Genomic DNA, 227,837 nt, shown 5'->3' on the forward strand with positions numbered 1-227,837 from the left:
TTTGGCACGCTGTTGAGTTCTCAAGGAACGGACGCTTCCTTTGTACTCACCCTCTCGGGCTTTCCTCCGGGCGCTTCCCTTCGGTATTTCGTGTTTCCAACCTTACCAGATCCGTTTTCCGTTCCCCCCGCTTCCAAAAGAAGCAGTCGGTTCGGATTTCGTTTCCGGCCCCCTGTCGGAGCGGGGTTTGTTTCGCGCCTTCCGGCGTGATCACTACTTTAGCGGATTTTCCCCGCGGCTCCTAATCGGAGTCCCGAGTCCGTTCCGTTCCGTATTCCGGCATGCCGAAATACTTCCCGTTCAGGGACCGTGCAGTAATGGGTGCCGCCGGTGCGGCGTGAGTGGCTGTCGTGGAAGCCGTACGGCCCCGTGACAACTCGGAGAACACTACGGATGCGGCAGACACGTGTCAACCCGGGGCGGCCCGGCCCCTGTCGGCCTCTCAGTCGAGGTCGCTGAGGCGTCCGCCGGCGTCCGGCTGGGCCTCCTCCACGCGGCGGAGCAGGCGGGTCAGCATCGCGCCGAGCTGTCCCCTCTCCTCACCGGAGAGGTCCTGAAGGAGCTCCTCCTCGAAGACCGTGGCCATGCGCAGCCCCTCCAGCCACTTGCCGCGCCCCTCCTCCGTAATGCCGACGATGACGCGCACGCGGTTGGTCTCGTCCCGTTCCCGGGTGACGAGGCCCTCCGTGACCATGCGGTCGATGCGGTGCGTCATGGCGGCCGGGGTGAGGCCGAGGCGCTTGGCGAGGTCGCCGGGGCCCAGGCGGTAGGGGTGGCCGGCCAGGACGAGGGCCTTGAGGACCTCCCACTCGGCGTTGCTGATGCCGAGCTCGGCTGTCTGTCGCCCGTACGCGACGTTCATGCGTCGGTTGAGGCGGCTGAGGGCCGAGACCACGCGCTCGACCTGGGGGTCCAGGCCCTGGAATTCGCGCTGGTAGGCGGCGATCTGCTCGTCGAGGCTCGGCTCGGCCGGCTCGGGGGTGTCAGCCATGAGCGGCAGTATGACAGAAACCCATTCGCGCTAAAGCCCTTCGGCATGTACTCTTTAGCTTCAAAGTTTAGGTTCGAAGTCTTCAGTTCGAGGGGTGAGTGTGACCACCGCGATGGGCGCAGCACTGCGCCGGATCCAGTTGGGCAACGCGTTGAGCGCGTTCGGCAACGGCTTCACGGTTCCGTTCCTGTTCATCTATGTGTCTCAGGTGCGGGGTCTTGGCGCGAGCACGGCGGGGATCGTGCTGGCGACGTTTGCCGTGGCCGCGCTTGTCGTGCTGCCTTTCGTCGGCCGGTTCATCGACCGGCGGGGTCCGCTGCCTGTTGCCGTCGCCGGTACGGTCTCTGCCGCCATCGGTTCGCTGGGGATGGGGCTCGCGGGCAGCGAGTCACTGGTCGTCGCCGCCGCGGCTGCGCTGGGTGCCGGTATAGCGGTCGTCCAGCCGTCGCTCGCGACGATGATCGTGTGGTGTTCGACGCCGACCACCCGCTCGCGTGCCTTCGCGATGCAGTTCTTCCTGAACAACCTGGGTCTGGGTGTCGGTGGTCTGCTGGGCGGCCAGCTCGTGGACACCTCGGACCCGTCGAGCTTTGTGCGGCTCTTCGCGATCGAGTCGGTGATGTTCCTGGTGCTCGGTGCGGCGGTGGCGACCGTTCGGCTGCCGCGTTCGCCCAAGGTCGAGGACGCGGTGCCGACCGATCCCTCGGCTGCTCGCGGGTGGCGGACGCTCCTCGGCGACCGGGCCATGGTGCAGCTGTGCGTGCTCGGCTTCGTGATGTTCTTCGCCTGCTACGGACAGTTCGAGTCGGGTCTCGCGGCGTTCGCCGTCGAGGTCACCCGGATTTCGCCGGCGATGCTCGGGATCGCTCTCGCGGCGAACACCGCGGCGATCGTTCTCGCCCAGTTCGTCGTCCTGAAGCTGGTCGAGCGGCGTCGGCGGAGCCGGGTCATCGCGCTGGTGGGGCTGATCTGGAGCGTGGCGTGGATCGCGGCCGGAGTGTCGGGCCTGGTGCCGGGGGCGCACGGTCTGGCGACTGCGTTGCTCATCTCCACGTACGCGCTCTTCGGCATCGGTGAGTCGATGCTCTCGCCGACGATGGCTCCGCTGGTGGCGGATCTGGCGCCGGCGCGGCTGGTGGGTCAGTACAACTCGGCCTTCGCCCTGGTGAAGCAGCTGGCGCTGGCCGTGGGGCCGGCCGCGGGCGGTTTGATGGCGGGTGCGGGGATGTACGTGACGTACATCTTCCTACTGGTCGTCTGCTCGCTCGGCATATCCGTCCTGGCGCTGCGGCTGGGTCGTCGGCTCACGTCGGCGCAGGACAGTCCGTTCGTCGCCCATGCCAGGCGTGCCGGTGCTGCCGAGCGTGCTGCCGCCGAGGTGAGTGGCGAGGCTGCCGCGGTCACTGAGCTCACAGAACTCACCGAACTCACCGAGCGAGTGCCCGTAGCGGCGTGAGTTTCGTGAAGGAGGGGCCCGGGGCGGAAGCGACAGCTTCCGCCCCGGGCCCCTTCCGTTTCTTTCCGTCTGTGCTCGGCTGTCAGCCGTGCACGGCGGGCAGGGCGAATTCGCACCACACCGCCTTGCCGCCGCCCGGCGTGCGGCGTGAACCCCAGGACGAGGCGATGGTGGCGATGATCGAGATGCCGCGGCCGGCCTCGTCGACGGGCTCGGCGCGGCGGCGGCGCGGCAGGTGGTCGTCGCCGTCGGTGACCTCGATGATCAGGCGCCGGTCGGTGCGGCGCAGGCGCAGGCGCATGGGGGGTGTGCCGTGCTGCAGGGAGTTGGCCACGAGCTCGCTCGTGGCCAGGACGCCCAGGTCGCGGAGGTCGGTGGGGAAGCGCCAGCTGGCGAGGACGCCCGTGGCGAAGGCACGGGCGCGGGGTGCGGCCTCGACTCCGCCGAGGAGCTCCAATGCGGCGTTGTGGAAGAGCTCGGCGTCGTGCCCGGTGCGGGCAGGGTGCTGGAGTACGAGGAGGGCGACGTCGTCGTCGTGTTCCTGGGTGACTCCGAGGGCTCGGATGAGGCGGTCGCACATGACCTGGGGGGAGCCGGTCGCGCCGGCGAAGGCCCGCTCGAGGGCGGCGATGCCTTCGTCGATGTCTTCGTCGCGCCGCTCGACGAGGCCGTCTGTATAGAGGACGGCACAGGAGCCGGGGCCGAGCGGCATGGTGCCGGAAGTGTGCAGCCAGCCGCCGGTGCCGAGCGGGGGACCGGTGGGTTCGGCGGCGCGGCGGACGGTGCCGTCGGGGTCGCGGACGAGGATGGGCAGGTGGCCGGCCGAGGCGTAGACGAGGCGGCCTTCGTTGGGGTCGTGGACGGCGTAGACGCAGGTGGCGATCTGGGTTGCGTCGATCTCGGCGGCGAGGCCGTCGAGGAGCTGCAGGACTTCGTGGGGTGGCAGGTCGAGGCGGGCGTAGGCCCGTACGGCCGTGCGCAGCTGGCCCATGACGGCGGCGGCGCGTACTCCGCGGCCCATGACGTCGCCGATGACGAGGGCTGTGCGGCCGGCGCCGAGGGTGATGACGTCGTACCAGTCACCGCCTACGGCGGTGTCCTTGCCTCCCGGCTGGTAGGTGGCGGCGACGCGCAGGTCGTCGGGTTGTTCGAGCTCCTGGGGGAGCAGGCTGCGCTGGAGGGTGACGGCGGCTTCGCGCTGGCGGCGCTCGCTGGCGCGTAGTCGTTCTGCCGCTTCCACCTGGTCGGTGACGTCGGCGGCGAAGACGAGGACGCCGCGCTGGGCGCCCGTGCCCTCTCCGACCTCGATCGGGGAGCAGGTGAAGGTGTAGTAGCCGTGGCGGTCCCTGTCGGCCGGGGGGACGGGGACGCGGCGGGATTTGACCGTGCGGGGCTTGCCGCTGCGCAGGACCTGGTCCATCAGGGGCAGCAGGCCGAGTGCTTCCAGCTCGGGCAGGGCGTCACGGGCGGGGACGCCGGGCGGGCGGGGGCCGAAGAGGTCGGCGTAGGCGTCGTTGACGTAGGCGATGCGGTGGTCAGGCCCGTAGACGACGGCTGAGAGGGCGGGGACCGTGCCGAGGACGTCGTGGACGGAGAGCCCGTCGAGGCTGGGGACGGGAGCGGGCACCGTCTCCGGGGGCGGGGCGCTCCCGGCGCGTGCGGCGGGGACGGAACCGATGCCGGCGTTGGAGCCGGTACCCGCTGCGGTGGCCGCGGGCCGGGGTGGGGGTGGGGGGGCAGTGCGGTCGGCGCGCGCCGCGGCTCGGCGCTGTGTGCCGGGGAGCCGGGCGCTCCAGCGGGTGAAGTTCACTGAGGATTACCTCGCGGAGTCGTTCCGGATCAGCTCGGCGATGTGGGGTGGCTGAGCCGCGTGCCCGGCTGGGGGGTGCGGTTGGCGGTGTGGGGGCCGGCCCCCGGGAGAATGCAGCAAACGTCCGAATCCTCATGATTGTTACTCTTCGCGGATGCCAGCCCACTCATGGTCACACGACCAGTGTGGCCGACCGGACTGACATCCGTCAGACGCCGTGTCCCATGAGGGTGTCCCGGGCTCCGGCACAGGCCTGCGACCTGCCTCAACTGGCTTCCGGGTGACGTCCTGTACCGGCGGCGAGTTCGAATTCGGCCCGGGGGTTTTCCAGCGAGCCGAGCGAGACGATCTCGCGTTTGAACAGGCCGGCGAGGGTCCATTCGGCGAGGACGCGTGCCTTGCGGTTGAAGGTGGGCACCCTGCTGAGGTGGTAGGCGCGGTGCATGAACCATGCGGGGTAGCCCTTGAGCTTCTTGCCGTACACGTGCGCGACGCCCTTGTGGAGGCCGAGTGAGGCGACGGAGCCGACGTACTTGTGCCGGTAGTCCTGGAGGCTGTCGCCGCGCAGGGAGGCGAGAATGTTCCGGGCGAGGACCTTGGCCTGGCGCACGGCGTGCTGGGCGTTGGGCGCGCATTCCTTGCCGGGTTCGTCGGCGGTCACGTCCGGGACGGCGGCCGCGTCCCCCGCCGCCCACGCGTGCCCGACGCCTTCCACTTGCAGGGCCGCCGTGCACTTGAGCCGGCCGCGCTCGTTGAGCGGCAGGTCGGTGGCGGCCAGGACGGGGTGGGGTTTGACGCCGGCGGTCCAGACGAGCGTCCGGGTGGGGAAGCGTGAGCCGTCGCTGAGCACGGCGATGCGGTTCTCGCAGGAGTCCAGGCGCGTGTCGAGGCGTACGTCGATATTGCGGCCGCGCAGTTCACGGATCGCGTACTGGCCCATTTCCTCGCCCACTTCGGGGAGGATGCGGCCGGTGGCTTCGACCAGAATGAATTTCAGATCTTCGGGTTCGATGTTGTGGTAGTACCGGGAGGCGTAGCGGGCCATGTCCTCCAGTTCGGCGAGCGCCTCGACGCCCGCGTAGCCGCCACCGACAAAGACGAAGGTGAGGGCGGCGTCGCGGACTTCCGGGTCGCGGGTGGAGGAGGCGATGTCCATCTGTTCCAGGACGTGGTTGCGCAGGCCGATGGCCTCCTCGACCGTCTTGAAGCCGATGCCGTAGTCGGCGAGGCCGGGGATGGGAAGGGCACGGGAGACGGAGCCGGGGGCGAGGACCAGTTGGTCGTAGTGGACCTCGATGGGGCCCGTGCCCTCTTCCTCGGTGGCGAGGGTCTTGACCATAGCGATGCGTTTGGCGTGATCGATCGCGGTCGCCTCGCCGGTGACGACCTGACACTCGTTCAGGGCGCGGCGCAGCGGGACCACGACGTGCCGTGGGGAGATGGAGCCCGCGGCGGCCTCGGGGAGGAAGGGTTGGTAGGTCATGTAGGGCTCGGGGGCGATGACCAGGATCTCGGCTTCGCCACGCCTGAGCTTCCGCTGGAGGTGCAGGGCGGTGTACATCCCGACGTAGCCTCCGCCGACGATCAGGATGCGCGCGGGGGCCTTCGCGGCAACGGCATTGGCCTCCGGCCCCTGCCGTTCCTCGCGGCCCGGTTCTTCTCCATGGCCCGGTTCTTCTCCGTGGCCCGGTCGTTCTTCATGGCCCGGTTCTTCCTCGCGGCCCGGTTCTTCCTCGCGGCCCTGCTGTTCATCGTGGACCGGCCGTTCTTCACGGCCCGGTGGTTCCTCGCGATCCTCCCGTTCCTTGCGATCCTCCCGCGCCTTGCGTTCCTCCTGCCCTTCCCGCGCCGGTCGGTTCACCAAAGCCCCTTCCTCCTCGCTGTTGTCCGCGCATCGTCCTCGCGTTGTGGCACAGCTCCTTCCCATGACGCATCGCCATCAATGGTTTGTCCACAGGCCGAGCGAAATGTATGACCGGCCGCGGAGCTGATCCGTCCGAGTCGGCGGTGCCGTTCCGGAGGGAAGGTCCGCAGGTCAGGGGGGATGCGGTGGGGTAGTGCGGTGGTGCAGAATCAGGGGGGATCAGGCCTGTACTCCAATCGGGGGCGGCCTGTGCGGAGCTACCCCCTTCTTTCTTGACCTGGGCTCAACTATGTTCGTACTCCGTCGGGGTGTCGAGACGCGCTCCGGCAGTCAGGGCGGGGAGTCTCCGGGGGGAGACGTCATAACCGGGGGAACGTATGCACATTCAGAGCTCTCATTGGTCTGCCGCTGTTGCGACGACGGCTGACGGCACTGGTGGCCGTAATACGCCGTTGCGCGTGGATGCTCAGCGCAATCTGGAACATGTGCTGCGGGCGGCTCGCGAAGTCTTCGGCGAGCTGGGGTACGGGGCGCCGATGGAGGACGTGGCGCGCCGGGCCCGGGTCGGTGTGGGGACGGTATACCGCCGCTTCCCCAGCAAGGACGTGCTGGTCCGGCGCATAGCCGAGGAGGAGACGGCACGGCTGACCGAGCAGGCGCGGACGGCACTGGGACAGGAGGACGAGCCGTGGTCGGCGCTGTCCCGGTTCCTGCGTACGTCGGTGGCGTCCGGCGCGGGCAGGCTGCTGCCGCCGCAGGTGCTGCGGGTCGGGGTCGAGGTCGAGTCGGAGGAACACCGGGTCCAGGCCCAGGTGCCGGACAGGGCGCGGGTGCCGCAGCAGCGGCAGCCGGGGATCGCCGGGGGGCAGCTGCACGAGCTGCGGCTCGTCGAGCAGCGGCCGACGGCGGTCGACGAGCGGGACGACGCGAGTGCGGCGGCGCTGCTGGAGGTCGTGGGCCGGCTGGTGGAGCGGGCACGGTCGGCGGGTGAGCTGCGCGCGGATGTGACGGTCGCGGATGTGCTGCTGGTGATAGCGACGGCGGCGCCGTCGCTGCCGGACGCGGCGCAGCAGGCGGCGGCTTCCTCTCGGCTGCTGGACATCCTGCTGGAAGGCCTCCGCTCGCGTCCGATCGAGCCTTAGGCGCCCGGAGGGCTTTCCTCTTCGCCTTACCCGGAAGGGGGCGGGCTTCGGCAAGTCTCATCCGTTCAGGTGACCACCCGTGCTCCGGCTTGCGAACGGAACCCGGACGAGTGGTTGCGGTTCGCGAAGCGAACCTGGCGCGTTCCCGTGTGCAACGCTGGCCGCTATTCGAGTGTGCCGGCGTGTACGGGGAGCCTGCGCTATGGGTGTTGACGGGCGGCAAGAACCGCGCGGGAGCGATGAGGCGGACGAAGCTCCGCCGCTGCACAAGGTGCCCGGCCAGGGAGGACCACCCGGTCTTCCCTCCGGCTCTTCGGCTGGCTCATCGGCTGGCTCATCGGCTGGAGCCGGTGCACCGGCCGGGGCTGCGGCGGGGGACACGGGCGGCTCGTCGGGCGGTTCGTCGGGCGGTTCGTCCGGCAGTTCGTCCGGCGGTTCTTCTGCCGGCTCTTCTGCTGTGTCTTCCTTCGATTCGGATCCGCTGGAGCTGTGGAGCGGCGCCTTCGACTCCGGGGTGCCGCAGCAGCGGGAGGGCGGGTGGCTGGGCGCCGGGTCGGGCACGTCCCGTGAGCCCGCCGGTTCCGACCCCTGTACCGGTGTGGGTGAGGCGACCGATGATGCCGGTGTGCAGGACGACGCGGACGTACCACCGTCCGACCTCGAGCTGGTCACGCGGCTGCGCGGGGGCGAGAGCAGTGACGCTTATGAGGAGCTGTACCGGCGGCACGCCGACGCGGTCCGCCGGTACGCCCGTAGCTGTTGCCGTGACGACCACACCGCCGATGACCTGACCAACGAGGTCTTCACCAGCACTCTGCAGGCGGTGCGCCGTGGTGCGGGGCCGGACTCGGCCGTGCGGGCGTATCTCCTGACCACCGTGCGGCGGGTCGCTGCGGCCTGGGGGAAGACGGCCAAGCGGGAGCAGCTGGTCGAGGACTTCGCGGTCTTCGCCACCTCCGCTGCCGCCCCGTCCGCGGCAGCCGACGACGACACGCTCGGTCTGGGCGCGGACGTACGGGCGATGCAGGAGGCCGAGGAGTCGCTGGCCGTGCAGGCGTTCCGCAGCCTGCCCGAGCGGTGGCAGACGGTTCTGTGGCACACGACGGTGGAGGAGGAGTCGCCGAGCGAGGTCGCTCCGCTGCTCGGGCTGAGCGCCAATGCCACGGCGGTGCTGGCGCACCGGGCCCGTGAGGGCCTGAAGCAGGCCTACCTGCAGGCCCATGTGAGCACCTCGCTGACGTCCGGCGGGGACTGCGCGCAGTACGCGGACCGGCTGGGCGCCTATGCGCGCGGCAGGCTGCGTACGCGGGCCGAGCGCGGGATGCGCAGGCATCTGGAGGACTGCGCGCGGTGCCGGACTGCGGCGCTGGAGGTCGCGGATGTCAACGAGCGGCTGCGGGCGCTGCTGCCGGTCGCGGTCATCGGCTGGTTCGCCGCCGGGTGGTCGGTCAAGGCCGTGGCGGGGCTCGCGGCGGGGGCGGCGGGTGCCGGTGCGGCCGTGGGTACCGCGGGTGGCGCGGGTGGCGCGGCTGGTGGGGGTTCGGGGGGCGCCTCCGCGTCCGGTGCGGCTTCCGGCTCGGCTCCCGGCGCTGACTCCGGCTCGGCCGGCTCCGGCTCCGGCTCGGGTTCCGCTGCGGCTTCCGGTCCGGGTTCCGGTTCCGGTTCGGGTTCCGCTTCGGTGGCGGGCGAGGGGCTGGCGGCGTCGGCGAAGATCGGCCTCGCGGCAGGGGCTCTGGCCGCCGCGGTAGCGGTCATCGCCTACGCCCTGGCGGCAGGGGCCCCCGCGCCCTCGGAAAAGCCGCGGGCTGCCCGGATCACGGCGGCCCCGGTCGTACCGGCACCCGCCCCGAAGCCGAAGCCGGAGCCGCGCCTGACCGCGTCACCGGCCCCGAGCGCGCTACCCGCGCTGCTCGCGAAGTCTGCGGCCCCGGAGCAGACGCCGGAACAGGCTCCGAGCCCGAGTGCGTCGCCCGCGTCGCAGTCGCCGGAGCCCGGGTCGTCCGCGACCCCGGCCCGGCCCACCGCCGCTTCCCCGTCCGTACCGGCTCCGGCGCCTGTCTTTCCCACCGCGACCCGCAAGCCCGCTCCCCCGCCCCGCCCGTCGACGGTCTACCAGGTCAACGAGTTGGAGTACGGCGTCATCGGCCGCGGCAAGGAGCCGGAGGTACGCCTGGGCGCGGGCAGCTGGCTGTGGCAGCGGTACGGGCTGCGGGTCGGTGGCACGGCGTACCGTCACGGCGTCAGCGCCCACGCCTCCTCGTCGGTGACGATCGACCTGAATCGTTCCTGCACGTCCTTCGACGCGGTGGTCGGCGTGGACGACATGACCCTCGGCCTCGGTGCGGTCACGTTCTCCGTCTACGGGGACGGCACCCGGCTGTGGAGCTCCGGTCTCGTGCGCGGCGGCCGGTCGGCGGTCCCGGCTCACGCGTCCCTGTCGGGCCACAGGTCGCTCCGCCTGTCCGTGGAACCACGGTCCTCGGCCGACCACGTGGCGGTCGCCGACTGGGCTATGGCCCACATCAGCTGCGAGGGCCGCAGCTGAATCCCGTACGGGCCCGCGTCACCGGTCGCCGCGCGCCCGCCACCGCGCTGCCGAGCGGTCACCGTCTGCGGGTCACAGGCTGGGCCAGGCCGCCGCCACGCCTCCCGCGACGGCCCGCTGCCGTGGTGCGGCCGTGCCCGTCCAGCAGGTGCCGCGCCGGGCGAGGAGGCGGCGCAGCCAGACCTCTGTCGAGACGAGCTCGGCGAGCCCGTCCAGGGGAAGGGGTGCTCCTCCGGCGGCGGCATGCAGGGCGTCCCGCACCACGCCGGCCTCGATCAGGCCCGCGTCCGCCAGGAGGGGGGCGTCGAAGAGATCCATCAGCGTCTTCATGGATGCCCTGAGCCCCGCGCGTGCTTCGGCGGCGTGCGAGGCGTGGGAGGGCGCGCCCCAGCCGGGTGGCAGGTCGCGGATGCCCGAGCCGGTCAGGACGGCGCGCAGGACCGATGCGCGCGCCCCCGGCTGGACACGAAGGGTCTCGGGGAGGGCGCGGCAGGCGCGTACGACCTGGTTGTCGAGAAAGGGGGCGTGCAGGCGCTGGCCGCGTACTTCCGCTGCTTGTTCGAAGACGCGGTGGTTCGCCGCGTGCCGGCTGAGCGCGGCGGCGGCGCGTCCTTCGCCCGGGCGCCGCAGCAGTCCCGTCGGCCGGACCGCCGCGCTCTGCAGGCGAACCGATACTTCGGCGAGCGCCTCGCCCGTGAGCCACCGCGCGGCGGGCCCGGGCCGGCACCAGGTGAGAGCCGCCAGTGAGGCGTCCACGGGGCCGGCCTCCGCCGCGCAGAAGCCGGGCTCCAGCAGCCGTGCCGCGGTCTGCTCCAGGCCCTCCCGGTAGGTCGTACGGGCCAGCCGGCGTGCCGCCCGGTAGACCGTGAACGGCACGAACAGCGAGTGGGCCGAGGGTCCGTCCGCCCGCGCGAGCGCGGAGACGGGCCGCAGCAGGTAGCGGCGGCGACGGTCCATCAGCAGGTCGGCGAGACGGGCCGGGTGGGCGTCCAGTACCTGCCGGGCGCCGTGTCCGACGAAGTGGTCGGCGCTGCCCGCCGCCAGTCGCCGCCGGTGCCGGGCGGCGGCGGCGATGGCGGGGCCGGGTTCGTCGGTCAGCGGTCCGCTGCCCAGGTCAGCGTACGGCAGCGCCTCCGCGCCGGCCGCGACGATGACGTGGTGCAGTCGTGGGTTCGCGGCGATCGCGCGGGCCCGTTCGAGCTCGGATTCGCGGGCGTGGCCGCCACCGGCAGCCAGGTCGTTGAAGGTGACGGCGAGCAGCCGCTCGCCCGCGCCCGTGCCGAGCCCGGAAGGCGTGCCCGGCATGCCCGGCAGCCCGGCCGCAAGCAGCGACAGCGTGCCGGAGGCGCTCCCGCCGGACAGGTCCGCGCCGACGCCCGGGGCGGGTGCGCCGCCGTGCGCGGTGCGGCGTCGGGGCGGCTCCCCGCCGGGTACGGGCCCGGGGTCGGGCGCCGCGGAGGCGTACTCCGTCACGTGGCGAGGTGCGGCGAGCCGGGTCCGTACCGCCTCGACCAGGGCGCCCCGTACGCCGTCGACGGCCTGGGCCACGTCGAGTTGGGGCGCGGCCACGGCGAGCGAGGCCATGGGTTCGTAGCCGGTGATGTCGCGTGCGCCGTCGCGAAGGATCAGCGCGTGGCCGGGCGGCACGCGCTGGACGCCCTTGTACGGGGTGCTGTCGGCGAGCGCTTCGGGGGAGTCGGGGCAGGCGAGCAGTGCGGCGAGGTATCCGATGTCGAGCTGGGCCTCGACGAGGTCGGCCAGTGGCAGCGCGGCGGTGGCGTAGGCGGTGCCGCCGGACCAGGCCGTGTGGAAGACGGGCCGGGCGCCGGCGAGGTCCCCGGCGACTGTCAGGCGCCGGCCGACCCGGGCGACGGCGGTGTAGCTGCCCGGCCACGCGGTGAGGTGCCGCAGTGCGCCGCCGCGCGCCGCGAGGAGGCCGGTGTGCAGGGCGTCGTCGGCGGCGCCGCAGCGGCCGAGGACGGCGAGGTGGGTGTCGGGGTCGGCCCGGATGACGCGTACTTCGTCGGGCCGCCAGTCGCCGACAGCCCACAGGGGTGCGGGGCCGTCCCACAGGAGCCGGGCGCCGACAGGGCGAACCGTGGGGTTTCCCTGCACGCCGGCACCCGTCCCGTCCGTCCCGGCCGTAGCACCCGTCCCGGCGGCAGCACCCGCCCCACCTGCCCCGCCCGCCCCGCCCGTCGCGGCGGATCCGCCGGGCCGCGTGCCGGGGCCGGTCCCGGCGGCGGTGCAGCTCCACCCCACCAACCAGCGCATCGCCGCCTCCACAGGCTGTGGACAACCAATAGGTAGCAGTCATCATGCACAGCGAGCCGACGGTTGCGACATCACAAGAGCAACACATTGATTGCGGCTTCGGCACTGCCAACTCACCCTACAACCGCGGCGGGTAGCGTTTCGTCACGGTTCATCCGGGACCTCGGCGGCGCCTCCGGGGCTCCCTCCCGGCCGGCTCTCGCCGCGCACCAGGCGCACCGGGCACACCGTGCGCACTTGCCGCGGTTCCGCGAGCCGTCCCCCGGGGGCCCCGGCCTCGCCCGGACCCTACGGCCGGATCCGGCCAAAATGCGGGCGTCCGCTTATGAAGGAGCGGGAGAGGATTGGAGGCGTCGCAGCGACTGAAGGACGCGCCGCGCGCGTCCCGCAATGTCACAGTCCGGGAGGCGCGAGCCACCTCCCGGACCGTTCCGTCGCCCGCGGGGAATGAGGCGACGGCTTCCCCCAGCCCACTGGATCCAGTACAGCGGGCCGACCCACGCTCCTCCATGAAACCGCCGCCATGTTGGCGCGGACAGAGCGCACGGCGGGCGCACGGCCACACTCAACCGGAGCACGTGCCCCTCAATGCACGCACATACGGACCAGAATCTCGCCATCCGGGACAACGCCTCTTAACGGTCGGGATGCGGAGAACTACGCTGGGTTTACGAATGCCTCGTGCCTATGCCGGGGCGGGCGTCGTGTCGTCGAGGGGTGCGCATGTCCAGGGAGCCACGCGGGCCGAACGAGAAGCTGGGCACTGTCCTCGCCCTCGCAGGGATCAGCAACGCCGGTCTCGCGCGCAGGGTCAACGACCTCGGTGCGCAGCGGGGATTGACCCTTCGCTACGACAAGACCTCGGTCGCCCGGTGGGTGTCCAAGGGCATGGTCCCGCAGGGCGCGGCCCCGCATCTGATCGCGGCCGCCATAGCGGCCAAGCTGGGCCGCCCGGTGCCCCTGCACGAGATCGGGCTGGCGGACGCCGATCCGGCGCCCGAGGTGGGCCTCTCCTTTCCACGCGATGTCGGCCAGGCGGTGCGGTCCGCGGCGGAGCTGTACCGGCTGGATCTCGCCGGTCGGCGTGGGGGTGGGGGCATCTGGCAGAGTCTGGCCGGATCCTTCTCCGTCAGCGCGTACTCCACTCCGGCGTCACGTTGGCTGATAACTCCCGCTGACAGCTCGGTCGCGCGGGAACCGCACCAGGTGGCCCGGGGCGCCCCGGGCTCGCCCGATTCCGGGACCGGTTCCGGTTCCGGCGCCGGAGTTGCCGGCTGCGGAGGCGCCACCGGCAGCGTCAACGGCGGTGTCAACGGCGGCGTCAGCGGCGGCATTCCGGACTGCGGCTTACCGCAGCGTGTCGGCCACAGCGATGTGACCAAGCTGCGGGAGGCCGCCGACGACGCCCGCCGCTGGGACTCCAAGTACGGGGGCGGCGACTGGCGTTCGTCCATGGTCCCCGAGTGCCTGCGTGTCGACGCCGCGCCCCTGCTCCTGGGTTCGTACAGCGACGAGGTGGGGCGCGCACTGTTCGGGGCGACGGCCGAACTCACCCGGCTGGCGGGGTGGATGGCCTTCGACACGGGCCAGCAGGAGGCCGCCCAACGCTATTACATCCAGGCCCTGCGGCTGGCCCGCGCGGCGGCGGACGTCCCCCTGGGCGGATACGTACTCGCGTCGATGAGCCTGCAGGCCACCTACCGCGGCTGCGCGGACGAGGGCGTGGACCTGGCGCAGGCCGCGCTGGAGCGCAACCGGGGCCTGGCGACGGCCCGCACGATGAGCTTCTTCCGTCTGGTCGAGGCCCGCGCCCAGGCGAAGGCGGGGGACGCACCGGCCTGCGGTGCGGCGCTCAAGGCCGCCGAGGGCTGGCTGGAGCGGGCCCGCGCGGGCGACGCCGACCCCTCCTGGCTGGACTTCTACAGCCACGAGCGGTTCGCGGCCGACGCCGCCGAGTGCTATCGCGATCTGCGGATGCCACGGCAAGTACAGCGCTTCACGGAGCAGGCACTGGCCCGCCCGACGGAGGAGTTCGTACGCTCGCACGGCCTGCGGCTGGTGGTGTCGGCGGTGGCGGAGCTGGAGTCGGGGAACCTGGACGCGGCATGCGCGGCGGGCACACGGGCGGTGGAGGTCGCGGGACGGATCTCGTCGGCCCGTACGACCGAGTACGTACGTGATCTGCTGCACCGGCTGGAGCCGTACGGGGACGAGCCCCGGGTCGTGGAGCTGCGCGAACGGGCCCGGCCGCTACTGGTCGCTCCGGCGTGAGCGATCTTCGTGAGCCCCCTGTGTGAGCGGGCCACCGCTCGGTCCCATCATTCGGTCCCATCATTCGGTCCCAACACTCGGTCCCAACACTCGGTCCCATCGCGCTGATCAGGCGTGATCTCGTCAGGCGTCACGTTGTCAGTGGCACAGGCCATGATGGGATCCGTGGGTGAGGCGCTGAGGGTGAGTCCGCCGAGGGCGGGTCGCGGCTGCGCGGGCGCGGGGAGGTGACGTGATGACGACGTACGACTGCGATGTGCTGGTGGTCGGGGGCGGGATCGTGGGCCTGTCGACGGCGTACGCCCTCACGCGCGCAGCTCCGGGTACGCGCGTCGTCGTGCTGGAGAAGGAGAACGGCCCGGCACGCCACCAGACCGGGCGCAACAGCGGCGTGATCCACAGCGGGATCTACTACCGGCCGGGGTCGCTCAAGGCGCGGTTCGCGGTGCGGGGCGCGGCGGAGATGGTGAAGTTCTGCGCCGAGTACGGGCTTCCGCATGAGGTGACCGGCAAGCTGATCGTCGCTACCGGCCGCGCGGAGTTGCCGCGGCTGCACGCCCTCGTCCAGCGCGGCCGGGAGAACGGCATCCCGGTGCGGGAGCTGGGCCCGGCGCAGATAGCGGAGTACGAGCCGGAGGTGCGGGGCGTCGGCGCCATCCACGTCGGCACGACGGGTGTGTGCGACTTCGGCGCGGTGGCGGCGCAGCTGGCCCGCCTGGCGGCGGACGCCGGGGCCTCGGTGCGGTACGGGGCGCAGGTGCGGGCCATCGGGCGGCGGGGGGCGGCTGTCGCGGTGCGCACGGCGCGGGGCGAGGTGCTGCGGGGCAGGGCGCTGGTCAACTGCGCGGGGCTGCACAGCGATCGGGTGGCGAGACTGGCCGGTGATAACCCGGGCATGCGGATCATCCCTTTCCGCGGGGAGTACTTCGAGCTGGCCGCCGATCGTGCGGAGCTGGTGCGCGGGCTGGTCTATCCGGTGCCGGACCCGGCGTTCCCTTTTTTGGGGGTCCACCTCACCCGGGGCATCGACGGCGGGGTGCACGTGGGGCCGAACGCGGTTCCGGCGCTGGCCCGCGAGGGGTACGGCTGGGGGGTCGTACGCCCGGGTGAGCTGGCGCGCACGGTGGCGTTCCCGGGCACGTGGCGGATAGCCCGGCGCCACTGGCGGTACGGGGCGGGTGAGGTGCGGCGCTCGCTGTCCAAGGGCGCGTTCACGGAGGCGGTGCGGCGGCTGTTGCCTGAGGTGCGGGCGGAGGACCTGATACCGGCGCCCTCGGGGGTGCGTGCGCAGGCGGTGCTGCGGGACGGGACGCTGGTGGACGACTTCCTGTTCGCGGAGTCGCCGCGGATGGTGCATGTGCTCAACGCGCCCTCACCGGCGGCGACCGCATCACTGCCGATCGGCCGGGAGGTGGCCCGCAGGGTGCTGGCGGGGCTGTCGTGAGCTCGTAGGGCCCCGCGCCCCGCGCATCCGCGATCAGCCGGACGGACGGGGGCCGAGCGGACGGGGCCGGACGGGGGCCGAGGCGGACGGGGGCCGAGGCGGACGGGGGCCGAGGCGGACGGGGGCCGGACGGACGGGGGCCGGACGGGGGCCGAGCGGGCCGTTTGATCACCGGGACCCAGGCTGCTGGACGTGATCACCGGGACCGAGGCTGCCGGACCGCAACCATCCGGGCCGCGGCCATCCGCATCCCGGCCATCCGGACCGTGACCATCCGCACCCTGGCTGTCCGTACCCTGGCTGGCCGCACGCTGGCCGGCCGGGCCGTGGCCGGCCGGGCCGTGGCTGTCCGCACCCTGGCCGGCCGGGCCGTGGTCAGCGCTTCTGGGCGTACACGCGCACGTAGTCGACCAGCATCCGCGCGGGGAAGGGGGTGGAGGCGTCGGGCGGGCCGGGCCAGTCGCCGCCCACGGCGAGGTTGAGCAGAAGGTAGTGGGGGTGGTCGAACACCCACTTCTGCCCGCGCTTCAGCTGCCCGGCGTCGGCGGTTCCATAGGGCTTGCCGTCGAGGTACCAGGTGACCCTGCCCGGCATCCAGTCGACGCGGTACGTGTGGAAGCCGTCGGAGAGGCTCCTGCCCCGGGGCAGGGCGGTGTGCGTCTCGATGCCCTGCGCGACGAAGCCGGGGCCATGGATGGCGCCGTGCACGATGCCGGGCTGCCTGCCGAGGGCCTCCATGACGTCGATCTCGCCGTTGGCGGGCCAGGTGACCTTGTCGGAGTTCGCGCCGAGCATCCAGAAGGCGGGCCACAGCCCCTTTCCCCGCGGGATCTTGATGCGCGCCTCGAAGCGCCCGTAGGCCCGGGCGAACCTTCCCTTGGTCTTGATCCGCCCGGATGTGATGTCGCAGGGCCCGAACGTGCAGGACTTGCCGCGCACGCGCACCTTCTCGTGGCGGGCGGTGAGGGCGAGGTTGCCGTGGCCGTCGAGGGAGACGTTGCGCGGCCGGTCGGTGTAGTACTGCCACTCGTGGTTGCCCCACTGGGGCTCCCCGCCCCGGTCGAAGACCCATTTGCTCCGGTCGGGGCGGCGCTGTGCGGGGCCGCGGAATTCATCGGCCCAGACCAGGCGCCAGGCGGCGGGGGCGTCCGGCTTCCGTGGGGCGGCGTCGTCGCCGGCGTACAGGCGAGCAGCCGGGGAGCAGCCTGCGATCAGTACGGCGGTGGCCGTGGCCAGTGCCGCCGCTCGCAGCGCGAGGGTGAGGAAACGAGGGCAGCGAGGACGAGCGCTGGGGCGAGGGCTGGGGCGGGAGCTGGGGCGAGGGCTGGGGCTCAGGCGCATGAGGGTTTCCGTCGCACGGGAAGGAGTTCTCCGCCCTGGCGGGCCGGGCGACGAAGATCGTATGAGCGGCGGCGACCACCAGCCCGTTCCACCACGCCCGTATGTCACACAATCGGCCGAGCAGATTTCCCGCCCGATGCTTCCGGCGGGCGCCCGTAGACTTGAGGAACTGTGTCCGAGAATCACGCCCCCACCACGCCCGTCACCGGCCCGGCGCCGGTGCCGGCCCCCGCCCGTGCCCGCGACCGTGCCCGCGACCGGCGGGAGCCGATGTTCCCCGACGGCCCCGCACCGGATCCGGCCGGCTCGCACCACGAGCGCCGCATCCGCTCGTTCCAGCCGCGCCGCAGCCGGGTCACGACCGGGCAGGGCGACGCCCTGCGCCGCCTGTGGCCCCAGTGGGGCCTGGACATCGACGGCCTGAGCCGCCTGGACCTCGGCGAGCTGTTCGGCGATCCGGAGCTGCCCGTCGTCCTGGAGATCGGCTTCGGCATGGGCGAGGCCACGGCGAAGATGGCCGCGGCCGACCCCGGCACGGGGATCCTGGCCTGCGACGTCCACACCCCCGGCCAGGGCAATCTGCTCAATCTCGCCGAGCAGAACGGCCTGACCAACGTCCGGGTGGCGAACGGCGACGCGATCATCCTGCTCCGCGAGATGCTCGCCCCCGACGCCCTCGCCGGCCTCCGCGTCTACTTCCCGGACCCGTGGCCGAAGAAGCGGCACCTCAAGCGCCGTCTGATCCAGCCGGAGTTCCTGGCGCTCGCCGCGACTCGTCTCGCGCCCGGCGCCCTGCTGCACTGCGCCACGGACTGGGAGCCGTACGCCGAGCAGATGCTGGAGGTGCTCTCGGCCAGCCCGGACTTCGAGAACACCCAGCCCGACGGCGGCTACGCCCCACGCCCGGACTTCCGCCCCCTGACGCGGTTCGAGGGCCAGGGTTTGGACAAGGGCCACGTCGTGCACGACCTGCTGTTCCGCCGCCGCGCGGCGTAGGACGACCGGCCGCCGCGGCACATACGACCGGCAGGCGCAGCACAGGACGACCGGCAGCGGCGGAAAAGGTCACGGCCCACTCCGCCCCTTGGTTAGGGTCGTCGGGTGCATCAGCCACCGCCCTATGAGCAGCCGCAGTACCCGCTCTCGCCGACGTTCGGGCATTACAAACCGCGCCGGGCCCTGTGGGACACCCTCTGGGACAACAGGGCCGTCCGCGTCGGCGGCCTCTTCCTGCTGCTCGCGCTCTGTGGGCTGATCATCCTGGCGCTCGTGCGCGAGCAGACCGGCACCGAGGGCTTCCTGGTGGGCCTGGGGCTCGCCGTGCTGCCTGTGCCCCTGCTCATAGCCGCGTTCCGCTGGATGGACCGCGTCGAGCCGAAGCCCTGGCGGAATCTGGTCTTCGCCTTCGCCTGGGGCTCCTGCGCGGCCACCCTCGTCGCGCTGCTGGCCAACGGCTACGCCACGAAGTGGCTCATGACCACCATCGACGTCTCGCAGCGCGCCGACGCCTCAACGTGGGGCGCGACCTTCGTCGCCCCGGTCGTGGAGGAGAGCGGCAAGGCCGCGGCCGTCTTCCTGCTCTATCTCTTCCGACGGCGCGACTTCAACGGCATCGTCGACGGCGTGGTGATCGCTGGCATCACGGCAACGGGCTTCGCCTTCACGGAGAACATCCTCTACCTCGGCAACGCCTTCGCGTCCGACCAGAGCTTCGGCTACACGGGCCTGCGGTCGACGACGGCGGCGACGTTCTTCATCCGCGTGCTGATGTCGCCGTTCGCGCACCCGCTCTTCACGTCGATGACGGGCCTGGGTTTCGGCATCGCGGCCTCGCTTCCCGCGCGCCGCCGCGTACTGCGGCTGCTCATTCCCGTACTCGCCCTTCTGACCGCGATGCTCCTGCACGGCGTCTGGAACGGCTCGGCGAGCCTGCCGGGCGCCGGCTTCCTGGCCGTCTACGCCCTCTTCATGGTCCCCGTCTTCGGTGTCCTGACCTGGCTCACCATCTGGTCCCGCCAGAACGAGCTGCGCACCATCCGTGCCCACCTCCCCGCCTACCAGGCCGCTGGCTGGCTCACCCCTCCCGAACCCCTGGCCCTGTCCTCGATGCGCGCCCGCGGCATAGCCCGCGACCTGGCCCGCCGCACCGGCGGCCCCACCGCCGCCCGCACGGTGGCGGAGTACATATCCTTCGCCACCTCCCTGGCCTTCCTCCGCCACCGCGCCTACCGCGGCACCCCCGCCCCCGACTTCACCGCCCGGGAGCAGGAGCTGCTCCACCACTTGTGGCAGCGAAAGGACGTGGCCCAGCCCGCCCTGGCCCAGGCCACGGCGGCAGTACCGCAGCCCTTCGCAACGCCGATGCCCTTCCCGACGGGGGTGCCGGTACAGGGCTGGGGAGCGCCCCCCGCGCCTACGGGGGCGGGGTGGCCGCCACCGCAGGGGCAGTACCGTTGAGCACTGTGAGCGGCGCCGCCTATCGGACCGCTTCACTCCTGTTCCGCACTACCCTCTGAACCGTGCCCGAAGACACCGAGTGGACAGCCCCCGAAGGCTCCTGGGCCTCCTCAGCAGCCCGCCGCCGCAACATGCAGGCGATCCGCAGCCGGGATACGAAACCGGAGCAGCTGATCCGGCGGCTCGTGCACGCCCAAGGCCTCCGCTACCGCGTACACGCGAGGCCTCTGCCGGACCTCCGCCGGACAGCAGACCTCGTCTTCCGTCCGGTGAAGGTCGCCGTCTTCATCGACGGCTGCTACTGGCACGGCTGCCCAGAGCACTACCTGGCGCCCCGCATCAACGCCGGTTACTGGTCAGACAAAGTCGCCCGCAATATGGCGCGCGACCGCGATACGGACGAGCGCCTCACTGCTGCGGGCTGGCTAGTGCTCCGCTTCTGGGAGCACGAGCCCTCAGACGCTTGCACCCTCAAAATCGTCAATACGGTCCAAAGCCGTCGTACCGATCTCGGTTCCCAGTCGAGCAGCCGGGACTAGGCTGGCCTCAACCGGCCCGTGACCGGTTTCCTGGGAGGCGCCAGAATCGCTTGCCGGGCGCAGGACGGCCGCGATGGCCTTCCCTACGGCCTCAGCAACCGGCGGCGGGAAGGCATTGCCCACCTGACGGTAGCGAGCGGTTTTTCCCCCTGAGAACTTCCAGTGCCGCGGGAACCCCTGAATGATTGCCGCCTGTTCCACAGTGAGCATCGGGCCGTTATCCCTGAACAGGTCCCGGCTAGGAACGCACTTTTCCGGGTCGTTAGCAACGCCCATCGCATCAACACCCAGAGCCGCCCATGCAGCCTTCGCCCGGCTGGGGCCGAGGTCGGCACCCCCATGCTTCTTCGAGCCGCCCACCAACGTGGGGGCCTCGCTGCCACGACGCGTTGCCTTGTCAAGCCACTTATCGAAGACGGCCTTGCCTTCAGCGCCGTGCGGCTTGCACCGCTCCCACATGGTTTCCTTGAGGGCTTCCGCGACGGTCAAAATTTTCTCGTCACCAGTGGGCCACTCAAATTTCACGTCCTGCATGTACTTCTTGTCAATCATAACAAGAATGGCCCGCGGGCGGAGCTGAGGAACCCCGTAAGAACGCGCCTCAATCAGTTCCCAGCCACAGAGTTCATAGCCTCCGCCTTCAGATGCGCCAATATCTGCAATCTGCTTGATGATTCTCTCGCGATAGGGGGTGAACTTCTCATCCAGAATGCCCCGGACATTTTCAATCATGATGGCCTTGGGGCGAAGCTGCTCCGCAAGCTCAAGCATTCTGGGGAACAGATCTCGTTCGTCGTGTTCACCGAGTTGGCGACCCGCAACTGAGAACGGCGGGCACGGCACACCACCGGCGAGAAGATCTAGGTCGCCAGGCTCAAGCTTGAACCCTGCGAGCTGCTTGTGCTTGAAGGGGTCAACGTCGACGACGTCACCTTCCACAACCTGGCAACCAGTCCAGTCGGGGTGCTGCGCCACATTGTCCAGCAGCGTCTGGCAAGCGTGCTTGTCGATCTCAAGGAGTGCCAGGTGCCGGAAACCGGCATCGTGCAGGCCGACCGCCTGCCCGCCGGCGCCGGCGCAGATCTCGATCGAGGTCAACGGCTCGGCCTCTGGCGCTACTCGACCGTTGACTCGCACAGCTAACTCCTCCTGGTACCACGAAGACAGATGCTCAAGTTTCGCAGAGAGAACAGTGAGCTGCTGCGCATCTCGCCCGAGGAGTGTCCCAAACAGCTCAAGCGCCGCCCCGGTCACAGGCAGCGCTTGCACTGATGAACGTCACTTATCGCATATTTCCCTTCATATGCTGCAGCAGGGCAGCCATGTCGCTCGGAGCAAGACCTGCAGCAACTGCGGGTTCTTCCTGCAGGTCAGACAACTGCTGCACCGAAGGGTCATCGAGGATCTTCCCCATGAACTCGAGCTTCTGGTCGAGCCGAACTTCCACCACCTGGTCGATCGTGTTGCGGACGGCAAGCACCGTGACGCGGGTCTCAGTCTCAGGCGCAAGGCCCAGGCGGTGGATCCGGTCGAGGCTCTGCAGGAAACGCCCCGCCATGAAGTCACGGTCCACATACACGGCGTCGTGGCAAACGTGATGCAGGCTGATGCCCTCGCCGAGAGTCGCAGGGTTCGAGACCAGCACCATGCACGACGGGTCCTCTCGGAACCGGCGGAGCTGCTCATCGCGATCGGGAGTGCCACCATGCACAACTGCGGGCCCGTAATTCGCCAGCAGCTTCTCCAAGGTGGTCAGGCTGCGCACGAACGTCGTCCAGACCAGCGTCTTACGCCCCCGCGCCGCGTTCTCGGCGACGATCGCCGCGGCCTCCTTGTACTTCGGGGACAGCTCGTAGTCAGGAAGATCCTTCATGAGCTTGAAGAGCGAAGCGCTCTGCGGGATCTCCAACGGCGGCAGCTGGTAGGCCAGAGGCTCGTAACGGCTCGCCCCCTCCAGCAGGAGAGCCGGGCTCGTTGCCGCCATCAGCAGTCGCAGCGCCGTCTTGCCCAGGGAGCTCAGGTCCTCACGAGCGCTCCCCGCATTCATGCCTCCCACCAGCGAGTCATAGATCTCGCTGTGCAGTTCCGGCATGTCGACGTACCGCATTCGCAGATCCATCGGGGGCAGGTCCAGCTCCTGCTTCGTGGTCCTGGCAAAAAGAGGCCGCAGAACGGTGCTGGCGTGGCCGAGATCCCCTCCAGCCACCGCCTGCGCTACGGTGCGCTGCCCGTGCCCCGGCCAGACGAAGCCCAGAAGGTTCTCCAAGTCCTTGGTCCCGTTGGGCGCCGGGGTACCCGTGAGAATCAGACGTCGCTGGGCAAGCGGACCAAGCGCCATGCACGCGGCACCGTACGTTCCCCGGGCGCCGAGCTTCATCCGGTGCGCCTCATCAAGGATGATCATTGAAGGAGCAGACTTCAGCCAGCCCGCGAGGGTGCTGAGGGACCGGTCGAGGCGCTCGTAATTGACGATCAGCACCTCCGCCCACTGATCAACAGCGCGGTCGAGGACGTGCGGACGCAGCGGGTACCGGAAACACACTGCAGTTTCGTGCTGCCAGGATTCGTAGGCAGATTTAGGGCAGACGACCAGCACCCTCTGCGCCACTCCCTTTGCCTTCGCGGCGGCATAGACCGCAAGGCCCACACGCGTCTTGCCGGCACCGGGAACACTGAAGTTCGCCCCGTGCTGGAGCGACAGCAGCTTGGCAATATCGCGACGCTGAAACTCGCTCAGCTCAGCTACCCAGTCGTCGCCGAGCAGGTTGGGTACGTCACCCGGTGCGATCTCCCCAGGCTGCTCCGGCGCCTCCAGCCGCTTCTTGACCGTATCGGCATCTTTGAGAACTCCGACCACCAAGTCGCGGAGCTCCGGAGCCCAGTCCACACCGACGTGGTGCGGCCAGGCACTGATGTGATTCAGCCCGGCCAGCAGGTCATCGAGCTCTACCGAGACAGCCAGCTGGCCAAGCTGGCCACCCGTGCGAAAACGGGCAGCCAGCTGGACAAGGTCCTCGCGGTACTTCTCGGTAGTCCTCAGGACCACCTTGGTACGCGACTCGTCGAACCCGAGCCGCAGAGATGCCTCGCCAAGCCTCTCCAGCATTAGGAGCTCCCCGCAACTGCAGCTTCAAGGAGCCAGGCGACGCCGTCACCCGGGTGCGGAAGCCCGCGCCCGGCCTGCTGCGCGAGCTTGCGGAGGCTCCCACGCAGCTTCAGTACGGCCTCGTCGAACGCCTCCTCGTCGAGACTGTGCGAAGCGCGGGCCTGCACCAAGTCGACGATGCACTGCTCAATGTCGGCACACGCCTCCGCAAGCCGGGCAGGGGCAAGCTGCTGGCGCTTCCGGACCCGGGCGTACCGACCTGCCGTGTCAATCGCCTTGTCGAACGCGTCATGTGCCTCGTCAACGACGTTCTGGGCAAGGCTCCTGTCAGCGTCCGGCAGATCAGGTTCCGAGCTGCGCACAGTGGCCTTGGCGCGCAGGATCTGATCGTTGAGTGCACGGGCTGCCGATACAGCAGACGACGCTCCAGGCACCGACACACCGAGCCCCGGCACCGAGACGGCCTCCTGCTGGGCAGCCATAGCGCTCGTGTTCAAGCTCGCCGGCAGCACCTCTCGCAAGTAGTCCTTGTCCAAGAACGTCTCGTCAATGTGCCGGATGTCCGTCTTGGCGAAATCCAGCAAGATGGCAGCCAGCCGCCACTCCTTCAGCACCTCCGCCCTGTCCCGGTCAACCGTTTCCAGCTTCTCGTACAGGCGGTGAAGTTCCTTGAGCTTCTCCTGATCGTCTTCGAAGTCGACCAGACGCAGGGCCACGCTGCCCCCGCTCTTACTGCGGTCGATCAAGTCGCGAATCGTGCCGAGGATCCACCGCTCCTGGTGATACGTGGCCTCCCGGATACGGAACTCCTTGGCGATCACTGCCGGCGTCCGGCCCAGCGAGGCCTGCTCCTCCATGGCAAGCAGCCGGTTGATGTACGAGTAATCGCGCCGGTGGTCCTTGCGCAGCTGCAGCGCAAGCTCCACCGCGTTAATGTCAGCCCAGGTGAAGGACTCGGGCAGGACGCCGACCCGCATCGACTGGACGTTACCGATCTCCTGGAGAGCGGCTGCACGCGTATTGCCATTGACCAGGACACCATGCCGGGTAACCAAGCCCGGGTCGTTCTGGCCGAACCGCTTCAGATCCTCCTTCAACTTGTCGAAGTCCGGGTCCCTGCGGTCCGGGTTCTTCGGTTCAGCCTGGAGCAAGAACCTGAGGTAGTCCTGGCTCTCAGCGCTCCACGGATCCTTGTCGATCGCCTCGTCGCCTGCAGGCCGATGGCTGCGCTGCGCGCGGATGCGGTGGGTTCCAGGGTTGAAGTAGAGGCCACTGAGCGGCAGATCAACCACCTCAACGTGCTGCGACTGCCCGTTCCAGTCGATTGTCACCGTTTCCCGGGTGCCCCCCGAGCTCTTCACCTCCTCCAGCCTCTTCTTAATCAGCTCGCTGAACTCAGCCGCCCGCGGCGGCGGCGGGAACTCCCGCATGGTCTGTCCCATCCCCTCGTGTTACTCGTCGTCGCTGGCAACGGCCTGCGTGAAGGCCGTACGGGACTCCGCAGGCAGAATCCTGAAGATCCCCCACAGCCTCTCAAGCGGGCTCGGCGTCCTGCGGTCGGACTCGATCCACCCGGCAAGCACCTTCCGCTCCACCGGCGTCAGCTGCTTCACCTGGTCAAGCAGCTGCCCGAGGTCAACCTCGCGACCGTCGCCGCCCCGGCGGCACCGGTTGCACTCAAGGACAAGCTGGACCTCGACCGTTCCGTCGGCCAGCCGCACCTTGCGCCTGGCGACCTCCAGCTTGGCCTGCAGGACGCTGCCATCCCCGTACGGTTCACCCGAGCCAATCCCGCACAAACGACACAAAGTGTCGTCGAGCAGCACCTTGGTGCGCTGCGCTTCAGTGAGGCTGTCCTTGGCCTTGATGGACTTTCCCTGCCCCGGGATCCAGACCTCAGCGCCCTTTGCCACGTACCTCTGCTCCTCCTGCTTCAGAGAAGGGTCAGTGAGGTTCGTATCGATCTGCCATCCGCGATCGCGAAGGTCACGGACACGGCGGTCAATCTGCGCCTGGTCCGGGAACGCCTGGCGCAGCTGAGCCTTGGTGAAGATGTTGCCGACACCCACCACGGTCTCCAGCCAAAGGGCCGCACGGACCATCCCCCCGCGCTTCTTGTCCTGCCACGACGGCAGCGTCATTGAGGCCTCCGTTTAGTTGTCTCAGTCGGTACCGGTCGATCCCACTGGGCCCCCACTGGGCATGATGCGACCCAGGTCCCCCCGGACCTCCGGCAGTTCCTTCATGGAACACCCAAGATCGAAGCGAAACCAGCGCTTCCACGTGTTGCCCCTGAGGTGGCAACGCAGCGTTGCTGCACACTTAAAGGGCAGCGTCCGGCAACCGTGGGGGAGCAGAGCAGTGCAGCAAGGACGAGGGCGGGGAATCGCGATCGACGACGACTTGCCGCCAGGAAGACGGGCGCTGACCGAAGGTCTGCGCGAGTTGCATGCACAACTCGTCCCGCCGCTACTGCCCGTCAGAAGGCTCGCAGAGCGGCTGACAACGGAGAAAGACCCCGGATGGGACTCAAGCGGTGTATACCGCTACCTCAGCGGCAAGCGCGTTGCCCCGGAAGCCTTCATCAGGAAGCTATATGCCCTGGCAGAAAAGGACGCTGGTGGTGGGGCGGATGGCCTCAAGCCACTGCAGTTCTTTCTGGATCTGCTCCAGGGCGCGGAACGGAAACGTTGCGGCAACTGCGTAAGGCTTCGCCAGGAGGTCCGCGAACTGCAGGGCGGTCTAGCGCAGGCAGAAACGGAAACGTCGGTGCTGCGGAGCAAGGTCGATGAGCTGCATGTCCAAGGTGCCGGCCTGGAGAAGGCGCTGTTTGCTGCCCGGCAGCAAGCAGCGATGCACCTGCCGGTCCCCCATCCAAGGGGGGACCGGCAGGTGCATGCGCAGGATGTGGCCGCCGCGAAACAGATCGCACGCCGCGCCCAAGAGCTCCAGGACCAGGGGGATCAGGGAGCAGCCCTCGCTCTGCTTCGTGAGACAACCGAGGTTCTGACCCCGGCAGAGAGCGCTGCGACCCTCGTGCTGCTCCGCGAGCAGCAGCAGAAGCAGCTCGTAGAAACCCTTATTCACATCTACGGCCGCGACCAGCCTGAAGACAACGTGATACGGGTCGCACTGGAGCTGCACGACTACGGCCTGCTAGACGACGCCGGTGCAGTCTTGCGAGCTGCAGTGAAGTGATGCTGGCGCTGCCACGGACACTGAATGCTGGCTCACGGCTCAACACGGGAGACGCCAGCTGGGACCGTCCGGGCTACCGAGCCAGATGTGTTGCGCCTCGTCGGTGATCGTGATTCCGAAGGCGGACTGGTGGGGGGTGCCGGCGGCTTGCCACGTGGTGATTGCGGTCTCGACTTCGTCCCAGAGGGCGAGCGGGCCGCGCCGAGTGACGGTCCAGCCGGCTCAGGCCTGGTTCGGCTTGGTTCGGGCCTGGGAGCCGGTGGCTACGTCGAGCAGGATCTGCTCTGGGCCCGAACCGAGGCGTTCGGCAGAGGGGGCCGCGAGCTGGGCGACGAAGGTGCCGGTCCAGTTGTCGAGAACCGCTGGGTCGATGCGGGTGGGACGCTCGGTGCCGGGGAGGAACTCGATCCTGCCGCGCGGCGGGTGATGGTGCGGTCGGGCCAGCATGTACGAGGTGTAGCCGGGCAGGAAGCGGCCTGCTGCTCCACCCTCGACCTCGACGGTGAGGAGGGCGAGGCCGGAGCCGTGCATCCAGCCGCCGATGGTGACGAGGAGGATTGCACCGGGGCGGACCTGCCGTAGCCACGGGTAAGGCACGTGGCGTACGGAGCATGTCGCGATCAGCCGGTCGTAAGGCGCCCCCTTCGCCTGGCCGACAAGTCCGTCGGCCACGATGAGGCTCGGAGTGTGGCCGACGGCCGCCAGCGCTGCGCGGGCACGGGCTGCGTTGGCCGGGTCGACCTCGACGGACGTGACGTTCTCCTCGCCGAGGGCTGGGCACAGGAGTGCCGTCGAGTAGCCGGTGCCCGTGCCGATCTCCAACACTCGATCGCCGGGCGCCACGCCGGAGCGTTCAAACATCTGCACCACGAGACCGGGGAGCGTCGAGGAGGACGTCGGTGCGCATGGGCGCATCCGCGTGTTCCGCGAGCACCCCCTCGGTCTGCGTGACCCACGTTCCGTTCTCGTATGCCCATGTTGTCCACTCGCCGGGTTCGACCTGGTGAGCGCGGGTGGGCGTCCATGTCGTCGGCCCCGGCGGTGGCGTCGGACGGTAGATCGCAGGTCCAAGGAAGTTCTCGCGCGGCACGCCCTCCACCACGGCGCGCCAGACGGGAGACTGCAGCCAGTCCTCAGCGGCGAGTCGCGCCGCGAGTGCGTGCCGCTTGGATACGGAATCGTTCGCAGTGCGGTGCCCTCCTGCAAGCAGTCGGCAAGTGCCATGGTGACGGCCTGTTGCGTGGCCTCATCGACGAACGCCCATTGCCCATTGGGGGCGGTTCCAGCCACACCCACTGGCCATCTGCCCGCAGAGCGAAATCGAACGCGCCGATGACCAGGCCGAACGAGTCCAGGTACGCGCGGACAGCGGCCCGCATGTCGGGAGAATGTGGCCGGTCGTGCAGCTCGTCGAGCACCAAGTCTGCGGTCGCGTCGCCCAGCGCGGTCACGACGAGAACTGGTGATGGTGGCGTCATGCTCAGTCGGATTCGCTGTCTTCGAGCACGTCGCTGTCAACCGGCGCGCTCGGCTCGGCCCCATCACTACCGGTCGCGGTGGCCTGCGCCGTGTCCCTACTGGTGCCGTGCTTACCCATCTCCACGGCCTGCCCTGCCGCATCGAAGTACCGCGTTGCTTGTGACTGCGGGTCCAGCTCCAAGTCCGTGAACGGCAGTTGCACCGTCCTGACGTATGGGGCCAGCCGCGACACGCCCCACGGTTCGGTCGGACTTTTCAGTGCCATGTGCAGATCCCTTCAGCCTTCGGCTCGGACGGGCTCCGGTGCGTGTCGCTTTGCAGCCTGGGAAGGCGTGTTGGCGCACTGGTTCGCACTGCGCGCCACGGTTGCCGATTCCCGGCCAGTGGCGCATTGGGAAGCTAGCGATTCCCACGCAGGGTGGCAGCCCCCTCCCGGGGTAAGGTCACCAACTGGCATATGCCGAAAAGCCCCACCCACAGATATACAGGTAGGGGCCCCGATCCAGCGACTGGCAACTAATCGGTCACCCGACCGAATACGTTGGCCTTGGCACCCTTCAAGAGGGCCTGCAGTCCGGCGTGGTTGGCGGTTATCACTACACCCGGCTCGTCACTCTCGCGTATGACCACACCACCCGAAACATGTGCCACCTCAAGGCACTCGGCCCCGCTGGTCGAGTACGAGGACTTCTGCCAGTTAAATTCTTCGGTCATGCCGACAGCTCTCACATCTCTTGTGCGACTTGGCTGATCAGGTCTCTCGACTTGGTCGCATCCAAGGCGATTCCTTCGACCTCGTCGAGGAGGTTCCGGTATTTGGCCAGCTGAGCCTCAGCGTCCACGAACCGGCCTCCGAAGGGGGTGTCGATCTGGACGGTGTCCAGCTGCGGCACCTCACTGCCTGCGTAGAGCATAGGCTGGGCGTGCCCAGTGATCTCTTCGACCGCGAAGGGGATGACTCGCAGGGTGACGGAAGGCCAGTCCGTGACCTTCAGCAAGTGCTCCAGCTGGGCCCTCGCCGCTTTTCGACCGCCGTAGCGCATCCGCAGCGCCGCTTCGTGGACGATTGCTTCGTACGTCGGCGGGTCTGCCCGTTCGAAGATCTGGCCGCGCCTAGTACGGATCTCGATTCGTGCCTCCAGCTCATCCGAAGGGAGGCCGCTCCCGAAGATGGCACGGGCGTAATCGTGGGTCTGGAACACCCCCGGGACCACCAGCATGTGAAGCGTCCGGAGGTAAGCGGCATGGTGTTCGAGTTCCGCCACATCCAGAAACGCCGTCGGCAGAATGCCGCGGTACTCATCCCACCAGAACTGGCCCCGGTGCTCACGCGCGATGACGCACAGGGCAGTAACGAGTGCCTCGTCACTGCAGGAGTAGAACGTCGCGAGCCGACGGATGCGATCCTCGCCGATTCCGCGTCGGCCCGCTTCCACCATGCTGATCTTGGCCTGGTCCGTCCCAAGCAGCGCAGCTGCTTCGCGCGCCGTCTTCCCGGCACGCTCACGCAGCTTCCGTAGCTCAGCGCCCAAACGGGCCTGTCGGGCAGTAGGGGTATTCCTGGGCGGCATGCCACCTCCTCGTATGACCGAGAGTCTGCCGCGCGGCTGTCTCATCGGTCCACTCACTACGTGAAGCCCTGGGGGAACCTTACCCCGGGGGATGTATGTCCCTACAGTCTTGCCCACGTCGCGCACCGCACCGGGAAGACCCGAAGTGCAGCTGTCCGCATGCCAGTTACTGGCTTCCCGCGAGGCAGCCAGGCCACGGACGGCAATGGGGCGCGGATGCTCAGAAGCAGACCGCACTGGGAGACGACCCATGAGTACAGCAGCACTCAGCAGTCCCCGTACCCCCGTCGACTACACGCCGACCGACACCTACCAGCTGGTCGCACCGACCAACGCCACCACGCCGCGCGTCGCCCGCGAGTTCATCACCGCCGTACTCACGGCGACCGGCTACTCCTCACTCATCGACAACGCCTGCATCTGCCTGTCCGACGTCGTCGCAAACGTCGTCCTGCACGCGCGGGTCCCGGTCCTGTCGGTGGAGTGCGTCATCCGGCCGGGCCGCGTGTTCGTCGCCGTGCGCGACGACGCCCCGACCAGACGGCCGTACCGGCGGCAGGCCACGGCCGGTGATGAGAGCGGCCGTGGGCTCGCGCTCGTACACGGGCTCTCCTACGCCCACGGTGTGACCCTCGTCTGGGAAGGTCTGAGCGTCACCGGCAAGCGCGTGTGGTTCGAGCTGCGTGAGGAGGCCCCGGCAGCTCGGCTCCGTCCGGATGACGGCAGTGACCTGCCGTAGCTACTGGGCCACCCCTCCACCACTGACAGCACCGTTCCCGTCGGCGCGCAGGGCCGGGGAGAGCGGCGCTCCACCGTCCTTCCGTCTCATGGGCGTCGTTCATGGGACCACCTCGATGCGCTCCAGCGGACGCTCAGCTTGCCAGCCGCGGGGTGTCGCTCCCAGCCCGCCTCAGGCCGCCGATGGGCGCGAGTTAGCTTTAGGACGAGAACGTCGTCGCTCTTGATGTGGAGGTTGCGGCTGTGGCAGCAACGACCAAGGTTCCTGCGTCCCTGATCGCGGCCACCGGGCTCGTCGGTGGGTACGGCGTGGCGCGGTGGACCAAGAAGCGGCCTCTCGGCGGGGCGGTGCTGGCGGCGGCCGGGGCCGTGGCCGCCAAGGGGTGGAACGACAAGGCCGGGGCCGGGGCGGCTGTCGCACTCAGTGGGCTGTACGTCGCCGCCTTCGGCGGGTCGCATCCGCTGGCGAAAAAGGTGGGGGCCTGGCCTGCGGTGTTCGCCGTCGCCGGGACCGTCGCGCTCGCCTCCTGGGCAGTCGAGCGCCGGGCCGGGGGCTGAACCCCGGCCCGTAACCCGTGGCCCGTTAGCCCGTAGGCCCTGGCCCGTAACCCGTAGCCCCTGGCCCGTAACCCGTAGCCCCTGGCCCGTAGCCCGAAGGCCTCGGCCCCTGGCCCTCAGCCCCGCAGCCCGTAGCCCGCACCCCCAAGGCCCCGGCCCGAAGGCCCCCAGCAGCCCCCACGGGTCCTACGCCGACGCCTCCGTCAAGCGCGCCAGCTCCGCATCCGTCAGCTTCAGGTCCGCCAGCGCCAGCAGCGACGGCAGCTGTTGCACTGTGCGGGCGCTCGCCAGTGGGGTGGCAACGGTCGGCTGGGCGGCGAGCCAGGCCAGGGCGACCGTGGCGACCTCGGCGTCGTGGGCCGCTGCCACCTCGTCCAGGGCGGCGAGGACCTTCGGGCCCCGCTCCGACTCCAGGTACTTCGCCGCGCCACCCGCCCTGGCGCTGTCCACGTGCGTGCCCGGGCGGTACTTGCCGGTGAGGAAGCCCGAGGCCAGGGCGAAGTACGGGACCGCTGCCAGATCGTGCTCGGCCGCCACGGCCGCCAGGTCACCCTCGTAGGTGTCGCGCGAGACCAGGTTGTAGTGGGGCTGGATCGCCACGTACCTCGCCAGGCCGGAGCGGCCGGAGAAGTCCAGGGACTCCCGCAGGCGCTCGGGCGAGATGTTGGAGGCGGCGATCTCGCGGACCTTGCCCTCCTTCACCAGGGCGTCCAGCGTCGTGATGATGTCCTCCACCGGCACGGAGGTGTCGTCGATGTGCGTGTAGTAGAGGTCTATGTAATCGGTGCGCAGGCGGCGCAGGGAGGCCTCGACGTCCGCCTTGACGGTGTCGGGTGCCAGGCCCCGGTGTTCGGGGAAGCCGTGGCCGACCTTGGTGGCCACGACGATGTCGGCGCGGTTGCCGCGCGCGGCGAGCCAGTTGCCGATGACGGTCTCGGACTCGCCGCCCTTGTTGCCGGGTGCCCAGGCCGAGTAGACGTCGGCGGTGTCGAGGAAATTGCCGCCCGCTTCCGCGTAGGCGTCGAGGACGGCGAAGGACTGCTTTTCGTCCGCCGTCCAGCCGAAGACGTTGCCGCCGAGGGCGAGCGGGTGGACGGTGAGTGTGCCGATCTTCCGGTGAGTGTCAGCCATGCGATGCCTCAACGCCCCTGCCGGGCGGCCTATTCCGCGGGCGCGGGTGCTGGCAGGGGCTCGGGAGGGTGGACGGACAGGGGTGCGGCGATGTCTTCGAGGGAGCGGCCCTCCGCCCGTACGGCCAGGAACGCGGCGACCACGCCGCCCATGCACATCAGGGCCGCGCCGATGTCGAAGGCCAGGACCGTGTCGCTGATGACGCCGCTCTGCGTCAGGGCGGAGAACAGCAGCGGGCCGGTGATGCCGCCCGCCGCCGTGCCCACCGCGTAGAAGAAGGCGATGGCCATGGCCCTGGTCTCCATCGGGAAGATCTCGGACACCGTGAGGTAGGCGCTGCTCGCACCCGCCGAGGCGAAGAAGAGGACGACCGCCCAACAGGCGGTGAGCGTCACGGCGTTCAGATGACCGGCGCCGAAGAGCCAGGCCGTGGCGAACAGGAGCACCCCGGCCAGCAGATAGGTCGAGGTGATCATGATGCGCCGGCCGAGGGTGTCGAAGAGCCTGCCGAGGAAGAGCGGGCCGAGGAAGTTGCCGACCGCTATGACGGCGAAGAAGTAGCCGGTATGGGAGGTGGAGACACCGAAGAAGCGCGTGAGGATGGCGCCGAAGCCGAAGGTGATCGCGTTGTAGAGGAAGGCCTGGCCGATGAAGAGGGCGAGGCCCAGCACGGCCCTGCTGCGGTAGTCGGAGAAGACCGTGCGGGCGATGTCGCGAAAGCCGAAGCTCTCGCGCTGGCGGATGACGAGTCTGCCTTTGGCGGCGGGCAGCTTCACGCCCTTCTGCGCCTCGATCCGCTTCTCGATCGCCGTCACCAGCGATTCGGCTTCCTCGGCCTTGCCGTGGATGAACAGCCAGCGTGGGCTCTCCGGCACATGGCGTCGTACGAGCAGGATGACGAAGCCCAGGATGACCCCGAGCCCGAAGGTCAGCCGCCAGCCGACGTCCTTGGCGAAGATGCTGGTGTCGAGCATGAGTATCGACAGCAGCGAACCGGCGATGGCACCGAGCCAGAAGCTGCCGTTGATGATCAGATCGACTCGGCCCCGGTAGACGGCGGGGATGAGTTCGTCGATGGCGGAGTTGATGGCCGCGTACTCGCCGCCGATGCCGAAGCCGGTCATGAAGCGGAAGGCGAAGAACCACCAGGACGAGTACGACAGCGCGGTCAGGGCAGTGGCGGTCAGGTAGACCGCGAGCGTGACCATGAAAAGTCTTTTACGGCCGAAGAGGTCGGTCAGCCGGCCGAAGAAGAGGGCGCCGGAGCACGCTCCGGCCACGTAGAGGGCGGCCGCGACGCCCGTCACCCCGCCGGAGGTGATCGGCAGACCGCTGCCCTGTTCGGAGAGGCGCCCGGCGATGTTGCCGACGACCGTGACCTCCAGGCCGTCGAGGATCCAGACGGTGCCGAGGCCGATCACCACGGTCCAGTGCCACCGGGACCAGGGCAACCGGTCCAGGCGGGCGGGCACTGACGTGGTGATCGTCGTCGCGGTCGTCACATGCTCTGATTTCCCGATCGTCGGCAGAACATTCCCGACAAGTCAGATCCGGCTCGCCTGTAACCCGGCTGCCTCTCTGCGGTTGCGGTCACGCCGACCGCCCCGCGCCCGGCCCTCACGCCGGGCGCCCGGCACTTTCCGCCGCGCGCCCCTGGCCCTGCCTGCGCCCCACGTCCCGGGCCCCCGGGCCCCACGTCCCGGGCCCGGCGGCCCCACATCGCGGCCCTTGCGCCCCGCATCGGCCCTACGGCTGCAGCCCCCTGGCGCGCAGCCACGACAGCGGGTCGACGGGCGCGCCGCCGCCCGGCCGCACCTCCAGGTGCAGATGGGGGCCGGTGACATTGCCGGTCGCGCCGACCCGGGCGATGATCGTGCCCGTACCGACCTTCCCGGACGTGACCACCATGGACGACAGGTGGCAGTACCAGATCTCGGTTCCGTCGCCGAGCGTCAGCACGATCCGGTAGCCGTACGCGCCCGCCCACCCGGCCTGGGTGACCGTACCGCCGCCCACCGCCTTGACCGGGGTGCCGGTCGGGGCGGCGAAGTCCTCACCGGTGTGGTTCGCGGACCACATGTTCCCGGCCTGCCCGAAGCCCGCGGTGAGGGTGTACGAGCCCACGGGGAGGGTGAACGAGCCGGTGAGCGCGGAACCGCCCCTCCCGGAGGCCGGGGCGGAGTGCCTCGCGGGGGCGGCGGCCTCCTCGGACCCGCCCGATTCCGCCTTCGCACCCTCGTCGGCAGCCGGTCCGGGTGACCGGGCCGCCCCGGCCGCTGGGGCCGCCCCGGCCGCTGGGGCCGCTGCCTGAGCGGCCTGCGCCGCCGCCTTCTCCGACTCCTGCGCCTCGTGCGCCTTCTCCGACTCCCGCGCCTCCTGCACCTCGTGCGCCTCGGCCTTCTCCGCCGCGGCCTTCCGTTTCTGCTCCGCCGCCGCATGCGCCTCGCTCTCGCGTGCGGCCTCGTCGGCGGCGTTCTGCTGGCGCTCCGCCTGCTGGAGGATGCGGGCACGCAGCGCCTCGCCCGCGTCGGCCGTGCTGCGCGTGGCTTCCACAGTGACCGGTGCCTGGGCACCGGCCTCGGCCCGGACCGAGACCCCGTCGCCGGAGGCCTGCTTCTCCTCGCCGCCGGATATGAGGGAGCCGACGCCCGGGATCTTCTGCGCCAGGTCCGGCACGGATATCGGCGCCGGACGGTCCTGAGCGCTCGCCATTCCGCCCGCACCGACCGCCGCGATGACACCGACGCCCAGCACCGCGCCGCTGCGGGCCATGGTGCCGCCGCGCTGCTTGACGACGCGGTGCCGGCCGCGGACGGGCGGCGCCACGGAGTCCTCCGTGGGGTTCCACTCGCTCCAGGGTTCCCCGGCGGCGGCGTACGCGGTGCCACCCGGAGCGTCAGCCGGGGTCTCATCCGTGGATTCGTACGTGGATTCGTACGTGGATTCATCCGTAGATTCATACGGAGAGCCGTACGAAGGGTCGTACGAACTGTCGTCGTGCGCAGGCCTGTTGGACGCCACGGAGGCGCACTCCTTTCCTTCCCACTCGCCTACCGGGTCAGCGTGGGGGTCCCTCCCAGGCCGTTCAGGCTCTGAGGGAGGGTTCGGAGCAGGAAGGTCCCCTACGGGCCGGCGCGCGGTCCGATTCACCCCAAAGTTGATGGTTCCCCGGTTCCGCCCACGGGATTCGGCGAAGGCGCGCGGCGCCGCCTCTTGCGGCGGCTGCGACAACCGCGCTGCGTTATCGAACGTTAATAGACATGGCTACCGGTTTCCAAGCCGAAAGCGTGAAACTGCACGCCTCTTGGGCGGATTTTGCGATGCGGTGAAGCTGACCGTTCGTCAGTTGTTATTCGTCCGAATGCGGACGGTACGGGGTGGTGGTCCGGTCCGGGTGAACGTGTGGGTGACGACGGCGGGGCGGTGGCGGAGCGGTCGGCGCGGCGGCAAGAGAGGGCAGAGGGACGGGCAACCAGCCCCCGGACATGCGGACGGGCTGCCGGGCCCGGCAGCCATCGGCTGCCGTACGGGCCCGGCAGCCCGTCTGCATCTACATCTGTGTCACCTAGCGGGGCGTCGCGGCGCCCCGCCTCACTCCGGCGTCAGGACGTGGCGGAGCGGCGGCCGCCGCCACCGGCACCGCCGCTGCGGCGCGAGCGGCCGACGGCGTTGCCCGGACGGGTGCCGCCCGAGCGGCGCGAACCCTCGGCGCCGCCGTTGCCGCCGAAGCCGCGGAAGGGGCGCCCGCCACCGTTGCCGCTGCCGGAACCACCGGCGGCGGAACCACCGGCCGCCTCCGTACGGGTACGGCCGCGGCCGCCGCGGCTGCCGCGCGAGCCACCGGACGTACCGGCACCCGAACCCCGCGAGCGGGAGGACTTGGCGGCGCCCTGCGGCTGGGCCGGGGCCGGGGCCGTGATGACGACCGGGACGCCGCTGGGCTCGCGGGCACCGGTGATGCGGGCGAGCTCCGGGTCGGTCGGGTAGGTCTTCATGACGTTCGGGGTGATCTGCGCCGTGGTCATCATGCGGCTCATCTCACGGCGCTGCTCGGGCAGCACGAACGTGACGACGGTGCCGGACTCGCCCGCACGGGCGGTGCGGCCACCGCGGTGCAGGTAATCCTTGTGGTCGACCGGCGGATCGATGTTGACGACCAGGTCGAGGCCGTCGATGTGGATGCCGCGCGCCGCGACGTTCGTCGCGACCAGGGCCGTGACCTGGTCCGTGCGGAACTGGTCCAGCACCCGGTTGCGCTGCGGCTGGCTCTTGCCGCCGTGCAGCGCGGCGGCCCGTACGCCCTCGGACAGCAGCTTCTTCACCAGCCGGTCGGCGCCGCGCTTGGTGTCCACGAACATGATCACGCGCCCGGCGCGGGCGGCGACCCGCGTGACGGCGTCCTTCTTGTCCTGGTCGGTGACGTGCAGCAGGTGGTGGTCCATCGTCACGACCGCGCCGACCGACGCGTCGACGGAGTGCGTCACCGGGTCGGAGAGGAAGCGGCGCACGAGCCGGTCGACGTTGCGGTCCAGGGTCGCGGAGAACAGCATCCGCTGACCGTCCGGGCGCACCTGGTCGAGCAGCTTGGTGACCTGCGGCAGGAAGCCCATGTCGGCCATCTGGTCGGCCTCGTCGAGGACCGTGATCGCCACGTCGCCGAGCTTGCAGTCGCCGCGCTGGATGAGGTCCGCGAGCCGCCCCGGCGTGGCGACCAGCACCTCCGCGCCGCGCGCGAGGGTCTGGGCCTGGCGGCCGATGGACATGCCGCCGACGACCGTGGTCATCCGCAGGTTGACGGCGGTCGCGTACGGGCTGAGCGAGTCGGTGACCTGCTGCGCGAGCTCCCGGGTGGGAACGAGGACGAGCGCCAGCGGACGCTTGGCCTCGGCGCGGCGGCCGGCCGTGCGGGCCAGGAGCGCGAGCCCGAAGGCGAGGGTCTTGCCGGAGCCGGTGCGGCCGCGGCCGAGGACGTCGCGGCCGGCCAGCGAGTTCGGGAGGGTCGCGGCCTGGATCGGGAAGGGCTCGGTGACGCCTTCACGGGTCAGGGTGGAGAGCAGGCCCGCGGGCATGTCCAGCGCGGCGAAGGACTCGACGGGCGGGAGCGACGGGGTCGTGCTGACCGGCATGGCGAAGTCGCCCTGCGGCGCCGCGGCGGGCCGGCGGCCCTGCGCCGGCTGCGACTCGTCGGCGCGACGCGGCCGCGAGGAGCGGGCGGGGCGGGAGGTACGGGCGGGGCGAGCGGGCCGATCAGCGCGATCGGGGCGTGCGGCGGAACGAGTCATGCGGGGACCTTCCCTCAATGGGGTGCCAAGCCCCCTGTTTGGCCTTTTGGCTGACGCCTTCAGCCGTTTCCGGCAGGCGTCTTCGGCCTGTTTCGACGAGCGCCGCAGTCTGTTGTGACGGGCGCGACAATGGGGCCCGCACCCAGTGGTGCGGGCCCCATCGCGAGGTTCAGCGAGCTTCATCCATGATGAAGGCTCCTGATCGCCTTATCGTCAGATACCGACGATGTTCTCGGCCTGCAGGCCCTTCTGGCCCTGCGTGACGTCGAACGAAACCTTCTGGCCCTCGAGGAGCTCACGGAAGCCGTTCGAGGCGATGTTCGAGTAGTGGGCGAAGACGTCGGGGCCGCCGCCGTCCTGCTCGATGAAGCCGAAGCCCTTTTCGGAGTTGAACCACTTCACGGTACCGGTCGCCATGTTTGTCTCCTTAGCGATGGGATGGGCCCCAAGGCCGGAAACGACCGGCGAAAACAAAAATGCGCCTTCGGCTACATAACCGTCAGGCGCACACGAGTTCATGGGTACCACAACTGCAACTCGAACTAGCGTAGCACAACCTGGCGGGGTGCTCTGACCTGCGCAAACACCCCACCGCCCACCTCAGGCCGGCCGCGGTCCAGCCGGGCCCGCGGCCGGGCCCGGTCCAGCCACGCCCAGCGCCCATGCGCACACCCATGCGCATGCCCATGCCCGTCGCCACCGCCCTCGCCCTCGCCGCGGCCTATAACTCCACCCCCTGCGCACGGGCGTGCCGGTCGGCCGCCACTTCCGCCTCCGCCTCGTCGAGATAGACCTCACACACCAGCCGGCCGTCCGCCGTCATGTTGTGCTCGAGCTCCCACAGGCTCACCTCGCCCCCGCCCTCCAGAAGGAACGCATGTTCGTAGAACCGGCACCAGGTGGCGTCCCGTCCGGCGGTCCGGCGCCTCGGCTTGGTGATCAGCGCGATGTGATGGCCGAGCGCCCCCTGCAGCAGCTCCCGCACCACCTCTCCCGGCCCGTCCGCGTTCTCCGCGCGCCGCAGCAGCCGGCGCGCGTGGTCCGGCGAGGCCTCCGCGACGTACTCCCGGCGGGGCCGCGTCGGGCCCATCGCCAGCAGCAGCTCCTCAGCCAGCCAGGCCGGCAGTTCCTCGTCCTCGCTCCCCGGGCCGATGCCACCGCCGCCGATGCGGTCATGCACCCGGCGCTCGGCGGCGTCGAGCGCGCTCTCGTGGACGTACAGCTCGTACAGGAACCCCTCCCGCTCCCCCGTGTCGTGCTCCAGCTCGTACAGCAGCAGGCTGCTGCCGTCCGCGAGCAGGAAGATGTGCCGGTAGGTGTTGCAGCGCAAGGGCCGCGGCTCGTCGTTGCGCTGGCGGTACGAGCGGAGCTCGGCCTGGTGCATCAGCGCGGTGCGCAGCCGGTCCAGGACCGGCTCGCCGATCTCGAACCCGTTCTGGGCCCGCTTCAGCAGCTCCTCCACCTGCTCGGCAGGCGTCGGGTCGCAGCCGGCCGGGCCGCCCGGCTCGCCGCAGCCCCTGCTTTCGCCCTCGCCCCCGCCCGCTCGCGTCTTCGCCATGCCAGTCGACCTCCCGGACCTTCGCCGCACGCGCACCCGCCCCCGCGCCACTTACGGTAGCGGCGCGAACACGGCAGGGGGGCGGGGTTTTCACCAACTGGCGGCAGGGCGCCGTCTTCTGTCCGCCCGTCCCCCGAACGCCCGCCCGCCGGGCCACACCGCCCCGGGCGGCCGCCTACGCGGCGTCCGCCATCGCCGGCGGCCCCTCGGCCGTACGCCCGCCGGCCCACCACCCGGCCAGCGCCAGCGCCGACAGCAGCGCCCCCGCTCCCACGAACGCCTCCGCCGGAGCGGCGTCCACGGCGTACGGCAGCAGCAGCATCCCCGCAGTGCCGGCTGCGCGGGTCGCGGTCTGGTCGACGGTCAGCAGCCGTAGCCGCTCCGCCGGGCGGAACCGGAACAGGTGCGTGCGCAGCGTCACGGCGCAGACGGGGAAGAGCAGCCCGGAGGCCACGCACAGCGCGATCACGGCCTCCATGGAGTCGGCGACCCCCAGCCCGGCGAGCGACAGCCCGGACGCCGTCCACGCGAGGCAGTACGTGCCCAGCCACGGCCAGCGGCGCGGCAGGTGCCCGATGAGCAGGTTCCCGGCCAGCCCGCCGGCTCCCGTGGCGGCGAGGGTCAGCCCGTAGCCGGCGGCGCCCTGCCCGAAGTGGGAGACGAGCAGCGGGGGGAGCCCGACGGTGGAGACGGCTGCAGCGAACAGGGCCACGCCGTGCACGGCGATGGCCACCCCGACGCGCCGGTGCTCGCGCAGCACGAGCCTGGCCCGTACGACCCGCAGCCCATCGGCCCGCGACTCCCCGGCGCCCGGGTCCTCGGCGCCCGGGTCTTCGGCGCCCGGCACTTCGGCCCGAGGCTCCCCGGCACCCGGCACTCCGGCCCACGGCCCTCCGGCGTGCGGCCCTCCGGCGTGCAGCTCTCCGGCGTGCGGCTCTCCGGCACCCGGCTCCCCAGCCCGCGGCTCCCCGGCGTGCGGCTCCCCGACGCCCGACCCCCCGGCACCCGGCCCATCAGCACCCGGCACTTCGGCCCGCGGCTCCCCAGCACCCGGCCCTCCGGCCCGCGGCCCTCCGGCACCCGGCTCCCCAGCACCCGGCTCCCCGGCCCACGGCCCTCCGACGCCCGGCCCCCCGGCGCCCGGCTCCCCAGCCCGCGGCTCCCCGGCACCCGGCCCTCTGACGCCCGGCCCTCCGGCCCGCGGTTCCCCGGCATGCCGCCCAGCCCGCGGCTCCCCGGCGCGCCGCCCAGCCCGGTCAGCGGCGTGCCGCCCAGCCCGGTCGCCCTTCCCCGCGTCGGGCCGCCCAACCCGGTCGCCCTTCCCCGCGCCGGGCCGGCCGCCGACCGGAGGGTTCCGCTTCAGCGCCGTGCGACGGCCGAGCCAGGCCAGGGCGACGGCCGAGACCGCGAACGTGAACCCGTCGATGGCGAACAGCTCGATCTCGGACACCACCTGCAGCAGCACGCCGACGCACCCCTGGCCGACCACGGCCGCGACGCGTGCGGTCAGGTCGAACAGCGCGCTGACCTGCGCGACCTCCTCCGGCTCCACGAGCTGGGGGATGAGCGCGCCGAGGTTCGGCTCGAACACGGCAGTCAGCGCGCCGAGCAGCAGGACGAGCACCAGCATCGCCGCGAAGCCCGGCACGTCCGGTGACCACAGCAGCGGTACGCCCACCGCCACGGCCGCGCGGCCGGCGTCGATCCAGGCCAGCGAGGACCAGCCGGAGAACCGCGCCATCACCGAGCGGGCGCCGCCGAGCACGATGCAGGGCAGCGACTCGACGGCGGCCACCAGCCCCATCAGCGAGGACGACCCCGTCGCCGCGTACACCACCCACATCGCGGCGAGCCCGTAGAGCCGGTCCCCCAGCACGGACAGCGTCATCGACAGCCAGAGCACACGCACCGACCTGCTGCGCAACAGCCGAACATGCCTCATGGCGCACGTACCTCCGGCAAATCCGTTTCCGGGGCCCCGCACCCTAGGGCCGCCCCCGCCGCCCATCCCCGGCGAACCACCGCGAACCCGGATCAACGCCGGCCCCGCGCCACCCGGACGTGTCCGTGGTGTTCGCCGGCCGTCTCAGGAAGCGGACCGGCCGCCGCGGCCACAGCCCGCGCCCTGGCGCGCCGCCCGCATCCGTCCGTGCGGCTTGGCCGGACCCGGCGGCGCGAACTTGACCGGGCCGCGAGCCAGTTGGCCGCGCCGGGGGCGCGCCCGCGCTTCCGGGCGCCCCGCCCGGACATGGCTCCGCCCCGGCCGGGAAGCCCGGTCGGGGCGGAAAGGTGCAGGTCACAGACGTGCCGTGACCCACCTTGCGGTAGGCCGTGTGGGACTCGAACCCACAACCAATGGATTAAAAGTCCACTGCTCTGCCAATTGAGCTAACGGCCCGCACACCGCAGCATAGCCCGGACAGCCGTCGGAGCCCGAGTCGTTATGGCTCACTCTCGCACGGAGGTGCCCAACGGGCGAGGGCCCGTACGGCACCGGTGTGCCGTACGGGCCCTCAGATCAGCTGCTGATATCAGCCGTTGCGCTTCCAGCGCGGCTTGTCGTCGCGACGGCCGAAGGAGCCGGTGCTGGTGCCGCCGCGGTGGTCGTCACGACGGCCGGCCGGGCGGTCGCCGCCGGAGCGGTAGCCGCCGGTGGCGGGGCGGTCGTCACGACGGTCGCGGTTGAACGGACGGTCGCCGCCGCCGGAGCGGTAGCCGCCGCCGGTGGCCGGACGCTCGTCGCGGCGGAAACCACCGGTGGGGCGGTCGTCACGACGGAAGCCGCCGGTGGGACGGTCGTCACGACGGTTGTCGTCGCGGCGGTCGTCACGACGGAAGCCACCGGTGGGGCGGTCGTCACGACGGAAACCGGTCGACGGGCGGTCGTCACGGCGGAAACCACCAGTGGGGCGGTCGTCACGACGGTCGTCACGGCGGAAGCCGCCGGTGGGGCGGTCGTCACGACGGAAGCCACCGGAACGCTCGTCACGACGGTTGTCGTCGCGACGGAAGCCACCCGAGGGGCGGTCGTCGCGGCGGAAGCCACCGGAACGCTCGTCGCGACGGTCGTCACGGCGGAAGCCGCCACGGTCGCCACCGCGGTCGTCACGACGGTTGTCGTCGCGGCGGAAACCACCGGAGGGGCGGTCGTTACGGCGCTCGAAGTTGCCCCGCTCGTCACGGCGCTCGTGCGCGGGCGCGGCCTGGGCCGGCACGGACGCGGCGCGCGCCTCCTCCTCGCGGGCGGTCTCGGCGGCGGCCTCGACCGCGGCGGCCTCGGCGGCAGCGGCCACCGCGGCCTCCGGGTCCTCGCCGCGCTCGCGGGCGGAACGGGCCAGCAGGCGGTCGGCCTCCTCGCGCAGCTCGGTGGCGCGGCGCTGGGCGCGCTCCACCTGGCGGTTGAGGTCCGCCAGCTCGCGCTCGGCCTGCTTGGCGGCGTTGGCCGCCGAGTCGGCCTGGACCTCGGTGAGGGAACGGGCACCCGTGATCTTGGCGACGTCCTCGTCGAAGGCGCCACCGCCACCGACGATGTGGCGCGAGGCGTCGACGCCCGCGTCCTCCATCAGGCGGAAGATCTGCTTGCGCTGGTGCGGCAGGGCCAGGGAGACGACCGTGCCGGACTGGCCGGCGCGGGCGGTACGGCCCGAGCGGTGCAGGTAGTCCTTGTGGTCACCGGCGGGGTCGACGTTCAGGACCAGGTCGATGCCGTCGACGTGGATGCCGCGGGCGGCGACGTCGGTGGCGACCAGGCAGTTCACGTAGCCGGCCTTGAAGTCCTCCAGGACGCGGGTACGCGCGCCCTGGGTCATGCCGCCGTGCAGCGCGTCCGCGCGGACACCGGCGTCGAGCAGCTGCTCGGCGACGCGGTCGGCGCCCATCTGGGTGCGGACGAAGATGATCGTGCGGCCCTTGCGGGCGGCGATGGCGGCCGTGACCGGCGCCTTGTCCTTCGGCTTCACGACCAGGACGTGGTGGGTCATGGTGGTGACCGCGCCCTGCGCCGCGTCGACCTCGTGCGTGACCGGGCCGACCAGGTAGCGCTTGACGAGGGTGTCGATCTCGTTCTCCAGCGTGGCGGAGAACAGCAGGCGCTGGCCGCCGGCCGGCACCTGGTCGAGGATCTCGGTGACCTCGGGCAGGAAGCCCATGTCGGCCATCTGGTCGGCCTCGTCGAGGACGGTGACCTGGACCTGGTCGAGGCTGGCGGCACCGCGGTTGAGGATGTCGCGCAGACGGCCCGGGGTGGCGACGAGGATGTCGACGCCGCGCTCCAGGGCGTAGATCTGGTTGCCCATGGACGTACCGCCGCAGACGACCTTCATCTTCAGGCCGAGCACGTCACCGTACGGCTGGAGGGCGTCCGCGACCTGCATCGCGAGCTCACGGGTGGGGGTGAGGATCAGGCCGCGGGGGCGCTTCTTCTCGGTGCGGCCGCCGGCCAGCGTGGACAGCAGCGGCAGACCGAAGGAGAGCGTCTTGCCGGAGCCGGTACGGCCACGGCCGAGGATGTCCTTGCCGGCCAGGGCGTCCGGGATGGTCGCGGCCTGGATCGGGAAGGGCGTGGTCACGCCGTTCTGGGCGAGCTTGCGGACGATCGAGTCGTCCAGACCGAGGTCGGCGAAGGTGATCTTCGGCTCGGTGTCTTCCTCGGCCTCGACGGCGACGGCCTCAGCGGCGACGGCCTCGGCGGCAGCGGCGGCGTCGTCGACGATCTCGACGGTCTCGATGATCTCGACGGCCTCGACAGCCGTCTCGTCGGCCTCGGGCATGGTGATCTGGTCAGTGGAAATGGACATGCGAAATGCGAAACCTTCCGGAGTTTCGGCACGCGCCCAAGCTCCGTGTCGGCTTCACAAATGACCGCCTCGATGCGGTCAGCCACGGCAAGGTAAGGAACGCGCCACACGGCGCGCTTCTGTCAGGCGCCGGGCAAATGGGATCAAACGATCTACCACCATACGCACCCCATGCCCTGCAGCGCAAGCCGCCCCCGCATGGCCTACGCCACAGCCCCTCCGCATCCCCGCCCGGGAGCGTTGCGGCGCCTAGGAGGGACCGGGCTGCGGCGCCGGCGGCGGCGAGGAGGCCGGCGGCTGGGACGGAGGCGTCGGGGGCGCCTGGGTGGGCGGCGCCTGGGTGGGCGGCTGCGAGGGGGCGGGCGGCTTCCCCGGCACCGGGGAGGTGCCCGGGCCGCTCGGCGGCTTCGGCTGCGTACCCGGCTTGCCGGGCTTCCCGGCCGGGGGCGACGCGCCCGGCGTCGTCGAGGGCGCGGCCGACGCCGACCCGGGCCGGCCGCCCTTGGCCTCGGGGCTGTCGCTCGCGCCACCCTTCACCGATTTCGCGTCCGTACGGCCGGGGCGGCTGCCCGGGATCCGCATGCCGCCGTCCGGCTGCGTCCCCGTCTCACGCTGCTTGCCCGTCCCCGCGGGCGACGGGTGTCCCGGGTCGCTCACACTCATGCACCCGCCCAGGGTCAGGGTCGCCACGGCCACGGCCGCGATACGGGTGAACGATGCTGCGTGCGCTGACAATGCGCGCATGGGACGGACCGCCTTCGGGTACCGGGGGACAGGCCCCCTGCCCAACTGGCACCGCCCCGCCCAGGACACGCCGGGCGCGCGGGCATCAGCCATCGATCATCAGTAGCCCTGCGCCACTCCTGCCCCGCCCCGCCCCGCGCTGCCCCCCGGCCCCAGCCCCAGCAGCGGCAGCGGCAGCGGCAGCGGCAGCGGTCAGCCGTAACCCAGCGCGTGCAGCCGCTCGTCGTCGATCCCGAAGTGGTGGGCGACCTCGTGGACGACCGTCACCTCCACCTCCGCCACGACCTCTTCCCGCGTCCCGCACATGCGCACCGTCGGTCCCCGGTAGATCGTGATCCGGTCCGGCAGCACTCCGGCGTACCACTCGCCGCGCTCGGTCAGCGGTGTGCCCTCGTACAGCCCGAGCAGGTCCGGGGTCTCGGCCGGAGGCTCGTCCTCCACGAACACGGCGACGTTGTCCATCAGCCGCGTCAGCTCCGGCGGGATCCGGTCCAGCCCCTCGGCCACCAGTTCCTCGAACTCCTCGCGCGTCATCTCCAGCACGCCGCCATTGTCCGGCACGGACGGCTCCAGGGGCATGGGGGCGGGCCCGCGACAGGCCGTACGGGGACCGCCCGGCAAACCGTTTTGGCGATAGCTCCCCGCATCCCATATGCTTCTCACGTCCCCGAGGCGCTGCGAAGCGCCCAGGTGGGCCATTCAGCCCTCATCGTCTAGTGGCCCAGGACGCCGCCCTTTCAAGGCGGTAGCACGGGTTCGAATCCCGTTGGGGGCACGCTGTAACGTGTGCGAGACTTGGTCTCGCACATAGCAAGGTCCTGTGGAGCAGTTTGGAGTGCTCGCCACCCTGTCAAGGTGGAGGCCGCGGGTTCAAATCCCGTCAGGACCGCTGTGATCACCTATGGTGGTCATGTGGCTGGGTAGCTCAGTTGGTACGAGCGTCCGCCTGAAAAGCGGAAGGTCGCCGGTTCGACCCCGGCCCCAGCCACCACCCGGAAGCCCTGATCCTCGGATCGGGGCTTCCGTCGTTCCGGGGCGCACACGCCCACGCCCCCTTGAATGCGTTCGCCTAAATGCTGAATGCGTTCGCCTAAATGCGTTCGCCGCTTCCCGCCGCCTGGTGCGATCCTGGACCCCGTATGTCTACGCAGCCTGCCCCCGCCATGTTCGCCGACCTCGCCGCCCGCCTGCCCGAGCTGACGCTGCGCGACGCGCAGCGGCTGGGCCGCCGGCTGGACGGGGCGCGCCGTATCCGCAAGCCCGAGGCCCGTGCGGCCGTGCTGACCGAGGTCGCGGCGGAGGTCGACTCGGCCGAGCTGCGCGTCGCGGCCCGCCGCGCCGCGGTCCCGGCCGTCAGCTACCCCGAGCAGCTGCCGGTCAGCCAGAAGAAGGACGTGATCCTCGACGCGATACGCGACCACCAGGTCGTGATCGTCGCGGGTGAGACGGGCTCCGGCAAGACCACCCAGATCCCCAAGATCTGCCTGGAGCTCGGCCGCGGGGTCAAGGGCCTGATCGCGCACACCCAGCCCCGCCGCATCGCCGCCCGTACGGTCGCGGAGCGGGTCGCCGAGGAGCTGCGGACGCCGCTGGGCGAGGCGGTCGGCTGGAAGGTCCGCTTCACCGACCAGGTCGGGCCGCAGACCATGGTCAAGCTGATGACGGACGGCATCCTGCTCGCCGAGATCCAGACGGACCGCGAGCTGCGCCAGTACGACACGATCATCATCGACGAGGCGCACGAGCGCAGCCTCAACATCGACTTCCTGCTCGGCTACCTCGCCCAGCTGCTGCCCCGCCGCCCCGACCTCAAGGTCGTGATCACCTCCGCGACGATCGACCCCGCGCGCTTCTCCCGCCACTTCGGCGACGCGCCCGTCGTCGAGGTCTCGGGCCGTACGTACCCGGTCGAGGTCCGCTACCGGCCGCTGCTGGAGGAGGACTCCGGCGACGCGGACCGTGACCAGGTCACCGCGATCTGTGACGCCGTGGAAGAGCTGCAGAAGGAGGGCCCCGGCGACGTCCTGGTCTTCCTCTCCGGCGAGCGGGAGATCCGCGACACCGCCGACGCGCTCGAGAAGAAGAAGCTTCGCTTCACCGAGATCCTTCCGCTGTACGCCCGGCTGTCGCATGCCGAGCAGCACCGCGTCTTCCAGCGGCACACGGGCCGCCGCGTCGTGCTGGCCACCAACGTGGCCGAGACCTCGCTGACCGTGCCCGGCATCAAGTACGTCATCGACCCCGGCTTCGCCCGGATCTCCCGCTACAGCCACCGCACGAAGGTCCAGCGGCTGCCCATCGAGCCCGTCTCGCAGGCCAGCGCCAATCAGCGCAAGGGCCGCTGCGGCCGTACGAGCGACGGCATCTGCATCCGGCTGTACGCGGAGGACGACTTCCTCGCCCGCCCGGAGTTCACGGACGCGGAGATCCTGCGGACGAACCTGGCCTCCGTCATCCTGCAGATGACCGCGGCCGGCCTGGGCGACATCGAGAAGTTCCCCTTCATCGACCCGCCGGACCGGCGCAACATCAAGGACGGCGTCGACCTGCTGCAGGAGCTGGGGGCGATCGACCCGCAGCAGAAGGATCCGAAGAAACGGCTCACCCCGCTGGGCCGCAAGCTCTCGCAGCTCCCCGTCGACCCCCGCCTGGCCCGTATGGTCCTGGAGGCCGACCGCAACGGCTGCGCACGCGAGGTCATGGTCATCGCGGCCGCGCTGTCCATCCAGGACCCCCGCGAGCGGCCCTCGGAAAAGCAGCAGCAGGCCGACCAGCAGCACGCCCGGTTCAAGGACGAGACGAGCGACTTCCTCGCCTTCCTCAACCTGTGGCGGTACATCCGCGAGCAGCAGAAGACCCTGTCGTCCTCCGCCTTCCGCCGCATGTGCAAGTCGGAGTACCTGAACTACCTGCGCATACGCGAGTGGCAGGACATCTACTACCAGCTGCGTACGGTCGCCAAGGGCATGGAGATCCACCTCGCCGAGGAGGAGGCGGCGCCCGATCGCGTGCACCAGTCGCTGCTGGCGGGGCTCCTGTCCCACATCGGCCTGAAAGATACCGAGAAGAACAACGACTACCTCGGTGCCCGCAGCGCCAAGTTCGCGGTCTTCCCCGGGTCGGCGCTCTTCAGGAAGCCACCGCGCTGGATCATGTCCGCCGAGCTGGTGGAGACCTCGCGCCTGTGGGCGCGGGTGAACGCCCGCATCGAGCCGGAGTGGGTCGAGCCGCTCGCGCAGCACCTGGTCAAGCGCACGTACAGCGAGCCGCACTGGGAGCAGAAGCAGGCGGCGGTCATGGCGTACGAGCGGGTGACGCTCTACGGCGTGCCGATCGTGGCGCAGCGGAAGGTCAACTACGGGCGCATCGACCCGGAGACCAGCCGCGAGCTGTTCATCCGGAACGCGCTGGTGGAAGGCGACTGGCGCACGCATCACCAGTTCTTCCACGACAACCGCAAACTGCTCGGCGAGGTCGAGGAGCTGGAGCACCGGGCCCGTCGTCGCGACATCCTGGTGGACGACGAGACGCTCTTCGACTTCTACGACCAGCGGCTGCCCGAACACGTCGTTTCCGGTGCGCATTTCGACTCCTGGTGGAAGCACAAGCGCCGGGACGAGCCGGAGTTGCTCAATTTCGAGCACTCGATGCTCATCAACGAGAACGCCGAGGCGGTCACCAAGGACGACTACCCGGACTCCTGGCGCCAGGGCCGGCTGAAGTTCAAGGTGACGTACCAGTTCGAGCCCGGCGCGGACGCGGACGGCGTGACCGTCCACATCCCGCTGCAGGTGCTCAACCAGGTCTCCGCCGAGGGCTTCGACTGGCAGATCCCGGGGCTGCGCCAGGATCTGGTGACGGAGCTGATCCGTTCCCTGCCCAAGCCGATCCGCCGCAACTGCGTCCCGGCGCCCGACTTCGCCCAGCGGTTCCTGGACAGCACCGTGCCTGTGCAGGAGCCGTTGACGGCCGCGCTGGCCCACGGGCTGCACCGGATGACGGCGGTGCGGATGGAGGCGGAGGACTTCGACCTCGCCAGGGTCCCGGAGCATCTGAAGATCACCTTCCGGGTGGTCGACGAGCGCAAGCGGAAGATCGCCGAGGACAAGGACCTGGAGGCGCTGCGCCTGAGGCTCAAGCCGAAGACGCAGGCGGCGATCACCAAGGCCTTCGAGAAGGACGCCGAGTCCACCGGCGGCGCCGGCCCCGAGCAGCGCTCGGGCCTGACCCGGTGGACGATCGGCGCGCTCCCCCGCACCTTCGAGACCCGGCGCGCGGGCCAGCCCGTCAAGGCGTACCCGGCGCTCGTCGACGAGGGCACGTCGGTGGCCGTACGGCTCTTCGACACCGAGCCCGAGCAGCGCGAGGCGATGTGGCGCGGCACCCGCCGCCTCATCATGCTCAACCTGCCGTCGAACCCGGCGAAATTCGCCCAGGACAAGCTCAGCAACCAGCAGAAGCTCGCCCTGTCCAGGAATCCGCACGGTTCGATCCCGGCCCTCTTCGACGACTGCGTCTCGGGGGCGGCGGACAAGCTCATCGCGGCCCACGGCGGCCCCGCCTGGGACGAGGAGTCCTTCCGCAAGCTCTTCGACGCCGTACGGGCCGACATCGTGGACGCGACGCTCGACACGATCCGCAAGGTGCAGGAGGTGCTCGCCGCCTGGCAGGCCTGCGAGCGCCGGCTGAAGGCGACGACGAGCCTCGTCCTGGTCCCCTCCCTCACGGACATCAAGGAGCAGCTGGCCGAGCTGGTCAAGCCGGGCTTCGTGACCGCCCACGGGGTCCGCCGGCTCCAGGACCTCCTGCGCTACCTGGTCGCCGTCGACCGGCGCCTGACGCAGCTGCCCACCAACGCCGAGCGGGACCGCGCCCGGATGGCCAAGGTGAAGGAGATGCGCGACGAGTACGCGTGGCTGCTGGAGCAGTTCCCCGCCGGCCGGCCGGTGCCGCAGGAGGCCCGTGACGTCCGCTGGATGATCGAGGAACTGCGGGTGAGCTACTTCGCGCACGCGCTCGGGACCGCTTATCCGATCTCCGACAAACGGATCGTCAAGGCGATCGACCAGCTCGCACCCTGACCGCACCCCCCTTCGGGGGGTTGTGCCCCACGCCTCATCGATCCGGTTCGACCGCACCCCCTGACCTGCTGTAGAGTCTTGCTTCGCAGGCCCCCGCAAGAGGGAATGCAGGAAACACAGCAAGGTCCTGTGGAGCAGTTTGGAGTGCTCGCCACCCTGTCAAGGTGGAGGCCGCGGGTTCAAATCCCGTCAGGACCGCATCACTTGAAGGCCCGGATCCATTCCTTGGATCCGGGCCTTCGTGCGTCCGGCCTTGACTGCGACACGTGCCAGGGGTACCCCAGTCAGTGGGAGGTGCTGCGCCACATGACCACGACCACCCGGACCGGGAACAAGCGGACGGGGAGCATCCGGCACGAGACCCGGGCGCTGCTGCGTGCCCATCTCTCCGCCGCCGTCGGCTACCGCCACCTGACCCGGCACTGTCCCGTCTGCCACCGGCTGCTGCGACTCGCCCAGGAGGCCGGTGGCGATCCGCAGGCGCCCGCGGGGTGCGTGGACCCCGTCGGGCAAAGTCCCTCGTCCCAGTGACAGCCGAAACAGCCGCCACGGTGACGACCGGCCGCGCCGGGCCCGCGCCGCGCCCGTGCGCACAACTCCTTTACCCCAGCGGCACGATGAGTGACAAGCGCGTTGCGCTGTGACGGGAGTCACCGAAAGAGTTCCGGGAGTGAGGGAACTTACCCCCCTCCTACGCCCGGTCAATTTAATATGTGCAATTGCACCGGCCTTGAGGGCGTTCGCCGGAACGGAGCCGGCCGGCCCGCGGACCCGTTACGGATACCTGCGGCGCGCCGCCCGGGCGGTGCCGTGGCGGCGTCAGGGCATAAAAAGATCGCGCTGGACCCGGCGGAGTCCAGCGCGATCGACGACCAGCCCAAGTCGGTGGGCACGGATGCTGTTGGGGCAGGCATCCCGTCGTTTGCTGCTTGGTGGAGCTTCAGATGGAGCTCAGGTGGGCGGCTGCCGGGTTGGGGGCCCCGGAAATCGCCCGGTCATTCAGTTGTCAGGCCTCGCTACGCTGCTGCGGAATGCCCGCCAGCAGTGCACGGACCTCCGCTTCGCGGTATCGCCGGTGTCCTCCGAGCGTGCGGATGGACGTGAGCTTGCCAGCCTTGGCCCAGCGGGTGACCGTCTTCGGGTCCACGCGGAACATCGTGGCAACCTCAGCCGGGGTCAGCAGCGGCTCGGCATCAGGGGTGCGAGCGGTCATGAGCGGCCTCCTCGGGAGAACCGAACCATCACGTCGGTTCTTTCCTCTAAATTCTGCACCTTGACCCGCGTTGCCCGAAATGGCGGACGCGGGCCGAGTCGGTTATAGGACGAACGGCTTGTCCTCGGCACTACAACTACACCATCTGTCCAGCCGCGTCGGCCAAACCGATGGAATTGCCCTCTCAGGTGTTCAACCTCGACGGAAGCCGATGGACCATGCCATAGCGGACAGTCACGTCACCGTGACGATCAGTCACAGCGGGATCAGGGGTCACCAGACCCGCCAAGGAGTGCAATACCGATCTATCCGCCCTTACTTGGACGGAAGGAGCCCTTCCTGGACTCCTTGTCCTATTTTGCCACGAGGGTGGGCGATCAGCGCAAGACCTTACGTAAGTGCGTTAGATCACGGTTGTGGCAATGGCCCGGATCGGGACCTAGGTCCTGACCCGCCGTCGTGTCCGGCCCGTCGCCGCCGGTCAGTTCGCGAACTGACGGTCCCGGACCGCCTTCCAACGCTCTGTCAGCCGCTCGTACGCCTCACCGGCCCTCGCCCCGTCACCCGCCCGCAGCGCCGCCAGTCCCTCCGCCGTGTCGGCGGCGGAGTGATCCTCGGCCAGCTGTGCCTCGGGAACCATATGCACAAGTCCGCCGTAGTCGAGCTCCACCAGGGAGCGCGGATGGAACTCTTCCAGCCACCGCCCCACGTCGACCAGGCCGTCGATCAGCGGCCCCTCCTCGATCGCGTCCTTCAGCGTGCGCAGCCCCCGCGCGACCCGCCGCCGGGCCTGGACCATGGGCGTGCGGTACCGCAGCAGCAGCCCCTCGGCCCCCTGCGCGCCGGGCTCACCCTTGCCGTACTCGCGCTCCTCGGCCGCGAAGAGCACGAACCAGCGCAGGGGGACCTGCCAGGTGGCCGTCCTGATCCACGGCCGGGCGTCCGGGTTGCGCTCCGCCCAGCGCTCGTAGTCCGCCCGGGCCTGGCGGCGCACCACGGGCGGCAGCACCGCGTCCAGGACCGGTGCGGGGAAGCGCTCGGTCAGCTCCTCCAGCGCCAGCCAGCCCCGCAGCCTGGTCCGCCACGGGCAGACGCACACGACGCCGTCCACCACCGCGACGAAGGCGTCCCCGCTCTCGTGCACCGGGACCGGGACGGGCGGGGTGGGCAGCAAGTCCGCCAGCGACCGGCGCAGTTCGTCCTGGGCCCCGGGCAGCACCGGGCGGCGGGCGTAACGGGCCCAGTGCGAGCGCTCCGGTTCGGGGAATGCGCCCAGCGGTTCGTAGACCCGTAGATATGCCGCGTACGGGACGGTCACCGACGACGCCACGCCCACGCTCGCTCCCTCAAGCCGTAGGTCACCCCGCAGGGAGTTGCGGGCGCCCCTCCCCATACTGTCCAAATCGTCCCATGCCGCCGGGGCCCGGGAGAGTGATCCTCGGCACGGGACGGCTACGGCGGGACGGCAGGTCTTACCCTCTTGGGCAACCGGCCCTCCACCACCCCCCGGAGGGCGACCTCCGCGACATATGGAGTCACCACCGTGACTGACGTACGTCCCACCACCGGCGCCGACGGCGGCGTGCTGCACACCCTGTTCCGATCGGACCAGGGTGGCCACGAGCAGGTCGTGCTCTGCCAGGACCAGGAGAGCGGCCTCAAGGCCGTGATCGCCATCCACTCCACCGCCCTGGGCCCGGCCCTCGGCGGCACCCGCTTCTACCCCTACGCCTCCGACGAGGAGGCGGTGCGGGACGCGCTGAACCTCTCGCGCGGCATGTCGTACAAGAACGCCCTGGCGGGGCTCGAGCACGGTGGCGGGAAGGCGGTGATCATCGGTGACCCCGATCTGATCAAGACCGAACAGCTGCTGCTCGCGTACGGGCGATTCGTGGCCTCTCTCGGTGGGCGTTATGTCACCGCGTGCGACGTCGGCACGTACGTACAGGACATGGACGTCATCGCCCGCGAGAACCGCTGGACCACGGGCCGCTCGCCCGAGAACGGCGGCGCCGGCGACTCCTCGGTGCTCACCGCCTTCGGCGTCTTCCAGGGCATGCGGGCCGCCGCGCAGACCCAGTGGGGCGAGCCGACGCTGCGGGGCCGCCGGATCGGCGTGGCGGGCGTCGGCAAGGTCGGCCACCACCTGGTGGACCACCTCGTCGAGGACGGCGCGGAGGTGGTGATCACCGACGTGCGGGCCGAGCCCGTCGAGCGGATCATGGCCCGCCACCCGCAGGTCACGGCCGTGACCGACGCCGAGGTGCTGGTCCGCACCCCGCTGGACGTCTACGCCCCCTGTGCCCTCGGTGGCGCCCTGAACGACGACTCGGTGGCCGCGCTCACCGCGACCGTGGTCTGCGGCGCGGCCAACAACCAGCTCGCCCACCCCGGCGTCGAGAAGGACCTGGCCGACCGCGGCATCCTCTACGCCCCGGACTATGTGGTGAACGCCGGTGGTGTGATCCAGGTCGCCGATGAGCTGCACGGTTTTGATTTCGACCGGGCGAAGGCCAAGGCGACCAAGATCTTCGACACGACGCTGGCCATATTCGGCCGGGCCAAGGCGGACGGCATCCCGCCGGCCGCCGCGGCCGACCGGCTGGCCGAGCAGCGCATGGCCGAGGCCCGCTCGGCGGCCCCGGCCGGCCGGTAGCCACCGCCCGCGCCTGCGTCACGCCCCGTCCAGGCCCCGTCCAGGCCCGTGGACCGTTCGCCCGGCCGGGTGACACCCGGCCGGGCGAACGGGTGGCCCACGAACGGCGCAGCGGTCCCCACAGAAGCGCCGCCGGGAGGTGGTGAACGAGAGATCTCTCACCACCCCTCGGCGGGTCGGCGCCCAGGACACGTTAAAATCGCAGCTGACCAGCGAGTACGGGGCTCTTCGCGGGTTGTGCTGCGTGGCACGTCATGCGGGCGACGTACCGTATGGCCGCGGAAGCAGGTACCGTTGAAGCTCTACAGGCCGGACACCTCCACAGGTGTCCGCTCTGCACTCATGAACGTGAACGCGTGTCAAGACTCTGGGGCCGTCGAGCCCCGTCAATGAGGGGGTCGAGCCATGGGGCGCGGCCGGGCCAAGGCCAAGCAGACAAAGGTCGCCCGCCAGCTGAAGTACAACAGCGGCGGGACCGACCTCTCACGTCTGGCCAATGAGCTGGGCGCATCGCCGACGAAGCAGCCGCCGAAAAGCGAGCCGCTCGAAAAGGACGATGAGCTGGACGACGACCCGTACGCTCAGTACGCGAGTCGTTACAACGACGACGAGGATGAGGACGAGCAGTCGTCCGAGCAGGCATCCCAGTCTTCCTACCGTCGCCGCGCTTGACGCCATAGCTTTCACCGACCCGGTTCGGGGCCTCCGCCCCGGACCGGGTTCTGTGCTGCCCGGAGCCGGTTCTGCGCTGCCCGGAGCCGTTTGGCTCCGGGCAGTCACACCCTGTTGATCAGCGCTGATCAGCTGCTGTAGTCACCGGTCAGCGTCACGGCCTCGGCGCGCTCGCCCCGCTCGGTGATCTCACCGGCCACCCAGGACTCCACGCCCCGGTCGGCGAAGGTCGCCAGGGCGACGTCCACGGCCTCCTGGGGCACGACGGCCATCATGCCGACGCCCATGTTCAGGGTCTTCTCCAGCTCGTGGCGCTCGACCGCGCCGACCTTCCCGACCAGGTCGAAGACCGCGCCGGGCGCCCACGTGGAGCGGTCCACGGTCGCGTGCAGCCCGTCCGGGACGACCCGGGCCAGGTTGTTGGCGAGCCCGCCGCCGGTGATGTGCGAGAAGGCGTGCACCTCGGCCGTACGGGTGAGGGCCAGGCAGTCCAGCGAGTAGATCCTGGTGGGCTCCAGCAGCTCCTCGCCGAGCGTGCGGCCGAACTCCGGGACCTCACGGTCCAGCTCCCAGCCGGCCCGCTCGAAGAGCACATGGCGGACCAGTGAGTACCCGTTCGAGTGAAGTCCGGACGAGGCCATCGCGATGACGGCGTCACCCGTACGGATGCGATCCGCGCCCAGCAGCCGGTCCGCCTCGACCACGCCCGTACCGGCGCCGGCCACGTCGAACTCGTCCACGCCGAGCAGGCCCGGGTGCTCGGCGGTCTCGCCGCCGACCAGCGCGCAGCCCGCGAGGACACAGCCCTCGGCGATGCCCTTGACGATGGCGGCGACCCGCTCGGGGAAGACCTTGCCGACGCAGATGTAGTCGGTCATGAACAGCGGCTCGGCGCCGCAGACGACGAGGTCGTCCACGACCATGCCGACCAAGTCGTGGCCGATGGTGTCGTAGACGCCCATGCGGCGCGCGATGTCGACCTTCGTGCCCACGCCGTCCGTGGCGGAGGCCAGCAGGGGGCGCTCGTACCGCTTGAGGGCACTGGCGTCGAAGAGGCCGGCGAAGCCGCCGATGCCACCGATGGCCTCGGGGCGGGTGGCCTTCTTCACCCATTGCTTCATCAGCTCGACGGCGCGGTCGCCGGCCTCGATGTCGACGCCCGCGCTTGCGTAGCTGGCACCAGTGCCCGCGTGCGTAGCGTGCTCAAAAGATCCAGGAGACATCAGTTTGAGATCTTTCGTGTCGTTCGGTACTACGGAGGCGTTACGGGCGACGGAGGGCGTCGGCGGCGTCGGTGCCACCGGCCAGCTCGGTCTCCAGCAGCTGCTTGCCCAGCAGCTCGGGGTCGGGCAGGGCCATCGGGTACTCGCCGTCGAAGCAGGCGCGGCACAGGTTCGGCTTGGCGATGGTGGTCGCCTCGACCATGCCCTCGAGGGAGATGTACGCCAGCGAGTCCGCGCCCAGCGACTTGCCGATCTCCTCGACCGACATGCCGTTGGCGATCAGCTCCGCACGGGTGGCGAAGTCGATGCCGAAGAAGCACGGCCACTTCACCGGCGGCGACGAGATCCGCACGTGCACCTCGGCCGCACCGGCCTCGCGCAGCATGCGCACCAGGGCGCGCTGGGTGTTGCCGCGGACGATGGAGTCGTCGACGACCACCAGGCGCTTGCCGCGGATGACTTCCTTGAGCGGATTGAGCTTGAGCCGGATGCCGAGCTGGCGGATGGTCTGGCTCGGCTGGATGAAGGTCCGGCCGACGTAGGAGTTCTTGACCAGGCCCGTGCCGTACGGGATGCCGCTGGCCTCCGCGTAGCCGACCGCGGCGGGGATGCCGGACTCGGGGGTCGGTATCACCAGGTCGGCCTCGACCGGGGCCTCGGCGGCGAGCCGGCGGCCCATCTCCACCCGGGAGAGGTAGACGTTGCGGCCCGCGATGTCGGTGTCGGGGCGCGCGAGGTAGACGTACTCGAAGATGCAGCCCTTGGGGCGGGCCTCGGCGAAGCGGCTGCTGCGGATGCCGTTCTCGTCGATGGCGACGAGCTCTCCGGGCTCGACCTCGCGGACGAACGTCGCACCGCAGATGTCCAGTGCGGCGGTCTCGGAGGCCACCACCCAGCCGCGCTCCAGACGGCCGAGCACCAGCGGGCGGATGCCCTGCGGGTCACGGGCCGTGTACAGCGTGTGCTCGTCCATGAAGACGAGGGAGAAGGCGCCCTTGACGTCGGGCAGGACCTTGGTGGCCGCTTCCTCGATCGTCAGCGGCTTGCCGTCGTCGTCGGTCTGGCCGGCCAGCAGGGCCGTGACCAGGTCCGTGTCGTTGGTCGCCGCGACCTGGGTGGCCCTGCCGTTCTCCTTGGGGAGCGCGGCGACCATCTCGGCCAGCTCGGCGGTGTTGACCAGGTTCCCGTTGTGGCCCAGGGCGATGGAGCCGTTGGCGGTCGCCCTGAAGGTCGGCTGGGCGTTCTCCCACACCGAGGCTCCGGTGGTGGAGTAGCGGGCGTGACCGACCGCGATATGGCCCCTAAGGGAGCCGAGAGAGGTTTCGTCGAAGACCTGGGAAACCAGTCCCATGTCCTTGAAAACGAGGATCTGGGAGCCGTTGCTCACTGCGATGCCCGCGGACTCCTGTCCACGGTGCTGCAGCGCATACAGCCCGAAATAGGTGAGTTTGGCGACCTCTTCACCCGGAGCCCAGACACCGAAGACGCCACAAGCGTCCTGGGGGCCCTTTTCGCCGGGAAGCAGGTCGTGGTTGAGTCGTCCGTCACCACGAGGCACACCTAAAGTCTATGGCAGGAATGAGGTTCATCCGAACCGGGGACGACCGGTTATGGCTCACACCACGGACAGCCACTCGACGGGCACAGCGGATCACCTTTCCGCAGCCGGAAAACGCCCGAAAAAGGGCCGCCGGAATTACCGCTCGCTCATGTGAGCAGAGGAAGTTGCTCAGAAATGTCCGCGCGCTCGCCGCTGGCGGTCACGGCGGCCTCCGAAAGGGCCGCGGCCCACTCCGCACGGCCCGTCGCCAGGCGAATCCAGGTGAGCGGATCGGTCTCCACCACATTGGGCGGCGTACCGCGGGTGTGGCGGGGCCCCGCCATGCACTGGACCACGGCGAAGGGCGGGACGCGGACCTCCACGGAGCCCCCGGGGGCCTTGGCCGCGAGGGCGTCGGCGAGCAGCCGGGTGACGGCCGCGAGGGCCTGCCGGTCGTGGCGCACGGCGACGCCGGTGGCGTCCGCCAGGTCGTCGGCGTGCACGACGGTTTCCACCAGCCGGGTGACCATGAAATCGGCCACGGTCATGGTGCCGAAGGCGGTGGGGATCAGCGTCGCGGGGTCCGTTTCGGCGACGGCGGCGAGGAGGCGCTCGCCGGCCCGGTCGAGCGCTTCCGCCACGGCGTCGGGGTCCGCGGTGGCAAACGCAGCGGCTCCGGCGACCGTGCTGTCCGCGACCTCGGCGGCGCGTGAAGCCACGCCGCCCACGTAGTCCAACAGCCCCGCCCCGGCCCGTGCGGGCGGCTCCCGCCGCTCCGCGAGGCGGTCGGGCAGCAGCTCCAACGCGCCGACGAGGTGCACGATCAGCTCCCTGACCGTCCACTCCCCCAGTCGTGTGCGCGCGGCCAGCAACACCTGCGCGTCCGGCTCGGCGCACACCACAGCGACGACATCCCGAAGGGCCCGGACCTGCCCCTGAAGGGCGGCCCGGACCTTTGCGGAGTCGAAAGTGCGAACACGGGGCTTGCGCGGCGCGGAAGGCATGGCGCGAGCCTAATCCTTGGCCGGACGCCGGGTGGGCTCAACGGACGCAATGGCAGGTCCGCCGTCGAGCCCATCCCGCGCCTGTGACGGGAGTTACGCGAGCGGCACTACGCGAACAGCGCCGGAAGCGTGGCCTCGTGGGCCTCGCGCAGCTCCGCCAGCGAAACGGCGAACTGTCCCTGGACGTCGATCTCTTCGCCGTCGACGACACCGATCCGCATCGCGGGCAGACCGCGCGCACCGCACATGTCGCTGAAGCGCAGCTCCTCGCTGCGCGGCACGGCGACGACCGCGCGGCCGGCGGACTCGGAGAAGAGGAGGACGAAGGGGTCCAGGGCATCGGGGACGACGATCCGGGCGCCCTTGCCGCCGCGCAGGCACGACTCGGCGAGGGCCTGGATCAGGCCGCCGTCGGACAGGTCGTGCGCCGCGTCGATCATGCCGTCGCGCGAGGCGGCGATCAGGATCTCGGCGAGCAGCTTCTCCCGGTCCAGGTCCACGGCCGGCGGCAGCCCGCCGAGGTGGTCGTGGACCACCTGCGACCAGGCCGAACCGCCCAGCTCCTCCTTGGTGTCACCCAGCAGGTACAGCAGGTGGCCCTCTTCCGAGAACGCCATCGGCGTACGGCGGTTGACGTCGTCGATGACACCCAGCACCGCGACCACGGGGGTCGGGTGGATGGCGGTCTCGCCGGTCTGGTTGTACAGCGAGACGTTGCCGCCGGTGACCGGGGTGCCCAGCGCCAGGCAGCCGTCCGCCAGGCCGCGCGTGGCCTCCGCGAACTGCCACATGACGGCCGGGTCCTCCGGCGAGCCGAAGTTCAGGCAGTTGGAGATGGCCAGCGGCCGTGCGCCGGTGGCGGCCACGTTGCGGTACGACTCGGCGAGCGCGAGCTGCGCACCCGCGTACGGGTCGAGCTTGGCGTAGCGGCCGTTGCCGTCCGTGGCGACCGCGACACCGAGGTTCGTCTCTTCGTCGACGCGGACCATGCCGGAGTCCTCCGGCTGCGCCAGCACCGTGTTGCCCTGCACGAACCGGTCGTACTGGCCGGTGATCCAGGACTTGGAGGCCTGGTTCGGGGAGGAGACGACCTTGAGGACCTGCGCACGCAGCTCCTCGGGGGTCGCCGGGCGGGCGAGCTCGTTCGCGTCGTCGGCCTGCAGGGCGTCCTGCCAGTCCGGACGGGCGTACGGGCGCTCGTAGACCGGGCCCTCGTGGGCGACCGTACGCGGCGGTACGTCCACGATCTGCTCGCCGTGCCAGAAGATCTCCAGCCGCTCGCCGTCGGTGACTTCACCGATGACGGTGGCGATGACGTCCCACTTCTCGCAGATCTCGAGGAAGCGGTCGACCTTGCCGGGCTCGACGATCGCACACATGCGCTCCTGCGACTCGCTCATGAGGATCTCCTCGGGCGAGAGCGTCGCGTCACGCAGGTGCACGCGGTCCAGCTCGACGCGCATGCCGCCGGAGCCGGCGCTGGCCAGCTCGCTGGTGGCGCACGACAGGCCGGCGCCGCCGAGGTCCTGGATGCCGTCGACCAGGTCCTCGCGGAAGATCTCCAGGGTGCACTCGATGAGGAGCTTCTCCTGGAAGGGGTCGCCGACCTGGACGGCGGGGCGCTTCGTCGGCTTTGAGTCGTCGAAGGTCTCGGAGGCGAGCACGGACACGCCGCCGATGCCGTCGCCGCCGGTGCGGGCGCCGTAGAGGATGACCTTGTTACCGGCGCCGGAGGCCTTGGCGAGGTGGATGTCCTCGTGCTTCATCACACCGACGCACAGGGCGTTGACCAGCGGGTTGCCCTGGTAGCAGGCGTCGAAGACGACCTCGCCGCCGATGTTGGGCAGGCCCAGGCAGTTGCCGTAGCCGCCGATGCCCGCGACGACGCCCGGCAGGACGCGCTTGGTGTCGGGGTGGTCGGCGGCGCCGAAGCGCAGCGGGTCCATGACGGCGACCGGACGGGCACCCATGGCGAGGATGTCGCGCACGATGCCGCCGATGCCGGTGGCCGCGCCCTGGTACGGCTCGATGTACGAGGGGTGGTTGTGCGACTCCACCTTGAAGGTGACCGCGTAGCCCTGGCCGACGTCGACGACGCCCGCGTTCTCGCCGATGCCGACGAGCATGGCGTCGTTGGCGGGGATCTTCTCGCCGAACTGCCGCAGGTGGACCTTGCTGCTCTTGTACGAGCAGTGCTCGGACCACATGACGCTGTACATGGCCAGCTCGGCACCGGTGGGCCGGCGGCCGAGGATGGTGCGGATGCGCTCGTACTCGTCCTGCTTGAGGCCGAGTTCGGCCCACGGCTGGTCGGTGTCGGGCGTCTCGTTGGCGTGCTTGACGGTGTCGAGGGTCATGCGTTGACCAGCTTCTTCAAGATCGAGGTGAAGAATCCGAGCCCGTCCGTGCGGCCGGTGCCGACGAGGGGTTCGACGGCGTGCTCGGGGTGCGGCATCAGGCCGACGACGTTGCCGGCGGCGTTGGTGATGCCGGCGATGTCGCGGAGCGAGCCGTTGGGGTTGACGTCCAGGTAGCGGAAGGCGACGCGGCCCTCGCCCTCCAGCTCGTCCAGGGTGCGCTCGTCGGCCACGTAGCGGCCGTCGATGTTCTTCAGCGGGACGGAGATCTCCTGGCCCGCTTCGTAGTCGGCCGTCCAGGCGGTGTCCGCGTTCTCCACGCGGAGCTTCTGGTCCCGGCAGATGAAGTGCAGGTGGTTGTTGCGCAGCATCGCGCCGGGCAGCAGGTGCGTCTCGGTGAGCACCTGGAAGCCGTTGCAGATGCCGAGGACCGGCATGCCGCCCTTGGCCTGCTCGATGACGGTCTCCATCACCGGCGAGAAGCGGGAGATGGCACCCGCCCGCAGGTAGTCGCCGTAGGAGAAACCGCCGGGCAGGACCACGGCGTCGACCTGCTTGAGGTCCTTGTCGCGGTGCCAGAGCGGCACGGGTTCGAGTCCGGCGATCCGGACCGCGCGCTGGGTGTCGCGGTCGTCCAGGGTGCCGGGGAAGGTGATGACTCCTACGCGAGCGGTCACGGTGCTTCTCCGGCGGTCTCCCGGACCTCCCCGTCGACCTTCACGGTGAAGTCCTCGATCACGGTGTTGGCGAGAAACGTTTCCGCCATGTCGTGGATTCGGGCGAGGGCGGCGTCGTCGACAGGGCCCTCCACCTCGAGTTCAAAGCGCTTGCCCTGACGGACGTCGGCGATCCCCTCGAAACCCAGGCGTGGCAGCGCGCGCTGCACCGCCTGGCCCTGCGGGTCGAGGATCTCCGGCTTGAGCATGACGTCGACTACGACGCGTGCCACTGGCACTCCCGGTGTGTGGTGCGTGAGCTGAAGCGGTGATGTCAGAGTACAGTCCCGAAAAATCTACGCGCATAGATATGCTGGGCTTATCCTTCGTGTTTCCCCGGGTACACAGCGCGCCGGTGGAAAAGTTCGGGAAAAACACCGGAAGATCGCACCGTCGCGATTGCGATGAGGCGCGCGGACGGAATTAACTGGGCTTCACCATGCATTGCCCTTTGTTGTACAAATGAATAAGCATTGATCGAGAACAACAGCAACCCTCACGTCACCGCAGGTCAACGCGGTGATACAGGCCGAAAGGACCGATTTCCGTGGCGCAGCGCGTAGTGGTCACACTCTCCGACGACATCGACGGCGGGGAAGCCGCGGAGACCCTCATCTTCGGGCTCGACGGCAAGTCGTACGAGATCGACCTGAACACTGCCAATGCGAAGAAACTGCGAGGCGTCCTCGCGCCTTACGTGGAGGCCGGCCGCAAGCAGTCCCGCTCCGGCAAGGTGTACCGGCGCACGGCCGTGGCGCCCGACCCGGCGGCCGTCCGGGCCTGGGCCCGTTCGAACGGCATGGAGGTGCCGCCCCGCGGCCGCATCCCCAAGAAGGTCTACGAGGCGTTCAACGCCGTCGACTGAGCGCCGCGCGGATCCCTTGTGTCGCAGGCCGGGGACGGGGACGGGCCGGTGCGGGCTGTCCGTCCCGGCCCGACTTGCCAAGCACCCCGGATGATCAGCTAGAGTCTGGATCACACCGAGGGGCAAGGCGCGGAAACGGGCCGGAACTTCGGGGTCATGCGGGTGTAGCTCAGTAGTAGAGCGCCCCCTTTCCAAGGGGGAGGCGCAGTGTGCGATTCCTGTCACCCGCTCTGACCGTTCGACCGGCCATCCATGTGGCCGGTACGGATGGACGCGCGGGTGTAGCTCAGTAGCAGAGCGTCCCCTTTCCAAGGGGAAGGCGCAGTGTGCGATTCCTGTCACCCGCTCTCGCCGTTCGGTCGGCCACGTCAGTGGCCGGTGCGGATGGACGCGCGGGTGTAGCTCAGTAGCAGAGCGCCCTCTTTCCAAGAGGGAGGCGCAGTGTGCGATTCCTGTCACCCGCTCTCATCGCTTACCGACCACGTCAGTGGATCAGGTAGAGTGATGCACGCGCCGCCCGGTGGCTCCTCTCTTCGAGAAGCTTCGGTCGGAGGCATGCGGACGTAGCTCAGTTGGTAGAGCACCACCTTGCCAAGGTGGATGTCGCGAGTTCGAGTCTCGTCGTCCGCTCTGAGAACGAAGGCCCCGGTCGGGAAACGACCGGGGCCTTCTTCGTGTCCTCGCACAGCCGCGCCCGCCCTGGCCTGTCCTGGCCTGTCGGGCCGATGACATTCGTCATCCGAAGTCATGACAGCGCGCACTGATCCCGGGGCGGACCGGCCGGGAGCCTTGAAGCATGGACTTCGGGGAGAGTGTGATCGAGGTCTCAGGGCTGCGCCGACGGTACGGGCGGTCAGGGGACAAAGGGTTCGAGGCGGTGCGGGACATCTCCTTCACCGTGCGCCGGGGAGAGTTGTTCGCGCTGCTGGGGACGAACGGCGCGGGCAAGACCTCCACGGTCGAGCTGCTGGAGGGCCTGGCCCGGCCCACGGGCGGCCGGGTGCGGGTGCTGGGCCACGATCCGTACGGGGAACGGGGCGCCGTGCGCCACCGGACCGGGGTGATGCTCCAGGAGGGCGGCTTCCCCTCCGGGCTGACCGCCGCCGAGACAGTGACGATGTGGGCCGGCTGTACGACGGGGGCACGGCCCGTCGACGAGGCGCTCGGCCTCGTGGGGCTCATCGGCCGCAGGGACGTGCGGGTCAAACAGCTCTCCGGCGGCGAGCGACGGCGCCTGGACCTCGCGCTGGCCCTGCTCGGGCGGCCCGAGGTGCTCTTCCTCGACGAGCCGACGACCGGGCTCGACCCCGAGGCGCGGCACACCACGTGGGACTTGGTGCGGCGGCTCCGCGAGGAGGGCACGACCGTACTGCTCACCACCCACTACCTGGAGGAGGCCGAAGCACTGGCCGACCGGTTGGCGATCATGCGCGAGGGGCGGATCGTGGCCGCGGGGACGCCCACCGAGGTCATCGGCACCCACCCGGCGCGGATCCGCTTCGCGATGCCGCCGGGGTGGTTCGTGGGCGATCTGCCGCCGCTGGCCGAGCTGGGGGTGCTCCGGCATCAGGAGGCCGGCGGGCGGGTGGAGCTCCGGACGGCCGGGCTGCAGCGCACGCTGACGGGCCTGCTGCTGTGGGCCAGGGACAAGAACCTGGAGCTGGAAGGGCTCGACGCGCGGACCGCCTCGCTGGAGGAGGCGTTCCTGGCGATAGCGGGGGCGACGGAGTCCCCGGCCGTGGCGGAGGCGCCCGCCTCCGGCGCACTGACGGGGAGGAACGGCTGATGGCGGTGAACGGCGTGAAGACGGCGGGCGCGACGGGTACGGGGGTCCCGACGGGCACGACGACGATCGCGGGACGGGCGCTGGCCCTGGGGCGGGCCGAGCTGAAGCTCCTCGGCCGCAACAAGACGGCGCTCTACATCACCCTGCTGATGCCCGCCTTCATGATCTACGCGATGCGCGCGGGCACGAAGAACCTGGATCTGGAGGGCACCGGACTGTCACTGAAGGAAGTGACCATGACCGGCGCCTTCGGGTACGTCCTGCTCTTCGTCGTCTACTACAACCTCATGAGCGCCTACACCGCCCGCCGCGAGGAGCTGGTGCTCAAGCGGCTGCGCACGGGCGAGGCCGGGGACGTGGAGATCCTCGCGGGCACGGCGCTGCCCTCCGCCGCAATCGCCCTCGCGCAGTGCGTGCTGCTGGTCGTGGCGGGCTCGGTGTGGCTGGACATGCGCGCCCCGGCACGCCCCGAACTGCTGCTGGCGGGCGTCCTGATGGGCATCGTCCTGCTCGCCGCGCTGGCCGCAGCGTCCACGGCCTTGGCGAAGACCTCCGAGAGCGCACAGCTCGCGGCCATGCCGCTGGCGATGGTCTCGATGATGGGCTCCGGGATGTTCTGGCCGCTGGAGGCGATGCCCGAGGGGCTGGCGCGGTTCTGCGAAGCGCTGCCCATGACACCGGCCGTCGAGCTGATGCGCACCGGCTGGCTCGGCGGGACCGGCACGGCCGAGGTCCTGGGACGCCTGGGGGCCGCCTTGGTCTGGGTGGTCCTCGGGGTGTTTGCTGTACGTCGGTGGTTCCGTTGGGAACCACGGCGCTGAGCTGGGGAAACATCGGGGGTGGCAGCGCGTGATCCATAGGGTGCGGGCGTTCCGGAGCCGGAGCAAGATCGAGCAGATCGACCTCTACACGCGCGGTGCGCTGTATGTGATTCCTTGGTTCTTCCTGCTGGCCGAGGCGGGGGCCGTGGTGGGGCTCGCGGGACACGGTCCCGTGCCCCGGGCGCTCGCCGCCGCCCTCATCGTCGTGGGTGTCGTGCAGGCCACGTTCGGCATCGGTCTCATGCGGCGGGCCCTGGACCGCTACCTGCGCAAGGAGACGACCGGCCTGAGGGGGCGGCTGGTCTTCTCGTTCGTCCTGCTGACGGTGGCGCTGTGCCTCTTCGCGCGGCTGGTGGCCGTGAGCGGCGAGGACATCACGCAGCTCGGGTCCACGATGTTCATGGGCCTGTCGATGGTGCCGCTCGGCGCGCTGTGCCTGGTCGTGCGGAAGCGGACCTACTACGCGGTGTGCACGGCCGGTTCGTTCCTGTCGGCGGTGCCGTTCGGGGTGGCCGGCCTGCCCGGACCCGCGCTGGCGGGGGTGGCCTTCGGGGCGCTCCTCGTCAGTGGCTGGGTCGCGCTGGTGGCCCGGGTCTCGGGATGGATGCTCTCGATCGTCTGGGAGGTGGACGCGGCCCGCGGGGTGCAGGCGCGGCTCGCGGTGGCCGAGGAGCGGCTGCGGTTCTCCCGCGACATGCACGACATCCTGGGCCGCAACCTCGCGGCGGTCGCGCTCAAGAGCGAGCTCGCGGTGCAGCTCGCGCGGCGGGGCTCGGACACGGCCGTGGCACAGATGGCGGACGTGCAGCGGATCGCCCAGGAATCCCAGCGCGAACTGCGGGAGGTCGTCCGCGGCTACCGGGAGGCCGATCTGCACACCGAACTGGCCGGTGCCCGGTCCATCCTGGCCGCCGCCGGCATCGAGTGCCGCATCGACGACGCGGCGGCCGACGAACTGCCGCCCCCGGTCCAGTCGGCGCTCGCCTGGGTGGTCCGCGAGGCCACGACGAACGTGCTGCGGCACTCGGACGCGGGGCGCTGCGCCGTGCGGCTGCGGCAGGCGGACGGCTGGGCCGTGCTGATGGTGGAGAACAACGGCGTGCGGCCGGCCGCCCGGGACGGCGGCGGTTCCGGCCTCGCAGGGCTGCGGGAACGCCTGACGGCGCTGGGCGGCACGCTCGCCGCCGGGGGCGGCGCGAAGGGAACGTTCCGGCTGACGGCGAGGGTGCCGGTCGCCGTGCCGGCGGAGGGCGAGGTCCCGGCGCCGGACGGCTCGGCACCGCCGCGGGGCCCGGCGGAGGCCGGGGGCCGTCGCGGCGGGGAGGGGCTCCCCGAGGGGCTCCCCGGCCCGCCGGCCGGGGGCGGGGGCCCGGATCCCGGGGACACGGATCCCGGGGACACGGGAGGGGACGGGCCGGGGGCGCCGGCCTCCGCCGCGACGGCGTACGGCGACGACGACGGGGGCCGGCGCCGGGCCGGCCGCGTCCCGTCGGCGGCGACGGTTCCTTCGTCCGCGCACACTCCGGAAGGGAAGAGCTCATGACCCCCGCCGGGGCCGGAGGGCCGATCCGCGTCATGCTCGCCGACGACGAGCATCTGATCCGGGGGGCGCTGGCCGCGCTGCTGGGACTGGAGGACGATCTGCAGGTCGTGGCCGAGGCGGCCAGCGGGCCCGAGGCCTTGGCCATGGCCACTGCCCATCGACCCGACGTAGCCGTGCTGGACCTGCAGATGCCAGGGATGGACGGTGTGACGGTCGCCACGTCCCTCCGTGCCGAACTGCCCGGTTGCCGCAGCATGATCGTGACCGGTCACGGCCGCCCCGGGCACCTGAAGCGGGCGCTGGAAGCGGGGGTGCGCGGGTTCGTGCCGAAGACGGTGTCGGCCCAGCGGCTCGCCGAGATCATCCGGACCGTGCACGCCGGAAGCCGCTACGTGGACCCGGAGTTGGCGGCCGACGCGATCAGCGCGGGCGACTCCCCGCTCACGGCGCGCGAGGCGGAGCTGCTGGAACTGGCCGAAGACGGCGCGTCCGTCGCGGAGATCGCCAAGCAGGCCTCGCTGACACCGGGGACGGTCCGCAACTACCTCTCGGCGGCCGCGCTGAAGCTCGGTGCGGAGAACCGTCACGCGGCGGCGCGCATCGCACGTGCTCAGGGTTGGCTATAGTGGTGCCCGCACCGCACGAGAGCGCGGGGCGAATGCGGACGTAGCTCAGTTGGTAGAGCACCACCTTGCCAAGGTGGATGTCGCGAGTTCGAGTCTCGTCGTCCGCTCAGAGAACGAAGGCCCCGGTCGGAAGACGACCGGGGCCTTCGGCGTTACCGGCCCCCGGCGAGCGGGAAGGCCAGGCGGAAGAGGGCGCCGCCAGTCGCTGCCTGCTCGGCCGTGAGTCCGGCGCCGTGGGCGCGGGCGATCTGGCGCGCCATGGCGAGGCCCAGGCCGGAGCCGGGCAGGGCCCGGGCCTGCCGGGAACGGTAGAAGCGGTCGAAGACATAGGGCAGGTCCTCGGCGGAGATGCCGGGGCCGTGGTCGCGGACGGTGAGCTCCGCGGAGCCTGCCGTGCGGACGAGCCGGACCTCCACCATCGCGCCGGGCGGGCTGAACTTGGCCGCGTTGTCGAGCAGGTTGGACAGCAGCCGGGCCAGCCGGGCCGGCACCCCCGCGACCGTGACCTCGCTCACGTCCACTGTGAAGACCGTGGCCGGCCAGTGGCCGCGCGCCCCGGCCACGCAGCGCTCGGCGAGACGGTCCAGCCGGACCTGCTCCACCAGCGGCTGCGGCTCCTCGTCGCGCGCGAGCTCGATCAGGTCGTTGACCATGCCGGTCACCTCGCGCAGCTGCCGCCCCAGGGCCTGCGCGGCCCGCTCGCGCTGGGCGGTGGAGAGCCGGTCCGCGCGGGCGAGGAGCTCGGCGTTGGTGCGCAGCGCGGTCAGCGGTGTGCGCAGCTCGTGGGAGGCGTCGGCGACGAGGCGGCGCTGGGCGGCGACGGCCTCCTCCAGTTCGCCGAGCATGGTGTTGAAGCTGGTGGCGAGGCGGGTGATCTCGTCCTGGCGGCGCGCCTCGTAGGGAGGCAGTTCAATGCGGTGGGCGGGGTCGCGGGTGGCGGCGATGCGCTCGGCGGTGGCGGTGAGCCGGGTGACGGGGCGCAGGGACGTGCGCGAGGCCGCGTACCCGAGCACCGCCGCGAGGAGGACGCCCACGCCGCCGACCGCCCCGAGGTACATCCCGGCCTGCCGCACGCCCAGGTCGACGGTGTCCGAACGGGTGGCGACCTGCAGGGCCCGGCCCTTCTCGCCCTGCAGGGGGGTGGTCAGCATGCGCATGGGCCGGCCGTCATGGGTGATGTCGCTGAAGTACGGGCCGAGGGTGCCGGCCGCGACACGGCGGGCGGCCCCCGTGACCGGCAGGACGAGGTCCTGCTGACCGGGGGCCGTCGGGTCGGCGGGGACGATCTGCGCACAGGCGGGCGCCGCCCGCCAGACGCACTGGTTGAACAGGACGCCCTTGCCGGGCGGGGTGCCGTGGGCCTGCTGGGCGATGGTCCCGGCCTGCTGCTTGAGCTGGAGGTCGAGCTGGCGGACGAGTTCGTAGCGGATGACGACGTACGCGGCGGCCAGCACGCCGAACGCGACGAGCGCGACGGCGGCGGCGGTGACGAGGGCCAGCCGGGCCCGCAGCGGCCTGCGGCCCAGCAGTCTGCGCCGCAGACCCCCGCTCACCGCTCCGCCAGCCGGTAGCCGATGCCGTGCACGGTGTGGACGAGGCGGGGCCCGCCGCCTGCCTCCAGCTTGCGGCGCAGGTAGCCGATGTAGACGGCAAGGGAGTTGGACTCGGGGCCGAAGTCGGTGCCCCAGACCTGCTCCTGGATCAGCTCCCGCGGCAGGACCTGGCCCGGGTGGCGCAGGAACATCTCCAGCAGAGCGAATTCGGTGCGGGTGAACTCCAGGGCGAGGCCGGCGCGCTCACCGGTGCGGGTGACGGGGTCGACGGTCAGATCGGCGAAGGCCGACTCGGCGTGTGCCGGTGCCGTTCCGGGCGGTGCGGCGCGGCGCAGCAGGGCCCGCAGGCGGGCCAGGAGCTCGTCCAGGGCGAAGGGTTTGACGAGATAGTCGTCGGCCCCCGCGTCCAGGCCCGCGACGCGGTCGGAGACGGCGTCGCGGGCGGTGAGGACGAGTACGGGCGTGCGGTCGCCCAGTTCGCGCAGCCGACGGCAGACGGCGAGCCCGTCGAGCACGGGCATCGCCAGGTCCAGCACGATCGCGGCGGGTGGGGCGGCGGCGATCGCGGACAGCGCGGCGAGGCCGTCGGGGGCGGAACGTACCGCGTAGCCCTCGACGGCGAGGCCGTCGACGACGGCGGCGCGTACGTCGGGGTCGTCGTCGACGACGAGGACGGACGTCTCGCCCATGGGCCCTCCGGCGGGGGAACGAATGGTCGTGCGGGTCCCCACCTTGTCAGACGTTGTCTGAGAGGGCTCTTATGTCTGGGGCGGGCGGATTTTCTCCCCTGCCCGCCCCTTCCCGCTGCATCCGATATGCGGCTCCGCCGCGTGGCGGGGCTCCGCGCCGGGCCCCGGTCCTCAAACTCCCCCAGCTACCGCTGGGAGGTGCCCCCAGACGGGCTGGATCGTTGTCCGGGCGGGCTGACGACCGAGGCCGCTATGACCACTTCTGGCCCGTCAGGCGTTCGTACGCCTCGGCGTACTTCGCGTGCGTGCGCTCGACGATCTCCGTCGGGAGCTCCGGCGGCGGTACGTCGCCCGTGCGGTCCCATCCGGAGGCCGGGGAGGACAGCCAGTTGCGGACGAACTGCTTGTCGAAGGAGGGCTGCGCCCTGCCCGGCTCGTAGTCCTCGGCGGGCCAGAAGCGGGAGGAGTCCGGCGTCAGCACCTCGTCCGCGAGGACCAGTTCGCCGCTGTCGGCGAAGCCGAACTCGAACTTGGTGTCGGCGAGGATGATGCCCCGGTCGCGGGCGATGGCGCGGGCGCGGCTGTAGACGGCGAGGGTGGTCTGCCGCAGCATGGCCGCGGTCTCCGCGCCGGCGCGGCGGGCCACCTCCTCGTAGGAGACGTTCTCGTCGTGCTCGCCGACCTCGGCCTTCGTGGCCGGGGTGAAGATCGGGGAGGGCAGCTCGGAGCCGTCGGTGAGGCCCTCGGGGAGGGCGAGGCCGCAGACGGTGCGGGTCTGCTCGTACTCGGCGAGGCCGGAGCCGGTCAGGTAGCCGCGGGCGACGCACTCGACCGGGACCATGTCGAGGGAGCGGCAGATCAGGGTGCGGCCGGCCCAGTCGGCGGGGGCGCCGGCCGGCAGGTCGGTGGACAGGACGTGGTGGGGGACGAGGTCGGTGAGCCGGTCGAACCACCACAGGGAGAGCTTGGTGAGGATGCGCCCCTTGTCGGGGATCTCCGTGGGCAGCACCCAGTCGTAGGCAGACATGCGGTCGCTGGCCACCATGACCAGCCGGCCGTCCTGGTCGCGGTACAGGTCGCGAACCTTGCCCGTGTGCAGGTGCGTCAGTCCCGGCACCTCGACGGCTTTGGGCTTCTCGACGAATCCGGACACGCAGGCCTCCTGGTGGTTTGTCCAAGCACCTCGATTCTGCCGTACCGGCCCGCCGGGCTCCCGCGAGGGGTCAGACCCGCTTGCAGATGCGGTCCAGCAGATTGGCCGTGGCCCGCTGGATGCGGGCGTCCACATGGCCGGGCCGGTCCAGGGCAGGGGACCAGGCGAAGGTGCCGGAGGCGAAGACGAGGGCGCCGCTGGGGGCGAGGTAGAGCGAGGTCTCCTGGTGGCGCCTGGTGCCCTCGCTGTCCTCGTACGGGGAGTGGGCGAGCAGAATCCGGCGGGTGTGCTCCGGCAGGGCCGTACGGGGGAAGTAGCGGTCGGCCTCGCCCGCGACGAGGCCGGGCAGCTCGTCGCCCTCGTCGGCGCCGGTGGCCTCCCACAGCCAGTGGCCGGCGTTGCGGACGACCATGGGGGCGGGCTCGGGCACCCGGCCCGCGTACTGGATGCCGAGCAGTTGCTGTTCGGGGGGCGACATCTCGCGCCAGAGGGCCGAGCGGCCGGGGCCGCGACGTTTTCGGCAGGTCAGCAGGTGGTCGGGGCCGGCGGGCGAGGGGGCGAGCTCGACCTGCCAGTACATGGTGTTGGCGGAGAGGAAGACCAGCGACGTGCCGCAGTCGCGGGCGTCCTCGACGGCCCGGCGCATCGGGGCCGACCAGTACTCGTCGTGGCCGGGGAAGACCAGGCCGCGGTAGCGCGCCGGATCGATTCGCCCGGCGTGCAGGTCGCGGGTCTCGGCGTAGGCGAGGCCGTAGCCGAAGCGCTCGGCCCAGCGGATGAAGTCGTAGGCGTGGCCGACGTGCAGCGGCAGGCCCGCGCCCGCGTAGGGGCGGTCGAAGGAGACCGTGGTGGCCGCGTCCGCCTCGCCGAGGAGGCGGCCCTCCTCGTCCCAGGCGTGGTAGAGGCTCGCGCCCGTGCGGCCGTCCTCGGGGTAGAGGTTGTAGGCCTGCCAGGTGATGTCGGGCAGGACGAGCAGCAGATCGGCGGGGCCGCTGTCGCGCACGGTGAACGGGATGTGGCTGCGGTATCCGTCGACGGTGGTCAGGACGGCCACATAGGCGCCGGTGCTCCAGAAGCTGGGGACCTGCAGCCGCCAGGAGAGCCACCAGTGGTGGCAGGAGACCGTGCGGTCGACGGTGAGCGGCGGCGGCTGGACGATGCCCGAGAGCCGCGGGCTGGTGGTGACCTTGGCGGCGCCCACGCCCGCGTAGTGGCCGATGCGGTAGACGTCCACGCCGAACTGCTGCGGCGGGTCCACGGTGATCCGGAAGTCCAGGGCCTCGCCGGGGGCGACGGAGCTGCTGGAGGCGAAGCCCTTGATCTGGCAGTGGACGTCGTCGGCGGCGCGCGGGCCCGGCCTGCGCGGCGGCGGGACGCGGGTGTCGGCCGGGGCGGTCACCGGGTCCACGTACCAGGGGATGATCTGCCCGGTGCCGTCGAAGTAGTACTCACCGCCGCGCAGCCAGGGCAGCGGTCCCTGGCCGAAGGGATCCGAGACGGCGTGCGCGAGTGCACCGGATTCCCAGCGGCGGACCTGGTCCGTCCCCATGTGTGCTCCCTCCCCTAGGCCCCCGCATACCTTCTCGGATTCCCAGCAGATACCCAGCACATCACACGAGGCGTGCGGCTTGTCACCGTTCGTCAGGAAATTCGCCGGAAGTGATGGCTCGGCCTCTACGGAGCGTAACGACGTCACGCTCCGTTACACGCCGCTCTCTCACATCAGCCGGACCGGCTTCTCGGGGCGGACCCCGACCTCACCGAGCCAGGCGCGCAGCGGCTCGCCGTCCCCGTCCTCGATCAGGCTCAGGACCGTACGGGTCAGGTCGGCGCGGCGGGCGCCGCCCACGAGCAGGGCCGGGCCGTCCAGCCAGTCCAGGCCGGGGACGGCACCGGCGGTGTCCACGGCCGCGCAGCAGACCATGGCCGTCACATGGTCGGCGAGCAGCTCCCGGCCGCTGCGCGGCGGCTGCAGGGGGAACAGCGGCGCGAGCCCGCCGACCCACGATCCGGCCGCCGCGCCGAAGGCGCCCCGCTCGGCCGCGCGCTCCTCCTGAGCCGCTTCGCGCGCCACCTCGGCACTCAGGCGGACCTCCAGCTCCTCGCCCACGCCGCCGCCGGCCGGACCGGTGAGGCGGTCGAGGATGCGGGCGACTGTGGCCGGGGCCGGAACGGCGTCCGGCCCCGGGCCGCCGTGGGTGCCGTGGGTGCCGGGCAGCGCCACGGGGGCGGCGCCGCACGCGGCGATGTCGTCGAGGACGCGGTGCAGCCGGGCGGCCTCCAGCCGCCACTTGCGGTCCACGACCTCGTCCGCGTACTGGTTCCAGGCGACCGGCGACCAGTCGGGGCCGGGCCGGGCCGGGCCGCCGTGGAAGAGCCGGGCGGCCAGCAGGGACGCCGCCTCGTCGATGAGGCCGGGCTCTTCCAGCAGATCGCAGGCGGGCCGCTCGCCCAGCCGGGAGGTGAAGCCTTCCGCCAGCCGGTCGCGGCGGGAGAGCTCGGTGAGCGCGGAGACGACGCCCGCATCCAGCCGGGAGGGCCAGCGGCCCATCCGCCAGGCGGGCAGCGCGACGCGGTTCAGCAGCCGGTCCCAGCCGGCGTAGGCGAGGCCGACCTGCTCCTGGGCGACGATGCGCAGGCCGTAGTCCACCGTCTGGGCGCGCTCGGAGGCGGCCGCGGCCACTCCGCGCTCCATCTCGGCCGCGTGGTCGCGGCAGGAGCGCAGCAGGAGCCGGGCGGCCCAGCCGATGAACGCGAGGTGGGGCCGGGTCGCCGCGACGGCCACGGCGGCGTCCAGGCCCCGGACGAAGCGGCGGGCGGCGGCTATGTCGGGGTGGGCGGCCGGGCCCGTGCCCGCCACCACCGGCGCCAGCAGGGCGCGCAGCTCGGCGACGCGCATCCACCACAGGAACGGCGAGCCGATCACCAGGACGGGCGAGGCCCCGGCCCGCCTGCGCAGCCGCAGCCGCTCGCGCGGCGGGGAGTGTGCCGGATGCGTACGGTCCTCCAGCCAGCTGTCGCAGTCGGGCGTGAGAGCCATGGCGGAGGGCGCGGGGACGTCCAGCCGCTCGGCCAGGTCACGGACCAGGCGGTAGAGGTCGGGGGCCGTCTCCTCGGGGATCGGGACCGTGGGGCTCAGGGCCGGCCGGGCCCGGGCGACCACCACGGCGACGGCGGCCGCGAGCGCCAGGGCCAGCAGGGCGACGGCGGTGACGGCCGGGCGGGCGGCGTCCCCGGCCGAGCCGTGAGGGATCCGGCCCATGGCGGCCCCCGCCGCCAGCACGACGGCTGCTGCCGCCGGAACCAGGGCGACGGCCAGCGCGGCGCTGCGCACACGCAGCACGGCGAGGGCCCTGGCGCGCGCGGTCAGCGCGCCTGCTTCCGGACCTGCCACGAGACCGATCACCCCCAGGTGCCTGTAGTGCTCTGCCGAGGTGCCTTGCTCACCTCCCCCACTGTGGCACCGGCCTCTGACATCGCAATGCCGGTGGGCCAGTTGCCGGATGCGCAGCAGTCGGCCTTCGCCGCACCCTAGTTGGGGGGCGGGCGTGCGTCAGCCGGTTGGGCAAGCGGTCACCCGATGGAATGGCTTTGGGCAAAGCCTCTGCGGGAGGACCGCCCGATGAGCTCCACGTACGCGGCTCCGGCCCCGGGCCCCGGCCGACCCCGGAACCTTGAGCGCCGGCCGGGCTGTCTCAGCCCGGCCGGCGCTCAAGGACACGAAACGTGGGGTGGCTCAGGCCGGGGCCGCCGCCTCGGCCGCGATGTCGGTGCGGTGGTGGGAGCCGTCGAGGCGGACGCGCGAGACGGCCTCGTACGCACGGGTACGGGCAGCGCTCAGGTCGGCTCCGGTCGCGGTGACGGACAGGACGCGGCCGCCGGCGCTGACCACCCGGCCGTCGGCGTCGAGCGCGGTGCCCGCGTGGAGCACGTACGCCTCGTCCACCTCCGCCGCCCCGGCCAGGCCCTCGATCACGTCTCCGGTGCGCGGGCTGCCCGGGTAGTTGTGCGAGGCGATGACGACGGTCACGGCGGCGCCCTCGCTCCAGCGCAGCGGCGGCTGGGCGGCCAGGTTGCCGGTGGCCGCGTTCAGCAGGAGGCCTGCCAGCGGCGTCTTCAGGCGGGCCAGGACGACCTGGGTCTCGGGGTCGCCGAAGCGCGCGTTGAACTCGATGACGCGCACGCCGCGCGAGGTGATCGCGAGCCCCGCGTAGAGCAGCCCGGAGAAGGGCGTGCCCCGGCGGCGCAGCTCGTCCACGGTGGGCTGCAGGACGCTCTGCAGCACCTCCTCGACCAGCTTGGGGTCGGCCCAGGGCAGCGGGGAGTAGGCGCCCATGCCGCCGGTGTTCGGGCCCTCGTCCGCGTCGAGGGCGCGCTTGAAGTCCTGGGCGGGCTGAAGGGGCAGCACCGTCTCGCCGTCGGTGACGGCGAAGAGGGAGACCTCGGGGCCGTCCAGGAACTCCTCGATCACCACGCGGCCGCAGGCCAGCGCGTGCTCGCGGGCCTCGGCCAGGTCGGAGGTGACGACGACGCCCTTGCCGGCGGCCAGGCCGTCGTCCTTGACGACGTAGGGAGCACCGAAGGCGTCGAGGGCCTCGTCGATCCCGGCGGGGGTGGTGCAGACGTAGCTGCGGGCGGTGGGGACGTTCGCGGCGGCCATGACGTCCTTGGCGAACGCCTTGGAGCCCTCCAGCCGGGCCGCTTCCGCGGACGGGCCGAAGGCCGGGATGCCGCGCTCCCGCACGGCGTCGGCGACCCCGGCGACCAGGGGCGCCTCGGGGCCGACCACCACCAGGTCCGCGCGCAGCGACGTGGCGAGCTCCGCGACGGCCGTGCCGTCCAGGGCGTCCACGGTGTGCACCTGAGCGACCTCGGCGATCCCGGCGTTGCCGGGGGCGCAGTGCAGAGCGGTGACGTCGGGGTCGAGGGACAGGGAGCGGCACAGGGCATGTTCGCGGGCGCCGCCGCCGATGACGAGGACCTTCACGGGTGCCACCTTATGGCACCTTCCTTCGACGGCTCGTCGCTCCGTACGACTCCGGCCCCCCTCCCCGCTCGTAGGAACCTCTTGAAAGATCTTCCGGCGGCCTCTCGCGGACCCCCGGGGGGACGCCTCGGGAACCTCCGCCGGGCGCGCTCGTCAGAACGTTTCGGCACCCGCACGTCGACATTGGGCCAACCGGCCCGCACTCTTTCGGGTGAAGACCGGCGGCTCCTATACCCGATCCCGCTGCACTTACGGACGGAAAAGGCTGGATCTTGCGCCCAACGCCAACCGTTCGGCGGTAGGAAGGAGGCTGCGATCACGAATGACGCACGCGGCGGAGAGGGAGTGCAGGGGTGAGCCAGCCTGAGATGCAGCCCGAGGGGCTCCCTCGGGAGCAGGGAGGCCGCCAGGGGGGACAGCACCGCGATGACCTCCGCGGCCGGACCTTCCCGCTCGGGGACTGGGGAGAGCCCGCCGAGCGGTTGGACGAGCTGTACAGATGGGTCGAGACCGGTGCGCTGAGCCTGGCCGACTGGTACCTCACCGACCGGTCCTGGAAGCGCCGCTGGGCGCGCGGGCTGCGTCTGGGGACCACGTTCTGTGCCGTGGTGGGGGCCGCCCTGCCGCTGCTGGAGCTGACGAAGGTGCTGCGCACCGGCTCGGCGTGGGCCTTCCTGGCCCTGCTCGGGGCGGTGGCCTGCGTGGCCTGCGACCGCTACTTCGGGCTGACGTCCGGATGGATGCGCGGCGTGGCCACGGCACAGGCGGTGCAGCGGCGGCTCGAGGTGCTGCAGTTCGACTGGGCGTCGGAGTGCGTCCGCGAGGTGCTCGGCCCGACCGAAGGCACGGCCAGTGAGGCGGCCGAGCGCTGTCTGACCGTACTGCGGCGCTTCTCGGAGGACGTCTCGGAGCTCGTACGGGCCGAGACGGCCGACTGGATGGTGGAGTTCCGGGCGGGGCCGGCGCCGTTGCTGACGCAGTCGCTGGTGGCGTGGGGGCCGCGGGGCGAAGGGGGCGGTCCTGTGGGGCGCTTCCCGCTACCGCCGCATACGCGGCCGAACATGCCGCGGCAGCGGCCGCCGGAGTCTCCGCGGTAGGGCGAGCGGGGTAGGTGGGGCGGTGGGCGGTGACCGGGGGTGTGAGGTGCCCCGGGCCCGCCCTTTCACCGTTTCTTGTCCTCAAACGCCGGACGGGCTGGGTGATGCGGACGGGCTGCTGGGTGTCCTCAACGCCGGGCCCCGCTCAGCTGAAGACGATCATGGAGCCCTGGCCCAGGCTCCTGGTGGCCGCCGCGTGCAGGCCCAGCCATACGTGGCGCTCTCGGGCGAAGGGGCTGTCGTCGCGCGGGCCCGGGGCGGCGCGCTCCTCCAGTCCGGTGGGGCGGTCCGGAGCGGCGGGCGGGGCGGGCGGGTTGGCCGGGTCGATGCCCAGCACCGGGGCGACGGCGTGCAGTTCGCGCAGCAGGCCGTGGCTGGAGCCCAGCGGGCCGCCGCCTTCGAGGAGTTCGTCGTTGGACAGCGGGTGCGCGAAGTCCACCGGGACGTACGCCCCGGCGTGGTCGTAGTGCCAGACCAGGTGCGACTGCTGGGCGGTGGTCTCGAACATCTCCAGTAACTGCTCGTAGTCGCCGCCGAGTTCATCCACCGGAGTGACGGCCAGGCCGCACAGGTTCAGCAGGTGGGCGCGGCGCAGGAAGTGCAGGGCGTCGTAGTCGAAGCCCGCGACCGGGGCGACGTCTCCGGAGAGGCCCGGCATGTAGCCGAAGACGGGCACCGGCGGCAGCCCGGCCTCGCCGAGTGCCTTGTCGTACGCGGCGATCTCCTCGGCGAAGGGGTTGTCGGGGCTGTGGCACAGCACATCGACGAGGGGCACTAGCCAGAGGTCACAGGCCACGTGAACTCACTCTCGTTCTCGCATCGGTGCGATGGTCGGTGCATGCGATGGTCGGGCCAGAGTAGTGCCGCTCAGCCGGTTGTCACACCGGGCCGACGGACATGGACGCCCGAACTCCGCTTGGCGTCCGGGCGGGTGGTCAACCCTGTCCGCGCACGTCCCACACCCACGTGTCACCGACGTGCCGCGGCTGTTTGCCGGTCAGCCGGGTGACCGCCTCGCGCAGGGGCACCGCGTTGTCCCCAGGGGCGAGGACGAGCGCGTCCGCGCGCCAGAAGCCGAGGTCCCAGCCGAACTGGCGGCGCTGCTGAGCGGAGATGTCGGGCACCTTCCCGCTCTCGCGGACCTTGTTCAGCAGGTCGGAGGTGAAGCGCGGCTGGGGCCCGTAGATGCCGATGCGGTCCGGCCCCCAGGGCCCGTTGAAGTAGCCGCCGGGGAAGGGGAAGCCGAGGCCGGCGTCGATCTGCCAGCCCAGGGCGGCAGTGCCGGACGGGCTGGGCACCGGCACGGGCACCAGGGAGTGGCCGGGGCGTACGTACTCCCGCCAGTTGCCGTCGGCGATGAAGGCGGGCACCGGGGCGCGGTCGACGGTCCGGTACGGCGTCGGCAGCAGCGGCAGGAGCGCCACGACGAGCGCGGCGCAGCCGAGCAGCCGGCGCGAGCTCTCGCGCTCGCTGCGCAGGCGCCGCACGGCCAGCCGGTCACAGGCAAGGGCGAGGAGGATGCCGAGGGCGGGCACGCAGACCATGGCCATGCGCGACTCGATGACCGATTCGAAGAACGGCATTTTGGCGACCAGCCGCCACGGCCCCGGCAGCGTCCTGTCCGTACCCAGCAGCGGGATGTTCTGGCCGAGGGAGAGGACGGCGGCGGCCAGCGCGGTGAAGCCGAGGGCGCGTACGCACGGCCGGTCGCGCAGGTGGACGACGACGGCGATGGTCAGCGCGACGAGCGGCCAGCCGAAGAAGGCGTTCTCCTCGGTCCGGTTGAGCGACAGCGAGGCGGCGACGCCGCCGTCGCCGGCCAGCGAGCGGGTGGCGAACTCCAGCAGCGCCATCGGGTTGTTGCCGACCTGCCCGTGCAGCACGCTGTGGTAGCTCTGCGGGCCGTAGAACTGCCAGCCGACGGGGACGATCACCAGTGGTACGGACACGAGCGCGGCGACGGCGAGGCCGCGCAGCAGCGGTCCGGCGACGGCCTTCGCCACGTCCGGGGCGGCGATCGCGTAGCCGAGGGCGAAGAGGGCGAGGCCGGTCACGGCCAGCAGCAGCGCCTCTTCGCCGAGGAAGATCTGGTAGGCGAGGAACAGGCCCAGGACGACGGCGTCGCGCGTGCGCCGGCCGCCCTCGCACAGCCGCAGGGCCCGGTCGATGATCAGCGGCATCATGAACAGCACCACGAAGTTGGGGTGCGCGTTGCCGTGCGAGATCATCGGCGGCGCGAAGGCGCAGAAGCCGCCGCCCAGCGCGGCCGCCCAGCGCGAGCGGACGAAGCGCTTGGCTATCAGCCAGTACCAGGAGCAGGCGGTGGCGGCCAGGCCGCCGGTGAGCACGACGGCCCAGGTGAGGTGCGCCCCGAAGGCGAGGGTGAGCGGGGTGAGGGGCACGGAGAGCCCCAGCATGGCGGTGTTGGCCATGAGGTTCACACCGAGCGGGAAGTTCTGCAGATCGGTGAAGAGCGGGTTGCGCAGGTGCGCGACGTTGTCGGCGGTGACCGCGAAGAACCACTCCCACTGCTGCTGGTCGGAGCCGGAGTCGGTGAGGTACGCGGTGCCCAGGCCGCCCCACAGGCCGCCGTAGAGGAGGAAGGCGAGGAGGAGGAAGAGCACGGGCACGGCGAACCGCACCGGGCCGATCGCGCGCAGGCGGATGCCGATGAGGTCGGCGAGGACGGTGGGGTAGGCGAGCGGACGGACCTTGGAACCGGGCTGGTGGGCCCAGCTGACGGGCACCTCGGCGACCTCCCAGTCCTTCTGGTGGAAGAAGCGCAGTATCTCGACGTCGTAGCTCCAGCCGTCCAGCCGGGAGCCGGCGAAGGCGGTGCGCACCTTGTCGCCGTCGAAGAGCTTGAAGCCGCACTGGGTGTCCCGTATGCCGGGCACCGCGGCGGCCCGGATGAGCCGGGCGCCCACTCTGCCCATGACCTCGCGCAGGGCGTGCTGGCGCACGGCGATGCGGGACCCGGGCAGGGCGCGTGAGCCCACGGCCGCGGTGGCGCCGTCGTCCAGGTGCCGCTGGAGAAGGGCCAGCTCCTCGATGGGCGTGGCCAGGTCCGCGTCGGTGACCAGCACGCGGCGGCCGCGCGAGGCGAGGACCCCGGTGCGCACGGCGTGGCCCTTGCCGCGGTTGGCGGGGGTGCTCAGCAGCCGGACGCGGGGCTCGTCGGCGGCCGCGGCCGCGGTGACGGCCGCCGTGCCGTCGGTCGATCCGTCGTCGACGACGATCAGCTCCCACCGCAGCGGTCGCAGCGTCTCGAGATGGGCCCGGACCGCCTGCAGCGTGGGGGCGAGCCGGTCCTCCTCGTTGTAGGCCGGGATGATGACCGTCAGGTCGACGGTGCTGCCTCCGGCCGTTGTGGGGGGCTCCGACGGCTGGGCCGACGGCTGGGTCTTTGACATCACGTGACTGAGACGTCCCTCAAACGGTCGAAGGTTGCATATCCGACATCGATGCCGTCTTCCACGCGGACCACAGTCCGATTGCCGATGGCAGCGAGCGACATCGACCCTATTCGGTCGAACCTTGATCGGTTCCGACCGTTCCTGTTAGCCCGTCGATCAGCGCCAGCGAATGCTCGTTGTACGCCACGACGATCCGCTGCGCGCGTTCCACGTCCTGGCACGCCACCGCCTCGACCAGCTCGGCGTGCTGGTCCCACAGCCGCCCGCGCAGCTCCCCCAGCGACCGCAGCAGCGGCACCGTGAAGATCCAGCTCTGGATCCGCACACGGTCCAGGAAGTCGGATATGTAGGGGTTGCCGACCAGGCCGGCCATCTCGCGCCAGAAGCGCAGGTCGTAGCCGATGAGGATGTCGAGGTCCCCCGCGACCGCCGCCCGGCCGGCCTCCTCGGCCCGGCGCCGCACCGAGGCCAGCGCCTGCGGGGTGGCCGCCTGCAGCGCCCGCGCGGCGGAGCGGCGGAACATGCCCTCCACTATCAGCGTGCGGGCCTCGATCATGTCCCGGAAGTCGGCGTAGGTGAACTCGCGCACCCGGTAGCCGCGGTGCAGCTCCACATCGAGCAGCCCCTGCGAGCACAGGTCGAGCAGCGCCTCGCGGACGGGCGTGGCGGAGACCCCGTACTGCTCGGCGATCTCCTTGACGGTGAACTCGGCCGGGAGCCGTCCCGCGATGACCTCGTCGCGCAGGGCGTCGGCGATCTGCGAGCGCAGCGTCGTGCGCTTGACCGCGTCGCTGCCGGGCATTGGTCTCCGTCTCCCTTTCCGTGACCGCTTCCGTGACCGCGCGTCTGGCATGCGAACGGCCCTCGCAACAAGATAGGCGAGGGCCGTCGCGGAACGTACGGGCGTTACGTAGGTAAATACGCAAGAACGGAAGACGGTACACGGCCCGCGGCATCCTGGCCGTACCGGGGGTCACACCGTGTGCTCGTCGGCCACCGTGAGCGCCGCGTCCAGAGCGGCGAGGCCTTCCTTCACCTCCGCCTCGGTGACGGTGCACGGCGGGACGACGTGGGTGCGGTTCATATTGACGAACGGCCAGAGCCCCGACTTCTTGCAGGCGGCGGTGAAGGCGGCCATGGGGGCGCCCGCCGCGCCCGCCGCGTTGTAGGGCACCAGGGGCTCGCGGGTGGCCCGGTCGCGCACCAGCTCCACCGCCCAGAACACGCCCATGCCGCGCACCTCGCCCACCGACGGGTGGCGCTCGGCGAGCGCGCGCAGCCCGGGGCCGATGACGTCCTCGCCGACGCGGGCCGCGTTCTCCACGATGCCCTCCTCGGCCATCGCGTTGATCGTGGCCACGGCGGAGGCGCAGGCGAGCGGGTGCCCGGAGTAGGTGAGCCCGCCCGGGTAGGGGCGCGTCCCGAAGGTGGCGGCGATCTCGGCGGAGATGGCGACGCCGCCGAGCGGGACGTAACCGGAGTTGACGCCCTTGGCGAAGGTGAGCAGGTCGGGGGTGACGCCGAAGTGGTCGGCGGCGAACCAGCGGCCGGTGCGGCCGAAGCCCGCCATGACCTCGTCCAGCACGAAGACGATGCCGTGGCGGTCGCAGATCTCCCGGACGCCCGCGAGGTAGCCGGGCGGCGGGACCATGATCCCGGCGGTGCCGGGCACGGTCTCCAGGACGATCGCGGCGATGGTCTGCGGCCCCTCGAAGACGACGGTGTCCTCCAGGTGCGCCAGCGCGCGCTCGCACTCCTGCTCCTCGCTCTGCGCATGGAAGGGCGAGCGGTAGAGGAACGGCGCCCAGAAGTGGATCACACCCGCGGAGCCGGTGTCGGAGGGCCAGCGGCGCGGGTCGCCGGTCAGGTTGATCGCAGCGGCCGTCGCTCCGTGGTACGAGCGGTAGGCACTGAGCACCTTGGGGCGGCCGGTGTGCAGCCGGGCCATCCGGACGGCGTTCTCCACGGCCTCGGCACCACCGTTGGTGAAGAAGATCTTGTCGAGGTCGCCGGGCGTCCGCTCCGCGATCAGCCGCGCGGCCTCGGACCGTACGTCCACGGCGAAGCCCGGCGCGATCGTGCACAGCCGGGCCGCCTGCTCCTGGATCGCGGCCACGACCTTGGGGTGCTGGTGGCCGATGTTGGTGTTCACCAGCTGGCAGGAGAAGTCGAGGTAGCGGTTGCCGTCGTAGTCCCAGAAGTACGAGCCCTCGGCGCCGGCCACGGCCAGCGGGTCGATGAGGTCCTGGGCGGACCACGAGTGGAAGACGTGGGCGCGGTCGGCCGCCTTCACGGCGGCGCCGGCGGAGGGGTCGGGCTGCGTGCTCTCGGTGCTCACGGGCGTGACCTCGCATCGGTGGGGCTTCGGGCGTCCGGCCCGAGCCTAGGGAGCGGGCCGCGGGCGCGGACACCGGCACTGTGTCGGCCACTTGGCGCGCCCGGCGACACAGTGCCGGGTGCTCCCCGGCCGCGGGGCACGTGGCCGAAGGCGTACACAACCGGACACATCGCCACGCGGCGGGAAATCCCAATTCGGGGCCATTTGCCTGCTACGGTCATTTGCAGTTGCAGTTTTGGTACCCATTTGTGCGCCTGAAGGTCTGTGACCTCGGGCGCACTTGCGTTTTCCCTGGCGCACGGAATTCCGTCGTGCTCCCCCCATTAAGGAGATCACCTTGGCTACCGGCATCGTGAAGTGGTTCAACTCGGAAAAGGGTTTCGGCTTCATCCAGCAGGACGGCGGCGGGGCGGACGTCTTCGCCCATTACTCCAACATCTCCACCCAGGGCTATCGGGAGCTCCAGCAGGGGCAGAAGGTCACCTTCGACATCACGCAGGGCCAGAAGGGCCCGCAGGCGGAGAACATCCTTCCGTCCTGAGGCCCGCCGCAGGACGGCCCGGCGATCCGTTCGCCGGCCGTCCGGCAGCCCGCCGGATGGCCGGCTTCCGGGGCCACACTTCCAGGGCCGGACTTCGAGGGCCGGGGACCGCACTTGTGCCGTGCGGATACCCGGCCCTTTGCCGTGCCGCTATTCTCCGCGGAGAAACATGGGGGAAGGAGTGCCCGGCATGGAAGATCTGTCGCCGGAGGACCCACGCACACTCGGTGCCTACCGGTTGCTCGGCAGGCTCGGCGCGGGAGGCATGGGCCGGGTCTATCTCGCCCGCTCCGACAGGGGCCGGACGGTCGCCGTCAAACTGGTCCAGCCGGAACTGGCGGGCCAGGAGGAGTTCCGGCGCCGCTTCCGGCAGGAGGTGCGGGCCGCGCGGCAGGTCGGCGGTCAGTGGACCGCGCCCGTCCTCGACGCGGACACCGACGCCGCCGTCCCCTGGGTCGCCACGGGCTACATCGCCGGGCCGTCGCTGCGCCAGGTCGTCGGCCGGGACTTCGGGCCGCTGCCCGAGCGGTCCGTACGCATCCTGGGGGCGGGCCTCGCGCGCGCCCTGCAGGCCATCCACGCCGCCGGGATCGTCCACCGCGACCTCAAGCCGTCGAACGTGCTGATCACCCTCGACGGCCCGCGCGTCATCGACTTCGGCATCGCGCGCGCCCTGGAGACCGTCACCGACGGGGGTCTGACCCGTACCGGAGCGGCCGTCGGCTCGCCCGGCTTCATGTCGCCCGAGCAGGTGCGCGGCGACCAGGTCACGCCCGCGAGCGACGTCTTCTGCCTCGGCTCGGTGCTCGCCTACGCGGCCAGCGGCCGAATGCCGTTCGGCGCCGCCGACAGCGGCATCCACGCCCTGATGTACCGCATCGCCCAGGAGGAGCCGGACCTCACCGGGGTACCGGCCACGCTGCAACCGCTGATCTCCGCGTTCCTCGCCAAGGACCCCGCCGAGCGGCCCACGCCCGAGGAGGTCGTGGAGCGCACAGGCGTCAGCGACCTGCTGACGGACCTGCGGTCCGCCGAGCCGTGGCTGCCGGGCGGCCTCGTCGCCCAGCTCGGCCGGCACGCCGTGGAACTGCTGAACGTCGAGAACCCAGCAAATCCAGCGAACCCCGCACATCCCACACATCCCGCGGGGCCGATACCCTCGGCATCCCCCGCCTGGCAGCCCACGCGCGTCGACCCGCCGCAGGACGCCCGGCCCGCGGACCCGCCCACGCTGACCACGCCCGCCGCCCAGCCCCTGCCCCCGCTCGCCCCCGGGCCGGCTGCGGGCTACGCCTATCCGCCCCCGGGCCCGTACCACCACCCCGCCGTGCAGGTCGGGGCCACGGCGCCGGTGCATCGCTCGAAGACGCCCTACATCGTGGCCGCGATCGTGACCGCCGGGCTGCTCGCGGGCGGCGGAACGGTCTTCCTGCTCAACCGGGACAGCGACAACAGCGCGCGCAGCGGCCCGGGCCCGGCGCCCTCGGCCCCGGCCTCCTCCCAGAGCCCGACGTCGTCCCCCGCGCCCGCGCCTCCCGCGCCCGGGCCGACGGCCGTCGGCGGCAGCCCCACACCCGCTCCCGACGCCGGGCCGCAGGCGTTCCTCGGCACCTGGCAGTCCAGCTTCGGCAGTGGCTCGCGCACCAACTACCGGACCATCACCATCTCCGGGGGCCCGGTCGCCGCCGTCACGATCGAGGGAAGCGGGGTCCTCGACGACGGCACCTCCTACACCTGCCGGTGGCGCACCACCGCGACGGGCGGCGGCAGCGACGGCTCGCCGCTGCGCCTCGGCCCGTCCAGCGTGACCCAGGCCAACCCCACGGCGGCCTGTCAGCCCGGTTCCGCCTCCGACCTGGTCCTGCTCCCGGACGGCAGGATGCGGCGGGACTTCGTCGACTCCGGCACGAAGGACGCGTCGCTGGTCTACCGCAGGACCGGCTGAGAGGGCCCCGGGAGAGCCGGATACGACGGCGCCCCGGTGGCTGTGAGCCACCGGGGCGCCGTACGGGCGTGCGTACCGCTTACGACAGGAACGAGTTGATCTCGATCGTCTCGGTCCGGCCCGGGCCGACACCGATCGCGGAGATCGGCGCGCCCGACATCTCCTCCAGTGCCTTCACGTACGCCTGGGCGTTCTTCGGCAGCTCGGCGAAGGTCTTGGCCTTGGAGATGTCCTCGGTCCAGCCCGGCAGCATCTCGTAAATCGGCTTCGCGTGGTGGAAGTCGCTCTGGCTGTAGGGCAGCTCCTCGACGCGCTTGCCGTCGATCTCGTACGCCACGCAGACCGGGATCTGCTCCCAGCCGGTCAGCACGTCCAGCTTCGTGAGGAAGAAGTCCGTCAGGCCGTTGACGCGGGTCGCGTAGCGGGCGATGACCGCGTCGAACCAGCCGCAGCGGCGGTCACGGCCGGTGGTGACACCGCGCTCGTGGCCGATGGTGCGCAGCGCCTCGCCGTCCTCGTCGAACAGCTCGGTCGGGAACGGACCGGCGCCGACACGCGTGGTGTACGCCTTGAGGATGCCGATCACGCGGTTGATCTTCGTCGGGCCCACGCCGGCGCCGGTGCAGGCGCCGCCGGCGGTCGGGTTCGAGGAGGTGACGAAGGGGTACGTGCCGTGGTCGACGTCCAGCAGGGTGCCCTGGCCGCCCTCGAAGAGGACGACCTTGCCCTCGTCGATGGCGTTGTTCAGGATCAGCGTGGTGTCGGCGACGAAGGGCTTGATCTGCTCGGCGTAGGTGAGCAGCTCCTCGACGATCGCGGCGGGCGAGATGGCCCGGCGGTTGTACAGCTTCGCCAGGATCTGGTTCTTGAAGTCGAGGGCAGCCTCGACCTTCTGCGTCAGGATCGACTCGTCGTAGAGGTCCTGGACGCGGATGCCGACGCGGTTGATCTTGTCCGCGTAGGTCGGGCCGATGCCGCGGCCCGTGGTGCCGATCTTCCGCGAGCCGAGGAAGCGTTCCGTCACCTTGTCGACCGTCGTGTGGTACGGCGTGATCAGGTGTGCGTTACCGCTGAGCAGCAGCTTCGACGTGTCGACGCCGCGCTCGTTGAGCCCGCTCAGCTCGGAGAGCAGGACCGCCGGGTCGACGACGACACCGTTGCCGATGACCGGAGTGCACTCCGGCGAGAGGATTCCGGAAGGGAGGAGATGCAGCGCATATTTCTGGTCACCTACGACGACCGTGTGGCCGGCGTTGTTGCCACCTTGGTAGCGCACCACATAGTCCACGGATCCACCGAGGAGGTCGGTGGCCTTTCCCTTGCCCTCGTCACCCCACTGAGCACCGAGCAGCACAAGTGCGGGCACAGGCGTACACCCCTTCCGGGCGGGGCATGTCCAACGTGCACAGGTGGCGGGAGCCCCCATGTTTTGGGCGCTCACCACCGCTAGAGCCGTCGAACCGGTGCCCCGGATAGACGAAGCCCCTGGCGCAACAGCGACAGGGGCTCTTGCACCGAGAGATTACCTGAGGAAGGACGAAGGTGTCGGCTGCAGACCCGACCGGAGCGCAGCTGCTCGTCGTCATCGACCCGGTCGCACGCCGTGTGGACGGCGAGTCCACGCGGATCGCCAGGGATGTGCTGTGTGCCGGAGCGGTGGCGAAAATCTGCCTCCCGACCGGTCCGGAGGAAGTGGCGCGGGCGGTCGCCAGGCGCGGCCGGCGCCGGACCGTCGTGATCGGCGACGACCGGGCGCTGTTGCGCGTCGTGGGCCTGCTGCACCGGCGCCGCGAGCTGGGCGACTCGCCCCTGGCGTGGGTGCCGGTCGGCGCGCTGCCAGCGGTGTCGGTGGCCCGGGTGCTCGGCGTCCCGCTGGGGGCCGTGGCGGCCGCACGGGCCGTGCTGGACGGCGTGGAGCGCCGGCTGGGCCTGCTGGCCGACGACGGCGACGGCGTCGTCCTGGGCGGCCTGTGGGTGCCCGCGGGGGCCACGCACCGCGCCGCGCACCGGCCGCTGGGCGGCAGGCCGGAGCCGGGGGCGCACGAGATCGTGAACGCGCCCCCGGGCGAGCCCAGAGCGGTGCCCTCCGGGGGCGACGGCCACCAGGCGTGGTGGTCCCCGGCCGCGCGTACGGCGCGCACGGCCCTGACGCTGCTGTCCGGGCCCACCGCGCGGCACCCGGTGCCCTCGTGTACACGGCTGCGGGTGGAGGCGGACGGGGTGCTGCTGGCCGACCTCGACCGGCCGGTCGGACGTGTGGCGGTGGCGGCCGTGGACGGCCTCGCCGAGGTCGTCGTCCACGCGCGCCCCGCGGACGAGCCGGTACGGACCAGGGCGCAGGCGGTCACGGTCTCCGGCCCGGACTTCCGCTACCGCGCCGACAACCGCATCCGCGGGCCGGTGCGCACCCGCACCTGGACGGCCGTGCCCGAGGCGTGGCGGCTGACCCTGCCGCGCGCCCGGCAGGGCGGGGCGTAGAGCGCGTCCGCAGTCCCGCCCTGCCGCGGCGCCCGGCACGCGGACTCGCCGCGTTGCGTTGCCGGGACCGCACGGGTACGCCCTGGTACGCCCTGGTACGCCCGGAACAAGGGTGACCCTCCGACCCTCCGCCTTGCGATCGCACGCACCGGAATGCTCCAGCCGTGCCCTAGCCGCCCGGGGTGACCAGCCCGGCTTCGTAGGCGAAGACCGCGGCCTGGGTGCGGTCGCGCAGGCCCAGCTTCACCAGGATGCGGCTCACGTGCGTCTTGACGGTCGACTCGGCTACGACGAGCAGGCCCGCGATCTCGGAGTTCGAGCGGCCCTGTGCGACCAGGACCAGCACCTCGGTCTCCCGCTCGGTGAGGTCACCGACGCGCTCCTGGGTGGGGGCCTTGGGCGCGCCCAGCCGGGAGAACTCCTGGATGAGGCGCTTGGTGACCGTCGGCGCGAGCAGCGCCTCCCCGGCGGCCACGACGCGCACGCCGTCGGCGAGCTGGCGGGCGGAGGCGTCCTTGAGCAGGAAGCCGCTGGCCCCGGCCCGCAGCGCCTGGTAGACGTATTCGTCCAGGTCGAAGGTGGTCAGCACCAGCACCTTGGCGGCCGCGTCGGCGGCGACGATCTCGCGGGTCGCCTCCAGGCCGTTCAGCTCGGGCATGCGGATGTCCATCAGCACCACGTCGGGACACAGCTCCGCGACCTTCCCGACGGCCTGGCGGCCGTCCACCGCCTCGCCGACGACCTCGATGTCGGGCTGGGCGTTGAGGAGGACGGAGAAGCCCTCGCGGACCATCATCTGGTCGTCCACGATGAGAACCCTGATGCTCACGCGGCCTCCTCGCCCGTCGCGACGGGGATGAACGCGGCGACCTCGTAGCCGCCCTCGGCCGTGGCCTGGGCCGTCATCTCGCCGCCGAGCATGGCGACGCGCTCGCGCATGCCGAGCACGCCGTGGCCGGCGCCCGGGGAGGGCTTGGCCAGCCGGCCGGGCCGGCCGTTGACGATGCGCAGGCCCAGCCCGCCGAGCACGTAACTGATCTCCACGCGGGCCGTGGAGCCCGGCGCGTGCCGCAGCGCGTTGCTGAGGGCCTCCTGCACGATGCGGTACGCGGACAGCTCCACGCCCTGCGGCAGCGGGCGGGCCGCGCCGGTGGTGACGTGCTCGACGTCGAGACCGGCTCTGCGGACATTCGCCAGCAGCCCGTCGAGGTCGGCCAGCGTCGGCTGCGGCGCCTCGGGGCCGGCGAACGCGTCGGGGTTCTCCGACCGTACGACGCCCAGCACCCGGCGCAGCTCGGTCAGGGCGGCCACGGCGTTCTCCCGGATCGTGGCGAAGGCGGCGGCCAGCTCGGGCGGGGTGTCCTGGACGCGGTAGGGCGCGGCCTCGGCCTGGATGGCGACCACGGACATGTGGTGGGCGACCACGTCGTGCAGCTCGCGGGCGATCGTGGTGCGCTCCTCCAGGACCGTGCGGCGGGAGCGCTCGACCTCGGTGACGGCCGCCTGCACGGCGACCTGGCGCCTGGAGTCCCGCAGGCCGCGGAAGGCGGCGACCGCGAAGAGGATCATGCCGGAGAGGACGGTCATCTCGAACATGCCGTTGTTGTAGCCGTAGCCGTGCAGCGAGCTGAGGAACGCCCCGAACGCGGCCGTGATCAGCCACATCTCGACGGCCACACGCGGGCGGGTGCGCACCGTCACGATCACCATCACCGCGAGGTGCGACACGAAGCCGCTCGGGCTCCAGAGCCCGCCGCCGAGGACGACGCCGCCGACGAAGGCCGCCGCGAGCGAGAGCCACCACGCGCCGACGGGCCGGAACAGCGTGATCACCAGCGGCACGCCCGCGAACAGCGCGAGCAGCACGCCTTCCGTGTCCGGCCGGTACGACAGCGCCCCGAGCATGACCACGGCCGTGAACCCCGCCACGACGGCATGTGGGAACCAGCGCGCGTACCGCGCGAGGCCGCCCGGCATCCTGCGCACCAGCCCGTGGCCGCTGTCGAGCGGCGGCAGGGGCCGGAAGGCGAAGGCGTCGGTGAACAGGTCCTGGCGTACGCCCTCGAGGGCGCTCTCCACCATGCGCATCTCGCTGCGCGGGCCGTTCGTCTCATGGGTGTCGTTCACGTCATCAACGGTAGGCAACGGCAACGCTCACGGCGTCCCCACGTGTGGGGATCTGTGGGGGTCCGTCTCAAGGACTACGCGGGGGGCAGGGCCGGGGGGGCTTGCCCCTGCCCCGCCCTTTCACCGTTTCTTGTCCTCAATCGCCGGACGGGCTGGAGATTCCAGCCCGTCCGGCGATTGAGAAAGCACCGCGGCCGTCAGCCGGGCGCATGCCGGGGTGCCCGGGGTGACGGGGGCGAAGTGGTCCGCCCCCTCCAGGACCGCGAACGCCACCGCCGCCCCCACCGCCCGCGCCGCCCCCGCATAGGCGCTGGACAGCGCCACCGGCACGTCCTCGTCGTCGCTCCCGTGCAGCAGCGTGACCGGCACCCGCGGCGGCAGCAGCCGCATGGGGTCGGCGTGCGCCTCCTCGGCCGGAGCCACCAGCTCCCTCACCGCCCCCGCGCTCAGCCCCAGCGCCCGCGCCCGGCCCAGGTCCGCCACCGGGGCCACCGCCACGACGTGGTCGAGCGCGACGCCGGCGGTCATCGGCGAGGACGCCGCCCACAGCGCCAGGTGGCCGCCCGCCGAGTGCCCCACCAGCACGTGCCGCCGCGCCGCGCCGGTGCGGCCGGCGTCCAGGGCCCGTACGACGTCGTCGAAGGTATGCGGCCAGCCGCCGCCCCCGCCGACCCGGCGGTACTCGGCCAGCGCGACCTCCACCCCCTCCCCCGCCAGGGCCGCCGCCAGCGGCGCGAGGTGGCGGCGGTCGTACGCCTCGCGCCAGAAGCCGCCGTGCAGCAGCGTCACCCGGGTGTCCGCGTCCACCGTGCCGCGCGCGGGCCGGTAGAGGTCGACGACCTGGCTGGGGTGAGGCCCGTACGCCACGGTCCGCGCCTCCGTCACCGGCCGAGCACCTCCGCCAGCACGCGTGCCGCGTGCTCGGCGTCCGCGAAGCGCGTGTAGAGCGGGGTGAAACCGAAGCGCAGGACGTCGGGGCGGCGGAAGTCGCCGACGACGCCCCGACGGGCGAGCTCCGCCATGACGGCCGCCGCGCCGGACGCGCACCGCAGGGAGACCTGGCTGCCCCGCTCGGCGTGCGCGGCCGGTGTCAGGGGCCCGGCCTTTCCCGCCGGGACGTACGCGTCGACGCAGCGCAGGAAGAAGTCGGTCAGGGCGAGGCTCTTGGCCCGTACGGCGGTGAGGTCGACGCCGTCCCAGACGTCGAGCGCCGCGTCGAGGGCGAGGAGGGAGAGGATGTCCGGCGTGCCGACCCGGCCGCGCGGCGAGCCGTCGGCGGGGGTGTAGCCGGGGGACATGCCGAAGGGGTCGGCGTGGGAGTTCCAGCCGGGCAGCGGGGTGTCGAAGCGGGGCTGCAGGTCGCGGCGGACGTAGAGGTAGGCGGGCGAACCGGGGCCGCCGTTGAGGTACTTGTACGTGCAGCCGACCGCGAGGTCGACGCCGTGCGCGTCCAGCCCGACGGGCAGCGCGCCCGCGCTGTGGCACAGGTCCCACACGACACGCGCCCCGGTGGCGTGCACGGCGGCCGTCGTACCGGGCAGGTCGTGCAGCCGGCCGGTGCGGTAGTCGACGTGGTTGACGAGCGCGACGGCGGTGCGCGGGCCGGCGGCACGGGCGATGTCGCCGGCCTCGACGGCCCGTATCCGGCAGCCGGTCATGCGGGCCGCGGACTCGGCTATGTAACCGTCCGTCGGAAACGTCGCCGCGTCGACGAGGACCTCGTCGCGCCCGCCGCCGTCCTCCTCGGCGAGGCGGATCGCGGCGACAACCGCCTTGAAGACGTTGACGCTTGTCGAGTCGCCCGCGACCACCTGCCCGGGGGCCGCCCCGACGATCCGCCCGATGCGGTCGCCGGTCCGCTCGGGCGCGGTCCACCAGCCGGACTCGGCCCACGACCGAATGCGCAGCTGCCCCCACTCGCGTGCGACGACGTCGGCGAGGCGGCCGGGTACGGCGCGGGGCAGCGCGCCGAGGGAGTTGCCGTCCAGGTAGACGGTGCCCTCCGCACCGGCGGCACCCTCGCTCCCGTCCCCGCCGTCCAGCACGAACTCGGCGCGCTTGGCGCGCAGCACGTCGGCGGCGTCGAGAGCCGCCGCCTCGCCGGCGAGCCCGTCAGACATGGCTGCGAGCCGTCCACAGTTCGGGGAAGACGTTCTTCGTCGCGCGCTTCTCCAGCCACGCGACCCCCGGGGTGCCTCCCGTGCCCGCCTTCGCGCCCATCGCCCTGCGCGTCGCGACGAGGTGGTCGTTGCGCCAGCGCCACACCAGCTCGGCGACCTCGGTGAGGGCCTCGCCCAGCCGGCACTCCTCGGTGTTCTGGTCACCGGCGTAGACGCGCTGCCAGACGTCCTCGACCGCCGGGTCGGCGGCGTACCGCTCGCTGACGTCCCGGTCGAGGACGGCGGCGGGTATCGCGTGGCCGCGCCGGGCCAGGTGGCGCAGGACCTCGTCGTACAGGCTCGGCGAGTGCAGCGCCTTCTCCAGCTCCGCGTGGGTGCGCGGCGCCCCGCGGTAGGGGACCAGCAGGGCCGGGGACTTCTCGCCGAGCAGGAACTCCAGGCGGCGGTACGTCGCCGACTGAAAGCCCGAGGCGTCGCCCAGCGCGGAGCGGAAGGCGTTGAACTGGGCCGGGGTCAGGTGCGCGAGCGGCTTCCAGGAGGCGTTGAGCGACTCGAGCTCGTACGTGGACCGCTTGAGCGCCGCCATGGCGACGGGCAGATCGTCCCGGCGCAGGGCGCGGGCAGCGGTCTCCCACTCGTGGACGATGACCGTGAACCACAGCTCCATCACCTGTGTGGTGACGAGGAAGACCATCTCACCGGGGTCGTCGGAGAGCAGTTCCTGCAGGTGGGAGAGGACATCGGCCCGTACGTACGCCTCGTACGGGGTCGTGCCCGTGAAGTCCGGGCCGGAGCTGGGGAAGGAGGGGGTGGGGATGGCCTGGTCGAGCTGTGGTTCGGATGTCACGCGTCGCCTCCACTGCCGTCGCGCCCGGTCGGGCCGGGGTCCCGCCGGGTTACGCCGCGATCATCCGCGCCGGACGCCGCCACGGCAAGGGCCGTGACGGCGTCGCGGGTACGGGGCGTGGGCCCCCGTCCTCGTCAGCCGAGCGTGTTGGCGGCCGTCGGCGAGCTGTCGCGCAGGAACGTCGAGCAGCGCTCGTACTCCTCCTGCTCACCGATCGACTGGGCCGCGCGGGCCAGGGCGTGCAGCGCGCGCAGGAAGCCGCGGTTCGGCTCGTGCTCGAACGGCACCGGGCCGTGGCCCTTCCAGCCGCTGCGGCGCAGCGCGTCGAGGCCGCGGTGGTAGCCGGTGCGGGCGTACGCGTACGACTCGACGACCCGGCCGGCGTCGAACGCCTCGTCGGCGAGCTGCGCCCAGGCGAGCGAGGAGGAGGGGTACTTGGCGGCGACCTCGGCGGGGGCGGCTCCGGAGGCGAGCAGCTCGCGCGGCTCGGGGTCGTCGGGGAGGTGGGTCGGGGGCGGTCCCCCGAGGAGGTTCTCGTGAATGGACATGGGCCCCAGTCTGCCGCAGCCGCCGGTGGGGGCCTATGCGTCACCGGGATCGAGCGGCGGGGCCGAGATTCCGCAGTGGTACTCGCACTCCGGGTGGCACACCCGCCGCTCCGGCGCCCGGACCGTGGCCCAGGCCAGGAGCGCCCCCACCACCAGTGCGCCCGCGCACATCAGCATCGCCTTGTCGAAGGTGGCCGAGAAGGCGGCGGGGTCGCGGTAGATGTCCGCTTCCATCCCGGCGGCCAGCGGTAGCGCGGCCACCGCGATCAGGCCCGCGGCGCGGGCGGCGGCGTTGTTGATGCCGCTGGCCAGGCCCGCGCGCGAGACGTCGACGGACGCCAGGACCGTCGAGGTGAGCGGCGCGACCAGCACCACCATGCCCAGGCCGAGCACGAGGAGAGCAGGCAGCACGTCCCGCCAGTACACCGCGCCCGCGCCGGCCCGCGTCATCAGCAGCAGTCCCACGGCGCACAGCAGCGGGCCGAGCGTGAGCGGGACGCGCGGGCCGATGCGCTGCGCGATCCGTCCGGAGCGGGCGGACAGCAGCAGCATCAGGACGGTCGTCGGCAGCAGTGCCGTGCCCGCCGCGAGCGCGGACCAGCCGACGACCACCTGCAGCTGGAGCACCGCGAGGAAGAAGAAGCCGCTGAAGGCCGCGTAGACGAAGACCGTGACGATGTTGATCGCCGAGAACTGCCGGACGGAGAAGATGCCCGGCGGCAGCATCGGGTCGGTGCGCCGCCGCTCCACGTACAGGAACGCGACGCCCAGCAGCACGCCGGCGACCGCGGGGACCACCACCCAGGGCGAGCCGCCCTTGCCGGGCGCGGCGATCAGTGCGTAGGTCACCGCGCCGAGCGCGAGGGCGCCCAGGGCCGCGCCGAGGGCGTCGAACCGCCCGTGGGCGGCGGGGTCGGAGGTCTCCGGTACGTGCCGCTGCGCCACCAGGACGCAGAGCACCGCCAGGGGCAGGTTGATCAGGAACACCCAGCGCCAGCCCGGCCCGTCCACCAGCCAGCCGCCGACGAACGGCCCGATCGCCGACGCCACGCCGCCCAGCCCCGACCATGCGCCCACCGCTCCGGCCCGGTCGTCGGGGTGGAACACCGACTGGATCAGGGCGAGCGACCCGGGGGTGAGCAGCGCGCCACCGACGCCCTGCAGCGCCCGCGCCGCGATCAGCACCCCGGCGTCCGGCGCCACCCCGCACAGCAGCGAGGCCAGTGCGAACCACACCACACCGGTGACGAACACCCGCCGCCGCCCGTACCGGTCCCCCAGCGAACCGCCCAGCAGGATCAGCCCGGCGAGGGTGAGCATGTAGGCGTTGACCGTCCACTGCAGGGCGGCGAGGCCGGCGCCGAGGTCCCTGCCGATGTGCGGCAGGGCGACGTTGACGACGGTGCTGTCCAGCATGGCCATGCCCGAGCCGAGCACGGCCGTGAGCAGCACGGCGCGCCCCTTGGCGGTGCCGAGGCGCACCGCGGGCGCGCCGTCGGCGCCAGGCCCGTACCGCGCCGACGTGTCCCGGACCGGTGGCGGCTCGGGGCCGGGCCCGCGACCGGGTTCCGGTGCGGAGTCGCTCATGTGCGGATCATCTCCCGGCGGGACGCGCCCGGCCACGCGAAAGGGCCCGGCCCCCGCTCGGTGAGCGGGGCCGGGCCCTTCGCGACGTCCGTAGGGCTACGGCGAGCCGCTTACTTCAGCTTCGTGCCCGTGGAGCGCAGGTCGGCGCACGCCTTGGTGACGCGCTCGGCCATGCCGGCCTCGGCCAGCTTGCCCCAGGTGCGCGGGTCGTACTTCGACTTGGTGCCGACCTCGCCGTCGACCTTCAGGACACCGTCGTAGTTGCGGAACATGTGGTCCGCGACCGGGCGGGTGAAGGCGTACTGGGTGTCGGTGTCGAGGTTCATCTTCACGACGCCGTTCTCCAGCGCGGTGCGGATCTCCTGCTCGGTGGAGCCGGAGCCGCCGTGGAAGACGAAGTCGAACGGGTCGGCCTTGCCGGCCCGGCCGGCGATGCCGTCCTGGAGCTCACGCAGCAGCTCCGGCTTGAGGACGACGTTGCCCGGCTTGTAGACGCCGTGGACGTTGCCGAAGGAGGCGGCCAGCAGGTAGCGGCCGTGCTCGCCCAGGCCCAGGGCGTCGGCGGTGCGCTCGACGTCCGCGACGGTGGTGTAGAGCTCGTCGTTGATCTCGTGCGAGACGCCGTCCTCCTCACCGCCGGTCGGGGTGATCTCGACCTCAAGGATGATCTTCGCCTTCACGGCCTCGGCGAGGAGCTCCTTCGCGATCGCGAGGTTCTCGTCGAGCTTCTCGGCGGAGCCGTCCCACATGTGGGACTGGAAGAGCGGGTTCTGGCCGGCGGCGACGCGCTCCTGGGAGATCGCGAGCAGCGGACGGACGTAGCCGTCCAGCTTGTCCTTCGGGCAGTGGTCGGTGTGCAGCGCGATGTTCACCGGGTACTTCTTGGCGACGACGTGCGCGAACTCGGCGAGCGCGACGGCACCCGAGACCATGTCCTTGCTGTACTGGCCGCCCAGGAACTCCGCACCACCGGTGGAGATCTGGATGATGCCGTCGCTCTCCGCCTCGGCGAAGCCGCGCAGCGCGGCGTGGAGAGTCTGCGTCGAGGTCACGTTGATGGCCGGGTAGGCGAACTTGCCTGCCTTCGCCCGGTCGAGCATCTCGTTGTAGACCTCGGGGGTTGCGATGGGCATCTGTCCGCTCCTTGTGATGTGCGGGTACGGGCGTTGTGCGGGCCCTGACCTAGGGGGCGACGGTCATCGTCGGACCCATCTTCCCAGACTCCTCGAATTGCTCCACAAGGGCCGCCACGCTCAAATGGCGGAGGGCGCGTGGTTTCACGTGAAACCACGCGCCCTCCGGCGACGCTCTCAAAGAAACAGCAGGTCAGGAAAGGTCCAGGTCTCCGAGGGAGTAGCCGGTCACATAGCGCAGCCCGGCGCCCTCGATCGCGGACTCGGCCCCGCGGTCGACGATCGTCGCCACGGCGACGACCTCCGCGCCCGCCTCGCGCGCCGCCTCGACGGCGGTCAGCGGGGAGCCGCCGGTGGTGGAGGTGTCCTCGACCACGAGCACACGGCGGCCCTTGATGTCCGGGCCCTCGATGCGGCGCTGCATGCCGTGCGTCTTCTGTGCCTTGCGGACGACGAAGGCGTCCAGCTTGCGGCCGCGCGCGGCCGCCGCGTGCAGCATCGAGGTGGCGACGGGGTCGGCGCCCAGGGTGAGGCCGCCCACGGCGTCGAAGTCCAGGTCCGCCGTGGCGTCCAGCATCACCTGGCCGACCAGGGGCGCCGCCTCGGCGTCCAGGGTGATCCGGCGCAGGTCGATGTAGTAGTCGGCCTCCTTGCCGGAGGAGAGGGTCACCTTGCCGTGCACCACGGCCTTGTCCTTGATCTGCTGCAGCAGGGCGTCACGCGCATCGCTCATGGCCATGAGCTTAGGCCAGTGACCGCCAGGTCCACGTCGTGGAGATCTCCAGCGGATCGATCGGTGTGACCAGGCGCGGGTGGGTGTTGAGCCCGTTCGGCGGGCCGGACTGCGGTTCGACGCAGACCGCCCCGCTCTGCTCGTTGTAGACGACGACCCACTCGGCGCGGCTGGTGACCTTCAGCTCCAGCGCGCCGGGCCAGGTGAGGGTCACGTCGACGCCGTCGGGCATCCCGAAGCAGTCGTCCCAGGGGCCGGGGCGGGGGTCGGTACGGCGGCCCGTGGGCAGGTGGTCCTCACCGCGCTCCTCCTGCCAGGCGGGCCGGAAGCCGATCTCCACGTCCTTGCCGGTGCCGAGGTTCCGCAGGAACCAGGGGTGCCAGCCGGCCTGGGCCGGAAAGGAGTCGTCGTAGGTCTCGACGCCCATGGTGAGGGTGAGGGAGGTGTCCGTCAGCTCGACCAGCTGGGTGACGCGGCCGCTGTACGGCCAGGGGTCGGCGAGGTCGTAGGTGAAGGCCGCGGAGGTCTCGTCGGCACGGGACGTGCGCCAGGCCGTGTCGCGGCCGGTGCCGTGGATGGCGTGCGGCGCGGAGTTGATGGGCAGCTGGTGGATGTCGCCGCCGTCGCGGAAACGGCCGAGCTCGGTGCGGCCGCACCACGGGACCATGGGGAAGGCGCCGTAGCGTTCGCCCTGGCGGAGGAGTTCGGTGCCGCCGATCTTCAGGCTGTCCAGGCGGCAGCCGTTGGCGGGGGCCACGGTCACTTCGGCGCTTCCGGCGCCCAGCGTTACGTTTTCGCTCACCCTGCCGACCCTACGGGGACAGAGACTGATGCCGCCGGATGACCGCCGGACTCTCGCCACGGCGGCCGAGCCCGCTGCGGCGGGTGTGCGGCACCGCCGCGTGACGGGGGCAAGCCCCCGGACTCCGGGGGGGGTGCGGCTGGGGCTCCCGTGGCGGGGTCAGCCCCCCCGGGCCCCCGGGCTGGGCTGGGGCTTGCCCCAGGAAACGGCGAAAGGGCGGGACCGGGGCTCTGCTCCCGCCGCGACGGGGGGCAGCCCCACCGGCGAGAGCGGCGGTGCCGGACGTGCCGACGCGGCGTCAGCGCTTGCGGTGCCGGACGTGCTCGACGCGGCGTCAGCGCTTGCGGCGCAGCGCGCGCGTCACCACCACCGCGCCCGCCAGGGCGATCGCCGCCGCGGGGGCGGCCCAGCGGAGAACCGCCGTGCCGGATGTCGCCTCAGGGGCGGGGACGGGGGCGTACCGCCCCCTCGGCGGTGCATGGTCGACCTCCTCCGCGCTGCGGCCGATCATCGTACGGCGGGCGTGCGCGGCCTCGGCCGGCGGCTCGTCGTCGAGGGCGTTCCCGGCGAAGGCACTTGAGTCGTCGGCGTCCTCGTCGGCGTCGTTGGCGTCGGCGACGGCCGCCTCGCCGGGCCCGGCCGGTTCCGCGACCGGGACGGCCGCCTCGTCCTCGCGGAGCTCCTCCGCCAGCGCCGCGCCGAAGCGGTCGAGCAGCCGGCGCGCGGCGGACTCCGCGGTCTTCGCGTCGAACTCGGCGAGCCGGCCGGCGCCGCTGACCGTGCCCAGGCAGCTCAGCCGCGTACCGCCCGGCATCTCCTCGGGCAGCGCGCTCAGTGCGAGCGTCACCGTGCCGGACCCCCGCACCTCCGTGCCCTCGCCGGAGAGCTCGTACGAGCCGTCCCCCTCGGTCAGCCGCAGCGCCCCCCGGTAGGTGATCGTGGAACCGCCGATGCGCAGCCGCAGCCGTCCCGCGAGCGCCGCGCCGGACGAAGCGTCCTGCTGCAGGCCCGGGACACACCGGGCGACGCGGGCGGGGTCGGAGAGAACCCGCCGCACCGCACCGACGGGAAACGGAACGAACACCTCATGCTCCATAGCAAGCGAGCCTACCCACCGGCTCCCTCACCAGGCCCGTCCCGGTCGAATCCGATCGAACTTTCCGTCAGAAGACGGTCAGTCTCCGACAGTGAACCGCTCACCGATGTGCTTCGGCGTCTCGATCTCGTCGATCAGCGCCACCGCGTAGTCCTCGGCCGAGATCCGGCTCGTGCCCTGCGCGTCCGTGACGAGCTCGTCCAGCGCCGTGCGGTACGTACCCGTCCGCTCGCCGGGCGCGATCTGGGCGGCGGGGCTGACGTTGGTCCAGCGGATGTCGGAGACGGTCCGGTAGTAGTCCAGCGCGTCACCGTGGGCGTGCATGATCTGCAGCAGGAACTCCGGCAGCCCCTCGGCGTCCCAGACCTGCTTGCCGTCCGGTGTGCGCAGCGAACCGGCGCCGCCGACGGTGATGAGCCGCGGGGCGGCGTCGCCGAGCCGGCGCAGACCGGTGACCAGGGACTTGGCGGCGGGCTCGATGGTCGCGACGTGGCCGGGGCCGTCGCCGCCGCCGACCGCGCTGACGACGACGTCCTGGCCTTCGGCCACCGCGGCGACCGAGGCCGCGTCGAGGACGTCACCGGTGACGACGGTGAGGCGGGGGTGCCGCTCGGTGAGCTTCGAGGGCTCGCGGACGGCGGCCGTGACCTGGTGGCCCCGGTCCAGCGCCTCGCGCAGGACGCGGCTGCCGATCGTTCCGGTGGCGCCGAAGAGGGCGATCTTCGCCATGGGAGTCTCCTGTTGCGTGTTGAACCATCGTTGTACTGGTTGACCACGCTATGACCGACATCCGGCAGCGGCCAGGTAGGCTCGCGTCTTCCTATGGTGAAAAAACGACACGCGGATCCGGACGGCGAGATTGTGCAGCTCGCCTACGACGCCCCGCCCGGCACCCCGGCGGGCCTGGAGGTGCTCACCCTCGCCGGGTTGCGCGAGCGCGCTCCCGAGGGTCTGCTGCCCAGGCCGCAGCGGCTGGACTTCCATCAGATCATCGCCGTCGACTCCGGCGCCGCCACCCACACCGTCGACTTCACCACCCATGCCCTCGACGCCGGTTCGGTGCTCTGGGTGCGGCCCGGCCAGGTCCAGCAGTTCGGGGACCACGGGGACGCCGCCGCGCTCGAGGGCACCGTCGTCCTCGTCCAGCCCGGCTTCCTGCCGCCCGGCACGGCGGTCTCCGAAGCGGCCGACGACCCTTTCCGCCCGGTGCTGTGGCGGCCTGCGGGCGGTGACCGGGAGGCCGTCTTCTGTGCCGTGCGCCATCTGGCCACCGACTTCCGCACCGGCGGCCACCTGCCCGCCGGCATCCGCACGGACGTCCTGCGCCACCTGCTGTCCGTGCTGGTGCTGCGCCTCGCCCACGCCACCGCCGGAGTGAGCGGCCTGCCCGCCCCCGGCGACACCTTCGTGCGCTTCCGCGCCGCCGTCGAGCGCGGTTTCACCACCCACCACCGCGTCGCCGACTACGCCCGGACGCTCGGCTACGCGCCCCGCACCCTCTCGCGGGCCACGATGGCGGGGGCCGGGGTGGGGGCGAAGGAGTTCATCGACCGGCGGGTGATGCTGGAGGCCAAGCGGCTGCTGGCGCACAGCGACCTGCCCGCCGCGCGGATCACCGAGCGGCTCGGCTTCGACGACGCCGCGAACTTCTCCAAGTTCTTCCAGCACCGCGCGGGCCTCTCACCCGGCGCGTTCCGCGCCTCCCTGCGCCCTCATCCCGCGTAGCGCGGGTGCATCAGGGTTGACGGCAGCAGCCCCGCCTGGCCGGGCAGGGGCTGTACGTACGGCCCGGCGCCGTGCGGCTCGAGCCGCACGGGCGAGCGGGAGGCGAGCACGAACCCCCATCCCTGCCGCTCACTGCGCGGCGCGGGCAGCGCCTGGACCCGGTAGGGCGCGGTCCGCATCCCCACCGAGCGGACCGTGGCGTCCACGGTCCAGAAGGAGTGCGGGCGGACGCCGGGATCGCCGCCGTGCACCGCCATGCGCCCGCCGGGGGCCAGCGCGCGGGCCACCAGGCCGTAGAACTCCTGCGAGTACAGCTTGGTGCTGGGGGTGAGCCCGGGATCGGGCAGGTCGGAGATCACCACGTCGTACGGGCCCCCGGCGCCGCCACGCGCCTCCCGCAGCCAGTCGAACGCGTCGGCCGCCACGGCCCGTACGCGCGGGTCGCGGTAGGCGCCGTGATTGAGGGCGGCCAGCTCCGGATCGGTGCGGGCCAGCCGCACCACGGCGGGGTCGAGCTCGACGACGGTCACGGAGGCGACGTCCCCGTGCCGCAGCACCTCGCGCACGGCGAGGCCGTCGCCACCGCCGAGGACGAGGACGCGGCGGTGCGGCCCGCTCATGGCGGGGTGGACGAGCGCCTCGTGGTAGCGGAGTTCGTCGCCGCCGACGCGCAGCCGGCCGTCGAGGAAGAGGGAGAGCGGCCGGCCGCTCGCGCCCCCGCCGGTCAGCACGACTTCCTGGACCTCGCTGTGCACGGCGACCCGCACGTCCGCCCCGTAGACGGCATGCCGTGCGGCCCGCTCGAAGGGGCCGGTGAGCACCGAGCAGACGGCCAGCACCACCAGCACCAGGCCGTTGGCCGTCAGCAGCGTCCAGCGCGCCCGTCTGGAGAGGTCGCCGCGGAAGAGCCACAGCACCAGCGCCCCGCCGGCGACGGCGTTGACCGCCCCGGTCAGCAGCGCGCCCGTCAACTGCCCGAGCACGGGCAGCAGAAGGAAGGGGAAGGCGAGCCCGCCGACGAGGGCGCCCACGTAGTCGGCGGCGAAGAGGTCGGCGACCGCGCAGCCCGCGTCCTGGCGGCGGATGCGCTGGATCAAGGTCATCAGCAGCGGTACCTCGGCCCCGATCAGCACCCCGATCGCGAGCGAGAACCCCACCAGGGCCGGCCGTGCCTGGCCGTACCAGGCGAAACAGGCGTACAGCGCCATGGCCGAGAGTCCGCCCGTCAGCGCCAGCACCGCCTCCACGGCGGCGAAGCCCAGGGCCGCGCGTCCGCGCAGCCGCTTGGCGAGCAGCGAGCCGACGCCCATGGCGAAGACCATGACCGACAGCACGACGGAGGCCTGGGTGACGGAGTCACCGAGCAGGTAGGAGGCCAGTGCGACCAGTTCGAGCTCGTACACCAGCCCGCAGGCGGCGCAGATGAAGACCGTGGTCAGGACGAGGAGGCGGCCGAGCCCGGCCGGTACGGGCAGCCGCGCTGGTACCGGGCGGTGGGCCATGCCGGAACGCTACGTCACGAAGGGGTACCCCCTTGTCACCCACACGGGTTTAATGCTGGGGCCACCTCCCAGCGGTGGCCGGGGGAGCCGCTGGGTGACCGGGTGCCCTTCACAGCGGGGCGGCCGTCCGCACTCCCACTCGGGTCCGGGTGGCGACCAGCCGCCCTTCCTGGGGATACGCGTGCCAGGTGCGCCAACTTATCTGGTCCTCGCGGCGCTGGGCGAGCAGCGCGGTGAAGGCGTGGGGATCGCCCGGGAAGGTCCCGGCCAGGCCGTGGGGGTGTTCCGCGACCAGCGCCAGCAACTCCTGCGCCCGGCCCGCGAACGAGCTTCTCGAAAGGGTCTCGACGCGCGCCGCGAATTCGTACTCCCATGCGCCGACGCGCTTGGCGACTCCGAGGGGCAGCGGGGTGCTGCTGCCGGGTATGCAGGCGACCGTTTCCGAACAGACTCCGCACTCCTCTTCGAGTATGACCTGATGGGAAGCGCCCAGCAGGCGCAGTTGCACCGCCGACTCGTCCAGCTGGAGATCGAGGACCGCCAGCGCGGGAAGGGGTTCCTTGCCCAGACACCAGGCGAGATCGGCGGCGCGGGTATCGGTGTAGGTGGTCTTGAGGGTGGTGAGCATGGGTCGGCTCCGCGAACGAGCAGTGGAGGGTGGGCCGGCCCGCCCCGCGGAGGACCAGATTCCTTCGGGTGCGCCGGCTCATGCCCACATTTGAGCTCCTCGGTTCCGTTCCGGCGGGTGCGTTTCCGGGTTGCGGGGATTCCCAGGAGTTGTCTCTCAAAGTGGTCAACGTGGCTCTGAATCAGAGGGAATCACGAATGAGCGGCGTGCACAGCAGTTTTACCCATCATCTGCAACTTTCCATCCACGCGGGCGCCATGCAGTTCAAATGTTCAACCGACCGGTTCCCCGACGGTAGTCGGAGACGGGCCGGGCGCATATGCGGGCGGACCCGGGCCGCTTGCAAATCCACTGGTCAAACAGCGGCCATCAGCTTCTCGACGGCCTCGGCCACCGACTTCTCCCGCCTGCAGAAGGAGAAACGCACCAGATAGGACGGGGCGTCCGGGCGCATTTGGAAGGCGGACGTGGGAATGGCCACTACCCCGGCGCGCGACGGTAGTTCGCGGCAGAATCGCACGCCGTCCGCGTGCCCCCATGCGCGGATGTCCGCCTGGACGAAATATCCGGCGTCCGCGCGATAGGGGCGCAGGCCCGCACGCGCGAGCCCGTCGCTCAGCAGGTCCCGATTGCGGCGCAGAATGCCCCGGAGCTCCGTGGCCCACTCCTCCACGCCCCCCAGTGCCCGCGCGAGGGCCTCCTGGTACGGCGTACCGGAGGCGTAGGTGAGGAACTGCTTCACCGACGCCACTGCCCCCACCAGGCGGGCCGGCCCGCACACCCAGCCGACCTTCCACCCGGTGACGTTGAAGGTCTTGCCCGCCGAGGAGATCGTCAGCGTCCGCTCCCGCATCCCCGGCAGGGCGGCGATGGTGCGGTGCACGGCACCGTCGTAGACCAGGTGCTCGTAGACCTCGTCGGTCACCACCGTCAGGTCGTGCTCCCGGCAGATCCCGGCGACGACGGCCAGCTCCCCGGCGCTGAACACCTTGCCCGTGGGGTTGTGCGGCGTGTTGAGCACCAGGACGCGGGTGCGGCCGGTGACGGCGGCGCGCAGCGCGTCCTCGTCGAGTACGAACCCCTCGCCGTCCTCGGCCAGCGGCACGGGCACGAGCCGGGCGCCGGCGAAGCGCGCCACCGCCGGATAGGCGTCGTAGCAGGGGTCGAAGGCGATGACCTCGTCGCCCGGGTCGCACAGGCCCAGCAGCACCGCCGCCAGGGCCTCCGTCGCGCCGGTGGTCACCAGGACCTCGCCCTGCGGCGCGTACTGCAGCCCGTACCGGCGGCGCTGGTGCGAGGCGATCGCCTCGCGCAGCGCGGGGAAGCCGTAGGCGGGCGGGTACTGGTTGGCCCCCGCGAGCACCGCCTCCGCGACGTCCCGCAACAGCGGGCCGGGGCTGTCGAGCTCGGGCACCCCCTGGCCCAGGTTGACCGCTCCCGTGCGCCTGGCCAGCTCGGTCATCTCCGTGAAGATCGACGTGCCCATGCCCCGCACCCGCCCCGCGGGGCTCCAGCCCGTGCCCGCGGCGTCCACTGTGTCCATAGCCATTCGAATCCCGCTCTCCCCAAGGTTGCAACATCAGTTCAGGCGATCGGGCTTCACCCTAGGCGGGGACACAGCGGCGGCACAGCACACCGCGGCCGCACAGCACACGGTGGGCCGGTGTCGCACGCCGACACTCCGCCGTGCAGCCGAGCGGGTGGAAGGTGCACCGCTTACGGGCGTTCCGCCTCGCGCGCGCGAGGCATCGGCCGCATGGTCGGTATGCCGCCGGGATGCCGCCGGTATGCCTCCACGACCCGTCCCAGCACCGGAGGTGCGACCGTGTCCGCCGGCCCAGCCGTTCAGCACGACGCAGCACCCGTCCGAGCCCCCGGGCCACGGCGCACCGCCCGTTCCCGCCGTGCGGACCGGGTGCGCGAAGCGCTGCGGCGGGCCCTGCCGGCGCTCGGGCTGTACGCCGCCGCACGGCTGAGCGGCATGGTGGTGATGGCCGCGTGGGCCTGGTACATCGGCAAGCACCCGCGCACGCTGCTCGGCCACCTCTGGGACGGCATCTGGTACACGGGCATCGCCCGCAACGGCTACGGCACGATCCTGCCGTCCCCCACCACACGCGGCGTCATCTTCAACGACCTGGCCTTCTTCCCGCTCTACCCCGGTCTGGTGCGGGCCGTGGCGAGCGTGCTCCCGCTGACCGTCGTCAGCGCCGGGCTGCTCGTCTCGTGGGCCTGCGCGGGAGCGGCGGCCTGGGGCGTCTACGCGGTCGGCGAGCGGCTGCACGGGCGGCGGGTGGGGACGCTGCTGGTGCTGCTGTGGGGACTGCTGCCGCACGCGATCGTGCAGACCATGGCCTACACGGAGTCCCTGATGACGGCCCTCGCGGCCTGGGCCCTGTACGCGGCGCTGACCGGCCGCCGGCTGTGGTCGGGGGTGCTGGCCCTGCTGGCCGGGCTCTCCCGCCCCAACGCCATCGCCGTCGCCGCCGCCCTCGCCTGTGCCGCCGCGCTCACCCTGCGACGGGACCGGCCGGCCCGCGGCGACTGGCGGGTGTGGACGGGCGCCGCCATCGCGCCGGTGGGCTGGGCGGGCTACATCGTCTGGGCCGGCTTCCGCTCCGGCGGCGGTCCGCTGGGCTACTTCCACGTGCAGCGGCTGTGGGGCTCGCGCTTCGACTTCGGAAGGGACGCCTTCCGCTTCATCCGGCACCTGATCATCGCGCGCGACTACATGGCGTACTACATGACGCTGGCGATCCTGGCCGTGGCGGTGGTCGCGCTGGTGTTCCTGGCCCTGGACCGGCCGCCCGCCGCGCTGCTGGTGTACGCGCTGGTGCTGACGGTCATCGCGGTCGGCGGCTCCAGCTACTTCGCGTCCAAGCCGCGCTTCCTGCTGCCGGCCTTCCCGCTGCTGCTGCCTGCGGCCCTGGCCATGGCGAAGGCCCGGCCGCGCACGGTCGCCGTGACGGCGGGCGCGCTGGCCGGGCTGTCGTTCTTCTACGGAACGTACCTGCTGGCCGTGGCCAGGGTCCCGATGTGACCGCGGTGGCGGTGACACCGGACAGGCTTACGCCTCGTCGTCGTCCGGCTTGTCGTCGCCTTCGGACTCGATGTCGGCCTCCAGGCCGAGCTGCTCGACGAGCCACTTGTCGAACTCGATCGAGGCACGCACCCAGCTGACCGTGCTGGACACGAAGTGCTCCAGCGCGACCCCGACGCCGATCAGCATCTGCGCCTCACCGATGAGGCGGACGGTGCCGTCGTCGTGGGTGTGGGTGTAGAGCTTGGGCCACAGCGTGCGACGGTTCCAGTCGTCGATGACCTCGAGGAGCCTGGACTTCTCCTCGATGCCGTGCGGGCGGTCGTAGAACGTCCGCACGGAGAAGACCTGCTGCTCCTCTTCGCCCCGGAACATGAAGTACGTCCGGAACTGCTCCCACGGCGCGGCGAGGTCACCCTCGTCGTCCACGACGTACTTCAGCTCCATCTGCTCCAGGAGCTGCTTGACCAGGTCCTGGTCGGGGATGACGGGGCCTGTCGGGCCCGCCTCAGGCTGCGGTTCGGGCTGGCCCCCGAAATTAGGAATCGAGGACGGGTCGATGCTCACCGTTTTCTTCCCTTCGTACGGTCTCCCGCCATCCTCCCCCATCCCGGGCGGGGGCTGGTACCCCCGCCGGGCCGGATGTCAGAGCGTTTTCGCGGCAGCCCCTGTGTGCACGGGCGAAACAGTGAGCGCATCCGCCCCTTCCGAGACGTCGACACGGACCGTGTCGCCGTCGCGCACGTCCCCGGCCAGGATCGCGCGGGCGAGCCGGTCGCCGATCGCCGTCTGGACCAGGCGGCGCAGGGGCCGGGCGCCGTAGGTGAGGTCGGGCCCGGCGCCGCCCTCCTCCTCGGGGGCGCCCAGCCGTGCCAGCCACCGCAGCGCGGCGTCCGTGACATCGAGCGTGAGCCGGCGGTCGGCGAGGCGCCGCTGCAGGTGGCCGATCTGGATCCGGGCGATCCGCTCCAGCTGGCCGGTGCCGAGGGGGTGGAAGACGACGATGTCGTCGAGGCGGTTGAGGAACTCGGGCCGGAAGGACCCGCGGACCGTCTCCAGCACCTTCTCCTTCTTCCGCGCCTCGTCAAGCAGCGGGTCCACCAGGTAGGTGGAGCCGAGGTTGGAGGTGAGGATGAGGATGGTGTTGCGGAAGTCCACCGTTCGGCCCTGCCCGTCCGTGAGCCGGCCGTCGTCCAGGACCTGCAGCAGGATGTCGAAGACCTCGTGGTGGGCCTTCTCCACCTCGTCCAGCAGGATCACGGAGTACGGGCGCCGGCGCACGGCCTCGGTGAGCTGGCCGCCTTCCTCGTAGCCGACGTAGCCGGGGGGCGCGCCGACCAGGCGGGCGACCGAGTGCTTCTCGCTGTACTCGCTCATGTCGATGCGGACCATCGCCCGCTCGTCGTCGAAGAGGAAGTCCGCGAGCGCCTTGGCCAGCTCGGTCTTGCCCACGCCGGTCGGGCCGAGGAAGAGGAACGAGCCGGTCGGCCGGTCGGGGTCGGCGATGCCGGCCCGGCTGCGCCGCACGGCGTCGGACACGGCCTGTACGGCCTCGGCCTGCCCGATGAGCCGCTTGCCCAGCTCCTCCTCCATGCGCAGCAGCTTCTGCGTCTCGCCCTCCAGCAGACGGCCGGCCGGAATGCCGGTCCAGGAGGCGACGACGTCGGCGATGTCGTCCGGGCCGACCTCCTCCTTGACCATGAGGTCCTTCGCCGCGGCCTCCTGCTCCGCCTCGGCCTCGGCCTCGGCGGCCTCCGCCAGCTCCCGCTCCACGGCGGGGATCTCCCCGTACAGCAGCTTGGAGGCCGTGTCGAAGTCGCCGTCGCGCTGGGCGCGCTCGGCCTGCACCCGCAAGCCGTCCAGGCGCTCCTTGAGCTCACCGACCCGGTTGAGGGACTGCTTCTCCTTCTCCCAGCGCGCGGTCAGGCCCCGCAGCTCCTCCTCCTTGTCGGCGAGGTCGCGGCGCAGCTTGGCCAGCCGCTCCTTGCTTGCCGCGTCGGACTCGCTGTTGAGGGCGAGCTCCTCCATCTTCAGCCGGTCGACGGCGCGCTGCAGCTCGTCGATCTCCACGGGCGAGGAGTCGATCTCCATGCGCAGCCGGGAGGCCGCCTCGTCGACGAGGTCGATGGCCTTGTCGGGCAGGAAGCGGGAGGTGATGTAGCGGTCGGAGAGCGTCGCCGCGGCGACCAGCGCCGAGTCGGCGATCTGCACCTTGTGGTGCGCCTCGTAGCGCCCCTTGAGGCCGCGCAGGATCGCGATCGAGTCCTCGACGGAGGGCTCGGCGACCATCACCTGCTGGAAGCGGCGCTCCAGCGCGGCGTCCTTCTCGATGCGCTCGCGGTACTCGTCGAGCGTGGTCGCGCCGACCATGCGCAGCTCGCCGCGGGCGAGCATGGGCTTGAGCATGTTGCCGGCGTCCATGGCGGAGTCGCCGCCGGCGCCCGCCCCGACCACGGTGTGCAGCTCGTCGATGAACGTGATGATCCGGCCGTCGCTGGACTTGATCTCCGCCAGGACGGTCTTGAGCCGCTCCTCGAACTCCCCGCGGTACTTAGCGCCCGCGACCATCGCGCCCAGGTCGAGCGAGACGAGCCGCTTGTTCTTCAGCGACTCCGGCACGTCGCCCTTCACTATCCGCTGCGCGAGCCCCTCGACGACGGCCGTCTTGCCGACGCCGGGCTCGCCGATGAGGACGGGGTTGTTCTTGGTGCGGCGCGAGAGCACCTGCACCACGCGCCGGATCTCGTGGTCGCGCCCGATGACGGGGTCGAGCTTGCCGTCCCGGGCGGCGGCCGTGAAGTCCGTGCCGAACTTCTCCAGCGCCTTGTACGTGCCCTCGGGGTCGGGGCTCGTCACCCGCTGGCCGCCCCGCGCGCTCTCGAACGCCGCCAGCAGCTTGTCGGCCGACGCGCCCTGCTGCGCCAGCAGCTCGCCGGTCCGGCCGCCCTCGGCGGCGAGGGCGATGAGCAGGTGCTCCGTGGAGATGTACTCGTCGCCGAGATCGCGGGCCCGCTCCGCCGCGTCCGCGAGCACGGCCATCAGCTCGCGGTTCGGCTGCGGCGGTGCGACGGTGGAGCCCTGCACCCGCGGCAGGCCCGCGAGCTGCCGTTCGGCCGCCGACCGCAGCGCGGCGGCGTCCGCCTCGGCGGCGGCCAGCAGGTCCATCACGTTCTCGTTCTCCTGCCCGGCGAGCAGGGCCAACAGCAGGTGCACCGGCGTCAGGTCGGCGTGCCCCGCCGATACGGCCCGGTCGTTCGCGGCGCTCAGCGCCTCCCGGCTCTTGTTGGTCAGCTCGGCATCCACGACCTGCGTTCCTCCTTCGTCCAGCCCGACAGCTTTGCCTCGACTATCGTGCGATAAGTTGAGTCTATTCCACTCAAGGCGTCGACGGGAGGGCGGTCCGGCGATTCGTCGCCCCTCTTGCGAGTGAACCGGCCCGCGTCCGGCGCCGCCACCCAGACACGGCGGGGCAGGCTGGACCCCGGTCACGAGGGGGTGCAGCATGACGGCCATGGCATACGAGCCGCCGCCCACGCAGGAAGAGACCCTCCTGGACTACTTCCTCGCCCTGGAGACCCCCGAGGGTTTCCGGGCCGAGCTCATCGAGGGCGAGATCGTTGTGTCACCGGCACCGGACGGCGATCACGAGGACTACCTGAGCACACTGGTCCGGCAGGTCCTCCGCCGGTCACGCACGGACATGGACTGCTCGGGGAACAAGGGGTTGAAGCTGCCCCGAGGCGGCCAGTGCCTCAAGAACTACGGCATCCCGGACGCCACCTTCGCTCCCCGGGAACTGCGCCTCTTCCGCGGCGCCCCGACCTGGATGTCCTGCGACGGCGTTTCCATGGTCGCCGAGGTGACCAGCAGCAAGGCTCATCGCGACCGCGTCACCAAGCGCCACTGCTACGCACTGGCCGGCATCCCCCTCTACCTCCTCGTGGACCGGGACGAAGCAACCGTGACGCTCTTCAGCGAACCGGCCGGCGGCGACTACGCCGAGACCCATTCCGTTCCGTACGGCAAACCACTCCCCCTCCCCGAACCGTTCGACTTCGACCTGGACACCTCCGACTTCGCGTGAGCGCCCGGCGAACTACGCTTCCCGCATGGCTCTCGACCTCGACGCGCTCGACCCCGCCTACCTCGCCTTCTGGCACGAGCGGCACGTCTGCACACTGACCACCGTCCGGCCGGACGGCTCACCGCACGTCGTCCCGGTAGGTGTCACGTACGACCCGGAGACGGGCATCGCCCGCGTCATCACCAACAAGAGCAGCCGCAAGGTCGCCAACGTGCAGGCGGCCGCCGGGACGGGCGGGGCGCGGGTGGCTGTGAGCCAGCACGAGGGCAAGCGCTGGGCCACGCTCGAAGGTCGCGCGGTCGTCCGCACGGAGACGGATGCGATCGCCGACGCGGTGTCCCGCTACGCGGTCCGGTACGGGCGGGTGCCCAGCCCCAACCCGGACCGCGTCCTCATCGAGATCACGGTCACGCGCGCGCTGGGGCGGGGGTAGGGGGCTCGCGTCCCCTTGCCGGACCCTCTATCGGCTCCGGCTCCGGCTCCGGGTTCACAGTCGGGCCGTGATGCGGTGTGCCTTCGCGGCGCGGAGGAGTGCCGCGAGGGCGGCGGGGGTGGTGATTATGACCGTCCCCGGATCGTCGCTCTCGCGCAGACCCAGTGCGCTGTGGAACGCAGCTAACTCCACGCAGGCATTGTCCGGTCCCGGTCCGGAGAAAGAGCTCTTTTGCCAAGCGCTCCTGAACACGGCGACCTCCACACACTCGTTGCCAGGCCCATTGCCGGAAAACGAAGATTTCTGCCAGGAATCCTCACGCATGCCTCACTCCTCCAGGTCTCGCGCGATGCGCCGAATGAAATCTCGCGTCTCCCCAGGGCCCAGGGCTGAGAGCTCCACTGTGCTCCAGCGGTCTCGGTAGTGACCCAACTGCTCCTCGGCGTCCAGAAAGACGCTGCCGTGCACGTGATCGACTTGGACCGTGTCCAGCTGCTGGACCGGGCTCGACGCATACAGCATCGAGTACCCCATGCCCGCGAAGCCGTCGGCAGAGAAGGGGACGACCCGAACCGTTACGTGAGGGCACTCCGACCGTTCCAGGAGTACGTCCAGCTGCTCGCGCGCGACCTTGCGGCCACCGACCAGGACACGGAGAGCGGCCTCGTGAACGATCGCCGTGAAGGGTGGGGGACACTCACGATCGAGAACCCCCTGCCGTCGGGCACGAAACTCGATCACCGCTTCGAGGTCGCTCGGAGCAAAGTCGGAGCTCAGGTACCTGAAGAGAGCTCGCATGTACGCCTCGGTCTGCAGCAGGCCTGGAACGTGCATGGTCTGCAGACTCTGCAAGCTCTTCGCATGCCACTCCAAGGCGGCCAGATCCAACGACGCCGTCACGACAAGGCCCCGGTACTTTTCCCACCAGCCGCGTAGTCGCTCAGCGTCCATCGCGACCAGAGCGTCCACCAACCCGGCGTCCAGCACACCGTAGTGAGCCGCCAACCGGCGTAGGCGCTCCTCGCCTGCCGCCACCCGCCCCGCCTCAAGGTGTGACATCTTCGCCTGGTCGAAGCCGATGACCTGAGCAGCCTCACGGGCGGTAACTCCCACCCGCTCACGCAGCTTTCGCAGCTCAGCGCCCAGCCGTTCCTGCCGGGCAGTGACAATCGTCCGCCTCGCCATGAACTCCCCCTCCTCCTGCGACTTCCGGCGCCACTGTTGCACGTCCTGCCTCGATGGAGCGAACTTCCCAGACCAGCTTGCAGAGGCCAAGCTTGGCCCCTACGTTGAGTTGCGCGGCACTCACAGAGCGAACCGCATCCGGCCCCCGGAAGCGCACCGTCATGCCCAAACGGGCATGCGCGGCATCGACACCGGCCGCCGCCAACACCCCACCGCAGGAGGCGACATGCTGCTGCCCCTTCCCTCCCCGCAACCCCAACCGCACCCCGCACCGGACATCGAGCCGTTCGAGTACCGCCTGCACGTGCCCCACAACCCGAGAGCCGTCCGCGTCGCCCGCGCCACGCTGCGCGCCGCGCTCATCGCTCACGGGCTGGGCGAACTGGCGGGCCGGGCAGAGCTGCTGGCCGCCGAGATGCTGACCAACGCGATCACCCACACCACCGGCGACGCCGAGTTGCGCCTGTGCTGGTCGCAGTGGGGCGTACTACGGATGACCGTGTGGGACACGAGCCCCCGGCCGCCGGACACGCGGGCCGTCCACGCCTACGATCCCTCCAGCGAGAGCGGTCGCGGGCTGAGGCTGCTGCAGATGCTCGCCGACAGGTGGGACTCCTACATCCTGCGCCGCGACCTCTTCGACGGCGCGTCCAAGGCCGTCTGGTGCGAGATCACCAGAAGAGTCCCCGCCGCTTGGGCGTAGGCGACGCCCTCACCCGGCGAGCGCCCCACGGATGTCGCGGATCATCATGTCCGGCCGGTGGTACACATCGGCCGTCGTGAACCGCAGGATCCGCCGCACCTCCGGGCAGGCCGCCAGATCGTTGAACCGTATGACGTCCCGTTGGTGCTGCGACCGGCTGCCGTGCCAGGTGTAGCCCTCCGTCTCCACGGCCAGGCCCTGCGGTCGGAAGAGGAAGTCGGGGTAGACCCGGCGGCCGGTCGCGGGCACCACGAGCATCGCCTGCGTCTCGGGGTGGAGCCCGGCGTCATGTATCCGCAGCCGGGCCAGCGTCTCGGCGGGTGAGCCCGAGCGGGGATCGGCCATGGCCAGCCACCACGCGGCGGTCGCGGCGCCGCGTATCGACGGCGCGGTCGTCAGGGCGCGCCCGATCTCGTCGAGCGTGGTGAGCGGCCGCCCGCGCGAGCCCGGCGGCCCGGATCCCCGGCCGTGCCGCCAGCTCAGAGCCGAGTCGACGGCGATCAGGGCGTCATCCCGGGGGCCCGCCCGCAGCAGGTCCGCCATCGTCCGGGCCACCGTGGTCGTCCGCAGCCCGGCCACGACGGTCACCTCGCCGGGAGCGAGCGGGAGCCGGTGCAGCGTCGCCCCCTTCACTGCCGCGGGGCCGGAACAGATGAAGTCGGGCCGGCCGCTCGGCGGCCCGGCTCCCGCCCCAACGCCGACCCCATGCAGCATCGCCGCCGACCAATGGCTCACCACCAGCTCCGGCCGCAGCAGTTGGTGCGTCCACAGCAGCTCCACCGGCCCCACCTCCCGGCCCGGCACGAGCCATGCCCCGTGCCGGACCCGCGTCCATCCCCCGGCCGCCAGAAACCGGCTCAGCCGACCCCGGGCCCACCCCTCGGCCCGTGCCTGCGCCGTGAGCACCACCCCGCCCTGGGCCTCGGCCCGAGCCTGCAATGAAGTCTGAAATGAAGTCTCTTCCCCCGTCATGCTCCGAGTTTCCCCGACTCAGCGTCACGACACCAGCCCTGTGGATAACTCTGGGTAATCGCGAGAGGGGGTGAAAAAGGGCCGGGAGCGATCCGCTCTCCCGGCCCTTCTCGTCCCGCTCTTCGTTCAGCGATCCCGCGGATCCCGCCGCGGGCGCCACACCACCAGCGCGCTGGCCTGCTGGACGTCCTGGTACGGGACCAGGTCCCGGCGGTAGGAGGCGTGGACGGCCGCCTCGGCCTGCTGCCTGGCCGTGGCGGCGCCCTCCACCGTGGCCTGGAGCTCGGCGACGCGCGCCTTGAGCGCGGCCACCTGGTTCTCCAGCTCGATGATGCGCTTGATGCCGGCCAGGTTGATGCCCTCGTCCTGGCTGAGCTGCTGCACCTGGCGCAGCAGATCGATGTCGCGCGCGGAGTAGCGGCGGCCGCGCCCGGCCGTGCGGTCGGGAGAGACCAGGCCGAGGCGGTCGTACTGCCGCAGGGTCTGCGGATGCAGGCCCGAGAGCTGAGCGGCGACGGAGATGACGTAGACCGGCGACTCGTCGGTCAACTCATACGGATATGGATTACGTCGGCGGCCGGTCCCTTCCATGGGTCATGCTCCCTTCGCGGCCTGGAACAGCTCCGCTCGCGGATCCTCATCTGCTGTGGCGTCGCGGTATGCCTCAAGAGCCTCGCGGGCCTTGTCATCGAGGTTCTCGGGCACGGTCACCTCGACGGTGACCAGAAGGTCCCCGCGGGTGCCGTCCTTGCGGACCGCGCCCTTGCCCCGGGCGCGCATCGTACGGCCGTTGGGCGTGCCCGCGGGCAGCTTCAGGGTGACCGGCGGGCCGCCGAGCGTGGGGACCTTCACCTCGCCGCCGAGCGCCGCCTCCGCGAAGGTGACGGGCACGGTGACGGTGAGGTTGTCGTCCTTGCGCCCGTACACCGGGTGCGATCCGACGTGCACGACGACGTAGAGGTCGCCGTTTGGCCCGCCGCGCTCGCCCGGGGCGCCCTTGCCGCGCAGCCGGATCCGCTGGCCGTCGGAGACGCCGGCCGGGATGCGGACCTGCATCGTGCGGGAGGACTTGGCCCGGCCGCTGCCGTGGCAGACGTCGCAGGGGTTCTCGGGGATCAGCCCGCGGCCCTTGCAGTCGGGGCACGGGTCGGTGAGCGAGAAGCCGCCGCCCGTGCCGCGCGAGACCTGTCCGGTGCCGACACAGGTCGGGCAGACCCTGGGCGTACCGTTTTTGTCGCCCGTGCCGGAGCAGTTCTTGCACGCTGCCGAGGAGGACATCCGCAGGGGGACCGTGGCCCCCTCCACCGCCTCGGTGAAGTTGAGCGTCACCTCGGACTCGATGTCCTGGCCGCGCCGCGGCTGGGTGCGCGTGCTCGTACCGCCCCGGTTGAAGAGGCCGCCGAAGACGTCGCCCAGACCGCCGCCGAAACCGCCGGCACCGGCGCCGGAACCGGCGCCGCCGCCGCCCTGGGCGCCCCCGAAGAGGTCACCCAGGTCGAAGTTGAACGAACCGCCGCCGCCCGGCCCCGGCCTGAAGCCGCCGTTGCCGAACAGGGCGCGCGCCTCGTCGTACTCCTTGCGGCGCTTGGCGTCAGCGAGGACGTCGTTCGCCTCGGAGATCTCCTTGAAGCGCTCCTCGGCCGAGGCGTCGCCCTTGTTGGCGTCCGGGTGGTACTCGCGGGCGAGCTTCCGGTATGCCTTCTTGATCTCCGCCTCGGTGGCGTCCTTGGGGACGCCGAGGACCTTGTAGAGGTCCTTCTCCAGCAAGTCCCTGCTCAGGCTCATCCCCGACGTCCCTCCTTCCGGTCACGCATGGCGTCAGCCCTCTTCCGGGCCACCGCTCTCCTCGTCCGAGGCCTCGTCGGCCTTCGGGCTCGCGCCCGGCTGCGGCTCGGCGACCGCGACCCGCGCGGGGCGGATCGTCCGCTCGCCGATGCGATACCCCGGCTGCAGGATCTGCACGCACGTCGTCTCGGTGACGTCCGGCGCGTAGCTGTGCATCAGGGCCTCGTGCACCAGCGGGTCGAAGGGCTCGCCCTCCTTGCCGAACTGCTGCAGGCCCATCTTGGAGACGACCGTCTCCAGCGACTCGGCGACGGACTTGAAGCCGCCGACCAGCTCGCCGTGATCGCGGGCGCGACCGATGTCGTCGAGGGTGGGGAGGAGCTCGGACAGGAGGTTCGCGATGGCGATCTCCTTGACCGTGGCCCGGTCCCGCTCCACGCGGCGACGGTAGTTCTGGTACTCGGCCTGGAGCCGCTGGAGGTCCGCGGTGCGCTCGGTGAGCGCGGCCTGGGCCTGGTCCAGCTGTGCCTGGAGGCCTACCTCGACCAGCTCTTCGCCGGGCGCGGCCGGGCCGGCCGGGCCCGCCTGGTCGGCGGGTCCGGCGGCCTGCGCCGCGTCATCGGGGGCCGTGGCGTCGGAGGGGCCTTCAGGCTTCTCGTTCTCGTTGAAGCCCGGGGTCTCCTCCGTCACGCCGACGCACCGCCCTTCGGCTTCTCGTCGTCCACGATCTCGGCGTCGACGACGTCGTCCTCGGCCTTGGCCTGACCGGCACCGGCGGCAGCGCCCTCGGCACCGGCGGCGCCCTGCGCGGCCTGGGCGTCGGCGTACATGGCCTGGCCGAGCTTCTGGCTGACCGCGGCGACCTTCTCGGTCGCGGTGCGGATCTCGGCCGTGTCCTCGCCCTTGAGCTTCTCCTTCAGCTCGGCCACCGCGGTCTCGACCTCGGTCTTGACCTCGGCCGGGACCTTGTCCTCGTTGTCCTTGAGGAACTTCTCGGTCTGGTAGACGAGCTGCTCGCCCTGGTTGCGGGTCTCGGCGGCCTCGCGGCGGCGGTGGTCCTCCTCCGCGTACTGCTCGGCCTCCTGGCGCATGCGGTCGACCTCGTCCTTGGCGAGCGAAGAACCGCCGGTGACGGTCATCTTCTGCTCCTTGCCCGTGCCCAGGTCCTTCGCGGTCACGTGCATGATGCCGTTGGCGTCGATGTCGAAGGAGACCTCGATCTGCGGGACGCCACGCGGGGCCGGCGGCAGGCCGGTCAGCTCGAACATGCCGAGCTTCTTGTTGTACGCCGCGATCTCGCGCTCGCCCTGGTAGACCTGGATCTGCACGGACGGCTGGTTGTCCTCGGCCGTCGTGAAGATCTCGGAGCGCTTGGTCGGGATCGTGGTGTTGCGCTCGATCAGCTTGGTCATGATGCCGCCCTTGGTCTCGATGCCGAGGGACAGCGGGGTCACGTCGAGGAGCAGGACGTCCTTGACCTCACCCTTGAGGACACCGGCCTGGAGCGAGGCGCCGATGGCGACGACCTCGTCCGGGTTCACACCCTTGTTGGCCTCCTTGCCGCCGGTCAGCTCCTTGACGAGCTCGGCGACGGCGGGCATACGGGTGGAACCGCCGACCAGGACCACGTGGTCGATCTCGGACAGGCTGATGCCCGCGTCCTTGATGACGTTGTGGAACGGGGTCTTGCAGCGGTCGAGCAGGTCCGCGGTCAGCTGCTGGAACTGGGCGCGGGTGAGCTTCTCGTCCAGGTGCAGCGGGCCCTCGGCGGACGCCGTGATGTAGGGCAGGTTGATCGAGGTCTCGGTGGACGAGGACAGCTCGATCTTCGCCTTCTCGGCGGCCTCGCGCAGGCGCTGCAGCGCCATCTTGTCCTTGGACAGGTCCACGCCGTGGCCGTTGGCGAACTGCTTGACCAGGTAGTCGACGACGCGCTGGTCCCAGTCGTCACCACCGAGGTGGTTGTCACCGTTGGTCGCCTTGACCTCGACGACGCCGTCGCCGATCTCCAGCAGCGAGACGTCGAAGGTGCCGCCACCGAGGTCGAAGACCAGAATGGTCTGGTCGTCCTTGTCGAGGCCGTAGGCCAGGGCGGCCGCCGTCGGCTCGTTGACGATGCGCAGGACGTTCAGGCCCGCGATCTCGCCGGCCTCCTTGGTGGCCTGGCGCTCGGAGTCGTTGAAGTACGCCGGGACGGTGATGACCGCGTCGACGACCTTCTCGCCCAGGTAGGCCTCGGCATCCCGCTTGAGCTTCTGCAGGATGAAGGCGCTCATCTGCTGCGGGTTGAAGTCCTTGCCGTCGATGTTGATCTTCCAGTCAGTGCCCATGTGGCGCTTGACGGAGCGGATCGTCCGATCGACGTTGGTGACGGCCTGGCGCTTGGCGACCTCGCCGACCAGCACCTCGCCGTTCTTCGCGAAGGCGACGACGGACGGCGTGGTCCTGGCGCCCTCGGCGTTGGTGATGACGGTGGGCTCACCGCCCTCGAGAACACTGACGACGGAGTTCGTCGTACCCAGGTCGATGCCGACCGCACGTGCCATGTCGATTCCTCCAGCTGACTTGAGTGGAACAGACTCAAGAGTGCAGCACGACCGCAAACCTGTCAACGGACCTGAGTCGGGCCCACTCAACTTTTATGGCAGTCTTACAGTCAGTCGCGGTCGCACAGCGCAGAGCAAGGTTCGCCTGCGCGACACAGATCACCGACGAAGCAGGTTCATGCACCCGTGAATACTGGGTAATGTCGGCTGGGACTGGATAAGTTACTGCTTAGTAATCTGCTCTCCGCTAGCTCTCGAAGGTTCGAGGAGCCCCGCAATGCAACTCGCCGCGATCATCGTGTCGCTGGTCCTCAGCGCGGTCGGTGTTGCGCTGCTAGGCCGCGCCGTCGCACAGTTCATCCACTTCTTCCGGCTCGGCGCGCCCATTCCGGCCGGCACCCGCACGGACGAGCCCGTCCGGCGCACCGTGACGGTGGCCAAGGAGTTCCTCGGTCACACCCGCATGAACAAGTGGGGCGTCGTCGGCGTCGCCCACTGGTTCGTGGCCGTCGGCTTCTTCTCGCTGCTGCTGACCATCGTCAACGCCTTCGGCCAGCTGTTCCAGGCCGACTGGCTGATCCCCTTCATCGGCGACTGGCTGCCCTGGGAGATCTTCACCGAGTTCCTCGGCCTGATGACGACGGTCGGCATCCTCGTCCTGATCGTCATCCGGCAGCTGAGCAAGCCGGGCAAGGCGGGCCGCAAGTCCCGCTTCGCGGGTTCCAACTTCGCCCAGGCGTACTTCGTCGAGGCCGTCATCCTCATCGTCGGCATCTGCATCATGACGCTGCACGCGCTGGAGGGCGTCCAGCACGGCGTGGACGGGTTCGACCCGGGGTTCTTCGCCTCGTACCCGCTGATCCTGGCCCTGAAGGGGCTGAGCCTCGGGGCGCTGCAGAACCTCACCTACCTCTTCGCGATGATCAAGATCGCGACGTCGTTCATCTGGATGATCACGGTCTCGCTGAACATCGACATGGGCGTGGCCTGGCACCGTTTCCTCGCCTTCCCCAACATCTGGTTCAAGCGCGAGTCCAGCGGCGACGTCGCCCTGGGCGCGCTGCTGCCGATGGTCAGCGACGGCAAGCCGATCGACTTCGAGGACCCGGGCGAGGACGACCAGTTCGGCGTCTCCCAGATCGAACACTTCTCCTGGAAGGGCCTGCTCGACTTCTCCACCTGCACCGAGTGCGGCCGCTGCCAGTCGCAGTGCCCCGCCTGGAACACCGGTAAGCCGCTGTCGCCGAAGCTGCTCATCATGGCGCTGCGCGACCACTCCCACGCCAAGGCGCCGTACCTGCTCGCGGGCGGCGGCAAGGACGCGGAGGGCAACGAGAAGGCGTCCGAGGCGGCCCTGAAGGACGTTCCCGCCGCGGCCCTCGCCGAGGCCGAGCGGCCGCTGATCGGCACGCTGGAGGAGAACGGCGTCATCGACCCGGACGTGCTGTGGTCGTGCACCACCTGCGGTGCGTGCGTCGAGCAGTGCCCGGTCGACATCGAGCACGTCGACCACATCGTCGACATGCGCCGCTACCAGGTGATGATCGAGAGCTCCTTCCCGTCCGAGGCGGGCACGATGCTCAAGAACCTGGAGAAGAAGGGCAACCCCTGGGGCCTGGCGAAGAAGCAGCGCCTGCAGTGGACCAAGGAGGTCGACTTCGAGGTCCCGGTCGTCGGCAAGGACATCGAGGACCTCACCGAGGTCGAGTACCTCTACTGGGTCGGCTGCGCCGGCGCCCTGGAGGACCGCGCCAAGAAGACCACGAAGGCGTTCGCGGAGCTGCTGCACATGGCGGGCGTGAAGTTCGCCATCATGGGCGGTGACGAGAACTGCACCGGTGACTCGGCCCGCCGCCTGGGCAACGAGTTCCTCTTCCAGCAGCTGGGCCAGCAGAACGTCGAGATGCTGAACATGGCGTTCGGTGAGGACGCGGAGGAAGGGGTGAAGGTCGAGAAGGCGAAGAAGAAGATCGTCGCGACCTGCCCGCACTGCTTCAACACCATCGCCAACGAGTACCCGCAGCTCGGCGGCGAGTACGAGGTCATCCACCACACGCAGCTGCTGCAGCACCTCGTCGACGAGGGCAAGCTCGTCCCCGTCACCCCGGTCGAGGGTCTGATCACCTATCACGACCCCTGCTACCTGGGCCGCCACAACAAGGTCTACACGCCGCCGCGCGAGATCATCGCCAAGGTGCCGGGCCTGCGCAACGAGGAGATGCACCGCCACAAGGAGCGCGGCTTCTGCTGTGGCGCCGGTGGCGCGCGCATGTGGATGGAAGAGCGCGTCGGCAAGCGCATCAACAACGAGCGCGTGGACGAGGCGCTGTCCCTCAACCCGGACATCGTCTCCACCGCCTGCCCCTTCTGCCTCGTCATGCTGACCGACTCGGTCAACGGCAAGAAGAACGAGGGCAAGGCCAAGGAGTCCATCCAGGTCGTCGACGTCGCCCAGCTGCTGCTGGAGTCCGTCAAGGTCCCGGCCGCGCCGGAGGGCGACGGCGACGGCGAGCAGGCGGACGCGCCGCAGCCCGACCCGGAACCGGTGAAGTAGGCGTTCGTACGCGTACGCACGGCCGGGCCCCGCGACCTTTCGCGGGGCCCGGCCGTTGTCATGAAGGCGTGGGACCGCCACGCGACGCGTTCATGCCTCTGCTGGAGATGTCATGCCGATGGACTACGTCCGCCTTCGCGCCTTCGCCGAGAAAGCGGGCGCGCTGCCCGAAGCAGGGAAGGTCGAGATCTCCGGCACCACGATCTCCATGAAGATGTCATTCCCCGGGCCTCACCAGCACATCGCGTTCTGCCTCTGCCGTCAGTTGGACCAGCAGGTCGAGGAGGGCATGGCGGTCCACCCGGGCGGTGCGGTCGAAGACCCCTCGCTCGGGATCCTCCGTTGTCCGGACCTTGTCGTACTCCCTGAAGCGGCCATGGACACGCCGCACGGTTGGAATCCGCGGGACCTGGCGCTGGTCAGCGAAATCGTCTTCCCTGTCGACCACATCGACGACTACGCACCGCGGATGCGCGAGTACGCGGCCATGGGCATCCCGCTGTACCTGCTGATCGACCCGCGCAAGGGGACCGTGGCAGTCATGTCCGATCCCCAGGGCATTGACAGCGATGGCCGACGCAGCTACCGCGCCCGCCACGATTACGTCTTCGGCGACAAGGTCTCCGTCGGAGAGTGGACCGTCGACACCTCCGAATTCCCCCGCTACCACTCGTGACCCCCAACACACTTGATCTCAACCATGCTTGAGGTCCTACCGTCGTTCCCATGACGACGACGAAGCTGGAAATCCCGAACCCCGACACCGCCAACCTCGCCGGTCAGCCCATCGGCTACTGGAGCTGGGCTGCCAACAAGGCCGTCATCCGGCACATCCGCTCGGCGATGGCGCGGGTCGACATCACGCAGCCCCAGTGGTGGATCCTCAACCGCGTCGACGCCGCCCCGGACGGCATGACCCGCCAGGAGTTGAGGGACCTGCTCGCCCCGAACCTCGACGAGGGCACCGACGGGATCGACCTTGCGCTCGACTCCGCTGTCGTCCGCGGCTGGGTGACGGGCACGGACGGCGGCCGCTTCCTGCTGACCGGCGCCGGCCGCGAGGCCAAGGAGCGGACCATGGAGGTCGTCGTCCGGGTGCGCGGGGAAATCCACGCCGGCGTCACGGACGAGGAGTACGCCACCGTGGTCCGAGTGCTGCAGCGGATGGTCGAGAACACCGGAGGCGTCAAGGCTCTCGCCCGTTAGCGGGAGCGCATCGCTCAAACGTCCGCTCGGCCCGCTCCGACCCTGGGCTTTCCCCTAAGGGATGTCACAGCTCGGCCGCAATGACAGGTCCGTTCACCCGGGCCCGGCGCCGGGACCTCGCCGGAGCGGGTACGTTCGAAGGCGTGGCTGGATTCAGGATGGGACGCGGGCGGGACCCTCACGGTGCCGACCCCGCGCGGCAAGGACAACAGCAGGTTCCGTACGGCGGCCAGGGCGCGCCCGGGCAGCCCGGCATGCCCGGCGGCCCCGGCGGCGGTTACGGCGGCGGGCAGCAGCAGTGGCAGCAGCCGGGCGGCTACGACGAGCCGGAGTACTTCGGCGGCGGGCAACCCCAGCCACCGCAGCCGCCCCAGCCCCAGCCGGGCTATGGGCAGCAGCAGTACGGCGGCCGGGCGGGCGCCCAGGACCCGTACTACGGGCGGACCGCCGACAACCCCGGTCACACGCAGCAGTTCAGCCTCGGCGACGCCCCGGACGCGTACGGCTCGTACGACGACGGCCACGGCGGCCACGACGGCCACGGCGGCGGCTCGTACGGCGACGGTCCGGCGCCCGCGCCGCCCGCCGGGCCGCGGCTGCACTGGAAGGACCTGCTGACCGGCATCGTGCTGCGCCCCTCGGCCACCTTCTGGCGGATGCGGGACCACCAGATGTGGGCGCCCGCGCTGATCGTCACCTTCGTCTACGGCATGCTCGCCGTCTTCGGCTTCGACAAGGCCCGCGCGGACGTCCTGAACGCCTCGCTGGCCAACAGCCTGCCCTCGGTGCTGGTCACCGGCGTCGCCATGGTGATCGCCGGGCTGATCCTCGGCGCGGTCACCCACACCCTGGCCCGGCAGCTCGGCGGCGACGGCATATGGCAGCCGACGGTCGGCCTGTCGATGCTGATCATGTCCCTCACGGACGCGCCCCGGCTGCTGTTCGCGATGTTCCTGGGCGGCGACAACACCCTCGTCCAGGTGCTGGGCTGGGCCACCTGGCTCGCGGGCGGCGCGCTCCTGACGTCGATGGTGAGCAAGTCGCACGACCTGCCGTGGCCGAAGGCGCTCGGCGCCTCCGCGATCCAGCTGGTCGCGCTGCTGTCGCTGATCAAGCTGGGCACGCTCTAGTCACACGGAAGGGCCCGTTTAGATCCTCATCGAGGTCTAAACGGGCCCTTCCGTGTGTTGTACGTGGTGTTGTACGTGCCCCGGGGAGCTACGCGTCGAGGATCTGGCCCTCACGGCGCACCACCGGCGGCTCGACGGACCACGGGAAGTTGATCCACTCGTCGGTCTTCTTCCACACGTACTCGCACTTCACGAGCGAGTGGCTCTTCTCGTAGATCACGGCACTGCGCACCTCGGCGACGTGGTCGAGGCAGAAGTCGTGGACGAGCTTGAGCGTCTTGCCGGTGTCCGCGACGTCGTCGGCGATGAGGACCTTCTTGTTGGAGAAGTCGATCGCGTTCGGGACGGGGGACAGCATCACCGGCATCTCGAGGGTGGTGCCGACACCGGTGTAGAACTCGACGTTCACCAGGTGGATGTTCTTGCAGTCCAGCGCGTAGGCGAGGCCGCCCGCGACGAAGACGCCACCGCGCGCGATGGACAGGATGATGTCCGGCTCGTAGCCGTCGTCCGCGATGGTCTGCGCCAGCTCACGGATCGCCTGCCCGAAGATCGGGTAGGTCAGGTTCTCGCGGATGTCACTCACTGTTGCTCTTCGCCTTTTGCTCTGCTCAGACCTGCGTGCGGTGGAAATTCTGGAAGGAACGCGAGGGCGTCGGCCCGCGCTGTCCCTGGTAGCGGGAGCCGTGCTTGGCGGACCCGTAGGGATGCTCGACGGGGGAGGTCAGCCGGAACATGCACAGCTGGCCGATCTTCATCCCCGGCCACAGCTTGATCGGCAGCGTGGCCATGTTCGACAGCTCCAGCGTCACGTGCCCGGAGAAGCCCGGGTCGATGAAACCGGCCGTCGAGTGCGTCAGCAGGCCGAGCCGACCGAGGCTGGACTTGCCCTCCAGGCGCGAGGCGACGTCGTCGGGGAGCGTGATCACCTCGTACGTCGAGGCCAGCACGAACTCGCCCGGGTGCAGGATGAACGCCTCCTCGCCCTCCGGCACCACCTCGCGGGTGAGATCCGCCTGCTCGACGGCAGGGTCGATGTGCGGGTACCGGTGGTTCTCGAACACCCGGAAGTAGCGGTCGAGCCGCACGTCGATGCTCGACGGCTGCACCATCGATTCGTCGAATGGGTCGATCCGTACACGGCCGGCGTCGATCTCGGCCCGGATGTCCTTGTCTGAGAGAAGCACGCGTCGAGGATACGCGGAGAAGGCGGACAACCTGACAACGCGGGCCCGGCCCGCACGGACCGGGCCCGCGCCGGGCTCACCGCTTCTCGGCCGCCACCGGCACGGAATGCCGCAGCCGGGCGCAGCGCGGGCAGCGCAGCAGCCGCCCGGGGCCGATCCGGCCGGGTCCGAGGTTCTGCATCGGGAACGAAGCGGTGCTGAACACGTGCCCTTCGGCACAACGAACGACGGTGCGCTCCATCGAGCTCCCTTTCCCCATGGCGGTACTGCGTGCGTACCTCCGGCACAACATCAAAGACAAAAGCCACATTAGGGGATGTATCCGGGCGGCTTTAACGCGGCACCCCGACAGCCCCCGCCGATTGCCGCGACCCCACGGTACGCCCCAACTCCCGCACCCCACGCCCCCGTCCCCCTGCCCCTCACACCCCCCTCACACGAGAAGAAGGCCACCACGGCACGTACACCGGGAGCCTTCGATGGGGTAGAGTGTGCGACGATGCGACGCCCTGACGGGCACCTCGCGCGGGCGTAGTTTAATGGTAGAACATGAGCTTCCCAAGCTCAGAGCGCGAGTTCGATTCTCGTCGCCCGCTCTTTCAAGAACCCCCAGGTCGTGGGCCTGGGGGTTTGTGCGTCTTCACGGGTCCTGCATCATGCGCACGCAACACCCGAGGATCATGACCGGCAATGCCCAGTAGTTCTCCGCCAGCCGCCTCTCACCCCCGGCGCCCGCCGGGGGCGGCGTCCGCCGCTCGTGACTGGTCCCTGGTCGCCGCCGCGTTCCTGCTCGCCTTCGGGCTGACGAGCGCCGTCGCCGTTCAGATCCTGCTGACCGGACACATCGATCTCCCCGACTGGGCCGTGCGGTACCTCCCCGGCATGAAAGCCGGCTTCCTGGTCGCCGCGGCCGCGATGCTGATCGCCCACCGGTGGCTCGGTTACAGCGCCGGCGACCTGGGCCTGGCGGCACGACCGCGCGCCCGGTTCCCGTACGGCGGGCCGGGCGCCGCAGCGGTGGCCTACCTCGGCATGTGGACCGGCTTCGAGGCGATGCGGCTCTTCCCGTCACCGGGCTACGTCCCCACCGGCCGCACGGACGCCGGCGAGCAGCTGCTGGCCAACCTCCACAGCGCCCTCGTCGAGGAGACCCTCCTGCTCGCCCTGCCCATGGCGGTGATGACGCGGCTGCGCCGGCCCTGGCAGGAGCAGCTCGCAGTACTGGTCGTGTTGCGCGTCCCCTTCCACCTCTATTACGGCTACGGTGCGCTCGCCCTCTGCCTGATCTGGATGGGCGGATACGTCCTCGTCTACCGGCGCATCCAGCTCGTATGGCCCTTCATGCTGGCCCACTTCGCCTACAACTCGGCCCACGCCGACTACCTGCCGCCCGGGCTGAGGCCCCTGCTCGGCCTGGTCTTCTGGCTCGGCGGCATCGTCGCCCTCGCCGTCCTGGCCAAGCAGGCCCGGACCCGGTGACCGGGCCCGGCAGCCAGGTCCGGGTGAGGCGGCGGCATGTCAGGACAGGGCGGCCCCGGGCGTGGTCAGCCAGCGCGTGACGCGCAGGGAGTCGTCGACGTGCACGTCCCTGGTCCGGAGGGCGGTCCCGGCCGTCGTGTCGCTGCCCTGAAGGCCGATCTCCAGGCGCTGTGCCGTGTAGCCCTCGCCGCCGCTGCCGTCGCCCGCGGACAGGACCACGCCCGCGTAGCCCTTCTCGCCGGGCGGGAGCGAGATGACCGCCTGCGGCCCGGTGTCCGCTCCCGCCGGGGGCACGGACCGGACGCCGTCGAACGTGAGGAGGGGGTAGCCCTTCAGGTCGCACGGCTTCGAGCCCGTATTGGTGATCGTGAGCAGCATGTGGCGGTGCGGGCCGGAGACCGGTGCGGCGACGACCTCGGTGTCGGCGGCGGTGCAGGTGCTCATGCTGCGCACTTCCCTCGCGCCCTGGGGCGTGGAGCCGGCCGGCCCGTCGTGCTCCTGGGACTCCTCCTGCTCGGGCAGGGGCAGGGCGGCACCTTCCGCGCGGACTCCGCCTGCGTTGGAGCACGCCGTCAGAGCGAGTGCGGCGATCGCGAAGGAGACGGCCAGCAGACGGGGTTGGCGGGTGGCGGCGCACATGACCGTTCTCGTTCCTCACGGGTGGGCAGCGGAGTGCCGCTCGACCGGATCGGGGAACGGCGTGCTTGGATGGCGAAAGCTTGTGCGGTGCCCTGTGCCGGGCGCCAGCGTGGCCGGCCAATCCGGGACGCCGGAACGTTTGCACCGGCTCTGACCTGGGGGAATCGCTGTTCCCTGGAACGGGGACATGGGATGGAGGGGTGGCGTGGGGGCGGGCGGTCTCGCTGAGTTGCTGCGGTCGCTGAAGGAGCGGTCGGGGCTGAGTTATGGAGCACTGGCCAAGCGACTGCACGTCAGTACGTCGACGCTGCACCGCTATTGCAATGGGTCTGCCGTGCCCACGGAGTTCGCTCCGGTCGAGCGGTTGGCGCGCCTGTGCCGGGCCACGCCGCAGGAATTGATGGAGGTCCACCGGCGGTGGATCGTCGCGGACGCTACGCGCGGCCGTAAGCAGCAGTCAGAGCCACAGCCACAGGTGCAACCGCAGGCGGAAGCGGAAGCACAGCCACCGGCACCTGCACCTGCACCTGCACCTGCGCAGGAAGAGGCCGGCGAAGCTCCTGCCGACTCCGCTCAGCCGGAACCCCCGGCGCCCCCGGAGAGGGTGGCTGCGCCGGGCCATCGGCCACAGCGAGGACGGCCGCACCGGAAGGTTCTGCGCGCCGCCCTCTCTGCCGTTGCCGCCGTCACCGTGCTCGGCTCCGCCGCGCTCGCCGCCGGTCTCCTCGACGGGGACCCCGGCGAGGACAGGACGGGGCGGCCCGTGGGAGCCGCGTCTTCCGCGACGGCGTCCGCTGCCGGGAAGGCGCGTACGGGCGGGAGCCCGGCCGCCACACCGCCCTCGCCCCGGGAGGAGAAGCCCGAGGCCAAGGAGGACAGAGGGGGCGAAGAGGGGGAGAGCGGCGAACCCGACGCCTCCGCGGCACCGGGCGGCACCGCGACGCCCCCCGCGCACACGCCGGACCGCGAGGGCAAGGGCGGCGTTCCGCTGACCGCGCACGTCCGGCCGTACGCCTTCGAAGACCCGTGCTCTCAGCACTACCTGGTCGACCGGGCCCCCCATGACGTCACACCGCCCCCCATGGAGCAGGACGCGCCCGCCTGGGTGTCCGCGCTCGGAGGCGTCGCGGCCGGCGAGCAGTTCATCGAGATCACCCTGCAGGGCACCGGCAAGGACACCGTCGTCCTCGAAGGACTGACCGTCCGGGTGCAGGGCACGAAGGCACCGCTCGCCTGGAACGCCTACGCCATGGGCGTCGGATGCGGCGGTGACGTGTCGACGAAGTCCTTCGGCGTCGACCTCGACTCCGCGCGGCCCGTCGTCACGCCCGGGGCCGGGCAGCGCGACTTCCCGTACAAGGTGAGCGAGAGCGACCCCGAGGTCTTCTACGTCAAGGCCGATGCCAGGCAGCACGACGTGAAGTGGTACCTGGAACTGCAGTGGTCCAGCGGCGGCCGGCGCGGAGTCCTGCGCCTGGACGACCGGGGCAGGCCCTTCCGCACCAGTGGCGCCGAGGCCAGGCCCACCTACCAGCAGCCGCTGGGCCCGACGCGGGGGTGGGAACCGGTCCCCCGGGGCTGAGCCCCCGCCCCGCGTCACACCGCCGAAGGCGCGGCGCGGTGGCCCGTGAAGGCGTCCAGGACGCGGCGGTAGTAGGCGGGGCCGAAGCCGAGGAGGGTCGTCTCCGGGAGCAGGCAGTGCAGCTTCGCGGTGGAGATCGCGAAGCCGGCCGTGGCGTGGCCGGGGGCGTCGTGGTACTCGCGGTGGGCCGTCAGGCCCAGGTTCCGCTCCAGGTGGTCGACGACGGCGGTCACCGGGACCGCCGTGCCGGAGGCCACGTTGACGGTCTGGCCGCGCAGGCCCAGCGCCAGGAGGCGGTCGACGAGTGTGACGACCTCGGCGACGCCGATCAGGTCCCGCGCGGCTCCCCGGTGGATGGCCACCGTGCCTTCGCGCAGCTGCCGCACCAGTCCCGGCAGCAGCTGGTGCGGCGGCTGGCCGGGGCCCACGACGTGGGAGAGCCGCAGCACCAGGTGGTCCGCCCCGCTGTCGCGCAACCGCTCCTCCAGGGCCAGCTTGTGCGCCCCGTACGGGGTGCAGGGCACGACGGGACGGTCCTCGGTTCCCGGGCCGTCGCCGGCCCCGTACATGCCGGTGGAGGCGGTGGAGAAGAACAGCAGCCGCCGCCCGGTGGCCCTGCAGCGGGCGGCCACCTCGCCGAGCAGGGCGGCCTCCCGCGCGAACGCCTCGGGGGACGTGCCGCTCGCCGAGGACACCCCGGCGGCCAGGACCACCGTGTCGGGGTGCGCGTCGGCGAGCGGCCGCAAGTTCCGGGCCAGGAAGCCGTTTCCCACAATGTCCATGCCGAGTTCCCGTCGAAGAGCGTGTGACGTCAGTTCGTGACGAGCGTGGCGCCCGCGGCGAGCTCCTCCAGAGCGGTGACCAGCGCGACGGGGCCGGGCTGCGCCTCCATCTCCTGCCGCAGCCGGGCCGCGGCCTCCCGGTGCCCGGCGTCGCCCAGCAGCCCGGACACGGCGGCGCGGATGGCCCCGGCGTCCGCGGTCGCGTTGTGCACGGCGAGCGCGGCACCCGTCCCGGCGATCCGGTCGGACATGATCTCCTGGTCCCAGCCGTTGGGCAGGATCAGCTGCGGGATGCCGGCGGCCAGAGCGGTCATCGCGCTGCCGGCGCCACCGTGGTGGATCACCAGGTCGCAGTCGGGCAGCAGCAGGTGCAGCGGTACGTTCTCCAGCACCCGCATGCCGGCGGGCAGTTCACCGGCACGCTGCCGGTCGGCGGCGGTCAGCGTCAGGACGACGTCCACGTCGAGGCCGGCCAGCGCCTCGGCCACCTTCGGCACCGCGAACGACACCGGCCCGAAGGTCCGGGTCGCCGAGGTGCTCCACACCACGCCGACCCGTGGCCGCCGCTGCGCCGCGCGCGGCTCCGGCCGCCACGGCGGCACGGCACCGGAGCCGTTGTACGGCACGTGCCGCACCGGGTAGTGGTGGACGGGCAGCGGCGCGGACACCGCCGGCGGGCAGGGGTTGATCATGTGCTCGTACGTGCCGGGCGACAGCTCGCCCAGGCCGTGGCGGGCGAAGGCCTGGCTGAAGTCGATGGGCAGGAAGGGCCTGGCCTCTCCCCCGTCGTGCGGCCCGACCGGCCCCCACAGGTGCAGCAGGGCCGGTACGCCCAGCACCTTGCCGGTCAGCGGTCCTTCCACGCTCATCAGGTCGTGCACCACCACCTGGGGCTGCCACCAGCGGGCGAACTCCACCGCGGCGTCCGAGCCGCGCCGGGCGAGCTCCGCCAGCCGCATCCAGTTCTCCTGGAACCAGCCCATGGCGTCGAAGTCGTCCGCCGGGCCGAGCGGCACGCCCGTGACCGGGTGCGGCGGCGGCTCGGCGAAGCGCCACTGGCCGCGCTGCGCCTGCATGCAGTTCAGGGCGCGCAGCATCACCTCTTCGCGCTCCGCCTCCAGGACGGGCACCGGCGTGAGACCGGCGCGCGAGACCGGATCGGCCTGGGCCGGCGAGCAGACCACCCGGACCTCGTGGCCGGACGCCCTCAGCGCCCAGCCGAGGGGGACCATGGACGACCAGTTGCTGGGCGAGTGGGACACGACGAACAGCACGCGCATCGCGGCCTGGGGGCATACCGGACTCATGACCGGCCCTCCTTCGGGTATTTGGCGGCCTTCCACCAGTGGGGGTTGTCGCGGTACCAGTCGACGGTCGAGGCCAGGCCTTCCTCGAAGCCGATGCGCGGCTCGTAGCCGAGCTCCTCGCGGAGCTTGCCGCCGTCGAGGGCGTAGCGCAGGTCGTGGCCCTTGCGGTCGGCGACCTTGCGCACCATGCGGGCGTCGGCGCCGCACAGTTGCAGCAGCCGCTCGGTGACGGCCGCGTTGGTGCGTTCGGTGCCGCCGCCGACGTTGTAGACCTCGCCCGCCCGGCCGCGGGTGAGCACGAGGTGGACGGCCGCGCAGTGGTCGTCCACATGGGTCCACTCGCGCCGGTGGGAGCCGTCGCCGTAGAGGGGCACCGGCTCACCTTCCAGAAGGTTGGTGACGAAGAGCGGTATCAGCTTCTCGGGGTGCTGGTAGGGGCCGTAGTTGTTGGAGCAGCGGGTGACCGACACATCCAGGCCGTGGGTGCGGTGGCAGGCGAGGGCGATCAGGTCGGACGCCGCCTTGGAGGCCGCGTACGGGCTGTTCGGCCGCAGCGGCCACTCCTCCGTCCAGGCTCCCTCGTCGATGGAGCCGTACACCTCGTCGGTGGAGATGTGCACGACCCGTTCGACGCCGCTGTGCCGGCAGGCGTCGAGGAGGACCTGGGTGCCGTAGGCGTTGGTGCGGACGAAGTCGGGGGCGGCGTCCAGGGCGCGGTCGACGTGGGACTCGGCGGCGAAGTGGACGACGGCGTCGTGGCCCGGCAGCAGGCCGAGCAGGAGCGGCAGGTCGCAGATGTCGCCGTGGACGAAGTCCAGGCGGGGGTCGGCGTCCGGGAGGCTGGCGCGGTGTCCGGCGTAGGTGAGCTTGTCGAGAACGGTCACCCGTACCCCGCCGGCGACCGGCAGGCGGCCCTGAAGGAGCCCGTGGACGTACCGGGAGCCGATGAAGCCCGCGCCGCCGGTGACCAGCAGCCTCATGCGGCCACCTCTATCCGGGTGTGGTCCCCCACGACCAGCCGGTGGTGGGTGGTGGCGCTGTCGACGTCGGCGGAGCGGCCGATGACCGAGCCGCGCACCCCGCGGACGCGGCACACGGACGCGCCGTCCAGGACGATGGAGTCCGCCAAGTCGGTGGCGCGCAGCACGCAGTCGTCGCCGATGGAGGTGTGCGGACCGACGCGGCTGTCCTCGACGAGGGTGCCCGCGCCGATGACGGCGGGCCCCTCGATGCGCGAGCGCACCACGCGTGCCCCGGCCTCGACCACGACCGGGCCGGTGATCTCGCTGGCGCCGTCGACCTGTCCGGTCACCGAGCGCCGCAGGCCGCGCAGCAGCTCGCGGTTGCATTCGAGGACGTCCTCGATGCGGCCGGTGTCCATCCAGTAACCGGTGTACTCCACGGCCCTGATGTCGTCGCCCCGCTCGACCATCCACTGGATGGCGTCGGTGATCTCCAGCTCGCCGCGTGCGCTGGGGCCGATGGCGGCGACGGCCTCGTGGATGGCGGGCGTGAAGAAGTACACGCCGACCATCGCCAGGTCGGTGAGCGGGTGTGCGGGCTTCTCCACCAGCCGCAGCACCGTGCCGTCCGCGGCGACCTCGGCGACGCCGCAGGCGGAGGGGTCGGGCACCTTGTGGACCACCACCTGGGCGGCGGGGCGGGTGGTGCGGAAGCGGTCGGCGAGGCCCTGGACGCCCTCGGGGAGCATGTTGTCGCCGAGGTACATCACGAAGTCGTCGTCGCCGAGGAAGTCACGGGCGAGGCGGACGCAGTGGGCCAGGCCCAGCGGCTCGTCCTGCGGCAGGTACGTCAGGCGGACGCCGTGCGCCGAACCGTCGCCCAGCGCCGCCGAGATCGCCCGCAGCTGCGTGCCGACGACCACACCGACCTCGGTGATGCCCAGGTCCCGGATGTTGCCCAGTACGTGTTCGAGCACGGGCTTGTTGGCGATCGGGATGAGCTGTTTGGGCATCGAGTGGCTGATTGGTCGCAGGCGGGTGCCGGTCCCACCGGAGAGCACGAGAGCCTTCATGGCAATTCCTTACGAGCTCGGACGCTGATGCGGGTCGTGCTTGCCGGCGGGTCCGGACGGCTCCCGGGCCGCCGGGAGATGAGTGCACGCGCCACACGACCAGTCTCGACGAGCTCTTCCAGGGATTCCCCTAGCTACCGGCCGTCCCGCTCTCCCCGTCCGTGCCGTCTACGCCGTCCGCCCCGTCCGCCCCGTCTTCGTAAGGTGCTTCCTCCAGCAACCGCTCGCCGATGTCGTCCGCCCAGGCCTGCGCCCAGCGCCGCAGTTCCCCCGTCCGCTCGGGGTCCAGCCCGTACGCGGCGAACTCACGGTCGTCGATCCAGTCGGCCCCTTCGAGCCGCGCCCGCAGGTCGGCCAGGTCGAAGGCGTCCCGGGCATGCCTGCGGCCGAACTCCTCCAGCTCGGCCCGCGACCAGCGCCCGGCGGCGGCGTGCACGTCGACGAGGTCGCGGGCCAGGCCCCGGTCGGCGAGGGCACGCGTCTTGGTGCCGGCCACGTCCTCAGCGGCCAGGACGAGTCCGTACTCGGTGGGTACGGGCGGCCGCCACATCGTCTCCTTGAGGAGGTGGACCTCGCACTCCTGGCCCGTCTCCGGCTCCTCGGCGAAGAAGCGGGCGGACAGCGGGTCGGTGTCCATCTGCCGCACCCGCAGGCCGCGCGCCTGGAGCCCGGCGCGGAGGGCGGACGCGATGTCCGCCATCGGCACCGGGCTGTCGGTGGCCAGCGCCAGGTCCCCGACGGGCCGGGTCACCAACCCGTGCACCTGGACGGCGACGCCGCCGGTGAGGACGAGCGGGTAGGGCGCGCCGACGGCCACCAGGTCGGCGAGCAGCCGCCGCTGGAGCCCGGTGAGCCTCATGCGGCGTTCCGCTTCCATGGTCGCGATTATGGCCCGGTCACTGTGCGGCGGGCCGTACGACAGCGGTTCAGTGGCTCGGCCAGCCGTCCAGATGGCGGTGGAGCCTGACGGCCGGCCGGGTGGTCGTGGCCGCGGTCGTGGAGTCGGGCCTGGCGAGCAGGGCGGTGACCTCGGCGGCGAGGGCGTCGGCCTTCCGCTTGAGCTCGGCGGCCGGCAGGCGGGAGCCGCCGAGGGCGTCCAGGCGCCGGTGGATGTCGGCGAGCCGGCGCTGCGCCGCCGCGGTGAGGCGGCCGGGCCTGGGCGTCGAGACGACGAACTGGTAGGCGCCCGCCAGGGTCTGGCAGCCGTTGCAGTGGTCGTTGACTGCGCGTCCCTTGTTGACGGCGTTGAGATGGACGTCGTGACCCGAGAGGGTGACGATCTGGAAGGACAGCGCCACCGAGCGGCAGGCGTCGTCGGCCGTGCACCCGGACGATGTGGCGTTGGCCCGGTTGCCGAGGCGGGCTGCGGTGACCGTGCCGAGCTGGTGGACGCTGAAGCTGTCGCGGAACTCGGTGTGGTGGCGGTGGTTGACGGCGGTGCGGACGCTGTCGGAGGTGACGGCGACCTCCGCCGCCTGGGCGGGACCGCCGGTGGCGGCCGTGGCCACGCCGGCGGCCAGCAGGCCCAGCCGGAGGAAGTGGCGGGAGAGGTAGGGGTTCACGGGATGCTCCTTGGGTGCTCTCAGGATGAGGGTGCCGGGGAGGGTGCCGGGGCCGTCGGAGCGGGGGCGGTGGGCTCCGGGGTCGGCGGGGCGGCCGGGGCAGGGGCCGGGGCGGTCGTCGCGGGGGCGGGCGAAGGGGGCGCGGTCGTGGTGGCGGGCGCGGGTGCCGGTGCCGGCACCGGTTTCGGCGGGGCGGAGGGCGGCAGGGCGGGCGGGAGGGCGGGCGGCATCGTGGGCGGCAGGACCACCGGCTGCGGGGCGGCGGCCGGGGGCTTCGCGCCCGGTGCGCCGGCGACGGGCGGGGCGGCGGCGGGCGGCAGGACCATCGCCGGTGCCGGCGTCGGCAGGCCAGACGAAGGGGCCGGCGGCGTGCGCCAGGGCAGCGGTGAGACCGCCGGTGCCGCACCGTCCGGGCTCCAGGCCCCCGGCGCGCCGCCCTCGGCCGGGTCCCGGCCGGGCAGTGCCGAGTGGTCCGGCACCGGCGGCACGGTCGGCACGTGGGGCTGCAGGATCGGGGCGATCGGTGGCGCGGGCGGCAGCGGCTTGGGAGTGACTCCGCTGGTCCAGGCGTAGGCCAGGGTCGTGGCGACAGCCGCGACTCCCAGGGCGAGCCCGATCCGCAGGCGCGGCCGTCCGGCGGTGGCGCGCAGGGCGTTGCGGCCCAGCCGCCCGGAGAGCCGGATGGACAGGTACGTCATGCCGCCCAGCGGGACGATCAGCATGAGGCTGCCGAGCACACCGGCCAGCCCGGCCGGGATCTCCCCGGCGGCGAAGGCCTCATAGGTGCCGATGAGTTGCTGGGTGAGCGAGCGCACCCCGGTGGCGACGAGGCGGGGCAGGTTCCACAGCGCGTAGCACAGCTCGCCGAGCAGCAGCGGGACCATGGTCAGCACCCAGGTGGTGACGATGACGCGGGTCCTGCGCTTGAGGTCGGCGACGGCCGGGTCGGCCTTGCGCCACGGCACCATGCTGAGCAGGATCGGTCTGATCTTGCCGTAGAGGTCGGGCACTCCGGCGAGGTCGCCGAGGATGAAGTAGCCGTCGAGCCGGACGGCCGGCATCAGCTGTTCCAGCACCTCGAAGTGGCCGAGGTAGACCGCGCAGAGCAGGAACGGCTGGCCGGTGACGAAGTACGCGCCGGTCAGCAGCAGCATGAAGACGACGTTGAAGTAGACCCCGCCCAGGTCTGTGCGGATCCGTCCGGCGCGCCCGAGCCGGTAGACGTCGGTGACGTCGGTGTACATGGACGGCCAGATCAGGAAGATTCCGCAGCCGATGCAGCCGGGGTGGGCGCCGTCGTATCTGCACGCCGAGGCGTGGCCGAACTCGTGGAAGACCAGGGACGCGACGGTCAGGCCGAAGACCGCGAGGAGCAGCAGCGGCTGGTCGAGGACGTTGAGTACGGGTGTCATCGCGCCGTGGAAGGCGAACAGCCACACGTCCATGGCCCCGGCCAGCAGCAGGACCACCACCACGACCGGCGGGCGGTGCAGCCAGGCCAGCGCCCGGGCGATGACGGCCACCCGCCGCTCGTCGAAGACCACACGGTGGCCCTTGAGGGCGAGCAGCAGGTCCGAGCGCGGGCCGTGGACCTCGTCGCTCTCCTGGCCCTGCGGCACGGTGATGCCGAGCGGTTGAAGCTTGTTCTCCACGAGGTAGGCGACGTTGTCGGCGCTGACCTCGCGCCCGAATCCGGCGCTGACCTCATGGGCCACGGCCCGTATGTCGCGGATGCCGTCGATGGCGGAGGCGACCAGGTGGAGCAGCCGGGAGAGCTGCACCACCTGGCCGTCGCCGCGGCGGGCGATGTACTTGGGCTCGTTGAATCCCGACCCCTGGTACTCGCCGTGCAGGCGCAGCCCGCCGCTGAGCCGCGGGACGAGCGCTCCCGCGTCGGGCTGCGCCTGCGGTACTGGCTGCCGCACCACCGGCAGCCGCAGGGTCCCGGCGTCTTCCTCCCCTGCCCCGTACTCCCCTGCCCCGTACTTCTCTGCAACGGTGCAGGGGAAGCCGCCGGGTCCGGGCACCGGGGCGCCGGCGTCCCCTGTCCGGACGCCGGACGCCACGGTGTCCATCTGGATCGTCGCGGTTTCGTCGATGCTGCGATGGCGGCTGCGGCCGGCCTCGTGGTCTCCGACCACCGTCATCTGGTTCCTCCCCCTCGACGAAACCGCTTTCCCCCCCTTGTTTCGGCGGACCGCGCTTTCCCCAGGTCACGGTCCGCCGAGTGCGTGGGCCGGGCCTACTGCTTGATGGAGATGGACTGGCTCGCCTCGGACTGCGCCACCGCGAAGGGCGAGTTCTCGTTGACGGCCAGGGACTCGTTGTGCGCGTGGACGGTGGCCACGTGCTTGGTGACGTTCGTGGTGCGGGAGAAGCTGAACTTCAGCTTCCCGAGCGCCTCACGGCCGGGCAGCAGCTCGGCGGACTCGGCGTCGAGCTCACTCGGGTTCATGCTCATGGCTTGGCCTTTCTGAATTTGACGGCACTGGTCGGCGTGCCGGCCGGGATGCCGGCCGGCGTGGGTACGGGCTGCTGCCGGCTACTGCTGGACGGTGATGGCCTGGCCGGCCGCGGACTGCGCGACGGCGTCCGGCGAGCAGATGTTGAGCGCCGACGAGGTGTTGTGCGCCGAGACGTCGGCGACGTGCTTGGTCACGTTCGTCGTCCTGCTGAAGCTGAACTTCAGCTTGCCGAGCGCCTCACGGCCGGGCAGCAGTTCAGCGGACTCGGCCTCGAGCTCATGCACATCGAGCATGGTTCCCCCTCCGGGATGCGGTGGTTCACGGAATACGCCCTCGGGCACGGGCAGGACCCCCCAGCCCACGTCCGATGCGGTCGGACGTGTTGTCCAACGAGATTGGACACTAGTGGCGTCCGTCGGCACCGCGCAAGCGGTTCCTGTGGACACCGCCCGTAGAATCGGTTCACCCGAGCGGATCCGAGCCAGCCGAGAGCAGGAAGCGACCGTCAGTGGCCAACGCACTGCAGCAGATCATGAGACAGCGCCTGGACCGCCAGGGCTGGTCCTACGGGGACGTCGCTCGCAGGGGCGGCATCCCCCGCTCGACCGTGCACCACCTGGCCACCACCGACCGCCTGGTGCGCATGCCGCAGCCCGCCACGCTCGAAGGGCTGTCCCGGGGGCTCGAACTGCCCCTGGACACCGTGCGCCGGGCCGCCGCCGAGGCCTGCGGCATCCACCTCTACCCGACGGCCGGGGACACGCCGGAGAGCCGGCCGGACCCGGAGGTGGACCTGCTGATCGCGAGCGTCCAGCGGCTCTCCTCCGACGACCGCAGGCACGTGGCGGCACTGGTCGAATCGCTGCTCGAACGGGCACCCGGGAAACACCCGGAAGAGGGCTGAACCGGCGGTTTGAGCAGGGCCGTTGGATACCGGACGCCCGGCCGGGCCCGGCCGGTTCCACCGGACAGTCGAAACCAGCGAATATTCCCGTCCGGCCGAGGATCATGCCTCTTCCCGGCTATCGTCTCGATCTGCCCGAGGCCAGGGGGAATGAGTGCTCGTTGTCAGTGGTGGCTCCACGTCCAATGCCGTCGTCAGGGGACGCACCGGGGAATCCGTCGTCCTGCTCTCCGGAGACCTGCCCGACGTTCTCACCGACCGGAGCGTCGCCGAACTCCTCGATCTGGCGGCCGCGGTGCTGACCGGCAAGGAGATGGCGATGTTCCGTACGTGCCTGTACGCGCTGCGCCGCGGCGAACGGCTCGGCCGGCGGTGCGTGGAGGTCGACGGCGCCATTCTCACCGTTTATTACGAGAGCTGAGACGCACGAGAGCCGCCCCCGGCATCACCGGTGGGCGGCTCTCTCCGCGGCGGCGGATCAGTGGTGGGAGTTCTTGTTCCCGGAACCGTTGTACGAGAAGATGCGGTCGAGGACGTGCGACAGCGGATCATCACCGTCGTTGATCACGGAGTTCTCGGTGCACTGCTGCTGCTGGTTCGAGGACAGGATCGGGATGTCCTGGATACTCAGGATGCCCAGGTCGCTGACGCCGATGCAGACCTTGTTGAACGAACCGTTGATGAGGCCCATCTGCGGGCTCATGTAACCGCTCGTATAGGTGTTTCCGTAGAACTGGCCCGCACCGTTGGCATTGGCCACGTACTGGCCTCGGCCCCCGTCACCATCCGCCAGGGCGACTCCCCCCGATGTACCGACGGCGGAGGTCGCCATGGCGACCACTGCCATTACCTTCTTGATCACGTTCTTTTCCTCGCTCCGGTATTGCGGTTCCTTTGTCAGAACGAACGCATTGCTCAAACGTGAGCACAGGTCACGGGTTTTACCGTTCACGCCATTGGACCCATGACCACGCTCTCACTACCGTGAGCAGAACGGGGCATCCCCTCGCAGCGGTCCCGCACTCCCGTTGCGAGGGGATGAGTCCGGCACTTCCGACGGCGGTCAGTGACCGTTGAACGAGCCGTTGCCCGAGATGATGTTGTTCAGGAGCTCCGACAGCGGGTCGTCACCGTCGTTGATCGTGGAGTTGTCGTTGCACTGCATCTCCTGGTTGGAGGAGAGGATCGGGATGTCCTGGATGGCCAGGATCGCGATGTCCTGCAGAGCGATGCAGGGCTTGTTGAGCGTGCCCTGGATCAGGCTCATCTGAGGACTTTCCTTGCCGCCCGTGCGCGTGTTGCCGTACCCGGTCTTCGCGCCGTTGGCGTTGGCGGACTCCTGCTCGTCGTCTGGTCCGACGGCCATCGCAGGGCCCGCCAGCGACCCGACCGCGGTTACCGCAAGGGCGGTGGTGGCGAGAAACTTCTTGAGCACGTTTATGCCTTTCGATCGTGTAGCGCCCCCACTGAAGCGTTCTGAACAACTGCGACCTTTTTAAGAGGTTTCGCGAAGTCACTCATTCGCATCAGTCGGACCGCCACCGACCTCCGGCCGTTCAGCTCGTCTGCCGCCGGTAATAAAAAAGGCTTGTGAGCGTCACATAGCGGTACTGTCCGCCGCGTTCGCTGCGCAGTTCACCGCGGTCGATCAGGTGCGCCACGGCCCACGGGGACAGGCCCAGCAGCGAAGCGGCCGTGCGCACGGGAACGCTCAGCCCCTCGAAGACCGCGGGCACGGGTTCCTCCGCAGCGCGCCGACACGCCGTGCGGTCGTCCGTCGCACAGTCATCGCGTGTGGCGTAGTTGTCGATCGCGGCAACAGCATTTCGTGCCATGTCGACGCACACCATCCCCTCGGTCCCAGACGCATTTCCGTACTTGCCGCCAGGCTAGTTACCCCCGCGGGAAGCGTATGCACTGCCTTGCCGGGCGTCAAGTACGGTATTGCGCGCGATCGGGACCCGCTCCGGCCGTCACCTGCGCGAGGCTCCCGCGCCCCCTAACGTGTGCGGGGAGCCGACGGGAAACTAACTTGCCGACTAGCTAGTTAAGGTCCGCAGAGCACGGAAAAGGAGGCCGCCCCGGCCGGAGCCCCAGGCTCCGGCCGGGGCGGCCGGTTCACGACGGAAGACGAAGAGCGGGAGAAAGACCATGGCCAGCACCCCCAAGGCCCGCAGGAGCAACACCCGCGAGCGCATTCAGAAGACGGCCCTGGACCTCTTCGTATCGCGCGGCTACGAGAAGACCTCACTGCGGGAGATCGCCGAGGAGCTCGGCGTCACCAAGGCCGCGCTGTACTACCACTTCAAGACGAAGGAGGACATTCTCAGCGCGCTCTCCGACCAGCTGGGGGAGCCCGTCGACGAGCTCATCGCCTGGGGCCGGAGCCAGCCACCGACGCTGGAGACCAAGCGGGAACTGCTGCGCCGCTACAGCGCGGTGCTCAAGGACGCGGGGCCCATCTGCCGCATCCTGGAGGAGAATCAGGCGACCCTGCGCGAGCTGGCCATCGGCGAGCGGCTCAAGGAACGCGTGGTCGCCTTCTCCCGGCTGATCCAGGCGGGAGAGACCTCCGTCGCCACCCAGGTCCGCTTCACCAGCGCCATGCTGACCGTCCACTTCGGGGCGTTCGCCCTGGACACGCTGCAGGGAGACCCCGAGGTCAAGCGTGCCGCGCTCCTCGAGGTCGCCCTGGAGATCATCGACTCCACCGCGGCCGCCGGCTGACCGCCGTCACCCTCCGGGCGGCGCGGAGGTCACCCGGAAGGGTTGCTCCCGGCTCGGCGCAGGGCCCCCGCCCCCTGCCGCGGTCCGGTTTCTGCTGAGGCAGAGGGGGGAAGCGGGACACCTCCGAGACGTGCTGCCGCATGTGATGGCAGCAGTACAGACCCCGTCGCGAACCGTATGTGCGGTTTTTAATCGCCGTCCAACCGCCGCCAGTGAGCTGACAAATGGGGCCGCCGGGGCAGCCGCCCTCAGGCGAAGAGCGCCGCGTTCTCCCGGGCCCACTCGGCATAGCCACGCCCCGGGCGCCCCAGCAGTCGTTCCAGGGCCGGCTCCACCTGGCGCTTCGCCCCCTTCACCTGACGCTCGGCGCTCTCCCGCAGCGCCTGCGCGACCTGCGCGCCGTACCGGGCCTCCGCCGCACGGCGCACCTGCTCCGGGAGCAACTCCTCGAAGTCCAGCCGCCGCCCGAGCACCCGCGACAGCAGCTCCGCCTGCTCCCGGGCCGTCAGCGCCGCCGGTCCCGTCAGCCCGTAGGCCTGCCCGGCGTGGCCGGGTTCGGTCAGCACACGGGCCGCGACGCAGGCGACGTCGTACGGGTCCACGCAGGCGGCCGGGGAGTCCGCGGGCCAGGCGCGTACCGTGCCGGACCTCCTGATGCCCTCGGCCCACGCCAGCGTGTTGGTCATGAACGCACGGGGCCGCAGCAGCGTCCAGTCCAGCCCGCAGGCCCGTACGCGCTCCTCGGCCTCCCGCTGCCAGCAGGTGATGAAGTCCTGGGCGGCGGGGTCGGTGACGGCGAGCGCGGACAGCTTGACCAGATGGCGCACGCCCGCGTCCTGGGCGGCGCGCACCACGTTGGCGTCGTGGCCGGGCAGCCGGGGATCGCCGGTGACGACCAGGACCGCGTGGATCCCGGCCATCGCCTCCCGCAGCGTCGCCGGATCGTCGAAGTCGCCGGTGGCGACCTCGACGTGCGGGCCCGGCTGCGGCAGGCGTGCGGGGTCACGGCCCAGCAGCCGCACGGCGTGCCCGCGGCCGGCCAGCAGGCGGGCCGTGGCCCCGCCCACCGTGCCGCTCGCACCGGTGAGCAGGATGCGGGCGCTCACCGCGCGGTGAACCCGCCGTCCACCGGAACGGTGGCGCCGGTGACGAAGGAGGAGAGGTCGGCGCACAGCCACGCGGCGGCCTGGGCGATCTCCACCGGGTCCGCAACGCGCGGCAGCATCGAGCCGCCGGTCAGGAGGGCCTCGACGCCCGGGTTCGCGTCGAAGCCCTGCTGCATCAGCTCTGTACGGGTCACGCCGACGGCGAGGGCGTTGACGCGGATCCCCTGGGGCCCGTACTCGTCGGCCGCGGCCTTGGTCAGGCCGATCACCGCGTGCTTGGCGGCGATGTAGGGCGCGGAGGGCACGCCGGGGGCGACGAGGCCCGCGGTGCTGGAGGTGTTGACGATCGCGCCGCCGCCGGGGTTCTCCAGCATGACGGGTATCTGCTGTCGCATGCAGTTCCACACACCGCGGACATTGACGTCCATGATGCTGTCGTAGACAGCGTCGTCCATCAGGTGCATGGGCTCCCGGGCGGTGCCCCAGCCTGCGTTGTTGAAGGCGGCGTCGAGCCGTCCATGGGTCTCCACGGCCACGGCCACCGCCCGGGCGACGTCGGCCGCCACGGTGACGTCACCGGTCACGGCGGTCGCCGCGCCGCCCGCCGCGTTCAGTTCGCCGGTGAGCTTCCGAAGCAACTCCTCCCGCCGGGCCAGCAGAATCACCGCGGCCCCTTCGGCGCTGAACAAACGGGCCGCTGCGGCCCCGATACCACTGGAGGCCCCGGTAATCATTACCGTCTTGCCCGCGAGCATTCCCTGCTGACCATTCATGGCGTGATCATGACTCACAGCGCAAAGCGGAAGCAAGGCGAAAGCCGACCACGCAAGAGGAATCGCGGAAGCTGAATCCCCTATTCCGCCAAGGGACTCGGGCTCATCCCGCCGCGAGCGCGGCCGCTTCCCCCAGGCGCCGCCCCTCGGCGACGACCCGGGCACCCCGGTCGGGGGAGGTGTCCAGCCGGACCAGGATCGCGGGGGTCGCCAGCGCGGGCAGGATGTGCCGGAAGAGCACGGAGATCTGCTCCTCCAGGTCGGCCAGACCCGTGTTGACCTGGGAGACGAGCAGGACCCCCGTCCACGCGCTGATCACGAACCGCGCGGTGGCCTCCGGCTCGACGTGCGGCAGCACCTCGCCGCGCGCCTTGGCCTCGGCCAGCAGCTGCGCCGAGACGTCGCTCCAGCTGGCCCACGGGCCCGTGCTGACCAGCTTCTGCATGTGCGGGTCCGTGGCCAGCCGGGCACCGGCGCGCAGCAGGGGCTCGTCCGGCAGCCGGTGCGCGAGAGCCATGCCCACGTCCACCCACTCCTGCAGCTTCGAGGCCTGCGGGGCGACACCCTCCAGGCAGACCTGCTCCTCCAGCACCCCGCGCGCCAGCGACTCCTTGGAGTCGAAGTGGAAGTAGAGCGCCCCCTTGGTCACCCCGGCCCGCGCCAGGACCTCCGAGATCGTGCAGGCCTCGTAACCGCGCTCGGCGAAGAGCGCGGCAGCCGCCTCCAGCGCTGCCCGGCGAGTTCTGATCCCACGCTCCTGCTGCGCCACCCTGCGACCTCCAGCCGTGTCATCCCGCTCAGCCTTCCGGCAGCGGTGACGCCACGCCGGGTCAGGAGACGAGACCCCTTGGGGGAAACCAAACCGAACGCGACGCATTTTACCCGGCGGTGCATTCACGAACTCACCACGGCGCAAAGGGGAGAGGCGTTATTCGGTCAATTAACGGGGGTCGGTTCCAGCATCACCGGCAGCCTCCGGTGGCCGTGGGAAATGAAGGACTCGAGCGGTTCCAGCTCGTCCGCCGGCACCGCGAGGGAGAGTTCCGGAAAGCGTTCGAAGAGGGCGGGCAGGGCGAGGGACGCCTCCAGCCGGGCGAGCGGGGCGCCGATGCAGTGGTGGACGCCGTGCCCGAAGGCGAGGTGCTCGCGACGGGTGGGACGGGTGAGGTCGAACGTCCCGGCGTCCTGTCCGTGCTGGGCCGGGTCGAGCGCGGCGGCACTGACCGAGATCACGATGGCGTCGCCCGCGGCGATGGTCCGCCCGCCGGCCTCGATGTCCTCGATCGCGAAGCGCAGCGGGATGTTCGCCACCGGCCCGCGCGCCCGCAGCGTCTCCTCGATCACGTCGTCCCACGAGGCCCGGCCCGAACGCACCAGCTCCAGCTGGCCGGGGTGCGTCAGGAGAGCGAAAACGGCTTGTTCAAGGAGGTTGACGGTGGTCTCGTGCCCCGCCCCGATGATGAGCAGCAGCGTGTCGAGGAGCTCCTTCTCCGTCAGGTGCCCGTCGGCGTCGTCCCGGGCTGCGATCAGGTCGCTGGTCATGTCGGCGGCCGGGGCGGCCCGCTTCGCCGCGATGAGCCCGCACAGCAGCTCGTAGAGCTCGCGCTGGTTGGCCTGCGCCTCCTCGGGGGTGATGGAGGTGCGGAAGGTGGTGTCGATGACCCGGCGCAGGTCGCCCCGCACCTCCTGCGGTATGCCGAGCATCTCGCAGATCACCTGGATGGGCAGCGGGTTGGCGAAGTGCTCGCGCAGGTCCACGGGCCGGCCGGCCGGGAGGGCCGCCAACGCGTCGACGAGCCTGGCCACGTGCCACTCCACGCGCGGGCGCAGTGCGGCCGTGCGGCGCGCGGTGAACGCCTTGGCCACCAGCCTGCGCAGGCGCCGGTGTTCGTCGCCGTGGGCCGTGAGCATGTTCTTGACGGAGACCCACATCGCCATCGGCCAGCTGTCGTCGAGCTCGCCGTCCCGCCACGCGGGCCAGTGCCGGTAGGCGTCCTTGGAGACGCGGGGGTCGAGCATGAGGCGCGTGGCGAGCTCATGGCCGGTGATCGCCCATGCCTGCACCCCGCCGGGGAGCTCCACCGGTACGACCGGGCCCAGTTCGCTCAACCGGGCGGCCTCGCCGTGGACATCGCGTCCGGACGGGTCGAGGACTACGGGGCAGGTCTGGTGCTGCATGAGCTGTCTCCATCGGGTTCGCCGCGCGGACCACCGCGCCGGGCGTGATCCTGGGCTGGGCCTTGAAGAAAACCGGCCAACCGTTATCTTAGATCAGGACAAGATTTTCATGTTTCTTGACCCTCCCTCACTTCGTGTTTCATGGAGAGTTCCGTGCAACAGTCAACCTCTGCGATCGGGAGCCCCACACCGCTCCCGCACGCCGTTGAACCCAAGCTGACCTGCACGGTTCCCAAAGAGTTCGTTCATCGCGCGGCGCTGGCCGAGGTCTTCCTGACCGGCGCCGCGAGGGCGGGCGAGGGCCATTTCGCGCTCACCGCCCAATGGCCCCGGGCGCATGGGTTCTTCAGTTCGGACGGCGGCGCCCGTCACGATCCGTTACTTGCCGCCGAAACGTTTCGGCAGACCGGTCTGTTCCTCGCCCATACGGAATTGAATGTTCCGATCGGCCATCAATTTCTGCTGCAGCAAATGAAATTCGCTGCCCGAGCCGATCGGCTGGAGATCGAAAACGCTCCGACCGACCTCACCATCGACGCCTCCTGTGTGGTCCTCGACCGTCGTGAGCGCCGTTTCACCTTCCGCATGGACATCACCATCCGGCGCGAGGGCAAGACCGTCGCCACCGGCGGCGGCCGCTTCGCCTGCCTGCCACCCGCGCTCTACCGCCGGATACGCGGCCCCCGCGGCACCACCGCGGACCCGCTGCCGGTGGCCTGCCCGGCCCGCGCCGAGCCGTCCGAGGTCGGCCGGGAGGCCCCCCTCGACGTCGTCCTCTCCCCCACCGCCCGCGGCGACCGCTGGATGCTCAACCCGGACCTGCGCCACGCCACGCTCTTCGACCACCCCTGTGACCACATCCCGGGCATGGTCCTGGTGGAGGCCGCCCGCCAGGCCGCCTACGGAACGCTCCGCCCGCTCTCGGCACGGCCGTCCTCCGTCACCATCACCTTCCACCGGTACGCGGAGCTGGACAGCCCCTGCACCCTCGATGTGACGCCCCCGGCCGAGCCCTCCGGCGGCGAGCTCACCGTCGAGGTATCGGGCACGCAAGACGGGGAACCCGTCTTCACCTGCACCCTGGCCCACGCCGCCCACGAACTCCCGAAGATCGCCGCGGTGGCGTGATCGGGCGGGGCGGACCCCTGGCGGGGGCTGACGGGTGGGGGTGACCCGGTGGGCTGACCCGGCGGAGCCGACCCGGTGGGCTCGACCCGATGGGCCTACCGACGCCCGACCCGGCGGAGCCGACCCGACGGGCCTGCCGACGGGCCTGCCCGACAGGCCCGGCCCAACAGGCCCCGCACGGCGGCCGACGCTCAGTCCTCCGCGTCGGGATCCCCGGATTCCTGGGCATCGACGGAGGCCTCGCCGGGGCTCCGGCCGGACTCCCCGGACTCCCCGGACTCCCCGGCCTCGTCCTTCTTCCTCTCCTCCTCGGCCTTGCGCTTCCGCTCCTCCTCGGCCTTCTTCCCGTCCTCGGTCCCGCTCGCCTGCGGCCCGGACCTGCCCACCGTGTCCTGCGGGAAGGTGAGCTGCTTGCTCATCCACTCCAGCGTCGGCTCGATCTCGCGCCGCCACGTCGTGAAGTTGTGGCTCCCCGCGGGCAGGATGATCTTCGCCGCGGTCATGGGCTCCTTGACGGCCTTGAGGAACTTCTGCGTCTCCGCGTAGTTCTTCTCGCCCTTCTCGCTGCTGGTGACCAGCACCGAGACCTGGGGCGCGGGCAGGTTGCGCAGGCGCCAGATCAGGTCGTGCTCGCGCTGGCGCTTCGCGGCCTCGGAGCCGTTGCCGAAGAGGTTGCCCGTGGTGAGGTCGTTCTTGATCTTGTAGTCGGCGGAGAGGGCGCCCGCCACCGGATACGTGCCGGGCTGCCGCATCGCGAGCTCCAGGGCACACGTGCCGCCCGAGGAGTAGCCCATGACGCCCCAGGCGCTGGCGTCGTGGCCGACCCGGTAGGCGCTCTTGAGGGCCTCGGGCAGGTCCTTGGCGAAGTAGGTCTCGGCCTGCGGGCCGTCGGGCACGTCCACGCACTCGGTGTCGCGCGGCGGGGCGATGGTCGGCCGGACCATCACGATCACCGTCGGCTGCATCCGGCGCTCGGAGATCAGCGTGCTCGCCGTCTTCGGAACCTGCAGGTACTGGGTGAGGTTGGTAATGCCGCCCGGGTAGCCGCTGATGGCCACGATCACGGGGAAGCGCTGACGTTCGTACTGCTTCTGGAAGTACTGCGGCGGCAGGTAGACGATCGCCGGTTCGACGACGTTCGCCCGGCGGGCGACCAGGCGTACGGACTCCACCGCGCCCACCTTGTCCTTCGGCCCCTTGGGCAGCCCCGCCTTGTCCAGGCCCTCCGAGCCCGAGGGCCGCACCAGGCCGCCCCTGCCCCCCTCGACGCCGGCGTTCGCGCCGGGTTCGGTGACCTGCGTGACCTGGCCGGGCGATCGGTCGTACTTACCGATCAGCTCGCCCCAGGTGCCGTAGAAGCTATTGGCGGAATTCACCGCGAGCAGCACCGCGGACATGATCGTCAACTGGGTCACCAGGATCGAGCCGAGCCGTCCCAGCACAGGCAGCCCACCGCGCCCCGAGAGCCGTGGCCACAGCCATATCGTGAGGCCCACACACACAATGGCGATGAACACCACCGTGTACAAGAGTGACCGGCTGGTCAGGCCCATGTGCCTCTCAACTCCCTGCCCCCGTGGTGGGTACTCATGTTCGGTTCGGCAATACTCACCGATAAAGAGGCGGGAAGGGGCGTACAGGGTTGCCCTGCTTCCATTTATTGCCCTGCTCTTGCCCTTCCCGTGTTCTTCGCTTCCCCGGGCGTTCCCGGCACCGAAACGGACGCGGAACCTACGGGTCCGAAACAGAGAACCGCCGGGAAGGAAGCAGAGAACCGCCGGAACCGAAGCGAGAACCGCCGGAACCGAAGCAGAACCGACAACGAATCCCGCTCGGGGCCGGTTACCCGCGTTGGATGAAGAGCGGCCGACGCCCAGGTGGAGGCTGGCCGAATCCATCCTTCCGCTGGATGGTGGAAAGGCGGCCCCGCGGTGGGGGTACCGCCCGGCGGCAGCTGGGGGAGGGCCGGTGGAGGTGGGTGGCATGACCGGCACGACCGCAGGCCGTACGCACGCGGAACCGAACCCTTATCTGCGGGGCCTGTACGCACCGGTCCACGACGAGATCACCGCGGTCGACCTGCCCGTGACCGGCCGGATTCCCGATTCCCTGCGCGGCCGCTACCTGCGCAACGGGCCCAATCCCCTCCACGTCGACGCCCCGGCCGCCTACCACTGGTTCAGCGGCGAGGGCATGGTGCACGGCGTGCGCCTGCGCGACGGCCGCGCCGAGTGGTACCGCAACCGCTGGGTGCGCTCCGACGCGGTGGCCGGGCGGCTCGGCGAGAAGCTGCTGCACGGTCCGCGCCATCTCGGCATGGACTTCGCGCCCAACACCCACGTCCAGTGCTTCGCCGGGCACTGCCTCGCGCTCGTCGAGGGCGGGACGCTGCCCTACGAACTCGACCCGGAGCTGTACACGATCGGTCCGTTCGACTTCCACGGCACGCTGCCCGGCGGGCTGGCCGCGCATACGATCATCGACCCGCGCAGCGGCGAGCTGCACGCGGTCGCGTACTGCCTGGCCTGGCCGTTCGTGCAGTACCTCGTCGTGGGCACGGACGGCCGCGTACGCCGCCGTACCGACATTCCGGTCAGCGGCCGCCCGATGATGCACGACTTCTCGCTCACCGAGCACCATGTGCTGCTGTACGACCTGCCGGTGGTCTTCACCCGTGGCGGGGGCCGGGGCGGCCACCATCCGGTCTGGGCGCCCGGCCGGCCCGCCCGGCTGGGGGTACTGCCGCGGGAAGGCGGTGCGGGTGGGGTGCGCTGGCTGGAGATCGAGCCGTGTTTCGTCTTCCACCCCATGAATGCCTACGAGCACGACGGCGGCCGGTTCATCACCGTCCATCTCGTCCGTTACGACCGCTTCTTCGACGTGGTCGCCGGTGGCCGCCCGGCCCCCGGCGAGCACCTGGCGTATCTGGAGCGCTGGACCGTCGACCTCGTCGCCGGAAGCGTGCGGCGGCAGCGGCTGGACGACCGGCCGGTGGAGTTCCCCCGCGTCGACCCCCGCCGGCTGACCGGGCCGCACCGCTTCGGTTACGCGATGCTCGAGCGACAGCCGGGGCGGGAAGGGGGGCGGGAAAGGGAGCGGGAAACGAGGCGGGAAACGGGGCTGCTGAAGTACGACCTGGAGCGCGGAACAATCACGGAGTTCCGCGTTCCGGCGGGCGGCGACGTGGGCGAGGGGGTATTCGTACCGGCGGCGCCGGAGGCGGCGGAGGACGAGGGCTGGGTGCTGGCCTTCGCGTACGACCCGCTGCGCGAGGCCACGGACCTGGTGGTGCTGGCGGCCGAGGACTTCGCGGCCGGGCCCGTGGCCCGGATCCACCTGCCGGTGCGGGTGCCGATGGGCTTCCACGGGAACTGGATTCCGGATGAGGCGATTTCTTGGGACCCCTGATGCGCGAAAGAACACGCGCGTGCGGCGTGTCGGGTGTGAACGTACTGGACCAGACTTGACAGCTAGCCTTACGTAGTCGTCAAGACTGGGGACTTTTCCCCGCAGTATGGACATTTCACTCGCACCCGAGACACATGAAGGACACCTCCCCATGGGCATTCGGAGTCTGCTGCGGAACGCGTTCGGCCGGACCAGGACGGCCTCACACGACGAACCGAGCCTGCCCCAGCAGAGTGCGGGGCCCGACAACACCGCCGCGGCCGCCACCCCCGCCGCCGCGGCCGCCACCCCCGCCGCCGTGTCCGTGCCGGCGCAGCCGACCGCGGAGAGCGCCGACCGCGTCGCCGAGCGCGTCCCGGACCCGGGCCCGCTCGGCCCGATCCCCACGCCCGGCCCGCCCCACCCCGAGCCGCTGCCCCAGCCGGAGCCCGAGCCGACGCCGATGCCGAAGCCGAAGCCCATCCCCGAGCCGGAGCCGGTCCCGACCCCCGACCCCAACCCGGTCCCGGAGCCCGCCCCCGGCCCCGACCCGGAGCCCGCGCCCGCGATGTCGGCCGCCGGGGCGACGGCGCCCGAGGCACCGGTGGCTGAGGCGACAGCGGCTGAGGCGACAGTGGCCGAGGCACCGGTGGCCGAAGCGCCGGTGGCCGAGGTACCGACCGCCGAGCCGTCGGCCGCCGCGGTGAGCCTGGAGAAGGTTCAGGACACCGCCCCCGCGCTGGTCAGCCTCTACAAGTCGGCGGGCGTCACGCTGAAGAAGCACGGCCTCGCCGGGCAGCGGGCGGCCGTCTACCTCGTCCTGGACCGTTCGGGCTCCATGCGCAACTACTACAAGGACGGCACCGTCCAGCACCTGGCCGAGCAGGCCCTGGGGCTGGCCGCCAACCTCGACGACGACGGCGTCGTGCCCGTCGTCTTCTTCTCCACCGACGTCGACGGCACGGCGGAGATCGACCTCGCCCACCACCGCGGCCGCATCCAGGAACTCCACGAGTCGTACGGCCACATGGGCCGGACGAACTACCACTGGGCGATCGAGGCCGTGGTCGACCACTACACGAAGTCCGGCAGCACCGACCCGGCCTTCGTCATCTTCCAGACCGACGGCGCGCCCTACAGCAAGCCCGCCGCCGAGAAGGCGCTGTGCGAGGCGGCGAAGCTGCCCATCTTCTGGCAGTTCGTCGGTTTCGGCGACCCGGAGGGCAAGGGCTTCGACTTCCTGCGCAAGCTCGACGACCTGTCCGTGCCGCAGAAGCGCGTCGTCGACAACGCCGGGTTCTTCCACGCGGGCCGCGAGCCGCGCCTGCTGTCGGACGAGACGCTCTACCAGGAGCTCATGGTCGAGTTCCCCGAGTGGCTGGCCGAGGCCCGGGCCGCCGGGATCGTCCAGTAGGCGGCCCCACGAGAACGAGAACGCCCGAAGGCCGCTCCCGGAGACCGGGGGCGGCCTTCGCCGGATCCGGCTTGCGCTTTCCGCTGCGTCAACTTCTAACGTCTTCTGTGGGGCCGGAGAGACCGGCCCGGCGATGGGAGGCACGGCAATGGCCTGGTCGATCGCGGATGTGGCCCGGATGTCCGGGGTGACTTCCCGGACGCTGCGGCATTACGACGAGATCGGTCTGCTGCCGCCTGCGTGGATCGGGAGTAACGGGCACCGCTACTACGAGGAGGCGGATCTGCTGCGGCTGCAGCAGATCCTGCTGATGCGGGAGCTGGACCTGGGACTGCGCGAGATCCAGGCGGTTCTGGACACCCAGGTCGATCGGGTGGCCGTGCTGCGCGAGCACCACCGGCGGCTGCGGGGGGAGCGGGACCGGCTGGAGACGCTGGTCCGCACGGTCGGGCGGACCATCGCCGAACTGGAGGAAGGCAAGGACAACAACGACATGACGAAGATCAACAGGCCGGAGAACCTGTTCGAGGGGTTCGAGCCCTCCCGCCCCGAGGCCGAGGCCGAGGTACGGGAGCGGTGGCCGCAGGCGTGGGAGGAGTCCCGGCAGGCCGTCGAGGCGATGACCGCCGAGGACACGGAACGGTGGCAGCGTGAGGTGACGGCGCAGATGATCCGCCTCGCGGAGTTCATGGTGGCCGGTACGCCGGTTGCCGATCCTGCGGTGCAGGCGGAAGTGGACGCCCACTACCAGGGCGTCTGCCGGTTCTGGACCCCGAACGCGGCCGCGTACAAGGGACTGGCCCAGACCTACGTCGACGACCCGCAGTTCCGTGCCAACTACGACAAGATCGCCGATGGGCTGGCCGTCTACCAGCGCGACGCGATGGTCGTCTACGCCGATGCCCGGCTGAGCTGACCGACTGCTCACACTGCCGGGGGGCTGCAGACCCCCGGCGACAAGCAAGTCTCCCCCGCGCTCGGAAGACTCGGCCCACCGGGCAGCTTCAGTCTGCGAAGTCCATCAATTCCGCCGTTTCGAGGGTGATGCCGACCGGTTCAGGGATCTCGATCTCCTTGCCGTACGGCCGACACGTCAGACTGCGATACTCGCCTGCCTCCGGCTGAGAGTGCACGGTGACGGTGCGGTGGTCGCGGTCGATGAGGAGGTAGACCGGGATACCTGCTGCGGCATAGCCATCGCGCTTCTCCACACGATCGCGCTGGTTCGTGTCCGAGTCGTGCGAGGTGACCTCAACCACCATGAGGATGCCGTCCGGGTCGGACCACTCACCATGTCCGGTGAAATGCCTGCGAGGCGCAAGAACACCGTCAGGGCGCGCGCGCCCCTTGCGGTAGCTCTCCACCTTCAAGCCCCGCTCCCCGTACAACCGCAAGTCGGAGAACTGCTGGATGCACAACTCCTGGAGCCACTGGATGATCTCGTTGTGATCCCCGTCCGGCACCGGCTTGACCTCGATCTTCCCTTTGATGAACTCAAGCCGTACGTTCTCAGGAGCCGTGCGGGCGAGCTCCTCGAATTCCTCGACGTGAATCAGCGGTTGGTCGGCAGTCCTGGGGGTCATGGCGTCGCCTCCTCCCCTACATGGTGCCCCGATGTCGGGAGGCGCGTCGTGCACGACGGTCATGTGCAGGTGATCCTTTCGTGGGTGCGGGCAGCCACCCGCAGTCGGTCGACGCGGGCGCGGACCTCTGAGGCCGTCAGGCCGTACGGCTCCGGAGGCCGGGGCTCGCCGCGGCAGTCGCGGCACATGCCGCCGGGGAGCGCTTCCGGGCGGCCGGGGACGCCGCAGACGGCGCACTCCATGACGCGGAGGACCGGACGCGTGGGAACGGGCTCCAGCTCCGGCGGGAGCTTTTCGATCAGCCGGTTGCGCGTCAGCGCGGCAGGGCAGTGCACCGGCGTCGGCAGCCCGGCCGTAAGGGCCCTGATCAGCTGTGATTCACCGGCGCCCCGCGCGAACCACTGCGCGGCGAGCGGTTCGAGCGCGGCGCAGTCGGCCGCCGAGAGGGCCAGCCGGTCAGCGGCGCGGGTCAACGCGGCCAGCGCCGCGTAAGCCTGTGAGCGCGTGGGACGCGCGGCGGCGGGCCGGGGCGCGGCGGGTGACGGGCCCGGTGCCTCCTCCTCGACCACGTCCCCTGCCCGGAACCGTTCCCACCAGCCGTCGTCCCGGGCCGTCCGGGAGAAGCAGGTGTAGGTCACCCAGCGCCTTCCGCCACCCGCAGCGGGCACGCATTCGCGGAAACGCCGCAGGTGACCGGCGTCGTGGAGCCGGTTGAGCGCGGTGCGGCAGGCGGCCTGGCCGTAGTCGGGGCTCAGCTTGGCGAGGGTCTTCGCGTCCATGGCCGCGCCCTCGGGAAGGCGGTCGATCAGCGCGGCGACGGCCGCCTCACGCCGGGGCAGGTGGGCGAAGTCGCCCTTGCGGCGGGGCAGCTGTCCCGGGGCGGGGCGCTTGCCGTAGCCGGGGTTGGCCATGAGGGGTGCAGACGCGTGCGGGGCAGCGTTAGAGTCTTCGTAAGCCACAGGATCGCCCTAGAGTCTCGATCTTGATGGTGAGACCCCGGCATGGTGTTGCTAGCACCTGCCGGGGTTGTTTGTTGCTGCGCACGCTAGGGCGTTACGACGCGGCGTCGCAAGCCGGTCACGAAAAGTCATCTCCGTGTGCTACAGCGGCACTTGGGAGGGTGGGTGGGTTGTACCAACCCACCCATTCCTTCAGAAGCAACGCTCGGACCCCGGGGCCCGGAGCTCAAGGCTCATATTGCACCAAGAAGTTCAGCCATCAGGGGCCCGCATTCCGGCCGATCGCTCACATGTTCACCCCCGCGCGCCATCCCCCGTGATGCCATACCAACGGATCCCGCCCCACCGCCAACCGGCTCTGGTTTTTGCACCGTTGACACCCGCACGCCAGTCGAGTGAAGGGCATCAGCATGGCCGACGAGATGGTGCGCAAAGCGCAGAGATTCATCAACACCGTCTATGGGAACGTGCCGGGAATCAACAAGGTCGAGGAGAACGGCAGGCCCGGGTGGCCGACCATGTACGCGCTCACGCGCTGCCTGCAGTACGAGCTCGGCATCACCGCCCTGGCCGACAACTTCGGGCCGGGGACACTCGCCGCCCTCACCGCCAAGTGGCCCGTCATCGACCACAGCACCGTTCCGCCGGCCAATATCGTCCGAATCATCCAGTCCGGCCTCTACTGCAAGGGCTACGACGGCGGCGACATCGACGGCACGTACAACGACCGCGTCCGGCGCTCGGTCGCCGGGCTCAAGACCGACATGGGCGTGAGCGGGGTCCACCCCGGCGACACCATCACGCCCAAGGTGTTCAAGGCGCTGCTGAACATGGACGCCTACGCAGTGACCGGCGACGGCAGCGCACAGGTGCGCGAGATCCAGCAATGGATGAACGGCAGCTTCGTGCACCGCCGGAACTTCTTCATCGTTCCCTGCGACGGGCACTTCTCCCGCGACGTGCAGAAGGCGTTGCTGTTCGCCGTCCAATACCAGCTCGGCATGAACGACGAGACGGCGAACGGCCTGTTCGGTCCCGCCACCAGGGAGGGGATCAAGAACAATCCCGTCTCCACCGGCTCCACGGGTCCTTTCGTGCAGTTGTTCAGCGCGGCCATGGTCTTCAACAAACGCCGCGGCGCCTCCTTCACGGCCACCTTCACAGCCGCCCTCTCGGACGCCGTCCGCGCCTTCCAGGACTTCGTCAAGCTCCCGCTCACCGGCCGGGGCGACTTCCAGACCTGGGCCTCGCTCCTGGTGTCCACGGGCGACAACACCCGCAAGGGAACGGCCCTCGACTGCGTCACGGAGATCACCCCCGCGCGCGCCGACGCGCTCAAGGCCGCCGGTTACGAGGTCGCGGGGCGCTACCTGACCAATGTCGACGGCGCCTCGCTCAACAAGAAGATCCAGCCCGGTGAACTGGAGGTCATCAGGACCAAGGGCCTGCGGGTCTTCCCGATCTACCAGACCTATGGCGGATCCTCGTCCTATTTCAACGAGGACCAGGGCACCGCCGATTCCCTCGCCGCCTTCGCGGCGGCATCCGGATACGGATTCAAATCCGGCACGTACCTGTACTTCGCCGTCGACTACGACGCCGTCGACCAGGAAGTCACGGACAACATCATTCCGCACTTCCGGGGCATCAACCGGCAGCTGGAAAGCCTCGGTGGAAAATACGGCGTCGGCATCTACGGCCCGCGCAACGTGTGCTCCCGGGTGTCGACGGCTGGATTCGCGACGCACAGCTTCGTCTCCGACATGTCGGCCGGCTTCTCGGGCAACCTCGGCCACTCACTGCCGGAGAACTGGGCGTTCGACCAGATAGCGACCGTCAGCGTCGGCAGCGGCGACGGCCGGATCGAGATCGACAACAACATCCTGTCGGGCCGCGACATGGGGCAGAACTCCTTCGACCCCGTCCCCCCGCAGAGGCCCGACGTCGACTTCTCCCGTACCTACTGGCCCGCGCTGCTCAGGGACATCCGTGCCTGCATGGAATCGATGTGGGTTCCCGAGAAGGGCGCCATCGGTCCTTCCAGTACGACGGAATGCCTGGAGAACGTGATCCACTACGACAGGCACATCACCTCACTGGCGCGGAAGCTCGGCATCCGCAAGGCCCTTGTACAGGCCCCCGTGCTGTGGCAATTGCGTACGGCGACGGCCCGGAGAGAGGTTCCGGCGGCCGTCGAGGCGTGGAACGGCTCGCTGGGAAAGGGCGCCGTTCGCCTACCGGCCCTGGAGGGCACGTCGAGCGAGATATTCGGGGCTCTGCGTAATTCCCAGGGCTCGGAGCAGGCGCGAAAGCAGCTGCGGCTGTACGAGGTCTTCGAGAAGTACAACAGCATCCTCCGTCGGCGGTAGGAATCGAGAAGGAAGGCTGTTCCTGTGGCATCGGAAATATCGCGCCGTAGCGTTCTGAAGCGAACGGTCGTCATCGCCGGAGCCGCCGGGCTCTCGTCGGCGACCGGGAGTGCCGCCGCGTGGGCGGCCCCGGGCCCCGCCCTGGCCCCGAGCGCCGGGAAGCCGAGCGCAAACGGCTGGGGCATGGAGGAAGGCGCCGACGACGGCGGCTGGATCTGGACCCGACCCGTTCCCGGCACGGGCCTGGCGGTGCCGCTGCGGATCGGGGAGGTGGAGACCGTACTGGTGCACGTGCTCCGCCGGTTCCACTACGAGGTCCAGGCCCTGGGCACCGGTGACGTCCGCGCCCACGTCGCCCCCGGCGCCTTCGCGGCCCCCCACGAGAGCAACCACGCCTCCGGCACGGCGGTGTGCGTCCGCCCCGCCTCGTACCCCCTCACGGCACGCGACGGCCTCTTCCCCCCACAGGTCGAAACGATCCGGCACATCCTCGCCGACTGCGAAGGCGTCGTGACCTGGGGCGGCGACCTCAAGCCCCTGCACGAGGCGCACTTCGAGATCGCCGTGCGGCCCGGCGACGCCCGCCTGCAGGAGGTGGCGGACAAGATCCTCGCCTGGAACCGCACGCCGGGCGAGGGGGCCGGTGCTTGGGCGGGGTGAGTTCTCCCCGGTCCCGCCCCTTCCCGAAACCGGGGCTCCGCCCCGGGCCCCGGGCCGGTACGACATTTGTCATGGGAGAAGGGGGACGCCCGGCTCTGCGCACCGCGTTCGCCGAGCGGAATGATCGTGGGTGTCGGCAGGACGGCACACCACATCACCACAAGGGGCGGGGCACATGAACGGCATCACCGAGCGACAGAGCGAGAAGGCACAGACCACCGACCTGTCCGGGGTGAAGCCGTTGCCGGTGTGGTTCTTCGCCTTCGAAGGCGCCCTGGCCGCGGCGTTCGACCTGTGCAAGGCGTGGGACGGCGCGTGGATGGTCCTGGTCGCGATCGCAGCGGTGAACATCGTGATCGGCCTGACGGTGCTGCGCCGCCGCGCGAAGCTCGTGAAGGCCATGCTGAAGAACTCCCGCACCCGCAAGATCGTGTTCGCCCTGGTCGCCCTGCGCCTCGCCGTCCACGGCCTGCTGGGCGTCGTCGGCGCCCCGGTCACCTCCACGGCCGGCCACGTCGCGGTCGGGCTCGTCATGGCCGCGGTGACGGTGACGCTGCTGTGGTTCGACCAGCGCGTCACCTTCCGAGCCCTTGGGCTCACGCCCGCCCAGGGCTGAGACCGGTCCTAGTTCGTGACCGTGCGGCTCACGAACGCCGCCCAGGCGGGGGTGCCGAAGGTTATTCGGGGGCCGTTCGGCCGCTTGGAGTCACGGACGTGGACGGTGAGGGGGGCGGTGGCCACCTCGACGCATGCGACGCCCTCGTCATCGCTGTAACTCGACTTGCGCCAGACCAGCTCAGTACTCATAGCTCTTCCGCAATCCGCTCGATGAAACGTGCAGAATCGTCCGGGTCCAATGCCTGGGAGCAGATCCTTCCATAGCGCTGTTCGAGCGCGCTGACCTCGGGCCGCTCAGTCACCAGACGGCTCGTCGACTGCCCCATGACGAAGGCCGTGCGCTCGTGGTCCTCGGACTCGAGAATCAACAGCGCACCACTCAGCGCAGAAGAAGTGACCCGTTCAAAGGGCAGCACCTGGAGCGCGACATTGCAACGTCGCCCGGCCTCCAACAGGTGCAGCAACTGGTCCTTCTGCACCGCATTACCGCCCACAGGGCTCCGCAGAGCGGCCTCGAACACGACGAACGTGAAGGGGATCAACGGCTTGCGGGTCAGAAGCGCTTGCCTGCTCAGCCGAATGGCCAGCCGTTCGTTCGCCAGGTCCTGCTCGACCGGCGGCCATGTGCCGCTGAGCAACGCCCGCGCGTACGGCTCGGTCTGCAGCAGCCCCGGGATGAGAACGGTCTCGTACGAGCTGTGCAAAACCGTCTCGCTCTCGCGCTGCATGAGGTCATGCGCCCGCAGGGGCAACGACTCCTTCGTGAGGTAGGAGAGCCCTGCTGCCAATTTCCCCCGCGCCCCGAACATCTCGTCCGCGATCTCCGCCACCCTCGGCGGAACCCGCCTCCGGCCCTGTTCGACCGACTTGATCAGTTCGGCCGAGTACTGCACCGCCTCCGCCAGCTCCTCCCGGCTGATGCCCGCGTCATGCCGCCACAGCTGGAACTGGCTGCCGAAGTACCGATGGTTGACCGGAAGGTGAGCGCTCTTTTCGAGCATGAGTTCCCCTCTCCTGACAGAGTGGGTACCCCGCGGCCACAGGTCCGTACACCACTCTCCGTGCCTGTTCGGTGACGGACAAGGCTACGGCCCGGCCGCTCCGCGGCGGGCCCGAACGCTTGACACAGCCGTCATAATCACCGCGCAACGCCCCCCTGCCCCTCGGATACGCTAAAGGTGCATCTAAATCCCAGACACACACCGACCAGGGAGCAGCCGCAATGGCTCGACACCTCATCACCAGCGCCCTTCCGTATATCAACGGGATCAAGCACCTGGGCAACATGGTGGGGTCCATGCTCCCGGCGGATGTGTACGCCCGCTACCTGCGTCAGACGGGCCGCGAGACGCTCTACATCTGCGCCACCGACGAGCACGGCACGCCCGCCGAGCTCGGCGCCAAGGAGCTCGGGCTGCCTGTGGACGCGTTCTGCGCCCAGCAGCACGACGCGCAGAAGGCGATCTACGAGGGCTTCGCTCTTTCCTTCGACTACTTCGGCCGCAGCTCCTCCGCCGAGAACCGGGAAATCACCCAGCACTTCGCGCGCCAGCTGCAGAAGAACGGGTTCATCGAGGAGCGGGCGATCCGCCAGGTCTACTCCCTGGCCGACGGCCGCTTTCTGCCCGACCGCTACATCGTCGGCACGTGTCCGCACTGCGGCTACGACAAGGCGCGCGGCGACCAGTGCGAGAACTGCACCCGCGTCCTGGACCCGACGGACCTGATCGACGCCCGTTCGGCGATCAGCGGCAGCAGTGACCTGGAGGTGCGCGAGACCAAGCACCTCTTCCTGCTCCAGTCGAAGCTGCAGGTCGAGGTCGAGGCGTGGATCGACGAGCACGGCAAGGACTGGCCGGTGCTGGCCTCCTCCATCGCCCGCAAGTGGCTGACCGAGGGCCTGAACGACCGTGCCATCACGCGTGACCTGGACTGGGGCGTTCCGGTCCCGGCCGACACGTGGCCGGAGCTGGCGGCCGACGGCAAGGTCTTCTACGTCTGGTTCGACGCCCCGATCGAGTACATCGGTGCCACCAAGGAGTGGGCGGCCCAGGACCCGGCCGGCCGCGACTGGAAGTCGTGGTGGTACGAGGCCGACGACGTCCGCTACACCCAGTTCATGGGCAAGGACAACGTCCCCTTCCACACGGTGATGTTCCCGGCCACGCAGCTCGGCACCCGCGAGCCGTGGAAGAAGGTCGACTACGTCAAGGCCTTCAACTGGCTCAACTACTACGGCGGCAAGTTCTCCACGTCCCAGAAGCGCGGCGTCTTCACGCATGACGCCCTGGAGCTGCTGCCCGCCGACTACTGGCGCTACTTCATGATGGCCAACGCCCCCGAGTCGGACGACACGTCCTTCACGTGGGAGCTGTTCTCGGCCACGGTCAACAAGGACCTCGCCGACGTCCTCGGCAACTTCGTCAACCGCGTCCTGTCCTTCTCCCGCAAGCGCTTCGGTGACGACGTCCCCGCGGGCAGCGAGGCGGGCGCCGCCGAGGCCGAGCTGGGCCGCCAGATCGCGGAGCTGCTCGCCGAGTACGAGCGGCACATGGAGGAGATGCAGTTCCGCAAGGCGGCGCAGGCGCTGCGCGCCCTGTGGAGCGCGGGCAACTCCTACCTGGAGAGCAAGGCCCCCTGGCTGGAGATCAAGACCGACCCCGAGGGCGCCGCGCTGACGCTGCGCACGGCGATGAACCTCATCCACCTCTACTCGATCGTCTCCGAGCCGTTCATCCCGGCGTCCGCCGCGGCCATGCGCTCGGCGTTCCAGCTCACGGAGACCGCACCCGGTCAGAAGCGCGCCACGTGGGTGACCTCCGACGAGGCCAAGTCGCTGTCCTTCATCCCGGCGGGCACTCCCTTCACCGTGCCGCCGGTGCTCTTCGCGAAGATCACCGAGGATGACCTGGCCGGTTACCGCGAGCGCTTCGGCGGCGGCGAGGAGTCCGCGGCCTGAGCCTTGAGGCAGCACGCGGGAAGGGCCCGGAACCACGCGGTTCCGGGCCCTTCCCATATGCGTTGATCGTTCAGCAATCGTTCGTTCAGCCCGTACCGGCACGCTGAGGGTGTTCGGTTACGCGGGGAGACGAGGAAGAGCAATGTTCGAAAAACGCATCACCGTAAGCGTCCATGCCGCCGACGAGCTGGGCAGGCACCGCATTGTCCGGCAGCTGCGCGCGCTGCCCGGCATCGGCGTCGCCCGCCGGGGCGAGGCGGGGGCCGCCGTCGACATCCTGCTCATGGGGCGGCACGACGCCGGTGCCGCGACGGCCCTGCGGCGCATGGTCCGTGCCGACCGGGCGCCGCTCGTCGTCGTCGCCGAGGAACTGGGCGAGACGGAGCTGATGGCGGTTGCGGAGTACGGCGCGACGGCCGTGCTGTACGGCCACCGGCTGACGCCGGGGCGGCTGTCGCGGGCGGTGCACAACGCGGCGGGGTGCTGCCCGCGGGTGCCGATGAGTGCGGCCCGTGGCTACTGATGTCCCCGGTCGCCGGACAGGTCGCCGGACAGGCTGAATTCCGCTCCCCGCCGCGGTCGGTGGAGGGCTCGGGGGCGCTGCGACGCACATCGCCGGACGGGCTCGGATGCGAGCCCGTCCGGCGATCGGGGACAACCGGCGCCCGGCGTGCCGGGCGCCATCGGGCCCGGCACGCCGTGCCTGCGCGTGTTACTTCGCCTGCGGCTTCCGCAGCGAGAGGTGCAGCTCCTTCAGGCGGGACTCGTCGACCTCGCTCGGGGCGCCCATCAGCAGGTCCTGCGCGTTGCCGTTGAGCGGGAACGCGATGGTCTCGCGGATGTTCGGCTCGTCGGCCAGCAGCATCACGATGCGGTCGACGCCCGGGGCGATGCCGCCGTGCGGCGGGGCGCCGAACTTGAAGGCGCGCAGCATGCCGCCGAACTCCTTCTCGACCTCGTCCTTCGAGTAACCGGCGATCTCGAAGGCCTTGTACATGACCTCGGGCTCGTGGTTACGGATGGCGCCGGAGGACAGCTCGGTGCCGTTGCAGACGATGTCGTACTGCCAGGCCAGGATGTCCAGCGGGTCCATCGTCTCCAGGGCCTCCAGGCCGCCCTGGGGCATGGAGAAGGGGTTGTGGGAGAACTCGACCTTGCCCGTCTCCTCGTCCTTCTCGTACATCGGGAAGTCGACGATCCAGCAGAAGCGGAAGACGTTCTCCTCGAAGTGGCCGGCGCGCTTGGCGGCCTCGACGCGGACCGCGCCCATGATCTTGGAGACCTCGTCGAACTCGCCCGCGCCGAAGAAGACGGCGTGGCCGGGCTCCAGGCCCAGGGCCTCGACGAGCGCCTTGACGTCCTCTTCCGTGAGGAACTTCGCGATCGGGCCGGAGAGCTGGTTGCCCTCGCCCACCCGGACCCAGGCCAGGCCCTTCGCGCCCTGCTCGACCGCGTACTCGCCCAGGCCGTCGAAGAACTTGCGGGACTGACCGGCGGTGTCCGGCACGGCCAGCGCACGGACGTGCTTGCCGGCGAAGGCCTTGAAGCCGCTGTCGGCGAAGACGCCGGAGACGTCGACGAGCTCCAGCTTGGCGCGCAGGTCCGGCTTGTCGGAGCCGTACTTCAGCATCGCCTCGCGGAAGGGGATGCGCGGGAAGGGGGAGGTGACGTGGCGGCCGTTGCCGAACTCCTCGAAGAGGTCGGTCATGACCTTCTCGATGACCTGGAAGACGTCCTCCTGCTCGACGAAGGACATCTCCATGTCGAGCTGGTAGAACTCGCCCGGCGAACGGTCGGCGCGGGCGTCCTCGTCGCGGAAGCACGGCGCGATCTGGAAGTAGCGGTCGAAGCCCGCGATCATCAGCAGCTGCTTGAACTGCTGCGGGGCCTGCGGCAGCGCGTAGAACTTGCCCGCGTGCAGACGCGAGGGCACCAGGAAGTCGCGCGCGCCCTCGGGTGAGGTGGCGGACAGGATCGGGGTGGCCAGCTCGTTGAAGCCCAGGGAGGTCATCTTCTGGCGCAGCGCGGAGATGACGGCGGAGCGCAGCATGATGTTGCGGTGCATGCGCTCGCGGCGCAGGTCGAGGAAGCGGTACTCCAGACGGCGCTCCTCGTTCACCCCGTCATCGGCGTTGATCGTGAAGGGGATCTGCTCGGCAGCGCCGAGCACCTCCACCTCGGTGACCTCGACCTCGATCTCGCCGGTGGACAGCTCGGGGTTGACGTTGTCGGCGCCGCGGCTCATGACCTTGCCGTCGACGCGGACGACGGTCTCCTTGGTGAGGTGGCTCAGCGCCTCGTTCGCCTGGGTGCCGGGGCGGGCCACCAGCTGGACCAGGCCGTGGTGGTCGCGCAGGTCGATGAAGAGGATGCCGCCCAGGTCGCGCCGATTGTGCAGCCAGCCACTCAGTCGCACGTCGGTGTCGACGTCAGCCGCACGGAGCTCGCCGCAGGTGTGGGACCGGTACCGATGCATCATTCATCCAAGTCGTGGTCGAGGGTGTTGATCGGGAGTGGCGCTGCAGAAGACCGCGGGCCTGGGTCAGCGTGCGGTCAGTGTGCATACAGCACCAAGCAAGGGTATCGCCCCACCCGGCTTCGGTGGTCTCCCCTCCACAGACCTGCATAAAGTAGGGCAATGCGCACCGAGGACGTGCTGGCCGCCGTCGCGACCGGCCTGTGGCAATGGGACAACGTCTCGCGCACCGTCACGTTCGACGCCGAGGGCGCACGGCTGCTGGGCCTGCCCCCCACCCGGGTGGAGCTCACCGAGTCCGCGGCCCGGGCCCGGTTCCACGCGGTGGACTGGGTCGAGGTGCAGGGCATCATCAACCTCGCCGTGGCCGAGGGCACCCTCGCCGAGGCGCGCATCCGGATCGTGGACGACGAGGGCCGGGTGCTGCGCACCGTGCGCAGCCGCACCAAGCCGTACGGGCGCGGGGCCGACTACTCCCTGGTGGGCACCATCCAGGAGGTCCCCGAGCCGCAGCCGGGCACCTCCGCGGCCCGTACGCCGGTCACGGGTGACTGGCGGCGCAACCGCGAGGCCTTCCTGCTGGACGCGGGCCGGGCGCTGGCCGAGGCGCGCTCGACGTCCGAGGTGCTGCGGGTGGCGGCGATGCTCTCGATGCCGGGCTTCGAGCCGTCGGGGCTGGCCGTCTTCGCCAACGAGGGCGGCCGCGTCAAGCTCATCGGCCACCACGGCTACGCCCCGCACGACATGGACGACTTCCTCGACCAGTCCATGGACGCCGCCGACCCGGCCGCCGAGGTCATCCGCACCGGCCGCGCGGTGTACCTGCCAAGCCCGGAGGACTACCGGCGCCGCTTTCCCGGCGTCTACCCCCTGGTGGAACGTTTCAGCAGGCAGTCCTGGGCCTTCCTCCCGCTGATCAACGCGGGGCGCACCATCGGCGCCTGGATGGCCGGCTTCAGCGTCCCGGTCTCCTTCACCCCCGACGAGCGCTCGGTGCTCACCACGGTCGCCCGGATGCTCGCCCAGGCCCTGGGGCGGGCCAGCCTCCACGAGACCGAGCGCGAGCTGACCGTGGGCCTGCAGCGCTCGATGATGCCCACCGTCCAGCCCGACATCCCCGGCATGACCGTGGCGGCGCGGTACGTGCCCACCGGCGGCGGCCTGGAGGTAGGCGGCGACTGGTACGACATGATCCCGCTGCCGTCGGGGAAGATCGCCCTGGTCATCGGCGACGTCCAGGGCCACGACGTACGGGCCGCCGGGCTCATGGGCCAGCTGCGGATCGCCCTGCGCGCGTACGCCTCCGAGGGCCACCACCCCGACGCGGTCCTCTCCCGCGCCTCCCGCTTCCTCGCCGGCATCAATGGGGACGGCTACTCCGAAGACACGGCCGAGGACCAGCGCTTCGCCACCTGCCTCTACATCGAGGTCTGCCCCAGCAGCGGGCTGCTGGTCATCGCCCGGGCCGGGCACCCCGAGCCCGCGATCCGGCTCAGCGACGGCACCATGCTCGTCCGCCCCACGGCGGGCGGACTGCCGCTGGGGATCATCCCCGACACCGACTACCCCACCAGCCGGATCGTCCTGGATTCGGGCGAGACGATGCTGGTGTGCACGGACGGACTCATCGAGACCGGCGGCCACGACCTGGAGACCGGCTGGAACAGGCTGCGCGAGATCATCGAGGGCCACCCGCTCGACGAGGACGGCGGCAATCTGGAGGAGCTCGCCGACACCCTCGTCCAGGCCGTGCACGGCCCGCCGTCCCACTACACCACCGGCCCGCTCATCGACCGCCGCGAGGACGACATCGCCCTGCTGCTCCTGCGCCGCGAGGCCCCGGCCCCGGCCGACGTGGGCGCACCCGCCGCGGCGCCCCGCCCGGCCCGCCGCACCGGCCTGACCGTCGCCCAGGCCGAGCCCGAGCGCATCGCGGACGCCCGGCATCAGATCCGCGAACTGATGCATGACTGGCCCGACGGGGACCAGACCGACTCGGCGGTGCTGATGGTCTCCGAGATGATCACCAATGTGCTGGTCCACACGGACGGGGACGCGGTGCTGACCGCCGAGATATCGGGCCGGGCCGGTGGCCGCCGCCTCCGCGTCGACGTCGCCGACGCCAGCGACGAACTGCCGCACCGGCGCCATCCGGGCGAGATGGCCTCCTCCGGGCGCGGCCTGGTGCTGATGGAGATCCTGGCCGGGGCCTGGGGCGTCGACCCGCGCGGCGAGGGCAAGAACATCTGGTTCGAGCTGTACGAGACGGACTCGGACGTGCACTTCGAGGCGATCACTTAAGGCGCCGGACGGGCCGGGTTGCGAGCCCGTCCGGCGGTTGAGGACAAAGCGGCGGCGCGCTGGAGCACGCCCCCGGCCCGGCGGACCAGGCCGGAGGCTGGGCGAACGGAGCCGGAGGCCAGGCGGACCGGGCCGGAGGCTAGGCGGCGTCGGCCGGGATCCGGCCCAGCCGTCCCGCCTGGAAGTCCTCGAAGGCCTGCGCCAGCTCCGCGTGCGTGTTCATCACGAAGGGCCCGTAGTGCATCATCGGCTCCCGGATCGGCTGCCCGCCGAGCAGCACGACCTCGAAGTCCGGGCTCCGGGACTCCTGCGTCGCGTCCGCCCTGAGCGTCAGCGAGTCGCCGTCGCCGAAGACCACGGTCCGGCCCGTACGGAACGGCCGCTGCCCGGGGCCGGCCGTGCCGCGCCCGGCGAGGGCGTAGGCGAGGGCGTTGAACCCGGGCCGCCAGGGCAGGGTGAGCTCGGCGCCGGGGCTGAGGGACACGTGCATCATCGTGATGGGCGTGTGGGTGATGCCCGGGCCCCGGTGGCCGTCGATGTCACCGGCGATCAGGCGGAGCAGCGCGCCGCCGTCGGACGAGGTGAGCAGCGTGACCTTGCCGCGGCCGATGTCCTGGTAGCGGGGGGCCATCATCTTGTCCTTCTTCGGCAGGTTCACCCACAGCTGGAGGCCGTGGAAGAGCCCGCCGCTGACAACGAGCGCCTCCGGGGGCGCCTCGATGTGCAGCAGGCCGGACCCGGCGGTCATCCACTGGGTGTCGCCGTCCTGGATCGTGCCGCCGCCCCCGTGGGAGTCGCGGTGGACGAAGGTGCCGTCGATCAAGTAGGTCACGGTCTCGAAGCCGCGGTGTGGGTGCCACGGGGTGCCCTTGGGCTCGCCCGGGGCGTACTCCACCTCACCCATCTGGTCCATCATGATGAACGGGTCGAGGTACCTGTAGTCGATCCCCGCGAAGGCCCGGCGGACCGGGAACCCCTCGCCCTCGAAGCCCCCCGGAGCGGTGCCGACGTGCAGCACCGGGCGCTGCGTGCCGCCGGCGGGCGCGGCCACGCGCGGCAGGATCAGCGGATTGTCGACAGTCACTGCGGGCATGTCAGCCTCCTCGGTCGTCCGTTCAATTTAGTTGAATGGTGAACAACTAACAAGGCCCCATCCATTCCCCGGACACGGAACGCATCATTCCGATCGAAGGGTGGACACTTGATCAATGCGCCTGAGATACGCCGCCGCCCTCCTCGCCGCCGTGCTGGCCCTGGCCGTCGTCGGCCTGCTCGTGGCCAACCGCGGAGCGGCCACGGACACACCGCTGGCCGACGGTGACGCCACCGGGCACTACAAGGAGCCGTGGGAGCTGGGCAAGAAGGCCGCGTCCGCGCTGCAGGGGGTCGTGGAGTCCGTCCCGCCGGACGGGAGGCCCCACGCCGGCACGCGCCGCGGCGGCCGCACCGGTCCGCTGACCCCCTCCGAGCCGCTCACCGCGACGGAGGCGGCGACGTCGGCGGCCGTGGGACCGCTGTTCTACACCGCCCAGGGCGAGCCGGTGCACGGCTGCACCGCGAGCGTGGTGCACAGCCCGCGCCGCGACCTGATCGTCACCGCCGCGCACTGCGTGTACATGGACGGCTTCCGCACCGACCTGGCATTCGTGCCGGGGTACAAGGACGGCAAGGCGCCGTACGGGGTATGGGTGCCCGGCTCGATCGACATCGACCCCGAGTGGGCCAGGAACCGCGACCCGGACCACGACGTGGCCTTCCTGCGCCTGAGGCCGGCGACCGGTGACCCGAGGGGGGAGATCGAGGGGGTCACGGGCGCCGAGGAGCTCCGCTTCGGCGGGCCCCGGCGGCTGCCCGCGCGGGTGCTCGGCTACCCGAACGCCGGGGAACGGCCGGTCGCCTGCCAGAACGCCACCGAGGCCGAGAGCGCCACCCAGCAGCGCTTCGCGTGCGAGGGGCTGCCCAACGGCACGAGCGGCAGCCCGTTCCTCACGGACGTGGACCCGGCCACGGGCCTGGGCACCCTTGTGGGCGTCCTGGGCGGCAAGGACGAGGGCGGCGACGAGGAGACCTCGTACAGCACGTACTTCGGTGACGCGATCGAACGGCTGTACCGCCGCGCGGTGCGCTGAGCGGGCCCCGGGACGGGGCCCGGCCCGGCCGGCCGGCCGCGGGGCGACGGCGTCTAGCCGTACATCCTGCGCATCGCGAAGTCGACCATCTGCTCCACCGACTTCGCGTCGAAGACGATCCGGTGATCGCCCTCCATGTCCAGGACGAAGCCGTAACCGGTCGGCAGCAGGTCTATCACCTCCGCACCGGTGATCACGAAGTACTTGGACTCCTTGCCCGCGTACCGGCGCAGCTCCTTCAGCGAGGTGAACATCGGGATCACCGGCTGCTGCGTGTTGTGCAGGGCCAGGAAACCGGGGTTCTCGCCGCGCGGGCAGTACACCTTGGAGTTGGCGAAGATCGTCTGGAAGTCCTCGGCGGACATCTGGCCCGTGGTGAAGGCACGGACCGCATCCGCGAGGGACGGGGGCGACGGCTCGGGGTAGAGCGGCTGTTCGCCGTAGCCGCCGGGCTGCTGCGGGGGCGCGTAGCCCTGCTGTGCCGCGTTCTGGTCGTAGCCGTACATGGGCCAAAGCGTAACCAGTCACAGTTGGGCGATCAGGGGTTGCGCCTTATTACCGACGGGTAGCATCATGCTGCTTACTGACCGGTACGCATAGAGGATCGCCCTCCCGTCCCTTACGGAGCCGTCTGTCATGGGCCACTACAAGTCCAATCTCCGCGACATCGAGTTCAACCTTTTCGAGGTCCTCGGCCGCGACAAGCTGTACGGCACCGGCCCCTTCGGGGAAATGGACGTCGAGACGGCGAAGAGCGTGCTGTCGGAGATCGCCCGCCTCTCGGAGAACGAGCTGGCCGCCTCCTTCGTGGACACGGACCGCAACCCGCCCGTCTTCGACCCGGAGACCAATACGGCGCCGGTCCCGGAGTCGTTCAAGAAGAGCTACCAGGCGTACATGGACGCCGAGTGGTGGCGTCTGGGCATCCCGGAGGGCATCGGCGGCACCACCACGCCGCGCTCGCTGCTCTGGGGCTTCGCCGAGACCATCCTGGGCTCGAACCCCGCCGTCTGGATGTACTCCTCCGGCCCCGCCTTCGCGGGCGTGCTCTACGACGAGGGCACCGAGCAGCAGAAGCACATCGCGAAGCTCGCGGTGGACAAGCAGTGGGGCTCCACCATGGTGCTCACCGAGCCGGACGCCGGCTCGGACGTGGGCGCCGGGCGCACCAAGGCGATCAAGCAGGAGGACGGCTCCTGGCACATCGAGGGTGTGAAGCGCTTCATCACCTCCGGTGAGCACGACATGGCGGAGAACATCCTCCACTACGTCCTCGCCCGCCCCGAGGGCCACGGCCCGGGCACCAAGGGCCTGTCCCTCTTCCTCGTGCCGAAGTACGAGTTCGACTTCGAGACCGGCGAGCTGGGCGAGCGCAACGGCGTCTACGCCACCAACGTCGAGCACAAGATGGGCCTGAAGGCCTCCAACACCTGCGAGATGACCTTCGGCGACAAGCACCCCGCCAAGGGCTGGCTCATCGGCGAGAAGCACGACGGCATCCGCCAGATGTTCATGATCATCGAGTTCGCCCGCATGATGGTCGGCACGAAGGCGATCGCCACCCTCTCCACCGGCTACCTCAACGCCCTGGAGTACGCCAAGGAGCGCGTGCAGGGCCCGGACCTGGCCGCCTTCACGGACAAGGCCGCCCCGAAGGTCACCATCACGCACCACCCCGACGTGCGCCGCTCGCTGATGACGCAGAAGGCGTACGCCGAGGGCATGCGCGCCCTCGTCCTCTACACCGCTTCCGTCCAGGACGAGATCCTGGCCAAGGAGGCCGCGGGCGACGAGGAGTCCCTGAAGGAGGCCAAGAAGCTGCACGGCCTCAACGACCTGCTGCTGCCGGTCGTCAAGGGCTACGGCTCGGAGAAGTCCTACGAGCAGCTGGCGCAGTCCCTGCAGACCTTCGGCGGCTCCGGGTACCTGCAGGAGTACCCGATCGAGCAGTACATCCGCGACTCGAAGATCGACACGCTCTACGAGGGCACCACCGCCATCCAGGGCCAGGACTTCTTCTTCCGGAAGATCGTCCGCGACCAGGGCCAGGCGCTGACCACCCTCTCCGAGGAGATCAAGAAGTTCCTCGCGGAGGCCGCCGGCGGCGAGGAGCTCGCCGACGCCCGCGAGAAGCTCGCCAAGGCCGCGGTGGACCTGGAGGGGATCGTCGGCGCGATGCTGACCGACCTCGCCGCCACCGAGAAGGACGTCAAGTCCATCTACAAGGTGGGCCTGAACACCACCCGCCTGCTGATGGCCTCCGGTGACGTCATCGTCGGCTACCTGCTCCTCAAGGGCGCGTCGGTCGCGGCCGAGAAGCTGCCGGCCGCCTCCGCCAAGGACAAGGCGTTCTACACGGGCAAGATCGCGGCGGCGAAGTTCTTCGCCCACACGGTCCTGCCGGCCCTCTCCGTCGAGCGCTCGCTCGCCGAGTCGGTCGACCAGTCGCTGATGGAGCTGGACGAGGCCGCGTTCTAAGTCACGAACACACAGGCTCAAGGGGCAGGAGCCGGGCGCCGAAAGGCCGCCCGGCTCTTGCCCTGATCCTTATCCTGAACGAATGAGCTCTGCGCACCGCTTCGACCGCGGCCACACCGACGACCTGATGACCTTCCTCGCGGCCAGCCCGTCGCCGTACCACGCGGTGGCGAACACCGCCGAGCGGCTGGAGAAGGCCGGTTTCCGCCAGGTCGCGGAGACCGACGCCTGGGACGGGCAGACCGGCGGCAAGTACGTGCTGCGCGGCGGCGCCATCATCGCCTGGTACGTCCCCGAGGGGGCGGGCGCCGCCACCCCGTTCCGCATCATCGGGGCCCACACCGACTCCCCCAACCTGCGCGTCAAGCCGCTGCCCGACACCGGGGCGCACGGCTGGCGGCAGGTCGCCGTCGAGCTCTACGGCGGCACGCTCCTCAACACCTGGCTCGACCGCGACCTCGGCCTGTCCGGCCGGGTCACCCTGCGGGACGGCAGCCACCACCTCGTCAACGTCGACCGTCCGCTGCTGCGCGTACCGCAGCTGGCCGTCCACCTCGACCGCGGCGTCAACCAGGACGGCCTCAAGCTCGACAAGCAGCGCCACATGACGCCCATCTGGGGCCTGGGCGACGTCGCCGAGGGCGACCTCATCCGCTTCGTCGCCGAGGAAACCGGCCTGGACGCCGGGCAGATCAGCGGCTGGGACCTGATGGTGCACAGCGTCGAGGCACCCGCCTACCTCGGCCGCGACCGCGAGCTGCTGGCCGGCCCCCGCATGGACAACCTGCTGTCCGTACACGCCGGCATCGCCGCCCTCACCGCCGCCGCGACCGGCCCCGCCGACGGCCTCACCTCCATCCCGGTCCTGGCCGCCTTCGACCACGAGGAGAACGGCAGCCAGTCCGACACCGGCGCCGAAGGCCCCCTGCTCGGCAACGTCCTGGAACGGTCCGTCTTCGCACGCGGCGGTACGTACGAGGACAAGGCCCGCGCCTTCGCCGGCACCGTCTGCCTGTCCTCCGACACCGGCCACGCCGTGCACCCCAACTACGCCGAGCGGCACGAGCCGGGCCACCACCCCATGCCCAACGGCGGCCCGATCCTCAAGGTCAACGTCAACCAGCGCTACGCCACCGACGGCAGCGGCCGGGCCGTGTTCGCCGCCGCCTGCGAGCGGGCGGGCGTGCCCTGGCAGCACTTCGTCTCCAACAACTCCGTGGCCTGCGGCACGACCATCGGGCCGATCACCGCCGCCCGGCACGGCATCGCCACGGTCGACATCGGCGTCGCGATCCTCTCGATGCACTCCGCGCGCGAGCTGTGCGGCGCGCAGGACCCCCACCTGCTGGCCTCCGCCCTGACGGCCTTTCTGGAGGGCTGATATACAGCCTCCGGACGCTCTGCACACCGAACAGCCCACCGGGGGAAGCACCATGAACACCCGCACCCTGCGGACCGCCGCCGCGCTCGCCGCCGTGGCCGCCCTGACCCTCACCGCCTGCGAAAGCGGCGGTGAGGGCGGCAAGAAGGACAAGGCCGCCGCATCCGACGCGCCGGCATCCGCCACCCCGGCGGCCGGCGGCGACACCGACAGCGGCGACAAGAACGGCGACAAGGACGGCGACGAGGCCCCCGGCGACGAGGCCGGCGACGACGCCAAGTCGCCCGGAACGAGCGGCCTCTGCGACGGCGCCCTCAAGATCGAGGTCAGGCCGGTGAAGTCCCCCGTCAACCACGTCCTGCTGGTGGCGACGAACACCTCCGACAAGCTCTGCCTCGTCGACGGCTTCCCGTTCCTCCGCTTCGACCAGGACCAGGCCACGGCCAATGTGGTCGAGGAGAGCCGGACGCAGGACAGGATCATGGTCCGCCCCGGCAAGTCCGCCTACGCCGGGATCACGGCCTCCTCCGCGAGCGGCTCGGGCGGCAAGGGCCGCGACGTCAAGCAGCTCACGGTCACCTTCCAGGACCTCAAGGGCCGGCCCCTCGCGGGCACCAAGGCCCAGCCCGCCCTGCCGGGCGGAACACTGCACGTCGACGACTCGGCCCGTACGACGTACTGGGTGGATGCCGAGGCCATCGCGCTCGAGTGGTGAGCACCGCCGCCCGGCCGGGCGGTGATTGACCGCCCGGGTCCGGGGTACCCGGATCGTGCCCAGCCGGTGAGCCTGTCGGCCCGCCGGCACGGCCGATCACCTCGGGAGGCGTTTCCCCATGGGCATGGGATGGTGCATCGCTCTGATCGCGGCGGGGGGCATCCTCACCTTCGCGGTCGACTGGCACATGCAGGGCATGAACGTCACCCTCGTGGGCCTCATCCTCATGGCAGCCGGCATTCTGGGTCTGAGTGCCTACGTCAGCATCTTCAAGCGACGCAGGGTCCAACCGCCGCCCCCGGCGGCCCCCGTCGTCGAGGAGGACCACCGGTTCGTCCGCTGAGCGGCCACCGGCCGCGCGGGCCGGCCGGTCAGCCGTCGAGGCCCGCCAGTACCAGCGGCAGCCGGCGCACACCGCCGGCGGTCACCCGCACCGGAACACCCCAGTCCTGCTGGTGGACATGGCAGGCGGGGTATTCGTTGGCCGGGTCGTCGTCGCACGACGCGGCCATCGCGGAGACGTGCAGCACGCCCTCGCTCTCCCCGTCCGCCAGCACCAGCTCACGGCGCAGGTCCGTGCCCTGGCCCGCACCCTCCGCGAGCAGGCCGGGCGGCGTCGAGCTGACGAGCAGACGCGTGGAGGGCCCGTAGCGCGTGTCCAGCTTCTGCCCGGCGGGCGCCTGGAAGACCACGTCCAGCACCAGCGTCCCGGGGGCCACCTCCGTCGCCTCCCGCTGCGTGCGGTGCGCCACGGACTCCACCCGTACCGCCTCCTCCGGCAGCCGCAGCCGCGTCAGGCGGTGCCGGGCCGACTCGACGACGACGATGTCGCCCTCCACGAGGACGGCGTCCGAAGGCTCCCGCAGGTCCGTCGCGAGCGTGGTCACCTCGCCCGTCGCCGGGTCGTAGCGGCGCAGCGCGTGGTTGTAGGTGTCGGAGACGGCCACCGAGCCGTCGGGCAGGGCGGTGACCCCGAGCGGGTGCTGCAGCAGCGCCTGGGCGGCGTCGCCGTCGCGGTGCCCGAAGTCGAAGAGCCCGGTGCCCACGGCCGTACGGACGGCGAATGTCCCGCCGTCCCGTTCGACGAAGCGCAGCGCCGAGGTCTCGGAGTCGGCGACCCACAGCCGGTCGGCGGTCGCGGCGAGCCCGGACGGCTGGGCGAACCACGCCTCGGCCGCCGGCCCGTCCACCAGGCCCTCGTTCGTCGTGCCGGCCGCCACCTCGACGGTCCCGGCCGCCGGGTCGTACGTCCACAGCTGGTGGACGCCGGCCATGGCGATCCACACCCGGTCCGCGAACCAGGCCACGTCCCAGGGCGAGGAGAGCGAGACCTCGAGGGCGGGCCCGGAGGTGGGCGAGCCCTGCATCCACTGCCGTCCGGTGCCCGCGATCGTCCCGACCGTGCCCGTCGCCGGGTCGTAGGTGCGCAGCGCGTGGTTGACGGTGTCGGCGACGACGACCCTGCCGTCGGGCAGCAGCGCGAGCCCCTGCGGCTCACTGAAGCTGTCGTCCCCGAAGCCGCGCTCCCCGCTGCCGACGCGGCGCACGACCGTCTCGCCGTCGGCCTCCAGCTCGACCAGCTGGTGCCGGGTGGAGTCGGACACCAGGAAGTTCCCGGACGGCAGCAGCAGTGCCTTGCCGGGGAAACGCAGGTCCGTGGCGACCGGCTCGGGGGCGACGTACGGTGTGTCGCCACGCCGCAGGGTGCCCTTGGCCTCGTGCTCGGCCTCCAGCTCCGCGACGAGCGTCTCCAGGGCGTGGGCATGGCCCTCGCCCGCGTGCTGGGCCACGATGTAGCCCTCGGGGTCGATGACGACGAGCGTGGGCCAGGCGCGGACGGCGTACTGCTTCCAGGTCGCGAGCTCGGGGTCGTCCAGGACGGGGTGGTGCACCTCGTACCGCTCGACGGCGTCGACGACGGCCTGATGGTCGGCCTCGTGCACGAACTTCGGCGAGTGCACGCCGATGATCACGACGGTGTCGCGGTGCTTGTCCTCCAGCTCGCGCAGCTCGTCGAGGACATGCAGGCAGTTCACACAGCAAAACGTCCAAAAGTCCAGAATGACAACGCGTCCTCGGAGGTCAGCGAGGGTGAGGTCGTTGTCGCCGGTGTTCAGCCAGCCGCCCTTGCCGATGAGTTCGGGGGCGCGGACGCGTGCGTGTGGGGCCATGCCCCATTCAAACATCAACGGTCGGTGCGGCTATTCCGGCTTCGCGCACACGACCTCCGGCCGCGTTGTCCTCAAACGCCGGACGGGCTGGACTTCAGCACCCGGTCCTTCAGTGCCGGGAACTCCTCGCGGGTCTTGGTCACGCGTGCCGGGTCGAGGTCCACGGTGAGGATCTCCTCGCCCGGGCCCGCCTCGGCCAGGACCTCGCCCCAGGGGTCGACGACGATGCTGTGGCCGGCCTGTTCCACGCCGCCGTGGGTGCCGGCGGTGTCGCAGGCCAGGACATAGGCCTGGTTCTCCACGGCGCGTGCCCGGGCCAGCAGCGTCCAGTGCTCGCGCCGGCGGGCGGGCCAGCCCGCGGGGACGACGAAGAGCTGCGCGCCCGCGTCGACCAGGGCGCGGAACAGTTCGGGGAAGCGCAGGTCGTAGCAGGTGGCCAGGCCCAGCGTGGTCTGCGGCAGGCGCACGGTGACGGGCTCGGTGCCGGCGCCCATGAGGACGGCCTCGCCCTTGTCGAAGCCGAAGCGGTGGATCTTGCGGTAGGTGTGGACGAGGTCGCCGGAGGGGGAGAAGACGAGGGAGGTGTTGTAGAGCGGGCCGCCCGGGTCCCGTTCCACGATCGAGCCCGCGTGCAGCCAGACGCCCGCGTCGCGGGCGGCCCGCGCCATGGCGTCGGCGGTCGGGCCGTCCAGCGGCTCGGCCTCGGCGGCGAAGGACTCGTAGGCGAAGGCGCCGACGGGCCAGAGCTCCGGGAGCACCACGAGGTCGCTGCCGCGCTGTTCGCGCACCAGCCGGGCCGCGCGCTCGCGGCGCGCGTCGACGGGCTCTTCGGGATCCACGCCGAACTGGATCAACGAGGCGCGCACAGTACCACCACTCTCCGCATCCCTCACACGAAACCTCTGCCGAGGCGACCGTCCGCAGCGTAACTTAACGGCATAGGCCCCAGACAGCACTTGCCTCGCTCGTACGTACGCATCCGCCCTGCCGCCAGCAACGCCCGAGGGATCAGCCCGTGACAGTCCATCCCAGCCTTCAGCCCGCGATCGACGCCTGGACCCACTCCATCGAATCCATCAACGAGTTGGTCAAACTTCTTGCCGAGAGCGACTGGAACCGGGCCACCGAGTGCCCTGGCTGGTCGGTGCGCGATGTGGTCTCGCATGTCATCGGGATCGAGTGCGAAATGCTGGGCGACCCCAGGCCCATTCACACGCTGCCGCGCGATCTGCGGCACGTCACCGACGAGTTCTCGCGCTACATCGAGGTCCAGGTCGATGTGCGGCGCTGTCACACGGCGCCGGAGATGACCTCGGAGCTCGAGTACACGATCATCCGGCGTTCGCGACAGCTGCGCAACGATCAGCGTCCGCCGCAGACGCCGGTGCGCTGGCCGCTGGGCACCACCACCGAGCGGACCCTCGAACGGACGCTGATGCTGCGGGCCTTCGACGTCTGGACGCACGAGCAGGACCTGCGCCGCGCCCTGGGCATGCCGGGGAACCTGGACTCGCCGGCAGCGGCCCTCACCCGGGACTTCCTGCTGCTCGCGCTGCCCGGGGTGGTGGCCCAGGGCGCGGGGGCGCGGCCGGGTTCGACGGTCGTCTTCGATGTGCACGGCCCGCTGGAGTTCCTGCGGACCGTGCGGGTGGGCCCGCAGGGCAAGGGGTCGCTGGAGAGCACCGTCTCGCTGGGGCCGGCGGTGACGTTCGGGCTGGACTGGGAGACGTACGCCCGGCTGGCGTGCGGGCGGGTGCGGCCGGAGGCGGTGGCGGACCGCATCAAGGTGGAGGGGGATCAGGCGCTGGCGGGGGCGATCCTGCGGGAGTTCGCCGTCACGCCCTGAGGCCGCCGCCGTCCGGGCGCACCGGTACGTGCACGGTCTCGACGCGGGAGACGACGATCCGCTCGCGTTCGCGCCGTTCGGTCCGGCCCCTCAGGCGCAGGATCTGCGACAGCCCCAGTGCCTGCAGTACGAAGACGGAGGCGAAGGCGGTCCGGTAGTCGCCGCCGGTGGTGTCCAGCAGGAGGCCCACGGCCAGCAGTGTGGTGATGGAGGCGATGAAGCCGCCCATGTTGACGATGCCGGAGGCGGTGCCCTGCCGCTCGGGCGGGTTGGCGGGGCGCGCGAAGTCGAAGCCGATCATCGAGGCGGGGCCGCAGGCGCCCAGCACCGTGCACAGGGTGATCAGCAGCCACATGGGCGCGTGTGTCCCGGGCCAGGCGACGACCGCCGCCCACAGCAGGGCCGTGGCCCCCAGCGTGCCGAGGGCGAGCGGCAGCCGGGCCGCGTGGTGGCGGCCGATGATCTGCCCGTAGACGAGCCCGACGGCCATGTTCACCAGGACGACGAGCGTCAGCAGGGAGCCCGCCGTCCCCCGCGCCAGCCCCTGGGCCTCCACCAGGAACGGCATCCCCCACAGCAGCAGGAAGACCATCGCCGGGAACTGGGTGGTGAAGTGCACCCACATCCCCAGCCGGGTGCCGGGCTCGTGCCAGGCCCGGAGGATCTGCTGCCGCACGAAGCCCTTGCCGGGGCGGGGCCCGGCGGCGGGTTCGCAGCCCTCGGGGTGGTCCTTGAGGAAGGCCAGCAGCAGGCCGAGGACGACCAGGCCCGCGCCCGCGCTGCCCGCGAACGTGGCCGTCCAGCCGGCGCTGTGCAGCAGCCGGGCGAGCACGATCGTGGAGATGAGGTTGCCCGCCATCCCGAACAGGGCCGCGACCTGCGCGATCATCGGGCCGTTGCGGGCGGGGAACCAGCGGGCGCCCAGGCGCAGCACGCTGATGAACGTCATTGCGTCGCCGCAGCCGAGCAGGGCGCGGCAGGCGAGGGCCGTGCCGTAGGAGTGGGAGAAGGCGAAGCCGGACTGGGCCGTGGTGAACAGGACGACGCCCAGGGCCAGCACCTTCCTGGTGCCCAGCCGGTCGACCATCAGGCCGACGGGTATCTGCATGCCCGCGTAGACGAGCAACTGGAGGACGGAGAACGTCGAGAGGGCCGAGGCGCCTATGCGGAAGCGCTCGGTGGCGTCGATGCCGGCGACGCCGAGGCTGGTGCGGAAGGTGATGGCGACGAAGTAGACCGCGACGCCGATGCCCCAGACGGCCATGGCCCGGCGGCCGCCGGGAGGGTCGCCGGGCAGTGCTGTGGGGCCAGAGCTCATCGGGTGTCCCCCCGGGCCAGGTTGCGTACCCAACTGACGTGCCGGTCGACGACGTCGGTGGCCGCCGCGGCGTCCCCGGAGCGCAGGGCCTCCAGGATCTCGGTGTGTTCGGCGATGTTCTTGGCGATGCGGTCGGGGTGCGCGTGCATGACGGCCACGCCCATGCGCAGCTGGCGGTCCCTGAGCTGTTCGTAGAGGCCGGACAGGATGCGGTTGCCCGCGCTGCGGACGATCTCGGCGTGGAAGGCGCGGTCGCTGAGGGAGACCGCGGCGAGGTCGCCGGTGGCGGCCTGCCGCCGCATGTCCTCGACCAGTTCCTCCAGCCGGGCCAGCAGCGCCGGCGGGGCGGGTACGGCCTTGGCGGCCGCGTACTTCTCGACCAGCAGCCGGGTCTCCACCACGTCCGCGATCTCCTGTGCGGACACGGCGAGGACGAGCGCGCCCTTCTTGGGGTAGAGCTTGAGCAGCCCCTCCGCCTCCAGCCGCAGCAGCGCTTCGCGCACGGGGGTGCGGGAGACCCCGACGGCCTCGGCCAGGTCGCCTTCGGTGAGGAGTGTGCCGCCTTCGTAACGCCGTTGCAGTACGGCGTCCTTGACGTGCGCGTACACGCGCTCGGCGGCAGCGGGCGCTCTGCCCTGGACGGAGGGGACGGCGGGCGCGCATGGCATGCGCACAGCATAGATACAACACAGATGCCTGATGAGGCCCTGTCCGCGATCCGGACGATCGCCGTCGTGATGTCCGGTGCGGGCTTACACGCCCGCCCAGCCGTCGACGGGGGTGATGAAGACGAACCGCAGATCCGGGCGCTGTATGGGCAGCAGGACATGGCTCGTCACCCGTATCTCCGCGCTGCCGTGGTAGGGCAGGCGGAGCCGGAAGACATGGCCGTCGCGGTGCTCGACCACGTCGTACTCCTCGCTCCATATGCGCCGGCAGTCCGCGTCGCTGTCGAGGATCTCCCCGACGAGGGCGCGCAGTTCCTCGTTGCCGGGGTTGCTGTTGGCGGCGACGCGGAGCATGGCGAGGTAGATGCGGGCGCAGCTGTCCTCCCAGTCGAGCATCTGCTCGCGGGCCTCGGGGTGCAGCAGCGCCCAGCGCATGAGGTTGGGGCGGGGGCGGCGGACCCAGGGGAACCACTCGCCCATGAGGGAGTTGGCCGCCACGACGTTCCAGGCCAGGTCGGAGAGGTACGCGGGGTAGGAGACCTGCTGCTCCAGCAGCGCCTTGACGCCCGGCGGCAGGTCGGTCTGCTCGCGGTCCGCCTCGGGGGGTCTTCGGCCGCAGACGGCGAGGAAGAGGGTGAGGGTCTCCGCCTCGCTCAGCCGCAGGGCCCGTGCGACGCGCAGCAGGAAGCTCTCGGAGAAGTCCTGGCGCCGGCCCGCCTCCAGCGCCCGGTACCAGCCCTCGCTGACTCCCGTCATCCGGGCGACATGCGCCTGGGAGAGCCGCCGGCCGGGGCGCGGAAACACCCCCCGCAGCTCGCGGACGGTCCGTGCGTCGATCCGGCCGCGCCAGCCACGGAGCAGACGGCTGATGGATTCGCCATCCACGCGGTCCACCGCGGCCTCCAATTCCGACACTGCAAGTGTCGCTCAATGTTAAGTAAATTGCACAGCACGGGCCATTCCACCTCCGGACCAGGGGCGGGGTGTATCCCGAGGCCGCTCCGTACACAGACAGAGGGCCCGGACAGCCACTCTCTCCTCACTGGAGGGGGGTGAGGAGAGATTTGTCCGGGCCCTCTGTCCTGCGCGGCCCGTCACGGGGGTGCGGGCCGCGCAGGGGGTTCACGCCCAGGTGATCAGGCGCTGCGGGTCCTCCAGGACGGCCGCGATGTCGGCGAGGACCTTGGAGCCCAGCTCGCCGTCGACGAGGCGGTGGTCGAAGGAGAGCGCCAGCGTGGTGACATGGCGCGGCTTGACCTTGCCCTTGTGCACCCACGGCTGGAGCTTGATCGCGCCGAAGGCGAGGATCGCGGACTCGCCCGGGTTGAGGATGGGCGTGCCGGTGTCGATGCCGAAGACCCCGACGTTGGTGATGGTGACCGTGCCGCCCGACATCTCGGCGGGTGAGGTCCTGCCCTCGCGTGCCGTGGCGACCAGGTCGGCCAGGGCCTGCGACAGCTCGGGCAGCGCCTTGGCCTGGGCCTCCTTGATGTTCGGCACGATCAGGCCGCGCGGGGTGGCCGCGGCGATGCCCAGGTTGACGTAGTCCTTGCGGACGATCTCCTGGTTCTCCTCGTCCCAGGCGGCGTTGACGTCCGGGTTCCGCTTGATCGCCACGAGCAGGGCCTTGGCGACGATCAGGAGCGGGTTGACCCGCAGCCCCGCCATGTCGGGGTCGTCCTTGAGCTTCTGGACGAGCTTCATCGTGCGCGTGACGTCGACGGTGACGAACTCCGTGACGTGCGGCGCGGTGAAGGCGCTGGCCACCATGGCCTGGGCGGTGGCCTTGCGGACGCCCTTGACGGGGATGCGGGTCTCCCGTGCGGCGAGGGCGGGCGCGACGGCGGGGGCCGGCTGCTCCCCGGCCACCGGCTGCGCGGGCGCGGCGGTGGTGCTCGCGGCGGCGTGTACGTCCTCGCGGGTGACGATCCCGTCCGGGCCGCTGGGAGTGACGGCCGCCAGGTCGATGCCGAGGTCCTTGGCGAGCTTGCGCACGGGCGGCTTGGCCAGCGGCCGGGCACCGGTCGCCGGTGCGCCGGGGCCGACGGCCGGCGCGGGGGCGGGTGCCGGGGCGGGTGCCGGGGCGGCGTGGCCGCCCAGTTCGGACCGGACCGCGGTGGCGAAGGACGCCTGCGGCGCGGCGGCACAGGCGCCCGCCTGCGCCGGGACGCCCTGCCCCGCGGCGGCCGCGGTACCGGTGGCCCCGGTCTCCGGCCGCGCCTTGCGCGGCCTGCGCTTCGTCGAGGACGGCGCGGCGCCGTAGCCGACGAGCACGGCCTGGCGGCCCTGCTGCTCCGGCTCGGGCTCCTCGGCGAGGGCCGAGGCGGCGCTCTGCTCCGCGTGGGCGGCGGTCGAGGCGGGGGCCTCCTCCGCGGGCCCCGCCCCGGGCTGCGTGTCCACGGAGATGATCACCTGGCCGACGTCGACCGTCGTGCCCTCGGGGAAGCGCAGCTCGTGCACCACGCCGTCGAAGGGGACCGGCAGCTCGACGGCCGCCTTGGCGGTCTCGACCTCGCAGACCACCTGCCCGTCGGAGACGGTGTCGCCGACGCTCACGTACCACTTGAGGATCTCGGCCTCGGTGAGTCCCTCGCCCACGTCGGGCATCTTGAACTCACGGAACCGCAGGCCGGTGTTGGCGGTGCTTGTCATTGTCACGACTCTCCCTCAGCCCTAGTACGCCAGCGCGCGGTCGACGGAGTCGAGCACCCGGTCCAGGCCGGGCAGGTACTCGTCCTCCAGCCGGGACGGCGGGTAGGGGGCGTGGTAGCCGCCGACCCGAAGGACGGGGGCCTCCAGGTGGTAGAAGCAGCGCTCGGTGATGCGGGCGGCGATCTCGGCGCCCGAGCCGAAGAAGACCGGGGCCTCGTGGACGACGACCAGGCGGCCGGTCTTCTCCACGGACCGCTGGACGGCGTCGAAGTCGATCGGCGAAATCGACCGGAGGTCCAGGACCTCCAGGGACTTGCCCTCCTCCGCGGCCGCGGCCGCGGCCTCCAGACAGGTCTTGACCATCGGCCCGTACGCGGCCAGCGTCAGGTCGGTGCCCTCACGGACGGTGCGGGCGGCGTGCAGCGGGCCCGGGATCGCCGTCGTGTCGACCTCGGAGCGGTCGTGGTAGCGGCGCTTGGGCTCGAAGTAGATGACCGGGTCGTCGCTCTCGACGGCCTGCTGCATCATCCAGTAGGCGTCGGCGGCGTTCGACGGCGAGATCACCTTCAGGCCCGCCACGTGCGCGAACAGCGCCTCGGGGGACTCGCTGTGGTGCTCGACCGCGCCGATGGCGCCGCCGTAGGGGATGCGGATGACGACGGGCAGCTTGATCTTGCCCAGTGCCCGGGCGTGCATCTTCGCCAGCTGCGTGACGATCTGGTCGTACGCGGGGAAGACGAACCCGTCGAACTGGATCTCCACCACCGGGCGGTAGCCGCGCAGCGCCAGGCCGATGGCCGTGCCGACGATGCCGGACTCGGCCAGCGGGGTGTCGATGACCCGCTCCTCGCCGAAGTCCTTCTGCAGCCCGTCGGTGACGCGGAAGACGCCGCCGAGCTTGCCGACGTCCTCGCCCATGACCAGGACCTTGGGGTCGGTCTCCAGGGCGGTGCGCAGGGAGGCGTTGATCGCCTTGGCGATCGTGAGCTTCTCGATGCCCATGGTCACTTGCTCTCCTCAGCGAACGAAGCCTGGTACGCGGCGAACTGGGCGCGCTCCTCGTCGACGAGCGCGTGCCCGTCGGCGTAGGTGTGCTCGAACATCGCCATGTCGTCGGGGTCGGGCATGGTGCGCACGGTGTCCCGGACCCGCTTGGCGAGCGCGTCGCTCTCCGTCTCCAGCGCGGCGAAGAACTCCTCGTCCGCGAGGCCCTGCTTCTCCAGGTAGGCGCGCAGGCGCAGGATGGGGTCCTTCGCCTCCCACAGCACCCGCTCCTCGTCGAGCCGGTAGCGCGTCGGGTCGTCCGAGGTGGTATGGGCGCCCATGCGGTACGTGAACGCCTCGACCAGCATCGGGCCCTCGCCGGTGCGGGCGCGCTCCAGCGCGGCACGGGTGACGGCGAGCACGGCCAGCACGTCGTTGCCGTCCACCCGCACGCCGGGGAAGCCGTAGCCCTGGGCGCGCTGGTAGAGCGGGACGCGGGTCTGCCGCTCGGTGGGCTCGGAGATCGCCCACTGGTTGTTCTGGCAGAAGAAGACGACCGGCGCGTTGTAGACGGCGGCGAAGGTGAAGGCCTCGGCCACGTCGCCCTGGCTGGAGGCGCCGTCGCCGAAGTAGGCGATGACGGCGGAGTCGGCGCCGTCCTTGGCGATGCCCATGGCGTAGCCGGTCGCGTGCAGCGCCTGCGAGCCGATGACGATCGTGTACAGGTGGAAGTTGTTCTCGTTGGGGTCCCAGCCGCCGTGGTTCACGCCGCGGAACATGCCCAGCAGGTTCGTCGGGTCGACCCCGCGGCACCAGGCCACGCCGTGCTCGCGGTAGGTCGGGAAGACGTAGTCGTCGTCGCGGGTCGCCCGGCCGGAGCCGATCTGCGCGGCCTCCTGGCCCAGCAGGGAGGCCCACAGACCCAGTTCGCCCTGGCGCTGCAGCGTCGTCGCCTCGGCGTCGAAGCGGCGGGTCAGGACCATGTCCCGGTACAGACCACGCAGTTCCTCGGGTGACAGGTCGATGGAGTAGTCGGGGTGCTCGACCCGCTCGCCCTCCGGCGTCAGCAGCTGTACGAGTGCGGGCTCACCGGCGTCCTTCTTGGCGCCGGCCCGCTTGCTGCTGCGCCGCGGCTTGCGCGCGGCAGTGCTGTCCACGGTCACGTGTGCTCCTCCGTCTGTCCGGCCCCCGGGGTCGCCGGCGGCCAGAGGGGTTCCCGCCGCCGTGAGGCGGAGGGAGGCTCGCTCGATCCCCGACGGCACACGGGGTGGGTGTGCCGAGGCCGGAACCGGGCGTGACAGGTGCCCCGGCGAATGGCCTGCAATATGCACGTTACCCAGTGGGTGGCATTCCTGCGAAACCCCGCCTGACCTGCGATTTTGCTTGGATTTCCAAGTAAATCGAGAAAGCTGGAGCCAATGCGGGTGCCAATCCACTGGTCAGCGCCTTGCGGGCCGCCGGAACGGGGGCACGTTATCCCGGCGGACAAGAGCAGGGGAAGACTTGATGTGTGAAACTGGCACCGTGCGCGAGCAACGAAAAATCACGGTATTTCTACTTGACGACCATGAAGTCGTACGTCGCGGCGTCCACGAGCTGCTCTCGGTCGAGCAGGACATCGAGGTGGTCGGCGAGGCCGGTACCGCCGCGGACGCACTCGTGCGCATTCCCGCCACCCGCCCCGACGTGGCCGTACTGGACATCCGGCTTCCGGATGGCAGCGGAGTCGAAGTCTGCCGTGAGATCCGCTCGCAGGACGAAAACATCAAATGCCTGATGCTCACCTCTTACGCCGATGACGAGGCGCTGTTCGACGCGATCATGGCGGGCGCTTCCGGTTATGTCCTCAAGGCCATTCGCGGCAATGAGCTGCTCTCGGCCGTACGGGACGTGGCCGCCGGCAAATCCCTGCTGGACCCCGTGGCGACCGCCCGGGTGCTGGAGCGGCTGCGCGAGGGCAGGGACTCCAGGGGGGACGACAGGCTCGCCTCCCTGACCGATCAGGAACGCCGCATTCTCGATCTGATCGGCGAGGGCCTGACCAACCGCGTCATCGGCGAGCGGCTGCACCTGGCCGAGAAGACCATCAAGAACTACGTCTCCAGCCTGCTGTCCAAGCTCGGCATGGAACGCCGCTCCCAGGCCGCCGCCTACGTCGCCCGCCTGCAGGCGGAGAAGCGCTAGCGGGCGCCGCGAGGGACTTTTGGCCCTCCCATCAGGGGCCAGCGCCCCTACGGGAGCGCACGGCGGCAGGGCACAGTGGTGCCCATGCCAGCCGCACCACACGATGAGTTCCGGGCGCTCGAACTGCTCGGCGGAACGCCCTACGGCAGGGTCTCCGTGAGCATGCGCGCACTGCCCTTCGTCACCGTGGCCCGGCACATCGTCGCCGACGGCCCACCCGGCTCCCCCGGCTCCCCCGCCCGCGTACTGCTGCGGCTGCACGGCGGCTTCGGCTACGCCCAGGCCTGCGACGGCAGCGTCGTGGCCTACGGCGCCGACAACCTCGCCGGCCGGCGCGAGGGCGACGAGTCCGTGTGGACCGTGCAATTCGTCGGCACGGCACGGATATTCGAGCCCGGCCCGGCGGAACTGGCCCTCTTCGGCCGCCCTCCGCACTCCGCCGACGACGCGCCCTTCATTCCCGAATACCTGTGCATAGAACCCCAGTTCATCACCCTGCACCACCTCGAAGGTGTACCCGCGCGACAAGCCGTGCACTCAGCGTGAATTAACATCTGGGGCGTGCCGCGCTCACTTGTCACCGATGCCCCATCCGACACCGGATCCCACATCGGACCTGACATCGGCACCCTGCGCACCCTGCTGCGCCGCTACGACCGCGCCGGCGAACCCGTCTCCTGCGAAACCCTGACCGAGGGCCTCCTCAACCGCGGTTACCGCCTCTCCACCACCCGTGGCCGCTTCTTCCTCAAGCACCACCTCGACGGCGACCACGACGCCATCGCGCGCCAGCACGACGTGACCCGCCGCCTGGGCGCCCTGGGCCTGCCGGTGGCCCCGCCCGTCGCCACCGCCGACGGCAGCACGGTGACCGTCCTGGGCGGCCGCTGCTACGCCCTCCACCCCTGGATCGAAGGCCACCACCGCGACGGCGGCGAGCTCACCGAGGCCCAGTCCCGCCGCCTCGGCACCCTGCTGGGCCATGTGCACACGTGCCTGGAAGAGGTCATGGAGGGCCCTGAAGGGGCCGCCAAGGGCCCCGGAGCGCCCTCGGACACGGCAGCCCGCCCGGAGGACACCTTCACCCTCATCGAGGAGCTCCTGGGCCTGGTCCGCCGGGGCAAGGGCAGCCGGCCCCGCGACTCCTTCGACGAGCTGGCCGAGCACCGCCTCGTCGAGCGCCGGGCCCTGCTGGAGCGCCACGCCCACCGCCGCCCGCCCGCGGCCGCCACGCCCGCCCGGGGCTGGGTCCACGGCGACTTCCACCCGCTCAACCTGCTCTACCGGGGCGGCGAGCCGGCGGCCATCGTCGACTGGGACCGCCTGGGGGTCCAGCCCCGCGCGGAGGAGGCCGTACGAGCCGCGGTGATCTTCTTCCTGCGCCCCGACGGCACGCTGGACCTGGCCAAGATACGGCCGTACGCGCGCGCCTACCGCCGCGCGACCGGTGCGGACGCGGCGGAGCTCGCGGCGGCCGTGCACCGGGTGTGGTGGGAGCGGCTCAACGACTTCTGGATGCTGCGCTGGCGCTACCAGCTGGGCGACCTGCGCGCCGACCCCGGCTTCCCGGCGTCGGCCGCGCTGGCGGTGTGGTGGACGCGCTCGTACGAATCCGTACGCGCCGCGTTCACCGACTGACCGGGCCGGCGCTCACCGGCCGGCCGGGCTGGTCCGGGGGGCGGTCCGGGACGGTCAGAGATGGGCCCGGACGGGTCCGGGCTTCGGGTCAGCCGGAGGCGCCCAGGCTGGTGCCGCCGGGGTTGGTGCCGGGGCTCGCCGGGCCCCCCGTGGGGTTCTTCGGGTCGTCCGTCACCGGGCTGGTCGGCTCCGTCGGGGGCTTCGTCGGCGGCGTCGCCTGGCCGGTCGGCCCCGTGCTCGGGGGACGGGACTGCCGGGTGGACTCGCCGGAGGGCTCCCGCGTCCGCTCGGCCGGCGTGTTCCAGTCGTCGTTCTCGCCGCCGGTGGTGCCGCCCTGGTCCGCGGTGGGGCCCGTGTGCTTCGAGGGGCTCCTGCTGGTGCTGGGGGTGGGGGACTTCGGACTGGCGGACTGCTTGTTGCTGGGCTGTTCCTTGGTGCCGCCGGTGTCGCCCTGCTTGAGTACGAACGCGATACCCGCCACGACCGCGATGAGCGCGAGCGCGGCGACCAGCCACACCTTGCCCTTGCCGCCGCCCGCGCCACGACCGCCGCGGCCACCGTTGTAGCCGTCGAAGCCGCCGTCGTCGCCGCCCCGGCGGGGCAGGATCCGCTGCTGCGAGGTGTCGCCGTGCTGCGGGTGCGGCATGGCCGTGGTGGCGCCGATGCCCCCGCCCATGCCGCCGAGCACCTGGGTGCTCGCGGCGACGTGATCGATCGGGCCGGTGTTCCACACGCCCGTGTGGCTGCCGGCGTCGTGCAGCATCTGCAGCGCGTACTGGACCAGTCCGCGCATCTCCTCCGCACTCTGGAACCGGTCGTCCGGGTCCTTGGCGAGGGAGCGCATGACGAGCCCGTCCAGCTCCGGCGGCACCGTCTGCGACACCTGGGACGGCGCCACGGGGGTGTCCTGGACGTGCTGGTAGACCACCGACAGCGGGGTCTCGCCGGTGAAGGGCGGCCGCAGCGCCAGCAGTTCGTACAGCAGGCAGCCGGTCGCGTAGAGGTCCGAGCGGGCGTCGACGGTCTTGCCGAGGGCCTGCTCGGGGGAGAGGTACTGCGGGGTGCCCATGACCATGCCGGTCTGCGTCATGGTGGACGCCGCGCCGTGCAGGGCGCGGGCGATGCCGAAGTCCATGACCTTGACGGCGCCCGTGTTGGTGATGATCACGTTGGCGGGCTTGATGTCACGGTGCACGATGCCGTGCTGGTGGCTGTAGGCCAGCGCCTCCAGCACACCCGAGACGATGATCAGCGCCTGCTCGGGCGGCGGGGCCTCGGCATTGAGCAGGAGGTCGCGAATGGTGCGGCCTTCAACCAGCTCCATGACGATGTACGGCACGACGTTGCGGCCGACGGTGTCCTCGCCGGAGTCGTAGACGGCGACCACGGAGTGGTGGTTCAGACCGGCGACGGACTGCGCCTCGCGGGTGAAGCGGGCCTTGGAGACCGGGTCCTCGGCGAGGTCGGAACGGAGCAGCTTCACCGCGACCGTACGGCCCAGGCGCACGTCCTCGGCCGCGAAGACCTCGGCCATGCCGCCGCGGCCCAGCCGGTGGGTCAGACGGTAGCGGCCGTCCCCGACCAGTCCGCCATTGCCCCACATTTCAGGCACATCGGGCATTCCGCCCCCGTTGGCGTCAGGGTCGGATGGACCCTGGGCGCTCTGCGTCTGTGCCATCAGTCCTCGCCGTCGTGTCTGGTCCGCTTCGCGTGGGAGGCGAATGCGCGGGGAAACTCGATAAAGCCGCTCCGCTAGGGCACGCTACAGGCTTTGCACCGTGCGCCGGTCCGGGATGACCGGCTATCAAACCCGTACCGGTACGAGCAAGGCAAATCCCGTGACCGCTTGTCGCGCATCCGGTCACGGAACGGGCACGCGGCTTGACGTGCCCGTTGCCTGGGGCAGACTTGGCCGGGATACGTCGGAGAAGAGCTGGATCGGGCCTGTGGCCGGGTCGCCACATCAGGCAGTGCGCCGAGGGGGAAGTAACACCATGAGCCAGGACGGCGCACGGGGTCGCTACGCGGGACGAGCTGTGGGCGGCGGCCGCTACCAGCTGCGTGACCTGCTCGGCGAGGGCGGCATGGCGTCCGTGCACCTGGCCTACGACTCGGTCCTCGACCGCCAGGTGGCGATCAAGACCCTGCACACGGAGCTCGGCCGCGAGGCCTCCTTCCGCGAGCGCTTCCGCCGCGAGGCCCAGTCGGTGGCGAAGCTCACGCACACCAACATCGTCTCGGTATTCGATACGGGCGAGGACGATCTCGACGGCTCGACGATGCCGTACATCGTCATGGAGTACGTCGAGGGCCAGCCGCTGCGCTCCGTGCTCGACGCGGACGTCGCCCGGTACGGCGCGATGCCCACCGAGAAGGCGCTCAAGATCACAGCCGATGTGCTGGCGGCGCTCGAGGTCAGCCACGAGATGGGCCTGGTCCACCGCGACATCAAGCCCGGCAACGTGATGATGACCAAGCGCAACGTGGTCAAGGTCATGGACTTCGGCATCGCCCGCGCCATGCAGTCCGGCGTCACCTCGATGACGCAGACCGGCATGGTCGTCGGCACCCCGCAGTACCTCTCCCCCGAGCAGGCGCTGGGGCGCGGCGTCGACGCCCGTTCCGACCTCTATTCGGTCGGCATCATGCTCTTCGAGCTGATGACCGGGCGGCTGCCGTTCGACGCGGACTCGCCGCTGGCCATCGCCTACGCGCATGTCCAGGAGGAGCCGGTCGCGCCCTCCACGATCAACCGGTCGATCCCGCCGGCCGTCGACGCACTGGTCGCCCGCGCCCTGAAGAAGAACCCGAACGAGCGCTTCCCGAGCGCCGAGGCGATGCGCGACGAGTGCGCCCGGGTGGCGGGCACGGCCCAGGCCGCGCCCTCGCCGATCATCATCGCGGGCGGCCCGCCGGCCCGCAGCGGCGCGGGCGTCAGCTCGGCCGTCTTCCCGCCCGTCGACGGCGGGACCCCCGCCCCGGGCCCGCAGAGCGTCCAGACGCCGTACCAGAACCCCTACGGCGGCGGCTACGCGCCCGCCACGCCGCCTCCCGGCCCGCAGGGCTACCAGACGAACCCCGCGCCCTACCAGGCCGGCCCGAGCACCCCCGCAGCGCCGTACGCGGCCCCCTCGGCCCCCGTGGGCGGCGGATCGTCCGGGTCCCACGGGTCCGGAGGCAAGAGCAACAAGCCGGTCCTCATCGGCTCGGGCGTCGTCGCGGTGCTCGCGGTCATCGGTGTCATCGCCGCCATCGCGCTCAACGGCGGCGGCTCCAAGAACCAGGCCGACGACAACCCGTCGCAGTCCCCGGCCTCGGCCACCCCCGGCGGCGGCAACATCAGCGGGGGCGGGACCGCCGGCGCCGGCGGCACGCAGGCGAAGGTCAAGGAGGGCGACAAGTCCAAGACCGTCGGCCGGGAGAAGTGCACGAAGGCGTACGACAACTACCGGGACAAGTCGAAGAAGAGCGCGCCGGACTTCAAGTACATCTACATCGACTCGGTGAAGGACTGCCTCCAGGCCGCAGGCTGGAAGTACCGGGTCGACGTGGTGAACGAGAACACCTGGGGCAAGGGCACCGTGATGACGCAGAACCCGGAGACGGGTGACCCGTTCGACCCGAAGAACGGTGAGTTCGTCCTGACCGTCTCCACGGGCGAGGCGGCTTCGTAGGGACGGCTTTGTGGGGCGGCTTTGTGGGGGCGCTTCCTAGAGGCGGCTTCGTAGAGGCGGCTTCCTGGGTGTACGGCGAAGGCCGGTTGTCGACTACGACAACCGGCCTTCGCCGTACCGGGCTTGGGAGAACGCCGGGCTTTACAGATACGGGCCGGAACGCGCTCCGCCGTGCTGCTGGCCGTCGTGCTCGTCGTCGCCCATCACACCGGGCGGCAGCGCCCGGCGCATCTGCTCCAGCTGCGCCCGTGCGGCCATCTGCTGGGCGAACAGGGCGGTCTGGATCCCATGGAAGAGCCCTTCCAGCCAGCCGACCAACTGGGCCTGCGCAATGCGCAGTTCGGCCTCCGTGGGGATCGTCTCGTCGGTGAAGGGCAGGGACAGCCGCTCCAGCTCCTCCACCAGCTCGGGCGCGAGACCGTCCTCCAGCTCCTTGACGGAGCTGTGGTGGATCTCCTTGAGCCGGACCCGGCTCGCCTCGTCCAGAGGCGCGGCGCGCACTTCCTCCAGCAGCTGCTTGATCATGCTGCCGATGCGCATGACCTTCGCGGGCTGTTCCACCATCTCCGTCACCGGGACCTCGCGCAGCTCGTCGTCGCCGTCCCCGACGCCGGGGCTGGCGCTGCCGAGAGCCATGCCGTCCGGCCCTACGACCAGGACGTGCGGGCTCTCCTGCGACCGTTCATTCCTCGGCATATCCATGCCGCCATTCTCTCGCACATGTGATTTCCCCCTGTTGATGCCCCCGTACACGCCTGATCCACCGTGGGGGCGCGCAGGGGCGCACGCGATTTACGGGCGCACGCCCGCCCGGATGACGCCTCCCGGGCACGACGGGCGGCACAACGGACAGCACAACGGACGGCACAAAGGACGTTCCGCGGATACGTGGCCGGTACGCGGTGGGTACGCGGTGGGTACATGGCGGGTACCGGTGGCGGGTACGTGGCGGAAGAACGGCCCTGGTCAGACACCGCGGGCTAACGCCGCCGAAGGCGCAGCGCGATGAATCCCAGCCCCAGGCCCGTCAGTGCCATCCCCGTGCCCAGCGGGAGCACCCGCATCACCCGGTCGGCGGGATCCGCACGCCGCGCGGGCGCGCGGGCCGCCCGCCCCGGCGCGTACGCGGGGGGCTGCGGGGTCCGGACGGCCGGTGCCCCCGGCTCCGCCCCTTCCACCGCCTCAGCCTCCTCGGGCGCCGCGCCGGACGACGCGTGCGGCCTGGACCTCGGGGGCGCGCCCGGGGGCGACTCCGTCGCCCTGCCGGGGTGCTTGCGGCCCTCGCCCGCCACCGTCCCGGCCAGTTGCCCGGCGCCGGGGGTCGGGGGCGAGGAGGGGAACACCGTGGTCGAAGTCGTGGCCGTCACGGGAACCGACGGCGCCGGAGCTGTGGGCTCCGGTTCCTCGGCCCGCGCCGACCACGGTGCTATCAGCGCCGCCGACACCGCCAGCCCGAGCAGGGTCACCGTCCGCGATCCACCGCCCATGTCGCCACCCTCCGCAAGAGACACCCCCCACGGACACCCCAACCCTCACACGCCCTCTGCCGCGAGGCGCGGCTGAGCGGCCGGTCGAGTGACGGTGCCGCGGCCGGGTGACGGCTGGGGGCGTGCGGATGAGGTGCCACGGCCGGGTGACGGCTGCGGGCGGTCGGATGACGGTACGGCGGAGCGACCGCTGCGGGCGGGCGGATGACGATGCCGCGGCCGGGCGACGGCTGCGGCCGGGGGGCGGCTGCGGCCGGGGGGCAGCTGCTGGCGGTCGGATGACGTGCCGCGGCCGGGGGCGGCTGCGGGCGGGTGACGGCTGCGGCCGGGCAGATGACGATGCTGCGGCCGGGCGACGGCCGCAGGCGGTCGGGCGACGACTGCGGCCGAGCGACGACTGCTGGCGGTCGGATGCCGCGGCCGGTAGAGAGCCGCGGCCGGGCGACGGCCGCGGGCTGTGGTCCCGTAGACATGCGCGCCGGGCGGTCACGTGGGGGCGGTCACGTGGTCAGCAGCACCTTGCCGACGTGCGCGCTGTCCTCCACGACACGGTGCGCGGCCGCCGCGTCCCGCATCGGCATCGTGCGGTCGACGACCGCCCGTACACGTCCTCCGGCGATCAGCGGCCAGACGTGCTCGCGCACCGCCGCCACGATCGCCGCCTTCTCGGCGAGAGGCCGCCCGCGCAGCGAGGTCGCCGTCACGGCGGCGCGCTTGGCCAGCAGCTTGCCGAGGTCGAGTTCGCCCTTGCGGCCGCCCTGGAGGCCGATGACGGCCAGCCGGCCGTTGACGGCCAGGGCGTCGAGGTTCCGCTGGAGGTACTTCGCTCCGATGATGTCGAGAATGACGTCCGCGCCGATGCCGCCCGTCACCTTGTGCAGTTCCTCGACGAAGTCCTGTTCGCGGTAGTCGACGAGGATGTCCGCGCCCAGTTCGCGGCAGCGCTCCAGCTTCTCCGCGCCGCCCGCCGTGACCGCGACGCGCGCGCCGACCGCCTTCGCGAGCTGCACGGCCATGGTGCCGATGCCGCTGCCGCCGCCGTGCACCAGGAAAGTCTCCCCGGGCCGCAGGTGGGCCACCATGAACACGTTCGACCAGACCGTGGCGGTCACTTCGGGCAGCGCCGCGGCCGAGACGACGTCCAGGCCGTCGGGTACGGGCAGCAACTGACCCACGGGGACGCAGACCTTCTCCGCGTAGCCGCCGCCCGCCAGTAGCGCGCACACCTCGTCGCCGGCGGCCCAGCCGCTCACCCCGGGCCCCAGCGCCGCGATGCGGCCGGAGACCTCCAGCCCGGGGTAGGGGGAGGCGCCGGGCGGCGGATCGTAGAAGCCCTGTCGCTGCAGCAGGTCGGCGCGGTTGACGCCACTGGCCACGACCTCGACCAGGACCTCCCCCTCGCCGGGCACGGGATCGGGGACCTCGTCCCAGACCAGGGCCTCGGGTCCGCCGGGTACGGGAATGGTGATCGCATGCATGTCCGCGAGGCTACTCCCGTGCGTACGAGCGCGCGTGCTACTCCGCGTCGCCGTGCGGGCGCGCCCGTACGATCGTGATCAAGCGGTCCGTGGGCTTCAGCGGGCTCGCCTCCGGATCGTCGTACCCGAGCAGCCGGTGGCCGCGCAGGACGGACACCACCAGGTCGTCGGTGTCGCGCACGCCGCGCCCCACCTCGGCCTTGACCACCGGGCGTTCGACCAGGTCGAGGCCGCTGCCCTGCTGGATGAGGTCCTCCATGACCGTGCCGGCGCTGGGGCTGAGCACGGACAGGCCCAGCAGCCGGCCCGCCGCGCTCGCGCTCGTGATGACCGCGTCCGCTCCGGACTGCCGCAGCAGCGGGGCGTTCTCCTCCTCCCGTACGGCTGCGACGATCTTCGCGGTGCGGTTGAGCTGGCGGGCGGTGAGCGTCACGAGCACGGCGGTGTCGTCGCGCGCGGTGGCGACGATGATCTGACGGGCTTTCTGGATCTCGGCGCGCAGCAGGACGTCACTGCGGGTCGCGTCGCCGATGACGCCCGCGTAACCGTGCGCGGTGGCCGACTCGACGGCCTTGGGGTTCGGGTCGACGACGACGACCTTCTCCTTCTCGCGCGGATTGCCGGACGCCGCGCAGATCGTCTGCACGGCCGACCGGCCCTTGGTGCCGAAGCCGACGACGAGGGTGTGATCGCGCAAGGCGGACCTCCAGCGGGTCAGCCGCCACTGCTCGCGGGTGCGCTCGGTGAGGACCTCGAGGGTGGTGCCGACCAGGATGATCAGGAACAGGACACGCAACGGCGTCACGAGCAGCACATTGCTCAGGCGGGCGCTGTCGCTGTACGGGACGATGTCGCCGTATCCGGTGGTGGACAGGGTGACGGTGGAGTAGTAGACGGCGTCGAGGAAGTCGACGCTCCCGTCGGCGTTGTCGTGATAGCCGCCGCGGTCCGCGTAGACGATGAAGACCGTGGCGACCATGATCAGCAGCGCGATGAGCAGACGCCGGCCGACCTGGCGTATCGGCGCCACGCGGTAGCGGGGCAGCAGGACGCGGAAGTCGCTCTCGTGGCGCACGTCGCGGGCGGCGGCGTCGTGACTGGGCAGGATCACCAGGCGCCTCCTGCGGACCCGTCCTGCCACGGCAGGCAGAGCAGCTCCGCCTCGCCGCCCCGGTCCGTACCGCCCGGCGGGACGACCGCCAGCGCGTCGGCGCCCGCGAGGCCGCGCAGCATGGCGGGCCCGTTGAAGCGCAGCGGCCGGACCCGGCCGCCGCCCGCGTGGGCGACGGGCACCAGGCGGGTGTCGGCCAGGTGGCCGGGCACGACGTCGGTGAGCACCGCGTACGCGGGCTCCTGCTCGGGACGGCCGGCGAGCATCCGCAGCAGGGGCTCGGCGAGCGTCAGCAGACCGGCCACGGCCGCCAGGGGGTTGCCGGGGAGCCCGACCAGGTGCCGGCCGGGCGCGAGGCGGGCGAGCAGCATCGGGTGGCCGGGGCGGACCGCGACGCCGTTGACGAGCAGCTCGGCCCCGAGGTTTCTCAGGGTGGGGTGGACGTGGTCGACCGGCCCGGCGGCGGTCCCGCCGGTGGTGAGCACGACATCGGCGTCCGAAGCCTCCAGCGCGGCACGCAACGCGGTGGCATCGTCCCCCAGCCGCCGCACCTCGGCCACCTCCGCGCCGAGCGCCCGCAGCCAGGGCCCGAGCATGGGCCCGAGCGCGTCACGGATACGCCCCTCGTGCGGCAACCCCTCGCGCAGCAGCTCGTCACCGAGCACGATCACCTCGACGCGGGGCCGCGGCGTGACCGTCAACTGGTCGTACCCCGTAGCCGCCGCCAGCCCCAGCACGGCCGGAGTGACGAACGTGCCGGCCGGCAACAGCCCCTCACCGGACTGGCACTCCTGCCCCCGGGGCCGGATGTCCTGCCCCTGCGTGAGGTGCCGGCTCGCGTACAACTCCCCCTGGGGCCGCACGATGCCGTGTTCGCTGCGCAGCACAGAGGTCGCACCCGGCGGCACGCGGGCACCGGTGGCGATGCGGATGGCCTCGCCGTCCCGAAGAGGACCGACATCGGGACAACCGGCCAGAATCCCCGCCTCCTGCCCCTGCGGCAACCGCCAGGGCCCCGGCCCGGCGACGGCCCAGCCGTCCATGGCGGAGGTGTCGAAGGACGGCAGATCAATGAGCGCGTTCAACCGTGCGGCGAGCGTATGCCCGAGCGCATCGTCGAGATCCAGCACGCGAGAAGCGAGCGGCTCACCGGCCTGCGCTGCGATGCGACGCGCGTCGAACCAGGTGAGGAGGGGGCGGCGGGGGCTGGGGCGGTCGGGGCGGTTGGGGGGCGGGGCTTGGGTGGGGGTGGGCTGCTGGAGGGGATCGGGGAGGGGCACGGGGACGGGCTCGTGCGGGGTGGCCGACGGGGCGGGGGTGGTGCCGGAGGGGGTGCCGGACGGGGTGCCGGACGGGGTGCTGTCTGGCGGTTCGTTGAGGGCGGGGGGCTTGATGGGGTCGTGGGGGTGAAGGGGGTCGTGGGAGTCCGGGGTGTCGGGGAGGCCGTGGGACGCACTGGCGGCATGGAGATCACGGGACGCGCCGGGGACGCGGGGCTCGTGTGCATGGCGGGGCTCGATGCCATGCCGGGGCTCGTGTGCGTGGCGGGGCTCGTGTGCGTGGCGGGGCTCGGTCGTCCGGCCCATCCGGCCATTCGGGGTCGGGGGCTCGGGGGCCTTCCCTGGCTCGCCCGTCCCGCCAGTGCGGCCATCGGGGGCCGGGGAGGCAGGCGTGTCACAAGGCGCGCCGCCACTTCGACCCGATCGACGTTCGGGGGCCGGGGAGGCAGGCGTGTCACAAGGCGCGCCGCCACTCCAGCCCGATCGGCGTTCGGGGGCCGGGGAGGTCGACATACCGCAGGGCTCGCCGCCACTCCGAACCGTGCAGCCACCGGAAGCCAGGGAGGCAGGCGTGTCACAAGGCGCGCCGCCACTCCGGCCTGATCGGCGTTCGGGAGTCTCGAACCCGGGCGTGTCGCAGGGGTGGCCGATGCCGTCCGTCCAACCGTCGCACGCCACGGGCCGAGTCGCGTCGCCGGGCGGCTCCCCATTGCAGCCCGCCCGGTCGGCAGGGACCGCGACCCGAGGCGCCCCGGCGTGCCCGTCCATCCCGGCCGCCCACCCGTCGGGATCGCCGGGCTCCCCATTCCAGCCCGTCCGGCGTTTGAGGACCGGGGTCCGGGGCGGAGCCCCGGTTTCGGGAAGGGGCGGGGCTGGGGAAGAGGGGCCCCCCCCCCCCCCCCGCGGGCCCCCCCCCCCGGCCCCCCCCCCCCCGGGGGGGGCGGGCGGCCCCCCCCCCCCCCCCCCCCGCGGGGCCCCCCCCCCGGGGGGGGGGGGGCCCCCCCCCGGTTTCGGGAAGGGGCGGGGCTGGGGAAGACTCCCCCTCCAACCCCCCGGAGCCCACCCCCTCGCGACCCCCCGCCCGCATCGTGTCGTAAAAGCGCACCCCCACGAAGGGCACATCGAGCTCATCACCCCCCGATGCCCCCGCAACACCCTCGGCGCCCCCGGCGCCCCCCGCCCACTCGCCGCCCCGAACCCCGTGACGCCGCTCGGAAACGGAATCGGCAAACGGATCCCGAACGAAGTCGAACGAGAAATACCCCGCACCCGCTACCGCCGCCGGCGGCCCGGCCACAGCCTCGTCCGGCACCCACCGCTCATCGGCATGGGAACCGGCACCGGCATCGGCCCTGGCATCGGCCCTGGCCCCGGTCCCGGCATCACCAAGCAGCGCCAACGCCTCCTCCGTGGCACGCTCGAGCGCCGCATCGCCACCCTGCTCGCCCTCAGGCTTGCGCTCACCCCCACGCCCGTGCTCGGCCCCACGCTCGCGCTCACCTCCGCGCCCGTGCTCACCTCCGCGCCCGTGCTCGGCCCCACGCTCGCGCTCACCCCCGCGCTCACGCTCACCCCCGCGCTCGGACCCACGCTCACTCATGACGGCTCGTCAGACGTACAGGCTTCCTCGGCCCAGCGCGCGGCCAGCGCCACCGCCTTGCGAGCCGCCTCGGCCACCGCCTCCGGGCCACCACCACGCTGCGCGGCGGCGTATCCGACCAGGAAGGTCGTCAGGGGTGCGGCAGGGCGTGCCACACCGTGCGCGGCGTCGCGCGCGAGGTCGAGGAGGCCGGCCGTGTCGACATCGAGTTCGATGCCCAGCTCGGCCTTGACGGCGGCAATCCATTCTTCCAGCACGCTCCTATCGTCCCTGATGCGTGCGCGGGCCGCGCCGATGTCCTCCCAGGTGTCGCAGTCGAAGGAAGCGGTGGGATGGTGCAGCCGGGCGAGCGCCAGCTCGGCGGTGAGCAGCCGCAGCGGCAGGCCGCTGAGAGTGCCGTGCTCCGCGACGAGCAGCCCGAGCTCGCGCAGCAGCGGCTCCACCAGGTACGCCCCGACCAGCGGCTGCTCACGCCCACCGGCATCGGTGAGAACGACACCCTCGACCCCGTCGGCACCCCCAACACCGTGTGCCCCAACAACACCACCAGCGCCTACGGCACCATCAACACCCCCCACACCCCCACCGTCGTCCAGTCCCGCCAGCAGCGCCCGTACGGTCTCAGGCCCCAGAAAAGGCAGGTCCGCGGAGAGGACGAGCACCCGGTCCGCCCGCACGTGGCGCAAGCCGGCGGCCAGGGCGGCGAGGGGACCGCCACCCGGGGGTTCCTCGCGGGCCCAGGTCACCGGCCGGACCGTGGGGCGGCGCGGCCCCACCACCACCGTGCGTCCGGCATCGGGGCAGGCACCCAGCACGCGGTCGAGCAGTGGGCGCCCACCGACCCGTACCGCGGGCTTGTCCGCCCCGCCCAGCCGCCGTGCCGCGCCTCCGGCCAGTACTACCGCCTCGTAAACCGTCACCCGTCGAGTATGTCGAGTATGGCGAGCCCAACGGAGCGCGGTCGGATCAGACCGTCCGCAGCAGCACCGCCGGCTGCTCGACGCAGTCGGCCACGTAGCGCAGGAAACCGCCCGCCGCGCCGCCGTCGCACACCCGGTGGTCGAAGGTGAAGGACAGCTGCACCACCTGCCGTACGGCCAACTCGCCCTCGTGTACCCACGGCTTGGGGGCTATTCGGCCGACGCCGAGCATCGCGGCCTCGGGATGGTTGATGATCGGGGTGGAGCCGTCGACGCCGAACACCCCGTAGTTGTTGAGGGTGAACGTGCCGCCGGTCAGCTCGGCGGGGCTGAGCTTGCCCGTCCGCGCGGCCTCGGTGAGGCGGGCCATCTCGACCGACAGCTCGACGGCGTTGCGCGCGTTCGCGTCCCGTACGACGGGCACGACCAGGCCCCGCTCGGTCTGGGCGGCGAAGCCCAGGTGGACGTCCGGGAGCGTGACGATCTCCTGGGCCTCGGTGTCCACCGTGGCGTTGAGCTCGGGGTACTTCGCGAGTGCCGCCGTGCAGATCCGCGCCAGCAGGGCGAGCAGCGATACCTTGGCGCCGCCGGAGGCGTTCATCGCCCGGCGCGCCGCCATCAGCTCCGTGGCGTCGGCGTCCACCCAGCACGTGGCGTCCGGGATCTCCCGGCGGCTGCGGCTGAGCTTCTCCGCGACTGCTCCGCGCACACCGCGCAGCGGTACGCGCAGGCCGTCGCTCACCCGTCGGCCCGCCGCCACGCGGCGGCCCGGCCGGGCCGTCTCGGGCCGGTGCCCGGGACGTGCGGCCGCAGCCTGTGCCGCCTGGGCGGAGTGCGGGGCGGGGGCCGCGTGGGCCGCGTGCAGCGCTTGGGCGTCAGGATTCGCGGACACGGCGTGTGCCGCCTCCTCGACGTCCGCGCGGGTGATCAGCCCGTCCGGGCCGGTGCCGCGCACCTGGCTCAGGTCCACACCGCGTTCCCTCGCCACGCGGCGTACGAGCGGCGAGATCACCGCTGTCGACGTCGGTGCGGGCACCCGTTCGACCGGGCGACCGCTCTCGCGGTCCGGAGGCCGCACCCTGCGGCGCCGGGCCGCGGGCGCCTGCGTTCCGTAGCCGACCAGCACATTGCCCGACCCCTCGTCCCCGCCACCGGAGCCGGAACCGGCCGCGGAGCCGGAACCAGGCGCGGAGCCGGAACCAGGCGCCGGACCCGAGCCGGACGCGGCACCCGAGCCGGATGCAGGCTCCGAGCCGGATGCAGAGCCGATGGCGGATCCGTTACCGGCCGGCCCCCCGCCCGGCACCCCAGGCGCCCCGGTCGGCGCCGCGGTCGGCGCCCCGGCCGTCCGCTCCGCCGACTCCCCCACCGCCACGGTCAGCAGCGGGGCGCCGACCGGAAGTTCCGTACCCTCCTCGCCGAAGCGAGCGGTGACCACGCCGCCGTAGGGGCAGGGGACCTCCACCATCGCCTTCGCCGTCTCGACCTCGACCACGGGCTGGTCGACGGCGACGACGTCACCGACACCCACCAGCCAGCGGACGACCTGCGCCTCCGTGAGCCCTTCGCCCAGGTCGGGCAGCGTGAACTCGCGCACCACCGCCATCAGAGCGCACCACTTTCATCAGTGTTCTCGTCAGAGGTCCATTCCGCTTCCCACTGCAGCCGCGCCACCGCGTCCAGGACCCGGTCCACGCCCGGCAGATGGTGCTTCTCCAGCATCGGCGGCGGGTACGGGATGTCGAACCCCGCGACCCGCAGCACCGGCGCCTCCAGGTAGTGGAAACAGCGCTCGGTGATCCGGGCGGCGATCTCACCGCCCGGGCCGCCGAAGCCCGTCGCCTCGTGAACGACCACGGCCCGGCCGGTCCGGCGTACGGACGCGCAGACGGTCTCCTCGTCGAACGGCATCAGCGACCTGAGGTCGACGACCTCCAGGTCCCAGCCCTCGGCCGTGGCCGCCTGGGCAGCCTCCATACAGACCGGCAACGACGGGCCGTACGTGATGAGCGTCGCCGAGGAACCCGGCCTGCGGACGACCGCGCGGCCGATGCCCGGCACCTGCTCCGGGCGCTCCGGGTCCCAGCCGGCCTTGGACCAGTACAGCCGCTTGGGCTCCAGGAAGATCACCGGGTCGTCGGAGGCGATCGCGGCGCGCAACAGCCCGTAGGCGTCGGCCACGGTCGCCGGGGCGACGACGTGGAGGCCGGGCGTGGCCAGGTAGTAGGCCTCGGAGGAGTCGCTGTGGTGCTCGACGCCGCCGATGCCTCCGCCGTAGGGGACGCGGACGGTGATCGGCATGGGCATCGCGCCGCGCGTCCTGTTACGCATCCGGGAGACGTGGCTGATGAGCTGCTCAAAGGCGGGGTAGGCGAAGGCGTCGAACTGCATCTCCACCACGGGCCGCAGCCCGTACATGGCCATGCCCACGGCCGTCCCCAGGATGCCCGCCTCGGCCAGGGGGGTGTCCGTGCAGCGGTCCTCGCCGAACTCCTTGGCCAGGCCGTCGGTGACCCGGAAGACGCCGCCCAGCGTGCCGACGTCCTCGCCGAGGACGTGGACGGCCGGGTCGTCGGCCATGGCGTCGCGCAGCGCCCGGCCGAGAGCCTGAGCCATGGTGGCGGGCTTGCGACCGGTTTCGACAGGCGCGGTGGTCATCGCTGCCTTCCTTCCTGGGGGCCGCCCTCCAGGGGGCCCGGGAGCTCCCCCGCGGCAGTCAGCTCAGCACGCAATTGTGCTGCTTGCTCGCGCAGTTGGGCAGTCTGTTCGGCGTAAACATGTGTGAACAGTTCCATCGGGTCGAGCACGGGGTCCTGATTCATCCGCTCGCGCAGATCGGCGGCCATCCGCTCGGCGGCCTCCTGCTCTGCCCGTATCGCGGCGTCGTCCAGCAGCTCGCGTCCGGTCAGCTCCCGTTCCAGCAGGACGATCGGGTCGTGGGCGCGCCAGGTCTCGACCTCGGCGTCGCTGCGGTAGCGGGTGGCGTCGTCGGCGTTGGTGTGGGCGTCGACGCGGTAGGTGACGGCCTCCACGAGCGTGGGGCCGCCGCCGGCCCGGGCGCGGTGCACGGCCTCGGAGAGCACCTGGTGGACGGCCGCGGCGTCGTTGCCGTCGACGAGGCGGCCGGGCATGCCGTAGCCGACGGCCTTGTGGGCGAGCGAGGGCGCGGCGGTCTGCTTGGCGAGCGGTACGGAGATGGCGAAGCCGTTGTTCTGGACGAGGAAGACGACCGGTGCCCGCCAGACGGCGGCGAAGTTGAGGGCTTCGTGGAAATCGCCCTCGCTGGTGCCGCCGTCGCCGACCATGGCCAGCGCCACGACGTCGTCACCTTTGAGCCGTGCGGCGTGCGCGAGGCCGACCGCGTGCGGGAGCTGGGTGGCCAGCGGGGTGCACAGGGGTGCGACGCGGTGCTCGTGCGGGTCGTAGCCGGTGTGCCAGTCGCCGCGCAGCAGGGTCAGCGCCTGCACGGGGTCCAGGCCGCGCACGACGGCGGCCAGGGTGTCGCGGTAGCTGGGGAAGAGCCAGTCCCGCTCCTCCAGTGCCAGCGCGGCGGCCACCTCGCAGGCCTCCTGCCCTGTGGAGGAGGGGTACACCGCCAGCCGGCCCTGCCGGGTCAGGGCAGTGGCCTGAGTGTTGTAGCGGCGGCCGCGCACGAGCTGGCCGTACAGCCTCCTGAGCAGGTCCGGGTCCAGCCCGTCGACGGCGTCGGTACCCAGCAGGCGGTACGGCTCGGCGTCGGGCAGCAGCGGGGCCGGGTCGGTACGGGGTTGCCAGGCCGGGGGCGGGCTGGGCCGGTACGAGCCGGGCTGCTCCAGAACCGTCATGACGAGCACCTCCTCTTGGGACGAGCTTGACTGGAAAGCGTCGTGCGCTCTCCCTACCGATTGTTCGGTCGTCAGCACTTTTTGGCTACAGGCGGCCCGAGCCTGTGGACAAACGGTTCTCCACAACTTGAGATATGAACAGGACGTCCATGAAGGGGAGGCATGGCGGTATGCCGGACGAACAGATGGCCACTTCGGGCGGCAGACCGGCTGCCCGACCACTCGATGACATCGACCGCTCGATCCTGCGCATGCTCCAGAGCGACGGACGAGCCTCGATACGGTCCGTGGCCGAGCGTGTACACGTCTCGCGCGCCAACGCCTACGCCCGGATCAACCGGCTCATCGACGACGGCGTCATCAAGGGCTTCGGTGCCCGCGTCGATCACGAACGGGCCGGGCAGGGCGCGTCGGCGTACATCACCCTGAAAATCGTCCAGAACTCCTGGCGCACGGTCCGGGAGGAGCTGCGCGAGCTGCCGGGGGTGGCTCACATCGCCCTGGTGAGCGGGGATTTCGACGTCCTGCTGCTCGTCCACACCAGGGACAACCGGGCCCTGCGCGAACTCGTCCTCAACCGCATCCAGGCGATCGACGAGGTGCTGAGCACCCGGACGCTGCTGGTCTTCGAGGAGACGGACCTCAAGGAGGACCGTCCGCTCGACGAGGGCCGCTGACGGGGGCCGCCGACCGGAGGGCCGGCAACCGGAGGGCCGGCGACCGGAGGGCCGGCGACCGGACGGCCAGCGACCGGACGGCCAGCGACCGGGGCCCGCCGCTAGCTGTACATGCGCAGGCCGGCGAAGGCCGTGTGGACCACCGCGTCGGCCACCTCGTCGCTGGTGGCGGCCCCGCCGCGCTCCGGCCGGTACCACTCCACGACGGAATTGATCATTCCGAAGAGCAGCCGGGTCGCCAGCCGGATGTCCACGTCCTGCCGGAGGTCGCCGTCTGCCGCGGCCTGCTTCAGCAGCTCGGCGACCTGGTGGTCGAACTCGCGGCGGCGTTCCATGGCCCACCGTTCGGTGTCCGTGTTGCCCCGGACGCGCAGCAGCAGCGTCACATAGGGCAGCTCGGCCATCAGCACCTCCACCGTGCGCCGGGTGACGTACTCGAGCCGGTCGATGGCCCGCCCGTCGGTGGCGCCGGGCTCGCCCAGCACGGCGAAGAGCCCGTCCAGCGACCGGCTTATCGCGAGCCGGAGCAGCTCCTCCTTGCCCTTGACGTGGTGGTAGATCGAGGACTTGGAGATGCCGGCCGCCTTGGAGAGGTGCTCCATGGACGTGCCGTCGTAGCCCCGCTCGTTGAACACCTTGACGGCGACCGCGAGCAGCGATTCGGGCGTGTAGGTGTCGCGCTTGGCCATGGTCATGATTACAGCAGGCTCTCCTTGACGGCCGCACGGCGGCGCAGGGGCTGACAGGCGGCGTAGCGGCCGCCCGGGTACTCGTGGTCCATGTTCCGCAGGAACCGGTCGAGCCACTCGGTGTCCAGGGCCCGGATCCACTCCAGCGGTCCGAGGGGGTAGTTCACGCCTTTGCGCATGGCCGTGTCGATGTCCTCGGGGCTCGCCACGCCACGGCCTGCCGCGTCCTCGGCGAAGTCGACGAGCAGGGCGACCGTCCGGGCGACGATCATGCCGGGGGTGTCGCCGATGACGCTGACCTCCTTGCCGAGGGCCTGGAACAGGCCGATGGCCGCTTCGACGTCCGCCCGCGGCGCCGTCGCGGAAGGCGCGAGGGCGACGCGGGCGCAGGTGCGGTAGTCGAGGGCCAGGTCGAAGTCGATGCGCGGGCCCAGGCAGGCGGCGTTGGTGGGCCCCCGGCCGTCGGCCAGGGCGAGGCGGGTGCCGCCCGGCAGGACGATGCAGCCGTCGAAGCTGTTCCCGCCGCTGTCCCGGCTGACCTCGATGCCCGCCTCCTCGATCATCTGCGGCAGAACGGCGGCGGGACCGGACAGCCTGAGGCGGTGGCCGACGGCCGCTGGCGCCGGGCACGGCCCGGCGGTGTGCGGTACGGGCCCGTCGGCGCCCTCGCCGTGGTCGTACCACCCCCGGCCCGTCTTCCGCCCCAGCAGCCCGGCCTCCACGAGGCGCTGCTGGGCGAGCGAGGGCGTGAACTTCGGGTCATGAAAGAAGGCCTCGTACACCGAACGGGTGACGGCGTTGTTCACATCCTGGCCGATGAGGTCGGTCAGCTCGAAGGGGCCCATGGCGAAGCCACCGCTCTCGCGCAGGACGGCGTCGATCGTGGCGGGATCGGCGGCACGCTCCTCGTACACGCGGAACGCCTCGGCGTAGAACGGCCGGGCAATGCGGTTGACGATGAAGCCCGGGGTGTCCGCGCAGCTCACGGGCGTCTTGCCCCAGGCGGCGACGGTGGCCCGGGCCCGCTCGGCGGCTGCCGCGTCCGTGGCGTGGCCCTGGACGACCTCCACGAGGGGCAGCAGTGGTGCGGGGTTGAAGAAGTGCAGGCCGACGAAGCGGCCGGGCAGGCGGAGGGCGCCCGCGACGGCGGTCACGGAAAGGGAGGAGGTGTTGGTGGCGAGGAGGCAATCGTCAGGAACGACCGATTCCAGCTCGCCGAACAGCTTTTGCTTGGCGGGGAGTTGTTCGAGAATCGCCTCGATGACGAGCGCGGAATCGGCGAGGTCGGTCAGCTGCGCGGCAGGCCGCAGGCGGCCGAGCGCCGCGTCCCGGGCGGCCGCGTCGAGCCTGCCCTTGTCCACCAGCCGGCTCAGGCGCGCGGCGATCGATCGCGCCGCCTCCGCCGCCCGGCCGGGCGCGGCGTCGTACAGCCGTACGGGATGGCCGGCGACCAGGGCGACCTGGGCGATTCCCTGTCCCATGGTGCCCGTGCCGACGACGGCGACGGTGCGGGCCGGGTCGATTGCGGTCATGTCGGTGATCCTCCCCGATGAGTTGTCCACAGGTTTGCCGGGCCCCCTTGTCCCGACCGATCGTTCGGTTACTGTATCTATCCGGGGCTGCTCATGGCCTCCGAACGCTGTCGCCCGATCCCTGTCGCCTTAGTCGCACTGTCAGAGCCCCGCTCGACGAGGAGTTGGTCAGACGTGACCGCCGCACTCACCACCGCCCAGTTGATCGAGAAGCATCTCCCCACGCTCGACCAGGCCCTGGACGCCATCCGCACACGCGCGTACTGGTCGCCGTACCCGGAGCACCCGAAGGCCTACGGCACGGACGGTCAGGGCGTGCCCGGCAGCCTGGGCGCCGCCGAAGGCCAGGCCGCGTTCGACGCCCTGCGCGGCGAGCGCTTCGAGCTGGACCAGCCGGGCACGGACGGCTGGGCGGGCGGCGAGGTCTCGCCCTACGGCCTGGAGCTCGGCGTCGAGTATCCGCACGCCGACATCGATGTCCTGATCCCCGCCCTGCGCGCGGCCATGCCCGAGTGGCGCGAGGCGGGACCGAAGGCGCGGGCCGCGGTGTGTCTGGAGATCCTCGCGAGGATCAACGCCCGTACGCACGAGTTCGCCCACACCGTCATGCACGCCAGCGGCCAGGCGTTCATGATGGCGTTCCAGGCCGGCGGGCCGCACGCCCAGGACCGCGGCCTGGAGGCGGTGGCGTACGCCTACGCCGCCCAGAGCTCCGTGCCCGGCTCCGCTCAGTGGGTCAAGCCGCAGGGCAAGCGTGATCCCCTGGAGCTGAGCAAGGAGTTCACAGCCGTGCCACGCGGCGTCTCGCTGCTCATCGGCTGCAACACCTTCCCCACGTGGAACGGCTACCCCGGCCTGTTCGCCTCGCTCGCCACCGGCAACGCCGTGCTGGTCAAGCCGCATCCCCGCGCGGTGCTGCCGCTCGCGCTGACCGTGCGCATCGCGCGCGAGGTGCTGCGCGAGGCCGGGTTCTCCCCCGACCTGGTCGCGCTGGCCGCCGAGCGCGACGGCGAGGGCATCGCCAAGGCCCTGGCGGTACGCCCGGAGGTCCGCATCATCGACTACACCGGCTCCACCGCCTTCGGCGACTGGCTGGAGGCCAACGCCCGCCAGGCGCAGGTCTTCACCGAGAAGGCCGGGGTCAACACGATCGTCGTCGACTCGACGGACGACTACAAGGGCATGCTCTCCAACCTGGCCTTCTCCCTGTCCCTGTACAGCGGCCAGATGTGCACCACCCCGCAGAACCTCCTGGTCCCCCGCGAGGGCATCGGCACCGACGCCGGTCACAAGTCCTACGACGAGGTGGTCACCGACCTGGCCACCGCCGTGGACAAGCTGCTGGGCGACGACGCCCGGGCCAACGCCCTGCTCGGGGCCATCGTCAACGACCAGGTGAAGGCCCGTATCGACGCCGCCGCGCAGCTGGGCGAGGTCGCCCTGGCCTCCCGCTCCGTGGCCAACCCCGACTTCCCGGGCGCCACGGTCCGTACGCCCGTCATCGTCAAGCTGGACGGCGCCAAGCCCGATGCCGAAGCCGCCTACCTCTCCGAGTGCTTCGGTCCGGTGGCGTTCGCGGTGGCCGTCGATTCGGCCGCCGACGCCGTGGAGCTGCTGCGCCGCACGGTGCGGGAGAAGGGCGCCATGACGGTCGGCGCCTACACCACGTCGAAGGACGTCGAGCGGCTGGTCGAGGATGCGTGCCTGGAGGAGTGCGCCCAGCTCTCCCTCAACCTGACGGGCGGGGTGTACGTGAACCAGACCGCCGCGTTCTCCGACTTCCACGGCTCGGGCGGCAACCCGGCGGCCAACGCGGTGCTGTGCGACGCCGCGTTCGTCGCGAACCGCTTCCGCACGGTGGAGGTGCGCCGCCAGGGCTGAGCGCGTCAGGCCGGTACCGGGCCGCCCCAGTGGAAGAGCGTCATGGCGACGCTGGTGGCGAGGTTGTAGCTGGACACCTGGGGCCGCATGGGCAGGGCGACCAGACGGGTCGCCCTGGCCCGCAGCTCGGGGGAGATGCCGTGCCGCTCGGAGCCGAAGGCGATCAGCGCGTCGTCGGGTACGGCCAGCGACCTGATGTCCTCGCCCTCGGGGTCCAGGACGTACAGCGGCCCCGGCGGCAGCTCCTCCAGGGGCAGCCGCTCGACGGCCGTCGCGTAATGCAGCCCCGCGCCGGACCGCACGGCATTCGGGTGCCAGGGGTCGAGGTCCCCGGTGGTGACCACGCCGGTGGCCCCGAAGCCCGCGGCGAGGCGGATCACGGCGCCGACGTTGCCGAGGTTGCGGGGGTTGTCCAGGACGACGACGGGCGAGCAGCGGGGCAGCCTCGCCATGGTGTCGAGGTTGGCCCGGCGGTCACGGCGTGCGGCCAGGGCGGCCACCCCCGTGGGGTGGACCCTGGGCACCAGAGCGCGCAGGGTCTGCGCGGGCACTTCCACCAGCAGACCGTCGAGCGTGTCCGTCAGGTCGTCGGCCAGGTCGGCCGCCAGGGTCAGGGTCGCGGCCTTGTCGCTGGTGACGGCGGCGCCCACCTCCGCGCCGAAGCGCAGGGCGTGCTTGAGCGCGTGGAAGCCGTCGAGCAGTACGGCCCCGGGTGCGTCGGCGGCCCACTTCCGCAGCACGGCGGCGCCGGCGTCGTCCTCGATCATTGGCTCAGCCTACGGTCCGCCCCTCGCCACGGGCCTGCCCGGACACCTCTCCGACCTGCCCGGACGCCTCTTCGACCTGCTCAGACACCTCTCCAGCCTGCTCAGGCAACAATCCAGCCCGTCCGGCGTTTGAGGACCGGGGCCCGGGGAGGAGCCCCGGTTTCGGGAAGGGGCGGGCAAGGGGAAGGCTCCGGCTCCGGCCAACCACCCGGCCCAGCCGCCGCAGGAACGACGTCGGCAAGAAGACCGCATCCGCCACCACCATCGCCAGGGAAAAGAACGGCAGCCCCAGCATCACGGCGATCCCGACGTGCTCCGCCATCATCACCACCAGCAGCACGTTCTTCACCCGCCGGTTCAGCAGCGTGAACGGGAAGGCGACCTGCGCCGCCACCGTGCCATAACTGAGCAGCAGCACGATGATCCCGCTGGCGGCCAGGGCGTGGGAGAGCCAGGGCCACGGCGAGAAGTAGTCGATGTGCATCGGGTAGTAGAGGGCGGTGCCGTCCTGCCAGCGCGAGCCCTGGATCTTGTACCAGCCCGCCGTCGCGTAGATCAGGCAGACCTCCGCCATGATCACCAACAGGGCGGCGTTGTGCGCGAGATGAGCCAGCGTGTCCAGCACGGCCCGGGGCTCGCCGGGGGCGTGGCGCCGCACGGCCCACCACAGGCCGTGGACCAGCCACAGCCCCCACAGGGCGGTCGCCCAGCCGATGCCCGGCAGCGGCCCCTCGTCCGTCCACGACATGCCGGTGCCCACCAGGGCCTGCGCGAGGGTGAGCGCGAGGCCGCAGAGCGCCCACAGCACGATGCCGGGTACGTCCCGGTCGCCGTCGGCGCCCTCCCGCGGGCCACCGGCGCCCGCACGGCGGGCGGCGCGCCGGGCGTCGAGAGACCACACCTGACCGCAGCGCGTGAGCACGGTATAGAGGGCCATCAGGTGGATGACGTTGTCACCGCCGTCGCCGATGAAGACGCTGCGGTTCTGCAGCGACAGCACCGCGAGCATGGAGAGCACCGACATGGTCCGTGTGCGCCACCCGAGCATCAGCAGCGCACTGAAGATCATGGCCAGCGCATAGACGGTCTCGAACCACACCGTGCTGTCGGACCACATCAGTGCCGTGAACGCGTGGTTGTCGCCCGTCAGCTGCTCGGCCATCCCCCAGCTCCAGGGGGCATCCGGCCCGTACAGCTCACGGCGGTTGGGCCATTCGCGGAGCAGGTAGCACAGCCAGGTGAAGGAGAGGCCGATGCGGATGACGGCCGTCTGGTAGGGGCCGAGGGAGGAGCCGGTGACGCGGGCGAGCCCGCGCGTCAGGGAGGTGATCACCGGGAGTTCACCTCCGCGAGGTCGGCGGTGGTCACCGGCCACCAGCTCAGCACCCGGTGCACCGGCTTGGTGTCGGCCTTCTCGTCGCTCCACGGCGGCGGGGCGATGGCCGTGGTCACGGACCGTACCTGCACGCGCTCGACGGTGCGGCCGTCCTGCGTGGCGCCCAGCCGGGAGACCACGATGCGGCGGATGTACTGCTCGGAGAGGCGGCCGCGCAGGCCGGCGGGCTGCTCCCGGGCGTCGTGGGTACCGGCGTAGAAGTCCCAGGCGCGGCGGAGTTCGTTCTGCCGCGTGTGGCTGGGAAGCGGGTTGTGGAGGATGGCGGCGCCGTCCCGGGCCGACAGGTCGGTCCACGGGGTGACGGTCGTCCGGCCGTCGGAGCCGCGCAGCTCGGCGCGGGCTTGGACGGCGACGTTCTGCTGGAGCGGGTTGGGGGCGAAGAACTTCCAGTTCTGTTCGTACTCCGGATAGATGTAGTCGTCGATCGCCGCCGCGTGCTGCTTGCTGACCGTGTTCGACGGCGCGACGTGCAGGAACACCATGCCCAAGTGCACGGCCGCGGCCAGCCCGGTCACCGCGACTCCGGCCGCGACGACTATGCGGGACGGCAGTGACAGCCCCTCCAGCCCGGCGTCGCCGCCGGACTGCTCGCGCCCGTCGTCCCTCTCCATACCCGCCCCGATTCCGCGTACCGCTCCGATGCCGTGTACCGCCGGGGGACCCGGCGTTGCACCCGAACGGTACCGACGCCGCCTCACACGGCACAGCGCCCCCGGGTTATCCACAGGGTTGACAGTGCCCGGGCCGGGATCCACCATTGAACCGAACGATCGGTCGGTAGGGAGATTCGGCAGAAGCGAGGGGGCACGGCATGACGACCATTGCGCCGGAGGCAAGGACACCCGAGGCGGTGTTCGATGCCGCCGTGGCCGCAGACGAGCGCATCGAGCCGCGCGACTGGATGCCCGACGCCTACCGCGCCACCCTGGTCCGCCAGATCGCCCAGCACGCCCACTCCGAGATCATCGGCATGCAGCCCGAGGCCAACTGGATCACTCGGGCGCCCTCGCTGCGGCGCAAGGCGATCCTCATGGCCAAGGTGCAGGACGAGGCGGGTCACGGCCTGTATCTCTACAGCGCCGCCGAGACCCTCGGCACCAGCCGCGACGAGCTGCTCGACAAGCTGCACACGGGCCGCCAGCGCTACTCCTCGATCTTCAACTACCCCACCCTCACCTGGGCGGACGTGGGCGCCATCGGCTGGCTCGTGGACGGCGCGGCGATCACCAACCAGGTCCCGCTGTGCCGCTGCTCCTACGGGCCGTACGCCCGCGCCATGGTCCGCATCTGCAAGGAGGAGTCCTTCCACCAGCGCCAGGGCTACGAGCTCCTGCTGGCACTGAGCCGGGGCACGGAAGCCCAGCACGCCATGGCCCAGGACGCGGTGGACCGCTGGTGGTGGCCGTCGCTGATGATGTTCGGCCCGCCCGACGACGAATCGGCGCACTCCGCCCAGTCCATGGCCTGGAAAATCAAGCGCCACTCCAACGACGAGCTGCGCCAGCGCTTCGTCGACATCTGCGTCCCCCAGGCCGAGTCGCTCGGACTCACGCTCCCCGACCCGGCCCTGCGGTGGAACGAGGAGCGCGGTCACCACGACTTCGGCGCCATCGACTGGGATGAGTTCCACGAGGTGCTCCGGGGCAACGGCCCCTGCAACGACCAGCGGATCAGCCGGCGCCGGCAGGCGCACGAGGAAGGCGCCTGGGTGCGCGAGGCGGCCGCCGCATACGCGGCCAGGCATGGGGAGGCGAAGGCATGACCGGCACCGACTGGCCGCTGTGGGAGGTGTTCGTGCGCAGCAGGCGAGGACTGTCGCACACCCACGCCGGCAGCCTGCACGCACCGGACGCGGAGATGGCCCTGCGCAACGCCCGCGACCTGTACACCCGGCGCTCCGAGGGCGTCTCGATCTGGGTGGTGCCCTCCACCACGATCACCGCCTCCTCGCCCGACGAGAAGGACCCCTTCTTCGAGTCCGCCGCCGACAAGCCCTACCGCCACCCCACGTTCTACGACATCCCCGAGGGGGTGCGGCACCTGTGACCGCCGCACTGGCTCTCGGCGACGACGCGCTGGTCCTCTCCCAGCGGCTGGGCGAGTGGGCCGGCAACGCGCCCGTACTCGAGGAGGACGTCGCCCTCGCCAACATCGCCCTCGACCTGCTCGGCCAGGCCCGCACCCTGCTCTCCCTCGTCGGCGACGAGGACGAGCTGGCCTACCTCCGCGAGGAACGCGCCTTCCGCAACGTCCAGCTGGTCGAGCAGCCCAACGGCGACTTCGCCCACACGATCGCCCGCCAGCTGTACTTCTCCGTCTACCAGCAGCTGCTCTACGGGCAGCTGGCCGCAGTGGACGGACCGCTGGCGCCCCTGGCGGCCAAGGCCGTCAAGGAGGTCGCCTACCACCGCGACCACGCCGAGCAGTGGACGCTACGGCTCGGCGACGGGACACCGGAGAGCCACGCCCGCATGCAGCGCGGCCTGGACGCGCTGTGGCGGTACACGGGCGAGCTGTTCGAGCCGGTCGAGGGCCTGCCCGTGGACTGGGCCGCACTGCGCGACGGCTGGCTGACGAGGGTGACCGGCGTCCTCGAGCGCGCCACGCTGGCCCTCCCCTCCGGTTCGCAGGCCGGCGCATGGACGGCCGGCGCGGGCCGGCAGGGCATCCACACCGAGCCGTTCGGCCGGATGCTCGCGGAGATGCAGCACCTGCACCGCAGCCACCCGGGGGCGACATGGTGACCGCACCGACCCCCCTCGAAGAAGAGCTCCGCACCCTGGCCGGGGCCGTCCCGGACCCCGAGCTGCCGGTGATCACACTGGCCGAGCTGGGTGTCCTGCGTGCCCTGCACGTCACCGGACCCGGCCGGGTGGAGGTGGAGCTCACCCCCACCTACACCGGTTGCCCGGCCGTGGAGACGATGTCGGCGGACATCGAGCGGGTGCTGCGCGAGCACGGCATCCCCGAGGTCGAAGTGCGTACGGTCCTCTCCCCGGCCTGGTCCACCGACGACATCACGGCCGAAGGGCGCCGCAAGCTGGAGGAGTTCGGCATAGCGCCGCCGCGGCCGTCGGTTGCGAGCGGCCCGGTCATGGTCGGCCTGGCCATCCGCTGCCCCCACTGCGGCTCCACCGACACCACGCTGCTGAGCCGCTTCTCCTCCACCGCCTGCAAGGCACTGCGCCGCTGCGAGGCATGCCGCGAACCGTTCGACCACTTCAAGGAGTTGTGATGGAAGCGGCCCGCCATGGCGCCTTCCACCCGCTGCGGGTGGCAGCCGTCGAACCGCTCACCGACGACTCGGTCGCCGTGACCCTCGCGGTGCCCACCGAGCTGCGCGCCGTCTTCCGCCACACCCCCGGCCAGCACCTCGCCCTCCGCCGCACCGTGGACGGCGGCGAGATACGCCGCACCTACTCCATCTGCGGCCGGGCGCCCGGCACCGACGGACCGCAGACACTGCGGGTGGCGGTGCGGCTGGTGGACGGCGGGGTGTTCTCCACGTACGCGCTCAAGGAGCTGGCCTCGGGCGACACGGTGGAGGTGATGGCACCGGCCGGGAGGTTCGTGCTGGAGCCCCGCCCCGGGCACTTCGCCGCCGTCGTCGGCGGCAGCGGCATCACGCCCGTGCTGTCCATCGTCTCGACCCTGCTGGCGCAGGAGCCGGCGGCCCGGTTCTGCCTGATACGCAGCGACCGCACCACCGCGTCGACGATGTTCCTGGACGAGGTCGCCGACCTCAAGGACCGTTACCCGGACCGGTTCCAGCTCATACAGACCCTCTCCCGCGAGGAGCAGCAGGCGGGGCCCGCCTCCGGGCGGCTGGACGCCGAGCGGCTGACCCGGCTGCTGCCCGCGCTGGTGCCGGTGGAGGCGGTCGACGGCTGGTTCCTGTGCGGTCCCTACGGACTGGTGCGGGGTGCCGAGCGGGCGTTGCGCGGGCTCGGCGTCGCCCGGGACCGGATCCACCAGGAGATCTTCCACGTGGAGGAGGCACCACCGGGTGCCCAGACCCCCGCCACGGCGACTCCGGCGCCCGAGCACAGCACGGTGACCGCCAAGCTGGACGGGCGCGGCGGCAGCTGGCCGGTGCAGGACGGTGAGTCGCTGCTGGAGACGGTGCTGCGCAACCGCGCCGATGCGCCGTACGCCTGCAAGGGCGGGGTGTGCGGGACGTGCCGGGCGTACCTGGTCTCGGGCGAGGTGCGCATGGACCGCAACTTCGCGCTCGAACAGGAGGAGTTGGACGCCGGCTATGTGCTGGCCTGCCAGTCGCATCCGGTCACGGAGAAGGTGGAGCTGGACTTCGACCGCTGAACGTACTGACGCCGAAGGCACGTCGGTGTTTCCCATCGAGGCGCGCCGGTGATTCCCCTCGCGGCACATCGGCGTTCCCCACTGAGGCGCGCCGGTGTTCCCAATTTCCGCACACTGCTCTAACTTGACGGATCGTCAGGTTCACTCGGTGTGATCGAGCGGGACAGCGGGAGGGCGACAGTGGACTTCACCTTCACCGAGGAGCAGCAGGCCGTGGCCGAGGCGGCCCGGGCCGTCCTCTCCAAGGTCGCCCCCGACGGCGTACCCAGCCCGGCCCTGGTACCCGGCGCGGTCGCCGACGACATCGACCGCGCACTGTGGCGGCGGCTCGCCGACGCCGATCTGCTGAGCCTGCCGGTCCCGGCCGAGCACGGCGGAGCGGGGCTCGGTCCGATCGCCCTGTGCCTGCTGCTGCGTGAAGCCGGAGAGGTCCTGGCCCGTGTCCCACTGCTGGAGACGGGCGCGGCCGCCCTCGCTCTGCGGACGTACGGCACCGCGGAGACACAGCGGCTGCTGCTGCCCCTGATCGGCCGGGGCGAGCTCGTGGTCACCGTGGCCTCCAGCGGCCGCACCGGCCACGACGCGGCCGAGCTCGCCGTCACCGCTCGCCCCGACGGCGACGGGCAGTGGCGCCTCGACGGTGTTCAGACCGCCGTCCCCTGGGCCCACAGCGCCCACCGCGTCCTGGTCCCCGCCCACACCGCCACCGGCCGCACCGTCCTGGCCCTGATACCCCCCGGCCTGCCCGGCACCGCACTCGCCGACCAGGTCTCCACCAACGGCGAGCGCTACGCGGAGCTGAGCCTGGAGGCCGTGCGCGTCCAGAGCGACGGCGTCATCAGCGCGGACGGCGCCTGGGAGTACCTGCGCGCCGTGCTGACCATCGGCACCTGCGCCCTGGCGCTCGGCCTCGGCACGGCAGCTGCCCGGATGACCAGTGAATACGCGAGCCGACGCGAGCAGTTCGGCTTTCCCATCGCCACATTCCAGGCGGTCGCGGTCCAGGCCGCCGACCGCTACATCGACCTGCGGGCGATGGAGGCCACGCTCTGGCAGGCCGTCTGGCGGGTCGAGTCCGGCGCGGGCGGCGCGCTCCCGGCAGCCGCCGACATCGCCGTCGCCAAGGTCTGGGCAGCGGAAGGGGTGCGCCGCATCGTCCAGACCGCGCAGCACCTGCACGGCGGTCACGGTGCGGACACCGAGTACGCCCTGCACCGCTATCACGCCTGGGCCAAGCAACTGGAGTTGTCCCTGGGCCCGGCCGCCGCCCACGAGGAGGCCCTGGGCGACCTGCTGGCCGCCCACCCGCTCGGCTGAAAGCCACGGCGCCCTGGCCCCGCGCCCGGCCACCGGCCACCGGCCACCGGCCACCGGCCACCGGCCACCGGCCACCGGCCGACTGGATCATCCAGCCGACCAGAAGCCGACCAGAGCCCACCGGCTCTGCTAGATCACCGAGCCGGGAGCACCGTCGGCCGCCACGACCGGGCGGCCCGCGGCCTCCCAGACCTGCATGCCGCCGTCGACGTTCGCCGCATCCAGACCCTGCTGGACCAGATACGTGGTGACCTGCGCCGAACGACCGCCGGACCGGCAGATGACGTTGATCCGGCCGCCCTCGGGGGCCTTCTCCGTCAGCTCACCGAAGCGCGACACGAAGTCGCTCATCGGGATGTGCAGCGCACCCTCGGCGTGCCCTGCCTGCCACTCGTCGTCCTCGCGCACGTCCAGCAGGAAATCGTCGGGGGAAAGGGCGTCGACACCGACCGTGGGAACACCAGAACCGAAATGCATGTCCCCGACGCTACCCGACCAGCGAGGCCAGATGGGCCTCCCGCTCGGCGATCTGCGCCAGCAGCCCGTCGGCGATCTCCACCAGCAGCCCGTCCGGGTCGTCCGGCGCCATTTTGATCATCGCGCCGATCGCGGACGACTCCAGCTCGGCGGCCACCGCCGCCAGCAGCTCCTTGCGGGCCGCCAGCCACTCCAGCCGGGCGTACAGCTCCTCGCCGCGGCTCGGCCGCCGCTGAGCGGGCAGCGGGCCCGCCGCCCACTCCTGCGCCAGCTCCCGCAGCAGCGTCTCGTTGCCCTCGCCGTACGCGGCGTTGACCCGCACGATGAAGGCCTCGCGCCGCTGCCGGTCGGCCTCGTCCAGCGCCAGGTCCGGGTGCGCCTTGCGGACCAGCTCACGGAAGGCACGGCGCGCCTCGTCGCTGGGCCGCACGCGCTTCGGCGGCTGAACCGGCTTCTCGGTGAGCATCGCCTGCGCCTCGGGCGAGAGCCCCTCGCCGTCCATCCAGCCGCCGAAGAGCTCCTCCACCCCCGGCATCGGCTGCACCAGCGCCCGGGCCTCGCGCGCCCGCCGCAGGTCCTCGGCGTCACCCGAGCGGGCCGCGACCGCCTCCGCGATCAGCGCATCCAGCTCGTCGAGGCGGGCGTACATCGGGCCGAGCCGCTGATGGTGGAGCCGGGAGAAGTTCTCGACCTCGACCCGGAAGGTCTCCACCGCGATCTCGAACTCGATCAGCGCCTGCTCGGCCGTCCGCACGGCCTGCGCCAGCCGCTCGGCGGCAGGGTCCTCGGCCTGGCTCTGTTCGGCTTCCGCATTCGTCACCCGCCCAGCGTACGAGGTGAGCACCGGCCCTGAGCACGATCCTCGATCAACCGGTCGGCCCGGCTGGTGGCCCGACCGGCGCAAAACGCCCACCGGATGCGGCCGTGACCCCCCACCGGATGCGGCCTTGCTCCCCCTCCCCCTCCCCCCGCAGCGGCCTAGACCCCCGTCTCCGCGGCCACCCGCCGGCTGCGCACCGCGGCGAGCAGCTCCGCGTGATCGGCCTCCGTGCGGTCCGCGTAGGTCACGGCGAAGGAGGCGACGGCCTCGTCCAGCTCCTCCCCCTTGCCGCAGTAGCCGCCGATCAGCAGCGGATCGGCGCTGTGCGCGTGCGCCCGGGCCAGCAGCGCGCCCGTCATCCGCCCGTAGTCGTCGATCTCGTCGGGGGCAAGCGCCGCCGGGTCCACGCTGCCCTTGCGGTTGCGGAACTGCCGCACCTGGTACGGCCGCCCCTCGACCGTCGTCCAGCCCAGCAGCACATCGCTGACGACCTGCATCGACTTCTGCCCCAACACCACGCGCCGCCCCTCGTGCCCGGCCGGCGGCTCCGTGAAGCCCGCCTTCTGCGCGTACGGCAGCAGCACCGAGGACCGCGCCTCCTTGACCTGCAGCACCAGCGCCTCGCCCCGGTGGTCCAGCAGCAGCACCACATAGGAGCGCAACCCCACGCTGCCCGTGCCCACCACCCGGAACGCCACGTCCTGGATCTCGTGCCGGGCCAGCAGCGGCAGCAGGTCCTGCGGCAGCGTCGTCAGGTACTCGCCCAGCGCCCCGGCGACCGCGGCCGCCTCCCGGTCCGGCACCCGGCGCAGCACCGGCGGCGCGTCCACGAAGCGCCGGCCGCCCTCGCCGTCCCTCTCGGTGGCCTTCGCCGCGAAGCGTGCGCTCGTGTTCCGCCGGGCCTTCTCCGCGACCCGCTCCAGCGTGCCCAGCAGCCGGCGGGCGTCCGCGTGCGAGACGAGTTCCTCGTCGGCGATGGCGTTCCACGCCGAGGTCGCCGGCATCCGGGCCAGCAGCCGCATCGTGTGCCGGTAGGAGCCCACCGCGTCCCGAGCCGCCGCCCGGCAAGCGCTCTCGTCCGCCCCCGCCTCCCGGCCGGCCAGCACCAGCGAGGCGGCAAGCCGCTTGACGTCCCACTCCCACGGGCCGTGCAGGGTCTCGTCGAAGTCGTTCAGGTCGATGACGAGTTCGCCGCGGGCATCGCCGTACAGCCCGAAGTTGGCGGCGTGCGCGTCACCGCAGAGCTGGGCGCCCACGCCGGTGACGGCCGAGTCGGCCAGGTCGTAGCCCATCAGCGCGGCCGAGCCGCGCAGGAACGCGAAGGGGGAGGCCGCCATGCGGCCGACCCGGATCGGGGTCAGCCCGGGCAGCCGGCCGGCGTTGGCCGCCTCAACCGAGTCCACCGCGCCGGGGCGCCCGGCCCCGGCCTTCCAGTCCGCGTGCGCGGAGCGGGGTACGCGCTCGCGCAGCGCCTTTCCGGCGGCCTTGCCGGCCCTGCGGCTCTCCCCTTCGGCCACCGGCCGGGCGAACCCCGGTACGTACGGCAGTCGCGGCATCGCGGCGCCACCTCCCCCTCGACCACGGCGCGCGGCCTCGCGCGGGCGCCGACTGCCCCCGACGCTACCGCCGCCTCCACGGCTGCACAGGGGGACAAGTGCCGCATCTCACAGCGCGAACGGCCGGGGCGCGACACCCGGCTGAAGCACCGCCCGAAGCGCCGGCCGAAGCACCGCCCGAAGCAGGAAGCGGGCCGCCCGAAAGAGAGCGGACAGCAGAACGCAGAACGCGGGCAAAACAAAGCTCCCCAGGTCCGAAGACCTGGGGAGCGATGGTGCGCGAGGGGGGAGTTGAACCCCCACGCCCTTTCGGGCACTGGAACCTGAATCCAGCGCGTCTGCCTATTCCGCCACCCGCGCATGGGTGTGTCGTCCGGCCTCTGGATCTTCACCCGGCGTTTCCGCCCGGTTCGTGTCCGTTCGCCTTTCGACATGCAGAACATTAGCACGGCCCTGAGGGTGCCTTCACACCCATTGACCCCGGCCCATGCCACGGGGGGCCGCGGGGAGGGCTCCGGTTGCGGGACACTGGCGTCAGGCCGCCTCTACGATCCCCCGTAGGCGGGCACGCGAAGGCGACACTCGTCACTCCTGGCGCCGAAGGGGAACCAGCCGTTTTCCCGACGCGTGGATACGATCAGTAAGCAGTATCAGGAACGACACTGAGCATCAGAGACGTCACTGAGGGAAGGAGGTGCCCCGTGGGAGTACTGAAGCGCTTCGAGCAGCGACTCGAGGGTCTCGTGAACGGCACCTTCGCCAAGGTGTTCAAGTCCGAGGTGCAGCCGGTCGAGATCGCGGGCGCACTCCAGCGGGAGTGCGACAACAACGCGACCATCTGGAACCGCGACCGCACCGTCGTCCCGAACGACTTCATCGTGGAGCTGAGCGCGCCGGACTTCGAGCGGCTCAGCCCGTACTCGGGCCAGCTCGGCGACGAGCTGTCCGGCATGGTCCGCGACTACGCCAAGCAGCAGCGGTACACCTTCATGGGGACCATCAAGGTCCACCTGGAGAAGGCCGACGATCTCGACACCGGTCTGTACCGGGTGCGCAGCCGCACCCTCGCCGCCAGTGAGTCGCAGGAGCCGCAGGGCCGGCCGCAGGCCGCGCCGCGCACCACGGGCGGAGCCGTCACGCACGGCGCCGGCTACCCGGCGCAGCCGGCCGGCCCGCCGCCCATGCCCACGTCCCCGCCGCCCGGCGCCCGCCCCCAGCCGCGCACCGGCGGCCCGGGGCCCGGTGCCGTGCCGGGGGCACAGACGCGCCGCTGGATCGAGATCAACGGCACCCGTCACCAGATCTCGCGGCCCACCCTGGTGCTGGGCCGCAGCACCGAAGCGGACGTACGGATCGACGACCCCGGCGTCTCCCGCCGGCACTGCGAAATCCGGGTCGGCACCCCCGCGACCATCCAGGACCTGGGGTCGACCAACGGCATCGTGGTGGACGGACAGCACACCACGCGCGCTACGCTCCGCGACGGCTCGCGCATCGTCGTGGGCAGCACCACCATCGTTTATCGGCAAGCCGAAGGGTGAAGCGGGGGCAATGTCAGAGCTGACCCTCACGGTCATGCGGTTGGGTTTCCTCGCCGTACTGTGGCTGTTCGTCATCGTGGCCGTACAGGTCATTCGCAGCGATCTGTTCGGGACCCGCGTGACTCAGCGCGGATCCCGTCGCGGCGGTGACGGCGGACGGCCCCAGCGCGCGCAGCAACAGCAGACCGCGCCGCCGCAGCAGCGCCAGCAGCAGGCCGGCGGTGGCCGCCGCGCCGACCGCGGCCGCCGCGGCGCGCCCACCAAGCTGGTGGTCTCCGAAGGAACCCTCACCGGGACCACCGTGGCCCTGCAGGGCCAGACCATTTCCCTCGGCCGCGCGCACGACTCGACGATCGTGCTGGACGACGACTACGCCTCCAGCCGGCATGCCAGGATCTACCCCGACCGCGACGGACAGTGGATCGTCGAGGACCTCGGGTCGACCAACGGCACCTATCTCGACCGGACCCGGCTGACCACCCCGACCCCGATCCCGCTCGGCGCGCCGATTCGTATCGGCAAGACCGTCATCGAGCTGCGGAAGTAGTAGGACCCATGACGACCGGAGGGTGGGCAGCGTGGCTGGGAAGGGGCTGTACCCGGAGCCGACGGGCGAGGTGCGCATGAGTCTGTCACTGCGCTTCGCCGCCGGATCGCACAAGGGCATGATCCGGGAGGGCAACGAGGACTCCGGTTATGCCGGCCCCCGACTGCTCGCGATCGCCGACGGCATGGGTGGCCAGGCCGCCGGCGAGGTCGCCTCCTCCGAGGTGATCTCCACCCTCGTCACGCTCGACGACGACGTCCCGGGCTCCGACATCCTCACCTCCCTCGGCAGTGCCGTGCAGCGCGCCAACGACCAGCTGCGCGTCATGGTCGAGGAGGACCCGCAGCTCGAGGGCATGGGCACCACGCTCACCGCCCTGCTGTGGACCGGGCAGCGGCTCGGCCTCGTGCACGTCGGCGACTCACGCGCGTACCTGCTGCGCGACGGCGTCCTCACCCAGATCACGCAGGACCACACCTGGGTCCAGCGGCTGGTCGACGAGGGCCGCATCACCGAGGAAGAGGCCACGACCCACCCGCAGCGCTCCCTGCTGATGCGCGCGCTGGGCAGCGGCGACCATGTGGAGCCGGACCTCTCGATCCGCGAGGTGCGGGCCGGGGACCGCTATCTGATCTGCTCCGACGGGCTCTCCGGCGTGGTCAGCCATCAGACGATGGAGGAGACCCTCGCCAGCTACCAGGGCCCCCACGAGACCATTGGGGAGCTCATTCAGCTCGCCCTGCGCGGCGGCGGCCCGGACAACATCACCTGCATCGTCGCCGACGTCCTCGACGTCGACGGCGGTGACACGCTGGCCGGGCAGCTCAACGACACGCCCGTCATCGTCGGCGCGGTCGCCGAGAACCAGATGCAGCTGGGTGACAACGGCGCCATGCAGACCCCGGCCGGCCGTGCCGCCGAGCACGCCCGTGCCAACCGGCCCGTGCCGTCGCAGGACGGCGGTCACGGCGGCGGCTTCGGTCCGCCCGGCAGCGGCGACCCGGGGATGGGCGGCGTGCCGGACGGCTCCTTCGGCCCGTTCACGGACGAGGACTTCGTCAAGCCGCGCCGCAAGGGCACCTGGATCAAGCGGTCGCTGATCATCGCGCTGGCGCTCGGCGTCATCGGCGGTGGCCTGTACGGCGGCTACGAATGGACCCAGACGCAGTACTACGTGGGCGCCAAGGACAACGACCACGTGGCCGTCTACCAGGGCATCAACCAGGACCTGGCGTGGGTGAGCCTCAGCAGGCTCTACCAGGACCACCCCGAGATCGAACTCAAGTACCTCCCGGTCGACCAGCGCAGCCGTGTCGTGGACACGATCGCGGTCGGCAGCCGCGACCAGGCCCTGCAGAAGGCCAAGGAGCTCGGCACGCTCGCCGGCGCCTGCAAGAAGGAAAACGAGCGGCGCAAGGCCGAGCAGCAGCAGCGGGAGAGCGAGAAGCAGAACACCGACCGCACCGGTGGTACGGCCAAGGATCCCGCCGAGGCCCGCACCAGCGCCCAGGCCGCGCCGTCGCCGTCCCCGTCCCCGGGCCCCACCCTCAGCGAGGAAGAGCAGAAGTTGGTCCCGCAGTGCAGCAGCGCTCAGCAGTGAAGCCGTAAGGGGCCACCACGCCATGTCAGCGATTTCACCCATGCCGAACACCACCAATACGACGATCAGCAGCGCGGGCCCGCCGAGCAGGCGGAACACCGAGCTCGCGCTGCTGGCCTTCGCCGTGCTCATCCCCTGCTTCGCGTACGCCAACGTGGGCCTCGCCATGGACGGCGAGATGCCCACCGGCATGCTCGGCTACGGCATCGGCCTCGGCCTGCTGGGCGGCGTCGGGCACCTGGTGGTGCGGAAGTTCGCCCCATACGCCGATCCGCTGCTGCTGCCGCTGGCCACCCTCCTCAACGGCATCGGCCTGGTCATCATCTGGCGGCTCGACCAGTCGCCGCGGCTGCAGGCCCGTAAATTCTTCACGGCCAGCGCCACCAACCAGCTGATGTTCTCGGCGCTGGGCATCGCGCTGTTCGTGGCCGTGCTGATCGTCCTGAAGGATCACCGCATCCTCCAGCGCTACACCTACATCTCCATGGTGGTGGCGCTGGTCCTGCTGATCGCGCCGATGTTCTTCCCCGCGAAGTTCGGCGCGCGCATCTGGATCAGCATTCCGGGTCTGGGCTCCATCCAGCCGGGTGAGTTCTCCAAGATCGTCCTTGCGATCTTCTTCTCCGGCTATCTGATGGTGAAGCGGGACGCCCTGGCTCTGGCCAGCCGCCGCTTCATGGGCCTGTACCTGCCGCGCGGCCGTGACCTCGGACCGATCCTGGCGGTCTGGGCGTTCTCCATCCTCGTTCTGGTCTTCGAGACCGACCTCGGTACCTCGCTGCTGTTCTTCGGCATGTTCGTCGTGATGCTCTACGTCGCGACCGAGCGCACCAGCTGGATCGTCTTCGGTCTGCTGATGTCCGCCGTCGGCGCGGTGGCCGTGGCCAGCTTCGAACCCCACGTCCAGCAGCGCGTCGACGCCTGGCAGCACCCCTTCGACGCGTTCAAGGACGGCAGCTCCGACCAGATCGCCCAGGCGCTGATGGCCTTCGGCTCCGGCGGGGTCTTCGGCACCGGCTGGGGACAGGGTCACTCGGACCTCATCGGCTTCGCCGCCAACTCCGACTTCATCCTGGCCACGGTCGGCGAGGAGCTGGGCCTGGCCGGCGTCATGGCCATACTCCTCGTCTACGGCCTGATCGTGGAGCGCGGCGTACGCACCGCCCTCGCCGCCCGCGACCCGTTCGGCAAGCTGCTCGCCACCGGGCTCTCCGGTGCCTTCGGCATCCAGGTCTTCGTGGTCGCCGGCGGCGTCATGGGCCTCATCCCGCTGACGGGCATGACCATGCCGTTCATGGCGCAGGGTGGCTCCTCGGTCATCGCCAACTGGGCCCTCGTCGCCGTCCTCATCAAGATCAGTGACACGGCGCGGCGCCCCGCGCCGGCCCCTGCCCCCTCCCCCGACGCCGAGATGACCCAGGTGGTCCGCCCGTGAACAAGCCCGTGCGCCGGATCGCCATCTTCTGCGGCCTGCTCATCCTGGCCCTGATGATCCGGGACAACTGGATCCAGTTCGTCCAGGCGGACGAGCTCAAGGCCGACAAGCACAACCGCCGCGTCACGATCGCCCGCTACAGCCAGCCGCGCGGCAACATCATCGTCGACGGCCAGGCCATCACCGGCTCCCAGGAGACCGGCGGCATCGACTTCAAGTTCAAGCGCACCTACAAGAACGGCGAGATGTGGGCTCCGGTCACGGGCTACAGCTCGCAGGTGTTCGACGCGAACCAGATCGAGAAGCTCGAGGACCGGGTCCTGACGGGCGACGACGACCGGCTGTTCTTCAACCGCACCGTCGACATGATCACCGGCAAGGGCAAGAAGGGCGGTGACGTGATCACCACCCTCAACAGCAAGGCCCAGGAGGCCGCCTTCAAGGGCCTCGGCGACAAGAAGGGCGCGGTCGCCGCCCTCGACCCGCGCACCGGCAAAATCCTCGCCCTCGCCTCCACGCCCTCGTACGACCCCTCGAAGATCGCCGGGGCCCAGGACGACAAGGCGTGGAAGGAGCTGCAGGCCGACAAGAACCAGCCCATGCTCAACCGGGCGCTGAGGCAGACCTACCCCCCGGGCTCGACCTTCAAGGTCGTCACCGCCGCCGCGGCGCTGGAGAACGGTCTGTACAAGGACGTCGACGCCAAGACCGACTCCCCGCTGCCGTGGATCCTGCCCGACACCCGTGTCGCGCTGGAGAACGAGGGCAACCTGCCCACCTGCAAGGACGGCTCCCTCCGGGAGGCGCTGCGGATCTCCTGCAACAGCGTCTTCGGCAAGATCAGCGCCGACCTCGGCAACAAGAAGATGATGGACACGGCGGAGAAGTTCGGCTTCAACAAGCCCGTCGACACGCCCGTGCGTGCCGTCCCCAGTGTCTTCCCCAAGGACAACCGCCCGCAGAACGCCATGGCGGGCATCGGCCAGGCCTCCAACCGCGCCACGCCGCTGCAGATGGCCATGGTCGCCGCCGCGGTCGCCAACAACGGCAAGCTCATGGAGCCGTACCTGGTCGACAAGCTGCGCGCGCCGAACCTGAACGTCATCGAGCACCACACGCCCAAGGAAATGAACCAGCCGCTCTCCGCCGACAACGCGCGGAAGCTGCAGAGCATCATGGAGACCGTGGTCGAGAAGGGCACCGGAACCGCCGCCCAGATCGACAACGTCAAGGTGGGTGGCAAGACCGGTACCGCCCAGCACGGCGTGGACAACAGCGGCAACCCCTACGCGTGGTTCCTGTCCTACGCCAAGACCGGTGACGGCTCGCCGGTCGCCGTCGCGGTCGTCATCGAGGGCTCGGAGACGGTCCGCGACGACATCGCCGGTGGCAAGCTCGCCGCGCCGATCGCGAAGAGCGTCATGCAGGCGGTACTCAGCACGGAGAAGTGATCCGGCTCACCCCTCGTAGCCGATCACTGCTTTCGTCGGTACCGGTCGTATATCGGGTGGCCGTCGCGCCCGGAAGCTGCACTGCGTGCCGGGTACGGTATGCCGGACAGCACAACGCCGGACGTGACGTAGGTGCGGTCAGGAAACGGAAGGGCTGGAGCTATGGAAGAGCCGCGTCGCCTCGGCGGCCGGTACGAGCTGGGCTCGGTGCTCGGTCGCGGTGGCATGGCCGAGGTCTACCTCGCGCACGACACCCGGCTCGGCCGCACCGTCGCCGTGAAGACGCTGCGGGTGGACCTTGCCCGCGACCCGTCCTTCCAGGCCCGGTTCCGCCGTGAGGCCCAGTCGGCCGCCTCGCTCAACCACCCGTCGATCGTCGCCGTGTACGACACCGGCGAGGACTACGTGGACGGGGTCTCGATCCCGTACATCGTCATGGAGTACGTCGACGGGTCCACCCTGCGCGAGCTGCTGCACTCCGGTCGCAAGCTGCTGCCGGAGCGCTCGCTGGAGATGACCATCGGCGTCCTGCAGGCGCTGGAGTACTCCCACCGGGCCGGCATCGTCCACCGTGACATCAAGCCGGCCAACGTGATGCTGACCCGCACCGGTCAGGTCAAGGTCATGGACTTCGGCATCGCCCGTGCGATGGGCGACTCCGGCATGACGATGACCCAGACCGCGGCCGTCATCGGCACCGCCCAGTACCTCTCGCCCGAGCAGGCCAAGGGCGAGCAGGTGGACGCGCGGTCCGACCTCTACTCCACCGGCTGTCTGCTCTACGAGCTGCTGACCGTCCGTCCCCCCTTCGTGGGCGACTCGCCGGTCGCCGTGGCCTACCAGCACGTGCGGGAGGAGCCGAACCCGCCGAGCACCCACGACCCCGAGATCACGCCCGAGATGGACGCCATCGTCCTCAAGGCGTTGACCAAGGACCCGGACTACCGCTACCAGTCGGCCGACGAGATGCGTGCCGACATCGAGGCGGCCCTGGACGGCCAGCCCGTGGCCGCCTCCGCCTCTTTCGGCGCCATGGGCGTCGCGGGCTACGGCAACGAGGACCAGCCGACCACCATGCTGCGGTCGCAGGACCACGGGGCGGGGCAGACCTCGATGATGCCGCCCGTGGCCGACGGCGGCGGTTACGGCGGCTACGACGACGGCTCCGGCGGCGGGCACCGCGGCGGGGGCGGCAAGAAGGGCAACCTCTCCACCATCCTGCTGGTGGTCGCGGGCGTTCTGGTGCTCGTCGGCGCGATCTTCATCGGCAAGTCGCTCTTCAGCGGCAGCGGCAACAACTCCCAGGTGACGGTGGCGCCCCTGATCGGGCAGACGCTGGCCGAGGCGCAGAGGTCCGGCGAGAACGGCGGCTTCAAGGTCGTCGAGGGCGAGCGGAAGTTCTGCGACCAGCCCAAGGACAAGATCTGCGACCAGAACCCCAAGTCGGGCACCAAGGTGGAGCGCGACAGCGAGGTCAAGGTCGTCGTCTCCAAGGGCGCGGAGAAGATCTCGGTGCCGGACGTGCTGGGCGCCTCCTTCGACGAGGCGAAGTCGACGCTCGAGGGCAAGGGCTTCACCGTCAAGCAGAAGCAGAAGGAGTCCGAGCGGACCCCGGGCACCGTTCTCGACCAGGACCCCAAGGGCGGGGAGAAGGCCGAGAAGGGCACGGAGATCACCCTCACGGTCGCCTCCCAGGCGGCGACGAAGACGGTCCCGTCCGTCGTCGGCCAGACCTTCGACAACGCCAAGAAGCAGCTCACCGACAACGGCTTCAACGTCGTCAAGGAGGAGGAGGACTCCGCCGACAAGCCGGCCGGCACGGTCGTGCGGCAGAGCCCCGACGGCAACACCTCCGCCCGCCAGGGCTCCACGGTGACCCTCTTCGTCTCGAAGGGCGCGGGGCAGAAGACCGTGCCCGGCGTGGTCAACCAGAAGCTCAAGGACGCCAGGAAGGCGCTGACGGACGCCGGCCTGAAGGTCGGCAACATCGCCGGCCCGCAGGACGACAACGCCCTCGTGCTGGTCGCCGAGCCGGGGGCGGGCGCCCAGGTCCCCAAGGACACCCCGGTCAACCTCACCACCATCGCCGGTCCTCCCGGCGGCGCCAACGGCGGCCCCGCGGGCCAGACGGGCGGCCAGACAGGCGGCCAGGACATCGGCGGCCTCTTCGGCGGCATGACCGGTGGCAGGCGGAACTGATCGCCCGTAGCGGCCGCCCGTAGCGGCGAACGCGGGCGCGAAGAAGCCCCGGCATCCCTCGGATGCCGGGGCTTCACGCTGTTCGCCTCTGCGGGCCGCTAGCGCAGCTCCTTGGGCGGGGTGCGCTTGGCGTCGACCTTCTCCGTGCGCTCCAGCTCGGCCCACACGACGTAGCGGTAGTCGGAGGTGTAGACGGGCGTGCAGGTCGTCAGCGTGAGGAGGCGGCCCGGCTGCGTTCTGCCGGACTGCTTCGGCACGGGGTCGATCACGTCGACGTTGAAGCGCGAGGTCTCCTTCAGCTCCGCGTAGACCTTGTAGACGTACCAGAGGTCGCGCGTCTCGAAGACGACCGGGTCACCGGTCTTGATCCTGTCGATGTTGTGGAACTTCGCGCCGTGCCCGTCACGGTGCGCGGCCAGCGTGAAGTTGCCCTGCTTGTCCCAGGGCATGCCCGACTTCACGGGCTCGCGGTAGAAGCCGGCGACGCCCTCGTTGAGGACCTTCCCGCCGGTGCCGGCCTTGACCAGCACCTCGCCGTTCCTCATGGCCGGTACGTGCAGGAACCCGATGCCGTCCTTGGTGTCCAGGGCGCCCGGTCCGGCGGCCTTGGCCCAGGTGTCACGGACGTGGTTGCCCTGCTTCTCGGCCTCACGGTCGGCCAGGACGTTCGTCCACCACAGGGAGTAGACGACGAAGAGGGCCATGATCACGCCGGCTGTGATCAGCAGCTCGCCGATGACGCTGACGGTGGCGGCGATACGCCCCCGTACGCGGTCAGTCCGTGCCACAGACGTTCGTACCCCGCTTCGCTGTTCTCGCGTGTCTCAGTTGACGAGAGCGTCCGGTTTACCCTCGCTCCGGGGTCGCTCGTCGACCATCTTGCCCCACACGATCATGCGGTAGGTACTGGTGAACTCGGGGGTACAGGTCGTCAGGGTGATGTAGCGGCCCGGCTTCGTGAAGCCCGAACCGGCCGGCACGGGATCGATGACCCGGACGTTCGCCGGCGACGTCTGATCCAAACGGGTGGTCATCTCATACGTGTAGAAGGTGCTCTTCGTCTCCACGACGATCTTGTCGCCGGGTTTCAGCTGGTTGACGTAGCGGAAGGGTTCGCCGTGCGTGTTGCGGTGCCCGGCCAGCGCGAAGTTCCCCTGCCTGTCCCAGGGCATCGCGGCCCTGAGCGCGCCGTCCTCGTAATGGCCGACCATGCCGCGGTCCAGCACCTTGTGCTTGTTTGTGCCCTGGGCGATGGGGGCCTTCACGTCCAGCCCGGGAATGTAGATGATCGCGAAACCCTGGCCCGGCGAGAACGCCCCGGCGTCCCGGTCGCGGCCGTCGCCCTTCTCCCAGCTGTGCTGCAGGTCGCTGGCGGCGCCGCCCGCCTGCCGCTGGGCGATGACGTTCGTCCACCACAGCTGGTAGGCGACGAACAGCAGCATGACGACGCCCAGCGTGATGAACAGCTCGCCCACCACCCGGCTCGCGATCACCCCGACGCTGTCCTTGCGGGCGCGGTGGGCGGCTCTGCGCCTGTGCGCGCGCCCTCCGGGCGGGGAGGCGGACCGCCGGGCGTCCCGGCGCCGCTGCGCGCGCCCTCCGGTGACCACCGGCGGCGCGGGCTCGACCCGGCGCAGCGTCATCGTCGCCTCGTCCTCCGGAGGCAGCGGCTGCGAGACGAACGCCGTGCCGCGGGGCGTGGGCCGCGCGGCCGGGAGGGGGTCCTGCTCGGGCCGGAGTGCGGTCACGCGCCGCCCTTGCCCACCACCGGGGCGAGCCCGGCCGAGCGTTCCACCGCCCCCATGTCGCCGCAGGCGACCAGCCAGTTGGCGAGCATCCGGTGGCCCCACTCGGTGAGCACGGACTCGGGGTGGAACTGCACGCCCTCGACCGGCAGGTCGCGGTGGCGCAGGCCCATGGCGATGCCGCCCTGCGAGGAATCGGACGGGGCGGTCCAGGCGGTGATCTCCAGCTCGTCCGGCCAGCTCGCCCTGTCCACCGCCAGGGAGTGGTAACGGGTGGCCGTGAAGGGCGAGGGGAGGCCGTTGAAGACGCCCTTGCCCTCGTGCGTCACCGGCGAGGTCTTGCCGTGCAGCAGCTCGGGCGCCCGGTCGACGACCCCGCCGAAGGCGACCGCCATCGACTGCATGCCCAGGCAGACCCCGAAGACCGGCACTCCGGTCCGCGCGCAGTGCCGCACCATGTCGATGCAGACCCCGGCCTGCTCGGGGGCGCCGGGGCCGGGGGACAGCAGCACGCCGTCGAAGCCGTCCTGCGCGTGGCCCGGCTCTACCTCGTCGTTGCGGCGCACTTCGCACTCCGCGCCGAGCTGGTAGAGGTACTGGACGATGTTGAAGACGAAGCTGTCGTAGTTGTCCACCACGAGGATGCGCGCGCTCACCGCGTTACCGCCATTCCGTCATTGCACTGTCGGCCGGCCGGCCGTTGTCGACCGTCACATCATTGAACGGCAACAGCGGTTCGGCCCAGGGAAAGACGTACTGGAAAAGGGCGTAGACGACCGCCAGCACGAGCAGCAGCGACATCAGCGCCTTCACCCATGCGTTGCCCGGCAGATGACGCCAGATCCAGACGTACATGCTGTCCCTACTTGCCGATGACGTTGCCGGTCGGTGGACCGTAGTCGATGGTCGGTTGCAGCACCAGACTAAGGGGCGGCACCCCGGACGCGGGGGTCAGCCGGACAATGCGGCGGGCCTGCCTTCGGTGACGGGCCGGGTGGCCTCCAGGCGGCCCCAGACGATCAGCCGGTGGCTGTGTCCCCACTCCGGCTCGCAGGTGGTGAGGGTCAGATAGCGGCCGGGCGCGCGGTAGCCGGACCGGGCGGGCACGGGGTCGATCACGCCGGTGTCGGTGGGCAGTGTCCGGTACGGCCGGGTGTCGACGCGGTAGGTGAACCAGCTCGTGCCGTCGGTCAGGACCACCGCGTCGCCGGGGCGCAGGGACGGCAGGTCCTTGAAGGGGTCGCCGTACGTGCGGCGGTGGCCGGCGACTGCGAAGTTGCCCTCCTCGCCGGGCCCGGCGGTGCCCTCGTAGTGGCCGAGCCCCTTCTTGAGCAACTCGGTGCCGGTGCCCTGGAGGACGGGTTTGGCCCATCCGGCGCCGAAGCGGGGGATGTACATGACGGCGAAGGCGGCGCCGGAGCCATGGGCCGTGCCCGGCGTGGCGGGCGGGGGCCGCCTGCCGGGGCCCGCGGGCGGCTCCCCGGCCCGTCCCCCGCCCTGGGTGCCCTGCGCCGGGGGCGCGTCCGGTGCCGGTGACGATTGCGGTGACGGGGGCTGTCCGGCCTCGGGCGCGGGCACGGGCCCGGAGGTGGCGACGGGGCCTTGGGCCCAGCGGTCGTGGAGGCTGTCGATCTCGCTGCGCATGGCGCTGTCGGCACGGACCCCGGTCCAGTAGAGGACGTACACCACGAACAGGACGATCAGTGTGCCGATGGTGAGGCACAGTTCGCTGAGCGACCGCACGACCAGTCGTAACCCCACCGGCCGACCCCTTCCCGGGCGTTATCCCATGGGCTTGGCGTAGTGGAGATCCACTGTGCCGGAGTAGCCGGGAAGTGTCACCGCGTCGTGCTGGTCGACTTTCCAGCCGAGCCCGTAGGCATTGACGTACTGCAGGTAGTTCTGGATCGCGGGGGAGGCGTCCAGCGCCTTGCGCAGCGCGCCGCGGTCGCCGACGGCGGTCACCTTGTAGGGCGGGGAGTAGACGCGGCCCTGAAGGATGAGGGTGTTGCCCACGCAGCGGACCGCGCTGGTGGAGATCAGCCGCTGGTCCATGACCTGGATGCCCTTGGCGCCGCCCTTCCACAGGGCGTTGACGACGGCCTGGAGGTCCTGCTGGTGGATGACCAGGTCGTTGGGCTGCGGCTGGGGAACGCCGGGGATCTTGGCCATGGCGTTGGGCGGGGCGTCGGTGAGGGTGACGGTCAGGCCGGTGCCGGAGGCCTTGCGGGTGCCCGCGGCGTCCTCCAGTCCGGTGAGCTTCCGGTCCTGCGCCGTGTCGCCGGTGTCGCGCCGCGCGAGGGCGTCGACCTGGGCGCGCGCGGCCGCCGCGCTGTCCTCGAGGTCGCCGTTCTTGCGGCTGCGTTCCTGGATGAGGTCGGAAAGGCGCAGCATGGAGTCGTCGGTGCGGATGTCGGTGCCCTGTGCGGTGTTGAAGCTCATCCAGAAGATGAGGCCCGCGAGGGCGAAGACACCGCCGGTCAACAGCCGCACCGGACGGAACCGCCGGACAGGCCCGCTGGTGGAGTCCGCAGAATTACTCAACGTACCCTTATCCTCTCCGACGCCGCGGAAGCACTACGCTAACGGACGCCTGGGGGAAGGAAGCGCTCCCGTCGCTCCCGCCCCGGCGCACCAGCCTTGTATCCCAGCGCGGTCACGCAGCGCATCGACAGGAGAGTTACCTCGTGCCGAAGTCACGGATCCGCAAGAAAGACGACTTCACGCCGCCGCCGGTGAAGCAGCAGAGCATCAAGCTGACCACCGGTCGCCGCTGGGTGGCGCCGCTGATGCTGGCGATGTTCCTCATCGGGCTGGCCTGGATCGTCGTCTTCTACGTGACGAGCGGCGACATGCCGGTGGAGTCCCTGAAGAACTGGAACATCGTGGTGGGCTTCGGCTTCATCGCCGCGGGCTTCGTCGTCTCCACGCAGTGGAAGTAGCGGTCCCTCCGGGAGCCGCCCGCAAAGCTCTGCCCTGAGCTTTCCGAGGAGTTATCCACACCCTCGTCCACAGTGGGGAAAAACTCAGAAGATCTGTGGATAACTTCCCCGGCGTTGACGCCGGTGTGACTGATCGCAAACACCGCGTATCAATGGTCACACCGGCGCCTTCCTGGGCAAACGCAGCTCGCGGGGGCCTGGGAGGCGCGGAACACCTGTTCCCACACGATATGCACAAGATCCTGCACTCGTTGTGGACAACCTGTGCCGCCACCGGTGTGGGTGACGTGTCCCGCCGCCCCGTTCAGCCCAGCTGGAGCGTACGTACGCCCACCGCCACCACGATCGCCAGCAGCGCCGCCGCGCAGGTGAGGCACTGGACCAGCGCCCGCTTCTCGCGGGGGGCGTGCACCAGCCCGTACGCCACCGCCGTGCCCACCACCAGGCCGCCGACGTGGGCCTCCCAGGCGATGTTGTTCCAGGTGAAGGTGAAGATCAGGTTGAGCACGAGCAGCGCGATGACCGGGCGCATGTCGTAGTTCATCCGCCGCAGCAGCACCGCCGTGGCCCCCAGCAGTCCGAAGATCGCGCCGGAGGCGCCGAGGGAGGGCTGGGTCGGCGCGGCGACGAGATAGGTCAGGGCGCTGCCGCCGAGAGCGGACAGCAGATAGAGCGCCAGATAGCGGACGCGCCCCAGGGCCGCCTCCAGCGGTGGGCCGAGCCACCACAGCGAGAGCATGTTGAACGCGATGTGCATCGGCGTCTGGTGCAGGAACGCCGCCGTCAGCAGCCGGTACCACTGCCCCTCGGCGACGCCCTCCATCGGGCCGAACTCCGTGAGCCGGGCCTGCCCGAAGAGCTCGAGCCCGCCCAGGAGCCGGTCCCCCGTGACCAGCACCGCGATCCACAGGGCGACGTTCATCCCCAGCAGGATCTTGGTGACCAGGCGCGGGTCGTCCGCGTGGGTGCCGCCGGCGACCGTGCGCGGCGCGCTCGCCTGCGGGCCGTGGCCCGTGGCGGACGTACTGCTCACGCACTCCGGGCACTGGAAGCCGACCGAGGCGCTGACCATGCACTCGGGGCAGATCGGGCGTTCGCAACGGCTACAGCGGATGCCGGTCTCCCGGTCCGGATGCCGGTAGCAGCAGACGGCCTGGTCGTTCATGCTCTCCCCTTGCCCCTGGAACGGGCCGACGCGCCCTGTCCGCACCACGGCCCCGCCCGTCTTACGGACGGGCGGGGCGCCAGGTTCCCGTGGGAACGCGCGTCAGCGGGTCTCGATGACGACCGACTCGATGACGACGTCGTTCACCGGACGGTCGGTGCGGGGGTTGGTCCGGGTGGTCGCGATGGCGTCCACGACCTTCTTGCCCGCCTCGCTGACGACCTCGCCGAAGATGGTGTGCTTACCCGTCAGCCAGGCGGTCGGCGAGACGGTGATGAAGAACTGCGAGCCGTTGGTGCCCGGGCCGGCGTTGGCCATGGCCAGCAGGTACGACTTGTTGAAGGACAGGTCCGGGTGGAACTCGTCCGCGAACTTGTAACCCGGGCCGCCGGTGCCGTTGCCCAGCGGGTCACCGCCCTGGATCATGAAGCCCTCGATGACGCGGTGGAAGACCGTGCCGTCGTACAGCTTGTCCGTCGTCTTCTTGCCCGTCTCGGGGTTCACCCACTCGCGCTCGCCCTTGGCGAGCTCGACGAAGTTCTTGACCGTCTTGGGCGCGTGGTCCGGCAGGAGCCGGATCT

At 71.1% G+C, this 227,837-nt stretch carries 201 protein-coding genes, 12 tRNA genes, 2 pseudogenes and 1 riboswitch (1 of these 216 running past the window's edge); of the genes and pseudogenes, 85 read left to right on the forward strand and 130 right to left on the reverse strand.

Annotated elements, in window-relative coordinates:
• Window positions 1-442 precede the first annotated feature (442 nt).
• Window positions 443-991, reverse strand: coding sequence for a MarR family transcriptional regulator (locus AB0F13_RS06320; RefSeq protein WP_362076095.1), 549 nt, complete (start codon window positions 989-991; stop codon window positions 443-445).
• A 100-nt stretch (window positions 992-1,091) separates the two neighbouring features.
• Here AB0F13_RS06320 and AB0F13_RS06325 point away from each other — a divergent pair, with 100 nt between their 5' ends.
• The gene (locus AB0F13_RS06325; protein ID WP_362076098.1) at window positions 1,092-2,447 is read left to right on the forward strand and encodes an MFS transporter; all 1,356 of its coding nucleotides are present in this window, start codon (window positions 1,092-1,094) and stop codon (window positions 2,445-2,447) included.
• 82 nt (window positions 2,448-2,529) lie between these two features.
• Here AB0F13_RS06325 and AB0F13_RS06330 read toward each other — a convergent pair whose 3' ends face one another.
• Together AB0F13_RS06330 and AB0F13_RS06335 are read right to left on the reverse strand one after the other, a co-directional pair.
• Window positions 2,530-4,257: a SpoIIE family protein phosphatase gene (locus AB0F13_RS06330; protein ID WP_362076101.1), complete on the reverse strand. Its 1,728-nt coding sequence runs from the start codon at window positions 4,255-4,257 to the stop codon at window positions 2,530-2,532.
• 265 nt (window positions 4,258-4,522) lie between these two features.
• Complete coding sequence (locus AB0F13_RS06335) at window positions 4,523-5,818, reverse strand: NAD(P)/FAD-dependent oxidoreductase (RefSeq protein WP_362076104.1); 1,296 nt, start codon at window positions 5,816-5,818, stop codon at window positions 4,523-4,525.
• Here AB0F13_RS06335 and AB0F13_RS06340 point away from each other — a divergent pair.
• From AB0F13_RS06340 to AB0F13_RS06350, 3 genes are all read left to right on the forward strand, one after another.
• Complete coding sequence (locus AB0F13_RS06340) at window positions 5,729-6,232, forward strand: hypothetical protein (protein ID WP_362077232.1); 504 nt, start codon at window positions 5,729-5,731, stop codon at window positions 6,230-6,232. The genes AB0F13_RS06335 and AB0F13_RS06340 overlap by 90 nt on opposite strands.
• A gap of 266 nt (window positions 6,233-6,498) precedes the next feature.
• Window positions 6,499-7,263: a helix-turn-helix domain-containing protein gene (locus tag AB0F13_RS06345; RefSeq protein ID WP_362076107.1), complete on the forward strand. Its 765-nt coding sequence runs from the start codon at window positions 6,499-6,501 to the stop codon at window positions 7,261-7,263.
• Between the two features lie 202 nt (window positions 7,264-7,465).
• The gene (locus AB0F13_RS06350) at window positions 7,466-9,808 is read left to right on the forward strand and encodes a sigma-70 family RNA polymerase sigma factor (RefSeq protein WP_362076110.1); all 2,343 of its coding nucleotides are present in this window, start codon (window positions 7,466-7,468) and stop codon (window positions 9,806-9,808) included.
• Window positions 9,809-9,880: 72 nt separating this feature from the next.
• Here AB0F13_RS06350 and AB0F13_RS06355 read toward each other — a convergent pair whose 3' ends face one another.
• On the reverse strand, window positions 9,881-12,082 hold the full coding sequence (locus tag AB0F13_RS06355; RefSeq protein ID WP_362076113.1) for an asparagine synthase-related protein: 2,202 nt from the start codon (window positions 12,080-12,082) through the stop codon (window positions 9,881-9,883).
• 723 nt (window positions 12,083-12,805) lie between these two features.
• Here AB0F13_RS06355 and AB0F13_RS06360 point away from each other — a divergent pair.
• Both AB0F13_RS06360 and lhgO read left to right on the forward strand, forming a co-directional pair.
• Entirely contained in the window at window positions 12,806-14,353 is a 1,548-nt protein-coding gene (locus AB0F13_RS06360) for an MFS transporter (RefSeq protein WP_362076116.1), read from the forward strand.
• 235 nt (window positions 14,354-14,588) lie between these two features.
• Entirely contained in the window at window positions 14,589-15,797 is a 1,209-nt protein-coding gene (gene lhgO / locus AB0F13_RS06365; protein WP_362076118.1) for an L-2-hydroxyglutarate oxidase, read from the forward strand.
• 375 nt (window positions 15,798-16,172) lie between these two features.
• Here lhgO and AB0F13_RS06370 read toward each other — a convergent pair whose 3' ends face one another.
• Entirely contained in the window at window positions 16,173-17,138 is a 966-nt protein-coding gene (locus tag AB0F13_RS06370) for a glycoside hydrolase family 16 protein (RefSeq protein WP_362076121.1), read from the reverse strand.
• Window positions 17,139-17,357: 219 nt separating this feature from the next.
• Between AB0F13_RS06370 and trmB the strand changes: the two genes are divergently transcribed.
• From trmB to AB0F13_RS06385, 3 genes are all read left to right on the forward strand, one after another.
• Window positions 17,358-18,134, forward strand: a complete 777-nt coding sequence (trmB, locus tag AB0F13_RS06375) for a tRNA (guanosine(46)-N7)-methyltransferase TrmB (RefSeq protein WP_362077149.1) — start codon at window positions 17,358-17,360, stop codon at window positions 18,132-18,134.
• 105 nt (window positions 18,135-18,239) lie between these two features.
• Window positions 18,240-19,595, forward strand: a complete 1,356-nt coding sequence (locus AB0F13_RS06380) for a PrsW family glutamic-type intramembrane protease (protein ID WP_362076124.1) — start codon at window positions 18,240-18,242, stop codon at window positions 19,593-19,595.
• 62 nt (window positions 19,596-19,657) lie between these two features.
• A complete protein-coding gene (locus AB0F13_RS06385) occupies window positions 19,658-20,134 on the forward strand; it encodes a very short patch repair endonuclease (RefSeq protein WP_362076127.1) in 477 nt (158 codons plus the stop codon).
• Here the strand turns inward: AB0F13_RS06385 and AB0F13_RS06390 are convergent.
• From AB0F13_RS06390 to AB0F13_RS06405, 4 genes are all read right to left on the reverse strand, one after another.
• Window positions 20,051-21,271: a DNA cytosine methyltransferase gene (locus AB0F13_RS06390; protein WP_362076130.1), complete on the reverse strand. Its 1,221-nt coding sequence runs from the start codon at window positions 21,269-21,271 to the stop codon at window positions 20,051-20,053. The two genes, AB0F13_RS06385 and AB0F13_RS06390, sit on opposite strands and share 84 nt — an antisense overlap.
• A 145-nt stretch (window positions 21,272-21,416) precedes the next feature.
• Window positions 21,417-23,240 carry a DEAD/DEAH box helicase gene (locus tag AB0F13_RS06395; protein WP_362076133.1) on the reverse strand — a complete coding sequence of 608 codons (1,824 nt, stop codon included), beginning with the start codon at window positions 23,238-23,240 and terminating at the stop codon, window positions 21,417-21,419.
• Window positions 23,240-24,682 (reverse strand): hypothetical protein, encoded by a 1,443-nt coding sequence (locus tag AB0F13_RS06400; RefSeq protein ID WP_362076136.1) that lies wholly within the window; start codon window positions 24,680-24,682, stop codon window positions 23,240-23,242. The genes AB0F13_RS06395 and AB0F13_RS06400 overlap by 1 nt, the downstream gene beginning before the upstream one ends.
• A 9-nt stretch (window positions 24,683-24,691) precedes the next feature.
• Window positions 24,692-25,381 (reverse strand): hypothetical protein, encoded by a 690-nt coding sequence (locus tag AB0F13_RS06405; protein WP_362076139.1) that lies wholly within the window; start codon window positions 25,379-25,381, stop codon window positions 24,692-24,694.
• 220 nt (window positions 25,382-25,601) lie between these two features.
• Between AB0F13_RS06405 and AB0F13_RS06410 the strand changes: the two genes are divergently transcribed.
• Window positions 25,602-26,438 (forward strand): hypothetical protein, encoded by an 837-nt coding sequence (locus AB0F13_RS06410; protein ID WP_362076142.1) that lies wholly within the window; start codon window positions 25,602-25,604, stop codon window positions 26,436-26,438.
• 222 nt (window positions 26,439-26,660) lie between these two features.
• On the opposite strand, the gene AB0F13_RS06415 is transcribed toward AB0F13_RS06410, so the two are convergent.
• The 4 genes from AB0F13_RS06415 to AB0F13_RS06430 all read right to left on the reverse strand — a co-directional run bounded on the left by AB0F13_RS06415 (window position 26,661) and on the right by AB0F13_RS06430 (window position 29,488).
• Window positions 26,661-27,299 carry a methyltransferase domain-containing protein gene (locus AB0F13_RS06415; RefSeq protein ID WP_362076145.1) on the reverse strand — a complete coding sequence of 213 codons (639 nt, stop codon included), beginning with the start codon at window positions 27,297-27,299 and terminating at the stop codon, window positions 26,661-26,663.
• Between the two features lie 619 nt (window positions 27,300-27,918).
• Window positions 27,919-28,182, reverse strand: coding sequence for a putative ATP-grasp-modified RiPP (gene tgmA, locus AB0F13_RS06420; RefSeq protein ID WP_362076148.1), 264 nt, complete (start codon window positions 28,180-28,182; stop codon window positions 27,919-27,921).
• Window positions 28,183-28,433: 251 nt separating this feature from the next.
• On the reverse strand, window positions 28,434-28,631 hold the full coding sequence (locus AB0F13_RS06425; protein ID WP_362076151.1) for a DUF397 domain-containing protein: 198 nt from the start codon (window positions 28,629-28,631) through the stop codon (window positions 28,434-28,436).
• An 11-nt stretch (window positions 28,632-28,642) separates the two neighbouring features.
• Complete coding sequence (locus AB0F13_RS06430) at window positions 28,643-29,488, reverse strand: helix-turn-helix transcriptional regulator (RefSeq protein WP_362076154.1); 846 nt, start codon at window positions 29,486-29,488, stop codon at window positions 28,643-28,645.
• A 250-nt stretch (window positions 29,489-29,738) separates the two neighbouring features.
• Here AB0F13_RS06430 and AB0F13_RS06435 point away from each other — a divergent pair, with 250 nt between their 5' ends.
• Entirely contained in the window at window positions 29,739-30,227 is a 489-nt protein-coding gene (locus tag AB0F13_RS06435; protein WP_362076157.1) for an ATP-binding protein, read from the forward strand.
• A 242-nt stretch (window positions 30,228-30,469) separates the two neighbouring features.
• The gene (locus AB0F13_RS06440; RefSeq protein ID WP_362076160.1) at window positions 30,470-30,784 is read left to right on the forward strand and encodes a hypothetical protein; all 315 of its coding nucleotides are present in this window, start codon (window positions 30,470-30,472) and stop codon (window positions 30,782-30,784) included.
• A 186-nt stretch (window positions 30,785-30,970) separates the two neighbouring features.
• Here AB0F13_RS06440 and AB0F13_RS06445 read toward each other — a convergent pair whose 3' ends face one another.
• From AB0F13_RS06445 to AB0F13_RS06495, 11 genes are all read right to left on the reverse strand, one after another.
• Entirely contained in the window at window positions 30,971-31,915 is a 945-nt protein-coding gene (locus AB0F13_RS06445; RefSeq protein ID WP_362076163.1) for an aldo/keto reductase, read from the reverse strand.
• A gap of 29 nt (window positions 31,916-31,944) precedes the next feature.
• Complete coding sequence (locus tag AB0F13_RS06450) at window positions 31,945-33,417, reverse strand: MFS transporter (RefSeq protein ID WP_362076166.1); 1,473 nt, start codon at window positions 33,415-33,417, stop codon at window positions 31,945-31,947.
• A gap of 244 nt (window positions 33,418-33,661) precedes the next feature.
• Window positions 33,662-34,936: a peptidoglycan DD-metalloendopeptidase family protein gene (locus AB0F13_RS06455; protein ID WP_362076169.1), complete on the reverse strand. Its 1,275-nt coding sequence runs from the start codon at window positions 34,934-34,936 to the stop codon at window positions 33,662-33,664.
• Between the two features lie 11 nt (window positions 34,937-34,947).
• Window positions 34,948-35,118, reverse strand: a riboswitch (cyclic di-AMP (ydaO/yuaA leader).
• A gap of 399 nt (window positions 35,119-35,517) precedes the next feature.
• Entirely contained in the window at window positions 35,518-37,197 is a 1,680-nt protein-coding gene (locus AB0F13_RS06460) for a DEAD/DEAH box helicase (protein WP_362076172.1), read from the reverse strand.
• Window positions 37,198-37,410: 213 nt separating this feature from the next.
• The gene (locus AB0F13_RS06465) at window positions 37,411-37,614 is read right to left on the reverse strand and encodes a cold-shock protein (RefSeq protein ID WP_362076175.1); all 204 of its coding nucleotides are present in this window, start codon (window positions 37,612-37,614) and stop codon (window positions 37,411-37,413) included.
• A 304-nt stretch (window positions 37,615-37,918) separates the two neighbouring features.
• Window positions 37,919-38,755, reverse strand: a complete 837-nt coding sequence (locus AB0F13_RS06470; RefSeq protein ID WP_362076178.1) for a DUF6227 family protein — start codon at window positions 38,753-38,755, stop codon at window positions 37,919-37,921.
• A gap of 175 nt (window positions 38,756-38,930) precedes the next feature.
• Window positions 38,931-40,697, reverse strand: coding sequence for an MFS transporter (locus tag AB0F13_RS06475; protein ID WP_362076181.1), 1,767 nt, complete (start codon window positions 40,695-40,697; stop codon window positions 38,931-38,933).
• 383 nt (window positions 40,698-41,080) lie between these two features.
• Window positions 41,081-41,153 (reverse strand) — tRNA-Lys (locus AB0F13_RS06480).
• Window positions 41,154-41,286: 133 nt separating this feature from the next.
• On the reverse strand, window positions 41,287-43,551 hold the full coding sequence (locus AB0F13_RS06485; protein WP_362076184.1) for a DEAD/DEAH box helicase: 2,265 nt from the start codon (window positions 43,549-43,551) through the stop codon (window positions 41,287-41,289).
• A gap of 249 nt (window positions 43,552-43,800) precedes the next feature.
• A complete protein-coding gene (locus AB0F13_RS06490) occupies window positions 43,801-44,295 on the reverse strand; it encodes a hypothetical protein (RefSeq protein WP_362076187.1) in 495 nt (164 codons plus the stop codon).
• 192 nt (window positions 44,296-44,487) lie between these two features.
• On the reverse strand, window positions 44,488-44,838 hold the full coding sequence (locus AB0F13_RS06495; RefSeq protein ID WP_362077152.1) for a metallopeptidase family protein: 351 nt from the start codon (window positions 44,836-44,838) through the stop codon (window positions 44,488-44,490).
• A gap of 159 nt (window positions 44,839-44,997) precedes the next feature.
• On the opposite strand from AB0F13_RS06495, the gene AB0F13_RS06500 reads away from it, so the two are divergent.
• From AB0F13_RS06500 to AB0F13_RS06525, 6 genes are all read left to right on the forward strand, one after another.
• A tRNA-Glu gene (locus AB0F13_RS06500) sits at window positions 44,998-45,070 on the forward strand.
• A gap of 39 nt (window positions 45,071-45,109) precedes the next feature.
• Window positions 45,110-45,184: transfer RNA gene (locus AB0F13_RS06505), tRNA-Asp, on the forward strand.
• A 25-nt stretch (window positions 45,185-45,209) separates the two neighbouring features.
• A tRNA-Phe gene (locus tag AB0F13_RS06510) sits at window positions 45,210-45,286 on the forward strand.
• A gap of 148 nt (window positions 45,287-45,434) precedes the next feature.
• On the forward strand, window positions 45,435-49,376 hold the full coding sequence (gene hrpA, locus AB0F13_RS06515; protein ID WP_362076190.1) for an ATP-dependent RNA helicase HrpA: 3,942 nt from the start codon (window positions 45,435-45,437) through the stop codon (window positions 49,374-49,376).
• A 123-nt stretch (window positions 49,377-49,499) separates the two neighbouring features.
• A tRNA-Asp gene (locus AB0F13_RS06520) sits at window positions 49,500-49,574 on the forward strand.
• A gap of 108 nt (window positions 49,575-49,682) precedes the next feature.
• Window positions 49,683-49,907, forward strand: coding sequence for a DUF6274 family protein (locus AB0F13_RS06525; RefSeq protein WP_362076193.1), 225 nt, complete (start codon window positions 49,683-49,685; stop codon window positions 49,905-49,907).
• Window positions 49,908-50,382: 475 nt separating this feature from the next.
• Here the strand turns inward: AB0F13_RS06525 and bldC are convergent, their stop codons facing one another.
• Both bldC and AB0F13_RS06535 read right to left on the reverse strand, forming a co-directional pair.
• Window positions 50,383-50,589, reverse strand: coding sequence for a developmental transcriptional regulator BldC (gene bldC, locus AB0F13_RS06530; RefSeq protein WP_003949541.1), 207 nt, complete (start codon window positions 50,587-50,589; stop codon window positions 50,383-50,385).
• Between the two features lie 481 nt (window positions 50,590-51,070).
• Complete coding sequence (locus AB0F13_RS06535; RefSeq protein ID WP_362076196.1) at window positions 51,071-51,925, reverse strand: hypothetical protein; 855 nt, start codon at window positions 51,923-51,925, stop codon at window positions 51,071-51,073.
• Window positions 51,926-52,132: 207 nt separating this feature from the next.
• On the opposite strand from AB0F13_RS06535, the gene AB0F13_RS06540 reads away from it, so the two are divergent.
• Both AB0F13_RS06540 and AB0F13_RS06545 read left to right on the forward strand, forming a co-directional pair.
• A complete protein-coding gene (locus tag AB0F13_RS06540; RefSeq protein ID WP_362076199.1) occupies window positions 52,133-53,245 on the forward strand; it encodes a Glu/Leu/Phe/Val dehydrogenase dimerization domain-containing protein in 1,113 nt (370 codons plus the stop codon).
• Window positions 53,246-53,650: 405 nt separating this feature from the next.
• The gene (locus AB0F13_RS06545) at window positions 53,651-53,917 is read left to right on the forward strand and encodes a DUF3073 domain-containing protein (RefSeq protein WP_362076202.1); all 267 of its coding nucleotides are present in this window, start codon (window positions 53,651-53,653) and stop codon (window positions 53,915-53,917) included.
• Between the two features lie 128 nt (window positions 53,918-54,045).
• On the opposite strand, the gene purM is transcribed toward AB0F13_RS06545, so the two are convergent.
• The 6 genes from purM to purS all read right to left on the reverse strand — a co-directional run bounded on the left by purM (window position 54,046) and on the right by purS (window position 60,990).
• The gene (gene purM, locus AB0F13_RS06550; RefSeq protein ID WP_362076205.1) at window positions 54,046-55,140 is read right to left on the reverse strand and encodes a phosphoribosylformylglycinamidine cyclo-ligase; all 1,095 of its coding nucleotides are present in this window, start codon (window positions 55,138-55,140) and stop codon (window positions 54,046-54,048) included.
• A gap of 40 nt (window positions 55,141-55,180) precedes the next feature.
• Window positions 55,181-56,698: an amidophosphoribosyltransferase gene (gene purF / locus AB0F13_RS06555; protein ID WP_362076208.1), complete on the reverse strand. Its 1,518-nt coding sequence runs from the start codon at window positions 56,696-56,698 to the stop codon at window positions 55,181-55,183.
• Between the two features lie 149 nt (window positions 56,699-56,847).
• Window positions 56,848-57,684, reverse strand: coding sequence for a sterol carrier family protein (locus AB0F13_RS06560; protein WP_362076211.1), 837 nt, complete (start codon window positions 57,682-57,684; stop codon window positions 56,848-56,850).
• Window positions 57,685-57,791: 107 nt separating this feature from the next.
• Complete coding sequence (gene purL, locus AB0F13_RS06565; RefSeq protein WP_362076214.1) at window positions 57,792-60,041, reverse strand: phosphoribosylformylglycinamidine synthase subunit PurL; 2,250 nt, start codon at window positions 60,039-60,041, stop codon at window positions 57,792-57,794.
• Window positions 60,038-60,718, reverse strand: a complete 681-nt coding sequence (gene purQ, locus AB0F13_RS06570) for a phosphoribosylformylglycinamidine synthase subunit PurQ (RefSeq protein ID WP_362076217.1) — start codon at window positions 60,716-60,718, stop codon at window positions 60,038-60,040. Before purQ ends, purL begins: the two co-directional genes overlap by 4 nt.
• Window positions 60,715-60,990, reverse strand: coding sequence for a phosphoribosylformylglycinamidine synthase subunit PurS (gene purS / locus AB0F13_RS06575; RefSeq protein ID WP_362076220.1), 276 nt, complete (start codon window positions 60,988-60,990; stop codon window positions 60,715-60,717). Before purS ends, purQ begins: the two co-directional genes overlap by 4 nt.
• Window positions 60,991-61,304: 314 nt before the next feature.
• Between purS and AB0F13_RS06580 the strand changes: the two genes are divergently transcribed.
• The 10 genes from AB0F13_RS06580 to AB0F13_RS06625 all read left to right on the forward strand — a co-directional run bounded on the left by AB0F13_RS06580 (window position 61,305) and on the right by AB0F13_RS06625 (window position 66,505).
• Window positions 61,305-61,622 (forward strand): Lsr2 family protein, encoded by a 318-nt coding sequence (locus AB0F13_RS06580; RefSeq protein ID WP_362076223.1) that lies wholly within the window; start codon window positions 61,305-61,307, stop codon window positions 61,620-61,622.
• A gap of 158 nt (window positions 61,623-61,780) precedes the next feature.
• Window positions 61,781-61,852 (forward strand) — tRNA-Gly (locus tag AB0F13_RS06585).
• A 45-nt stretch (window positions 61,853-61,897) separates the two neighbouring features.
• Window positions 61,898-61,969: transfer RNA gene (locus AB0F13_RS06590), tRNA-Gly, on the forward strand.
• Between the two features lie 45 nt (window positions 61,970-62,014).
• A tRNA-Gly gene (locus AB0F13_RS06595) sits at window positions 62,015-62,086 on the forward strand.
• Between the two features lie 93 nt (window positions 62,087-62,179).
• Window positions 62,180-62,252, forward strand: a tRNA-Gly gene (locus AB0F13_RS06600).
• Between the two features lie 166 nt (window positions 62,253-62,418).
• Entirely contained in the window at window positions 62,419-63,408 is a 990-nt protein-coding gene (locus AB0F13_RS06605; protein ID WP_362076226.1) for an ABC transporter ATP-binding protein, read from the forward strand.
• On the forward strand, window positions 63,408-64,229 hold the full coding sequence (locus AB0F13_RS06610; RefSeq protein ID WP_362076229.1) for an ABC transporter permease: 822 nt from the start codon (window positions 63,408-63,410) through the stop codon (window positions 64,227-64,229). The genes AB0F13_RS06605 and AB0F13_RS06610 overlap by 1 nt, the downstream gene beginning before the upstream one ends.
• 28 nt (window positions 64,230-64,257) lie before the next feature.
• Window positions 64,258-65,772, forward strand: a complete 1,515-nt coding sequence (locus AB0F13_RS06615; protein ID WP_362076232.1) for a histidine kinase — start codon at window positions 64,258-64,260, stop codon at window positions 65,770-65,772.
• Complete coding sequence (locus AB0F13_RS06620) at window positions 65,769-66,398, forward strand: response regulator transcription factor (RefSeq protein WP_362076235.1); 630 nt, start codon at window positions 65,769-65,771, stop codon at window positions 66,396-66,398. Before AB0F13_RS06615 ends, AB0F13_RS06620 begins: the two co-directional genes overlap by 4 nt.
• 34 nt (window positions 66,399-66,432) lie before the next feature.
• Window positions 66,433-66,505, forward strand: a tRNA-Gly gene (locus tag AB0F13_RS06625).
• A 45-nt stretch (window positions 66,506-66,550) separates the two neighbouring features.
• Here AB0F13_RS06625 and AB0F13_RS06630 read toward each other — a convergent pair.
• The 6 genes from AB0F13_RS06630 to purD all read right to left on the reverse strand — a co-directional run bounded on the left by AB0F13_RS06630 (window position 66,551) and on the right by purD (window position 74,780).
• Window positions 66,551-67,951 (reverse strand): HAMP domain-containing sensor histidine kinase, encoded by a 1,401-nt coding sequence (locus AB0F13_RS06630; protein ID WP_362076238.1) that lies wholly within the window; start codon window positions 67,949-67,951, stop codon window positions 66,551-66,553.
• Window positions 67,948-68,640: a response regulator transcription factor gene (locus AB0F13_RS06635; RefSeq protein ID WP_362076241.1), complete on the reverse strand. Its 693-nt coding sequence runs from the start codon at window positions 68,638-68,640 to the stop codon at window positions 67,948-67,950. The genes AB0F13_RS06630 and AB0F13_RS06635 overlap by 4 nt, the downstream gene beginning before the upstream one ends.
• A gap of 250 nt (window positions 68,641-68,890) precedes the next feature.
• Window positions 68,891-69,793, reverse strand: a complete 903-nt coding sequence (locus AB0F13_RS06640; protein ID WP_362076244.1) for a phosphoribosylaminoimidazolesuccinocarboxamide synthase — start codon at window positions 69,791-69,793, stop codon at window positions 68,891-68,893.
• A gap of 70 nt (window positions 69,794-69,863) precedes the next feature.
• The gene (locus AB0F13_RS06645; RefSeq protein WP_362076247.1) at window positions 69,864-71,342 is read right to left on the reverse strand and encodes a N,N-dimethylformamidase beta subunit family domain-containing protein; all 1,479 of its coding nucleotides are present in this window, start codon (window positions 71,340-71,342) and stop codon (window positions 69,864-69,866) included.
• A gap of 168 nt (window positions 71,343-71,510) precedes the next feature.
• Entirely contained in the window at window positions 71,511-73,196 is a 1,686-nt protein-coding gene (locus AB0F13_RS06650) for a hypothetical protein (protein WP_362077154.1), read from the reverse strand.
• 333 nt (window positions 73,197-73,529) lie between these two features.
• Entirely contained in the window at window positions 73,530-74,780 is a 1,251-nt protein-coding gene (gene purD / locus AB0F13_RS06655; RefSeq protein WP_362077157.1) for a phosphoribosylamine--glycine ligase, read from the reverse strand.
• 353 nt (window positions 74,781-75,133) lie between these two features.
• On the opposite strand from purD, the gene AB0F13_RS06660 reads away from it, so the two are divergent.
• Entirely contained in the window at window positions 75,134-75,877 is a 744-nt protein-coding gene (locus AB0F13_RS06660; protein ID WP_362076250.1) for an SLATT domain-containing protein, read from the forward strand.
• Between the two features lie 145 nt (window positions 75,878-76,022).
• On the opposite strand, the gene AB0F13_RS06665 is transcribed toward AB0F13_RS06660, so the two are convergent.
• From AB0F13_RS06665 to AB0F13_RS06680, 4 genes are all read right to left on the reverse strand, one after another.
• Window positions 76,023-76,673 carry a hypothetical protein gene (locus AB0F13_RS06665; RefSeq protein ID WP_362076253.1) on the reverse strand — a complete coding sequence of 217 codons (651 nt, stop codon included), beginning with the start codon at window positions 76,671-76,673 and terminating at the stop codon, window positions 76,023-76,025.
• Window positions 76,674-76,812: 139 nt separating this feature from the next.
• Window positions 76,813-79,290 (reverse strand): dolichyl-phosphate beta-glucosyltransferase, encoded by a 2,478-nt coding sequence (locus AB0F13_RS06670; protein WP_362076256.1) that lies wholly within the window; start codon window positions 79,288-79,290, stop codon window positions 76,813-76,815.
• Window positions 79,291-79,399: 109 nt separating this feature from the next.
• Window positions 79,400-80,095: a GntR family transcriptional regulator gene (locus AB0F13_RS06675; RefSeq protein WP_362076259.1), complete on the reverse strand. Its 696-nt coding sequence runs from the start codon at window positions 80,093-80,095 to the stop codon at window positions 79,400-79,402.
• Between the two features lie 171 nt (window positions 80,096-80,266).
• Window positions 80,267-81,631, reverse strand: a complete 1,365-nt coding sequence (locus AB0F13_RS06680) for an aspartate aminotransferase family protein (RefSeq protein WP_362076262.1) — start codon at window positions 81,629-81,631, stop codon at window positions 80,267-80,269.
• A 337-nt stretch (window positions 81,632-81,968) separates the two neighbouring features.
• Here AB0F13_RS06680 and AB0F13_RS06685 point away from each other — a divergent pair, with 337 nt between their 5' ends.
• Both AB0F13_RS06685 and AB0F13_RS06690 read left to right on the forward strand, forming a co-directional pair.
• Entirely contained in the window at window positions 81,969-82,172 is a 204-nt protein-coding gene (locus AB0F13_RS06685) for a cold-shock protein (RefSeq protein ID WP_362076265.1), read from the forward strand.
• A gap of 190 nt (window positions 82,173-82,362) precedes the next feature.
• A complete protein-coding gene (locus tag AB0F13_RS06690) occupies window positions 82,363-84,117 on the forward strand; it encodes a protein kinase (protein ID WP_362076268.1) in 1,755 nt (584 codons plus the stop codon).
• 79 nt (window positions 84,118-84,196) lie between these two features.
• Here AB0F13_RS06690 and AB0F13_RS06695 read toward each other — a convergent pair whose 3' ends face one another.
• The gene (locus tag AB0F13_RS06695) at window positions 84,197-85,483 is read right to left on the reverse strand and encodes an adenylosuccinate synthase (RefSeq protein WP_362076271.1); all 1,287 of its coding nucleotides are present in this window, start codon (window positions 85,481-85,483) and stop codon (window positions 84,197-84,199) included.
• A 176-nt stretch (window positions 85,484-85,659) separates the two neighbouring features.
• On the opposite strand from AB0F13_RS06695, the gene AB0F13_RS06700 reads away from it, so the two are divergent.
• On the forward strand, window positions 85,660-86,595 hold the full coding sequence (locus tag AB0F13_RS06700) for a diacylglycerol kinase (RefSeq protein ID WP_362076274.1): 936 nt from the start codon (window positions 85,660-85,662) through the stop codon (window positions 86,593-86,595).
• A gap of 169 nt (window positions 86,596-86,764) precedes the next feature.
• Here the strand turns inward: AB0F13_RS06700 and AB0F13_RS06705 are convergent, their stop codons facing one another.
• The 12 genes from AB0F13_RS06705 to AB0F13_RS06760 form a co-directional block, all read right to left on the reverse strand.
• On the reverse strand, window positions 86,765-87,391 hold the full coding sequence (locus tag AB0F13_RS06705) for a response regulator transcription factor (RefSeq protein ID WP_362077160.1): 627 nt from the start codon (window positions 87,389-87,391) through the stop codon (window positions 86,765-86,767).
• Window positions 87,392-87,420: 29 nt separating this feature from the next.
• On the reverse strand, window positions 87,421-88,677 hold the full coding sequence (locus AB0F13_RS06710; protein ID WP_362077163.1) for a histidine kinase: 1,257 nt from the start codon (window positions 88,675-88,677) through the stop codon (window positions 87,421-87,423).
• A 165-nt stretch (window positions 88,678-88,842) separates the two neighbouring features.
• Window positions 88,843-89,607 carry an alpha/beta hydrolase gene (locus AB0F13_RS06715; RefSeq protein ID WP_362076277.1) on the reverse strand — a complete coding sequence of 255 codons (765 nt, stop codon included), beginning with the start codon at window positions 89,605-89,607 and terminating at the stop codon, window positions 88,843-88,845.
• On the reverse strand, window positions 89,604-90,842 hold the full coding sequence (kynU, locus tag AB0F13_RS06720; protein ID WP_362076280.1) for a kynureninase: 1,239 nt from the start codon (window positions 90,840-90,842) through the stop codon (window positions 89,604-89,606). Before kynU ends, AB0F13_RS06715 begins: the two co-directional genes overlap by 4 nt.
• The gene (locus AB0F13_RS06725) at window positions 90,835-91,659 is read right to left on the reverse strand and encodes a tryptophan 2,3-dioxygenase family protein (protein ID WP_362077166.1); all 825 of its coding nucleotides are present in this window, start codon (window positions 91,657-91,659) and stop codon (window positions 90,835-90,837) included. The genes kynU and AB0F13_RS06725 overlap by 8 nt, the downstream gene beginning before the upstream one ends.
• A gap of 164 nt (window positions 91,660-91,823) precedes the next feature.
• The gene (locus AB0F13_RS06730; protein ID WP_362076283.1) at window positions 91,824-92,237 is read right to left on the reverse strand and encodes a DUF3151 domain-containing protein; all 414 of its coding nucleotides are present in this window, start codon (window positions 92,235-92,237) and stop codon (window positions 91,824-91,826) included.
• 33 nt (window positions 92,238-92,270) lie between these two features.
• Window positions 92,271-93,824, reverse strand: a complete 1,554-nt coding sequence (locus AB0F13_RS06735) for an MFS transporter (RefSeq protein ID WP_362076286.1) — start codon at window positions 93,822-93,824, stop codon at window positions 92,271-92,273.
• A 110-nt stretch (window positions 93,825-93,934) separates the two neighbouring features.
• On the reverse strand, window positions 93,935-94,957 hold the full coding sequence (gene fbaA, locus AB0F13_RS06740; RefSeq protein ID WP_362076289.1) for a class II fructose-bisphosphate aldolase: 1,023 nt from the start codon (window positions 94,955-94,957) through the stop codon (window positions 93,935-93,937).
• A gap of 193 nt (window positions 94,958-95,150) precedes the next feature.
• Window positions 95,151-95,696, reverse strand: a complete 546-nt coding sequence (pyrE, locus tag AB0F13_RS06745) for an orotate phosphoribosyltransferase (RefSeq protein ID WP_362076291.1) — start codon at window positions 95,694-95,696, stop codon at window positions 95,151-95,153.
• Between the two features lie 4 nt (window positions 95,697-95,700).
• Window positions 95,701-96,492 carry an aldose 1-epimerase gene (locus tag AB0F13_RS06750; protein ID WP_362076294.1) on the reverse strand — a complete coding sequence of 264 codons (792 nt, stop codon included), beginning with the start codon at window positions 96,490-96,492 and terminating at the stop codon, window positions 95,701-95,703.
• A gap of 334 nt (window positions 96,493-96,826) precedes the next feature.
• Window positions 96,827-97,588, reverse strand: a complete 762-nt coding sequence (locus AB0F13_RS06755; protein WP_362076297.1) for an SRPBCC domain-containing protein — start codon at window positions 97,586-97,588, stop codon at window positions 96,827-96,829.
• 78 nt (window positions 97,589-97,666) lie between these two features.
• Window positions 97,667-98,317: an NAD(P)H-binding protein gene (locus tag AB0F13_RS06760; protein ID WP_362076300.1), complete on the reverse strand. Its 651-nt coding sequence runs from the start codon at window positions 98,315-98,317 to the stop codon at window positions 97,667-97,669.
• Window positions 98,318-98,410: 93 nt separating this feature from the next.
• Between AB0F13_RS06760 and AB0F13_RS06765 the strand changes: the two genes are divergently transcribed.
• The gene (locus AB0F13_RS06765) at window positions 98,411-99,313 is read left to right on the forward strand and encodes an AraC family transcriptional regulator (RefSeq protein ID WP_362076303.1); all 903 of its coding nucleotides are present in this window, start codon (window positions 98,411-98,413) and stop codon (window positions 99,311-99,313) included.
• On the opposite strand, the gene AB0F13_RS06770 is transcribed toward AB0F13_RS06765, so the two are convergent.
• The 3 genes from AB0F13_RS06770 to AB0F13_RS06780 all read right to left on the reverse strand — a co-directional run bounded on the left by AB0F13_RS06770 (window position 99,301) and on the right by AB0F13_RS06780 (window position 102,986).
• On the reverse strand, window positions 99,301-100,815 hold the full coding sequence (locus AB0F13_RS06770; RefSeq protein WP_362076306.1) for a polyamine aminopropyltransferase: 1,515 nt from the start codon (window positions 100,813-100,815) through the stop codon (window positions 99,301-99,303). The two genes, AB0F13_RS06765 and AB0F13_RS06770, sit on opposite strands and share 13 nt — an antisense overlap.
• A gap of 109 nt (window positions 100,816-100,924) precedes the next feature.
• On the reverse strand, window positions 100,925-101,443 hold the full coding sequence (locus AB0F13_RS06775) for a DUF2617 family protein (RefSeq protein ID WP_362076309.1): 519 nt from the start codon (window positions 101,441-101,443) through the stop codon (window positions 100,925-100,927).
• 355 nt (window positions 101,444-101,798) lie between these two features.
• Window positions 101,799-102,986, reverse strand: coding sequence for an aminotransferase class I/II-fold pyridoxal phosphate-dependent enzyme (locus AB0F13_RS06780; protein WP_362077169.1), 1,188 nt, complete (start codon window positions 102,984-102,986; stop codon window positions 101,799-101,801).
• Window positions 102,987-103,268: 282 nt separating this feature from the next.
• Here AB0F13_RS06780 and AB0F13_RS06785 point away from each other — a divergent pair, with 282 nt between their 5' ends.
• The gene (locus tag AB0F13_RS06785; RefSeq protein ID WP_362076312.1) at window positions 103,269-104,483 is read left to right on the forward strand and encodes a hypothetical protein; all 1,215 of its coding nucleotides are present in this window, start codon (window positions 103,269-103,271) and stop codon (window positions 104,481-104,483) included.
• A 27-nt stretch (window positions 104,484-104,510) separates the two neighbouring features.
• Here the strand turns inward: AB0F13_RS06785 and AB0F13_RS06790 are convergent, their stop codons facing one another.
• A complete protein-coding gene (locus AB0F13_RS06790; protein ID WP_362076315.1) occupies window positions 104,511-105,050 on the reverse strand; it encodes a YbjN domain-containing protein in 540 nt (179 codons plus the stop codon).
• Window positions 105,051-105,128: 78 nt separating this feature from the next.
• Entirely contained in the window at window positions 105,129-107,786 is a 2,658-nt protein-coding gene (clpB, locus tag AB0F13_RS06795; protein ID WP_362076318.1) for an ATP-dependent chaperone ClpB, read from the reverse strand.
• A gap of 208 nt (window positions 107,787-107,994) precedes the next feature.
• Between clpB and AB0F13_RS06800 the strand changes: the two genes are divergently transcribed.
• Together AB0F13_RS06800 and AB0F13_RS06805 are read left to right on the forward strand one after the other, a co-directional pair.
• Entirely contained in the window at window positions 107,995-108,567 is a 573-nt protein-coding gene (locus AB0F13_RS06800; RefSeq protein ID WP_362077171.1) for a Uma2 family endonuclease, read from the forward strand.
• Between the two features lie 25 nt (window positions 108,568-108,592).
• Entirely contained in the window at window positions 108,593-109,000 is a 408-nt protein-coding gene (locus tag AB0F13_RS06805) for a TIGR03618 family F420-dependent PPOX class oxidoreductase (protein WP_362076321.1), read from the forward strand.
• Window positions 109,001-109,054: 54 nt separating this feature from the next.
• On the opposite strand, the gene AB0F13_RS06810 is transcribed toward AB0F13_RS06805, so the two are convergent.
• Together AB0F13_RS06810 and AB0F13_RS06815 are read right to left on the reverse strand one after the other, a co-directional pair.
• On the reverse strand, window positions 109,055-109,324 hold the full coding sequence (locus AB0F13_RS06810; RefSeq protein WP_362076324.1) for a DUF397 domain-containing protein: 270 nt from the start codon (window positions 109,322-109,324) through the stop codon (window positions 109,055-109,057).
• A gap of 3 nt (window positions 109,325-109,327) precedes the next feature.
• The gene (locus tag AB0F13_RS06815) at window positions 109,328-110,185 is read right to left on the reverse strand and encodes a helix-turn-helix transcriptional regulator (protein ID WP_362076327.1); all 858 of its coding nucleotides are present in this window, start codon (window positions 110,183-110,185) and stop codon (window positions 109,328-109,330) included.
• 226 nt (window positions 110,186-110,411) lie between these two features.
• On the opposite strand from AB0F13_RS06815, the gene AB0F13_RS06820 reads away from it, so the two are divergent.
• Complete coding sequence (locus AB0F13_RS06820) at window positions 110,412-110,888, forward strand: ATP-binding protein (RefSeq protein ID WP_362076330.1); 477 nt, start codon at window positions 110,412-110,414, stop codon at window positions 110,886-110,888.
• Window positions 110,889-110,897: 9 nt separating this feature from the next.
• Here the strand turns inward: AB0F13_RS06820 and AB0F13_RS06825 are convergent, their stop codons facing one another.
• The 5 genes from AB0F13_RS06825 to dnaK form a co-directional block, all read right to left on the reverse strand.
• Window positions 110,898-111,860: a type IV toxin-antitoxin system AbiEi family antitoxin domain-containing protein gene (locus AB0F13_RS06825; RefSeq protein WP_362076333.1), complete on the reverse strand. Its 963-nt coding sequence runs from the start codon at window positions 111,858-111,860 to the stop codon at window positions 110,898-110,900.
• Window positions 111,861-111,986: 126 nt separating this feature from the next.
• On the reverse strand, window positions 111,987-112,451 hold the full coding sequence (locus AB0F13_RS06830) for a helix-turn-helix domain-containing protein (RefSeq protein WP_362076336.1): 465 nt from the start codon (window positions 112,449-112,451) through the stop codon (window positions 111,987-111,989).
• Window positions 112,452-112,454: 3 nt separating this feature from the next.
• Window positions 112,455-113,645 carry a molecular chaperone DnaJ gene (dnaJ, locus tag AB0F13_RS06835; RefSeq protein WP_362076339.1) on the reverse strand — a complete coding sequence of 397 codons (1,191 nt, stop codon included), beginning with the start codon at window positions 113,643-113,645 and terminating at the stop codon, window positions 112,455-112,457.
• A 33-nt stretch (window positions 113,646-113,678) separates the two neighbouring features.
• On the reverse strand, window positions 113,679-114,335 hold the full coding sequence (gene grpE / locus AB0F13_RS06840; RefSeq protein ID WP_362076342.1) for a nucleotide exchange factor GrpE: 657 nt from the start codon (window positions 114,333-114,335) through the stop codon (window positions 113,679-113,681).
• Window positions 114,332-116,191: a molecular chaperone DnaK gene (dnaK, locus tag AB0F13_RS06845; RefSeq protein ID WP_362076345.1), complete on the reverse strand. Its 1,860-nt coding sequence runs from the start codon at window positions 116,189-116,191 to the stop codon at window positions 114,332-114,334. The genes grpE and dnaK overlap by 4 nt, the downstream gene beginning before the upstream one ends.
• Before the next feature lie 277 nt (window positions 116,192-116,468).
• Between dnaK and AB0F13_RS06850 the strand changes: the two genes are divergently transcribed.
• From AB0F13_RS06850 to AB0F13_RS06865, 4 genes are all read left to right on the forward strand, one after another.
• On the forward strand, window positions 116,469-118,745 hold the full coding sequence (locus AB0F13_RS06850) for a (Fe-S)-binding protein (protein ID WP_362076348.1): 2,277 nt from the start codon (window positions 116,469-116,471) through the stop codon (window positions 118,743-118,745).
• Window positions 118,746-118,863: 118 nt separating this feature from the next.
• Window positions 118,864-119,421, forward strand: a complete 558-nt coding sequence (locus AB0F13_RS06855; protein WP_362076351.1) for a Uma2 family endonuclease — start codon at window positions 118,864-118,866, stop codon at window positions 119,419-119,421.
• A gap of 50 nt (window positions 119,422-119,471) precedes the next feature.
• Complete coding sequence (locus AB0F13_RS06860) at window positions 119,472-119,951, forward strand: MarR family winged helix-turn-helix transcriptional regulator (RefSeq protein ID WP_362076354.1); 480 nt, start codon at window positions 119,472-119,474, stop codon at window positions 119,949-119,951.
• A 158-nt stretch (window positions 119,952-120,109) separates the two neighbouring features.
• On the forward strand, window positions 120,110-121,081 hold the full coding sequence (locus AB0F13_RS06865; RefSeq protein ID WP_362077174.1) for a Yip1 family protein: 972 nt from the start codon (window positions 120,110-120,112) through the stop codon (window positions 121,079-121,081).
• Between the two features lie 88 nt (window positions 121,082-121,169).
• Here the strand turns inward: AB0F13_RS06865 and AB0F13_RS06870 are convergent, their stop codons facing one another.
• The 3 genes from AB0F13_RS06870 to AB0F13_RS06880 all read right to left on the reverse strand — a co-directional run bounded on the left by AB0F13_RS06870 (window position 121,170) and on the right by AB0F13_RS06880 (window position 122,509).
• The gene (locus AB0F13_RS06870) at window positions 121,170-121,667 is read right to left on the reverse strand and encodes a phosphoribosyltransferase (protein WP_362076357.1); all 498 of its coding nucleotides are present in this window, start codon (window positions 121,665-121,667) and stop codon (window positions 121,170-121,172) included.
• Between the two features lie 25 nt (window positions 121,668-121,692).
• Window positions 121,693-122,268, reverse strand: a complete 576-nt coding sequence (gene dcd / locus AB0F13_RS06875) for a dCTP deaminase (RefSeq protein WP_362076360.1) — start codon at window positions 122,266-122,268, stop codon at window positions 121,693-121,695.
• Between the two features lie 76 nt (window positions 122,269-122,344).
• On the reverse strand, window positions 122,345-122,509 hold the full coding sequence (locus tag AB0F13_RS06880; protein ID WP_362076363.1) for a hypothetical protein: 165 nt from the start codon (window positions 122,507-122,509) through the stop codon (window positions 122,345-122,347).
• Window positions 122,510-122,793: 284 nt separating this feature from the next.
• Here AB0F13_RS06880 and AB0F13_RS06885 point away from each other — a divergent pair.
• Both AB0F13_RS06885 and AB0F13_RS06890 read left to right on the forward strand, forming a co-directional pair.
• Window positions 122,794-122,864: transfer RNA gene (locus AB0F13_RS06885), tRNA-Gly, on the forward strand.
• 94 nt (window positions 122,865-122,958) lie between these two features.
• Entirely contained in the window at window positions 122,959-123,747 is a 789-nt protein-coding gene (locus tag AB0F13_RS06890) for a hypothetical protein (RefSeq protein ID WP_362076366.1), read from the forward strand.
• Window positions 123,748-123,786: 39 nt separating this feature from the next.
• Here AB0F13_RS06890 and AB0F13_RS06895 read toward each other — a convergent pair whose 3' ends face one another.
• Window positions 123,787-124,386 carry a DUF4232 domain-containing protein gene (locus AB0F13_RS06895; RefSeq protein WP_362076369.1) on the reverse strand — a complete coding sequence of 200 codons (600 nt, stop codon included), beginning with the start codon at window positions 124,384-124,386 and terminating at the stop codon, window positions 123,787-123,789.
• 187 nt (window positions 124,387-124,573) lie between these two features.
• Here AB0F13_RS06895 and AB0F13_RS06900 point away from each other — a divergent pair.
• A pseudogene (locus AB0F13_RS06900) lies at window positions 124,574-124,783 on the forward strand (helix-turn-helix transcriptional regulator); the annotation flags it as partial.
• Between the two features lie 294 nt (window positions 124,784-125,077).
• Entirely contained in the window at window positions 125,078-125,968 is an 891-nt protein-coding gene (locus AB0F13_RS06905) for a hypothetical protein (protein ID WP_362077235.1), read from the forward strand.
• 14 nt (window positions 125,969-125,982) lie between these two features.
• Here AB0F13_RS06905 and AB0F13_RS06910 read toward each other — a convergent pair whose 3' ends face one another.
• From AB0F13_RS06910 to AB0F13_RS06950, 9 genes are all read right to left on the reverse strand, one after another.
• Window positions 125,983-126,750, reverse strand: a complete 768-nt coding sequence (locus AB0F13_RS06910; protein WP_362076372.1) for an NAD-dependent epimerase/dehydratase family protein — start codon at window positions 126,748-126,750, stop codon at window positions 125,983-125,985.
• Between the two features lie 29 nt (window positions 126,751-126,779).
• Complete coding sequence (locus AB0F13_RS06915; protein WP_362076375.1) at window positions 126,780-128,057, reverse strand: nucleotide disphospho-sugar-binding domain-containing protein; 1,278 nt, start codon at window positions 128,055-128,057, stop codon at window positions 126,780-126,782.
• On the reverse strand, window positions 128,054-129,037 hold the full coding sequence (rfbB, locus tag AB0F13_RS06920) for a dTDP-glucose 4,6-dehydratase (RefSeq protein ID WP_362076378.1): 984 nt from the start codon (window positions 129,035-129,037) through the stop codon (window positions 128,054-128,056). Before rfbB ends, AB0F13_RS06915 begins: the two co-directional genes overlap by 4 nt.
• Window positions 129,034-130,092, reverse strand: a complete 1,059-nt coding sequence (locus tag AB0F13_RS06925) for a glucose-1-phosphate thymidylyltransferase (protein WP_362076381.1) — start codon at window positions 130,090-130,092, stop codon at window positions 129,034-129,036. The genes rfbB and AB0F13_RS06925 overlap by 4 nt, the downstream gene beginning before the upstream one ends.
• Before the next feature lie 130 nt (window positions 130,093-130,222).
• The gene (locus tag AB0F13_RS06930) at window positions 130,223-130,951 is read right to left on the reverse strand and encodes a nucleotidyl transferase AbiEii/AbiGii toxin family protein (protein WP_362077177.1); all 729 of its coding nucleotides are present in this window, start codon (window positions 130,949-130,951) and stop codon (window positions 130,223-130,225) included.
• A gap of 67 nt (window positions 130,952-131,018) precedes the next feature.
• Window positions 131,019-131,654 (reverse strand): hypothetical protein, encoded by a 636-nt coding sequence (locus AB0F13_RS06935; protein ID WP_362076384.1) that lies wholly within the window; start codon window positions 131,652-131,654, stop codon window positions 131,019-131,021.
• 20 nt (window positions 131,655-131,674) lie between these two features.
• On the reverse strand, window positions 131,675-133,801 hold the full coding sequence (locus AB0F13_RS06940) for a hypothetical protein (protein WP_362076387.1): 2,127 nt from the start codon (window positions 133,799-133,801) through the stop codon (window positions 131,675-131,677).
• A gap of 95 nt (window positions 133,802-133,896) precedes the next feature.
• The gene (locus tag AB0F13_RS06945; protein WP_362076390.1) at window positions 133,897-134,115 is read right to left on the reverse strand and encodes a hypothetical protein; all 219 of its coding nucleotides are present in this window, start codon (window positions 134,113-134,115) and stop codon (window positions 133,897-133,899) included.
• Between the two features lie 81 nt (window positions 134,116-134,196).
• Complete coding sequence (locus AB0F13_RS06950; RefSeq protein ID WP_362076393.1) at window positions 134,197-134,412, reverse strand: hypothetical protein; 216 nt, start codon at window positions 134,410-134,412, stop codon at window positions 134,197-134,199.
• 215 nt (window positions 134,413-134,627) lie between these two features.
• Here AB0F13_RS06950 and AB0F13_RS06955 point away from each other — a divergent pair, with 215 nt between their 5' ends.
• The gene (locus AB0F13_RS06955; protein ID WP_362076396.1) at window positions 134,628-135,023 is read left to right on the forward strand and encodes a helix-turn-helix transcriptional regulator; all 396 of its coding nucleotides are present in this window, start codon (window positions 134,628-134,630) and stop codon (window positions 135,021-135,023) included.
• Between the two features lie 154 nt (window positions 135,024-135,177).
• Window positions 135,178-135,444 carry a hypothetical protein gene (locus tag AB0F13_RS06960; protein WP_362076399.1) on the forward strand — a complete coding sequence of 89 codons (267 nt, stop codon included), beginning with the start codon at window positions 135,178-135,180 and terminating at the stop codon, window positions 135,442-135,444.
• 57 nt (window positions 135,445-135,501) lie between these two features.
• Here AB0F13_RS06960 and AB0F13_RS06965 read toward each other — a convergent pair whose 3' ends face one another.
• The 3 genes from AB0F13_RS06965 to AB0F13_RS06975 all read right to left on the reverse strand — a co-directional run bounded on the left by AB0F13_RS06965 (window position 135,502) and on the right by AB0F13_RS06975 (window position 136,858).
• A complete protein-coding gene (locus tag AB0F13_RS06965; protein ID WP_362076402.1) occupies window positions 135,502-135,885 on the reverse strand; it encodes a rodlin in 384 nt (127 codons plus the stop codon).
• Between the two features lie 201 nt (window positions 135,886-136,086).
• On the reverse strand, window positions 136,087-136,458 hold the full coding sequence (locus AB0F13_RS06970) for a rodlin (protein ID WP_362076405.1): 372 nt from the start codon (window positions 136,456-136,458) through the stop codon (window positions 136,087-136,089).
• Between the two features lie 121 nt (window positions 136,459-136,579).
• Entirely contained in the window at window positions 136,580-136,858 is a 279-nt protein-coding gene (locus AB0F13_RS06975; protein WP_362076409.1) for a hypothetical protein, read from the reverse strand.
• Between the two features lie 316 nt (window positions 136,859-137,174).
• Between AB0F13_RS06975 and AB0F13_RS06980 the strand changes: the two genes are divergently transcribed.
• Window positions 137,175-137,750 carry a TetR/AcrR family transcriptional regulator gene (locus AB0F13_RS06980; protein ID WP_362076411.1) on the forward strand — a complete coding sequence of 192 codons (576 nt, stop codon included), beginning with the start codon at window positions 137,175-137,177 and terminating at the stop codon, window positions 137,748-137,750.
• A gap of 248 nt (window positions 137,751-137,998) precedes the next feature.
• Here the strand turns inward: AB0F13_RS06980 and AB0F13_RS06985 are convergent, their stop codons facing one another.
• From AB0F13_RS06985 to AB0F13_RS07000, 4 genes are all read right to left on the reverse strand, one after another.
• Complete coding sequence (locus AB0F13_RS06985; protein ID WP_362076413.1) at window positions 137,999-138,856, reverse strand: NAD(P)H-binding protein; 858 nt, start codon at window positions 138,854-138,856, stop codon at window positions 137,999-138,001.
• Window positions 138,853-139,629: an SDR family oxidoreductase gene (locus AB0F13_RS06990; RefSeq protein WP_362076415.1), complete on the reverse strand. Its 777-nt coding sequence runs from the start codon at window positions 139,627-139,629 to the stop codon at window positions 138,853-138,855. Before AB0F13_RS06990 ends, AB0F13_RS06985 begins: the two co-directional genes overlap by 4 nt.
• Window positions 139,630-139,732: 103 nt before the next feature.
• Entirely contained in the window at window positions 139,733-140,398 is a 666-nt protein-coding gene (locus tag AB0F13_RS06995) for a ScbR family autoregulator-binding transcription factor (RefSeq protein ID WP_362076418.1), read from the reverse strand.
• 167 nt (window positions 140,399-140,565) lie between these two features.
• Window positions 140,566-141,807, reverse strand: a complete 1,242-nt coding sequence (locus AB0F13_RS07000) for a cytochrome P450 (RefSeq protein WP_362076421.1) — start codon at window positions 141,805-141,807, stop codon at window positions 140,566-140,568.
• Between the two features lie 141 nt (window positions 141,808-141,948).
• Between AB0F13_RS07000 and AB0F13_RS07005 the strand changes: the two genes are divergently transcribed.
• The gene (locus tag AB0F13_RS07005) at window positions 141,949-142,935 is read left to right on the forward strand and encodes a ScbA/BarX family gamma-butyrolactone biosynthesis protein (protein ID WP_362076424.1); all 987 of its coding nucleotides are present in this window, start codon (window positions 141,949-141,951) and stop codon (window positions 142,933-142,935) included.
• A gap of 191 nt (window positions 142,936-143,126) precedes the next feature.
• On the opposite strand, the gene AB0F13_RS07010 is transcribed toward AB0F13_RS07005, so the two are convergent.
• On the reverse strand, window positions 143,127-144,431 hold the full coding sequence (locus AB0F13_RS07010; protein WP_362076427.1) for an alpha/beta hydrolase-fold protein: 1,305 nt from the start codon (window positions 144,429-144,431) through the stop codon (window positions 143,127-143,129).
• A gap of 487 nt (window positions 144,432-144,918) precedes the next feature.
• On the opposite strand from AB0F13_RS07010, the gene AB0F13_RS07015 reads away from it, so the two are divergent.
• From AB0F13_RS07015 to AB0F13_RS07025, 3 genes are all read left to right on the forward strand, one after another.
• The gene (locus tag AB0F13_RS07015) at window positions 144,919-146,343 is read left to right on the forward strand and encodes a carotenoid oxygenase family protein (protein ID WP_362076430.1); all 1,425 of its coding nucleotides are present in this window, start codon (window positions 144,919-144,921) and stop codon (window positions 146,341-146,343) included.
• Window positions 146,344-146,494: 151 nt separating this feature from the next.
• On the forward strand, window positions 146,495-147,736 hold the full coding sequence (locus AB0F13_RS07020) for a VWA domain-containing protein (protein WP_362076433.1): 1,242 nt from the start codon (window positions 146,495-146,497) through the stop codon (window positions 147,734-147,736).
• 148 nt (window positions 147,737-147,884) lie between these two features.
• A complete protein-coding gene (locus AB0F13_RS07025; RefSeq protein WP_362076436.1) occupies window positions 147,885-148,652 on the forward strand; it encodes a MerR family transcriptional regulator in 768 nt (255 codons plus the stop codon).
• Window positions 148,653-148,740: 88 nt separating this feature from the next.
• Here the strand turns inward: AB0F13_RS07025 and AB0F13_RS07030 are convergent, their stop codons facing one another.
• Together AB0F13_RS07030 and AB0F13_RS07035 are read right to left on the reverse strand one after the other, a co-directional pair.
• On the reverse strand, window positions 148,741-149,319 hold the full coding sequence (locus AB0F13_RS07030; RefSeq protein ID WP_362076439.1) for a Uma2 family endonuclease: 579 nt from the start codon (window positions 149,317-149,319) through the stop codon (window positions 148,741-148,743).
• Window positions 149,320-149,378: 59 nt separating this feature from the next.
• Complete coding sequence (locus AB0F13_RS07035; RefSeq protein ID WP_362076442.1) at window positions 149,379-150,230, reverse strand: hypothetical protein; 852 nt, start codon at window positions 150,228-150,230, stop codon at window positions 149,379-149,381.
• A gap of 458 nt (window positions 150,231-150,688) precedes the next feature.
• Here AB0F13_RS07035 and AB0F13_RS07040 point away from each other — a divergent pair, with 458 nt between their 5' ends.
• From AB0F13_RS07040 to AB0F13_RS07050, 3 genes are all read left to right on the forward strand, one after another.
• Window positions 150,689-152,647, forward strand: coding sequence for a glycoside hydrolase domain-containing protein (locus AB0F13_RS07040; RefSeq protein WP_362076445.1), 1,959 nt, complete (start codon window positions 150,689-150,691; stop codon window positions 152,645-152,647).
• Between the two features lie 24 nt (window positions 152,648-152,671).
• Entirely contained in the window at window positions 152,672-153,307 is a 636-nt protein-coding gene (locus tag AB0F13_RS07045) for a hypothetical protein (protein WP_362076448.1), read from the forward strand.
• Window positions 153,308-153,482: 175 nt separating this feature from the next.
• Entirely contained in the window at window positions 153,483-153,923 is a 441-nt protein-coding gene (locus tag AB0F13_RS07050; RefSeq protein WP_362076451.1) for a hypothetical protein, read from the forward strand.
• Window positions 153,924-153,931: 8 nt separating this feature from the next.
• Here AB0F13_RS07050 and AB0F13_RS07055 read toward each other — a convergent pair whose 3' ends face one another.
• Window positions 153,932-154,114, reverse strand: a complete 183-nt coding sequence (locus AB0F13_RS07055; protein ID WP_362076454.1) for a DUF397 domain-containing protein — start codon at window positions 154,112-154,114, stop codon at window positions 153,932-153,934.
• On the reverse strand, window positions 154,111-154,926 hold the full coding sequence (locus AB0F13_RS07060) for a helix-turn-helix transcriptional regulator (RefSeq protein WP_362076457.1): 816 nt from the start codon (window positions 154,924-154,926) through the stop codon (window positions 154,111-154,113). Before AB0F13_RS07060 ends, AB0F13_RS07055 begins: the two co-directional genes overlap by 4 nt.
• Before the next feature lie 221 nt (window positions 154,927-155,147).
• On the opposite strand from AB0F13_RS07060, the gene metG reads away from it, so the two are divergent.
• Both metG and AB0F13_RS07070 read left to right on the forward strand, forming a co-directional pair.
• The gene (gene metG, locus AB0F13_RS07065) at window positions 155,148-156,884 is read left to right on the forward strand and encodes a methionine--tRNA ligase (protein ID WP_362076460.1); all 1,737 of its coding nucleotides are present in this window, start codon (window positions 155,148-155,150) and stop codon (window positions 156,882-156,884) included.
• Window positions 156,885-157,026: 142 nt separating this feature from the next.
• Window positions 157,027-157,407 carry a DNA-binding response regulator gene (locus AB0F13_RS07070; RefSeq protein WP_362076463.1) on the forward strand — a complete coding sequence of 127 codons (381 nt, stop codon included), beginning with the start codon at window positions 157,027-157,029 and terminating at the stop codon, window positions 157,405-157,407.
• Window positions 157,408-157,596: 189 nt separating this feature from the next.
• Here AB0F13_RS07070 and aspS read toward each other — a convergent pair whose 3' ends face one another.
• On the reverse strand, window positions 157,597-159,360 hold the full coding sequence (gene aspS / locus AB0F13_RS07075; RefSeq protein ID WP_362077180.1) for an aspartate--tRNA ligase: 1,764 nt from the start codon (window positions 159,358-159,360) through the stop codon (window positions 157,597-157,599).
• A gap of 162 nt (window positions 159,361-159,522) precedes the next feature.
• On the opposite strand from aspS, the gene AB0F13_RS07080 reads away from it, so the two are divergent.
• Window positions 159,523-161,661, forward strand: a complete 2,139-nt coding sequence (locus AB0F13_RS07080; RefSeq protein WP_362076466.1) for a SpoIIE family protein phosphatase — start codon at window positions 159,523-159,525, stop codon at window positions 161,659-161,661.
• 139 nt (window positions 161,662-161,800) lie between these two features.
• On the opposite strand, the gene AB0F13_RS07085 is transcribed toward AB0F13_RS07080, so the two are convergent.
• Entirely contained in the window at window positions 161,801-162,754 is a 954-nt protein-coding gene (locus tag AB0F13_RS07085; RefSeq protein ID WP_362076469.1) for a pirin family protein, read from the reverse strand.
• A gap of 115 nt (window positions 162,755-162,869) precedes the next feature.
• On the opposite strand from AB0F13_RS07085, the gene AB0F13_RS07090 reads away from it, so the two are divergent.
• Entirely contained in the window at window positions 162,870-163,790 is a 921-nt protein-coding gene (locus AB0F13_RS07090) for a trypsin-like peptidase domain-containing protein (RefSeq protein WP_362076472.1), read from the forward strand.
• 53 nt (window positions 163,791-163,843) lie between these two features.
• On the opposite strand, the gene AB0F13_RS07095 is transcribed toward AB0F13_RS07090, so the two are convergent.
• On the reverse strand, window positions 163,844-164,296 hold the full coding sequence (locus AB0F13_RS07095) for an SseB family protein (protein WP_362076475.1): 453 nt from the start codon (window positions 164,294-164,296) through the stop codon (window positions 163,844-163,846).
• A 130-nt stretch (window positions 164,297-164,426) separates the two neighbouring features.
• Between AB0F13_RS07095 and AB0F13_RS07100 the strand changes: the two genes are divergently transcribed.
• From AB0F13_RS07100 to AB0F13_RS07115, 4 genes are all read left to right on the forward strand, one after another.
• Window positions 164,427-166,268: an acyl-CoA dehydrogenase gene (locus AB0F13_RS07100; RefSeq protein ID WP_362076478.1), complete on the forward strand. Its 1,842-nt coding sequence runs from the start codon at window positions 164,427-164,429 to the stop codon at window positions 166,266-166,268.
• Window positions 166,269-166,350: 82 nt separating this feature from the next.
• Window positions 166,351-167,649, forward strand: a complete 1,299-nt coding sequence (locus AB0F13_RS07105; RefSeq protein WP_362076481.1) for a M18 family aminopeptidase — start codon at window positions 166,351-166,353, stop codon at window positions 167,647-167,649.
• Window positions 167,650-167,701: 52 nt separating this feature from the next.
• Window positions 167,702-168,364, forward strand: a complete 663-nt coding sequence (locus tag AB0F13_RS07110; RefSeq protein ID WP_362076483.1) for a DUF4232 domain-containing protein — start codon at window positions 167,702-167,704, stop codon at window positions 168,362-168,364.
• 118 nt (window positions 168,365-168,482) lie between these two features.
• Window positions 168,483-168,707 carry a hypothetical protein gene (locus AB0F13_RS07115; RefSeq protein ID WP_362076486.1) on the forward strand — a complete coding sequence of 75 codons (225 nt, stop codon included), beginning with the start codon at window positions 168,483-168,485 and terminating at the stop codon, window positions 168,705-168,707.
• A 28-nt stretch (window positions 168,708-168,735) separates the two neighbouring features.
• Here AB0F13_RS07115 and AB0F13_RS07120 read toward each other — a convergent pair whose 3' ends face one another.
• Together AB0F13_RS07120 and AB0F13_RS07125 are read right to left on the reverse strand one after the other, a co-directional pair.
• Window positions 168,736-170,535 (reverse strand): NHL domain-containing thioredoxin family protein, encoded by a 1,800-nt coding sequence (locus tag AB0F13_RS07120; protein ID WP_362076489.1) that lies wholly within the window; start codon window positions 170,533-170,535, stop codon window positions 168,736-168,738.
• Window positions 170,536-170,606: 71 nt separating this feature from the next.
• Window positions 170,607-171,401, reverse strand: a complete 795-nt coding sequence (locus tag AB0F13_RS07125) for a carbon-nitrogen family hydrolase (RefSeq protein ID WP_362076492.1) — start codon at window positions 171,399-171,401, stop codon at window positions 170,607-170,609.
• 149 nt (window positions 171,402-171,550) lie between these two features.
• Here AB0F13_RS07125 and AB0F13_RS07130 point away from each other — a divergent pair, with 149 nt between their 5' ends.
• Window positions 171,551-172,381 (forward strand): maleylpyruvate isomerase family mycothiol-dependent enzyme, encoded by an 831-nt coding sequence (locus AB0F13_RS07130; protein WP_362076495.1) that lies wholly within the window; start codon window positions 171,551-171,553, stop codon window positions 172,379-172,381.
• On the opposite strand, the gene AB0F13_RS07135 is transcribed toward AB0F13_RS07130, so the two are convergent.
• The 6 genes from AB0F13_RS07135 to pdhA (AB0F13_RS07160) all read right to left on the reverse strand — a co-directional run bounded on the left by AB0F13_RS07135 (window position 172,371) and on the right by pdhA (AB0F13_RS07160) (window position 179,166).
• Window positions 172,371-173,699 (reverse strand): MFS transporter, encoded by a 1,329-nt coding sequence (locus AB0F13_RS07135; RefSeq protein ID WP_362076498.1) that lies wholly within the window; start codon window positions 173,697-173,699, stop codon window positions 172,371-172,373. The two genes, AB0F13_RS07130 and AB0F13_RS07135, sit on opposite strands and share 11 nt — an antisense overlap.
• A complete protein-coding gene (locus AB0F13_RS07140; protein ID WP_362076501.1) occupies window positions 173,696-174,367 on the reverse strand; it encodes a GntR family transcriptional regulator in 672 nt (223 codons plus the stop codon). Before AB0F13_RS07140 ends, AB0F13_RS07135 begins: the two co-directional genes overlap by 4 nt.
• 84 nt (window positions 174,368-174,451) lie before the next feature.
• Window positions 174,452-175,261, reverse strand: a complete 810-nt coding sequence (locus AB0F13_RS07145) for a helix-turn-helix transcriptional regulator (protein WP_362076504.1) — start codon at window positions 175,259-175,261, stop codon at window positions 174,452-174,454.
• Window positions 175,262-175,489: 228 nt separating this feature from the next.
• Window positions 175,490-177,019 (reverse strand): dihydrolipoamide acetyltransferase family protein, encoded by a 1,530-nt coding sequence (locus AB0F13_RS07150; RefSeq protein ID WP_362076507.1) that lies wholly within the window; start codon window positions 177,017-177,019, stop codon window positions 175,490-175,492.
• 21 nt (window positions 177,020-177,040) lie between these two features.
• Window positions 177,041-178,021: an alpha-ketoacid dehydrogenase subunit beta gene (locus AB0F13_RS07155; protein WP_362077183.1), complete on the reverse strand. Its 981-nt coding sequence runs from the start codon at window positions 178,019-178,021 to the stop codon at window positions 177,041-177,043.
• A gap of 2 nt (window positions 178,022-178,023) precedes the next feature.
• Window positions 178,024-179,166 carry a pyruvate dehydrogenase (acetyl-transferring) E1 component subunit alpha gene (gene pdhA, locus AB0F13_RS07160; RefSeq protein WP_362076510.1) on the reverse strand — a complete coding sequence of 381 codons (1,143 nt, stop codon included), beginning with the start codon at window positions 179,164-179,166 and terminating at the stop codon, window positions 178,024-178,026.
• 361 nt (window positions 179,167-179,527) lie between these two features.
• Between pdhA (AB0F13_RS07160) and AB0F13_RS07165 the strand changes: the two genes are divergently transcribed.
• The 3 genes from AB0F13_RS07165 (at window position 179,528) to AB0F13_RS07175 (ending at window position 181,825) form a co-directional block, all read left to right on the forward strand.
• Window positions 179,528-180,187, forward strand: a complete 660-nt coding sequence (locus AB0F13_RS07165; RefSeq protein ID WP_362076513.1) for a response regulator transcription factor — start codon at window positions 179,528-179,530, stop codon at window positions 180,185-180,187.
• Between the two features lie 84 nt (window positions 180,188-180,271).
• The gene (locus AB0F13_RS07170) at window positions 180,272-180,733 is read left to right on the forward strand and encodes a pyridoxamine 5'-phosphate oxidase family protein (RefSeq protein WP_362076516.1); all 462 of its coding nucleotides are present in this window, start codon (window positions 180,272-180,274) and stop codon (window positions 180,731-180,733) included.
• 63 nt (window positions 180,734-180,796) lie between these two features.
• Window positions 180,797-181,825, forward strand: a complete 1,029-nt coding sequence (locus AB0F13_RS07175) for a phosphotransferase (RefSeq protein WP_362077186.1) — start codon at window positions 180,797-180,799, stop codon at window positions 181,823-181,825.
• An 88-nt stretch (window positions 181,826-181,913) separates the two neighbouring features.
• Here AB0F13_RS07175 and AB0F13_RS07180 read toward each other — a convergent pair whose 3' ends face one another.
• Window positions 181,914-183,503, reverse strand: coding sequence for a protein kinase (locus tag AB0F13_RS07180; protein WP_362076519.1), 1,590 nt, complete (start codon window positions 183,501-183,503; stop codon window positions 181,914-181,916).
• Window positions 183,504-183,819: 316 nt separating this feature from the next.
• On the opposite strand from AB0F13_RS07180, the gene AB0F13_RS07185 reads away from it, so the two are divergent.
• On the forward strand, window positions 183,820-185,499 hold the full coding sequence (locus AB0F13_RS07185) for a protein kinase (RefSeq protein WP_362076522.1): 1,680 nt from the start codon (window positions 183,820-183,822) through the stop codon (window positions 185,497-185,499).
• 141 nt (window positions 185,500-185,640) lie between these two features.
• Here AB0F13_RS07185 and AB0F13_RS07190 read toward each other — a convergent pair whose 3' ends face one another.
• The 9 genes from AB0F13_RS07190 to pdhA (AB0F13_RS07230) form a co-directional block, all read right to left on the reverse strand.
• Window positions 185,641-186,201, reverse strand: coding sequence for a bacterial proteasome activator family protein (locus tag AB0F13_RS07190; protein ID WP_362076525.1), 561 nt, complete (start codon window positions 186,199-186,201; stop codon window positions 185,641-185,643).
• A gap of 278 nt (window positions 186,202-186,479) precedes the next feature.
• Window positions 186,480-186,986 carry a hypothetical protein gene (locus AB0F13_RS07195; RefSeq protein WP_362076528.1) on the reverse strand — a complete coding sequence of 169 codons (507 nt, stop codon included), beginning with the start codon at window positions 186,984-186,986 and terminating at the stop codon, window positions 186,480-186,482.
• A gap of 500 nt (window positions 186,987-187,486) precedes the next feature.
• A complete protein-coding gene (locus AB0F13_RS07200) occupies window positions 187,487-188,464 on the reverse strand; it encodes an NAD(P)H-quinone oxidoreductase (RefSeq protein WP_362076531.1) in 978 nt (325 codons plus the stop codon).
• A gap of 37 nt (window positions 188,465-188,501) precedes the next feature.
• On the reverse strand, window positions 188,502-189,575 hold the full coding sequence (locus AB0F13_RS07205) for a potassium channel family protein (protein ID WP_362076534.1): 1,074 nt from the start codon (window positions 189,573-189,575) through the stop codon (window positions 188,502-188,504).
• Window positions 189,572-191,161, reverse strand: a complete 1,590-nt coding sequence (locus AB0F13_RS07210) for a molybdopterin-binding protein (RefSeq protein WP_362076537.1) — start codon at window positions 191,159-191,161, stop codon at window positions 189,572-189,574. Before AB0F13_RS07210 ends, AB0F13_RS07205 begins: the two co-directional genes overlap by 4 nt.
• A gap of 1,290 nt (window positions 191,162-192,451) precedes the next feature.
• Complete coding sequence (locus AB0F13_RS07215) at window positions 192,452-193,375, reverse strand: NTP transferase domain-containing protein (RefSeq protein ID WP_362076540.1); 924 nt, start codon at window positions 193,373-193,375, stop codon at window positions 192,452-192,454.
• Window positions 193,376-193,421: 46 nt separating this feature from the next.
• Entirely contained in the window at window positions 193,422-194,981 is a 1,560-nt protein-coding gene (locus AB0F13_RS07220; RefSeq protein ID WP_362076543.1) for a dihydrolipoamide acetyltransferase family protein, read from the reverse strand.
• The gene (locus tag AB0F13_RS07225) at window positions 194,981-196,033 is read right to left on the reverse strand and encodes an alpha-ketoacid dehydrogenase subunit beta (RefSeq protein ID WP_362076546.1); all 1,053 of its coding nucleotides are present in this window, start codon (window positions 196,031-196,033) and stop codon (window positions 194,981-194,983) included. The genes AB0F13_RS07220 and AB0F13_RS07225 overlap by 1 nt, the downstream gene beginning before the upstream one ends.
• A complete protein-coding gene (gene pdhA / locus AB0F13_RS07230) occupies window positions 196,030-197,199 on the reverse strand; it encodes a pyruvate dehydrogenase (acetyl-transferring) E1 component subunit alpha (protein WP_362076549.1) in 1,170 nt (389 codons plus the stop codon). Before pdhA (AB0F13_RS07230) ends, AB0F13_RS07225 begins: the two co-directional genes overlap by 4 nt.
• Window positions 197,200-197,369: 170 nt before the next feature.
• Here pdhA (AB0F13_RS07230) and AB0F13_RS07235 point away from each other — a divergent pair, with 170 nt between their 5' ends.
• Entirely contained in the window at window positions 197,370-197,876 is a 507-nt protein-coding gene (locus AB0F13_RS07235; RefSeq protein ID WP_362076552.1) for an Lrp/AsnC family transcriptional regulator, read from the forward strand.
• Window positions 197,877-197,977: 101 nt separating this feature from the next.
• Here AB0F13_RS07235 and AB0F13_RS07240 read toward each other — a convergent pair whose 3' ends face one another.
• Together AB0F13_RS07240 and AB0F13_RS07245 are read right to left on the reverse strand one after the other, a co-directional pair.
• Complete coding sequence (locus AB0F13_RS07240) at window positions 197,978-198,571, reverse strand: TetR/AcrR family transcriptional regulator (RefSeq protein WP_362076555.1); 594 nt, start codon at window positions 198,569-198,571, stop codon at window positions 197,978-197,980.
• A gap of 2 nt (window positions 198,572-198,573) precedes the next feature.
• Window positions 198,574-200,097, reverse strand: coding sequence for a 3-hydroxyacyl-CoA dehydrogenase (locus tag AB0F13_RS07245; RefSeq protein WP_362076558.1), 1,524 nt, complete (start codon window positions 200,095-200,097; stop codon window positions 198,574-198,576).
• Window positions 200,098-200,271: 174 nt separating this feature from the next.
• Here AB0F13_RS07245 and paaN point away from each other — a divergent pair, with 174 nt between their 5' ends.
• Window positions 200,272-201,978, forward strand: a complete 1,707-nt coding sequence (gene paaN / locus AB0F13_RS07250; RefSeq protein WP_362076561.1) for a phenylacetic acid degradation protein PaaN — start codon at window positions 200,272-200,274, stop codon at window positions 201,976-201,978.
• A 5-nt stretch (window positions 201,979-201,983) separates the two neighbouring features.
• Here the strand turns inward: paaN and AB0F13_RS07255 are convergent, their stop codons facing one another.
• The 3 genes from AB0F13_RS07255 to AB0F13_RS07265 are packed head-to-tail and all read right to left on the reverse strand — an operon-like array spanning window position 201,984 to window position 204,752.
• Complete coding sequence (locus AB0F13_RS07255) at window positions 201,984-202,745, reverse strand: TrmH family RNA methyltransferase (RefSeq protein ID WP_362076564.1); 762 nt, start codon at window positions 202,743-202,745, stop codon at window positions 201,984-201,986.
• Window positions 202,746-202,749: 4 nt separating this feature from the next.
• On the reverse strand, window positions 202,750-204,078 hold the full coding sequence (locus tag AB0F13_RS07260; RefSeq protein WP_362076567.1) for an HTTM domain-containing protein: 1,329 nt from the start codon (window positions 204,076-204,078) through the stop codon (window positions 202,750-202,752).
• Window positions 204,075-204,752, reverse strand: coding sequence for a DUF5819 family protein (locus AB0F13_RS07265; protein WP_362076570.1), 678 nt, complete (start codon window positions 204,750-204,752; stop codon window positions 204,075-204,077). The genes AB0F13_RS07260 and AB0F13_RS07265 overlap by 4 nt, the downstream gene beginning before the upstream one ends.
• 200 nt (window positions 204,753-204,952) lie before the next feature.
• Between AB0F13_RS07265 and paaA the strand changes: the two genes are divergently transcribed.
• The 6 genes from paaA to AB0F13_RS07295 all read left to right on the forward strand — a co-directional run bounded on the left by paaA (window position 204,953) and on the right by AB0F13_RS07295 (window position 209,778).
• The gene (paaA, locus tag AB0F13_RS07270; RefSeq protein WP_362076573.1) at window positions 204,953-205,903 is read left to right on the forward strand and encodes a 1,2-phenylacetyl-CoA epoxidase subunit PaaA; all 951 of its coding nucleotides are present in this window, start codon (window positions 204,953-204,955) and stop codon (window positions 205,901-205,903) included.
• Window positions 205,900-206,187, forward strand: coding sequence for a 1,2-phenylacetyl-CoA epoxidase subunit PaaB (paaB, locus tag AB0F13_RS07275; protein ID WP_362076576.1), 288 nt, complete (start codon window positions 205,900-205,902; stop codon window positions 206,185-206,187). The genes paaA and paaB overlap by 4 nt, the downstream gene beginning before the upstream one ends.
• Window positions 206,184-206,885 carry a 1,2-phenylacetyl-CoA epoxidase subunit PaaC gene (paaC, locus tag AB0F13_RS07280; protein ID WP_362076579.1) on the forward strand — a complete coding sequence of 234 codons (702 nt, stop codon included), beginning with the start codon at window positions 206,184-206,186 and terminating at the stop codon, window positions 206,883-206,885. The genes paaB and paaC overlap by 4 nt, the downstream gene beginning before the upstream one ends.
• Window positions 206,879-207,376 carry a 1,2-phenylacetyl-CoA epoxidase subunit PaaD gene (gene paaD, locus AB0F13_RS07285; protein WP_362076582.1) on the forward strand — a complete coding sequence of 166 codons (498 nt, stop codon included), beginning with the start codon at window positions 206,879-206,881 and terminating at the stop codon, window positions 207,374-207,376. The genes paaC and paaD overlap by 7 nt, the downstream gene beginning before the upstream one ends.
• Complete coding sequence (gene paaE / locus AB0F13_RS07290) at window positions 207,376-208,461, forward strand: 1,2-phenylacetyl-CoA epoxidase subunit PaaE (RefSeq protein WP_362076585.1); 1,086 nt, start codon at window positions 207,376-207,378, stop codon at window positions 208,459-208,461. The genes paaD and paaE overlap by 1 nt, the downstream gene beginning before the upstream one ends.
• 180 nt (window positions 208,462-208,641) lie before the next feature.
• Window positions 208,642-209,778: an acyl-CoA dehydrogenase family protein gene (locus AB0F13_RS07295; RefSeq protein WP_362077188.1), complete on the forward strand. Its 1,137-nt coding sequence runs from the start codon at window positions 208,642-208,644 to the stop codon at window positions 209,776-209,778.
• Window positions 209,779-209,907: 129 nt separating this feature from the next.
• Here AB0F13_RS07295 and AB0F13_RS07300 read toward each other — a convergent pair whose 3' ends face one another.
• The 4 genes from AB0F13_RS07300 to AB0F13_RS07315 all read right to left on the reverse strand — a co-directional run bounded on the left by AB0F13_RS07300 (window position 209,908) and on the right by AB0F13_RS07315 (window position 212,991).
• Window positions 209,908-210,255 (reverse strand): rhodanese-like domain-containing protein, encoded by a 348-nt coding sequence (locus AB0F13_RS07300; RefSeq protein WP_362076588.1) that lies wholly within the window; start codon window positions 210,253-210,255, stop codon window positions 209,908-209,910.
• Between the two features lie 10 nt (window positions 210,256-210,265).
• Window positions 210,266-211,075, reverse strand: a complete 810-nt coding sequence (locus AB0F13_RS07305; RefSeq protein WP_362076591.1) for a hypothetical protein — start codon at window positions 211,073-211,075, stop codon at window positions 210,266-210,268.
• Window positions 211,076-211,233: 158 nt separating this feature from the next.
• Window positions 211,234-212,631, reverse strand: a complete 1,398-nt coding sequence (locus AB0F13_RS07310) for a DUF2252 domain-containing protein (protein WP_362076594.1) — start codon at window positions 212,629-212,631, stop codon at window positions 211,234-211,236.
• A 273-nt stretch (window positions 212,632-212,904) separates the two neighbouring features.
• Window positions 212,905-212,991: transfer RNA gene (locus AB0F13_RS07315), tRNA-Leu, on the reverse strand.
• A 341-nt stretch (window positions 212,992-213,332) separates the two neighbouring features.
• Here AB0F13_RS07315 and AB0F13_RS07320 point away from each other — a divergent pair.
• The 6 genes from AB0F13_RS07320 to pknB all read left to right on the forward strand — a co-directional run bounded on the left by AB0F13_RS07320 (window position 213,333) and on the right by pknB (window position 221,404).
• On the forward strand, window positions 213,333-214,172 hold the full coding sequence (locus tag AB0F13_RS07320) for a DUF3662 and FHA domain-containing protein (RefSeq protein ID WP_362076596.1): 840 nt from the start codon (window positions 213,333-213,335) through the stop codon (window positions 214,170-214,172).
• A gap of 10 nt (window positions 214,173-214,182) precedes the next feature.
• A complete protein-coding gene (locus tag AB0F13_RS07325; protein WP_362076598.1) occupies window positions 214,183-214,719 on the forward strand; it encodes an FHA domain-containing protein in 537 nt (178 codons plus the stop codon).
• 76 nt (window positions 214,720-214,795) lie between these two features.
• Entirely contained in the window at window positions 214,796-216,319 is a 1,524-nt protein-coding gene (locus tag AB0F13_RS07330) for a PP2C family serine/threonine-protein phosphatase (protein WP_362077191.1), read from the forward strand.
• A gap of 40 nt (window positions 216,320-216,359) precedes the next feature.
• Window positions 216,360-217,754 carry an FtsW/RodA/SpoVE family cell cycle protein gene (locus AB0F13_RS07335; protein ID WP_362076601.1) on the forward strand — a complete coding sequence of 465 codons (1,395 nt, stop codon included), beginning with the start codon at window positions 216,360-216,362 and terminating at the stop codon, window positions 217,752-217,754.
• Window positions 217,751-219,205: a penicillin-binding transpeptidase domain-containing protein gene (locus AB0F13_RS07340; protein WP_362076604.1), complete on the forward strand. Its 1,455-nt coding sequence runs from the start codon at window positions 217,751-217,753 to the stop codon at window positions 219,203-219,205. Before AB0F13_RS07335 ends, AB0F13_RS07340 begins: the two co-directional genes overlap by 4 nt.
• Before the next feature lie 162 nt (window positions 219,206-219,367).
• Window positions 219,368-221,404: a Stk1 family PASTA domain-containing Ser/Thr kinase gene (gene pknB / locus AB0F13_RS07345; protein WP_362076607.1), complete on the forward strand. Its 2,037-nt coding sequence runs from the start codon at window positions 219,368-219,370 to the stop codon at window positions 221,402-221,404.
• 98 nt (window positions 221,405-221,502) lie between these two features.
• On the opposite strand, the gene AB0F13_RS07350 is transcribed toward pknB, so the two are convergent.
• The 6 genes and pseudogenes from AB0F13_RS07350 to AB0F13_RS07375 form a co-directional block, all read right to left on the reverse strand.
• Entirely contained in the window at window positions 221,503-222,192 is a 690-nt protein-coding gene (locus AB0F13_RS07350) for a class E sortase (RefSeq protein ID WP_362076610.1), read from the reverse strand.
• 36 nt (window positions 222,193-222,228) lie between these two features.
• Window positions 222,229-222,933, reverse strand: a pseudogene (locus AB0F13_RS07355) (class E sortase); the annotation flags it as partial.
• A gap of 215 nt (window positions 222,934-223,148) precedes the next feature.
• A complete protein-coding gene (locus tag AB0F13_RS07360; RefSeq protein ID WP_362076613.1) occupies window positions 223,149-223,805 on the reverse strand; it encodes an aminodeoxychorismate/anthranilate synthase component II in 657 nt (218 codons plus the stop codon).
• Between the two features lie 4 nt (window positions 223,806-223,809).
• Complete coding sequence (locus tag AB0F13_RS07365) at window positions 223,810-224,004, reverse strand: hypothetical protein (protein ID WP_362076616.1); 195 nt, start codon at window positions 224,002-224,004, stop codon at window positions 223,810-223,812.
• Window positions 224,005-224,100: 96 nt separating this feature from the next.
• Window positions 224,101-224,910 (reverse strand): class E sortase, encoded by an 810-nt coding sequence (locus tag AB0F13_RS07370; protein WP_362076619.1) that lies wholly within the window; start codon window positions 224,908-224,910, stop codon window positions 224,101-224,103.
• A 21-nt stretch (window positions 224,911-224,931) separates the two neighbouring features.
• Entirely contained in the window at window positions 224,932-225,693 is a 762-nt protein-coding gene (locus AB0F13_RS07375) for a DUF881 domain-containing protein (protein WP_362076622.1), read from the reverse strand.
• Between the two features lie 143 nt (window positions 225,694-225,836).
• On the opposite strand from AB0F13_RS07375, the gene crgA reads away from it, so the two are divergent.
• The gene (gene crgA / locus AB0F13_RS07380) at window positions 225,837-226,091 is read left to right on the forward strand and encodes a cell division protein CrgA (protein WP_362076625.1); all 255 of its coding nucleotides are present in this window, start codon (window positions 225,837-225,839) and stop codon (window positions 226,089-226,091) included.
• A gap of 304 nt (window positions 226,092-226,395) precedes the next feature.
• Here the strand turns inward: crgA and AB0F13_RS07385 are convergent, their stop codons facing one another.
• Complete coding sequence (locus AB0F13_RS07385) at window positions 226,396-227,256, reverse strand: rhomboid family intramembrane serine protease (protein WP_362076628.1); 861 nt, start codon at window positions 227,254-227,256, stop codon at window positions 226,396-226,398.
• 102 nt (window positions 227,257-227,358) lie between these two features.
• Window positions 227,359-227,837, reverse strand: the 3' portion of a protein-coding gene (locus tag AB0F13_RS07390; RefSeq protein ID WP_362076631.1) for a peptidylprolyl isomerase. The gene runs 49 nt beyond the window's last position; 479 of the gene's 528 nt are visible here — the last part of the coding sequence; its start codon lies beyond the right edge, outside the window; the stop codon is at window positions 227,359-227,361.

Origin of the sequence: Streptomyces sp. NPDC026206, from assembly GCF_040638465.1 — a bacterium.
Classification (GTDB): domain Bacteria; phylum Actinomycetota; class Actinomycetes; order Streptomycetales; family Streptomycetaceae; genus Streptomyces.

Bases quoted from the DNA above. Each gene is read 5' to 3' on its own strand.
- AB0F13_RS06320 (WP_362076095.1), bottom strand. From the start codon at position 991: ATGGCTGACACCCCCGAGCCGGCCGAGCCGAGCCTCGACGAGCAGATC.
- AB0F13_RS06335 (WP_362076104.1), bottom strand. From the start codon at position 5,818: ATGTACACCGCCCTGCACCTCCAGCGGAAGCTCAGGCGTGGCGAAGCC.
- AB0F13_RS06345 (WP_362076107.1), top strand. From the start codon at position 6,499: ATGCACATTCAGAGCTCTCATTGGTCTGCCGCTGTTGCGACGACGGCT.
- AB0F13_RS06350 (WP_362076110.1), top strand. From the start codon at position 7,466: ATGGGTGTTGACGGGCGGCAAGAACCGCGCGGGAGCGATGAGGCGGAC.
- AB0F13_RS06355 (WP_362076113.1), bottom strand. From the start codon at position 12,082: ATGCGCTGGTTGGTGGGGTGGAGCTGCACCGCCGCCGGGACCGGCCCC.
- AB0F13_RS06360 (WP_362076116.1), top strand. From the start codon at position 12,806: ATGTCCAGGGAGCCACGCGGGCCGAACGAGAAGCTGGGCACTGTCCTC.
- lhgO (WP_362076118.1), top strand. From the start codon at position 14,589: ATGACGACGTACGACTGCGATGTGCTGGTGGTCGGGGGCGGGATCGTG.
- AB0F13_RS06370 (WP_362076121.1), bottom strand. From the start codon at position 17,138: ATGCGCCTGAGCCCCAGCCCTCGCCCCAGCTCCCGCCCCAGCCCTCGC.
- AB0F13_RS06395 (WP_362076133.1), bottom strand. From the start codon at position 23,240: ATGCTGGAGAGGCTTGGCGAGGCATCTCTGCGGCTCGGGTTCGACGAG.
- AB0F13_RS06400 (WP_362076136.1), bottom strand. From the start codon at position 24,682: ATGGGACAGACCATGCGGGAGTTCCCGCCGCCGCCGCGGGCGGCTGAG.
- AB0F13_RS06405 (WP_362076139.1), bottom strand. From the start codon at position 25,381: ATGACGCTGCCGTCGTGGCAGGACAAGAAGCGCGGGGGGATGGTCCGT.
- AB0F13_RS06415 (WP_362076145.1), bottom strand. From the start codon at position 27,299: ATGTTTGAACGCTCCGGCGTGGCGCCCGGCGATCGAGTGTTGGAGATC.
- tgmA (WP_362076148.1), bottom strand. From the start codon at position 28,182: ATGGCACTGAAAAGTCCGACCGAACCGTGGGGCGTGTCGCGGCTGGCC.
- AB0F13_RS06425 (WP_362076151.1), bottom strand. From the start codon at position 28,631: ATGACCGAAGAATTTAACTGGCAGAAGTCCTCGTACTCGACCAGCGGG.
- AB0F13_RS06430 (WP_362076154.1), bottom strand. From the start codon at position 29,488: ATGCCGCCCAGGAATACCCCTACTGCCCGACAGGCCCGTTTGGGCGCT.
- AB0F13_RS06435 (WP_362076157.1), top strand. From the start codon at position 29,739: ATGAGTACAGCAGCACTCAGCAGTCCCCGTACCCCCGTCGACTACACG.
- AB0F13_RS06445 (WP_362076163.1), bottom strand. From the start codon at position 31,915: ATGGCTGACACTCACCGGAAGATCGGCACACTCACCGTCCACCCGCTC.
- AB0F13_RS06460 (WP_362076172.1), bottom strand. From the start codon at position 37,197: ATGACTCGTTCCGCCGCACGCCCCGATCGCGCTGATCGGCCCGCTCGC.
- AB0F13_RS06465 (WP_362076175.1), bottom strand. From the start codon at position 37,614: ATGGCGACCGGTACCGTGAAGTGGTTCAACTCCGAAAAGGGCTTCGGC.
- AB0F13_RS06470 (WP_362076178.1), bottom strand. From the start codon at position 38,755: ATGGCGAAGACGCGAGCGGGCGGGGGCGAGGGCGAAAGCAGGGGCTGC.
- AB0F13_RS06475 (WP_362076181.1), bottom strand. From the start codon at position 40,697: ATGAGGCATGTTCGGCTGTTGCGCAGCAGGTCGGTGCGTGTGCTCTGG.
- AB0F13_RS06485 (WP_362076184.1), bottom strand. From the start codon at position 43,551: ATGTCCATTTCCACTGACCAGATCACCATGCCCGAGGCCGACGAGACG.
- AB0F13_RS06490 (WP_362076187.1), bottom strand. From the start codon at position 44,295: ATGCGCGCATTGTCAGCGCACGCAGCATCGTTCACCCGTATCGCGGCC.
- hrpA (WP_362076190.1), top strand. From the start codon at position 45,435: ATGTCTACGCAGCCTGCCCCCGCCATGTTCGCCGACCTCGCCGCCCGC.
- AB0F13_RS06525 (WP_362076193.1), top strand. From the start codon at position 49,683: ATGACCACGACCACCCGGACCGGGAACAAGCGGACGGGGAGCATCCGG.
- bldC (WP_003949541.1), bottom strand. From the start codon at position 50,589: ATGACCGCTCGCACCCCTGATGCCGAGCCGCTGCTGACCCCGGCTGAG.
- AB0F13_RS06545 (WP_362076202.1), top strand. From the start codon at position 53,651: ATGGGGCGCGGCCGGGCCAAGGCCAAGCAGACAAAGGTCGCCCGCCAG.
- purM (WP_362076205.1), bottom strand. From the start codon at position 55,140: ATGTCTCCTGGATCTTTTGAGCACGCTACGCACGCGGGCACTGGTGCC.
- AB0F13_RS06560 (WP_362076211.1), bottom strand. From the start codon at position 57,684: ATGCCTTCCGCGCCGCGCAAGCCCCGTGTTCGCACTTTCGACTCCGCA.
- purL (WP_362076214.1), bottom strand. From the start codon at position 60,041: ATGACCCTCGACACCGTCAAGCACGCCAACGAGACGCCCGACACCGAC.
- AB0F13_RS06605 (WP_362076226.1), top strand. From the start codon at position 62,419: ATGGACTTCGGGGAGAGTGTGATCGAGGTCTCAGGGCTGCGCCGACGG.
- AB0F13_RS06610 (WP_362076229.1), top strand. From the start codon at position 63,408: ATGGCGGTGAACGGCGTGAAGACGGCGGGCGCGACGGGTACGGGGGTC.
- AB0F13_RS06620 (WP_362076235.1), top strand. From the start codon at position 65,769: ATGACCCCCGCCGGGGCCGGAGGGCCGATCCGCGTCATGCTCGCCGAC.
- AB0F13_RS06635 (WP_362076241.1), bottom strand. From the start codon at position 68,640: ATGGGCGAGACGTCCGTCCTCGTCGTCGACGACGACCCCGACGTACGC.
- AB0F13_RS06645 (WP_362076247.1), bottom strand. From the start codon at position 71,342: ATGGGGACGGACCAGGTCCGCCGCTGGGAATCCGGTGCACTCGCGCAC.
- AB0F13_RS06670 (WP_362076256.1), bottom strand. From the start codon at position 79,290: ATGTCAAAGACCCAGCCGTCGGCCCAGCCGTCGGAGCCCCCCACAACG.
- AB0F13_RS06675 (WP_362076259.1), bottom strand. From the start codon at position 80,095: ATGCCCGGCAGCGACGCGGTCAAGCGCACGACGCTGCGCTCGCAGATC.
- AB0F13_RS06690 (WP_362076268.1), top strand. From the start codon at position 82,363: ATGGAAGATCTGTCGCCGGAGGACCCACGCACACTCGGTGCCTACCGG.
- AB0F13_RS06705 (WP_362077160.1), bottom strand. From the start codon at position 87,391: ATGATGGTCCGCGAGGGCTTCTCCGTCCTCCTCAACGCCCAGCCCGAC.
- AB0F13_RS06710 (WP_362077163.1), bottom strand. From the start codon at position 88,677: ATGGTGGAGAGCGCCCTCGAGGGCGTACGCCAGGACCTGTTCACCGAC.
- kynU (WP_362076280.1), bottom strand. From the start codon at position 90,842: ATGTCTGACGGGCTCGCCGGCGAGGCGGCGGCTCTCGACGCCGCCGAC.
- AB0F13_RS06730 (WP_362076283.1), bottom strand. From the start codon at position 92,237: ATGTCCATTCACGAGAACCTCCTCGGGGGACCGCCCCCGACCCACCTC.
- AB0F13_RS06735 (WP_362076286.1), bottom strand. From the start codon at position 93,824: ATGAGCGACTCCGCACCGGAACCCGGTCGCGGGCCCGGCCCCGAGCCG.
- fbaA (WP_362076289.1), bottom strand. From the start codon at position 94,957: ATGCCCATCGCAACCCCCGAGGTCTACAACGAGATGCTCGACCGGGCG.
- pyrE (WP_362076291.1), bottom strand. From the start codon at position 95,696: ATGGCCATGAGCGATGCGCGTGACGCCCTGCTGCAGCAGATCAAGGAC.
- AB0F13_RS06755 (WP_362076297.1), bottom strand. From the start codon at position 97,588: ATGGAGCATGAGGTGTTCGTTCCGTTTCCCGTCGGTGCGGTGCGGCGG.
- AB0F13_RS06760 (WP_362076300.1), bottom strand. From the start codon at position 98,317: ATGGCGAAGATCGCCCTCTTCGGCGCCACCGGAACGATCGGCAGCCGC.
- AB0F13_RS06765 (WP_362076303.1), top strand. From the start codon at position 98,411: ATGGTGAAAAAACGACACGCGGATCCGGACGGCGAGATTGTGCAGCTC.
- AB0F13_RS06770 (WP_362076306.1), bottom strand. From the start codon at position 100,815: ATGGCCCACCGCCCGGTACCAGCGCGGCTGCCCGTACCGGCCGGGCTC.
- AB0F13_RS06775 (WP_362076309.1), bottom strand. From the start codon at position 101,443: ATGCTCACCACCCTCAAGACCACCTACACCGATACCCGCGCCGCCGAT.
- AB0F13_RS06780 (WP_362077169.1), bottom strand. From the start codon at position 102,986: ATGGACACAGTGGACGCCGCGGGCACGGGCTGGAGCCCCGCGGGGCGG.
- AB0F13_RS06800 (WP_362077171.1), top strand. From the start codon at position 107,995: ATGGCATACGAGCCGCCGCCCACGCAGGAAGAGACCCTCCTGGACTAC.
- AB0F13_RS06805 (WP_362076321.1), top strand. From the start codon at position 108,593: ATGGCTCTCGACCTCGACGCGCTCGACCCCGCCTACCTCGCCTTCTGG.
- AB0F13_RS06810 (WP_362076324.1), bottom strand. From the start codon at position 109,324: ATGCGTGAGGATTCCTGGCAGAAATCTTCGTTTTCCGGCAATGGGCCT.
- AB0F13_RS06815 (WP_362076327.1), bottom strand. From the start codon at position 110,185: ATGGCGAGGCGGACGATTGTCACTGCCCGGCAGGAACGGCTGGGCGCT.
- AB0F13_RS06820 (WP_362076330.1), top strand. From the start codon at position 110,412: ATGCTGCTGCCCCTTCCCTCCCCGCAACCCCAACCGCACCCCGCACCG.
- AB0F13_RS06825 (WP_362076333.1), bottom strand. From the start codon at position 111,860: ATGACGGGGGAAGAGACTTCATTTCAGACTTCATTGCAGGCTCGGGCC.
- AB0F13_RS06830 (WP_362076336.1), bottom strand. From the start codon at position 112,451: ATGGAAGGGACCGGCCGCCGACGTAATCCATATCCGTATGAGTTGACC.
- dnaJ (WP_362076339.1), bottom strand. From the start codon at position 113,645: ATGAGCCTGAGCAGGGACTTGCTGGAGAAGGACCTCTACAAGGTCCTC.
- dnaK (WP_362076345.1), bottom strand. From the start codon at position 116,191: ATGGCACGTGCGGTCGGCATCGACCTGGGTACGACGAACTCCGTCGTC.
- AB0F13_RS06850 (WP_362076348.1), top strand. From the start codon at position 116,469: ATGCAACTCGCCGCGATCATCGTGTCGCTGGTCCTCAGCGCGGTCGGT.
- AB0F13_RS06855 (WP_362076351.1), top strand. From the start codon at position 118,864: ATGGACTACGTCCGCCTTCGCGCCTTCGCCGAGAAAGCGGGCGCGCTG.
- AB0F13_RS06860 (WP_362076354.1), top strand. From the start codon at position 119,472: ATGACGACGACGAAGCTGGAAATCCCGAACCCCGACACCGCCAACCTC.
- AB0F13_RS06865 (WP_362077174.1), top strand. From the start codon at position 120,110: ATGGGACGCGGGCGGGACCCTCACGGTGCCGACCCCGCGCGGCAAGGA.
- AB0F13_RS06880 (WP_362076363.1), bottom strand. From the start codon at position 122,509: ATGGAGCGCACCGTCGTTCGTTGTGCCGAAGGGCACGTGTTCAGCACC.
- AB0F13_RS06890 (WP_362076366.1), top strand. From the start codon at position 122,959: ATGCCCAGTAGTTCTCCGCCAGCCGCCTCTCACCCCCGGCGCCCGCCG.
- AB0F13_RS06895 (WP_362076369.1), bottom strand. From the start codon at position 124,386: ATGTGCGCCGCCACCCGCCAACCCCGTCTGCTGGCCGTCTCCTTCGCG.
- AB0F13_RS06910 (WP_362076372.1), bottom strand. From the start codon at position 126,750: ATGGACATTGTGGGAAACGGCTTCCTGGCCCGGAACTTGCGGCCGCTC.
- AB0F13_RS06915 (WP_362076375.1), bottom strand. From the start codon at position 128,057: ATGAGTCCGGTATGCCCCCAGGCCGCGATGCGCGTGCTGTTCGTCGTG.
- rfbB (WP_362076378.1), bottom strand. From the start codon at position 129,037: ATGAGGCTGCTGGTCACCGGCGGCGCGGGCTTCATCGGCTCCCGGTAC.
- AB0F13_RS06925 (WP_362076381.1), bottom strand. From the start codon at position 130,092: ATGAAGGCTCTCGTGCTCTCCGGTGGGACCGGCACCCGCCTGCGACCA.
- AB0F13_RS06930 (WP_362077177.1), bottom strand. From the start codon at position 130,951: ATGAGGCTCACCGGGCTCCAGCGGCGGCTGCTCGCCGACCTGGTGGCC.
- AB0F13_RS06940 (WP_362076387.1), bottom strand. From the start codon at position 133,801: ATGACGGTGGTCGGAGACCACGAGGCCGGCCGCAGCCGCCATCGCAGC.
- AB0F13_RS06945 (WP_362076390.1), bottom strand. From the start codon at position 134,115: ATGAGCATGAACCCGAGTGAGCTCGACGCCGAGTCCGCCGAGCTGCTG.
- AB0F13_RS06950 (WP_362076393.1), bottom strand. From the start codon at position 134,412: ATGCTCGATGTGCATGAGCTCGAGGCCGAGTCCGCTGAACTGCTGCCC.
- AB0F13_RS06975 (WP_362076409.1), bottom strand. From the start codon at position 136,858: ATGGCACGAAATGCTGTTGCCGCGATCGACAACTACGCCACACGCGAT.
- AB0F13_RS06980 (WP_362076411.1), top strand. From the start codon at position 137,175: ATGGCCAGCACCCCCAAGGCCCGCAGGAGCAACACCCGCGAGCGCATT.
- AB0F13_RS06990 (WP_362076415.1), bottom strand. From the start codon at position 139,629: ATGAATGGTCAGCAGGGAATGCTCGCGGGCAAGACGGTAATGATTACC.
- AB0F13_RS07000 (WP_362076421.1), bottom strand. From the start codon at position 141,807: ATGCAGCACCAGACCTGCCCCGTAGTCCTCGACCCGTCCGGACGCGAT.
- AB0F13_RS07005 (WP_362076424.1), top strand. From the start codon at position 141,949: ATGGAGAGTTCCGTGCAACAGTCAACCTCTGCGATCGGGAGCCCCACA.
- AB0F13_RS07015 (WP_362076430.1), top strand. From the start codon at position 144,919: ATGACCGGCACGACCGCAGGCCGTACGCACGCGGAACCGAACCCTTAT.
- AB0F13_RS07020 (WP_362076433.1), top strand. From the start codon at position 146,495: ATGGGCATTCGGAGTCTGCTGCGGAACGCGTTCGGCCGGACCAGGACG.
- AB0F13_RS07025 (WP_362076436.1), top strand. From the start codon at position 147,885: ATGGCCTGGTCGATCGCGGATGTGGCCCGGATGTCCGGGGTGACTTCC.
- AB0F13_RS07030 (WP_362076439.1), bottom strand. From the start codon at position 149,319: ATGACCCCCAGGACTGCCGACCAACCGCTGATTCACGTCGAGGAATTC.
- AB0F13_RS07035 (WP_362076442.1), bottom strand. From the start codon at position 150,230: ATGGCCAACCCCGGCTACGGCAAGCGCCCCGCCCCGGGACAGCTGCCC.
- AB0F13_RS07040 (WP_362076445.1), top strand. From the start codon at position 150,689: ATGGCCGACGAGATGGTGCGCAAAGCGCAGAGATTCATCAACACCGTC.
- AB0F13_RS07050 (WP_362076451.1), top strand. From the start codon at position 153,483: ATGAACGGCATCACCGAGCGACAGAGCGAGAAGGCACAGACCACCGAC.
- AB0F13_RS07055 (WP_362076454.1), bottom strand. From the start codon at position 154,114: ATGAGTACTGAGCTGGTCTGGCGCAAGTCGAGTTACAGCGATGACGAG.
- AB0F13_RS07060 (WP_362076457.1), bottom strand. From the start codon at position 154,926: ATGCTCGAAAAGAGCGCTCACCTTCCGGTCAACCATCGGTACTTCGGC.
- metG (WP_362076460.1), top strand. From the start codon at position 155,148: ATGGCTCGACACCTCATCACCAGCGCCCTTCCGTATATCAACGGGATC.
- AB0F13_RS07070 (WP_362076463.1), top strand. From the start codon at position 157,027: ATGTTCGAAAAACGCATCACCGTAAGCGTCCATGCCGCCGACGAGCTG.
- aspS (WP_362077180.1), bottom strand. From the start codon at position 159,360: ATGCATCGGTACCGGTCCCACACCTGCGGCGAGCTCCGTGCGGCTGAC.
- AB0F13_RS07080 (WP_362076466.1), top strand. From the start codon at position 159,523: ATGCGCACCGAGGACGTGCTGGCCGCCGTCGCGACCGGCCTGTGGCAA.
- AB0F13_RS07085 (WP_362076469.1), bottom strand. From the start codon at position 162,754: ATGCCCGCAGTGACTGTCGACAATCCGCTGATCCTGCCGCGCGTGGCC.
- AB0F13_RS07090 (WP_362076472.1), top strand. From the start codon at position 162,870: ATGCGCCTGAGATACGCCGCCGCCCTCCTCGCCGCCGTGCTGGCCCTG.
- AB0F13_RS07095 (WP_362076475.1), bottom strand. From the start codon at position 164,296: ATGTACGGCTACGACCAGAACGCGGCACAGCAGGGCTACGCGCCCCCG.
- AB0F13_RS07100 (WP_362076478.1), top strand. From the start codon at position 164,427: ATGGGCCACTACAAGTCCAATCTCCGCGACATCGAGTTCAACCTTTTC.
- AB0F13_RS07105 (WP_362076481.1), top strand. From the start codon at position 166,351: ATGAGCTCTGCGCACCGCTTCGACCGCGGCCACACCGACGACCTGATG.
- AB0F13_RS07110 (WP_362076483.1), top strand. From the start codon at position 167,702: ATGAACACCCGCACCCTGCGGACCGCCGCCGCGCTCGCCGCCGTGGCC.
- AB0F13_RS07115 (WP_362076486.1), top strand. From the start codon at position 168,483: ATGGGCATGGGATGGTGCATCGCTCTGATCGCGGCGGGGGGCATCCTC.
- AB0F13_RS07120 (WP_362076489.1), bottom strand. From the start codon at position 170,535: ATGGCCCCACACGCACGCGTCCGCGCCCCCGAACTCATCGGCAAGGGC.
- AB0F13_RS07135 (WP_362076498.1), bottom strand. From the start codon at position 173,699: ATGAGCTCTGGCCCCACAGCACTGCCCGGCGACCCTCCCGGCGGCCGC.
- AB0F13_RS07140 (WP_362076501.1), bottom strand. From the start codon at position 174,367: ATGCCATGCGCGCCCGCCGTCCCCTCCGTCCAGGGCAGAGCGCCCGCT.
- AB0F13_RS07150 (WP_362076507.1), bottom strand. From the start codon at position 177,019: ATGACAAGCACCGCCAACACCGGCCTGCGGTTCCGTGAGTTCAAGATG.
- AB0F13_RS07155 (WP_362077183.1), bottom strand. From the start codon at position 178,021: ATGGGCATCGAGAAGCTCACGATCGCCAAGGCGATCAACGCCTCCCTG.
- AB0F13_RS07170 (WP_362076516.1), top strand. From the start codon at position 180,272: ATGCCAGCCGCACCACACGATGAGTTCCGGGCGCTCGAACTGCTCGGC.
- AB0F13_RS07180 (WP_362076519.1), bottom strand. From the start codon at position 183,503: ATGGCACAGACGCAGAGCGCCCAGGGTCCATCCGACCCTGACGCCAAC.
- AB0F13_RS07185 (WP_362076522.1), top strand. From the start codon at position 183,820: ATGAGCCAGGACGGCGCACGGGGTCGCTACGCGGGACGAGCTGTGGGC.
- AB0F13_RS07190 (WP_362076525.1), bottom strand. From the start codon at position 186,201: ATGGATATGCCGAGGAATGAACGGTCGCAGGAGAGCCCGCACGTCCTG.
- AB0F13_RS07195 (WP_362076528.1), bottom strand. From the start codon at position 186,986: ATGGGCGGTGGATCGCGGACGGTGACCCTGCTCGGGCTGGCGGTGTCG.
- AB0F13_RS07200 (WP_362076531.1), bottom strand. From the start codon at position 188,464: ATGCATGCGATCACCATTCCCGTACCCGGCGGACCCGAGGCCCTGGTC.
- AB0F13_RS07210 (WP_362076537.1), bottom strand. From the start codon at position 191,161: ATGGGCCGGACGACCGAGCCCCGCCACGCACACGAGCCCCGCCACGCA.
- AB0F13_RS07220 (WP_362076543.1), bottom strand. From the start codon at position 194,981: ATGGCGGTGGTGCGCGAGTTCACGCTGCCCGACCTGGGCGAAGGGCTC.
- AB0F13_RS07225 (WP_362076546.1), bottom strand. From the start codon at position 196,033: ATGACCACCGCGCCTGTCGAAACCGGTCGCAAGCCCGCCACCATGGCT.
- pdhA (WP_362076549.1), bottom strand. From the start codon at position 197,199: ATGACGGTTCTGGAGCAGCCCGGCTCGTACCGGCCCAGCCCGCCCCCG.
- AB0F13_RS07235 (WP_362076552.1), top strand. From the start codon at position 197,370: ATGCCGGACGAACAGATGGCCACTTCGGGCGGCAGACCGGCTGCCCGA.
- AB0F13_RS07240 (WP_362076555.1), bottom strand. From the start codon at position 198,571: ATGACCATGGCCAAGCGCGACACCTACACGCCCGAATCGCTGCTCGCG.
- AB0F13_RS07245 (WP_362076558.1), bottom strand. From the start codon at position 200,097: ATGACCGCAATCGACCCGGCCCGCACCGTCGCCGTCGTCGGCACGGGC.
- AB0F13_RS07255 (WP_362076564.1), bottom strand. From the start codon at position 202,745: ATGATCGAGGACGACGCCGGCGCCGCCGTGCTGCGGAAGTGGGCCGCC.
- AB0F13_RS07265 (WP_362076570.1), bottom strand. From the start codon at position 204,752: ATGGAGAGGGACGACGGGCGCGAGCAGTCCGGCGGCGACGCCGGGCTG.
- paaA (WP_362076573.1), top strand. From the start codon at position 204,953: ATGACGACCATTGCGCCGGAGGCAAGGACACCCGAGGCGGTGTTCGAT.
- paaB (WP_362076576.1), top strand. From the start codon at position 205,900: ATGACCGGCACCGACTGGCCGCTGTGGGAGGTGTTCGTGCGCAGCAGG.
- paaD (WP_362076582.1), top strand. From the start codon at position 206,879: ATGGTGACCGCACCGACCCCCCTCGAAGAAGAGCTCCGCACCCTGGCC.
- paaE (WP_362076585.1), top strand. From the start codon at position 207,376: ATGGAAGCGGCCCGCCATGGCGCCTTCCACCCGCTGCGGGTGGCAGCC.
- AB0F13_RS07300 (WP_362076588.1), bottom strand. From the start codon at position 210,255: ATGCATTTCGGTTCTGGTGTTCCCACGGTCGGTGTCGACGCCCTTTCC.
- AB0F13_RS07310 (WP_362076594.1), bottom strand. From the start codon at position 212,631: ATGCCGCGACTGCCGTACGTACCGGGGTTCGCCCGGCCGGTGGCCGAA.
- AB0F13_RS07325 (WP_362076598.1), top strand. From the start codon at position 214,183: ATGTCAGAGCTGACCCTCACGGTCATGCGGTTGGGTTTCCTCGCCGTA.
- AB0F13_RS07330 (WP_362077191.1), top strand. From the start codon at position 214,796: ATGAGTCTGTCACTGCGCTTCGCCGCCGGATCGCACAAGGGCATGATC.
- AB0F13_RS07335 (WP_362076601.1), top strand. From the start codon at position 216,360: ATGCCGAACACCACCAATACGACGATCAGCAGCGCGGGCCCGCCGAGC.
- pknB (WP_362076607.1), top strand. From the start codon at position 219,368: ATGGAAGAGCCGCGTCGCCTCGGCGGCCGGTACGAGCTGGGCTCGGTG.
- AB0F13_RS07365 (WP_362076616.1), bottom strand. From the start codon at position 224,004: ATGTACGTCTGGATCTGGCGTCATCTGCCGGGCAACGCATGGGTGAAG.
- AB0F13_RS07385 (WP_362076628.1), bottom strand. From the start codon at position 227,256: ATGAACGACCAGGCCGTCTGCTGCTACCGGCATCCGGACCGGGAGACC.